The organism is Parapedobacter lycopersici, assembly GCF_024643285.1.
GTDB lineage: Bacteria > Bacteroidota > Bacteroidia > Sphingobacteriales > Sphingobacteriaceae > Parapedobacter > Parapedobacter lycopersici.
Window position 1 is genome coordinate 634,387 of sequence record NZ_JAMSLW010000001.1, and the last position, 230,686, is coordinate 865,072.

191 protein-coding genes and 3 tRNA genes (1 of these 194 cut by a window edge) are annotated in these 230,686 nt (G+C 49.9%); 96 read left to right on the forward strand and 98 right to left on the reverse strand.

The annotated features are described in order from the left end of the window. The first annotated feature begins 89 nt into the window (after window positions 1-89). Window positions 90-554 (forward strand): response regulator, encoded by a 465-nt coding sequence (locus tag NEV57_RS02900; RefSeq protein WP_257656773.1) that lies wholly within the window; start codon window positions 90-92, stop codon window positions 552-554. A 25-nt stretch (window positions 555-579) separates the two neighbouring features. Here the strand turns inward: NEV57_RS02900 and NEV57_RS02905 are convergent, their stop codons facing one another. The 3 genes from NEV57_RS02905 to NEV57_RS02915 form a co-directional block, all read right to left on the reverse strand. Then, a complete protein-coding gene (locus NEV57_RS02905; RefSeq protein WP_257656774.1) occupies window positions 580-2,787 on the reverse strand; it encodes a sensor histidine kinase in 2,208 nt (735 codons plus the stop codon). A gap of 6 nt (window positions 2,788-2,793) precedes the next feature. Next, a complete protein-coding gene (locus NEV57_RS02910; RefSeq protein ID WP_257656775.1) occupies window positions 2,794-3,417 on the reverse strand; it encodes a hypothetical protein in 624 nt (207 codons plus the stop codon). 83 nt (window positions 3,418-3,500) lie between these two features. Further along, complete coding sequence (locus NEV57_RS02915) at window positions 3,501-4,604, reverse strand: ThiF family adenylyltransferase (protein WP_257656776.1); 1,104 nt, start codon at window positions 4,602-4,604, stop codon at window positions 3,501-3,503. 554 nt (window positions 4,605-5,158) lie between these two features. Here NEV57_RS02915 and NEV57_RS02920 point away from each other — a divergent pair. Together NEV57_RS02920 and NEV57_RS02925 are read left to right on the forward strand one after the other, a co-directional pair. After that, on the forward strand, window positions 5,159-11,806 hold the full coding sequence (locus NEV57_RS02920; protein WP_257656777.1) for a polyketide synthase: 6,648 nt from the start codon (window positions 5,159-5,161) through the stop codon (window positions 11,804-11,806). 177 nt (window positions 11,807-11,983) lie between these two features. Next, window positions 11,984-12,763 (forward strand): 4'-phosphopantetheinyl transferase family protein, encoded by a 780-nt coding sequence (locus NEV57_RS02925; protein ID WP_257656778.1) that lies wholly within the window; start codon window positions 11,984-11,986, stop codon window positions 12,761-12,763. On the opposite strand, the gene NEV57_RS02930 is transcribed toward NEV57_RS02925, so the two are convergent. The 3 genes from NEV57_RS02930 to NEV57_RS02940 form a co-directional block, all read right to left on the reverse strand. Beyond that, window positions 12,755-13,936, reverse strand: coding sequence for a glycosyltransferase family 2 protein (locus NEV57_RS02930; RefSeq protein ID WP_257656779.1), 1,182 nt, complete (start codon window positions 13,934-13,936; stop codon window positions 12,755-12,757). The genes NEV57_RS02925 and NEV57_RS02930 overlap by 9 nt on opposite strands. Next, window positions 13,936-14,847 (reverse strand): glycosyltransferase family 2 protein, encoded by a 912-nt coding sequence (locus tag NEV57_RS02935; RefSeq protein WP_257656780.1) that lies wholly within the window; start codon window positions 14,845-14,847, stop codon window positions 13,936-13,938. The genes NEV57_RS02930 and NEV57_RS02935 overlap by 1 nt, the downstream gene beginning before the upstream one ends. Before the next feature lie 99 nt (window positions 14,848-14,946). Next, on the reverse strand, window positions 14,947-16,638 hold the full coding sequence (locus NEV57_RS02940) for a hypothetical protein (RefSeq protein ID WP_257656781.1): 1,692 nt from the start codon (window positions 16,636-16,638) through the stop codon (window positions 14,947-14,949). A 217-nt stretch (window positions 16,639-16,855) separates the two neighbouring features. On the opposite strand from NEV57_RS02940, the gene NEV57_RS02945 reads away from it, so the two are divergent. The 4 genes from NEV57_RS02945 to NEV57_RS02960 all read left to right on the forward strand — a co-directional run bounded on the left by NEV57_RS02945 (window position 16,856) and on the right by NEV57_RS02960 (window position 25,907). After that, on the forward strand, window positions 16,856-18,454 hold the full coding sequence (locus NEV57_RS02945; protein ID WP_257656782.1) for a hypothetical protein: 1,599 nt from the start codon (window positions 16,856-16,858) through the stop codon (window positions 18,452-18,454). Between the two features lie 415 nt (window positions 18,455-18,869). Beyond that, window positions 18,870-22,895 (forward strand): non-ribosomal peptide synthetase, encoded by a 4,026-nt coding sequence (locus NEV57_RS02950; RefSeq protein ID WP_257656783.1) that lies wholly within the window; start codon window positions 18,870-18,872, stop codon window positions 22,893-22,895. A gap of 136 nt (window positions 22,896-23,031) precedes the next feature. After that, window positions 23,032-24,384, forward strand: a complete 1,353-nt coding sequence (locus tag NEV57_RS02955) for a flippase (RefSeq protein WP_257656784.1) — start codon at window positions 23,032-23,034, stop codon at window positions 24,382-24,384. A 104-nt stretch (window positions 24,385-24,488) separates the two neighbouring features. Continuing rightward, a complete protein-coding gene (locus NEV57_RS02960) occupies window positions 24,489-25,907 on the forward strand; it encodes a hypothetical protein (RefSeq protein ID WP_257656785.1) in 1,419 nt (472 codons plus the stop codon). Window positions 25,908-25,938: 31 nt separating this feature from the next. On the opposite strand, the gene NEV57_RS02965 is transcribed toward NEV57_RS02960, so the two are convergent. Then, window positions 25,939-27,630, reverse strand: coding sequence for a GMC oxidoreductase (locus tag NEV57_RS02965; RefSeq protein ID WP_257656786.1), 1,692 nt, complete (start codon window positions 27,628-27,630; stop codon window positions 25,939-25,941). A gap of 31 nt (window positions 27,631-27,661) precedes the next feature. After that, a complete protein-coding gene (locus NEV57_RS02970; protein ID WP_257656787.1) occupies window positions 27,662-28,240 on the reverse strand; it encodes a gluconate 2-dehydrogenase subunit 3 family protein in 579 nt (192 codons plus the stop codon). Between the two features lie 637 nt (window positions 28,241-28,877). On the opposite strand from NEV57_RS02970, the gene NEV57_RS02975 reads away from it, so the two are divergent. Together NEV57_RS02975 and NEV57_RS02980 are read left to right on the forward strand one after the other, a co-directional pair. Next, on the forward strand, window positions 28,878-29,777 hold the full coding sequence (locus NEV57_RS02975; protein ID WP_257656788.1) for a beta-1,6-N-acetylglucosaminyltransferase: 900 nt from the start codon (window positions 28,878-28,880) through the stop codon (window positions 29,775-29,777). Between the two features lie 239 nt (window positions 29,778-30,016). Next, complete coding sequence (locus NEV57_RS02980) at window positions 30,017-30,886, forward strand: glycosyltransferase family 2 protein (protein ID WP_257656789.1); 870 nt, start codon at window positions 30,017-30,019, stop codon at window positions 30,884-30,886. A gap of 97 nt (window positions 30,887-30,983) precedes the next feature. Here the strand turns inward: NEV57_RS02980 and NEV57_RS02985 are convergent, their stop codons facing one another. The 11 genes from NEV57_RS02985 to NEV57_RS03035 all read right to left on the reverse strand — a co-directional run bounded on the left by NEV57_RS02985 (window position 30,984) and on the right by NEV57_RS03035 (window position 43,591). After that, the gene (locus NEV57_RS02985) at window positions 30,984-32,177 is read right to left on the reverse strand and encodes a glycosyltransferase (protein WP_257656790.1); all 1,194 of its coding nucleotides are present in this window, start codon (window positions 32,175-32,177) and stop codon (window positions 30,984-30,986) included. A 5-nt stretch (window positions 32,178-32,182) separates the two neighbouring features. Next, on the reverse strand, window positions 32,183-33,397 hold the full coding sequence (locus tag NEV57_RS02990) for a glycosyltransferase (RefSeq protein WP_257656791.1): 1,215 nt from the start codon (window positions 33,395-33,397) through the stop codon (window positions 32,183-32,185). Window positions 33,398-33,503: 106 nt separating this feature from the next. Continuing rightward, the gene (locus tag NEV57_RS02995) at window positions 33,504-34,754 is read right to left on the reverse strand and encodes an O-antigen ligase family protein (RefSeq protein WP_257656792.1); all 1,251 of its coding nucleotides are present in this window, start codon (window positions 34,752-34,754) and stop codon (window positions 33,504-33,506) included. A gap of 223 nt (window positions 34,755-34,977) precedes the next feature. Next, a complete protein-coding gene (locus tag NEV57_RS03000) occupies window positions 34,978-37,110 on the reverse strand; it encodes an exopolysaccharide transport family protein (protein WP_257656793.1) in 2,133 nt (710 codons plus the stop codon). Window positions 37,111-37,132: 22 nt separating this feature from the next. Beyond that, window positions 37,133-37,819 carry a TolC family protein gene (locus NEV57_RS03005; protein ID WP_257656794.1) on the reverse strand — a complete coding sequence of 229 codons (687 nt, stop codon included), beginning with the start codon at window positions 37,817-37,819 and terminating at the stop codon, window positions 37,133-37,135. A gap of 33 nt (window positions 37,820-37,852) precedes the next feature. After that, on the reverse strand, window positions 37,853-38,944 hold the full coding sequence (locus NEV57_RS03010) for a sugar transferase (RefSeq protein WP_257656795.1): 1,092 nt from the start codon (window positions 38,942-38,944) through the stop codon (window positions 37,853-37,855). Further along, window positions 38,931-39,317: a response regulator gene (locus tag NEV57_RS03015; protein WP_257656796.1), complete on the reverse strand. Its 387-nt coding sequence runs from the start codon at window positions 39,315-39,317 to the stop codon at window positions 38,931-38,933. Before NEV57_RS03015 ends, NEV57_RS03010 begins: the two co-directional genes overlap by 14 nt. A 210-nt stretch (window positions 39,318-39,527) precedes the next feature. Next, on the reverse strand, window positions 39,528-39,923 hold the full coding sequence (locus NEV57_RS03020; protein ID WP_257656797.1) for a response regulator: 396 nt from the start codon (window positions 39,921-39,923) through the stop codon (window positions 39,528-39,530). Window positions 39,924-39,989: 66 nt separating this feature from the next. Next, a complete protein-coding gene (locus NEV57_RS03025) occupies window positions 39,990-41,078 on the reverse strand; it encodes a hybrid sensor histidine kinase/response regulator (RefSeq protein WP_257656798.1) in 1,089 nt (362 codons plus the stop codon). Window positions 41,079-41,454: 376 nt separating this feature from the next. Further along, window positions 41,455-42,498 carry a helix-turn-helix domain-containing protein gene (locus NEV57_RS03030; protein WP_257656799.1) on the reverse strand — a complete coding sequence of 348 codons (1,044 nt, stop codon included), beginning with the start codon at window positions 42,496-42,498 and terminating at the stop codon, window positions 41,455-41,457. A gap of 91 nt (window positions 42,499-42,589) precedes the next feature. After that, the gene (locus NEV57_RS03035; protein WP_257656800.1) at window positions 42,590-43,591 is read right to left on the reverse strand and encodes a helix-turn-helix domain-containing protein; all 1,002 of its coding nucleotides are present in this window, start codon (window positions 43,589-43,591) and stop codon (window positions 42,590-42,592) included. A gap of 376 nt (window positions 43,592-43,967) precedes the next feature. Here NEV57_RS03035 and NEV57_RS03040 point away from each other — a divergent pair, with 376 nt between their 5' ends. Next, the gene (locus NEV57_RS03040; protein ID WP_257656801.1) at window positions 43,968-44,606 is read left to right on the forward strand and encodes a hypothetical protein; all 639 of its coding nucleotides are present in this window, start codon (window positions 43,968-43,970) and stop codon (window positions 44,604-44,606) included. A gap of 22 nt (window positions 44,607-44,628) precedes the next feature. On the opposite strand, the gene NEV57_RS03045 is transcribed toward NEV57_RS03040, so the two are convergent. Both NEV57_RS03045 and NEV57_RS03050 read right to left on the reverse strand, forming a co-directional pair. Then, window positions 44,629-45,294 carry a hypothetical protein gene (locus NEV57_RS03045; RefSeq protein ID WP_257656802.1) on the reverse strand — a complete coding sequence of 222 codons (666 nt, stop codon included), beginning with the start codon at window positions 45,292-45,294 and terminating at the stop codon, window positions 44,629-44,631. 82 nt (window positions 45,295-45,376) lie between these two features. After that, window positions 45,377-46,900, reverse strand: a complete 1,524-nt coding sequence (locus tag NEV57_RS03050; RefSeq protein WP_257656803.1) for a carbon-nitrogen hydrolase family protein — start codon at window positions 46,898-46,900, stop codon at window positions 45,377-45,379. A 78-nt stretch (window positions 46,901-46,978) separates the two neighbouring features. Between NEV57_RS03050 and NEV57_RS03055 the strand changes: the two genes are divergently transcribed. Then, window positions 46,979-47,137: a hypothetical protein gene (locus tag NEV57_RS03055; protein WP_257656804.1), complete on the forward strand. Its 159-nt coding sequence runs from the start codon at window positions 46,979-46,981 to the stop codon at window positions 47,135-47,137. A gap of 6 nt (window positions 47,138-47,143) precedes the next feature. On the opposite strand, the gene NEV57_RS03060 is transcribed toward NEV57_RS03055, so the two are convergent. The 3 genes from NEV57_RS03060 to NEV57_RS03070 form a co-directional block, all read right to left on the reverse strand. Beyond that, window positions 47,144-47,452: a DUF3467 domain-containing protein gene (locus tag NEV57_RS03060; RefSeq protein ID WP_257656805.1), complete on the reverse strand. Its 309-nt coding sequence runs from the start codon at window positions 47,450-47,452 to the stop codon at window positions 47,144-47,146. An 89-nt stretch (window positions 47,453-47,541) separates the two neighbouring features. Beyond that, a complete protein-coding gene (locus NEV57_RS03065) occupies window positions 47,542-48,234 on the reverse strand; it encodes a YoaK family protein (protein WP_257656806.1) in 693 nt (230 codons plus the stop codon). 52 nt (window positions 48,235-48,286) lie between these two features. Continuing rightward, on the reverse strand, window positions 48,287-49,405 hold the full coding sequence (locus NEV57_RS03070; protein WP_257656807.1) for a M42 family metallopeptidase: 1,119 nt from the start codon (window positions 49,403-49,405) through the stop codon (window positions 48,287-48,289). 128 nt (window positions 49,406-49,533) lie between these two features. Here NEV57_RS03070 and NEV57_RS03075 point away from each other — a divergent pair, with 128 nt between their 5' ends. After that, window positions 49,534-49,677, forward strand: a complete 144-nt coding sequence (locus NEV57_RS03075; RefSeq protein WP_257656808.1) for a hypothetical protein — start codon at window positions 49,534-49,536, stop codon at window positions 49,675-49,677. Here NEV57_RS03075 and NEV57_RS03080 read toward each other — a convergent pair. The 8 genes from NEV57_RS03080 to NEV57_RS03115 form a co-directional block, all read right to left on the reverse strand. Next, window positions 49,669-50,454 carry a TerC family protein gene (locus NEV57_RS03080; RefSeq protein WP_257656809.1) on the reverse strand — a complete coding sequence of 262 codons (786 nt, stop codon included), beginning with the start codon at window positions 50,452-50,454 and terminating at the stop codon, window positions 49,669-49,671. The two genes, NEV57_RS03075 and NEV57_RS03080, sit on opposite strands and share 9 nt — an antisense overlap. Window positions 50,455-50,506: 52 nt before the next feature. Continuing rightward, window positions 50,507-51,658 (reverse strand): acyl-CoA dehydrogenase family protein, encoded by a 1,152-nt coding sequence (locus tag NEV57_RS03085; protein ID WP_257656810.1) that lies wholly within the window; start codon window positions 51,656-51,658, stop codon window positions 50,507-50,509. Window positions 51,659-51,768: 110 nt separating this feature from the next. Next, window positions 51,769-52,296, reverse strand: a complete 528-nt coding sequence (locus NEV57_RS03090; RefSeq protein ID WP_257656811.1) for an adenine phosphoribosyltransferase — start codon at window positions 52,294-52,296, stop codon at window positions 51,769-51,771. Further along, a complete protein-coding gene (locus NEV57_RS03095) occupies window positions 52,289-53,206 on the reverse strand; it encodes a helix-hairpin-helix domain-containing protein (RefSeq protein WP_257656812.1) in 918 nt (305 codons plus the stop codon). The genes NEV57_RS03090 and NEV57_RS03095 overlap by 8 nt, the downstream gene beginning before the upstream one ends. Before the next feature lie 35 nt (window positions 53,207-53,241). Beyond that, window positions 53,242-53,586 carry a ribosome hibernation-promoting factor, HPF/YfiA family gene (gene hpf / locus NEV57_RS03100; protein ID WP_257656813.1) on the reverse strand — a complete coding sequence of 115 codons (345 nt, stop codon included), beginning with the start codon at window positions 53,584-53,586 and terminating at the stop codon, window positions 53,242-53,244. 15 nt (window positions 53,587-53,601) lie between these two features. Then, a complete protein-coding gene (locus NEV57_RS03105) occupies window positions 53,602-54,483 on the reverse strand; it encodes a tyrosine-type recombinase/integrase (RefSeq protein WP_257657033.1) in 882 nt (293 codons plus the stop codon). A gap of 88 nt (window positions 54,484-54,571) precedes the next feature. After that, window positions 54,572-54,763, reverse strand: a complete 192-nt coding sequence (gene rpsU / locus NEV57_RS03110; RefSeq protein WP_257656814.1) for a 30S ribosomal protein S21 — start codon at window positions 54,761-54,763, stop codon at window positions 54,572-54,574. A 71-nt stretch (window positions 54,764-54,834) separates the two neighbouring features. After that, on the reverse strand, window positions 54,835-55,473 hold the full coding sequence (locus tag NEV57_RS03115) for an HAD family hydrolase (RefSeq protein ID WP_257656815.1): 639 nt from the start codon (window positions 55,471-55,473) through the stop codon (window positions 54,835-54,837). 73 nt (window positions 55,474-55,546) lie between these two features. Between NEV57_RS03115 and NEV57_RS03120 the strand changes: the two genes are divergently transcribed. From NEV57_RS03120 to NEV57_RS03135, 4 genes are all read left to right on the forward strand, one after another. Next, window positions 55,547-55,620 (forward strand) — tRNA-Ile (locus NEV57_RS03120). 270 nt (window positions 55,621-55,890) lie between these two features. Continuing rightward, a complete protein-coding gene (locus NEV57_RS03125) occupies window positions 55,891-56,316 on the forward strand; it encodes a DoxX family protein (protein WP_257656816.1) in 426 nt (141 codons plus the stop codon). A gap of 99 nt (window positions 56,317-56,415) precedes the next feature. Beyond that, window positions 56,416-56,751, forward strand: a complete 336-nt coding sequence (locus tag NEV57_RS03130; protein WP_257656817.1) for a YciI family protein — start codon at window positions 56,416-56,418, stop codon at window positions 56,749-56,751. 61 nt (window positions 56,752-56,812) lie between these two features. After that, the gene (locus tag NEV57_RS03135; protein WP_257656818.1) at window positions 56,813-58,057 is read left to right on the forward strand and encodes an RNA polymerase sigma factor; all 1,245 of its coding nucleotides are present in this window, start codon (window positions 56,813-56,815) and stop codon (window positions 58,055-58,057) included. A 121-nt stretch (window positions 58,058-58,178) separates the two neighbouring features. Here the strand turns inward: NEV57_RS03135 and NEV57_RS03140 are convergent, their stop codons facing one another. Further along, window positions 58,179-59,636 carry an aminotransferase-like domain-containing protein gene (locus NEV57_RS03140; protein ID WP_257656819.1) on the reverse strand — a complete coding sequence of 486 codons (1,458 nt, stop codon included), beginning with the start codon at window positions 59,634-59,636 and terminating at the stop codon, window positions 58,179-58,181. 77 nt (window positions 59,637-59,713) lie between these two features. Here NEV57_RS03140 and NEV57_RS03145 point away from each other — a divergent pair, with 77 nt between their 5' ends. The 5 genes from NEV57_RS03145 (at window position 59,714) to NEV57_RS03165 (ending at window position 67,181) form a co-directional block, all read left to right on the forward strand. Continuing rightward, a complete protein-coding gene (locus NEV57_RS03145) occupies window positions 59,714-60,151 on the forward strand; it encodes a carboxymuconolactone decarboxylase family protein (RefSeq protein WP_257656820.1) in 438 nt (145 codons plus the stop codon). A gap of 7 nt (window positions 60,152-60,158) precedes the next feature. Then, on the forward strand, window positions 60,159-60,563 hold the full coding sequence (locus NEV57_RS03150) for a GNAT family N-acetyltransferase (RefSeq protein WP_257656821.1): 405 nt from the start codon (window positions 60,159-60,161) through the stop codon (window positions 60,561-60,563). A 105-nt stretch (window positions 60,564-60,668) separates the two neighbouring features. Then, entirely contained in the window at window positions 60,669-61,277 is a 609-nt protein-coding gene (locus NEV57_RS03155; protein WP_257656822.1) for a TetR/AcrR family transcriptional regulator, read from the forward strand. Window positions 61,278-61,380: 103 nt separating this feature from the next. Continuing rightward, complete coding sequence (locus tag NEV57_RS03160) at window positions 61,381-62,571, forward strand: efflux RND transporter periplasmic adaptor subunit (RefSeq protein WP_257656823.1); 1,191 nt, start codon at window positions 61,381-61,383, stop codon at window positions 62,569-62,571. 44 nt (window positions 62,572-62,615) lie between these two features. Beyond that, entirely contained in the window at window positions 62,616-67,181 is a 4,566-nt protein-coding gene (locus NEV57_RS03165; protein ID WP_257656824.1) for an efflux RND transporter permease subunit, read from the forward strand. A gap of 28 nt (window positions 67,182-67,209) precedes the next feature. Here the strand turns inward: NEV57_RS03165 and NEV57_RS03170 are convergent, their stop codons facing one another. Together NEV57_RS03170 and NEV57_RS03175 are read right to left on the reverse strand one after the other, a co-directional pair. After that, window positions 67,210-68,460: a dipeptidase gene (locus tag NEV57_RS03170; protein WP_257656825.1), complete on the reverse strand. Its 1,251-nt coding sequence runs from the start codon at window positions 68,458-68,460 to the stop codon at window positions 67,210-67,212. Window positions 68,461-68,577: 117 nt separating this feature from the next. Next, window positions 68,578-69,948 carry a hypothetical protein gene (locus NEV57_RS03175; protein ID WP_257656826.1) on the reverse strand — a complete coding sequence of 457 codons (1,371 nt, stop codon included), beginning with the start codon at window positions 69,946-69,948 and terminating at the stop codon, window positions 68,578-68,580. Between the two features lie 260 nt (window positions 69,949-70,208). On the opposite strand from NEV57_RS03175, the gene NEV57_RS03180 reads away from it, so the two are divergent. Next, complete coding sequence (locus NEV57_RS03180) at window positions 70,209-73,007, forward strand: TonB-dependent receptor (protein ID WP_257656827.1); 2,799 nt, start codon at window positions 70,209-70,211, stop codon at window positions 73,005-73,007. A gap of 342 nt (window positions 73,008-73,349) precedes the next feature. Beyond that, window positions 73,350-73,916 carry a YqgE/AlgH family protein gene (locus tag NEV57_RS03185; protein ID WP_257656828.1) on the forward strand — a complete coding sequence of 189 codons (567 nt, stop codon included), beginning with the start codon at window positions 73,350-73,352 and terminating at the stop codon, window positions 73,914-73,916. Window positions 73,917-73,930: 14 nt separating this feature from the next. Here the strand turns inward: NEV57_RS03185 and NEV57_RS03190 are convergent, their stop codons facing one another. Beyond that, window positions 73,931-74,842: a diacylglycerol/lipid kinase family protein gene (locus NEV57_RS03190; RefSeq protein ID WP_257656829.1), complete on the reverse strand. Its 912-nt coding sequence runs from the start codon at window positions 74,840-74,842 to the stop codon at window positions 73,931-73,933. 104 nt (window positions 74,843-74,946) lie between these two features. On the opposite strand from NEV57_RS03190, the gene surE reads away from it, so the two are divergent. Then, window positions 74,947-75,699, forward strand: coding sequence for a 5'/3'-nucleotidase SurE (surE, locus tag NEV57_RS03195; RefSeq protein ID WP_257656830.1), 753 nt, complete (start codon window positions 74,947-74,949; stop codon window positions 75,697-75,699). Window positions 75,700-76,254: 555 nt separating this feature from the next. Here surE and NEV57_RS03200 read toward each other — a convergent pair. From NEV57_RS03200 to purL, 3 genes are all read right to left on the reverse strand, one after another. Beyond that, window positions 76,255-76,328, reverse strand: a tRNA-His gene (locus NEV57_RS03200). A 127-nt stretch (window positions 76,329-76,455) separates the two neighbouring features. Continuing rightward, on the reverse strand, window positions 76,456-78,345 hold the full coding sequence (gene htpG / locus NEV57_RS03205) for a molecular chaperone HtpG (protein ID WP_257656831.1): 1,890 nt from the start codon (window positions 78,343-78,345) through the stop codon (window positions 76,456-76,458). A 179-nt stretch (window positions 78,346-78,524) separates the two neighbouring features. Continuing rightward, on the reverse strand, window positions 78,525-80,747 hold the full coding sequence (gene purL, locus NEV57_RS03210; RefSeq protein ID WP_257656832.1) for a phosphoribosylformylglycinamidine synthase subunit PurL: 2,223 nt from the start codon (window positions 80,745-80,747) through the stop codon (window positions 78,525-78,527). A 272-nt stretch (window positions 80,748-81,019) separates the two neighbouring features. Here purL and NEV57_RS03215 point away from each other — a divergent pair, with 272 nt between their 5' ends. The 3 genes from NEV57_RS03215 (at window position 81,020) to coaA (ending at window position 83,581) form a co-directional block, all read left to right on the forward strand. Next, window positions 81,020-82,075: a patatin-like phospholipase family protein gene (locus NEV57_RS03215; protein ID WP_257656833.1), complete on the forward strand. Its 1,056-nt coding sequence runs from the start codon at window positions 81,020-81,022 to the stop codon at window positions 82,073-82,075. 50 nt (window positions 82,076-82,125) lie between these two features. Further along, a complete protein-coding gene (locus tag NEV57_RS03220) occupies window positions 82,126-82,494 on the forward strand; it encodes a methylglyoxal synthase (RefSeq protein WP_257656834.1) in 369 nt (122 codons plus the stop codon). A gap of 133 nt (window positions 82,495-82,627) precedes the next feature. Next, window positions 82,628-83,581 carry a type I pantothenate kinase gene (gene coaA / locus NEV57_RS03225; protein WP_257656835.1) on the forward strand — a complete coding sequence of 318 codons (954 nt, stop codon included), beginning with the start codon at window positions 82,628-82,630 and terminating at the stop codon, window positions 83,579-83,581. Here coaA and NEV57_RS03230 read toward each other — a convergent pair. From NEV57_RS03230 to NEV57_RS03240, 3 genes are read right to left on the reverse strand one after another with little or no spacing between them, the layout of a single operon-like run. Then, window positions 83,578-84,468, reverse strand: coding sequence for a mechanosensitive ion channel family protein (locus NEV57_RS03230; RefSeq protein WP_257656836.1), 891 nt, complete (start codon window positions 84,466-84,468; stop codon window positions 83,578-83,580). The genes coaA and NEV57_RS03230 overlap by 4 nt on opposite strands. 15 nt (window positions 84,469-84,483) lie before the next feature. Continuing rightward, window positions 84,484-84,999, reverse strand: a complete 516-nt coding sequence (locus NEV57_RS03235) for a dihydrofolate reductase (RefSeq protein WP_257656837.1) — start codon at window positions 84,997-84,999, stop codon at window positions 84,484-84,486. Next, window positions 84,999-85,820, reverse strand: a complete 822-nt coding sequence (locus NEV57_RS03240; RefSeq protein WP_257656838.1) for a thymidylate synthase — start codon at window positions 85,818-85,820, stop codon at window positions 84,999-85,001. Before NEV57_RS03240 ends, NEV57_RS03235 begins: the two co-directional genes overlap by 1 nt. A gap of 70 nt (window positions 85,821-85,890) precedes the next feature. Here NEV57_RS03240 and mtaB point away from each other — a divergent pair, with 70 nt between their 5' ends. Then, window positions 85,891-87,213, forward strand: a complete 1,323-nt coding sequence (gene mtaB, locus NEV57_RS03245; RefSeq protein ID WP_257656839.1) for a tRNA (N(6)-L-threonylcarbamoyladenosine(37)-C(2))-methylthiotransferase MtaB — start codon at window positions 85,891-85,893, stop codon at window positions 87,211-87,213. A gap of 18 nt (window positions 87,214-87,231) precedes the next feature. On the opposite strand, the gene NEV57_RS03250 is transcribed toward mtaB, so the two are convergent. The 3 genes from NEV57_RS03250 to NEV57_RS03260 all read right to left on the reverse strand — a co-directional run bounded on the left by NEV57_RS03250 (window position 87,232) and on the right by NEV57_RS03260 (window position 89,789). Beyond that, a complete protein-coding gene (locus tag NEV57_RS03250; protein WP_257656840.1) occupies window positions 87,232-88,230 on the reverse strand; it encodes an MlaD family protein in 999 nt (332 codons plus the stop codon). Window positions 88,231-88,308: 78 nt separating this feature from the next. After that, window positions 88,309-89,082: an ABC transporter ATP-binding protein gene (locus NEV57_RS03255; protein WP_257656841.1), complete on the reverse strand. Its 774-nt coding sequence runs from the start codon at window positions 89,080-89,082 to the stop codon at window positions 88,309-88,311. 2 nt (window positions 89,083-89,084) lie between these two features. After that, window positions 89,085-89,789 carry an MlaE family ABC transporter permease gene (locus NEV57_RS03260; RefSeq protein WP_257657034.1) on the reverse strand — a complete coding sequence of 235 codons (705 nt, stop codon included), beginning with the start codon at window positions 89,787-89,789 and terminating at the stop codon, window positions 89,085-89,087. A 297-nt stretch (window positions 89,790-90,086) separates the two neighbouring features. On the opposite strand from NEV57_RS03260, the gene NEV57_RS03265 reads away from it, so the two are divergent. The 4 genes from NEV57_RS03265 (at window position 90,087) to NEV57_RS03280 (ending at window position 94,123) form a co-directional block, all read left to right on the forward strand. Next, window positions 90,087-91,388, forward strand: a complete 1,302-nt coding sequence (locus NEV57_RS03265) for a DUF6600 domain-containing protein (protein WP_257656842.1) — start codon at window positions 90,087-90,089, stop codon at window positions 91,386-91,388. A gap of 118 nt (window positions 91,389-91,506) precedes the next feature. Next, complete coding sequence (locus NEV57_RS03270; RefSeq protein WP_257656843.1) at window positions 91,507-92,259, forward strand: SGNH/GDSL hydrolase family protein; 753 nt, start codon at window positions 91,507-91,509, stop codon at window positions 92,257-92,259. A 1-nt stretch (window position 92,260) separates the two neighbouring features. After that, window positions 92,261-93,427, forward strand: a complete 1,167-nt coding sequence (gene pncB, locus NEV57_RS03275) for a nicotinate phosphoribosyltransferase (protein WP_257656844.1) — start codon at window positions 92,261-92,263, stop codon at window positions 93,425-93,427. Next, window positions 93,428-94,123, forward strand: a complete 696-nt coding sequence (locus tag NEV57_RS03280) for a class I SAM-dependent methyltransferase (RefSeq protein WP_257656845.1) — start codon at window positions 93,428-93,430, stop codon at window positions 94,121-94,123. It begins immediately after the preceding gene. Here the strand turns inward: NEV57_RS03280 and serS are convergent. Further along, window positions 94,120-95,391, reverse strand: coding sequence for a serine--tRNA ligase (serS, locus tag NEV57_RS03285; RefSeq protein ID WP_257656846.1), 1,272 nt, complete (start codon window positions 95,389-95,391; stop codon window positions 94,120-94,122). The genes NEV57_RS03280 and serS overlap by 4 nt on opposite strands. Window positions 95,392-95,494: 103 nt before the next feature. Between serS and rsmI the strand changes: the two genes are divergently transcribed. From rsmI to NEV57_RS03310, 5 genes are all read left to right on the forward strand, one after another. Continuing rightward, window positions 95,495-96,193: a 16S rRNA (cytidine(1402)-2'-O)-methyltransferase gene (rsmI, locus tag NEV57_RS03290; RefSeq protein ID WP_257656847.1), complete on the forward strand. Its 699-nt coding sequence runs from the start codon at window positions 95,495-95,497 to the stop codon at window positions 96,191-96,193. Between the two features lie 31 nt (window positions 96,194-96,224). After that, window positions 96,225-96,806 (forward strand): PH domain-containing protein, encoded by a 582-nt coding sequence (locus NEV57_RS03295; protein ID WP_257656848.1) that lies wholly within the window; start codon window positions 96,225-96,227, stop codon window positions 96,804-96,806. A gap of 6 nt (window positions 96,807-96,812) precedes the next feature. Then, window positions 96,813-98,456: an apolipoprotein N-acyltransferase gene (gene lnt, locus NEV57_RS03300; RefSeq protein ID WP_257656849.1), complete on the forward strand. Its 1,644-nt coding sequence runs from the start codon at window positions 96,813-96,815 to the stop codon at window positions 98,454-98,456. 40 nt (window positions 98,457-98,496) lie between these two features. After that, window positions 98,497-99,633, forward strand: coding sequence for a cysteine desulfurase family protein (locus tag NEV57_RS03305; RefSeq protein ID WP_257656850.1), 1,137 nt, complete (start codon window positions 98,497-98,499; stop codon window positions 99,631-99,633). Between the two features lie 66 nt (window positions 99,634-99,699). Beyond that, the gene (locus NEV57_RS03310) at window positions 99,700-99,894 is read left to right on the forward strand and encodes a hypothetical protein (RefSeq protein ID WP_257656851.1); all 195 of its coding nucleotides are present in this window, start codon (window positions 99,700-99,702) and stop codon (window positions 99,892-99,894) included. Window positions 99,895-99,906: 12 nt separating this feature from the next. On the opposite strand, the gene NEV57_RS03315 is transcribed toward NEV57_RS03310, so the two are convergent. Beyond that, the gene (locus NEV57_RS03315) at window positions 99,907-100,245 is read right to left on the reverse strand and encodes a tetratricopeptide repeat protein (protein WP_257656852.1); all 339 of its coding nucleotides are present in this window, start codon (window positions 100,243-100,245) and stop codon (window positions 99,907-99,909) included. Between the two features lie 119 nt (window positions 100,246-100,364). On the opposite strand from NEV57_RS03315, the gene NEV57_RS03320 reads away from it, so the two are divergent. The 4 genes from NEV57_RS03320 to NEV57_RS03335 all read left to right on the forward strand — a co-directional run bounded on the left by NEV57_RS03320 (window position 100,365) and on the right by NEV57_RS03335 (window position 104,116). Then, a complete protein-coding gene (locus NEV57_RS03320) occupies window positions 100,365-101,099 on the forward strand; it encodes an electron transfer flavoprotein subunit beta/FixA family protein (protein ID WP_257656853.1) in 735 nt (244 codons plus the stop codon). A 58-nt stretch (window positions 101,100-101,157) separates the two neighbouring features. Further along, a complete protein-coding gene (locus NEV57_RS03325) occupies window positions 101,158-102,135 on the forward strand; it encodes an electron transfer flavoprotein subunit alpha/FixB family protein (protein WP_257656854.1) in 978 nt (325 codons plus the stop codon). Between the two features lie 111 nt (window positions 102,136-102,246). Then, on the forward strand, window positions 102,247-102,852 hold the full coding sequence (locus tag NEV57_RS03330) for a bifunctional nuclease family protein (RefSeq protein ID WP_257656855.1): 606 nt from the start codon (window positions 102,247-102,249) through the stop codon (window positions 102,850-102,852). Window positions 102,853-102,889: 37 nt separating this feature from the next. Next, window positions 102,890-104,116 (forward strand): nucleoside permease, encoded by a 1,227-nt coding sequence (locus tag NEV57_RS03335; RefSeq protein ID WP_257656856.1) that lies wholly within the window; start codon window positions 102,890-102,892, stop codon window positions 104,114-104,116. A 20-nt stretch (window positions 104,117-104,136) separates the two neighbouring features. Here the strand turns inward: NEV57_RS03335 and NEV57_RS03340 are convergent, their stop codons facing one another. Together NEV57_RS03340 and NEV57_RS03345 are read right to left on the reverse strand one after the other, a co-directional pair. After that, complete coding sequence (locus NEV57_RS03340) at window positions 104,137-104,613, reverse strand: RES family NAD+ phosphorylase (protein WP_257656857.1); 477 nt, start codon at window positions 104,611-104,613, stop codon at window positions 104,137-104,139. Then, window positions 104,613-105,074: an Xre family toxin-antitoxin system antitoxin gene (locus tag NEV57_RS03345; protein WP_257656858.1), complete on the reverse strand. Its 462-nt coding sequence runs from the start codon at window positions 105,072-105,074 to the stop codon at window positions 104,613-104,615. The genes NEV57_RS03340 and NEV57_RS03345 overlap by 1 nt, the downstream gene beginning before the upstream one ends. 147 nt (window positions 105,075-105,221) lie before the next feature. On the opposite strand from NEV57_RS03345, the gene NEV57_RS03350 reads away from it, so the two are divergent. After that, the gene (locus tag NEV57_RS03350; RefSeq protein WP_257656859.1) at window positions 105,222-105,995 is read left to right on the forward strand and encodes a hypothetical protein; all 774 of its coding nucleotides are present in this window, start codon (window positions 105,222-105,224) and stop codon (window positions 105,993-105,995) included. A 93-nt stretch (window positions 105,996-106,088) separates the two neighbouring features. On the opposite strand, the gene NEV57_RS03355 is transcribed toward NEV57_RS03350, so the two are convergent. After that, window positions 106,089-109,448 (reverse strand): DEAD/DEAH box helicase, encoded by a 3,360-nt coding sequence (locus tag NEV57_RS03355; protein WP_257656860.1) that lies wholly within the window; start codon window positions 109,446-109,448, stop codon window positions 106,089-106,091. A 58-nt stretch (window positions 109,449-109,506) separates the two neighbouring features. Between NEV57_RS03355 and hrpB the strand changes: the two genes are divergently transcribed. From hrpB to NEV57_RS03370, 3 genes are all read left to right on the forward strand, one after another. Next, window positions 109,507-112,002 carry an ATP-dependent helicase HrpB gene (gene hrpB / locus NEV57_RS03360; RefSeq protein ID WP_257656861.1) on the forward strand — a complete coding sequence of 832 codons (2,496 nt, stop codon included), beginning with the start codon at window positions 109,507-109,509 and terminating at the stop codon, window positions 112,000-112,002. A gap of 71 nt (window positions 112,003-112,073) precedes the next feature. Further along, on the forward strand, window positions 112,074-114,095 hold the full coding sequence (locus tag NEV57_RS03365) for a M3 family metallopeptidase (protein WP_257656862.1): 2,022 nt from the start codon (window positions 112,074-112,076) through the stop codon (window positions 114,093-114,095). Between the two features lie 107 nt (window positions 114,096-114,202). Continuing rightward, complete coding sequence (locus NEV57_RS03370) at window positions 114,203-115,522, forward strand: mechanosensitive ion channel family protein (protein ID WP_257656863.1); 1,320 nt, start codon at window positions 114,203-114,205, stop codon at window positions 115,520-115,522. On the opposite strand, the gene NEV57_RS03375 is transcribed toward NEV57_RS03370, so the two are convergent. Further along, entirely contained in the window at window positions 115,519-115,932 is a 414-nt protein-coding gene (locus NEV57_RS03375) for a hypothetical protein (protein WP_257656864.1), read from the reverse strand. The genes NEV57_RS03370 and NEV57_RS03375 overlap by 4 nt on opposite strands. Window positions 115,933-116,251: 319 nt before the next feature. Between NEV57_RS03375 and gyrA the strand changes: the two genes are divergently transcribed. From gyrA to NEV57_RS03390, 3 genes are read left to right on the forward strand one after another with little or no spacing between them, the layout of a single operon-like run. Beyond that, window positions 116,252-118,816 (forward strand): DNA gyrase subunit A, encoded by a 2,565-nt coding sequence (gene gyrA / locus NEV57_RS03380; RefSeq protein ID WP_257656865.1) that lies wholly within the window; start codon window positions 116,252-116,254, stop codon window positions 118,814-118,816. 5 nt (window positions 118,817-118,821) lie between these two features. Next, on the forward strand, window positions 118,822-119,928 hold the full coding sequence (locus tag NEV57_RS03385; RefSeq protein WP_257656866.1) for a tetratricopeptide repeat protein: 1,107 nt from the start codon (window positions 118,822-118,824) through the stop codon (window positions 119,926-119,928). Window positions 119,929-119,932: 4 nt separating this feature from the next. Then, complete coding sequence (locus NEV57_RS03390; protein WP_257656867.1) at window positions 119,933-121,108, forward strand: tetratricopeptide repeat protein; 1,176 nt, start codon at window positions 119,933-119,935, stop codon at window positions 121,106-121,108. A gap of 35 nt (window positions 121,109-121,143) precedes the next feature. On the opposite strand, the gene NEV57_RS03395 is transcribed toward NEV57_RS03390, so the two are convergent. After that, the gene (locus NEV57_RS03395; RefSeq protein ID WP_257656868.1) at window positions 121,144-122,175 is read right to left on the reverse strand and encodes a quinone-dependent dihydroorotate dehydrogenase; all 1,032 of its coding nucleotides are present in this window, start codon (window positions 122,173-122,175) and stop codon (window positions 121,144-121,146) included. A gap of 80 nt (window positions 122,176-122,255) precedes the next feature. On the opposite strand from NEV57_RS03395, the gene NEV57_RS03400 reads away from it, so the two are divergent. Both NEV57_RS03400 and NEV57_RS03405 read left to right on the forward strand, forming a co-directional pair. Beyond that, a complete protein-coding gene (locus NEV57_RS03400) occupies window positions 122,256-124,166 on the forward strand; it encodes an ABC-F family ATP-binding cassette domain-containing protein (protein WP_257656869.1) in 1,911 nt (636 codons plus the stop codon). Further along, window positions 124,166-125,476, forward strand: a complete 1,311-nt coding sequence (locus NEV57_RS03405; protein WP_257656870.1) for a type IX secretion system plug protein — start codon at window positions 124,166-124,168, stop codon at window positions 125,474-125,476. Before NEV57_RS03400 ends, NEV57_RS03405 begins: the two co-directional genes overlap by 1 nt. 26 nt (window positions 125,477-125,502) lie before the next feature. Here NEV57_RS03405 and NEV57_RS03410 read toward each other — a convergent pair whose 3' ends face one another. Together NEV57_RS03410 and NEV57_RS03415 are read right to left on the reverse strand one after the other, a co-directional pair. After that, window positions 125,503-126,351: an aminotransferase class IV gene (locus NEV57_RS03410; protein ID WP_257656871.1), complete on the reverse strand. Its 849-nt coding sequence runs from the start codon at window positions 126,349-126,351 to the stop codon at window positions 125,503-125,505. Window positions 126,352-126,383: 32 nt separating this feature from the next. Continuing rightward, the gene (locus NEV57_RS03415) at window positions 126,384-127,421 is read right to left on the reverse strand and encodes an RluA family pseudouridine synthase (RefSeq protein WP_257656872.1); all 1,038 of its coding nucleotides are present in this window, start codon (window positions 127,419-127,421) and stop codon (window positions 126,384-126,386) included. Window positions 127,422-127,503: 82 nt separating this feature from the next. Between NEV57_RS03415 and NEV57_RS03420 the strand changes: the two genes are divergently transcribed. The 3 genes from NEV57_RS03420 to NEV57_RS03430 are packed head-to-tail and all read left to right on the forward strand — an operon-like array spanning window position 127,504 to window position 130,227. Then, window positions 127,504-128,427 carry a 1-aminocyclopropane-1-carboxylate deaminase/D-cysteine desulfhydrase gene (locus NEV57_RS03420; protein WP_257656873.1) on the forward strand — a complete coding sequence of 308 codons (924 nt, stop codon included), beginning with the start codon at window positions 127,504-127,506 and terminating at the stop codon, window positions 128,425-128,427. Between the two features lie 21 nt (window positions 128,428-128,448). Next, entirely contained in the window at window positions 128,449-129,807 is a 1,359-nt protein-coding gene (gene lat, locus NEV57_RS03425; RefSeq protein WP_307876378.1) for an L-lysine 6-transaminase, read from the forward strand. 21 nt (window positions 129,808-129,828) lie between these two features. Next, window positions 129,829-130,227, forward strand: a complete 399-nt coding sequence (locus NEV57_RS03430) for a hypothetical protein (RefSeq protein ID WP_257656874.1) — start codon at window positions 129,829-129,831, stop codon at window positions 130,225-130,227. A gap of 426 nt (window positions 130,228-130,653) precedes the next feature. On the opposite strand, the gene NEV57_RS03435 is transcribed toward NEV57_RS03430, so the two are convergent. The 3 genes from NEV57_RS03435 to guaB form a co-directional block, all read right to left on the reverse strand. Further along, window positions 130,654-131,103 carry a hypothetical protein gene (locus NEV57_RS03435; protein ID WP_257656875.1) on the reverse strand — a complete coding sequence of 150 codons (450 nt, stop codon included), beginning with the start codon at window positions 131,101-131,103 and terminating at the stop codon, window positions 130,654-130,656. Then, a complete protein-coding gene (locus NEV57_RS03440) occupies window positions 131,091-132,161 on the reverse strand; it encodes an Ig-like domain-containing protein (protein ID WP_257656876.1) in 1,071 nt (356 codons plus the stop codon). The genes NEV57_RS03435 and NEV57_RS03440 overlap by 13 nt, the downstream gene beginning before the upstream one ends. Window positions 132,162-132,300: 139 nt before the next feature. After that, window positions 132,301-133,776, reverse strand: coding sequence for an IMP dehydrogenase (gene guaB / locus NEV57_RS03445; protein ID WP_257656877.1), 1,476 nt, complete (start codon window positions 133,774-133,776; stop codon window positions 132,301-132,303). A gap of 185 nt (window positions 133,777-133,961) precedes the next feature. Between guaB and NEV57_RS03450 the strand changes: the two genes are divergently transcribed. The 15 genes from NEV57_RS03450 (at window position 133,962) to rodA (ending at window position 152,937) form a co-directional block, all read left to right on the forward strand. Continuing rightward, on the forward strand, window positions 133,962-134,423 hold the full coding sequence (locus NEV57_RS03450) for a hypothetical protein (RefSeq protein ID WP_257656878.1): 462 nt from the start codon (window positions 133,962-133,964) through the stop codon (window positions 134,421-134,423). A gap of 79 nt (window positions 134,424-134,502) precedes the next feature. Next, window positions 134,503-135,648 carry an MFS transporter gene (locus NEV57_RS03455; RefSeq protein ID WP_257656879.1) on the forward strand — a complete coding sequence of 382 codons (1,146 nt, stop codon included), beginning with the start codon at window positions 134,503-134,505 and terminating at the stop codon, window positions 135,646-135,648. A 120-nt stretch (window positions 135,649-135,768) separates the two neighbouring features. Continuing rightward, window positions 135,769-138,774 (forward strand): protein translocase subunit SecDF, encoded by a 3,006-nt coding sequence (secDF, locus tag NEV57_RS03460; RefSeq protein WP_257656880.1) that lies wholly within the window; start codon window positions 135,769-135,771, stop codon window positions 138,772-138,774. A gap of 278 nt (window positions 138,775-139,052) precedes the next feature. Continuing rightward, on the forward strand, window positions 139,053-140,381 hold the full coding sequence (locus NEV57_RS03465; RefSeq protein WP_257656881.1) for a dicarboxylate/amino acid:cation symporter: 1,329 nt from the start codon (window positions 139,053-139,055) through the stop codon (window positions 140,379-140,381). A gap of 91 nt (window positions 140,382-140,472) precedes the next feature. Continuing rightward, window positions 140,473-140,958 carry a MarR family winged helix-turn-helix transcriptional regulator gene (locus NEV57_RS03470; protein ID WP_257656882.1) on the forward strand — a complete coding sequence of 162 codons (486 nt, stop codon included), beginning with the start codon at window positions 140,473-140,475 and terminating at the stop codon, window positions 140,956-140,958. Between the two features lie 17 nt (window positions 140,959-140,975). Next, window positions 140,976-141,980, forward strand: a complete 1,005-nt coding sequence (locus NEV57_RS03475; RefSeq protein ID WP_257657036.1) for an NAD(P)/FAD-dependent oxidoreductase — start codon at window positions 140,976-140,978, stop codon at window positions 141,978-141,980. A gap of 26 nt (window positions 141,981-142,006) precedes the next feature. Further along, entirely contained in the window at window positions 142,007-142,333 is a 327-nt protein-coding gene (locus NEV57_RS03480; protein ID WP_257656883.1) for a 2Fe-2S iron-sulfur cluster-binding protein, read from the forward strand. A 50-nt stretch (window positions 142,334-142,383) separates the two neighbouring features. After that, a complete protein-coding gene (locus NEV57_RS03485) occupies window positions 142,384-143,697 on the forward strand; it encodes an NAD(P)/FAD-dependent oxidoreductase (RefSeq protein ID WP_257656884.1) in 1,314 nt (437 codons plus the stop codon). Between the two features lie 20 nt (window positions 143,698-143,717). After that, window positions 143,718-145,442 (forward strand): DNA polymerase/3'-5' exonuclease PolX, encoded by a 1,725-nt coding sequence (locus tag NEV57_RS03490; RefSeq protein WP_257656885.1) that lies wholly within the window; start codon window positions 143,718-143,720, stop codon window positions 145,440-145,442. Between the two features lie 16 nt (window positions 145,443-145,458). Then, window positions 145,459-147,117 (forward strand): M1 family metallopeptidase, encoded by a 1,659-nt coding sequence (locus NEV57_RS03495; protein ID WP_257656886.1) that lies wholly within the window; start codon window positions 145,459-145,461, stop codon window positions 147,115-147,117. Between the two features lie 125 nt (window positions 147,118-147,242). Continuing rightward, window positions 147,243-148,265 carry a rod shape-determining protein gene (locus tag NEV57_RS03500; protein WP_257656887.1) on the forward strand — a complete coding sequence of 341 codons (1,023 nt, stop codon included), beginning with the start codon at window positions 147,243-147,245 and terminating at the stop codon, window positions 148,263-148,265. A 62-nt stretch (window positions 148,266-148,327) separates the two neighbouring features. Beyond that, window positions 148,328-149,161 carry a rod shape-determining protein MreC gene (gene mreC, locus NEV57_RS03505; RefSeq protein ID WP_257656888.1) on the forward strand — a complete coding sequence of 278 codons (834 nt, stop codon included), beginning with the start codon at window positions 148,328-148,330 and terminating at the stop codon, window positions 149,159-149,161. Next, window positions 149,154-149,669, forward strand: a complete 516-nt coding sequence (locus tag NEV57_RS03510; RefSeq protein WP_257656889.1) for a rod shape-determining protein MreD — start codon at window positions 149,154-149,156, stop codon at window positions 149,667-149,669. Before mreC ends, NEV57_RS03510 begins: the two co-directional genes overlap by 8 nt. Before the next feature lie 57 nt (window positions 149,670-149,726). After that, window positions 149,727-151,673 carry a penicillin-binding protein 2 gene (mrdA, locus tag NEV57_RS03515; RefSeq protein WP_257656890.1) on the forward strand — a complete coding sequence of 649 codons (1,947 nt, stop codon included), beginning with the start codon at window positions 149,727-149,729 and terminating at the stop codon, window positions 151,671-151,673. Further along, window positions 151,666-152,937, forward strand: coding sequence for a rod shape-determining protein RodA (rodA, locus tag NEV57_RS03520; RefSeq protein ID WP_257656891.1), 1,272 nt, complete (start codon window positions 151,666-151,668; stop codon window positions 152,935-152,937). The genes mrdA and rodA overlap by 8 nt, the downstream gene beginning before the upstream one ends. On the opposite strand, the gene NEV57_RS03525 is transcribed toward rodA, so the two are convergent. Continuing rightward, the gene (locus NEV57_RS03525; protein ID WP_257656892.1) at window positions 152,934-154,160 is read right to left on the reverse strand and encodes an MFS transporter; all 1,227 of its coding nucleotides are present in this window, start codon (window positions 154,158-154,160) and stop codon (window positions 152,934-152,936) included. The two genes, rodA and NEV57_RS03525, sit on opposite strands and share 4 nt — an antisense overlap. A gap of 196 nt (window positions 154,161-154,356) precedes the next feature. On the opposite strand from NEV57_RS03525, the gene fsa reads away from it, so the two are divergent. The 6 genes from fsa to NEV57_RS03555 all read left to right on the forward strand — a co-directional run bounded on the left by fsa (window position 154,357) and on the right by NEV57_RS03555 (window position 162,596). Beyond that, entirely contained in the window at window positions 154,357-155,016 is a 660-nt protein-coding gene (gene fsa / locus NEV57_RS03530) for a fructose-6-phosphate aldolase (protein ID WP_257656893.1), read from the forward strand. Window positions 155,017-155,111: 95 nt separating this feature from the next. Continuing rightward, the gene (locus NEV57_RS03535) at window positions 155,112-155,582 is read left to right on the forward strand and encodes a Fur family transcriptional regulator (RefSeq protein WP_257656894.1); all 471 of its coding nucleotides are present in this window, start codon (window positions 155,112-155,114) and stop codon (window positions 155,580-155,582) included. A 474-nt stretch (window positions 155,583-156,056) separates the two neighbouring features. Next, window positions 156,057-158,453, forward strand: a complete 2,397-nt coding sequence (gene pbpC / locus NEV57_RS03540; RefSeq protein ID WP_257656895.1) for a penicillin-binding protein 1C — start codon at window positions 156,057-156,059, stop codon at window positions 158,451-158,453. Window positions 158,454-158,455: 2 nt separating this feature from the next. Then, on the forward strand, window positions 158,456-159,166 hold the full coding sequence (locus NEV57_RS03545) for a 3'-5' exonuclease (protein WP_257656896.1): 711 nt from the start codon (window positions 158,456-158,458) through the stop codon (window positions 159,164-159,166). A 29-nt stretch (window positions 159,167-159,195) separates the two neighbouring features. Continuing rightward, window positions 159,196-161,334: a ribonuclease R gene (gene rnr / locus NEV57_RS03550; protein ID WP_257656897.1), complete on the forward strand. Its 2,139-nt coding sequence runs from the start codon at window positions 159,196-159,198 to the stop codon at window positions 161,332-161,334. Window positions 161,335-161,420: 86 nt separating this feature from the next. Continuing rightward, on the forward strand, window positions 161,421-162,596 hold the full coding sequence (locus tag NEV57_RS03555) for an AI-2E family transporter (RefSeq protein WP_257656898.1): 1,176 nt from the start codon (window positions 161,421-161,423) through the stop codon (window positions 162,594-162,596). A gap of 44 nt (window positions 162,597-162,640) precedes the next feature. On the opposite strand, the gene NEV57_RS03560 is transcribed toward NEV57_RS03555, so the two are convergent. From NEV57_RS03560 to NEV57_RS03575, 4 genes are read right to left on the reverse strand one after another with little or no spacing between them, the layout of a single operon-like run. Then, entirely contained in the window at window positions 162,641-165,682 is a 3,042-nt protein-coding gene (locus tag NEV57_RS03560) for an efflux RND transporter permease subunit (RefSeq protein WP_257656899.1), read from the reverse strand. A 6-nt stretch (window positions 165,683-165,688) separates the two neighbouring features. Continuing rightward, on the reverse strand, window positions 165,689-166,741 hold the full coding sequence (locus NEV57_RS03565) for an efflux RND transporter periplasmic adaptor subunit (RefSeq protein WP_257656900.1): 1,053 nt from the start codon (window positions 166,739-166,741) through the stop codon (window positions 165,689-165,691). Between the two features lie 20 nt (window positions 166,742-166,761). After that, a complete protein-coding gene (locus NEV57_RS03570) occupies window positions 166,762-168,141 on the reverse strand; it encodes a TolC family protein (RefSeq protein WP_257656901.1) in 1,380 nt (459 codons plus the stop codon). Window positions 168,142-168,172: 31 nt separating this feature from the next. After that, the gene (locus tag NEV57_RS03575) at window positions 168,173-168,817 is read right to left on the reverse strand and encodes a TetR/AcrR family transcriptional regulator (RefSeq protein ID WP_257656902.1); all 645 of its coding nucleotides are present in this window, start codon (window positions 168,815-168,817) and stop codon (window positions 168,173-168,175) included. A gap of 212 nt (window positions 168,818-169,029) precedes the next feature. On the opposite strand from NEV57_RS03575, the gene NEV57_RS03580 reads away from it, so the two are divergent. The 5 genes from NEV57_RS03580 to NEV57_RS03600 all read left to right on the forward strand — a co-directional run bounded on the left by NEV57_RS03580 (window position 169,030) and on the right by NEV57_RS03600 (window position 173,698). Continuing rightward, window positions 169,030-169,506 (forward strand): Lrp/AsnC family transcriptional regulator, encoded by a 477-nt coding sequence (locus NEV57_RS03580; protein ID WP_257656903.1) that lies wholly within the window; start codon window positions 169,030-169,032, stop codon window positions 169,504-169,506. A 91-nt stretch (window positions 169,507-169,597) separates the two neighbouring features. Further along, window positions 169,598-170,650 (forward strand): EamA family transporter, encoded by a 1,053-nt coding sequence (locus NEV57_RS03585; RefSeq protein ID WP_257656904.1) that lies wholly within the window; start codon window positions 169,598-169,600, stop codon window positions 170,648-170,650. A gap of 105 nt (window positions 170,651-170,755) precedes the next feature. Then, window positions 170,756-171,523, forward strand: a complete 768-nt coding sequence (locus NEV57_RS03590; RefSeq protein WP_257656905.1) for a 5'-nucleotidase C-terminal domain-containing protein — start codon at window positions 170,756-170,758, stop codon at window positions 171,521-171,523. Continuing rightward, window positions 171,498-172,481, forward strand: coding sequence for a bifunctional metallophosphatase/5'-nucleotidase (locus NEV57_RS03595; RefSeq protein ID WP_257656906.1), 984 nt, complete (start codon window positions 171,498-171,500; stop codon window positions 172,479-172,481). The genes NEV57_RS03590 and NEV57_RS03595 overlap by 26 nt, the downstream gene beginning before the upstream one ends. Before the next feature lie 14 nt (window positions 172,482-172,495). Continuing rightward, window positions 172,496-173,698: an MFS transporter gene (locus NEV57_RS03600; RefSeq protein WP_257656907.1), complete on the forward strand. Its 1,203-nt coding sequence runs from the start codon at window positions 172,496-172,498 to the stop codon at window positions 173,696-173,698. A 25-nt stretch (window positions 173,699-173,723) separates the two neighbouring features. Here NEV57_RS03600 and NEV57_RS03605 read toward each other — a convergent pair whose 3' ends face one another. Both NEV57_RS03605 and recR read right to left on the reverse strand, forming a co-directional pair. After that, complete coding sequence (locus NEV57_RS03605) at window positions 173,724-174,548, reverse strand: SDR family oxidoreductase (RefSeq protein ID WP_257656908.1); 825 nt, start codon at window positions 174,546-174,548, stop codon at window positions 173,724-173,726. An 8-nt stretch (window positions 174,549-174,556) separates the two neighbouring features. Next, window positions 174,557-175,171 carry a recombination mediator RecR gene (gene recR, locus NEV57_RS03610; protein ID WP_257656909.1) on the reverse strand — a complete coding sequence of 205 codons (615 nt, stop codon included), beginning with the start codon at window positions 175,169-175,171 and terminating at the stop codon, window positions 174,557-174,559. A gap of 382 nt (window positions 175,172-175,553) precedes the next feature. Here recR and NEV57_RS03615 point away from each other — a divergent pair, with 382 nt between their 5' ends. The 4 genes from NEV57_RS03615 (at window position 175,554) to mazG (ending at window position 182,640) form a co-directional block, all read left to right on the forward strand. Next, the gene (locus NEV57_RS03615; RefSeq protein ID WP_257656910.1) at window positions 175,554-176,264 is read left to right on the forward strand and encodes an LOG family protein; all 711 of its coding nucleotides are present in this window, start codon (window positions 175,554-175,556) and stop codon (window positions 176,262-176,264) included. 168 nt (window positions 176,265-176,432) lie between these two features. Then, window positions 176,433-179,036 carry an ATP-dependent chaperone ClpB gene (clpB, locus tag NEV57_RS03620; RefSeq protein WP_257656911.1) on the forward strand — a complete coding sequence of 868 codons (2,604 nt, stop codon included), beginning with the start codon at window positions 176,433-176,435 and terminating at the stop codon, window positions 179,034-179,036. Window positions 179,037-179,247: 211 nt separating this feature from the next. After that, entirely contained in the window at window positions 179,248-181,758 is a 2,511-nt protein-coding gene (locus tag NEV57_RS03625; RefSeq protein WP_257656912.1) for a hybrid sensor histidine kinase/response regulator, read from the forward strand. A 78-nt stretch (window positions 181,759-181,836) separates the two neighbouring features. Then, window positions 181,837-182,640: a nucleoside triphosphate pyrophosphohydrolase gene (mazG, locus tag NEV57_RS03630; RefSeq protein WP_257656913.1), complete on the forward strand. Its 804-nt coding sequence runs from the start codon at window positions 181,837-181,839 to the stop codon at window positions 182,638-182,640. Here the strand turns inward: mazG and NEV57_RS03635 are convergent. Beyond that, window positions 182,635-183,735, reverse strand: coding sequence for a fatty acid desaturase family protein (locus NEV57_RS03635; protein WP_257656914.1), 1,101 nt, complete (start codon window positions 183,733-183,735; stop codon window positions 182,635-182,637). The two genes, mazG and NEV57_RS03635, sit on opposite strands and share 6 nt — an antisense overlap. A gap of 180 nt (window positions 183,736-183,915) precedes the next feature. Between NEV57_RS03635 and trpS the strand changes: the two genes are divergently transcribed. From trpS to kdsB, 3 genes are read left to right on the forward strand one after another with little or no spacing between them, the layout of a single operon-like run. Further along, a complete protein-coding gene (gene trpS / locus NEV57_RS03640) occupies window positions 183,916-184,911 on the forward strand; it encodes a tryptophan--tRNA ligase (protein WP_257656915.1) in 996 nt (331 codons plus the stop codon). Between the two features lies 1 nt (window position 184,912). Then, the gene (locus NEV57_RS03645) at window positions 184,913-185,527 is read left to right on the forward strand and encodes a deoxynucleoside kinase (protein ID WP_257656916.1); all 615 of its coding nucleotides are present in this window, start codon (window positions 184,913-184,915) and stop codon (window positions 185,525-185,527) included. Window positions 185,528-185,546: 19 nt separating this feature from the next. Then, complete coding sequence (kdsB, locus tag NEV57_RS03650) at window positions 185,547-186,299, forward strand: 3-deoxy-manno-octulosonate cytidylyltransferase (protein ID WP_257656917.1); 753 nt, start codon at window positions 185,547-185,549, stop codon at window positions 186,297-186,299. 18 nt (window positions 186,300-186,317) lie between these two features. Here kdsB and NEV57_RS03655 read toward each other — a convergent pair whose 3' ends face one another. The 8 genes from NEV57_RS03655 to NEV57_RS03690 form a co-directional block, all read right to left on the reverse strand. Beyond that, a complete protein-coding gene (locus NEV57_RS03655) occupies window positions 186,318-189,446 on the reverse strand; it encodes a T9SS type B sorting domain-containing protein (protein ID WP_257656918.1) in 3,129 nt (1,042 codons plus the stop codon). Window positions 189,447-189,451: 5 nt separating this feature from the next. Then, window positions 189,452-190,465, reverse strand: a complete 1,014-nt coding sequence (locus NEV57_RS03660; RefSeq protein WP_257656919.1) for a PorP/SprF family type IX secretion system membrane protein — start codon at window positions 190,463-190,465, stop codon at window positions 189,452-189,454. 142 nt (window positions 190,466-190,607) lie between these two features. After that, a complete protein-coding gene (locus NEV57_RS03665) occupies window positions 190,608-191,474 on the reverse strand; it encodes a sugar phosphate isomerase/epimerase family protein (protein WP_257656920.1) in 867 nt (288 codons plus the stop codon). 41 nt (window positions 191,475-191,515) lie between these two features. Continuing rightward, on the reverse strand, window positions 191,516-192,412 hold the full coding sequence (locus NEV57_RS03670) for an aldo/keto reductase (protein ID WP_307876379.1): 897 nt from the start codon (window positions 192,410-192,412) through the stop codon (window positions 191,516-191,518). Next, the gene (bamJ, locus tag NEV57_RS03675) at window positions 192,396-193,130 is read right to left on the reverse strand and encodes a BamJ family beta-barrel-assembly machinery protein (protein WP_257656921.1); all 735 of its coding nucleotides are present in this window, start codon (window positions 193,128-193,130) and stop codon (window positions 192,396-192,398) included. Before bamJ ends, NEV57_RS03670 begins: the two co-directional genes overlap by 17 nt. Before the next feature lie 58 nt (window positions 193,131-193,188). Further along, window positions 193,189-194,403 (reverse strand): MFS transporter, encoded by a 1,215-nt coding sequence (locus NEV57_RS03680; protein ID WP_257657037.1) that lies wholly within the window; start codon window positions 194,401-194,403, stop codon window positions 193,189-193,191. A gap of 83 nt (window positions 194,404-194,486) precedes the next feature. Beyond that, window positions 194,487-195,821 (reverse strand): GH1 family beta-glucosidase, encoded by a 1,335-nt coding sequence (locus NEV57_RS03685; RefSeq protein WP_257656922.1) that lies wholly within the window; start codon window positions 195,819-195,821, stop codon window positions 194,487-194,489. Beyond that, complete coding sequence (locus NEV57_RS03690; RefSeq protein ID WP_257656923.1) at window positions 195,814-196,824, reverse strand: glycosyltransferase family protein; 1,011 nt, start codon at window positions 196,822-196,824, stop codon at window positions 195,814-195,816. Before NEV57_RS03690 ends, NEV57_RS03685 begins: the two co-directional genes overlap by 8 nt. A gap of 269 nt (window positions 196,825-197,093) precedes the next feature. On the opposite strand from NEV57_RS03690, the gene NEV57_RS03695 reads away from it, so the two are divergent. Then, window positions 197,094-198,062 carry a zinc dependent phospholipase C family protein gene (locus NEV57_RS03695; protein WP_257656924.1) on the forward strand — a complete coding sequence of 323 codons (969 nt, stop codon included), beginning with the start codon at window positions 197,094-197,096 and terminating at the stop codon, window positions 198,060-198,062. A gap of 10 nt (window positions 198,063-198,072) precedes the next feature. On the opposite strand, the gene NEV57_RS03700 is transcribed toward NEV57_RS03695, so the two are convergent. Together NEV57_RS03700 and NEV57_RS03705 are read right to left on the reverse strand one after the other, a co-directional pair. After that, window positions 198,073-198,669 carry a collagen-like protein gene (locus tag NEV57_RS03700; RefSeq protein WP_257656925.1) on the reverse strand — a complete coding sequence of 199 codons (597 nt, stop codon included), beginning with the start codon at window positions 198,667-198,669 and terminating at the stop codon, window positions 198,073-198,075. 171 nt (window positions 198,670-198,840) lie between these two features. Beyond that, window positions 198,841-200,319, reverse strand: a complete 1,479-nt coding sequence (locus NEV57_RS03705; protein ID WP_257656926.1) for an aminotransferase-like domain-containing protein — start codon at window positions 200,317-200,319, stop codon at window positions 198,841-198,843. Window positions 200,320-200,381: 62 nt separating this feature from the next. On the opposite strand from NEV57_RS03705, the gene NEV57_RS03710 reads away from it, so the two are divergent. Next, complete coding sequence (locus NEV57_RS03710; RefSeq protein ID WP_257656927.1) at window positions 200,382-202,313, forward strand: TonB-dependent receptor plug domain-containing protein; 1,932 nt, start codon at window positions 200,382-200,384, stop codon at window positions 202,311-202,313. A gap of 65 nt (window positions 202,314-202,378) precedes the next feature. Here the strand turns inward: NEV57_RS03710 and NEV57_RS03715 are convergent, their stop codons facing one another. The 3 genes from NEV57_RS03715 to NEV57_RS03725 all read right to left on the reverse strand — a co-directional run bounded on the left by NEV57_RS03715 (window position 202,379) and on the right by NEV57_RS03725 (window position 207,580). Beyond that, window positions 202,379-203,095: an MIP family channel protein gene (locus tag NEV57_RS03715; RefSeq protein ID WP_257656928.1), complete on the reverse strand. Its 717-nt coding sequence runs from the start codon at window positions 203,093-203,095 to the stop codon at window positions 202,379-202,381. A gap of 223 nt (window positions 203,096-203,318) precedes the next feature. Beyond that, window positions 203,319-206,135, reverse strand: a complete 2,817-nt coding sequence (locus tag NEV57_RS03720) for a TonB-dependent receptor (RefSeq protein WP_257656929.1) — start codon at window positions 206,133-206,135, stop codon at window positions 203,319-203,321. 98 nt (window positions 206,136-206,233) lie between these two features. Further along, the gene (locus tag NEV57_RS03725) at window positions 206,234-207,580 is read right to left on the reverse strand and encodes a right-handed parallel beta-helix repeat-containing protein (RefSeq protein ID WP_257656930.1); all 1,347 of its coding nucleotides are present in this window, start codon (window positions 207,578-207,580) and stop codon (window positions 206,234-206,236) included. Window positions 207,581-207,766: 186 nt separating this feature from the next. Here NEV57_RS03725 and NEV57_RS03730 point away from each other — a divergent pair, with 186 nt between their 5' ends. Genes NEV57_RS03730 through NEV57_RS03740 form a run of 3 tightly spaced genes read left to right on the forward strand, consistent with a single transcriptional unit; the run spans window position 207,767 to window position 210,230 of the window. Then, entirely contained in the window at window positions 207,767-208,441 is a 675-nt protein-coding gene (locus tag NEV57_RS03730; RefSeq protein WP_257656931.1) for an ABC transporter ATP-binding protein, read from the forward strand. A gap of 27 nt (window positions 208,442-208,468) precedes the next feature. Continuing rightward, a complete protein-coding gene (locus NEV57_RS03735) occupies window positions 208,469-209,755 on the forward strand; it encodes an ABC transporter permease (protein WP_257656932.1) in 1,287 nt (428 codons plus the stop codon). 1 nt (window position 209,756) lies between these two features. Beyond that, window positions 209,757-210,230 (forward strand): hypothetical protein, encoded by a 474-nt coding sequence (locus NEV57_RS03740; protein ID WP_257656933.1) that lies wholly within the window; start codon window positions 209,757-209,759, stop codon window positions 210,228-210,230. Window positions 210,231-210,232: 2 nt separating this feature from the next. On the opposite strand, the gene NEV57_RS03745 is transcribed toward NEV57_RS03740, so the two are convergent. From NEV57_RS03745 to NEV57_RS03785, 9 genes are all read right to left on the reverse strand, one after another. Beyond that, the gene (locus tag NEV57_RS03745) at window positions 210,233-210,940 is read right to left on the reverse strand and encodes a 16S rRNA (uracil(1498)-N(3))-methyltransferase (RefSeq protein WP_257656934.1); all 708 of its coding nucleotides are present in this window, start codon (window positions 210,938-210,940) and stop codon (window positions 210,233-210,235) included. Between the two features lie 11 nt (window positions 210,941-210,951). Further along, a complete protein-coding gene (locus NEV57_RS03750) occupies window positions 210,952-212,238 on the reverse strand; it encodes a hemolysin family protein (RefSeq protein ID WP_257656935.1) in 1,287 nt (428 codons plus the stop codon). Next, window positions 212,238-212,789 carry an inorganic diphosphatase gene (locus NEV57_RS03755; protein ID WP_257656936.1) on the reverse strand — a complete coding sequence of 184 codons (552 nt, stop codon included), beginning with the start codon at window positions 212,787-212,789 and terminating at the stop codon, window positions 212,238-212,240. Before NEV57_RS03755 ends, NEV57_RS03750 begins: the two co-directional genes overlap by 1 nt. A 31-nt stretch (window positions 212,790-212,820) precedes the next feature. Continuing rightward, complete coding sequence (locus NEV57_RS03760; RefSeq protein ID WP_257656937.1) at window positions 212,821-213,474, reverse strand: DedA family protein; 654 nt, start codon at window positions 213,472-213,474, stop codon at window positions 212,821-212,823. Between the two features lie 129 nt (window positions 213,475-213,603). Next, window positions 213,604-214,017: an HIT family protein gene (locus NEV57_RS03765; RefSeq protein ID WP_257656938.1), complete on the reverse strand. Its 414-nt coding sequence runs from the start codon at window positions 214,015-214,017 to the stop codon at window positions 213,604-213,606. 136 nt (window positions 214,018-214,153) lie between these two features. Then, window positions 214,154-214,627 (reverse strand): transcription elongation factor GreA, encoded by a 474-nt coding sequence (greA, locus tag NEV57_RS03770; protein WP_257656939.1) that lies wholly within the window; start codon window positions 214,625-214,627, stop codon window positions 214,154-214,156. A 153-nt stretch (window positions 214,628-214,780) separates the two neighbouring features. Beyond that, entirely contained in the window at window positions 214,781-215,476 is a 696-nt protein-coding gene (locus NEV57_RS03775) for a winged helix-turn-helix domain-containing protein (RefSeq protein ID WP_257656940.1), read from the reverse strand. Window positions 215,477-215,518: 42 nt separating this feature from the next. Beyond that, window positions 215,519-217,189, reverse strand: coding sequence for a sensor histidine kinase (locus tag NEV57_RS03780; protein ID WP_257656941.1), 1,671 nt, complete (start codon window positions 217,187-217,189; stop codon window positions 215,519-215,521). 6 nt (window positions 217,190-217,195) lie between these two features. Then, on the reverse strand, window positions 217,196-219,085 hold the full coding sequence (locus NEV57_RS03785) for a S9 family peptidase (RefSeq protein WP_257656942.1): 1,890 nt from the start codon (window positions 219,083-219,085) through the stop codon (window positions 217,196-217,198). Window positions 219,086-219,243: 158 nt separating this feature from the next. On the opposite strand from NEV57_RS03785, the gene NEV57_RS03790 reads away from it, so the two are divergent. Beyond that, window positions 219,244-219,543 carry a DUF4286 family protein gene (locus NEV57_RS03790; RefSeq protein WP_257656943.1) on the forward strand — a complete coding sequence of 100 codons (300 nt, stop codon included), beginning with the start codon at window positions 219,244-219,246 and terminating at the stop codon, window positions 219,541-219,543. Then, a complete protein-coding gene (gene rfbC, locus NEV57_RS03795; RefSeq protein ID WP_257656944.1) occupies window positions 219,540-220,088 on the forward strand; it encodes a dTDP-4-dehydrorhamnose 3,5-epimerase in 549 nt (182 codons plus the stop codon). The genes NEV57_RS03790 and rfbC overlap by 4 nt, the downstream gene beginning before the upstream one ends. On the opposite strand, the gene NEV57_RS03800 is transcribed toward rfbC, so the two are convergent. The 7 genes from NEV57_RS03800 to NEV57_RS03830 all read right to left on the reverse strand — a co-directional run bounded on the left by NEV57_RS03800 (window position 220,085) and on the right by NEV57_RS03830 (window position 226,074). Further along, the gene (locus NEV57_RS03800; protein ID WP_307876380.1) at window positions 220,085-220,405 is read right to left on the reverse strand and encodes a DUF983 domain-containing protein; all 321 of its coding nucleotides are present in this window, start codon (window positions 220,403-220,405) and stop codon (window positions 220,085-220,087) included. The genes rfbC and NEV57_RS03800 overlap by 4 nt on opposite strands. A 126-nt stretch (window positions 220,406-220,531) precedes the next feature. Then, on the reverse strand, window positions 220,532-220,813 hold the full coding sequence (locus NEV57_RS03805) for a CAMCR motif-containing small membrane protein (RefSeq protein ID WP_257656946.1): 282 nt from the start codon (window positions 220,811-220,813) through the stop codon (window positions 220,532-220,534). A gap of 61 nt (window positions 220,814-220,874) precedes the next feature. Continuing rightward, the gene (locus NEV57_RS03810) at window positions 220,875-221,567 is read right to left on the reverse strand and encodes an RluA family pseudouridine synthase (protein ID WP_257656947.1); all 693 of its coding nucleotides are present in this window, start codon (window positions 221,565-221,567) and stop codon (window positions 220,875-220,877) included. 43 nt (window positions 221,568-221,610) lie between these two features. After that, window positions 221,611-223,059 (reverse strand): bifunctional 2-methylcitrate dehydratase/aconitate hydratase, encoded by a 1,449-nt coding sequence (locus NEV57_RS03815; RefSeq protein ID WP_307876381.1) that lies wholly within the window; start codon window positions 223,057-223,059, stop codon window positions 221,611-221,613. Between the two features lie 67 nt (window positions 223,060-223,126). After that, on the reverse strand, window positions 223,127-224,284 hold the full coding sequence (prpC, locus tag NEV57_RS03820; RefSeq protein WP_257656948.1) for a bifunctional 2-methylcitrate synthase/citrate synthase: 1,158 nt from the start codon (window positions 224,282-224,284) through the stop codon (window positions 223,127-223,129). 30 nt (window positions 224,285-224,314) lie between these two features. Continuing rightward, window positions 224,315-225,229 carry a methylisocitrate lyase gene (gene prpB, locus NEV57_RS03825; protein WP_257656949.1) on the reverse strand — a complete coding sequence of 305 codons (915 nt, stop codon included), beginning with the start codon at window positions 225,227-225,229 and terminating at the stop codon, window positions 224,315-224,317. Window positions 225,230-225,240: 11 nt separating this feature from the next. Then, window positions 225,241-226,074, reverse strand: a complete 834-nt coding sequence (locus tag NEV57_RS03830) for a universal stress protein (RefSeq protein WP_257656950.1) — start codon at window positions 226,072-226,074, stop codon at window positions 225,241-225,243. Window positions 226,075-226,242: 168 nt separating this feature from the next. On the opposite strand from NEV57_RS03830, the gene panB reads away from it, so the two are divergent. Further along, entirely contained in the window at window positions 226,243-227,058 is an 816-nt protein-coding gene (gene panB / locus NEV57_RS03835) for a 3-methyl-2-oxobutanoate hydroxymethyltransferase (protein ID WP_257656951.1), read from the forward strand. A 3-nt stretch (window positions 227,059-227,061) separates the two neighbouring features. Here panB and obgE read toward each other — a convergent pair whose 3' ends face one another. From obgE to NEV57_RS03850, 3 genes are all read right to left on the reverse strand, one after another. After that, window positions 227,062-228,060 carry a GTPase ObgE gene (obgE, locus tag NEV57_RS03840; RefSeq protein ID WP_257656952.1) on the reverse strand — a complete coding sequence of 333 codons (999 nt, stop codon included), beginning with the start codon at window positions 228,058-228,060 and terminating at the stop codon, window positions 227,062-227,064. Window positions 228,061-228,086: 26 nt separating this feature from the next. Next, on the reverse strand, window positions 228,087-228,662 hold the full coding sequence (locus NEV57_RS03845; protein WP_257656953.1) for an adenylate kinase: 576 nt from the start codon (window positions 228,660-228,662) through the stop codon (window positions 228,087-228,089). Between the two features lie 66 nt (window positions 228,663-228,728). After that, window positions 228,729-228,802 (reverse strand) — tRNA-Arg (locus NEV57_RS03850). Between the two features lie 156 nt (window positions 228,803-228,958). Between NEV57_RS03850 and NEV57_RS03855 the strand changes: the two genes are divergently transcribed. Next, a complete protein-coding gene (locus NEV57_RS03855; protein WP_257656954.1) occupies window positions 228,959-229,807 on the forward strand; it encodes an alpha/beta fold hydrolase in 849 nt (282 codons plus the stop codon). Here the strand turns inward: NEV57_RS03855 and NEV57_RS03860 are convergent. Then, window positions 229,802-230,050, reverse strand: coding sequence for a hypothetical protein (locus NEV57_RS03860; RefSeq protein WP_257656955.1), 249 nt, complete (start codon window positions 230,048-230,050; stop codon window positions 229,802-229,804). The genes NEV57_RS03855 and NEV57_RS03860 overlap by 6 nt on opposite strands. A gap of 229 nt (window positions 230,051-230,279) precedes the next feature. Here NEV57_RS03860 and NEV57_RS03865 point away from each other — a divergent pair, with 229 nt between their 5' ends. Next, window positions 230,280-230,686, forward strand: partial view of a helix-turn-helix transcriptional regulator gene (locus tag NEV57_RS03865; protein WP_257656956.1) — the start only. It continues 517 nt past the right edge of the window; the window shows 407 of its 924 coding nt (coding positions 1-407); it begins with the start codon at window positions 230,280-230,282; its stop codon lies off the right edge, out of view.

Genomic DNA, 230,686 nt, shown 5'->3' on the forward strand with positions numbered 1-230,686 from the left:
TACCAAATAGAATTGCATATAAAAACATTTTTCTATAAGTTTGGCATTATAATGGCTGGTTAAATATACCGTTGCTAATATATTGTGTTATGAGTCTACCCAAAATCAGAATTTTGTTTGTTGATGACGAGGAGCATAACCTAATCTCTTTCAAGGCCTCGTTCAGAACCAAATACGCCATTGAAACAGCCTTAAGCGGACAAGATGCTATCGAGATGCTAAAAGAAAAGCAATTTGACATCATCATTACGGACCAGCGAATGCCAAAAATGACCGGGGTTGAGTTTTTGGAGCAAATTATCCCGATATACCCGGAACCGATTCGGATTCTGCTAACCGGCTATACGGATATGGCAGCGGTAATCGACGCGATCAACAAAGGCAAGATCTTCCATTACCTGAACAAGCCCTGGAACGAAACTGAATTAGACGATACCATCCAAAAAGCTTATCTCGCCTATCTGGAAAAAAAGAGAATGCAGGAAGAGAATGAACAGTTGTCTGTTACGAATGAACAGCTTGAATTCTTATTGCGGCAAAAGCTATTATCGTAAAATAAACGACGGTCTTCAGGCACAATTACACTTCATCTTCTACGCTATTTGTGTCAGCATCTCTTAATACTGATGGCTGTGTAATTGGTAAGGTTATAATAAATTCGCACCCTCCTACATTCTCATCACTGACAAAGTTAATATCACCGTTGTGTTTAATGATTGTCTGTGAAACTATGGCAAGCCCCAGCCCGGTACCTTCCCCTACATCCTTCGTAGTAAAAAATGGATCGAAAATCTTCGTTTTCAGGTCTTCTTTGATTCCAACACCGTTGTCCGTTACCTTGATGAGCACATGCTGGTCATCGCAAGAGGTGCTCACCAGTATCCTACCACCCGGAGCCCCCTGAAATTTCTCATCCACGGCATGAATCGCGTTCGTAAGGAGATTCAGGAAAACCTGGTTCAGCTTGCTCGGAAAACATTCGATATACGGTATGTCACCGAAATCACGTATTACTTCTATCTTTTCCTTATACAGACTGTTAATGATGACCAGCGTCGATTCCAGCCCTAAATTAACGTCCGCAAATTTCAGATCATCTTCATCCACCCTTGAAAATACCCGTAGACTCTTCACAATCTCCGCAGTGCGCATGGCACCCTCCTCAATTCCCTTCAATAGCAGGTTGATCTCATCCCGAAGATAATCATAGTCAATCTCCTCTTTGTATTCGGCTATGGAAATCGCCTTCTGTTCGGGTGTTTGATCGCTTAACCCGACCCCTTCTATTGTTTCCATTGCTTCAATGATCTGATCTACATCCCTGCTCAACGGCTTCACACTTGCAGTTACAAAGTTAATGGGATTGTTAATCTCATGCGCGATACCGGCCGTCAGCATACCCAGCGAGGCCAGCTTTTCAGACTCTACCAATTGTGTCTGCGTCTGCTTAAGATCAGTCATCGCCTCCTCCAGGCTCTGATTTGCCAATAATAAATCTGCTGTCCGCTTGTTTACTTCTGTTTCCAATAACACGTTTTGTTCGCGGATGATCTGCGCATTCTTTTGAAAGACACGCAATGCCTGGGCCTGTGATTTTTCCTTGGCACGCCGATAAAAATTGATCCGGTCGGCTAGGGCAAAGGACAACAGTGAAATCTCCACTATTGACCCTATTTCCAGTATATGCGAAGTGAAATTATTATAGGGAAGCACGTTAAAGTTACGGAGTACAAATAAGATGACACTCAGGAAAAACAACGAGAAAGCAATAAAAATAAACTTTGCCGGGCGGTGTCCACTTCTACGGATCTGATTGATCACATACAACACATATATGATACCGATGGATGCCATCGTCTGAAGAAACATTGCACCGAAATGAATATTAACCAGGCCAATAACCAAACCAACAAGATACAGAATGATGACAATATCAATCCCACGGTCCAGTTTGGGCGCATTCCTTTTGGTCTTTAAGAACGTCCGGATAAACGCAATGGTGGAAAGTCCGGATAATACCGGTATAATCACGGAGCTATACCTTGCCATCCATGGACTCCCTGGCCACAAATACATAAACGCATATCCCTGGAACATCGCCTGGGTTAAACCGACAAATAAGATATATATGATGTAGAAGGTATAACCTCCCCCTTTTGTTGATATACTTAGGAATAGGTTATATATCATCATAATCAGAATCGCACCGGCGTACAAACCGAAAAGCAAGCTTTTGGTTGAGTTCTTTTTGTTGATCAGGGCTTCGGTTCCTAAAAAGAGAGGCAACTGTATCTGGTCGTTAGACGAAACAAGCATATAAAACGTCTGGGCTGTGTTTGTCTTGACATCAATTGGAAAAATATAGTCCGGTGCGTCTACATACCGCTCCCAGAATGGCCTATACTGTCCCAATGTGTCCGCCCGGATTGTTCCGTCAGCCATTTCGGTATATATGGAAACTCGATCGATTGCGGGCTCACTTAACATCAAATACAGTTTCTGTATATCGGTCTGATTGTTAATGGTAAATTTCAGCCAGATATTCGAACGGCTAAACCCAAAATTGATCATACCCTGTTTTTCATTGCGGCTAAAGGGCATGTGCTTTACAGCCGCGAAGTCCAGGGCCCTATTTGTGTCCTCATAAATGTATATACTTTCGCTGAGGGTCACTAATTGTTCGCTATTCAAATATGAAATTACCTGCTGATCTTCCGCAGCGACAAGTTTCAATACGCTGAAACAAATAACCAACAATACAGCCCATATTCTAGTAGGGAAATACATAGTCACTTATAAATTAAATTTAGGCACCTTCAAATCGTATCTTACCGGGAACTCTCCTTTCGGGCCTCTCTCCAAAGTTTCCTGTTGTGGGTTATTTCTTAATGATAGTATTTTTTCACGCTCTGTATCGGTCGCCCGGCTAAGGTCATGGATATCGTGCATCCGCATCACAGTAGCAATAAGGTCATCCTTAGGATAATAAAACAGTCCGTTGTTGCCCAGTGATTTTTCGACCTCACATCCCAAACGTAATCCCATTTTCACCGTAATCGGTGCACACAACACCAACAGGCTGGCTACCGGCAACTGGGTTGTGATGGCTACCCCCACCCTGGCCAGGATGTAGCTGCCAATTCCCATGCCAGCGATTTCTCTTGAATTCCAAAGCCCGCATATTTCACACGTCCCTCCCCGCAACTCATCCGAACGGATCAAATCGTATATCTGTTCGTCGTAACGGCCAATGGCCGTTTCAATAGGCAGTGTTAAACTGCTACGCGCAAGCTGTACCCTGGCCCCACCGTAAACCATGCCTGTTTCCGGATTTTCGACAAGGATAACTACGGTATTCGGGTCGTCTACCCAATCTTGCCTATTTGATGTGATTTGACTGATCCCAAAAATCTCCAACAATTTTCGGTGCCCGACAATAAACTTTTCGCAAGCTTCAGGATCCTCGGGCGCTATAAAAGTTCGGATTAGAACCATCTTCCTTAGTTAGCTTTTTCCTCTTGTATCAAATCTTCAAAATCGACAAAATATCGACCGGAGATTGAAAATTTTCCTAACAGAGACCTGCGGGTGACATCTGTTACCATTGCTCCTCCAAGCATGACAGCCGACGCCAGCTGCGGCCAGCCGGTAATCGTCCTGTTCATTTCCTGAAGTGATAACTTCATCGCCTCGGAAACATTTTCCATGCCAATAATTTCAACCAGGTATTGGATTTTTTGCTGTATGGTTAAATCTTTTAGCGTTTTTTCCAGTTCAGCGAACGACTGTCCTTCAATAGCCGATAGCCGGCCATGAAATATAGGCCGGTCCCTTTCTAAATCGAACCGTTCAATATCCAACATTCCTTTATCGTTTGTATCCATGATCACGGGAATGCCAAACTCGCGGGCTTTAAGCCGGCTCAGGATCTTTACATCAATACCATCACATTCCTCCACCAACATATCAAGTGCACCGTTTCCGGTAAGAAAATCATCAATATTCTGAAAATTTATTCCTTCCGAATAACAACTCACCTGTATATAGGGATCCATTTCGGCGATTTGGCGTGCCGTAATAATGGTTTTATTCTCGCCCAGGTGATGTACTCCGGCACGGATCCTGTTCATATTGCTCAGTTCCAATGTATCAAAATCGCCCAGGCGTAATTCCCCGCAAATACGCTCCATTGCCATTGTTACTGCAACACTTTGTCCTACAGAGAGTCCGATCACGCCAATTTTCTTTTTGCGCAACGCCTGAACTTCTTCAAATGAAATTTTATATACGTTCCTGTTTGTCCGGACTTCAATAAATTCTTCTTCATCCAGCAAATGAACAATCTTATTCAGCCAGGGATAATAGGCCCAAACTCCATAATCTTCCAGGCTGGTGTCCGGCTGAACATGGGCCATGATCAACAGGTGTCTTTTGTCGTCGGTTATTTTTTCTGTCGGATTCCTTACCTTTATAAGTTCGCCAAGCTGTGCATAAATAGTGTCGACGCTTTCGATATGGGGTTTTTCGAGTAACAGCTGATCCATTGCTTCCGCATCTTGTCCATTACGTCTTCTAAATAACAACGGCCGATATGTTGTGTTCATAATACTACTTAATCGATATAAGTTATTATACTTTACTGCCTAATCGAAATAGGCTACATGCTTATCGAATACATTAAAATGAATATGCATCGTTCCCTATACTGAATCAACGAACCGAAAGAAAACTGACTAACAGTCACTTACGAAACTGAAACGTATAAGCAGGTTTATCCAAATAAGACACTGATGTTAATTTAATCTTTCGTTACAAAAATAATAAGACTGTTCGTAATTCTTATTCCAACTCATACTTTTATCTTTTTTTTATATACAAAAGATTTTTTCAGGTATTTTTGCTTAAAATTAGCTAGAAAAACGTTAACGGGCTCCAAACACTTCATTCAAGTTCAAGCGTATTACCCGTGTTCAGATTCGGCCTTTCCTTTTGCCAATATCATTGGTCAATCGACGGCAACTTACGAAATAATTTGTGCTATATATCGAAAAACTGAATAAAATGATTTTTATCAAAGGTTAACATATTATTTTGTATGTTCGCACATGGTATCTTAAATTTGACTTATTCCTAAACAACCAGTCTTCACATTATACGCATGAATCAGCAAGGTCATTATCTGCACCAGCTTTTCGCGGCTTCTGTCGCCGAACATCAATTAGGTACCGCGATAATTTACCGGGACACTTCGATTACCTATGCTGAACTTGATATTCGGTCAACTCAGTTAGCCAACAAAATCATTGTCAACTATCCGGATGACCCTTTCATAGGTATTAGTACAACCCGGGGTATTTCAACAATCATCGCCGTTTTGGCCATTCTTAAGTCAGGAAAGGCCTATATCCCTTTGGATAAAGATTATCCGGAACAGCGATTGACGCAGATTATCACGGATTCACGACTTACGTGTTGTATCGCAATCGATAATGAACGGTCATTTTTCAATCAGTTGGCTATAGCGGTGTTGTCGCCTGATGCAGAAGAAGAAAGTCATCAGCTGGCCGCATCAAATCAATTCGGCAATGCCTATGTATTATATACATCCGGTTCAACCGGGGCTCCGAAGGGTGTGTTGATGGGGCATGGGGCCCTGGTTAATTTACTGCAATGGCAAAGCCAGCATTCCACTGCCGGCAAGGAAAGTGTCACTCTTCAGTTTTCTCCGCTGACTTTCGATGTTTCTTTTCAGGAAATTTTCGCCACCCTTACCACTGGTGGCACCCTGGCGCTGATAGATGATGATACTCGGCTTAATTCAGTTGATCTTTTAACGTTTATTGACGACTACCGCGTCAATCGCATATTTCTGCCGTTTGTTGCTTTGCAGTTATTGGCAGATACTGCATACCATCATCGCATTTATCCGCAGTCCCTTCGGGAAATTATTACAGCAGGTGAACAATTAAAAATCACGGCGCAGCTGGTCAAATTCTTTTCAGCATTGCCGTCGGCCACATTGTACAATCAATATGGGCCAACGGAATGCCATGTGGTTTCTGCCCTGGAGCTGACCGGGAGTCCGCAGGACTGGCCCGAGCTGCCATCTATTGGAACCCCGATCGATCAGGTATATTTCGTTATACTGGACGACGCACTTCAGCCGGTTCAACCTGGGACGATAGGTGAATTATATATTGGCGGTGCATGCCTTGCTGAAGGCTATTTACATCAGGAGGTACTCACCGCTGAGAAGTTTATCAACTGGGAACACCAGGGAAATGCAGATCGGATTTATAAGACGGGCGACCTAGTATGCGAACTACCAGACGGCAATTTTGAGTTTCTGGGTAGAAAAGACCACCAGGTAAAAGTCCGGGGATATCGCATTGAGTTGGGTGAGATCGAAGTCCAATTAAACCGCCTCCCCCAAATCCAGGATGCCGTTGTCCAGGCTTTCGGCCAGGATACGTCCGAAAAGAAACTGGTCGCATTCCTCATTCCTGCCTCAAAGGACCGGGGACTGGAAGAAATTAAGCAGCAGTTAAAAGCACAGATGCCGGCGTATATGATGCCGAGTGCATTCATCTGGGTCGACGCTTTTCCCAAGACTGCCAGTGGCAAGGTAGACCGCAAGGCACTTACATTGCCGATACTTAAACGGCCTGATGGCAACGTGCCCTATAAAAATCCGTCCAGTCCGCTGGAAAAACAACTGGCCGCACTATGGGCCGAGTTACTGTATCTCGACCGTGTTGGGATACATGATAATTTCTTTGATCTGGGTGGGAATTCCTTACTGGCGCAAAAGACGGTCAACCAGCTTCAGCACGATTCAGGACATAAACTTCCGATTACGAAGCTGTATCAGCACCCGACCATTGCTGCCATTGCCGCCTATTTTGAAGATAAAGATGGTACCGCCCAATCCGTTAAGCGCAAAAGCAGAACGGTCCGTCAAAATAAAATCACGCCAATTGCCGTTGTCGGCATGGAAGCGGTTTTGCCCGGAGCAGCTAACATCGAAGAATTCTTACAGCTATTGCGTGCAGGTGGAGAGGGGATCACATTTTTCAAACCCGACGAGCTGGACCCACAGGTAACGGACGCCCTAAAAAAGGATCCCGATTATGTTGCAGCCCGGGGCGTGGTCAATGATATCGAATTATTTGACTGTGCATTTTTCGGCATATCCCCCACCACCGCCGAGGTGATGGATCCCCAGCAACGTGTTTTTTTAGAATTGTCCTATAACCTGCTTGAAAAAACGGGCAACTTATCAGCAAAGAAGGAGCAGGACATCGGTGTATTTGCCGGATGCGGAACCAATCACTATTTTTTAAACAACGTACTCTCCCACCCGGACAAGATTGACTTACTGGGAAAACTACCTGTCAGTTATGTAAATGAAAAGGATTACATCAGTAGCCGTACTGCATACCACTTGGACCTGAAAGGTCCGGCCGTAAGTGTATTATCTGCATGTTCGACTTCTGCCCTTGCGGTTGCCCAGGCAGTTGAGAGTTTGCAATATGGCCATTGTGAACTGGCCATTGCCGGAGGCGCTTCCATTCATGTTCCTACGAAAAGTGGCCATATTTACCAAGAAGGTGCGATGTTCAGTAAAGATGGGCATTGCCGGCCGTTCGATGCAGATGCTACGGGAACCGTTTTTAGTGATGGTGCAGGTGCTATATTATTAAAGCCACTGGACAATGCGCTTGCTGACGGGGATACGATTTATGCTGTTATCAAAGGCATTGGGATCAACAATGACGGCAATCGGAAAAGCAGTTTCACTGCACCGAGTTCGGAAGGGCAACGCGCAGCCATCGAAATGGCCATTGCCAATGCCAACCTAAAACCAGCAGCTATCTCTTATGTAGAAACACACGGTACGGCTACGCCGATTGGCGATCCAATCGAAATTGAAGGCCTTTCGCTTGCTTTCGGTGAAACTCCGGAAAAGCAACACTGTGCTATTGGCTCGGTCAAGAGCAATATTGGGCATTTAACGCACGCTGCAGGGATTGCTGGGATTATAAAAACCTGTCTCTCGCTCTACCATAAACAGCTGTTTCCCACGCTACATTACAGGCGTCCCAACCCGGCTATTAATTTTACCGATAGCCCGTTTTATGTGAACACCACACTCCGCGACTGGGAGCAAGAGCAACGGATTGCAGGTGTTAGCTCCTTCGGTGTAGGGGGTACGAACTTGCATCTAATCCTTGGAGAAGCTCCTGCTACTCCGGCAAACACCGCTTCGGAACAGCCAGTTGAATTCCGGCGAACAGAACAACTGATTTGCTGGTCGGCAAAATCGGAGGCCAGCATACAGCGTTACGCTGACCTGCTTACTTCCTTTCTACGGGAGCAACCGGGAATCGAATTAGCAGATATTGCTTATACATTGCTGAAGACCCGTCAGGATTACAATTACCGAGCAGTTTTAACCGCAGCCTCCGTTGACGCTTTACTGGAAAAGCTGACGCATCCGTCATTACTTCAGGAAGCTTCAAAGAAACTGGAGCAGTACCTGGATGCGGTAGTTTTTATGTTTCCCGGCCAGGGTGCCCAATTTGTGCATATGGGCTGGGAGTTATATCGGGAAGAGCCTCATTTCAAAGCGGCTATCGACCGGTGCATCGGTTTACTTGACCCCACATTTGGAAAAGAACTTTACGCTGTTATTTATCCTGAAGCGGCGGATGAAGAAGCGGCCGAAAAATTGAAAAACACCTATTTTACGCAGCCTGCTATTTTTATCGTTTCCTATGCGCTTGCCCAGACATGGACCGCCTGGGGCCTCCGCCCCCAAGCCTATATCGGTCATAGTATAGGCGAGTTTCTGGCAGCTCACCTAGCCGGCGTCTTTTCACTCGAAGATGCGTTAAAACTGGTTACGGCCCGGGCTGCAATGATCCAGAAATTGCCAGCCGGTAGCATGCTGTCAGTCCGCATGTCCGAATCTGAGCTAAGAACAATACTTCCCAAAGAACTTTCCATTGCCGCAGCAAATGCCCCGATGCTTACCGTTGTTTCGGGAGAAAAAAATGCCGTAACGGCATTCTCAGCACTATTAACCGAACAAGGAACCGCAAACCGTCTGCTGCATACCAGTCACGCTTTCCATTCATCCATGATGCTTCCAGCAGTGGCGGCATTTGAGAAAATAGTATCAGAAGTTGCGCTTCATGTTCCAAAAACACCCATTGTTTCTACGGTAACCGGCGAATGGTTAACTGATGAGGAGGCCACATCAGCCCACTACTGGAGCAATCACATGGTTGCCACTGTGAAATTCGCTGCCGCGGTTGATTTTGCACACCAACAGCTGAATCCGTTGTTTTTGGAGGTTGGCCCCGGAAACGTAGGCTGTACGCTTGTACAGCAGCAGCTTAAGGCATCACCGGCGATACCGTCGCTGCCTATGCCCATGGCATCAGGCAAGCAGACTACGATACACCAGGCTGCCGGCAAACTTTGGCAGCTGGGTATTTCCCTCGACTGGTCTGCCTATTTTAACAGGACAGACCGCAGCTTTTTAGTTCAGTTGCCTACCTATGCTTATAACAAAAAGCGATATTGGCTGACGCCAGCAGTACGGGATCATCAGGCAATGAGTACGGCACCTGCCGCCAATCCACAGCATAATGAGACACAATCAGTTATCATGAGAAAAGAAATAATTATACAGGAAATCCGGACATTATTGGAAGGGGCCTCGGGGATAGAAATGGGACAGGCTGGCAACCAGGACAGCTTTTTTGAACTGGGCTTCGATTCCCTACTGCTTACGCAGATTGCTAGTAACTTAAAAAGCAAATTCAACGTACCGATTACATTCAGGCAACTGAATGAGGACCTGTACAGTCTGGACACGCTGGCACAATACCTGGATGAACAGCTGCCTGCCGAGGCCTATCGCCAGGAAACGGCCACAGCGCCGGTATCATTACCTGCAACTGCATATGAATCATCCCATACGCTGGCAGCAGCCCCGGCATTTCGGACGGACGCAACCATAGCGCCGCCGCCGAATGGCTCCAACATCGCGTTGAACCTTGTTGCGCAGCAACTCAATTTACTCGCGCAGCAAATACAGCTCATGCAGGGGCAGCAGGCCGTACCCGTTATCGCCAGTGCCAGTGCATCCCCCGCTACCGGCACAACCGCAGTGGCATCACCACCAGCCGTAAACGGCAATGCTACCTCCGATCTGACAGCGGATGAAGTAGCAGCCTTCAAAAAGCCGTTTGGAGCGACTGCCAAAATTGACAAACACGTCACTGAGTTAAGTGAAAAACAGCTTCAGTTCCTGCAGGACTTCGTTTCAAGGTACAACGAAAAAACGAAGGCCAGTAAAGATTATTGCCAGCAGCACCGCTCCTACATGGCAGACCCAAGGATTGTGTCCGGATTTAAGCCCTATACGAAGGAGATGATTTATTCGCTTGTCGTGAACCGATCAGATGGAAGCAGTCTGTGGGACATCGATGGCAACCAATATGTCGACGCGCTCAATGGGTTTGGCTCCAACTTTTTGGGCTATCAGGCGCCTGTCCTGAAAGAGGCTTTACTCAGCCAAATTGAAAAAGGCTACGAAATAGGACCGCAACATGAACTGGCCGGAGAGGTATGCAATCTCATCTGCTCCTTTACCGGATTTGACCGGGCCGGCCTGTGCAATACTGGCTCAGAAGCCGTACTGGGCGCCATCCGTATCGCCCGTACCGTTACCGGCAAGAAACTGATTGTTGCATTCAACGGTTCCTATCATGGTATCAATGATGAAGTGCTTGTCCGGGGAACCAAAAAACTTAAGTCGTTTCCCGCTGCGGCCGGTATTATGCCCGAAGCTGTTCACAATATTCTAGTATTGGACTACGGCACCGATGAAGCGCTAAGCATCATCCGGGAACGGGCTGCGGATATTGCCGCGGTGCTCGTTGAACCCGTACAAAGCAGACGACCCGAATTCCAGCCGATTGACTTTCTTAAAAAATTACGTCAGCTGACCAATGATAATGGCTTATTATTGATTTTTGACGAAGTAATCACCGGTTTCCGCATGCATCCCGGTGGTGCACAGGCACTATTCGGGGTTAAGGCAGATTTAGCGACTTATGGAAAAGTGATTGGTGGTGGATTATCCATTGGTGCTATTGCCGGAAAAAGCACCTATATGGATGCGCTGGATGGCGGTTTCTGGCAATATGGGGATGCGTCGGTTCCAGAGGTTGGGGTGACCTACTTCGCTGGAACTTTTGTCCGGCATCCATTGGCACTGGCCACTGCCTGGGCCACGCTGAATTATTTAAAAACACAGGGACCCGCATTGCAGGAGAGCCTAAATGCGAAAACACAGCACATGGTAGAGACCATGAATACATACTGTATCCAGTTAGGTATACCGGTTTATATTGCCCAATTCGGATCATTATGGAAAATTAAATTCAAAGAGGAATACCCCTACTATGAATTAATATTTGCCTGGATGCGTTTCAAAGGTGTACATATATGGGATGGGTTCCCCTGTTTCCTGACTACCTCCCATAGCGACAACGATATTGCATTTATTCTTCGGGTCTTCAGGGAAAGCCTGGAGGAGTTGGTGGCTGCCGGCTTCATTCCGGTTACCGGCAATGTGCAGCACAACGAACTTACGCTGCCGTTCAGCAATCCACCTGTTTTGGGTGCAAAACTAGGGAAAGACAGTCTTGGGAACCCGGCATGGTTTGTCGAGGATTCAGCAAATCCGGGAAATTACCTGATGGTCAATTCAAAAGAGGCAGATTCATAGAATCGTCTCATTACCCTAAATGTGCTATCTTTATTGTCCATTTTCGGACCAGGCAGCCGCAGGTAATGCCAGCCGCGGAATTACCGGGGAACCGGTCCGCTCCGGCTGACGCACCGGGGGTCTGGCTGAGCGGTAACGAAGCTGTTTATGTATACCGAAACTGAAATTTAACAGGACATGTCAATTGGAGGTGCCACAGACTGCGATATGATCACCAATCATTCGATCATCACCCCGCAGTGGGCAGTCATTCCATTAGAAGAAGCCGATCGTATACCGCATCCGGCGGTGTTGTGTACAACGATTCGTGTCGAGAGTGATGTTGTCCAGGACCTTTTTCAGGCGCTCCTTCCGGATGAACAGCAGCGCGCGTTGCGCTTCCGGCAAACCGAGGACCGTTTACGGTTTATTATCGGGAGGGCGCTATTACGTAAACTGCTGAACAGTTATACACACCAGAGACTGGAAAATATACCTTTCCAGCATGACGCTTATGGTAAACCCGCGCTGGCCCCACATTTTAATGCCCCTCAGTTTAACCTCGCACATGCGGGTGACTATGTGGTCATTGGATTGGATGCACATCCTATAGGTATTGATATCGAGTATCTCAATCCTCATTTTGATTTTAACACCTTGCTACCCGCGAACTTTTCAGCCGAAGAAATCCGACATATACAGGACGCTTCATCGCCATACAGCAATTTTTATCTACTATGGACACGGAAAGAAGCTTTTTTAAAGCATATTGGCTACGGTCTAACCCAATCGCCTATACATGTACCTGCGTTGCAGGGCACCCATCCGCTCCAGCATCGTTTCGGTACAGACGACAGGACGAAACACCATTACCATTCCCATAGCTGCTATTTAACCGACTCAAATCACCTCCTAAGTATTTGCCTGAACAATTCGGATGGTCACTCCCCTGCTTTTTATGAAATACAGTTACCGTAATTCCGTTTTCCGTTTTGATTTTTCCCAGGCTGCGGCCTGGTTTCCCCTCAAGTAACGGAATATTCCGGCAATAACAGCGTAGTTCATCAGGCAAAAGTAATACGGTATAAAAAACAGCTTAATGCGCAGCTGGCGGCCTTCCAGCAGCCAACCGATAACCGCCATCCCGTAAAAAAGAAGCTGCATTGCAAACAAGGTAACATATACCGTTCCTGTACCTTCCGCAACCATAACTCCGTTCAGTATAAAAATCAACGGCAGTAAGAAAGGTACGATAGTCCACCGCAATACCCGATGGCTAATATATTGAAACGTCAGCAACGGATAGAAAAAAGGATTAGCGGCTTTAGGTAGCCGCAATATGGATTGTAGCCCCCCTGCTGCTATTCTAATCTTTCTTTTTAACTCTTCCGATGTGTTTTCCGATGCAGTTTCCATCGCATAGGCTGCCGGCTCGTAAGCGATGATGAATCCCTTTTCAGCGATACGCATCGCGATCATGTGATCATCGATAATGGTGTCCGTTTCCACAGGCGGGTAAAGCGCCGTACGGATACTGAACAATTCGCCGGCTGCACCCACATTAGAATAAAAGGCATAGTCAAGCTTCTTTAATTTGGATTCATATTTCCAGTAGAACCCTTCCCCTGCTGCGCTCGCATCGGCAGTTCGATCGACTTTAATTCGCTTTTCACCGGCGACAGCACCGACCTTCGGATTTTGATAATGCTTGACCAACTGCTTGACTGCTTCCGGATTCAGGAAGGTATTTCCATCCGTAAAAATCGTGATCTCGCCCTGTACATGCGTCATCGCACGTTTAATGGCAGCCATTTTTCCCCGGCGTTCAGGCTGATGCAGCAATGTAATACTTGAATAACCGCCTACAATGGCCGGTGTGTCGTCATCGGAACCATCCGTTATAAAAATAAGTTGTAACCGTTCTTCCGGGTAGTCCAGGTCAAGCGTGTTCTCTATTTTAGCACCAATAATGTCAGCCTCGTTGTAAGCGGCCACGAGTAAGGTCACCGTAGGATATACAGATGACGCATCATTTATAGGGTAGGAAGATACCAAAGCACGTTTTAGCTTAACAAGCAGATATAAGACGACGCCATAACCGACAAAGGCGTAACACACAATACCGATGGCCAGCCAGAAGAGAATCGCCATTATCGAATTAATTTAAATCCCAAATCGTAACTATCCGTTGCGTGTGTCATATTCCACCAAACTCCCTTATAATGCCACTTGATCAAATCGAATCGTCTTTTTGCTATATATACTAAGGCCTGCTTTGTTGAAGCAATAAGTAAAAAGAAGAGCGAAAAACACCCTATTGCCAGCCAACCGGCATTTTTACGAATAAATAGCATTCTATTCCGTGCCATAAAATAAGTCTTTATCGGGGTCTCCTTGCCCACGCTTACTGACTCTTTGTGGTATACATGGGCAGCACCGCAAAACCAGCATTTTAAGCCGGCGCGTCTGAATTTTTCACCCCAGTCCAACTCCTCATAATAAAGAAAATACCGCTCATCCATCAGGCCCACACAGTCCAGGTCTCTTCTTCTGCACATCATTGCCGCTCCGTGACAATATGCCGTTTCTTCACAGACACGATCATATTGTCCCTGATTTATCTCTTTACTTCCCCCAGCACTGTTTCTCCCGGTAAAATAATTTATCTTACCGTAGCCTGCATACTGAATCAGGTCCTTATCCTCATGATACAAAAGCAGCGGCGATACCAGGCCGGCTTCAGGATGATCATCCAATTCCTTTTTTAACCGCACGATCAGGTCCTCGGTGATCTCGGTGTCATTGTTTAAAAACAATAAATAATCACCCTTCGCATGGGTAATTCCTAGGTTATTCCCTCCAGCGAAGCCAAGATTACGCTCGGATCGGACATAGACGACATCAGGCATAACTTCCCTGAAATCAACACCATAATCCACTTCACTCCCGTTATCGACAATGACAACTTCTATTGCTTCATCCGGTCGGTTTTCCTGTATTGACCTTAACAGGTCGATAGTCACGTCCCGTTGTTTAAAATTAACAGTGATGATGGAAATCAAAGTTTTTGAGCTGATTGTTGTTGTAACTTATGATACTGTATTCTTCCTCCTGCACCCGAAAAATCGTAACGGCGTTGACTGCAAGTTTTCTCCAAATGATCAGCTGGCTGCCTCCACAAAAATGGGAGTTTCTGTTACCTGAACGTTTATTTTCCCTGCCTGTGTTGAAACTGGCTTTTCGGTCATTTGATTACCTTTAGGATTCAAATACCGAATTACCGCCTTTTCCGCACCTTTAAGATCCAGTTCATATCCCGCCGTTCTTCCCCGTTCATCCGGCACGTATAATACATATATACTTTTCCCATCGAGCTCGTACCGATCTACCATGGGGTCATGGTTTAATGTTTCCTGATACCGATAATTTCCCATGAGTCGCCCGAACTGATATAAATAGAAAGCTGCCGGGCGCCGCTGGTTATAATCCACCAAGCCGGATTTACTGAAAGGCGAATTGGAATTCACACCCGGCCCATCTGTATCAAACAGCTGGAAAAAGAAAACCCGCTGCACCCCGTGTCTGGCCAGCAGCAACGACGTGCGCAGCAACCAGTCTGCCTGTGTCATAATAGCAGGTTTATCGCCTATTGGAATTGCGCGTTGTATACTCTTGGGCCCCAGGTCATAACCACTTTCCGTCATCCACACGGGCATATTTCCAATACTTGCAGCATACTCCGTCCAAGTATCGGCTATTTTCGCCATTGGCGTAGTTTCCGGTGCCCTGCCCCGTTGCGTGTTTTTCGTTTCCTCCGTATACCAGGTCATGTTGTCATTGGAGTACATGTGGAAATTAAGTATATCGAAACATAGGTCGACGCTGCCATCAGCCTTTAAGCCTCGATTTTCCCTGCACCATTCCACCATGTCTTTGACAAACTGAATGTCAGCCCGCGCCAATCCCCCCATGACTACTTTTATATTGGGGTCTGCGTTCTTTATTCCCACATTCTTACCGAGACGGCCCTGGTGCCCATCGTAAAATGCAGATAAATTCGCAGCATAGGCACGACCGTTCTGTTCTGCCTGCGGTCCTTTCCACCATTTATCCGGTTCGTTATTGCACTCCACATATTTTACCAGATTTAAGCCGATCTTAACACGATTAACCGGATCATTATTCCAGCGGGGTTTATTATTAACGGAAACAAGTGAAGAGTCAACGTTCTTATTGCTACCGTATCGGGCTGCAAACTGAAAAGCAAAACGACCCATCGCAATGTATGACTTAGGATCCTCGCGATTAGCTCCATATGGTGCAGGAGCATTCTCATTATCCCGCTGATTTTGTGGATAGGTTTGATATAACCATTCAGGAGCATTCTTAACGCAGACTAACATGTCGATGCCCTGAGATTTCGCCCACTCATAAACCAAATCATAATTCCAGCTGCCCCGTGCAGCTGGATTAAACGTATAGCTACCTTCAACGAGCTCCATATTCTCCCAATCGAGGAAATGCCTGACCGATTTAAACGATTTGATTAATGGGATATGTGGCTCGTAAATTTTTTCAATTTCATTTAGGTCATTTGGATTCTGTAAAAAATCCCATTCAAACGCATTTATTCCGATTAAATCATTTACCTTTACTGGGATGTACGTACGCGTGCTGACCGCTGTTTCGAGCAGATTTTCACCTGAATCTACATGGTGTTCAACCGTGTCCGCGATTGCGGAGCCAACAATATCAGATTCAATATCGGTGGTGTCTGTGGTTTGGTTTTGCGATTGATCACTTGCACACGCATATACAAGCAATGATAAAGCGAGATACAAGCCATATCTCATTGGGTTCAGTTTTTTTCTCTTCATTTTCAGGATGACGTAAAATGCTGGCTTCAAAATAAATAAAGGGCAACACCATACAATATATGTATTGCGCAAAAGTACATAATAATCTATATTTATTTGGCGTTTTGTTAGAATATAATATATAAACGAATGACAGAAGGTGGTCCCTTTTAAAACCATAAATAAAAATCTATACTTAACCTAATTTCATCTCATGAAACCCCGAAAACATTTCAACCTTGCCTCGTATAATTTCCCGCTGTTACTGTCTTGCTTCCTAATTATTTTTTTAGCTAGCTGTAATAAAAAACGTGAAAATTTTATTGAAGGTGACAGCTCTCCAGAAACTTCTGATAGGACCTCCATAACCATGGATGGGTTCATCGGCGCAAATGCATTCGTTGATGATCCCGTGGAAAGAATGGAAGCGCTTGGATTCATCAGGGAGTATCATTTATGGCAATGGGACGAAGGAAATGGTGATCCTTCCTATAATGGCTATCCCGACAACGAGATGCAGTGGTCTCCGAATCTGGTCGGCTGGGATTTTGACCAGTTTTACCGGACAATCCATGATCATAAGCTCGACATTGTCCCATGCCTGCACGGGGCCGCCCCCTGGCTACAAAACCAGCAGAACCGTTTCCCTACGAACGACAAACCAACCGATCAAGCTTCAGCCAACACCAAAGATCCCCGTTCATATCTTGCCAGATCACATTATCTCTATCAGTTTGCCGCACGGTATGGCTCGCAACAGGTTGATCCCTCCGTCTTAACGCTGCATTCCGGTCAACCGGCACTTTCGGGTCTAAACCTGGTCCGTTACCTGGAAGACTGGAATGAGCAGGATCGCAATTGGGAGGGTCCTAACGCACAGTTTTCGCCCGAAGAATACGCAGCGATGCTAAGTGCCGACTACGATGGACATGGTCAACAATTAGGGAGTGGAGGAAAAGGTACTTTTGGGGTAAAAAATGCAGACCCCAATATGAAAGTAGTCATGGGCGGACTAGCCAGCGTTGATGTTAATTATATAGAAAAAATGCGAGCCTGGTTTCATGATAACCGTGCCGATCAGAAATTTGCAGCTGACGTGATCAACGTACACATCTATGCCTGGAAAAACGGCTACAATCATCAGGGAGGAGGTCCGGCACTCAGTCCTGAAGAAGCCCAATTTAAGGAAAAATTACAGGCGCTGACGGATTATCGAGACAAACATTTGGAAAGTCTGGAGGTATGGGTGTCCGAGTTCGGATGGGACACGCACGAGGGATCCGTACTGAGCCCGCCGATTATCGGACAGTTCGACCGTCAGGAAGTACAGGCACAGTGGCTGCTCAGGGCTTATTTAGCCTTCGCTGCTGCCGGAGTTGACCGTGCTCAGATGTATATGCTAAGGGACGTTGACCCAAATAATCCGCAGTGGTTTTCAACTTCGGGATTAGTTACCCAGAAAGGGGAATGGACACCAAAGAAATCGTGGTATTACGTATATACCATGAAAAATACATTAACCAATATGCAGTTTGCGGGGGAGGTTAAAGCAAATGATGATAATATTTTGATTTACAAGTTTAAAGACACATCATCTGATCGTGGGGTTTATGCAATATGGGCAAAAACGAGCCGGGGCTATACAGCTACTAATTATGTTTTACCGATAAAGGGCGCCAAAACTGCACAAGCCATTGAACCAACACCCAACAGTACCGATGGGAAACACACCACGTTAGCTGTTGCAAATGAAACGGTACAGATTAACGTCTCGGAAAAGCCGTTATTTATAAGTGTTGATTTTATTGAATAGCCGTTACCAATTTACGGGGAAATGTGATGTTTACGAGTCTGAAGACTACGCCTTCGCGATAAGGATCTTCTTTATTTTGGAGTGTTGGAGATACTATTTTGAGCAACTAAAAATCAGTTCTTCTATTTTCACCGTTGAATATCCGGGTTATCCAAAAAAAATGAGGGTTATCACTGTCGGCAGCAAAGCTCCTTGTCATAAATTTCAAAGAAATGTTTACATTTGCCGTGGAGCAATTATACGCCCATTATGGAAACCTTAACCTCTCAAATTGAACCCATTGATGAAACCAGACTTGATTGCGTTGAAAAATAGATCAGCAGCTCGTGAAAATAAATTGGATAAATAAAAAAGCAATGTTTAAAGCGTTAGAAACAGGGATTATTTGCAAATAAAAAAACAGACTTCATAAACCATGATTGATCATTTACTAAGTCCAGTAGATTTTGATCCTTTTGCAGGCCCTACAATAGAAAAAGTAGTTCCCCTTACTGAATCACAGCAGGAAATCTGGTTGTCTTGTGTGCTCGGTGGAACGGATGCTAACCTTGCTTACAATGAGTCGATTTCATTGGATTTCAATGGAAGTTTGCAGTCTGATAAGTTTGAGGAATCATTAGCAAAGCTGTTGGTTCGACATGAGTCATTACGGACGTCTTTCAGCGCGGACGGCCGTAATATGATCATTTACACCGCTGTTCCTTTAAAATTCACATTAATAGACTTAAGTGCTCTACCGGCACAAGGCCAAGCGGTGACCATCGGAGATTTTCATCAAAAAGATGCGGAGACTCCATTTAATCTCAGCGAGGCCCCGCTCATACAGTTTACGCTGTTTAAAAAAAGCAACACGCAATACCTTTTCACGATCAAGGCGCATCATATTATTTGTGATGGGTGGTCTTTAGGCGCAATATTGGAGGATCTGAGCAAAATCTATAATGCGAACTTCAACAATACACCGCTTCCAAAAATGCCGCTGGCATACGGCGATTATGTGTCACATTTATTGGCATTTACAAAAACTGAAGAATATGCCCATACAGAACGCTATTGGCTAGACAAATACAAAAATATTCCACAACTCGCGTTACCCTTGGATTTTCCGCGTCCAAAAAAACGAACCTTTAAGAGTAAACGGGATGATTATCGCTTAGATAAAGAATTTGTTGGCAAAATCAAGGAGCTGGGTGCTAAAGTGGGCAGTAGCTTTGTGACGACACTATTGACTGCATATGAAGTGTTCATCCATCGACTTACGGGCCAGGATGATATCGTCATCGGACTTCCTGCCGCCGGACAGTCAGCTACCGGGCATTTTAGCTTAGTGGGTCATTGCGTCAATTTACTTCCCATTAAAAGTGAGATGAACAGCCAGGCATCGTTCCTGGAACATTTAAAGCGCCGTAAATCAGAAATCCTGGATGATTTAGACCATCAACAGGTAACGTTCGGAACACTAATTAAAAAACTGAACATCAAGCGTGACCCATCCCAGGTTCCATTAGTGTCGCTCGTCTTTAATATTGACATGGGTATGGATACTGGTGTCTCCTTTTACGGAGTTACACATCGCCTGATCTCGAATCCCAGAAAGTGTGAAACATTTGATATTTTCTTGAATGTATCGGGTGCTGAAGATGCCTTAACGCTTGAATGGTCCTATAACACGCAATTGTTTACACCGGAAACAATTGCCTCGATGATGAAGCGGTTTACGGGCCTTTTAAATACAATCATTGCCCAGCCGACCATCAGGCTAGCAGACATCAAAATCAATGAGAATATTGAGCAGGCCAAAGCCACTCAGGAAACGGTCTATCCCTATCCAAAGGACAAACCATTCACAGCATACATTACAGAAATTGCGGCCGAGATGCCGGATAAAACGGCCATTTCGTTCAATGGAAAAGCAATTAGTTACCATGAGCTGGAAACACGGTCCAGCCAATTGGCAAATTACTTAATTGCCAAAGACATTACCGTTGGAGACATCATCGGTGTAGCCATGGACCGATCCATTGATATGGTGATCGCTTTACTTGGTGTGATCAAGTCGGGCGCCGCCTACATTCCATTAGACCCCAATTATCCTGTCAATCGTATTGAATTCATGTTGCAGGATTCGTCGGCTAAGCTTTTGCTGACCGAATCTAAATACAGCCGGCTGTTTAGCAGCCAGGCGAAAGAATTGCTTTACGATGAGCTGATAGCAGGTCTTAACGCTTATACAGCCGAAACACCACAGCCGGCTCTTCAGGGCAGCGATTTGGTTTATGTATTATATACTTCGGGATCCACAGGAAAGCCAAAAGGCGTACAGATTGAACACCATAATTTGGCGAATTTGCTGCTGAGCATGCAACGTGAGCCCGGAGTGACTGCTGCTGATAAGCTGTTGGCGCTGACCACAATTTCGTTTGACATCGCTGGCCTGGAGCTCTATCTTCCATTGATATCTGGTGCGACCATGATATTAGCTGACGCTGATATGCGCCTTGACAGTTATCGGATACTCAATATTGTCAAGTCCGAAGCGGTAACGATATTACAAGCTACACCGGCAACCTGGCGCATGATGCTGGAATCGGGTTGGAGTCAGCGGTTAGGCATCAAATGTATTTGCGGCGGCGAGGCATTTCCGCCTGATTTGGCCGAGAAGTTATTGGATCTCTGCGATGAAGTATGGAATGGGTATGGACCCACAGAAACGACCATATATTCCATCATTAAACGGATAAGACCAAACGAACTCCCCATTACGATAGGTAAACCCATAGCCAATACCCAAGCCTATATACTAGATGAAACCTTGTCGCCGCTCGGAATGGGTCAGGAAGGGGAAATCTGCATCGGCGGCGCCGGAGTTGCACGGGGCTACCTGAATCGTCCCGAGCTCAATGCCGATCGTTTTCTGCCTGATCCGTTTGCCGCTACGCCGGGCACTAGGTTTTACCGTACGGGTGACTTGGGCAAAGTCTTACCCAATGGTGAGATACAATGCCTAGGCCGCATAGACACACAGGTAAAAATCAGGGGATTCCGAATCGAATTGGGCGAGATAGAGTATCACTTAAATAAGCAGAAAGGGATCAAGGAATCGATCGTAATTGCCCGGGAAGACAGACCGGGTGACCAACGGCTTGTTGCTTATTTGTTACCAATAGACGATGGAAAACAAAAATCAATTCCCCAAAGCGGAACACCTGCTGACAAGGAATCGATCAGGCGATGGAAACAGGAACTTGCGTCCGCCCTACCCTCCTATATGGTTCCGAATGATTGGGTGCTGCTTTCAGAATTCCCATTGACACCAAACAAGAAAGTCGACCGGAAAGCGCTTCCCAAGCCACCTTCAGCTATTACTTTTGCAGCGGATACAGCAAACGGATCCGCGTTGACAGCAAATGAACAAAAGGTATTGGACATTTGGGCCTCCATTTTCAAGACAACAGATATACAGAAGGACGATGATTTTTTTGAGCTGGGAGGGCATTCCCTGCTTGCGTTGGATGTAATGTTAAAAATTGAAAAGGAAACGGGGGTTAAATTGCCGCTAGCGAGCCTGTTTGAGCATCCGACCATCGAGCGGCTCGCTATATTATTAGACAATGAAAAGACGATCAAGTGGGACTGTCTCGTACCGATTAAGCCCGATGGCAAAAAGAATCCGCTTTACATTGTACATGGAGCAGGCTTAAATGTGCTGCTATTCAACACACTGACTGCACACCTGGATAAAGAACAACCCATATATGGCCTACAAGCGAGGGGTCTTAATGGTGAGGAGGAGCCATTTACCTCTATTCCGGAAATGGCCGCACATTACATTTCCGAAATACTTTCCCAAAATCCGACTGGGCCATATGCACTTTCCGGATTCTCTCTCGGAGGGTTAATTGCCTATGAGATGGCAAAACAATTACTCGAAATGGGGAAAGAAGTACGCATGTTGGCCATGTTTGACACGTTTTCATACGAAACCGATAAATTTCTTCCGTGGTATATTAAATATCCCAAACGTTTCGGTACATTTAGCATGAAGGTGTTGCATTCGTTTTATCTTCTAGCAAAAGATCCGAAGGATACCGTAGCTTACAAATACACGAGCATTAAACGTAGAGTCATTCGATTATATTGGAAGATTACAGGCAAATCGGATGATGTTATTGGCTTTTTTGGGTATTTGAATAAAGTTGACAAAATTAACAACGAGGCCGTATACAATTATGTACTTGAACCAATTGATTTAGATATCCATGTATTCAGGGCGACAATCCATCGCTTCTATGCCAAGGACTTTAAGTACCTGGGCTGGAAAAAATTTGCGAAAAAAGGAGTAAAAATATATAACATTCCAGGTGAGCACAACTTGATCTTTGCGCCACCAAATGATAAGGATTTCGGCCGGATTCTACAGAAAGTATTAGATGAAAATTAGGAGCTGGACCCGCTTAACGTTTACTTATCAATCCACAGCAATTTAAAACCGGTTCTCTGTCATATCGCTTATGATGAATTGACATTGGCTATCTGCGTATCTGCATGCTTGCAATATACAACCTGATTTGTAATATATGAGTCTAACCAAAAATATCAGAGACAATTACTGGATCCGTTCCGGTTTGCTGAATCTCATCCAAAACACTTCAAACGTTCTATTTGGGTTTGGATCCTTTTATCTGTTACTCAGAGTATTGGATAAAAATGACTACGGAACGTGGATTCTGTTTTTATCTTCCATTGCCGTATTTGCCATTGCTCGTAACGGACTATTGCAGAATGCGACCATTAAGTTCATTTCGGGAACATCGTCCGAGAACGAAAAAAAACAGGTCATTGCTACCACATTCTCTATGAATATGATCATGACCATTGTATCTATTGCGTTGATGTGTGCGGTGGCCCCCCTGCTAAGCAATATTTGGAATACGCCCAAGCTAACCCATATGCTTTGGTTTTTTAGCATATCCTTTGTTTTTTCAAGCTTACAAATGCATTTTAATAGTGTTGAGCAGGCTTTTTTGAATTTCAAAGGAACATTCCTAACGCAGTTCCTGTATCAATCGTTGTTTTTCACCTATGTTTTAGTATCCTATATTTTTGATTTAGAGGTTACGCTAATGCGAATGATTTATGCCAACTTGGTTGTTAACATCATCGCCACAATCCCCTCTTTTGTTTACATCCGAAAACGTGTCTCGTTTCGCATATTTGTGGACATGTCATGGGCTAAGCGAGTATTCCACTATGGAAAATATTCAATGGGGACATCCATCAATGCGATATTATCCGATTCCATTGATCAAATGATGCTGGGCGCCATGTTATCTCCTGCTGCAACCGGTATTTTTAACATTGCGGTACGAATCAGTAATCTCGCCAATGTGCCTACAAATGCGATGGCAACCATCGTTTTCCCTCAGGGTGCCAAACGTCTGGAAGAAGAGGGATTGCCTGCATTGAAGTATCTGTATGAAAAATCAGTAGGGACGATATTAGCAGTTCTTATTCCGGCATTGCTCTGCATCCTCTTATTTGCCGACACCCTTATCCATTACATTGCCGGTGGCAGATACGACGAGTCGCTTCCGTTATTGAAAATCACCCTTTTCTATAGCATGTTTGTGCCGTTCAGCAGGCAGCTAGGCACTATTTTAGATTCAATGGGCAAAACCAAGCTTAATTTTCTTTTGGTATTGACTTCTGGCGTAATCAATATTGGTCTTAATTATGTATTCATTACCCGTTGGGGTATTATGGGAGCCGCTTTTGCTACTTTGTTAACGTATATAATTTTCTTTCTCATATCACAATACACACTCCGTAATTTGCTAAATGTAAGCTTATTGAATGTATGGAAATACACGCTTGAATTCTACCCAGAGATGTTTAAAAAAATTATGGGGAAAAAAAATAACACAGCCTAAGGGATTTCAAGCAATTATTTGGCCTAAATTTTGATTGGTTTCTTCCATCACAAATTGAAAGATAGTTCCGGTATTGTATAAGAAAAAAGGTTAATTAAATCCTTATGAAAGGAGTATTCTCCGTAGGCAGGGGCCGGTATGTCGGTTTCGTGTTGGTTATTATAACAATTTTATTGTCTTGTAAAAAAACGTCTTCATTATCGCCAGATACTGATATACCAGACACAACTATCACGGGAACCCCTCCAAAAGAAGATCCTACTCCTACTGATCCAGTTGGATCAGATCCCAGTATACTTTATTTTGAAGCAAGCGGTAACCGTCAGTTGGTTATCGATGGAAGCAAGTTCAAATACGATTGTGAGACTTCGATCAGGATCAAAGCGGGGAATTATTCGTCAATTACCATTCGAAACATCAATGCCGGTGCGGGATGCCCGATCTCCATCTCAAACGACGGTGGAAATGTCGTATTAGCCGGTACCCGATCAGCACTTACCCTGGCTAACTTAGATGGTGTAGTTATTACAGGTGATATCAAAGGCGGAGATAATAAGGGATTTATTTTCAAGGACAACGATTATCGTGCGATCATCCTACAAGATGCAATCAGTAATCTCACATTGAGTAATATGTCATTCTCAAATGTGAAAGATTATGTCATTTTCTATGATAACAGACTGAATTATACAGGCCAGCAAGGCTCCTACAGCGACAACCTTAAAATTCAAAAGATGGACTGCGTTGGCACTGGACAGTTTATTCAATTCAATGGTGGAATAAACGGCGGTTCATTAGTAGGCGTTTACAAGAATCTTGAAATATCCTATATCAATTATCGGGACTCCCCCAGAGGAGGAAACATTTTTTATATTAACAACGCCCTTGATTACGATATTCATCACAATGTCATTGATAACGTCAACACGGACAACAATAACCACAATGGTATTTTTCATGTAATCGGTAATGGAAAATTCCACAATAATTTTGTCAGCAATCATCAGGGGAATAGCATTCGTGCCTGGGCCGTATCAATTGGTAATACACCCAAGGATATTCTCATTTATAACAACATTGTAGTTAACTCGAGAAAATATTCTGCTTTTGAAGTCCAGGCATTTTCCAATATGATGGTCGGTGGCCAAACAACCTATGCGAATGTTAAAGTGTTCAATAACACCTGTGGTAACCTTAATTTATCCAGAGATGCGTTTCCCGCAGCCGTGGTTGACATCTATGGCTTACTTGGCGGGCAATGTGAGGTATTTAATAATTTAGGTTATAATTTTCCGGTGAGAAGTCCAAAAAGCGACATTTGGCATCCACTTGGAAACACAAAGATTATCGGCTCTGATAATTTGTATTTCAACTCGTTAGATCAGGCAGGTCTCGTAGCCGAATCATTCAAACTGAACAATGGTTCACCAGCGAAAGGGAGCGGTATGGCAACACTCGTTGACAATGACTTTTATGGTATTCACCGTGATGGAAACTCACCTTCAATCGGGGCCGTAGAATAAGGTATATTGTTGTAAGTTATAAAAAAGGGAATTACAGATTCCCTTTTTTCATTTCAGACGCAGCGTAATGACATGCCCTTGCAGTCAATGCCATATAAGTCAATGATGGATTTTGAGAACCCGAAGATGTCATGCAGCTACCATCGGTCACGAAAATATTTTTGACGGAATGGATTTGATTGAATCTATTCAATACTGAAGTTTCCGGATCAGCTCCCATTCGTGCGGTTCCCATTTCATGTATGGTAGACCCGCCGGGTTTATTGTAGTTGAATGGATATACATCTTCAAAGCCTGCTTTCTCCAACATTTCGGCTGTTGTTTCTTCGATATCGCCCATCATGACACGCTCATTTTCACCGTAACTGAACGAAATACGCACCAAAGGCATTCCCCATTTATCGCGCTCTGTTACATCAAGTGTTACGCGATTTTTAGGATACGGCAGACATTCACCCCAACCAGCCATCCATATCGTCCACGGTCCGGGCTTCGTTAACTGGTCCTTGAATGACTTTCCAAAACCATTGAGAAAATTCGATCGGTCCCCCCACTCCTGCCGTTCACCATGTCCCTGAATACCATAGCCGCGCAGGAACCCCATTCCCTCATTCTGTTCCAAATTCCGAAAACGGGGGATAATAAAACCACTTGGCCTTCTTCCTTTATAATACTTATCCAGCATTTTATCTCCGAATACTCCATAGGCGCCGGCATACGAATGATGATCCATCAGATTGCGCCCGAGCTCACCACTATCATTTCCCAAGCCGTCCGGAAACCGACCGGATTTAGAGTTTAAAAGAATAGCCGCCGTTGCAATTGTGGAGGCATTCAGAAAAATAATACGAGCATAATACTCGGTCACTTCCATGCTCACCGCATCCATTACCCGAACGCCCGTGGCTTTCGATCCCGCATCATCGTACAGGATTTCCATCACAATGGCATGTGGATGCAATGTGAGATTACCTGTTGCCGCGGCAGCCGGCAGCGTTGCGCTGTTACTGCTGAAGTACCCGCCGTAAGGGCATCCTCTTGAACACAGATTTCTATTCAGGCAAAGCCCTCGGCCATCAACAGGTTTGGTTAAATTTGCCACACGGGCAATGGTCAGTACTCTACGGGCATCATCTTTTTTGATATACGCTTTCAGATGCTGCTCAATACAATTCAACTCCATTGGTGGTTGGAAAATACCATCTGGTAATTGTGCAAGCCCTTCTGATTGACCACTTACTCCGACAAAAGCCTCCACATAATCATACCAAGGTGCCAGGTCCCGGTATCGTATCGGCCAATCCACACCAATGCCCTCTTTGCCATTTGCGGCGAAATCCAAGTCACTCCATCGATAGCATTGCCTTCCCCAGGTCAGCGACCGCCCCCCTACCTGATATCCTCTTATCCAGTTAAACGGCGTTTCCTGGATATAGGGATGCTCCTGATCACGCACAAAGAAATGTTTATCTCCGGCATCGTAACTGGTGCTTTGTACAGGGTTATTGCGCTGATCGTCAATGGTATTTTCCAGGCCATACTTGAAGTCCCATGGATTCATTAAGGCTGTTGTGTAATCGGCTATATGCTTTACATCCCTTCCGCGTTCCAGCACCAACGTTTTCAACCCCATTTCGCAAAGTTCCTTTGCGGCCCAGCCTCCACTAATTCCAGATCCGACGACGATCGCATCGTAAGTTGTCGGGGCGGATTTTATATTCATTCGTAATACTATATCTTATGAAGTCAGCATATCATTTCGTAGCCCATGAGCGTTGTCCCTGTATCAAATTCACACAGGGCAAATAGTGTACAGGGACAGCATCATACACCAAGCATTGTGTTGCTCCAAGTTCTGACGTGCAAAAACCCTCGACCGTAAACGTTTTTAATAAATCAATAAATGAGCGGCCAAACAACTTCCTTTTAACCCAGGAAGGCAAGCTCTCTTTACGCCATTCCCGGTCTTCCAGCGTCTTCAATATTGCTTCCCGCTGTTGCGTGGTGCAGGATTGGAATGATCGGTCAAATTTACGCTTACTCAACATCTCGATATTTTCGAGCCCCAATGCAAACACATTACGTTCTTGATTGGACAAAAAGAATTTCACTTTGTTGATGATAAAATCCGCTACCCCGGCCTGCTTGGCGCCCGGTGTATCTGTTTGGGGAATAATGGTTTCAGCAAGTTCTTCAATCAGTATTCTTTGGCTTTCCAAATCTTCGTCAGAAACCCGCCACAAATACATTTTCAGCCATTTATAAAAATAAAAGAACGAGATAAATACTCCTATTATAAAGAGGATGCTGAGAATTGCCTGTTTTCTGTTCAAACGTACATGGATTTATAATTCAACATCTGGTCTTTTACGTCTATATTTGTAGCATAAACACTACAAATCATGGCTCTTCGCGCAGTATAATTGGGACATGTTGGTTCAGCAATCGAAAAAAGTTACTTTCGCATATATATTTCACGACAATAATGGTCATGAAACAGTTGATATTTAAGCACTACTTTACGCCTTTACTGCATTTTTCTTTAGCTATGATACAGCTCGGTTGTGTCAAATGCAAAAGACGAAAATGACCTTTGACCTTCAAGATACAACTATCGGATCGAAACCATTAGGTGAAGCCAAATTTAAGCAATTCTTGGGAATCAATGGGCCTGAATATTTTTTTAATTAATGATACGACAGGATACGGAAAGGAACGGAAATTGGGGTTAGGGTGCAGGTGTATTTGGATCAACAAGACAACGAGAAACAAACGGGGATCGGCGCTTATATGTAAGCTCAGTTTGACACGGCTTTTTCAACTTTAGAATTAGGTAAAAACAGTCACTCATTGTGACCGAAATACTTATTTTCGCAGAACGATATTATAGGCAGTGTGACCATTCGGTCGCAATGAGAGCCATTAACTCTAGCATGCCATTTGTAGTAGTAATTATCCAGGCAAAGATATATGGAAAAGGTGGAAAAACTTACCACAGTTCGCGTTGCACATGTCATATTAGCGCACACAAACCCCGAGCAAGTTGGCAGGTTGGTTCAGGCACTTGCGCATCCAAGTGCAGATGTCTATATCCACGTGGATAAAAAAGCCCGGATCGAAATTTTTCAGTCGGCAGTCCAACGGGCTCCAAATTGTCATTTTATCAGACAACGAGTAGACGTTAAATGGGGCGGATATAGTATGGTACAGGCAACCTTGGCTAGCCTTTCAGAAGTAAAGAACACCAATCGTCCATATCACTTCATCAATTTGCTAAGCGGGGCAGATTATCCGCTACGGCCGATGCATCAGTTTCATACATTTCTTCTGCAAAATATCGGCAGGTCATTTTTCGAATATGAGACGGAGGGCTCTCCCTGGTGGGAAGAAGCCAAATTCAGGTTTCAGCGGTACCATTTTCCCGATATTGCGATTCCGGGGAGCTACACCTCACAAAAATTAATCAATTTTTTAATACCTAAACGCAAGAAACCAAAAGGCATGGAAGTCGCTGGCCGGTCACAGTGGTTCACGCTTTCAGTCGAACACTTGGACGAAGTGCTGGCTTACGTAAAAAAGACTTCCGATATCACGCGTTTTTTCCGGTATACCTGGGGATCGGATGAGTTTTTTTTCCAAACGATCCTATTGAATTCCAAGCATCGGACACGGGTTATCAATGATAACCTACGTTATATCGATTGGCAAGAACGTCGGCCAAGCCCAAAAACATTGACAGCCGCGGATTTTACTATCATTCAATCGTCAGGAAAATTCTTTGCCAGGAAATTTGACACGACGGCATCAGCAACGTTGCTAGACTTAATTGACGAAAACCTGCTGGGGGCTTTCAATTCTGAAAAGAGCTGATCACAATAGCCAGTAACGATAAGGCTGGGAACGATTAAACACCTATACCAAGCAAATTACGCTGTCGATAAAAACAACGTTCAGATTTACCGAATAAATAAACTTATTTACTATCAACTAGTTACAACAAAAGTTGTTGGCTTTCATAAAAACAATAGCAAACAAGATAAAATGGACCTATTTTTGTCCGTAAAAAAAGGCCCGAAAAGTCTGTTTTACAATTGTCCCACGAAAAATAAATGAGAACATCGGTATTTAATGCTCCTCGATGGATCGAGCAGTATGAATTTCCTTTCACTAATTATGAGACAATCCCAACTCATTTATTTCAAGAGGTTAATCAAAAATTAATCAAAAAGTGCCAATCGGCAGCACCACTCGTTAGTGTGGTTATTGCCGCCTGGAATGAAGAAGCAAATTTGTTAAAGACAATTGCTAGCCTCGCAGACATGGATACACAGATTCCCTTTGAAATTATTGTTGTCAACAATAATTCAACGGATCGTACACAAGATGTATTGGACCGTCTTGCCCTCAAAAGTCTATTTCAGCCCATCCAGGGTTGTGGCGCGGCGAGACAGATGGGATTGGAAGCAGCGGCTGGGGAATACATCCTGCTGGCGGATGCGGATTGCATTTATCCCAATAATTGGCTATCGGAAATGGTTGGACTGTTAAAACAGCCGGGGGTGGTTTGTGTTTATGGGCGTTATTCGTTCATACCTGAGAAAAGCTACCCAAGGTGGCAGCTCTTCCTGTTTGAAAAACTCAAGGACAGCATCGCAAATTTGCGGCACTATAAGCACCCGTATTTAAACACATTAGGCATGAGCATGGGTTTTATTAAATCTTATGCGTTACAAGTAGGATTCGTCCTGCGTAACATACGCGGAGAAGATGGCCGTATGTGCTTCGACCTAATGAAATTCGGAAAGGTAAAGCAACTTAAGCGGAATAGTACACGTGTCTGGACAAAGCCGCGCACACTTCAAAAGGACGGAACGCTGCTGAATGCATTTGGCCTTCGCGTACGAAAGGAATTCAAGCGTTTTACTTCATTATTTAAAGAACCTAGACTGCACGACACAAAGACGTCAGAGAATGATTAGTGAAAGGCATCTAGCTCCTTTAAATTGAATCTCTTTAATCCCATCGTCCGGTAAAGTCACCGGGACAACGTTTTTTGATATTTTGCTTCTCCTTAATTCACTGCCGATCGGTCTTCTGAGATGCATGTTTTGTCGCTACCGAGATTTTATTGGCCCGTTTTGCGTAAAACAGGGATTTTACCTGAAAAAAAATAAACTTCGGAATACCGGTCAACGCGGCATAAATTCTTTTATCGGTTTCAGAATGATAAAGAGCCAAAAGGAAGCTGATTACAAAAATCAGCAATGCCAGCAACCAAATGCCTGCCAATAAAAATGCACCGAACAAAACATGAATTAACAGACACAAAAAACTGAGCAATAAAAAAATAAACAACGGTGGTCTTACCAGCGTCAGCCCAAATAAAAATTGATTGCGGTTTCCGTGCTTAACTGCCTTGTACAAAAGAACGAATCCAAAATAAAAATATTTAAACCAAGTGTTTATCCAGCGGGCACGCTGCTTAACAAGCTGCTCGGACCGAGCCGTCTTCTCATCATAGACCACCGCTTTGGCAGCATAGGCAATACGTTTATTATCATTCACAATTTCAAACTGCAGCACCTTGTCAAAACCTGCCCCTTTTTGCTGATAGTTGCCAAGCAGCCGTTTGTATAAATCAACATTAAACGCCATACCGGAACCGGCCAAGGTTGCCGACGAACCCAGATTAAACAAAATCCTGGCGTCGTAGAAATGATAGTAAATATCCCGGGCGGCGTCCAAACATGCATATGTCGTGTTGAGATTTTTTGCCTTTCTCGGCCCCTGAACCGCTTCAAAGCCCTGATTGAAATATACGTTCAACTCGTTCAGGTAATCGGGAACTACTTCGTTATCACTGTCGATGATGGTTAGGTTATCATGCGGGCGGATAAAATTTTCAATCGCATAAAAATGTGATTTTACATTACTGGCCAGCACAGTCGGTGGTCGCAATATGACAATCCTTTCATCGTTAAAATGCAAATCAGAGACATCGCAATTGTCAGCGACAACATAAATGATATACCGGTTGTAATTTAAACGCAGCAACGAATTAACCACTGCTGGGAGCAGTGCCGTTTCTTCATATGCAGTGACGATAACCGCATAGTCAAATACTTTATCCTGTTGTGGGTGTGTAATCGGATAATGCGGACGCCTTTTCCCCGTCACCCGATCCGCTAGATAAAAGATCATCGGCATGAGCAGATTCACACCAATAATTCCCTGGACAATCAATGCGATCGTATTGGCTAGAAACAACATAGTACCTAATTGTTTTGATGTTGGCAGAGGTACTCGTCGATGACTGTGTACATCTTGTTTACCGAATTTTCCCAGGTATGCGACGCTGCAAATAATTTCCGGGCCGTTACAACGCTTTCATCCTTATCTTCAGCTAGCGCGGCTTCAACCTGGTTAACGAAATCTTCTTTATCATTAGCCAGGTACACGAAGTCTTTAAACAGGTTCATCGCTTCAGTCCGGATGGCGACAACAGGCTTACTCATGGCCAGGTATTCATCAATTTTACGGGGATAATTGCCTATTGTAAGTTCATTAATCAGCTGTGGATTAATACAGACGTCAAAGTGCTGGATATACTGCCACAATTGCTCAGGAGGCTTACTCCCCGTAAAAACCACATTTGGTATCCCATGGAGTTCACTATTCATAAATTGCGTGTCTTCCGGTCCAACCAAAACAATATTCCATTCCGGTTTACTTTCGGCAAGGTGTTTAATGAGTTCAATGTCCAACCGGATGCTCTGCAGTGCCCCTAGGTATCCAACGATGGGCTTTTGATTATCCAACTTCTCAAAATCTGCCGGCCGTTCCTGTGGATTGGTGGCGGTATCGGGAATACTGCATCCCTGGCCGACATCATAAGCGTTGGGATTATATTGTTTGCAATAATCTCTTAAGTAAGATGAGTTGGCAAAACAAAGATCGTTCTTTGCTATGATCTGCGGTTCCAGTTTTATGCCGTGTTTCCGCCAATACGGAGTGGCCAATATATAATCACGGGAGTAATAGATATTCAGCTTGGAATCAAGGTAATCAGACAAGTAAAAGCACTTGATGATTTCGTTATCGTTAAATAAAATAAAATCATTGAAGCCCAGCTCGGTTAATGCATCCGTTATCGATTTTGCAAACTTTCTATTATTACGTGCATTAAAGTAATCAAACAGCCAAAATGGTTTCAGCCAATTAACGGATTCAACCAGGCAGCTGGGATAAAGATTCCATAAATTTTCCTTTATTTTAACGATAGCATTCGTTTTACTGGCGACAACCTCTTTTCTTTTTTTTACAGCATCCTCTTCCTGATGACGTATTGCCGTAATCCGATCCAACGGGGAGTTGACGTAAAGTACCTTGTTATTTTTACTCATTTCCAAGGCAATATCCTTACAATTGCTTCCTATTGTGGTATCCCAGGGCTGTTGGCCAACGATGACAACATTCTCATTTATCAGCATATCTTCGTTCTAAAATGGCATCGACAAATATCCGGACCGTTATTTCGCCCGGAACCCCCGATAGAAACCGTAGATTAAAAAAATCAAACCCGGGACAACAAAAATCTCAAATGGCATAAGCTGTTTCTTTCTGTTGATCAACCTCATCCTGCTGTCGGCTCTGACGGTCGAAACGAGGACTTAAATATACAAAGGCCATTGACATATATACTAATATCGAAGAGGGTATCCTGTTGATCACTTCATTCCCATAACTTGCAACAAAAACGCCGAATGCACCGGCTACTAATGCAATGACTTTAATTCGCAATATCGGATCCCGTATCTGCCATGCAATCCCACCGCATTTGCCCAGTAGGTACATCATCATACAGAACCATAACACAAATCCCACAATTCCGTACATTGCCCACACTTTAACCCAGTAACTATCGGGCTCAATGGTAGACAAAAACTTATCACTGTTATATTCATGTCCCCATGCCCCGATGACCCCAAGCCCTCCCCCAAAAGGTTTGTCTTTCAGGTAATCACCTAAAATTCGTTGATTATAAAACCGAACATTCAGTGATGCATCTTTCGGATCTAAGGCCGTACGAAGCCGATATATCTGATAGTTCCCGCTCCCGATATTGGTAAACTTCAAAAAGCCAATCGCCGCAATAAGCAAAAAACCGCCAAGTACCAGTATCTTAAAATTCTTGAATAAAAATACAGCTACTGCCGCCCCGGCGATTAGTACAAACAACGCACCCCTTGTTCCGGAAATAAGCATTCCAACGCACAATAAGATGCAACAAACAGCCAAAAGCGCCCTGACCCACCATTTGAACGGTCCGAACACCAATAATCCTGCTATCAGGGCGATATGTGCCTGGGAAGCACCATACTGTCCGGCATCTGTGAAAAAAGAAAAAACCCGCAATTTTCCCCAGATCAAGTGGGTGGTTGCCATTTCCTCAACAAATAAACGTTCTCCCGATGTCAGCCCCAATTTAAGCTGCCGGAGGCCGTTAATTGCTCCCAATACAGAAATAGCAATGGTTAAGATCAAAAATGTGTTAAGTGATTTTTTGCTATTACATACCAGCAAAGTGAGCGGAATAATCAAAAGAGGGTGTAGAGCCGCGCTCCGCAACTCCTGTACCCAACCGATAATACTTGCATCCGCGGGATTAAATACCTCCAATACGGAAACCAGAAACCAAAGAACGGTTAGTATAACTAAATCATTGTTCAGGGTATTCCATTGGTATTTCCGATTGTTGAAAAATACAGCAACCCAGGTACAGAGCAACAGCGCTTCCAAGCCAAGGCCAAGTGGTACACCTGTCAGTTCCCGGGTGAATGCCGGCATCACAAAACAGAAAATCAGCGTTGCGTAGACACCAATAATAGGTTTCTGAAAAAGACGAGCAAAAAAAACACTCGCGAAACTGAATAAAATTATGGCAAGCGGCACTAATATCCCCATAATAACAAAAGCAATCTTGAAGAGAAGTTATCTTCGGGTCCTAATCACAGCCCTTAAAAATATATGGATACATACTAAAATGCAGCAGTTGTTCGCTATCGCGTGTTTAAACCGGAACCTTATTCAAAACCCAACCCAAAAATCCGCTTTGCTTTTGGATAATATCCAGCGCGCCTTTATCCGCATCCGTAATCGATCTGTCCGCTTCGAAAACAGCAATGGAACATTCGGTAAACATCAACCACTCTTTTGCCTGATTGATATCCTTTAGGTTGTTAATGTCGATGATAATCATGTCAAATTTATCCTTTAAATAATTAAATCCGGCAATCAGGCTATTTGAATTATTCAACTCCATTAAGGAATTGTTTTTTGGATTCCGGTTTAATACCGTAATCAAATCCTCAACCTTAATTTCCTTCTTAACCAAAAAGGATTCAAAGTTCTGGTCAGCTTGAGTCTCTTTATTAGAGATTACATTTAGCAGATCCGATGCATCATCTTTAATTAACAGTACGGTTTTCCCGGTCATTGCAAATGCGTAAGCCAGGCTTCCGGCAATAAACGTTTTTCCATCTCCCTGATTCAGGCTGGTAACACCAAGCGTTTTAAAATGCTGGCTGGTCATTTTCCTGTCGATCTCAAAACGGATCGACCTTAGCAGGTCCTTATAAACCGAGTAATTGACGATGGTGTTGTCATCCTGCCAAATGTCCCTCAAATCCTTATTTTCCTCGGTGATCAGGTTCAGGGAACCGATCACCTCCTGTTTTGTCGCCTGTGCCAGTGCAGCCGCATCTTTTATCCGTTTATCTGTCATGAACATAATTGTTAAAAAAGACAGACAAAGCGATAAACCAGCAAAGCCAGATAAGCCTACGTAGACGATTTTTTTCGAGGGCTCCGGTGCGCCCGGCATACCTACCTCAGTAATACGCAAACGCACCCGGGTGCTGTTATCAACGTTGGCTTGGTTATAACGATTCAGGGCCTCCAGGTATTCCCGCGTAGCTACCTCGGCATCCCGTTCCAGATTTTGTACACCTGCATCGGTTGGCACCATCACATTATAGCGGCTTCTCAATGTATTCAATTCGGCATCAATGGATGCCATACCGCTTTTCGCCAGCGCCAAATCCGTTTCCAGCTTGGCCTTCTGATCCGTTAGGTTCTGCCTGAGCAGTGTCGGATTAACCAGATAATTATCCGAGTTGCTGTTCACCATTGCGGCCTTTATACGGGTTAACGAGTCAACCGTACGCTTATCAGCTTCACGAAAATTATTATCGATATAACGTTGATTGGCAACTTTGAGTTGATTATCGATATTGATGAGATCCACATTATCCGAAACCGTATTTCCGCGCCGGCTTTCACCGTCCGCCAACCGCCTGTTAATATCGGATAATGCACCCTGAAGCGACTGGACCTGATTGATAGTCTGCGCGCGCTTACCCTCAATCTGGGCAATCTGCTGATAAATCACATCCGACTGGGTACCCAGGTTAAGTACGCCGCTGGAAACCTTGTAATTCCGGAGCTCGTTATTTTTTTGGTCCATAACAAGCTGCTTTTCCCGCATTACCGAATCCAGCAGTTCCAATGACCTATTTTGGTTAGCCAGCGTCATACCTGAATAATACGTAATAAAGTCCGTGGTTAGCGTATTTACCACAAAAGACGAAAGTTGCGGATTCGTCGAAAGGTATGACACATTAATAAAATCACTCTCACCTGATCGTTCAATAGTCAATTTCTTAAGCACCCCCTCCTCGTCATATCCCATAGAATAAACGATATCGTATAAGGGCACCGTACCGTTATCAAGGACGGTAACCGGTTCCTTCCTTACCAGTTTTTCCCCAAATGCCTGCATCGCCTGCGCAAGTTGATCCGGAGTTAATTCCTTCACCACATCAGACCATGGCGTAAAACTCGTTTGCGCATTTTCTAAGTCGTGCAAGATTAGCTTATTGGTGATCATGCTGACCACCCTTCTACTCCGCATCATTTCGATGATATTGCCGAATTGCGAACTGACCCCAAAATAATCCAGGTGATTTTCGCCGGAAGTTTGTTGTGATTGATCGGTAAGACCCGTAGAGATCTGTGCTAATGAACTATATTCCGGCGGCAGATCCATAACCATCAATACCGTTGCCAGCATTGACAGTGCAGTCACAATAACAACAATCCATTTACGTTTGAGAATATACTTTATGAGTGCCTGAACGTCCATTTTCGATCAATAATCAATAAATCTATTGTGCATTAGCCGATTCCAGCGATGTACCGATAATTTCTTCCAGCGCATCCTTCGCCTTCAACAGGGTTGATTCTGCCATCAGGTTCTCGGACTCCGCCTCGGTAAGCAGCCGGACAGCCATGCTATAGCTTTCGTGTGTAATTTCCGCGTTTTCAAATTTATGACGTAATTCTTGACCGATACTGATGGCATTCTGTACACCTGTCGTCTTGATTCGCAGGTCCTTCAACGCCAGCAGATAATCATAATACCTCCGTTTCACCTCATTGGCCAAAAGCAAGTCGTACTCATTGTTCTGTTCTACCGCTACTTTATATTCAGCTTTTGCCTGTTTAACGCGATAAGGTGTCTGTAATATGCTTCCTAAATTGACATTCACGCCAAATTGAAATCCATTGAATACATACGGATTATTTACATCAATTGTGCTTTTATCATCCGGTCTGTAAAAGTAAGAAGCATTAAACGGCTCAAGGTAAGCCATTGTGGCGGCAGGCACCCCGGCCTTTGCCCCTTCTTCCTGGGCTTCGAACACCTTTTTCCGCGGGAAGTTTTCCTTCGCCAGCTCAATATACTTCTGTAATTGATTATAATTTACATCCGGTATGATGGATTCCTGAGCACGCATGCTAATGGCTGCAAAGAACACCACACAAAAAATAACAATAATTTTTCTATTCATAATAGTCTATCTAATTTATTTACAATTTATTAATCAAACCGCTTCCTTTTGTAACAGCGCAGGCACTGTTTTCAGGATTATCTTCATGTCAATGAAAAATGAACTATTCTTTGCGTAAAAATTATCGAGTTCCTTCCGCTCTTCATCGGACATCTCGCTTTTACCCCGTTTGCTTACCTGCCAAAGGCCGGTAATCCCCGCAGGGCCCAAAAATCGCATAGCCCATAAATTTGACGTCAGCAATTCCGCTTCATACAATGGCAAAGGCCGGTTCCCAACGATAGACATGTCGCCTTTCAGCACGTTGAATAACTGGGGCAGTTCGTCTATACTGGTATTACGGATGAAGTTACCCACCTTCGTAATGCGGGGATCATTTTTAATCTTAATGAATGCCAGCGGTTCTTTCTGTTTAAGATCACCCGCAGCATACTGGTTTGCGGTTGCTGACAGCTCCTTCAACTTGGTATCGGCATCCACAACCATCGACCGGAATTTGTAAAAATCAAAGATCCGGTAGCCTGTACCCGCCCGTTTGCTTTTATATATAACAGGTCCGCGCGATCCCAGCTTGATTAGCAAAGCAATAACAATAAACAATGGGCTCAGCAGCAGGATTGCGATCGTGGCAAAAAAAATGTCAAACAATCGCTTACCCAATGGTATACGGTATTCTTTAACCGTATTGGAAATCAGTTTTTTAACATCTGGCTTGATCAGTTTGAACTTGATAAGAAACTTAAGCCGCTCCGATATCTCGTTGATATCAAAAGGATAAATGTAAAAATCATTCACTTTTTCCTTTAATGCCCGGGATTTCAATCCGGAATTATGTACTTCGGCCAATAGAATCACAATCGCACCCGAAGTCAACGGGTTGGCACGGATTTCCTGAACCAGGTGAAAAATTTCTTTATCATCATCAACCTCCATGATAATCACTTCCGGACTGGTAATAATTGAACAGTTACCCAAATGTTCTTTCAGTTCCTGGATTGATGACAGGTGGTCAACGTCGAAATCACTCAACAGTCCATAAAACTCATTATAAAATGATCGTCCGCTATAGGCCAGGTTCGGAATAAATGCACGTCTATTCGCAACCTCTACATTAAAGTTGTTCATGTGAAACATCGTTCAATACGTCATTAACAACCTTTTTCAACTTAATGGGATCAAACGGTTTTTTAATAAACCGCTCAATTACATAAGGTGTACGCTTATACAATGAATCTGAATCTTCCGTTACCGATAGAATAATAACAGGGATGTCCCGGAAAAGCCCGCTAACCTTGATTGATTTTAAAAATTCAGGGCCATTAAAATACGGCATTTCGACATCCAGGATAATTAAGTCAGGGTGATTAGCTTCTTCCAGCCACAGCATCGCATCATATCCATTCCCCTTCAGCACAACATCATACTCCTTAGAAAAGATAAGCTTTAAAAGTTGGAGGATAGCCGGTTCATCATCTACCACGAGTATCTGTTTCTTCATATAGATTCTTTAGTTGATTATTCTTGCTGAATTTTAATGATCGTGTGCCCCGCCTAAAAACGGAACAAATTTCGTCAATCTAATTTAGATACTTCATACGGAACAACAATTGAATAGCAATTGTTTGTATTCCCCAACAAATTGAAACAGTTCGTTACGCTCACAGCCCCTAAGAACAACTCCCCGTCTGTTCAGCAACCGTTCCGATGCTTATATTGTTTCCAAAAGCGCCCGATCCAATTTGTCAATGGTAATCGGCTTTTCAATCACCGTAGCAACCACTTCGTAATCAGCCAGCCTTTTCAATGTAAAGGGGCTGTTTGACAACGATAAGACAAATATCTTGAAGCGCTGCTGACGCTCAGCGGGCAATAATAGGAAATTATCTAAAAAGTCAAAGCCATCCATCACAGGCATCATAATATCCAGTGTAATAACAGTTAATAATGGAAGCTGGTCAATCGGTGTATTTTTTATATATTCCAAAGCCCCTATCACGTCGTTAAATACAATTACGTCCGAGCCCCTCCCACTAAAACCGATAACTTTCTTAACGATCAGGCAGTCTAAAGCACTGTCGTCAATTACAAGAAACGGTAATGCCATACGTTTTTACAAATTAAACATGTAAAGGTAATTCTAATTTGATGAATGTTAACTTTTTTTATTAACTTATTTTGTTGGAAGAAAGACCGTAAATGTTGAGCCGACCAGATGTGTCGATTCAACGGTAATGTCACCCCCCAATTTACTTAACAGGCTCTTTACATTGTATAAGCCCAGACCGCTTCCCGGCTCCTGTAAAGAAGCCCTGAAAAAGAGATTGAATATATCCTTTAAGTAGTGTTCCTGTATTCCGATTCCGTTGTCTTTGACCACAAAAATTGCCGTGCCTTTTTGCACCGACATATTGACATTCACCATTCGTTCCGCCGCATCTGCCCGTTGGTATTTAAAGGCATTTGAAATCAAATTGGTCAGAATAAGCTTGATTGCCGTTTCGTCATTTCTGAATGATCCTGTTTCGTCGATATCCACGGTAAATCGTATATTTTTTGAACTTACCGTGGCATCATACATATCGATCAGTTCCTGGCGTAAGGTTCCGAAATCAACATCTACGATCAAAAATTCCCCCCGTCGGACACTGTAATAATCGTGTACGTTCTGGATATAGCGATCCAGCCGTTCCGCCGAATGGCCGATAATCGTCAAAATGGCATCAATCTCTGCCTCGTCATCAATATCCTTGGCCAGCTGCGTAGCCGACATAATGCCAGCCAGCGGCCCCCTGATATCGTGACTGACGCTATGGGCAAACTTATCCAGTTCAACATACGCTTTCTCCAACTCCTTATTCTTTTCTGCCAATAGCCAGGAAGCCAAATAGAATTGGTTGGCCTCTGCGATGATCCGGAGTAGCGTATCGGTTTTCCATGGCTTTTTCATATACCGGAAAACATTGCCCCGGTTTATCGCATCTTCCACAACACTCAGCTTGCTGGCGTAGCCCGTCACTAAAATCCGCACCGCCTGCGGGTATATCTCCCGCAAAAGCTCAAAAAAAGCGATTCCGGAAGTCTCCGGCATATGCTGGTCAGAGAATACAATCCGGATATCGTCGTGTTTCTCAAGAATCTCACGTGCGTGTGCTACACTCTTCGCCAGGTATACTTTATACAATTTACGTAAACTGGCCTTAAAACCGATTAAGTTATTAAGATCGTCATCAACATAAAGTATTTTGACATCATCTACCATAATTCAATGAAAATAGAAATCATAATATTGGCACCCCATAAATGAACCTTTTCATATGGATAGTATCTGTGTGTCAAAAATCCGACTTATACTGAACAAATATGTCTCATAACACAACCAATAAGTCCATCCCAGCAAATTGATATATCAAAAACAGCAGAATTTTATAAATTGCTGTTTACGCTGCCTGATTAAAATCACCTACCCTCCCATTCACTTAATTATTGCAATATGCATCCCTGCGGCGTAGTCGACCTACACCGGGTCGCGTCGAACGGAAGCGTTCCATGAGCGAAGAGCGCTGCGCCTAGGGCAATCACTAAATAAAGAACACCGATCGCTATTAAAAAAGTCTGGTGTGGCGATGGAAAGCCGGTCATTCTGTATGACCTTTCCGATATGCAGAAGGATTAATGCCGGTAAGTTGCTTAAAATGGCGGTTAAACGAAACCTTGGAATTGAACCCACATTCATACGCCAACGCTTCAATATTAAGCTTTTCTTCAGATTCATTAATCAAAGCTACTGCGTAATTGATTCTTAATTCCCCTATCATGGTTGCAAATCCCTTCCCGAACCGCAGACTGAACACCTGGGATAGGTGATGCTTGGGTATACCCGTCATCGCCGAGAGTTTCCCCAAATTGAACTGCGGGTCGAGAAATAACTGTTCTTCAATCATGATTGCGCGGACCCGCTCCTCATAAACAGCAAGCCTGTCCGGCGTTACTGCAGATTTCTTGTAAATGGCTGCTTCAGGTTTCTCTTCAGGCGACTCCACGCTTTCCAAATGGACAGTACCTGGATTTGCCCGGGTATACGGATCAACATATTTAATCACAACCAGTTTATGCCAAAACAATAAAGTCACATAAGCCAACATGATCCCGCATGTCATCAGTTCGGGGAAACCAGGCGCATCGAATCCAATATTCGGAAGCGCACGACCCAGAGCCAGAAATAAAAGACTCAGTAACACCAGCAGCGACACGGAGACGTTCAGCAACTGGGCAATTGAGGGTCCGCGCGCGTGCCGTGGTGACGACCAGATCATTAAGCTATATCCAATAAAAGAAATGATAATCAGCCGAAACAACCACGTCCGATATGATTCAAATACAGCACTGTCTTCCGGCACATTTGCCGCAATTAAACCCACATAAGCAATGGTAAATAAGACAAAGGGGGAGCAGTGCAAAAAAACGTAAAGCGGTTTCAGGCTTCGACTGAGAATGGCCGACTTAAAGCAGAAAAAAAGCAGTACCGGATACAAGAGGCCATAAGGTGCGGCCCAACTAAGTCCCTGCCAATCAGGAAAGAATGTTCGACATATCAATACATGGAATGCATGTATAACGAGCAGCCAGACATTCAGGGTCAGCATTTTTTCGTAAGCCGGGAAGAATGCCTTTGCGCGCAAACAGCTCAACGTAAGCGAACCGATCAAAATAACGGACACTAACAGCCAAGAAGTGAATAGGTTGATCAAGTCCAGCATACTGAGGTTACATTTAGTTATTTCCCCGTTGTCTTTGGTATTCAGATGGCATGCACCCTTTATAGTCCTTGAAGTAGCGGTAAAAAGAGGTTTTGCATCCAAAACCCGATGTATAGGCAATCCACTCTATTGTATACCGTTTTCCTTTATCGCTTTCCATCAATTTAGCGGCGTGATCAATCCGGTATTCCGAAAGAAGTTGATAAAAACTCTTACCCATTTCCTCATTTAATAGCTTGCTGCACACGTACTTCGGTATCCCGACCTCATCTGCTACCATATCCAGTGATAAATCCGGTTTCAGAAACAGCTGTTCCTTCCGGATGTATTCGCAGATCCGCTCCGCTTCCAGCCTTTTCTCTCCCGGAGCATGGACGGTTTGTTGTAAGTCGACACAGGTTTCAATCATAGGCCCGATCAATTCATGAAAATCCTGTTTCAGCACCCGCTTCACAAACAGGTAATGCGCAATCACGGCTAACCCAAAACAAAGTATACCATAAGCAACAAGCCGTTCCCACTGCCAATCAAGTCCAGTTAACTGGTTTACTGCAAAAACCGCAAGCGGAAAAACAGCGCCCAGGCATAGGAATATCAACATATCCAATAATCGGTCACTGAGCTTATAAAACTCAAACTGTTGGTTTATTCGCCGGATCAACAGGTCTATCGCATAACGCAAAAGCGACAATGGCATCAGGAATAAGTACGTGGTATAGTAATACCTGTTAAGTATGTCGGAAGCCTCATTAAAGAAAAGTTCTGCCACGCACAGTACGATATAGAATAGCGAAAAAAAGTAAAAAGGAAAAAAATGCACCTGATTAATCACCCGTTGCGCCGTATCTTTTTCAGTCTGGCTAAAATAAGCAGCCATAACCAGCGGCCCGTACAACAGGCCAACCGGAACCCCGATATTTAACACAATGCAAATGCCATGGAACACTACGGCATACAACAGCATGAAAACGACCCGGTTAAAAGTCGTAATTGCCCGCCTTTCAACCCAGAGCATGCTCAGTATGAAAAATTGACAGACTAACGCAATCCAAGAATTTGATAGGATACCCATGACTTAGAAATTCTAACCTATGTTACCGTATTTTATTGCAAATTATTGGGATATATACTACAAAAGTATACATACTTTGAATTGAAAGCAAATTAAAAAAATGAACAAAATGACTCCGCTCAGTTTAAAAATTATTTTTATTTTCCTGATTCCCCTCTATTTAGACCGAATGGGCAGTGTATTTCCATTCTGTGAGACCTTATAATTTTACCACCTAGGCCCAGAATAGAAAAAAACTTAAACTGATTCGATAATTCTGGAAGCCAATGATGATTCATCGATTTTTCGTAGTTTCGCTACGGTCATTAAGCTGATTATCATGAAAACGATTTTGTTATCACTCGCATTTATTACGTTATTTACCGCCTGCCAGCAGAAGCGGCAACAGGATCAGGAAGAAACAGCCGTTGATCCCAATGCAATTACCTGTGAAAATATAGGACCAGTCAAATTAAGTTACACCTATGCTGATCTTGAAACGCAGATCGGCCGCAAAAACCTGGAACATGACACACTAACCGTAGATGGAAAATCGGTGCAGGTGACACGTGTTTTCCCCAACGATACCAAGGAAATCAAGGTTTACTGGGCCGAAAGCCAGCCACCTTATGCCACCATCACCAAACTGGTGATCAGCAATAGTTTCGGGCCATACCAAACAGCTGAAGGGTTGCATGTCGGGTCTACATTGGAGGATCTGCGGAAGCTGAATAATTTTATGCCGGTGTCGATGACCAATTTTTACAACAGTCTCGATGGTTTTGCCACCATTACCGGATTTAATGGCGGTGACCTGGAATTGAACTACCCCTGCCTTGGCGGACGGCTGGACATCGTGAAACAACGTGGGGTGGATGTGCGGATGCTCGACGAAATACAGAATAACGAAACCCTGCTTTCTTCCCATAAGCTGTTCAATTCGCTGGACGTAGCAGTTGTAGAGTTAAGCATCCAGTAACTTTCGCTATGTGGCAGTGGGGTTATTTTGCCCCATCTATCCCGATTACCTGGGCGACCTTATCTTTAAGCACGGTGATATCGGTCTTGAGTCCGCCAAACAGCGAGAGTACATGGACTTGCCGATCCTGCATTCGCCTGAAGGGATGTAACCATCCAGCCTCCAGAAACACAAAGAACCCACCCAGCTTATAATCTGCCCCTACTCCGCCCCGCAGGCTCGGCGTTACGTAGAAAACGGTATTGATCTTTACGGTAGCCGGTTCCGATACAACCTCGGCCCGGGGTTCGGACATCAGACCGATTCCAGGTCCGGCGTATGCATAGAGATTCAGTTTTTCCACCTGTTTCCGAATACCGCCGGCAAGGTTCAGGATATAAATATTTCCCCGGCCCTTTTCCAGCGAATAAGGATAAGCCGGATCATTTTCCTGCTGATTGTATTCGAACGTAAGAAAATCAACCGTGGGGTAAACAAAGTAATGCCGGTTGGCAAGCGAAATATCCAGTCCCAGACTATTAGAGAATTTCGGACGCAGCACATCGGAAGTTTCGCCCAGTGAAAACCCCCAGCCCAGTCCACTCACCGCGTATATTTTACGGTGATGCAGGGTATCGGTATCGGTTTGGGCAACAGCATACCGTGTTACACCTAACAACCATAAAAGAAGCAGTCCGTTTTTCCACATAAAGGTTTACTCATGAAGAATTATAGTAACGCAATAGATCGCATTAAAAACAGTCAGGGGATCAAAATGTTTGTTCCAGCAATTAATCATTACCTTTCAATAGCCGCAATTGGTACAAGTCATTACGCCGGTCTTTCATATTTTTCACCGTACCGTACTCGTGCAGCTCGCGCAGCAGATACAGGTCCACATCCGCCAGCAATACCATTTCGGTATTGGGTGTGGCTTCCGCTTTGATAGCATCGTTGGGGAATGCAAAATCCGAAGGTGTAAACACCGCCGACTGGGCATACTGGATATCCATGTTATTAACTTTCGGCAGATTGCCCACTGCACCCGCGATCGCTACATAACATTCGTTCTCAATGGCGCGTGCCTGTGCACAATGGCGCACCCTTATATAGCCGTTAGGCGTATCCGTAAGGAAGGGGACAATCAGCAGCTGCATACCCTGGTCGGCCAGTATCCGGCTCAGTTCGGGGAATTCCACATCATAACAGATCAGGAGTCCCACCTTGCCGCAATCGGTATCAAAAACCTGTACCGAATTACCACCGTTCATGCCGTAATACTTTACCTCGTTGGGGGTAATGTGTATTTTCCGGTATTCATCCGTTTTACCGTTGCGATGACATAGGTAGGACACATTGAACAGCTTATTATCATCATCAACCAGCGGCATGGTACCGGCAACGATGTTTACATTATAACTGACGGCCAGCTGCTGTACCTTTTCCTTGATCTCTTCCGTATAACCGGCCAGTTTGCGCATGGCTTCGGTCTCAGGCAGGTCGTTATAGGCACTCATCAGCGGTGTGTTGAAGAACTCAGGGAATACGGCAAAATCAGCTCCATAGCCACTGACCGCATCCACAAAAAATTCCACCTGGTCATAAAATGCATCGATCGAACCAAACAGTCGCATCTGCCACTGCACAAGCCCCAGCCGGATCGTACGCTGCGCGGGAGAAATAGACCTTGACGCCGGCTCGTAATAAATATTGTTCCACTCAAGCAGGGTGGCAAACTCCCGTGATTCCGTATCGCCGGGAAGGTAGTTTTTAAGTATCTTCTTTACGTGGAAATCATTGGCCAGCTGAAACCGCAGCGTAGGGTCGTATATCTCGTTGCTCTTTACTTTTTCGATATATTGCCTGGGCGATAGCTCATGGGCATATTCGTGGTAGTTGGGGATCCTTCCGCCGGCGATAATGCCCCGCAGGTTCATCTGTTCGCAAAGCTCTTTACGTGCATCGTACAACCGCCGTCCAAGACGCAGCTGCCGGAAATCCGGATGCACAAAAACCTCAATGCCGTATAATACATCGCCTTCTGCGTCATGCCGGGTAAATTTCCCGTAATCGATAATTTCGTAATAAGACTCGTTACTGTCCGTTTTGGTAGCATCCACAATGATCGACAGTGCACAGGCCACCACCCTGCCATCTACCTCGACACAAAGCTGTCCTTCCGGAAACAGGTCAATCAGGTCCGTAATATTCTTTCTGGACCAGATTCCCACCGGCGAACCTTCATAGGCCTCTTTCATCGAGGCTTTAAGGTCATTATAATCCTGTTTGCTGAGTAACCGTACTGTGATATCCATTTTTATCCTGTTAACGTGACATCTGCACATCTGCTAAAACAAAAGAAGCATTTAGATGGTTTACCTCAATAAAACATCATGAGAAGCTTCCTATTCATCTTAGCCTTTATCTTGCTGGCCGTTTGGGGTATCGGTATTTTTTGGTATGCCCTTAAAGGCCTGTTCAATATTCTGATCTTCTTTGCTGCCGTGGCATTTATCATGGCCCTGTTCAGCGGGCGTAAAAGAACGGATTAGGCGCCATCAGGCCTGTGCCGTCGGGCCGCCGAAATTCATAGGAAACGGAGGCTCATCGTGCGCGTCGATGGTACCGTTTGCCGCTTCAAATTTGGCAACGTTATCTTCCAATGCCCTCAGCAGGCGTTTGGCGTGTTCCGGTGTAAGAATTATCCGCGACTTAACCTTGGCCTTGGGTACCCCGGGCATTACCCGGATAAAATCCATCACAAATTCGGTATTGGAATGCGTGATGATTGCCAGGTTGGAGTAAATGCCTTCAGCCACCTCTTCCGTTAATTCAATATTCAGCTGGTTTTCTTTCTTTTCTGTCATTATACGTATACTAAGCATTCATAATTCGAAATACATTTTGGAGGCCTTCTCACCACGTGATACGCAACCTTCATTGCCGCCATCGCACATCACTGGGCGGTCTTCGAAAATAACCGGTGTGTCGCCTGTCTATACCTCATCTTAAAGGCATCGTAAAAGGTAATGGTCACAATAATACCCGAAGGTATAAAAAACGACTCATACGCCCAAAGACGGAAAAAGAATGCACCCGCAATTCCACCGGCAAGGAAAAATAAGATAATATTGACACGCAGGACCAGCTGCTCTTTCAACGATTTGTTCAATTTAAACTTCCTATGTACCGTTTCCGCCAGGGCGATACCCAAATCCGTCAGTATGCCGGTAAGGTGGGTGGTTCGGACTACAGCCCGTGATATAACCGTTACTAGTGCATTCTGCATACCCATGGCAAACAATAAGCCGCTGGCAATGGATGCCGGCGATACCACAATCTCCTTTTCCCACCACCCGTGTGTGGCTACGAGGCACAGGATACTGAATTCAATTAATAAGGGGACAGTATATACATACCGTTTATATTTACCCATCCACCCGATGTACCAGCTCGAAAACGTGGCCCCGGCAAGAAACAGCAATAACCATTGCAGAATAGTGAATGCAACATCCATATTGCCTGCCTCCAGGTCAATCGCCAGCAACGCCGCATGTCCGGTGACATTGGTAGTAAGCACCGCGCATGCCAATAACCCAGCCGCATTTACAAAGCCTGCCGTGAGGCTGAGTAATATTGCCAGTTTCAAATTGTGTTGATATGTCCGCCGTTGGCCGGTATGACGAATCACGAGAAGACATTTACTTCACAAAAGTCCGGAAGTCCTGCCCCGACTTAACCGTCAACAGTGTTTCATAAATTAAACGGATGACGTTATCCACATCTTCCTTATGGATCATTTCAACGGTCGTATGCATATAGCGCAGCGGCAGCGACACCAGTACCGAGGGCACGCCGCCGTTGGAGTAGGCGAATGCATCGGTGTCCGTTCCCGTCCAGCGGGAAGACGCCTGCCGCTGAAACGGTATGCCCTTCTTTACTGCAGTATCAACCAATAGCTTATTAAAATTTATCTGCACCGATGGTGCATAAGAGACAACCGGCCCTTTTCCGCAGGCCAGATCCCCCTGGGTTACCTTGTTGATCATCGGCGTCTGGGTATCATGCGTTACGTCGGTAATGATGGCTATGTCCGGTTTAATCCGGTCAGCAATCATTTCCGCACCCCGCAGACCGATTTCCTCCTGTACGGAATTGACGATATACAGTCCGAACGGCAGGGTCTTTTTATTTTCCCGGAGTAAACGGGCCACTTCGGCAATCATGAAGCCTCCTGCACGGTTATCCAGCGCACGGCCCACATAATACCGGTCGTTCAGCACCATGAATTCGTCCTCATACGTTACCACGGAACCAACATGTATACCCAATGCCTCTACTTCCTCTTTACTGGAACAGCCGCAGTCGAGGAAAATATTCTTCAGTGACGGTCCTTCCTCCTTTTCACCCGAACGGGTGTGGATTGCCGGCCAGCCGAACACCGCTTTTACCACACCTTTTTCGGTGTGGATATCCACGCGCTTCGAAGGTGCAATCTGGTGATCAGCCCCCCCGTTGCGGATTACGTAAATCAATCCATCTTTGGTTATGTAGTTGACAAACCAGGAAATTTCATCCGCATGTGCTTCAATAACGACTTTAAAAGCCGCCTTGGGATTAATTACCGCCACGGCAGTGCCGTAATGATCGGTAAACGTTTCATCCACATAGGGCTTTATATAATCGAGCCACAAGCGCTGTCCTGCCCATTCAAATCCTGTCGGCGACGGATTGTTAATGTATTGCTCAAAAAATTTCAGCGATTTGGGAGTTACCACCGGTATATGTTGCTGTGCCGTTTCTTTTTTTCCTTTTGCCATATTATTTTTGTTTTCTCCGGAAATGGAATATGGAGCCAAATTTACAAAATATCCGCATAGCGCGGGAGCCGACCCGCGCACAAAACCGAACATTGAAAACAAAGGTATTCACCAACCGTTAATCAAGTATGAAAAAGGGCTTTTTTAAAATGCTGGTTAAGCTGAACAACTCGCTGTTGCCCCGGTACTCGGGACAGGATCCCGCCAAGCTGACTAAAAGGCAACAGGCGATCCTGGGTTTCCGCTACTGGGCACTGGTCAACTCACTTTAACGGCAGTTTAGGGACATTTCCCCCGCTTTTGGCTGCCTTTCTTCGCTGTGCGCGCAGATTGAGGTATTCAACCAATACGGAGAACGCCATGGCAAAATAAATGTAGCCTTTGGGAATGTGCTGGTTAAAGGCTTCTGCCGTAAGGGATACACCGATCAGCAGCAGGAATGCCAGTGCCAGCATTTTCACGGTCGGGTGCCGATTAACAAAATTGCTGATTGCCCCCGCAGAGATCATCATAATGATCACGGCAATAATCACGGCCGCAATCATCACATAAATCTGGTCGACCATGCCCACGGCGGTAATGACCGAGTCCAGTGAAAAAACAATATCCAGTATAAGAATCTGCAGGATTACGTTGCCGAATGTAACCGCTTTGCCCCGCATTTCATGTGCTTCCTCACCACCTTCGATCTTGTGATGGATTTCAGTCGTGCTTTTATAAATAAGGAACAACCCTCCGATGAGCAGGATCAGGTCGCGGCCCGAAAGATTAAGGAAGGTCTGCGCCACCTCACCCTCCAGATTGAACCAATCCGCTAAATTAATAAGGGTTCCCGTCAGCGACATCACCCATTTAATGGAAAATAGCAGCGCCACCCGCATAACCAGGGCCAGCATCAGTCCCAGCTGCCTGGCTTTCTGCTGCTGTTCCTCAGGCAGTTTACTGCTTAAAATGGAGATAAAAACAATATTGTCGATGCCTAATACGATTTCCAGCACCGTAAGGGTGAGCAGGGATATCCAGATTTCAGGGTTGAGTAGCCATTCCATATACAAGTAAATATCCCATAAAAATAGAAATTGATTCCAAATCGGCAAACGGTTACTTCAATATTTCCCGGGCAATAACCAGTTTCTGTATTTCGGAGGTTCCCTCCCCGATGGTACAAAGTTTGGCATCCCGGTAGTATTTCTCTACCGGAAAATCCTTGGTGTATCCGTAGCCGCCAAAAACCTGTACCGCTTCCGTGGCACATTTCACCGCAACTTCCGATGCATAATACTTAGCCATCGCCGCTTGTTTGATTACAGAAACACCCCGGTTCTTCCGATCCGCTGCCTGTCTGGTCAGCAATTCAGCCGCCTCAATTTCCGTAGCCATATCCGCCAGCTTGAAGGATATTCCCTGGAAATTGGCGATCGGCTGCCCGAATTGATGACGTTCTTTCGCGTAGCGCACCGCTGCTTCATGTGCACCCTTTGCGATTCCCAGCGCCAGCGCCGCAATCGATATCCGTCCACCTTCCAGCACCTGCATGGCCTGTTTAAAGCCTTCCCCTTCCCTACCCAGCAAATTCGCTTTTGGCACCCGGCAATTGTCAAATATCAGTTCCGTGGTTTCGGACGCCCGCATACCCAGTTTATTTTCCTTTTTCCCGGACACAAATCCAGGCGTACCCTTGTTGACAACCAGCGCAGATACGCCTTGCGACCTGCCCTTTTCCCCTGTGCGGACCATCACCACGACAATGTCACCGCTTTGGCCGTGGGTAATCCAGTTTTTGGTACCATTGACCACATAGCAGTCGCCATCCGACACGGCCGTTGTGGCCATTCCCAGCGCGTCCGATCCTGTTCCTGCTTCGGTAAGCGCCCAGGCGCCAATCCATTCCGCACCGGTTAACCGCGGAAGCCAGCTGCGCTTCTGCTCCTCGTTTCCAAATGCGAGAATGTGACCGGTACACAGGGAGTTGTGCGCGGCAAGCGAGAGGCCTACCCCACCGCATACCCGGGCAATTTCAACAATGACATCCACATACTCCTGGTACCCCAGTCCGGCGCCGCCATAGGTTTCCGGAACGAGCAACCCCATAATGCCAAGCTGGCCCATGGCCTTAAAGGTCTCAACCGGGAAATGCTGCGCTTCGTCCCATTCCATTACATGCGGACGAATGTTTTTTTCCGCAAATTCGCGAACCATATCGCGGACCAGCTGCCGGTTTTCATCTTCCTGTTTTTCTGAATGTAACTGCATAATAAATCACTGGTTTTCACAATGATAATTATTATATCGCAGATTACAAACCAAAGAAAATAAGGTATAATGGAGTATAAAATGGTATCGGGTTCAAATTCACAGCCCGATCAATAATCGACCAATGAAATGACATTCGGGCTGTAAGGCAACAGCTGTTTTCTGCCATTCAGAAAAGTAAGGGTAACGATAAACGCGTATCCTTCGATGATGCCGCCAAGCTGCTGCACCAGCCGGCTGGCCGCGGAAACAGTGCCACCGGTTGCCAGCAGGTCATCGTGAATAAGCACATGCGCGCCCGTAGGGAACGCATCACGATGGATTTCAATGGCTGCATGCCCATACTCCAGTTCGTATTCCTCCTTCACCGTCAGGTACGGCAGTTTGCCCTGCTTGCGAATAGGCACGAATGGCACACCCAGCCGATTTGCCAGCATCAGGCCAAAAAGAAAACCCCTGCTTTCGATGCCCGCCACAACATCAATGGTAAGCGTGTCCAGGCGTGCTATAAATTCATCCAATATCGCATTACAGAGTTCCGGATGCTGTAGCAGCGGCGTAATATCCTTAAAAACGACTCCCTTTCTGGGGAAATCGGGGATGTCGCGGATGGTAGCTTTAAGTTGCTGATCAATCATGGGTGATTTTCAAGTACGGTGCAATTCTACGGAAAATTTCAGCATCCATCACCGCAATTCCAAACAAATCCGACAACTGCCGGTAAGGGCCGTGCTGTTTACGGTACCGGACAATAAGCCGCGCAAGCCCGGATCCGATGAAGGGATGCCTCCGCAGCTGATCGTAATCGGCCGAGTTCAGGGGTATCCGCTGTACCGCAGTGGTGTCCACCGATATAAACTCCCTTAAGCCATCGTATCTGGCCGAATCCATCCCATATACCTGGAGCAGTTGCGCAGCATCGTGGAAGCCGCCTAAAAGGTCGCGGAAACGGACGATCCGTGACGCGTATACCGGTCCGATTCCCGGCAATGCCTGCAACGCCAGGGAATCCGTGGCGTTCAACTCAATTCGCAGCGGCACGTCGGATTGCCGGGCCGCTCCGTCGGCCTTTGCGGGTACATTGGACACTTGACGCCGGAGTGGCTGCGTACGCTCCGTATGAGCACGGGTTGTTTTCCGTATCCGGATATAAGGAGCCAACCGGGCATAATCCGCGTCGGTGATGGCGTAAATTTTTCCCAGGTCCGCATTTTCCCGGAAACGGCCACCCTTGGCTTCGTAGTTCTTGATCATCCGGATCTGCCGGTCGGTCAGCCCAAGGCGCTGCCAGTCCGCCACAGGCAAGCCATTCGGATCAAACATGAAAAGCTCCGCTGTAGCCGGTCGCGCGGCCTGCTGCTTGGATGAGGCGGCAAGAAACTGCTCGATTTCAAGAATGTCCACAGCCCGGTTTCCCCGCGCTCCCGGAAACCAATGACGGTATGTCCACGGACCAACCCAAAGCAACAGCAGGACGATCGTTAATACGATCATCCCCTGCAACTCCCGATGGCTGAACCTGAAATATTTTTCAAGCCATTTGAGCATACTCGTGGTTTAGGTGCCCGGCACCGGACCGACAGTTATGCTACGGAACTGTCGTCGGCCAGTAATTCTTTGTGATTGCTTGCCTTAGTACGTGTTTTTGTTTTATGCTTATTGATCTGTCGCCGTAACGACTCCACTGCAAGGTCCGTTGCCTCTTCGAAGGTCTTTGCCTGTCCCTTGGAAAAAAGCTGGTTACCGGGGATGTTAATCTTAAATTCCGTTATCTTATTTGCCTCGTCTTCCACATTCTCCAGTTTCAGGTAACATTCACCGTCGATAATCTGATCAAAAAACTGATCTAATTTGTCCACTCTTCGCTGGATGAAGCTGATTAATTTACGGTCAGCATTAAACCTGATGGATTGCACAGTGATATTCATGTTTCCTCCTTTTTGTTAAGCCTTTGGATGGGCTTGTTTATAAATAGATTTTAAACGTTCGACTGAGTTATGCGTATATACCTGTGTGGCGGCAAGCCCCGCATGCCCCAACAGTTCCTTGATTGCATTCAAATCCGCACCGTTATTAAGCAGGGCGGTCGCAAACGTATGCCGCAACACGTGGGGGCTCTTTTTTGTCTGTGAGGATACGGCGCCCAGGTAATGCGTTACGATGCTGTAGATCAACCGCGGATAGGCATGCTTACCTTCTTTGGTAACGATTAACTGGGCACTATTGTTATCAAATTGTTGTCTTTTTTTCTCGGCTAGGTAATGCTGCAGCAATTGACTTAGCGTACGGTTCAGCGGCACCAGCCGTTCCTTGTTCCGTTTACCGAAAATCAGCATATTACCGTTGTAAAAATCAATATGGGTATCCTGGGCCTGCAGCAGCTCGGAAAGCCGTATCCCTGTTCCGAAAAGAAGTTCCAGCACGACTTTATCCCGAAGGCCCTCAAAGGTGTCGGGAAACACTTCTTCGCGGTCCAGCAAGGCCGATAATTTCCCCTCATCAACCGTTACCGGAAGCTTCTTGGTTGTTTTTAGTGCCTTAACCGATGCAAAGGGATTTTGAAGAACCAGCTGCTCCCGCAGCAGGAATTTATAATAAGTACGGAGGGCGGACAGGCTGCGGTTGATGCTGGCAGGGAGCTGTCCCTGTTCAAGCAGTACGGCAATATAGGATCTGGCCTGCCGGTAGGTAACGGTTTCCACGTCAATAGCCTGGGCAGTCAGGTAGGTCAGGTACCTCGTCAATTCGTGTTGATAGGCAACGAGTGTATGCCCAGCATAACGCTTTTCGTATTTCAGGAAGTTGATAAACCGATCCGTAACCATCAAAAAAAATCCGTATATTCTTGACGTTGAATATACGGAAATTTATTTAACAGGGCAAAATATATTGCCGCTTAAATTCGGAGAAAACTTAGATGGTTTCCTGGTTCAGGCCTTGCTTGTAGATTGCCTTTTTCACCTGGATACGACGGGTAACCGACTTTTTCTCATAGGCCTGGCGAGAACGCAATTCCCTCAACACACCCGTCTTCTCGAATTTCTTCTTGAAGCGCTTCAATGCCCGGTCCAACGACTCACCTTCTTTTACATTTACAATAATCATGTTTTCAGATACCTCCTTTCGTACATTTTTTATGGATTGCAAAGGTAAGATAATGATCCCGATTTATCAAACTATTTTTTCCAAACGCCGATCCGGCCCAGCAGTTCCGGCAGGGTATCCCCCTCTCCGAGCAACTCGGCCCGGATACCAAGCTGTTGTGCTGCCGCCACGTGCTGTGGACTGTCGTCAATAAAAAGGGTTTCCCCCGGCTGCAGGTCATGGCGGTCCAATACAAACTGAAAAATCGCAGGGTCGGGCTTGCGCATGCCCATCAGGTGGGAGTAATAATCCTGCTCAAAAAAGACCGAATTATCTACCAGGCCGTGTTCCCGTTGGAGGTAGTCGATAATCCATTGGTAGTGAATCTCGTTGTTATTACTCAACAGAAAAGTGCGGTAATGCTGCTTCAAGTCCCGTAAGAGATCGTGGTATCCCTCGGGAACACCAACAAGTAATGTGCTCCATGCCTTCGTAATCTCACTATCAGTCAGCTCCGGTTTACCGGCCGCCTCGCGAATGACGTTCAGGAATTCCGGGGCTGGCAGCTGTCCTTTGTCTAATGCGTCGACCCACGGGTTTTGCGTGGCATGGGAAAAAAACGCATTGGCATCCCGGATACCCAGGTCAACAAATGCCTGCCGCAGTGCAGGAAAGTCAAGCATGAAGATCACGTTACCGTAATCAAAGATGATGTTTTTGATTTTTTGCATTGCAAAATTTTAAATATCCACTGCAAATATGTAAAATTGCAACCGCAAATCCGCGTTTGTAGCGGGTTTCACCGCGCCTATAGCTCAGTTGGTTAGAGTAGAAGACTCATAATCTTTTGGTCCCTGGTTCGAGCCCAGGTGGGCGCACTTCAATAAAAAGCCGTCCCGAAATGATTCGGGACGGCTTTTTCCGTTTCTCAGGGCACCTAATAATAAATAAAACGAATGTTTCCAAGCATACAAATATGACATTGTACTGTCCTTTAGACAGGTTTAATAAACCGGATCTGCCCCCTTGCTTCATGGCCAAGGAATAAGCCGAATTAAAATAGGTAGCCAAAGTTGTCCAATTTCTGAAATTCAAAGCATCATTAGTGAAATAACCAACTATTCAATAACAATTAAAATAAAATAATTATGGCTAATTTTAAAAATGAAGCGGTGATAAAACACGCTGAATCGGAAAAGAAAGAAAGATGGACAACAATTGCGAAGTGGACTTATTGGATATTGACGCTGTCATTTACCACGACGATGTTCATTGCAGGTATTATGCTTCTGGCGGGGGTCGATTCCAATGTCGATGGGATAACGCACTTAGGCTATCCTGCTTACATTTGTAAAATCTTGGGTGTTGCGAAGGTACTTGGAAGCGTCGCGATCGTATATGGACGGTTTCCGATCCTCAAAGAATGGGCCTATGCGGGATATTCCTTCAATCTGATAGGTGCGGCTGCCTCATATGCTTTTTATGGAGATAGCTTTGGAAAAATGCTCGTCCCAATCATCATTCTTATCGCAGTTTTGGCCTCCTACCGACAATGGAAGAAGGGTTGGATGTAAGTTCTTCAAAATTATTTATGCTACGCTGTCCAATTTCTTTAATCTCGATCATTATCAAAGTATAACAAACATTTAATTTGAATTAAAATCAATAACAAAATGAAAGAATTCATGCTTTTGTTCCGTCAGCCGGACTATGACTACAGCAACACCTCGCCAAAAGAAATGCAAGCGCTTGCAAAAAAATGGCAGGATTGGGTGGAAGTCATCACTTCACAAAAAAAATTGGCCAGCCATGGCCCTCGGTTGGCTATGGAAGGCAAGGTCCTTAAGCCCGGTGGTGTTATTACGGATGGGCCATTCGTTGAAATTAAAGAAAAACTGGGCAGCTTTATTATTATAAAGGCGAAAAACCTGGAAGATGCGACAACCCTGGCCCATGGCTGTCCGGCATTGGACATGGGAGGCAGCGTTGAAATCAGACCTATTTTTTAATAAATTAATATCCAGAACATCAAATCCACCTTTATACAAGGGTGGATTTTGTTCTTCAACTATGGAAAAGGAAAAAGCATTTTTAAAACATTTGTTCCAGCAGGAATTCTCAAAAATGGTAGCTGTTATCAGCAAAATTTTTGGATTACAACATATTGAAATAGCAGAAGACATCGTGAGCGAAACATTTTTGCTGGCCTCGGAAACATGGGGACTTAAGGGTATTCCCAAAAATCCGACAGCATGGCTGTATGCTGTTGCCAAGCAAAAAATGCTTTATCATTTTAGAAGAGATAAGATCTTTGGTGAAAAAATACTGCCTGAACTAAATCACAACCAAGAAAACACGTATACCATCGCAGAATTAGATTTCTCAGCAGCAAATATTAAGGACAGTCAATTACAGATGCTTTTTGCCATTTGTACACCTTCAATTGCCAGTGAGGCGCAAATAGGGCTGGCCTTGCGCATTCTTTGCGGTTTCGGTATCGATGAAATAGCAGAGGCCTTTTTATCCAACAAAGAAACCATTAATAAAAGGTTATTCAGGGCAAAAGAAAAATTACGGACAGAAAACGTGCAACTGAAATTACCGTCTGAAAGCGAAATAGCTTATCGGCTCACCAATGTTTTGCATATCATCTACCTGCTGTTCAACGAAGGCTATTATTCAAAAACCCAGAATACCATTCTAAGAAAAGACCTGTGTTTGGAAGCCATGCGTTTAGGCTTGATGCTGACCGAATACAAGGGGACAGACCAACCGAAAACCAATGCCTTAATGGCACTCATGTGTTTTCATACTTCCCGGTTCAACGCCAGGCAAACCAATGATGAGGACCTACCGGGATTGGTCTTGTACGATCAACAGGACGAAACCTTGTGGGATCAGGGGCTTATCAATAAAGGCATGCACTTTTTAAACATTTCAGCACAGGGCGACGAGCTAAGTTCTTACCATTTGGAAGCCAGGATAGCTTACTGGCACTGCATAAAAGAAGATACCGAAGAAAAATGGAGAGAAATCCTTGTTTTGTATGATCAGCTTTTGCAGGTCAATTATTCCCCGAGTGTTGCCCTTAACCGCGCCTTTGCACTATACAAAGCACAGGATTGGCAAACGGCACTGGTAGAGACTGAAAAACTCAAACTAGAAAACAATCATTTTTACTTTGTACTGCTTGGCGAACTTTACAAGAATATGGATAAGCACAAAGCCAGGCATTGTTTCAAAAAGGCTTACGCCTTAGCCAAAACGCTGGCCGAGAAACAACATATTCAGGCCAAGATTGATAGGATTGGTTAGAAAGGTCAATTGGATTTACATTTCGGCAATGAGTGACTTTGCATGCCATTTTTTATAATTTGGGCACTTAACAGCAGGCCGTTTTGGCTCGATCATGTCCAGGATCATTTTGGGCGGAACATTACCCATATTGTTGAACTGCAGTATTAATAGCATTTATACTACGGTCAATCTCCTCGAAATTCAGAGATGCAAACCCTAACCTAAGACCGTTTAAATCGCTAAATAAAATGTTACTGCTGCAAGCAATACCTTGTTTTTTTAATGATGAAACGATTCGCCCGACATCATAATTGCTGTTAAAATTCATCCATACGGCCATCCCGCCGGACGGCACCTGGTAGGACACATAATGTCTTAAATACGTGTCCAGCTGCATACACATGTAGTCACGCCGCTCTTTGTACGTTTTGGCTGACTTCCTCAGGTGACGCTGCATCTCCCCATTTTCAAACAATGCCGCAACAGCATGCTCCATTAAAACATCCCCCCGGATATCAATGGTCTTCCTGATCGCAGCAATGGCATTGATCAGGTCATCCGGCCCTACAATAAACCCAAGCCTTAACGAGGATGAAAAACATTTGGACAGACTGCCGATATAGATGACCCTGCCACCGTGATTGTAACTTGCCATGGGTAAGTAAGGTGCGGACGAATAATGGAAGTCATAATCATAGTCATCTTCTATGATGACAAAATTATACGTATGGGCTAACGATAGCAACCTAATCCTTCTTTCCGGAGAAAGTGTCACCGTTGTAGGGTAGTGATGATGGGGAATTACATATACCCCCCGAACGTGCACTTGTTCACACACCTCAGCAATTTTCTCTACATCAATACCATAATCATCAACCGGAATCTCAATAACGCGCGCGCCGTTTGCTTCAAGTGATAATGTAGCGATACGATATCCCGGACTGCCGACAAGGTATACGTCACCCGCATTAATGAGCGCTTTACCAAGCAGGTAAATCCCCATCTGCGCACCATTGGTGATAAAAATATTGGAGACGGAGTGATTGATACCACGCGTGCCGGCAAGGTGCGATACCAGCGTATCTTTTAACCGGGAAGATTTATATGCAGAACCATAATTAGCTCCCCTTAGCTGGTAGTCCCGATCAGTCAGCGATTTAAATTCCCTTAGCAGCGCTTTATACGGGGCCATTCTCGAATCCGGCAAACCATCATCTATAAAAATGTCACCGAAGCTTTCTACGTTGTCAGCAAACTGAGGGATCCTGTTCTTTAAGGAAACTGGTGATTTGCCCGGATATCTTGGTCCCGACACGGTTTTGTTAGGAATATCAGCGATCAAAATGTCGGAATTTACATAATAGCCGCTTTTGTTTTTTGAAATGATCCATCCCTGGATAATCAATTCCTCATACGCCGAAACGATCGTTTTTCGATGCAACTGAAGTAAATCCGCAAGCATACGCGAGCTTGGGAGTTTAGTGCCTGCCGGAATAGTACCGCTATTTATCAGGTTAACCAAACACATCGCGATCTGTTCATAGACAGCTCTTTTACTACTGGGATCAATGCTTATTAATGTTTGATAGGGAAGCATCTGGACTACCATGCGTTTTATATCTGGCACACAAAGCTAGTCCAAATTGTCGATATATTTGAAAAAATAAAATAGATATGGCAAAGCGGAAATTTTTAAGAGACGTAGACCCGAAGGCATTTGAAGTGATGTTAGGATTTGAGAACTACCTGGCGAAAAGCTCACTGGACCGGATACACGCAAACCTGATTAAAGTCCGTGTGTCACAAATCAATGGCTGCGCCTACTGCATTGACAAACACATCGAGGAGGCGCTTAAAGCCGGAGAAGACGCCCGCCGGATATTTGTATTGGCCGCATGGCATGAAACCCCTTTCTTCTCAACGGAAGAACGGGCAATATTGGCCTTAGCAGAAGAAATGACACTGATTGTGCAACACGGTGTTTCTGATGCGGTTTATGACACGGCTATAGCTGTGCTGGGACAGCAATATACAACCGAGGTCATGATGGCAATCATTGCGATGAATGCCTGGAACCGCGTTGGCATTACCACCGGGCGCAAACCCCAATAAGATCACTATGGCAGACGAAATCGCATATAAAACCGGCATGATACCTGACATAGAACTTGTTATCGCATTATATATTGCTGCAGGCCTAAAAAGGCCTGTTGAAGATAAGGAAAGAATGAAAAAAATGTTCCTGAACTCCAACCTGGTGGTGACGGCCTGGCATCAGGATGTCCTTATCGGCATTTCACGAACGATGACCGATTACGGTTATTGGTCCTATCTGGCTGATTTAGCCGTCCATCCCGATTATCAAAAGAGGGGTATCGGCCGTAAGCTCATTGCTGAAACAAAGATCAGGGCAGGAAACGATTGTACGTTGTTACTGCTTGCTGCACCGTCTGCCCTTTCGTATTATCGGCAAGTCGGTTTCAGGAATTTAACTAATGCCTTTGCTGCCGACAGGGAAACATAGCAGCCCGGCAAGGTTTGTCACCTAAACTTCAGGTTTTAAAAAATCCCTTGCGCCGAAGGGCAACTCGTGTTACTTTTGCTAACGCTGTTAGGGAAGGTAACCAAGATGAGTATTGTAGAAAGAAGATTACGGGAGAAAGAAGCCATGCGGACCAACATCCTCACCACGGCTTGGCAGATCGTAAAGGACGAGGGCTGGCAATCGTTGTCTATCCGCAAAATCGCCGATGCGATCCAATACAGTGTACCCGTAATCTACGATTACTTTGAAAACAAGGACGCCATCCTGCTTGAGTTTGGCAAACAGGGATTTGAACAGCTCATTGCGAAACTGGCAGCAGCAAAGGACAGTACGCCGGATCCGGCGGAGCAGCTCAAGGCAATAGCCGATGCGTATTGGATATTTGCTTTCAAGAATAAGGAATTCTACCAGCTGATGTGGGGAATGGGTGCGCCCACCTGTGAAATGGATAAATGCATGCCTGAGCGCTCAATTTTCAGGGACCTGGTAATGGCACCCATGATTGAAGTCATCAACAAGGCAAACGGTGAGGATGCTGAAACCAATGCGTGTCTTAAATACCATACTTTCTGGTCCATCCTGCACGGATTGGTTTCCATTAAGATGGTGGCACCGGCGGACGACACCGAGCAACTGAATAAACTGGTGCTCGACGACGCCATCACCGGCTTTATCAAAAACCTGAAGATCTAGGTTTTTTTTTACCCCCTGAACCTAACAGTGTTAGGAAATTTAATATCGATAGGAAATAGCAGAATAATAACCGTTTACATCATCAATAATAAATAAATAGACCATGAACAGTAACTTTCCAACTCATGTGAAATATACCCCAACCCGATTTTTATTGCCGCTCGTCGGACTTACCCTGCTCGTTATCGCCCAGGCATGCAGCACATCCACCGGAAGTGAACAAACGGCCGAGTCGCCGCAACGCCTGCCGGTATTGACCCTGCACCCGCAGCAGGCCACCACTTACAACGAGTACCCTGCGGCCCTCGAAGGCAGCAAGGATATCGAAATACGTCCCCAGGTGGAGGGTCAGCTTGAACATATTTATGTCGACGAAGGTGCATTTGTACAACAGGGGCAGCCGCTCTTCCGCATCAATGCCCGGGTATATACCGAGCAGCTCAATAACGCCAAGGCAACCTTGGCCGCAGCAGAGGCCAACCTCACCAATGCGCGGATCGATGTCGGCAAGCTCACCCCATTGGTCAAAAACCAGGTTCTTTCGGACGTGCAGCTGGATGCTGCCCTGGCAGCCGAACGGGTTGCCGAAGCTAATGTACTGCAAGCGAAAGCCCTGGTCGAAAGCGCACAGATCAACCTCGGTTACACGGTAATATCAGCTCCGGTATCCGGCTACATCGGCCGTATCCCCTTTAAAATGGGCAGCCTCGTTGGTACATCAACACCTCAGCCGTTGACCGTACTCTCAGAAATCCGGAACGTGTTTGCTTATTTCTCCCTGAGTGAGAATGATTTCATCGGGTTCAAGAACCGGGTAGCGGGCAACACGATCGCCGATAAGATCAGCAATATGCCACCTGTAGAACTGGTGCTGTCCGACGGAAGTACCTACGCCCAGAAAGGAAAGGTGGAGGTCGTTTCGGGACAGTTTGATGACCGTACAGGCACCATTACCTTCCGGGCGGTATTTCCAAACGAAGAAGGTTTGTTACGTTCCGGCAATACCGGGAAAATCCGGATACCTGATGTATCACCGTCGGTCATCCTCGTGCCGCAGGAAGCGACCTTCGAATTGCAGGACAAGGTGTTTGTCTTTGTTCTGGCCGACAGCAACCGGGTGGAGAGCAAGCCGATACCCGTCGCGGGCCGGAGTGGTACGTACTACCTGGTCGAAGACGGCGTGAAGGCAGGCGACCGCATCGTGTATGCCGGATTGGACCGCCTGCAGGATGGTTCGCGCATCATACCGGAGCCCGTAGCTCCGGATAGCCTGATTGCCCGGGCGACGCTATAAAACAGGGCACTCTTATTTTTCTTAGTTAAAAACAACACGATTCGATGTTACAAAAATTTATCGAACGGCCGGTGCTATCGACCGTCATATCCATCTTATTGGTTATACTTGGCGCAATTTCAGCGTTCACACTGCCCATTTCCCAGTTTCCGGACATTGCCCCGCCCACCGTGGTGGTAACGGCTTCATATCCCGGTGCCAACGCCGAAACGGTGGCCCGCTCGGTGGCGACGCCCATTGAGGAAGCGGTAAACGGGGTGGAGAACATGACTTACATGACCTCCAATTCGAGCAACGACGGCAGCATGACGCTGACTGTATTTTTCAAACAGGGAACCGACCCGGATATCGCGGCGGTAAACGTGCAGAACCGCGTGTCCAAAGCAAGCAATAAAATCCCACAGGAGGTAATCCAGGCGGGCATATCCACGCAAAAGCAGCAAAACAGCTTCCTGATGTTCGTGGCGCTCACCAGCAAGGACAGCCTGTATGATGAAGCATTTATCCAGAATTACCTCAAGATAAACGTTATCCCGCAGATGCAGCGGATACCGGGCGTAGCAGAGGTGCAACCGTTCGGCGGGCGTGAGTACGCCATGCGCATCTGGTTGAAACCGGACCGCCTTATGGCGTACAACCTGTCGCCCCAGGATGTTATGCGAGCCATTGGCGACCAGAACGTGGAAGCGGCCCCCGGCAGACTGGGACAAAGCAGTCCCGAAATGTTCGAATACGTACTGAAGTACAAAGGCAAACTCAGTCAGCACGAAGACTACGAAAACATGATCATCACGGCAACCAACGACGGACAGCTTATTCGCCTGAAAGACGTGGCCCGGGTGTCGTTCGGTTCGTTTTCCTATGCGACCAACAGCCGCCTGAACGGGGGTGCTACCTCGGGTATTGCGCTGCTGCAGACCGCGGGTTCCAATGCCAACGAAATCCTGATCGAGGCAAAACGGCAGATTGATGTGCTTTCAGAAACACTGCCCAAAGGCATTGAGCCGGTCATCATGTTCAACGCGAAGGATTTTCTCGACGAATCGATCAGTCAGGTAAATCATACACTCATCGAAGCGTTCTTCCTGGTGTTCCTTGTCGTGTTCATTTTCCTGCAGGATTTCCGCTCTACGCTTATTCCGGCCATCGCCGTACCCGTAGCCATCATCGGTACCTTTTTCTTTATGCAGCTTTTCGGGTTCAGCATCAACCTGCTTACACTGTTTGCGCTGGTGCTGGCCATCGGCATCGTGGTCGACGACGCGATCGTCGTCGTGGAGGCCGTCCATTCGAAAATGGAACGGACGGGGCTGTCGCCCCGGGATGCCACCCAGGAGTCGATGAAAGAAATATCCGGTGCCATCGTTTCCATCACGCTGGTGATGGTGGCCGTATTCGTGCCGGTTACTTTCATGCAGGGGCCTGCCGGCGTGTTCTATACCCAGTTTGCCTTTACGCTGGCCGTGGCCATTCTTATTTCGGCACTGAACGCACTGACACTCAGCCCGGCGCTTTGCGCCCTGTTCCTGAAGCACACGCACGCCGACGGCCATGAAACCGGCAACAGCGGCGGGTTCCTGAAACGGTTCTTTACCGCGTTCAATGTGGCATTTACTGCCATCACCGAAAAATACGTGAAATCCCTACAGCTGCTGATGCGCCGTAAATGGGTCGTGATATCGGGTCTGGCATTGGTTTCTGCGGTCACGGTGGTTATGATCCAGCGCACCCCCACGGGGTTCATTCCCACGGAAGACCAGGGTTTTGTGCTGTATGCCGTAAATACGCCGCCGGGCAGTTCGCTGGCACGGACAGAACGGGCAATGAAAAAAATTGAGGACATTGTGGCCAATGAGCCGTTTACCCTGAACCATTACCAGGTGGATGGACTTAACTTCATCTCAAATGCCAATGCAGCTCCCTATGGGGCCGGGTTTATCCGTACAAAACCGAAAGACCAGCGCGGACCCATTAAGGATTATGAAGCCATCGCAGCAAGCCTCACCCAAAAAGTAGCGGAAGAAGTAAAGGGCGCGCAGGCCGTATTCTTTACCTTCCCCACCGTGTCCGGTTTCGGCAACGTCGATGGCTTCGAGTTCATGCTGCAGGACCGCGGCAATGGGTCGCTCGAAAAACTCGATGCCACCGCCAAGGCATTTATCGCTGCATTGTCCGAACGGAAGGAAATCGCATTTGCCTTTACCACGTTTGCGGCCAACAACCCGCAATATGAACTGGTAATCGACGATGAAAAGGCCAAGCAGCTGGGCGTCAATATAAGCGACCTGCTGCAAACGGTGCAGATCTATTTCGGAAGCACTTTCGTGTCGGACTTCAACCGTTTCGGAAAATTCTACCGGGTCATTGCGCAGGCCGATATTCCCTACCGCGCCAGCGCCGCATCCCTCAACGAGATTTATGTAAAAAATGCCGAGGGTGGCATGGTAGCTGCCAATACAATGGTGACCTTGAACCGCGTATACGGTCCTGAAACGGTAACCCGGAATAACCTGTACAACGCGGTGACCATCAATGGAAAACCCAATGTGGGATATAGTACCGGGGATGCAATCGCGGCCATTGAGGAGACTGCCAGTGAGGTGCTGCCGCGCACATTCGCCTACGAGTGGACCGGCATGACCCGCGAGGAAAAAAGCGCGGGGTCACAGCTTACCGTCATCTTCATCATGAGCCTGGTGTTTGTCTTCTTTCTGCTGGCGGCACAGTATGAAAGCTACATTCTTCCGCTGGCGGTGGTCACCACCATCCCCCTGGGGATATTCGGTGTTATGCTGTTCATCAACCTGATGGGTATCGAAAATAACATCTACGTGCAGGTGGCCATGATCATGTTGGTCGGTCTGCTGGCAAAGAATGCCATCCTGATTGTGGAGTATGCGCTGCAGCGGCGAAAGGCAGGCATCGGACTGCTTGAATCGGCGTTGGAAGCCTCACGGTTGCGGCTTCGTCCCATCCTGATGACCTCCTTCGCCTTTATCGTGGGTATGATTCCCCTGCTGCGTGCAACAGGTGGATCGGCTTTGGGCAACCATTCCATCGGTGCCGGCGCCGTGGGCGGAATGCTCACCGGGGTTGTGCTGGGTATATTCGTCATCCCGGTGCTCTTCGTGATTTTCCAGTACCTGCAAGAGCGCGTAAGTGCCAAACGGAGCGGTAAGCTGGCCATGCACCCCGTCGCCCTGCTGCTGGCGTTTTCGGCCCTTGCCTATTCCTGCAGTACCGGCAGGGAAGCGGTTCACACCGACGGCACGGTGCCGGACACCTTCCGGACAACAGCACTCTCCCCTGCCGGCGGACCGGTGGAAGATTCCACCAGCATTGCCCAGCTGGAATGGAAGCAGTTCTTTACCGATACTGCCCTGCAGCATATTATCGATAGCGTACTGGCGCGCAACTTCGACATGCAGGTGGCCCTAAATACCATTACACTGAATGAGGCATACCTGAAACAGGCCCGCGTAGCCTGGCTACCCACCGTGCAGGCCAATGTGTCCGCCAATACGTCGCGGCCGTCGCAAAACAGTTTGAATGGCCTTAACCTGGCCGATTTTATCGGCACCAACCATATTGAGGATTACACCGCATCCCTGGGTGTGAGCTGGGAAGTGGATGTATGGGGTAAGATACGGCAGCAGAAACAGGCTTCCCTGGCAGCTTACCTGCAAAGCACGGAAGCGGTTAAGTCGCTCCAGACCCGCCTGATCACGGCTTCCGCGTCAGCGTACTACACCCTGCTGATGCTGCACGAACAACTTGATATCACCCGGCGCAACATCGCGCTGAACGACAGCACACTGCGTGCCATCCGTCTCCAATACACGGCCGGGCAGGCATCCATCTTAGCCGTGCAGCAGGCCGAGGTACAGCTGGAAAAGACAAAAGCCTGGATACCCAGGCTTGAACAGGCACTTGCCATGCAGGAAAACGCCCTGAGCATCCTGATGGCCAATGAACCGCAGGAGATCGGGGTCAGCACACAGTTGCACCGATTTTCCGTACCCGAACAGTTTGCCGTTGGCATACCGGCGGCCATGGTGAGCCGCCGACCGGATGTGAAAGAAAGTGAATATGCGCTCGACATTGCCAATGCGCAGGTCGGTATTGCACAGGCCAACCGCTACCCGGCTTTGCGCATTACCGCTGCGGGCGGACTGAATGCATTCCAGGCCAGCAACTGGTTTGTTACGCCTGCGTCGCTGTTCGGCAACTTGGCAGGCAACGTCATGCAGCCCATATTCAACAGCCGCAAACTGAAGACACAGTTTGAAGCCGCCAAGATCCAGCGGGAGAATGCCGTGATCCGCTTCAGGCAAACCGTATTAAACGCCGTCGGCGAAGTATCCGACGCGCTCGTACAGCTCGATAAACTGAAAGCCCAGATCGAAATCACGCAGTCGCAGCAGAACAGGCTCGAAAAGGCCATTCCCAATGCGCAGCTGCTTTTTGCCAGCGGCATGGCATCTTACCTGGAGGTAATTACGGCCCAGCAAAATGCACTGCAGAGCGAATTGGAACTGGCCGAACTGAAGCGGCAGCAGATCGAAGCATACGTACTGCTATACCGGAGTCTGGGCGGCGGTGTTAATTAATTCAGGCGCGGGGCAGCCATCCGTTGGTTTATCCCCCGGTTACCTGCCGGATCACGCGGAGCCAGTTCAGGCCCAGGATCTTTTTGATCCGCTGATCGCTGTAACCCAGCCGCTGCATCGCGAGGGTGATCTGCGGAAAATCACTGATGTCCTTGATTTCGCGCGGCAGTTCCGGGCCACCGTCTAAATCGGTCCCGATGGCCATGTGGTCCTCGCCTACCAGATTTACACCATAGTCGATTACCTTCGCCAGCTGGTCGACATGCATCCAATATTCGTCAGGGATGGTTCCCCTGAAATTCAGCGGAACCTCTTTGGCGACTTCCCGGTCCACCTCTTCAATGGTCTGCACGGCAGCTTGCTGCACGGTAGTCGGCTTCGTTTCCCGGGGTGTCCCCTGCCCCACTACCCAGTCACGGTAGGCCGGATTGTTAAAGAGACTTCCGAAGTGGATACCGATTACACCGCCTTTTGCCGCAACGGCCTTTGCCGCTTCGTCGGTAATGCAGCGGGGATGGTCGACAATACTGTAAAACCCGCCATGGCTATAGATTACGGGGTGCTTGCTTGCCTCGGCAGTTTGCAGGATCGCGTCATTGGATGCATGGGCAACGTTGATGACCATACCAAGGCTGTTCATTTCCGCGATAATCTTCTTTCCCAGATCGTTGATGCCACCCCAGCGGCTGACGTCATTGCAGGAGTCGATAAACGCGTTGGTTGTATTGTGTGCGGTCAGCTGCATGGAACGGAGGCCCAGGCGGTAAAGTGCCCGGAGCAGGTTAATATCCCCATCCAGGTCGTAACCGCCTTCCAGGTCCAGGAAAGCCGCCATCTTGCCTTTCTTATTGATACGCTCGATATCAGCGGCGGTCAGTGCCAGCTCAATCACCGAACTGTTCTTTTCGATCTGGTCCAGCGCCAGATTCACTACACGGAAGGTATTTTTCGTTTCAAACCTTCCGGGATAATAATGTTCCGGCGTATAAACGGAGAAAAACATCGCATCCACACCGCCTTCCCGGGCTCTCGGGAGATCCACGGTACCGTCCGGATAACGCTGGCCGATATCGGTTCCCATCAACAGCTCGCGGGTCATCACATGGGTGTGCCCGTCCATCACAAATGCCTTGCGGTGAAGTTCAGGCATCGGCTTCTGCTGAAGATTAAAAGGGATCTTGTTTCCGGTCGCAGGGGCGGATAACAGGGATTCTATCGGAAAAACGCTTCCGGCCAGCGGAAGCATGGTTAAGCTCTTTAATACGTCTCGTCGTTTCATTGGGTTACTTCATTTAAATTCATATGATCAACGCAAAAGGACAAGGATTGGGGGCATAAGTACCCCAATCCCCGTCCGTATGCCATTCTCTTTATGCTTTGGTTCCGATTCCGCACGCTATTGATCAAACCCCCGGATGTACGGGCGGCTCGGCGGACGCTCCCCGGTGCTGAACTGCGCACCGCGTGTGGTCCGGTATTTCATATTCAGGACAGGCGTTTCGACCCGGCGTCCGACAGCTGCATAACGGCCGTTCTCCCAGTTGGATTCCATGTAATAGTTCACGATTCCGGTTGACAGCAGCAACCGTTCCGCGTTGAATGGCTCTTTCTTGGTCACCATCATCTCGGTAATCCAGTGCGGCTGGGCATTCGAGGCATGGTACTGGTCGAAAGGTCCGGGCCAGCCAAGCATGGAAACGATCGTTGGCTCTTCCTGTCCTTCGATTTCCCCGGCATAGGTCCACCCCACTTCCCTTGCACCGATTACCGCGGCCATTGTTCCATCATTATACTCCACAACACATATATTGGTCTGCGGAGTCTGCTGAAAATGGCCTGGCTCAAACTTAAATCGCTTCGCCACGGCATCAAGTAACCTGGCCGCCCAGGAATTATTTTCGACCCACTTCCACGCCTCGGACCCCTGGATGGACTGCACCGACCGGACTCCGGTCTCTCCTCCCTTGCGGCGTTCCACAAAGGATTGAAGTACGTCAATGGCATGGAAAATAGCCCCTTCATCCGCGGTGCCGCCAAGCATAACCGAATGCTTTATGGGCGTATCGGAAGGAAGTTCTACTTCGGGTTCGCGGTAGTAGACCGGTATGGATGAGCCTCCGGTCAATGGAAAGTTCAGCTCACGGGACTTGTCAAACATCCATTTGGCTTCATTCCAGTTATAGGAAAGGTGCTTGTCGTTAAAGACTGGCACCGAGCGCTTGCTCTGCTCGAAAACCTTGATGACCTGGCTATAGATCCACCAGCGTGGCAGGAGCCAATGTCCCTGGAGATCTTTTCGGTAATTCCCGTGTTCCGCGACGATGACCACGCCGTCCACGGCAAGCTCCTCCCCTCCGAGGGTGATCGCCTCACCTACAGTATTAAAAATCGGGATTCCTTTTGCTTTACATATTTTTTGGCCAAGTTGGCTTTCGTCAAGCTGGTGGATGTAAACCGAGACCACCTCCACGCGCGATTCCTTGTGGGCACCTTCCCACCAATAACCGTCCAGCAGCTTGGTCACAATCCAGTCCGCATGGGATCTTGTTGCGGCCCAATAGCTGGCAAGAAAGGCGATGCGGGGCCGTTGTTGCGCAGTCCGTGGAACAGCACCGGATGCCATGCTGGTCAAAGCCGTCAAACCGGCCACGCCGGCCACACCCAGCATTTCACGACGGGTGAAGCGTAAATTCGATACTGTAGTTTCAGTGTTTTGAGATGAATCTGCCGCCCTGCCGGCTGCAGCTCCGGGTTGTTTATCTGTCATAATTTAATGTTTCAGTGATATAGGAATGCATATCCTGTATGGTCATTTCGGTTGTAAATCTACATAAATAATTCACAATCGTATCCGCGATTACGTAAAGTTTATGATGAAAAACCTACGTAATTCCGCCTTTGGGCGGCCAGGAAACAGCGGAGCAGCCCCCGGTTCCGTTTTTTATTGTCCCGGCCGTCTTCAAAACCGCTCTTGTTCGATATTTTACCTTATTTTGGCCGAATATTCAGATCGGCCACAGTAAACGGATGATGAGGTTAAAACTTTTTTTACTGTTCTTCGCGGGATGCATTGCCAGTCCGTTAGCTGCACAAATCCAGCGGGAGGTAACCGGGATTGTACGTGATACAGCCAATTCCAATATTATCGGGGCCATGGTAACCCTGGCGCCGGCGACCACCCCGGCCGATACGCTGCTAACCCGGACGGATCAGGATGGTCGTTTCGTTTTTAACGGAAGGATTCCTTCGCAATTTACCCTCACCGTGCGCAGCCTGGGATATACCGAAGTACGTATACGTTCGGTTAACGACGAAGCAGCCACGCGCATTGTCCTGGCTACGCCGATCATACTGCGGGAAGGCATGGTGGTGCTCGAACAGGTGGTGATTAACGGTGCGCCGCCGGTGGTTATCAAGCAGGATACGGTTGAATATTCTGCAGATGCCTTTAAACTGAAGGAAAATGCCGTGGCGGAAGACCTCCTGAAGCGGCTGGATGGTGTGGAAGTAGACCGGAATGGTAACGTGACCGCACAGGGCAAATCCATCACGCGCGTCAGGGTAAATGGCCGTGACTTCTTTGGCGGCGACCTGAAAACGGCGACTAAAAACCTACCGGTAAACGTGATTGATAAAATCCAGCTCGTGGACGATTACGGGGACCAGGCCAACTTTACGGGTATCAAGGACGGAGACCCCGAAACCATTATTAATATTACCACCAAACCGCGCGCAGCCGACGGCATTATCGCAAATGCCACCGTGGGTGGAGGTACCGACAGACGGTACCAGCTAGCCGGATTCGCGAACCGCATCAACGGCGAACGGAACATCGGTTTTACGGCCAACCTGAACAATAACGGTGCCCAGATCGGCGGAAGCGGCTTCGGCGGGCGTGGCGGACCGAGCACGGTTACGCGGGTCAGTTTATCCGGCGGTAGCGGCAGTTTCGGCGCCAGCGACGGCAGTGCTGCCGATGGCAGCGCCGGCATTACCACACTGAGTTCGATTGGTTTAAACTACAGCAACCAATGGGGCCCGAAGCTAAACGTGACCGGCGGGTACTATTTTAACAGCAGCGACAACAATACCGTCAGCAACGTACTCAATCAGTATGCAACTGCCATGGGAACGGTCTCCGGTAGCTCGGATGCCGATATCACCACCGACAGCCGTTCGCATAATATGAACGCACGAATCGTTTATACCATCGGGCCAAAGGACATGCTGATCGTATCACCCTCGGTTGGTTTTACGTCAGGCGGCAACAGCCTGGTCCGGTCCAGCTTCCAGACGGGAGTCATCCGGCAGGACCAGGTAACCAATGGCAGGAACCGCATCAATACCCCGAGTGTTGGCGGCAATGTCCTGTACACGCACCGGTTCCGGAAAGCAGGACGCGACTATTCATTAAACGTCGGCGCCCGGTCAAACGGAGTCAACAACGAAGACGACAATACAAACCGCATCCGGTATTATGATCCGGCTACCGGTACGCTTGAGCACGACTCGCTGGATCACCGGATCAATAAACTGGACAACATGACGTTGTTAACGGCAGTCCGGTTCATTTACAGCGAGCCGTTGAGCCAAGCCAGCCGGCTGCAGTTCAGCTATAACATGAACTACAACCATTACGACAATAGCCGGGTCACCAACCGGGCCAATCCGGCCGGTGACCTCGAACGGATAGACTCGTTGAGCAACGCATTCAACTATTCGTTTGCATCGCACCAGTTCGGCGTAAACTACGCTTATAAAGCATCCGCCGACGAACTTTCCCTCGGGGTTACAGCTAATCCAGCCCAGCTATCGGGAAATTCCGCGGATCCGGAAATCACGATCAGCCGGGCTAACTTCTTCCTGGCTCCTATTTTCCGTTATACACACACCTATTCCCGCACAAAAAACCTCCAGGTAACCTACACCAGCCGGGCAGGTGAGCCGACATTCTTCCAGCTGCAGCCCGTACGCGACGCATCCGATCCGCAGCGTCCGGTGGTAGGTAACCCGGAACTGAACAGTTCGTTCAGTCACACGGTCAATGCCAGTTACAACGCGTCAAACCCCCAACAGCACCGTTCCTTCTTTCTGCGATTCCAGGGGTCGCTCACGAACGACCGGATTGTGCCAAACGTGCTGCTGATACCGGATGCTTACGGCAGTTTCAAACGGGAAGTCCATTACCGCAATACCGACGGCACGTACGCCTACAACGGAACTTACAGTTGGCAGCAGGCATTCGCCGACCGCCAGTACACCATACGCCTGAACGGTAACGCCGGCTATAACCGGAACGTGGCTTTTGCCGACAATGTCCGGAATATTGCAAAGGAATGGGGCATTTGGCACGGCGTGGGCCTGCAGATCAATCCGGGTTCCTGGCTCGAATTTACACCGACGCTCGCCTACCGGTATTCCACCGTTGCGTATACGCTGCCAACGAGCACTGACATCGCAATACACACTTATTCCATTGATGTGGACGGCAATGTGTTCTTTCTTCACAACCGGTCGCTGATCTGGCGGTTCAACGGTGTCAAAAATTTCAATACCGGCTATTCGGGTGCACTGAATGTGAATCCGCTGGTGGTCAATTCATCCATTGAAAAGGCGTTTCTCAGCGACCGCAGCGCAACGCTGAAATTCGAAGTGTTTGATCTGTTTAATCAGGCCAACAACATCCACCGGAATATTACCGATAACGGCTTCGCCGATATCAGCACCAACCGCCTCACCCAGTATTTCATGCTTTCGCTGACGATGCGACTTAATCCGCTTACAGGTAACACTGCTGCCACTGCCCAGCGCACGAACGACAGGTAATCCGCCGCGTCCGCGCGTGCAGCTGTGTTTTTCGACTGCGCTTCGAGTGTCCTTCGGGAACTGTTCGGGGCGGCTTCGAGTACGCTTCGACTGTTGTTCGACCCTTGTTCGACTCTTGTTCGGGGCGGCTTCGACTCCGCTTCGGGGCTGGTCGGCGTGCAATCCGTTGCGTTCCGAAGGGCTTCGAAGCGGAGTCGAAGCCACCCCGAAGCAGGGTAAAGGGAATCCCGAACAAGGGTCGAAGCATTGCCAATGGATACCCGATGGCTCGCAAACGTTAAAAAAACAGGAAAGACACCGATTTTGCTTACTTTTACGTGATCATTCAAAATCGTTACGGCCATGTTTAACAAAAATGCACCTGAAACCGCGAGCCTGCTCATCTCAGAGCCTTTCATGCTCGATCCCAATTTCCAGCGCGCGGTCGTACTCTTGTGTGAGCACGATGGCGAAGAGGGCACGGTTGGCTATGTACTCAACCAGCCAGCCACCATCCAGCTGAGGGATGTGGTGGACAGTTTGCCTGACGCTGACTTCCCGCTGTTTTTCGGTGGACCGGTAGCACAGGAAAGCATCCATTTTATCCACAAATGTTATGATCGCCTGAACAGCGGCATCGGACTCGGAAACGGGATTTTCTGGGGTGGCAATTTTGAAAGCCTGAAAGTACTCATCCAGCGCGGGGAAATCAAAGAAGAAGAAATCAAGTTCTTTATCGGGTACTCCGGATGGAGTCCCGGCCAGTTGGATCGCGAACTCCAGGAAAACGCCTGGGTGGTAAGCAATCAATATAATCCGGATATCGCTTTCGTAAACGATGGCGAAAATCTCTGGAAGGAAGCCGTCGTATCCCTGGGGCCGAAGTATGCCCACGTAGCCAATTTCCCGCAAAACCCGATGTGGAATTAACGCGGCTACGTACCCTAAGTGATCATATCGATGATACCATGCCGCATTTCAATGCGGATTACTTTCCCTTTCTTATGTGTAATCAGTTCATCATCCACATGAACCAGCCGGTTTTCGCAACGGATGGTAACTTCATGCATGGCCGTTATCGTATTCCAGGGTACCGCCGTACCCGGATGGCTTCCGCGCATCAGGCGGCGGACCGTATCAGCAAATGCGCTCCGGTCGGCCTCCTTTAACAACACCACTTCGAATTTACCGTCTGCCGGACTTGCATCGGGTGCCAGGATCAGGTTGGGACCAACCGACCGGATATTCAGGATTTCGACTAATAGGTAATCGTCCTCGTACACCTTGCCGTCTATGGTAACTGTCGCCCGTTTGGCACGGTAATTTTCCGATATTTCCAGCAATTTCCCCAATGCAACCTGCAATTCCTCGTCTGCCGTGCGGATTTTTGCCGTGTCCAGTGCTTTCATTTCCGTGATCAGCCGGGGAATCAGGCCGCAACCCATTCCCTCCATGAAAAATTGTGCATCCCGCAGGTTATCAATGGCGCCTATATCGATTTTCCTTGTATTCCAACCGGCCAGACTGCGTTGGAAGTCGGCAAGTTCTGTCGAAATCCCCAGTGTCTTTGCGAAATTATTAGCGGTTCCGCTTGGCAGCAGGGCAACCGTAAGCCGACGATCAAGCACCCGGCGCTTCAATAGCTTTTTCATGACTTCCCGTACTGTTCCATCGCCGCCTGCAATCACGACGAGGGTTGTGTCGCTTCGGAACCGTTTCCAGCTTTTGTCTTTGATCGAAGCGTACTGACAGGTAAAACCATGCGATTCGATCGTATTGATCAGTCCCTCTTTTATGGGATCCTGATCGCCTGCTTTAGGGTTGTGCAGCAGGTGAACGTGAAGGCCATTTCTCATCTTGTTGTTGCTATACGGTAATCGGAAAAACAAAAAATTGCCGGCACTTGTTTTAACTACGGTACGCCGACCGGCATTTCAGCCGGCGACCGGAAACAAAGCTTATGCGGATTTTAGTTACCAATGACGACGGAATATACAGTCCGGGCATCAACGCACTGGCCAGCATTGCGGCCAGGTTCGGGGAGGTAGTGGTGGTTGCGCCCGATGTGGAACAGTCTTCCATGGGGCATGCGGTAACCCATTCCCGCCCCCTTTCCTATAAAAAATCCCCCATTGAATTCGACGAAGGCATTGAAGCCTACCGGGTAAACGGCACACCGGCCGATTGCGTGGCCCTGGGTACACACCTGCGCAATAACATCCAGGTGGTGTTATCCGGGATCAATATGGGACCGAATCTCGGAAATTCCATGTGGCATTCGGGCACACTGGCTGCCGCTAAACAAGCGGTATTACTTGGCAAAAAAGGCATTGCACTCAGCACACCGGTCGGGAATACTGAGCCCGACTTTGATTTGCTGACACCATACGTTGAAGAAACCCTCGGGTTGCTGCTCGAAAACCCGGAGGAAATCGGGCTGTATAATGTAAACTTCCCTCCCCAGCCAAAGGGAATGCGGTGGACACGGCAATCGGTCCGTTTTTACGACGGCAAGATTCTGCCGGGAAAGGATCCAATGGGACGGAAACATTACTGGTTTACGGTCAGTCCGCTGGAACCGGCCGAACAGGACACCGACCGCTGGGCCGTGGAGCATGATTTCGTTTCCATTACACCGCTCCGGCTCGACCTCACCGATGAAAAAAAACTGGAGCAGCTAAAGGGCTCGCCTGTCGAATCAATGGACCGTTAAGGTATATTGTACGTTCCCCCAAAGCGAACACCTATCCGTATTTTATCTGTAAAAAAACGTTAATTGAATTAGCGTTTAAATACCATTCATTAATAATTGAATTTCAACTATATATAAAGTAATTTTTAATAGTGTAATAATGACACTAAGTAGACAAATCAAGCAGCAATAATGTGTACATTTGCATACACAATAAGATACTATTATTCATATAATTTTTAACAGTCATGATCGAGGAAATTTTAGTACAGGACGTACAGAAAAAACAATCTACCGCTCCCAGCACTACCTTATCTGCTAAACGCAAGTCGACTTTTATCCCGGCGCGCTTCTCAGTCAACAGACTTAGAAAACACCCCGGAATACAAAAAGACCGGAACCCCATTGTTATTCAGTAGTGTAAACTCCTTTTTATTAAAGGGCTGATACCGGGCAAACTTGTATCAGCCTTTTTTTATTCCGGATTCAGGGTTACGGGATAGGAAAGGAAGATAAACCCCTAATAATCAACAAATAAAAAAGGCGCCTACTTTCGTAAGCGCCTTTCCAATCCGGGGTGGATAATCGGGCTCGAACCGACGACCCCTAGAACCACAATCTAGTGCTCTAACCAACTGAGCTATACCCACCGTGTTTGGACTGCAAAAGTAATAATTAAACCATAATCAAGCAATAGTTTTAAAAAAAAGCGGACGGAAAACTTCTTTTATGTATTCGTCTCCGTCCGCTTGATGACTGGGCTCCGCCCAACGGTTATTAACCGATCAGGCTGACGCTTCGTTTCACGAAATTAGTCAGGTCGCTGCCCGTAAGTAACCCCTTGGATAACAGTGCCAGATCAAATGCCTGTTTGGCCAGCTGGGCTTGTTCCGCTTCATTATCAACAGCAACGATGCGCTTAATCAGCGGATGGTTTCCGTTTACCGTAACTTTGTAATTGTCGGGCATGGATCCGTAGAAGCTCATTCCGCCCCCCGTCTGCGCCATGTCTTTCATCCGCCGCATAAACTCGTCTATCGTTACCGTAACAGGGAGCTCGCTCTCGCTGAGTGCCTCCACATGGACTTTCATGTTTTCCCGGCTGATCGCTTTCTCAAAGAGTTCGGTAGCCTTCTTGCTTTCTTCTTCGGTAAGCTCGAGCTTTTTGCTCTCCTCCTTCTCGATCAGCTTGTCAATGACATCCGCATCCACGCGCTTCAGCTGTGTCTTTTCGGTTTTTTGTTCCAGGTAGCCAATGAAGTGGCTGTCTATGGGCGAATCCAGCACCAGTACGTCATAACCGCGTTCGCGGGCTGTGGCAACGTAGCTGTCCTGCTGCGCGGCATCGTTGGTATACAGGTAAATCACGTTCCCTTCTTTATCCTGCTGGATATCCTTCACCTTTGCGGCATATTCCGCTAAGGTATATACCTCGCCCTCTGTATTTTTCAGCAGGCAGAAATCCGCAGCCTTTTCCGCAAATTTATCATCGCTCAGCATGCCATACTTCACGAACAGGCCGATATCTTTCCACTTTTCTTCAAAGCCCTTACGGTCGCTTTTAAACAGCTCGGCAAGTTTGTCGGCCACCTTCTTGGTAATATAGGTGTTGATTTTTTTGACATTGCTGTCGGCCTGCAGGAAACTCCGCGATACATTCAGCGGAATATCCGGTGAATCAATCACCCCGTGCAGGAGCATCAGGAATTCAGGCACAATGTCTTTTACCTCATCCGTGATAAATACCTGGCGGGAATACAGTTTGATCTTGTTTTTCTGTATCTCAAAATTCTCCTTGAGTTTTGGAAAATACAGGATTCCCGTCAGGTTGAACGGATAATCCACATTGAGGTGGATCCAGAACAGCGGCTCATCGAAAGAGTAAGGATATAGCTCGCGGTAGAAGGCCAGGTAGTCCTCGTCTTTCAGTTCAGCAGGCGCTTTTGTCCATGCAGGAGCCGTGTTGTTGATGATGTTATCAACCTCAACGGATTTATATTTCGGTTTCCCTTCCTCGTCCTCGCCGTCCGGCTCACTGGTCGTCCGGATACCGAACCGGATGGGTACGGGTAAAAACTTAGCGTATTTGTCCAGGATTTCCTGTAATCTTCCTTTGTTCAGAAATTCTTCGGCGTCTGCATTGACATGCAGGATAATATCGGTTCCCCGTTTGGTGCGGCTGCCTTCCGAAATCTCGTATGAGGTACTGCCGTCACATATCCATTTTGCGGGCTCGGCACCCTCCTGATAGGACAGTGTCTGGATCTCCACCTGGTCTGCAACCATAAAGGCCGAATAGAAACCCAGGCCGAATCGACCGATGATCTCATTCGCATCCTTCGCTTCCTTGAACTTCTCCACAAACTCGGTGGCACCGGAGAAAGCAATCTGATTGATGTATTTCTTGACTTCTTCGGCCGTCATCCCGATCCCGTTATCGGAAATGGTAATGGTTTTTGCCGTTTCGTCAAATGCGACATCGATGGTCTGATCGCCCAGTTCACCGGTATACTGGCCCAATGACGAAAGCCGCTTAATTTTCTGCGTGGCGTCAACGGCGTTGGAAACCAGCTCACGGAGAAAAATTTCATTGTCTGAATACAGAAACTTCTTGATAACCGGAAAGATGTTCTCGGTGTGAATGGATATATTCCCTTTTTCTTGCATAATATAAAATAGATGAATGCTTATGTTAAAATTCAACAGTTTGCTACCAAGATGTGTTCCATCCTGGATAAATACGACAAGATGACAGTGTTCCGACGGGAAATACCTGAAATAAGAAAGCCCGGATAAACGATCTTATCCGGGCTTGTATAAGCAGGTCTACGACCGTCAGCTGATTATTAATCGCCTAATATACCGTGCAATACGTTATCATAGACGTCCTTTGCATGGCTAACGGTATCATAAAGTTCACCGTCTACAACAAAACCGTTTTTCGTAACGGCACCGAGCAACGAAAACTCCACTCCGCTCGCGGCCATGAATTCAACAAAAGCCTCCTGATCTGCCGGTTTTACCGAAACGGTAATCCGTCCCTGGGCTTCACCGAATAGGAAAGCGTCTTTACGGATTTCACTATCTGAGTCGATGGCAAAGCCAAAGTTGCCCGCCATGGCCGATTCGGCCAACGCAATATACAGGCCACCATCGGCCACGTCATGGGCCGATGCGATCAGCCGCTCCCGGATCAGGTGCTTGATGACCTGGTGTGTGGCATACTCCTCATCCAGGTTGAAATAAGGTGCTGGCGATGCTTTTACTCCATGGTAGGAAGCCAGGTACTGCGACGAGGCAATATCATTATGCGATTCGCCGACCAGGTAAATAAAGTCACCCTCGGCCTTAAAGTCAAGCGTCATCAGGTGCTCAGTATTATCCAGCACGCCCAGCATACCGATGGTAGGTGTCGGGAATACCGATCCTCCGTCGGGCGACTGGTTGTAAAAGCTGACGTTACCGCCGGTTACAGGGGTTTCAAACTTCAGGCAGGCTTCGCTCATGCCCTCAATGGCTTTCACAAATTGCCAGTAGACCTCCGGAATGTATGGGTTACCGAAATTGAGGCAGTTCGTAATGGCTGACGGCTCTCCTCCCGCACAGGTAATGTTACGGGCCGCTTCCGCCACGGCAATCGCACAACCCGTCTTCGGGTCAGCATGTACATAGCGGGCATTGCAGTCGACCGTCAGCGCAACCGCCTTATTGGTTCCTTTGACGGCCACCACCGCAGCGTCACTTGGCCGGTTGGTAATCATATTGACGGTACCAACCATGGAATCGTATTGCTTGGTAACCCATCGTTTGGATGCAATGTTCGGGTGCGACAACAGGTGCTGCGCTACTTCGCGTAGGTCCGCAGGCTCAGCAACGGTTTCCATGCGGAACTTCTGATATTCCGCAAAATATGCGGGTTCTTTATATTCCCGGTGGTATACCGGCGCTCCGCCACCCAGCACCAGGTCATTTGCCGGCACGTCGGCCACCAGCTCGCTGTCCATGTAATACTCCAGCCGGCCGGTGTCGGTTACCTCGCCGATAATGGCGCAGTTTAGGTCCCATTTATCAAACACGGCCTCTACATCGGCCTCACGGCCTTTTTCCACGACAATCAGCATGCGCTCCTGTGATTCGGAGAGCAGGATTTCGTAAGGTTTCATATGGGGTTGGCGCGTAGGCACTTTATCCAGGTCGATCCGCATGCCGTGTTCGCCTTTGGCGGACATCTCAGAGTTGGAGCAGATAATGCCCGCAGCCCCCATGTCCTGCATGCCGATCACGGCCCCGGTCTGGATGACCTCCAGCGTTGCCTCCAGCAGCAGTTTCTCCTGAAAAGGGTCGCCAACCTGCACGGCCGGCAGGTCGTTCACTGAATCTTCGGTAATATCCTTGGAGGCAAAGGCTGCACCGTGGATGCCGTCTTTCCCCGTCGCTGAACCTACAATGTATACCGGATTGCCCACACCATAGGATGTGGCGGATACGGTGTCCCCAGCCTTGACGATACCCGCAGACATCGCATTTACAAGGGGGTTCACCTGGTAGCAGTCGTCAAAAAAGACCTCTCCGCCCACCGTGGGAATCCCAAATGCGTTGCCGTAGTCGCCAATACCTTTTACCACTCCCCTGATCAGCCATTGCGTACGCGGATTGTTGATGTTGCCAAACCGCAACGAATTGAGCTGGGCAATCGGGCGCGCACCCATGGTAAAGATATCGCGGTTAATGCCCCCCACTCCCGTGGCCGCACCCTGATAAGGTTCCAGCGCCGAAGGGTGGTTGTGCGATTCTATTTTGAAGGCACAGGCAAGTCCATCTCCGATATCCACCAGTCCGGCATTTTCCTCTCCGGCTTTAGCCAGCATATGCGGACCGTCCTTCGGCAGCTTCTTCAGCCACACAATGGAGTTTTTGTAAGAACAGTGCTCACTCCACATCACCGAAAAGATAGACAGTTCGGTAAAGTTCGGCGTCCGGCCCAGGATTTCCTTTATGCGGTCAAACTCTTCGGGCAACAGGCCCAGTTCCTTAGCGGTATCTACGGTGGTCAATTCCAGTGTTTCCAAGATGAAGAATTATAAAGTAAATGAATTGGCACAAAAATAGGAATAAATACCCATTGGTTGGCAGGTATTCCCAAAATAAGCAAAGCACGCAAGGCTGTGTTTAATCAGAAAAAATCATAATTTTACCGGCAAAGCGCAATAGATGAAACCCGCCATGCCGGCGCCTTGGGTAAGAGGCAATGAAAATGCAGGTTCCATGGGGTCGTTAAGAACAATTGCGAAGCATTCATTGATGCGTTAAAAACAAGCAGTGGATCAATAATTATTTTTTGATGAAAAAAATTCTTTCGATCGATGGCGGTGGAATTCGGGGAATCATTCCGGGTATGCTGTTGGTGGCACTGGAACGGCGACTGAAACGTGAAACGAAAAATGATGAGGCGGCGATCGTTGATTATTTTGATTTTTTCGCCGGGACCAGCACCGGCGGTATCCTGACCTGCCTGTTGCTCTGTCCGGACGAGCAGCATCCCGACCGGCCTAAATTTTCGGCCAAGGAAGCACTCGATCTCTACATCAGTCACGGCAGCAGCATCTTCAAGGCGGGTTTTTTCAGGCGGCTGATTGCCAAATTCGGCCTGTTGAGCGAACGGTATCCGAGCGCGACACTGGAACATATACTGGATGTTTATTTTGGTGGAACCAAGCTGAGCCAGCTGCTCAAGCCCTGCATCATCACGGCTTATAATATTGAATTGCGGAAAACCCATTTTTTCCGGCAGCAGGCGGCGATTACCCGTGGCGAAACAAGGGACTTTCTGCTGCGGGATGTATGCCGGGCAACTTCCGCGGCACCGACTTACTTCAGTGTTGCCGAAATTTATTCGCTGGCCGGCACCCGCTATCCGCTGCTTGATGGTGGTGTTTTCGCCCCCAACCCGTCAATGAGTGCATTGGTGGAAGTGACCAAAGCCTTTAACCAGACAAAGATCAATGATATTTCGATTCTGTCGCTGGGGACGGGCCGGTCGCGAAAGGCATATGACTATGAACATTTCAAAAAGAGCCGCGCCATTACCATTGGTCCGGCATTAATCGATATCATGATGAGCGGAGCCGCCGAAAGCAGCGACTTCTTCCTGCAGGAACTTTATAAATCCGTTGAAAGAGGCAGCCAGTACGTGCGGATTGAACCGCGGAACCTGCATAGCATCAACGAGGCGCTGGACGCGGCCAGCCAGGAAAATATTGAGCGGCTCGTCGCGCTGGGCGACCGGATGGTCAGCGACAATGACGCGCTGATCAGCCAGCTGGTCACCTGGCTGATCAGTGAAAAGGAAAAAGCGACACCTAAAAACCCATGGCGGTTCTTATCGACCAAAGACTAACCGCCGTATTTTTAATCAATCAAACAGTTAAAAAATAATTCAGCATACAAATGGAAGATAAAACCATCGCATTAATTGCCCACGACGGTAAGAAGCCCGAAATGGTGGGATTCGTAAAAGATCATATCGAACAGCTGCGGAAGGCCCGGCTGGTAGCCACAGGCACCACCGGTTCTTACATCCGGCAAACGGGGCTGGAGGTGGAGCTGAAGCTGAGCGGCCCGAAAGGCGGTGACGCCCAGATTGCCGCGATGGCTGCCGAAGGCAAAATCGACGCCATCATCTTTTTCCGCGACCCGCTGGGAAAACACGCACACGAACCGGATATCCAGATGCTGATGCGGGTCTGCGACGTTTATAATGTGCCATTGGCCACCAATCCGGCCGCCGGCGCGCTTTTTCTCCAGGGCATGTTCTGATACAACCCGGCTAACTAACTTCCATGCCACGGTAAGCCTTTTGAAGCGTACCGTGGCGTATCCGGACCTAACGTAAGATTGCATATAAACGTGAATTTAGCTAAGTTTGCAACCTCCATTAACCCCAGGCGGCATGGTTAAAACAATGGATTCGATTGCATATTCTCCTTTCCGGCATATTTCACGGGCGATGTGGAAGGACCTCAACGGTCACCTCTCCTACCCGATTGCCAATGAAGACATCCACCAGTTGAATGCGCTGAACGAGCCATTGACCATGCGCGAAATCGAGGAAATCTATTTTCCGCTGAGTCACCTGCTGCGCATCCACGTGGATTGTTACCGCAGGCTCCATCAAAACGCCAACGCGTTTTTCAATAACCAGGCGAAGCGCCTCCCTTTCATCATTGGCATTGCCGGCAGTGTGGCGGCTGGTAAAAGTACCACCGCGAGGGTACTGCAAAAGGTACTGTCGCTCGGACCGGATAACCCGAAAGTGGATCTCATTACCACAGACGGCTTTCTATATCCAAACGAATACCTCGAAGCGCGGGGAATACTCAACCGGAAAGGGTTTCCGGAGAGCTACGACACCAAGCGGCTGCTTGGCTTCCTATCCGATATCAAATCCGGAAAAGAGGTGGTTTTTTCCCCGGTATACTCACACCTGGTTTATGACATTATCCCCAACGAGCTGCAGCAGGTGACCCAACCGGACATCCTGATCGTGGAAGGCATTAACGTATTACAGGTAAATGTGCAAGCCCTGCGGGGACCGAAAGTATTCGTATCCGATTTTTTTGACTACTCCATTTATGTGGATGCCGACCCGAAGAATTTGCTTCAGTGGTACATCCAGCGTTTCCAGTGGCTCCGTAAAACCGCCTTTCAGCAGCCGGATTCCTATTTCCATCGGTATGCCGACCTCAGTGAAGCACAAAGTATTGAAATGGCAACAACCATCTGGGAGGAGATCAATAAGCCGAACTTAATCAAAAACATCCTGCCTACACGCCTGCGTGCAGACCTGATCCTGGAAAAGGGTAGCCATCATTTCGTGAAAAGCGTTAAGATCCGGAAAGGCTAGTGCTCCGGGCGCTGTTCGGCATCATACCGGATGACTTCCCGGAAAATATCATTCCGGATCTGTCTCCTGCGGATGGCATCCTTGGAGTGGGTAATAATCTGTAATTTATAATGAACGGCGTCTTTATTTACGCCAACTACCTTCAGCTGAAAGCTGCCCTCCACAATGATCTCCTGATGGCGCTGGATGACCGTAACGAGGTGTTTTTCCAGGTCGGTATGGCTACCTGCATGGGCCAGCGGCAATTCGAAATCCATAGTCAGCTTGGTGGAGTTCTGCAGTGACTGGTTAATGATGTTGGTCGTGAATGCCGAATTGTTAGGTATCAGAACGATATCGTCGTCTTCATTCCTTACTACGATATTGGCCAGTGTAATGTCCACAATTTTCCCCTGGTGTTCGCCCATGCGTATGGTATCCCCGATGGTAAATTGGTCGGAAAACATCAGGAAAAGCCCGCTGATCATATTGGTAATGTAATCGCGGAACAGCAGGGCTATGGCCATGGCCACGATCGTAATGCTCGTCAAAAAATCCTTCGGGTTGATGCCGAATATCAGCATGAGCCCGATCACCCCGAACAGCACATTCAATATCGTCGCAAACTGGTTGATCCCCAGCACGTAATTGCCCCGGACACGGTTATGCTTCTTATTCCGGCGCTTATACAATGAAATCAGGCTGATCCGGGCGATGGAGATCAGGATACTTCCCGTTAAAAAAACGTTGACTCCGTAGGCCAGCTGACCGAAAATCGGATTATTGCGGTAAAAAGCCGAGGTTTCCGTAAACGAATAGCCGATGGCCAGCCAAAGAGCTACCTTTAGGATAAAGAAGAGGCCTTCTTTCAGCGGTTGCCGCTCTGTTGTTGATGTCTTGTGTATCATCGATGTAAAAATACATCATTCGGCGCTATTTTCCCTACGCTCATATTGCATGAATGTATATGCAAAGGCATGCCGCTCATCCGCATCGTGATGTATGGCGCTGACCAGTTCCCATTCCGCTGGATTTATATCCACGAAATAGCTATCGCCATCCACATGTGTGTGCACCCGTGTCAGGTAAATCCGGTCGACTACCGGCAGGGCCTGCCGGTAAATTTCCGCACCGCCGCCGATAAACACCTCGGCATCAGCCTTACAGCGCGCAAGGGCATCGGCAAGCGAATGAACCACCTCGGCACCGGCCGGGTGATAATCGCGCTGGCGGGTAATGACGATATTTCGCCGCCTGGGCAGTGCCCCGTTCAGCGATTCGAACGTCTTCCGCCCCATGATCAGGCTTTTCTCCAGCGTTTTCTGTTTGAAGAACTTAAAGTCGTTGGGCAGGTGCCAAAGCAGCTGATTGCCTTTGCCTATTGCATTATTTTCAGCAGCGGCAACAATAATGGAGATCACTTGCTTTTCCATCATCATTAAACCGCTACCGGTGCTTTGATGTGCGGATACGGTTCGTAATCGGTCAACCTGAAATCTTCGAAGGTGAAGGCTGAAAGATCCTTTACCTCCGGATTAAGCACCATGGTGGGCAATGGCTTCGGTGTCCGGCTCAATTGCAATGCCGTCTGGTCAAAATGGTTGCTATACAGGTGGGCGTCGCCCAGTGTGTGGACAAAGTCTGCCGCATCCATATCGCACACCTGGGCTACCATTAAGGTAAGCAGCGCATAGGAAGCGATATTAAAGGGAACGCCCAGGAAAATATCGGCGCTCCGCTGATACAGCTGGCACGAAAGCCGCGGCCGGTGATGCCCTTTAGCGGGTTCGGCGGGTGCCACATAAAACTGAAAAAAAGCATGGCATGGCGGAAGGGCCATGTGCTCGATTTCGGCAACATTCCAGGCAGATACGATAATACGCCGCGAATCGGGATTGGTCTTCAGCTGCTGAATGACCTGTGCGATCTGATCAATGTGCCTGCCGTCGGGGGTGGGCCATGAACGCCACTGCGACCCATATACCGGTCCCAGCTCGCCCGCTTCGTCCGCCCATTCATCCCAGATGCTTACCCCATTGTCTTTCAGGTAGCGGATATTTGTTTCTCCCTTGAGAAACCAGATCAGCTCATGGATGATCGAACGCAGGTGCAGCTTCTTCGTTGTAACCAGCGGGAAACCCTCCTGTAGGTTAAAACGCATCTGGTAGCCGAAAACGCTACGCGTGCCCGTGCCCGTGCGGTCGTGCTTTTCCACGCCATTTTCATATACATGGCGCATTAGATCGAGGTACTGCTTCATGGTTGCCTTTCCATTTCCGGACGTAAAGATAGCGAATTTTAGTTGTTTTTGTGTATTTTTGCTCCCTCAAATGAGTAAAAGAGTAGCCTTTTATACGTTAGGTTGTAAGCTGAATTTTTCGGAAACCTCAGCTATTGGCCGTATTTTCCAGGATGCCGGATACGAACCGGCACCGTTTAACAGCCGGGCAGACGTCTATGTGATCAATACCTGCTCAGTAACAGACAATGCCGACAAGAAATGCCGGAAGGTGGTCCGTGAAGCCCTGAAGTATTCCCCGGATGCCTATGTGGCCATTGTCGGATGCTACGCCCAGCTGAAACCCCGGGAAATAGCCGAGATACCGGGCGTGGACATGGTATTGGGGGCCGCAGAAAAATTCAACATCATTGAGCACATTAACGACCTCACCAAGCAGCCAAAGGCACTCATCCGGCATGCTCCCATTGACGAGACCAACCAGTTTATACCGGCTTTTTCCATTGGCGACCGTACCCGCACCTTCCTTAAGGTACAGGACGGATGTGACTATTCCTGCACCTTCTGTACGATTCCGATGGCGCGGGGCATCAGCCGGAGCGGCACCATCGCCGAACTGGTTGACCAGGCCGAAAAAATTGCAGCCTCCGGTGTAAAGGAGATTGTGCTTACGGGGGTGAACATCGGTGATTTCGGTATCCGGAATGGCAAACGGGAGGACCGGTTCCTCGACCTGGTAAAGGAACTTGACGGGGTAACGGGAATCGACCGCTTCCGCATCTCTTCCATCGAACCCAATCTGCTCAGCAATGATATTATCGATTTCGTTTCGCAGTCCAACCGCTTCGTCCCCCATTTCCATATGCCGCTGCAGTCGGGTTCCGACAAGGTACTCCGGCTGATGCGCAGGCGTTATCAACGGGAACTGTATGCCGAGCGCGTGGCCCGCATTAAGGCGCTGATGCCCGATTGCTGCATCGGTGTTGATGTGATCGTCGGGTTTCCGGGCGAAAGCCGGGAAGACTTTCTGGAAACGTATCATTTCCTCAACGGGCTGGACATTTCATACCTGCATGTATTCACCTATTCTGAGCGGGAGAATACCATCGCTGCGCAGATGGAGGGTGCAGTACCTGGCGCACAGCGTGGCGAACGCAGTAAAATGCTGCATATATTATCCGAGAAAAAACGGCGTGCATTTTATCAGACGCAGCTGGAGCGTACCCAGCACGTACTGTTTGAAGGCGATGTCAAGGACGGTTACATGCACGGATTCAGTCGCAACTATGTGAAAGTGCGGACACCCTATGACCCGCTGCTGGTGAATGAGATCGTTCCGGTCAGGTTATCGCATATCACGGACGAGGGCGAGGTGGAAGCAGCCGAGATAACCCCCGTATACAACACCCACTAATTACCGCAGGTTAACTAGCTACTGCTGGGGTGCAGCGGCCTTCGCCGCCTTTTCAGCCGCCCGTTGCTGCTTGCGGAAAAATCCACGGAACAGGAAATTATGTTGCAGGGCTTCCATATTTTGGTTGAGTTTTTCACTGCTCTGCTCCAGGTTCTGCATCGTCTGCCGGATGGTTTCCGCCATTTCGGGATCGTTCAGCAGCACACCGACGGCATTATCCCGGTCATCTAATTTTTCGGTCGTCTGGTTCAGGTTGGTCACCAGCGCGGAGGCTGTCTGTGTAATGCCCTGCAACTGGGCAACCGCTTCCTGCAAATTACCGTAAATTACCGTATCGGTCAACAGATCATTAATCAGGGTACCTTCTGCGCTTAACTTGGTGGTCAGCTGAGCCAGTGCCTGCGAGGCTTTTGCCGTATTGGCTGACGTCTGGTTCAGGTTGGCAATCATCTGTTTCACATGTAGGGCCATCAGGGAATCCGTCAGTACTGCCCCCACCGTTCCTTCGCCCCGGGCAATCCGGGCGCTCAGGTCGCCAAAATTACGGGTAACCTCCACCAGGTTTTCGTTGTTTACCTGAAGGGTTTTCAGCATGGCATCCATCCCCCCGTCAACAGCCGACTGCAGTACGTCGCCGTCTTCAATGGCGGGTACGTTGTTGCTGCCTCCTTCAATCACGATCAGCTTATTTCCGATGAACCCCTCCGAGCCAATCTTCGCAACGGCATCCTTGCGGACAAACTGCCGGGATTTTTCTTCGATGACCATCTCAATCTCCACTTCCTGCAGATTCTTGAAATTAATCGCCTTGATTGTTCCTATTTTCACACCTGAAAACCAGACGTTATTGCCTGATTTCAGTCCGCTTACATCATCAAAAACCGTGGACACCTTTACCGTACTGGAAAACCGGTTCTGCTGTCCACCCAGCACCAGTATTCCGGCTACCAGGATTATAATCCCTACCAATACGAAAATCCCTACAATGATGGTTCGTTTATTTTCTGCAGCATTCATAAGCTATCGTCAATGTCGTTGGCTTCAGGAGCGTTGCAGTCCACCCGGTTTACCGGAGGCACGGATCGCCCCTTGCAGCTATTTAATAAAATTATAGTCGTAAAACGGCTTCACCCGTTCGTCGTCTGTGTCAAATATGGCATCAAAACTGCCTTCCCGTTCAAACCGGCCATCAAGCAGCATGACAATGCGGTCGCCTACCGATTTGGCGCAGGCCAGATCGTGCGTGATGATGATGGACGAGGTCTTATATTTTTCCTGTACTTCGTTAATCAGGCCGTTGATCTCAATACACGTAATGGGGTCGAGACCGGCCGTTGGTTCGTCATACAGCATGATTTCCGGCCTTAAAATCAGGGTACGCGCAATGCCGATCCGTTTGCGCTGGCCACCGGACAATTCCGACGGCATCTGATTAATTGCAGGCAACAGCCCCACGGAGTCCAGCACATCCTCTACTTCGTGGTTAATTTCACCGCGGGTAAGGTGCCGTTTATTGCGCACCAGGGGAAACTCCAGGTTTTCCCGGACGGTCATGCTATCGTACAGGGCGCTGTTCTGAAAAGAGAAACCGATCTTCAGCCGAAGCAGCTGCAGTGCTTTTTCATCCAGCTCATTCACCTGTTCGCCGAGCACTTCAATGGTGCCGGTATCCGGGCGGAGCAAGCCGGATATCAATTTAATTAACACCGACTTCCCTGTCCCTGAACGGCCAAGTACCACCAGGTTTTCGCCTTTGAACAATTGCAGGTCGACCCCACGCAGCACGTCCAGCTTGCCAAACGATTTGCTTACGTTCCTGACGTCAATCACGCTTGTTTCGTAGTCGATATGTCCGTGTGCCTTGATCATGGTTATGCCCGCATGGCCTGAATGATTTGTACAATCAAAATTTCCTCGACAAAAATAAGAAACATCGACATCACCACCGCCCAGTTCGCTGCCTTACCTACCCCTTCGGTACCTTTGGAAGAGTTATATCCCTGATAACATCCCACAATGCCAATAGTGAATCCGAAAACAACTGCCTTGAGCACCAATGAAAAAACATCCAGGTAGCTGACCGCCTCAAATACCTGGTTCACGTATACCGTAAAACTGGTAGCCTCAAACTGGTTCACACTGAGAAAAGCCCCCAGCAGACCCACGCAGGCCGTATAGCAGGAAAGAATGGGAATGGTGATCGTGGTGGCCACTACCCGGCTGACTACCAAGAATTTAAATGGGTTCGTGCCGGACACTTCCATGGCATCTATCTGTTCTGTTACTTTCATTGAACCGAGCTCCGCGCCAATCTGTGAGCCTACTTTCCCTGAAGCAATCAGCGCGGTTACCAGCGGGGCCAGGGCCCGGATAATGGCAATGGAAATCAGTGCGGGCAGCCACGATGTGGCACCGAACTCCGCCAGGGACGGACGCGACTGGTTGGTAAACACAAGCCCTGTAATAAAACCGGTCAATGAGATCAATGGCAGGGATTTCCATCCGACTTCGTAGCACTGCCGGATAATTTCCTTCACCTCATAGGGCGGCAGTACCAACTCACGGAAAAATTGCATAACAAACCGATGGATCTGGGCCAATTCGATCAGTATACGGCTAACTTTCTTCAATATTCGTGGGTTTTAATTACACAAAATCAATGGCCGCTGCCAAAGGAAATTACCTGAGCGACAAAAATAGGACTTTCTGTTTAATTTAGGAGCACCAAAGCAAATTAAAGGTATTTAGGGGTAAAAAGCCGGAGGCAGAGGGGAACGCGGGCATATAAAATAATGGGGGGATTAAACCATAGGTAGGCGGAATGGGTCATACCTATGAGAATTAACAGCATGTTACACAAAAATCGAAGTGTTATGAAAACGTTAAAAGCAACCGGACGCTTATTATTTACGGCAATCGCTTTCCTGACATTTACCACAATTAAGACGGCAAATGCGCAACCCGGTGTAAGCGTTTCATTTCAGTTATTTTACGATGAATTGGCGCCATATGGCGAATGGATTGACGACCCCGATTACGGTTATGTCTGGCTTCCGGATGCGGGAGGCGGTTTCCAGCCTTATGCAACAAACGGACACTGGGTTATGACCAATTATGGAAACACCTGGGTTTCCGACTACGACTGGGGTTGGGCACCCTTCCATTACGGCCGTTGGGTATATACAGATTATTACGGCTGGGGCTGGGTTCCCGGATATGAGTGGGGACCGGCCTGGGTGAGCTGGCGCAGTGGCGGCGGATATTACGGATGGGCGCCGCTGGGACCGCAGATGAGCATCAGCGTGAACGTGGGCATGCCCAATCATTATTGGGTATTTGTCCCCCAGCGTTACATCGCCAGCCCGCGGATCTACAATTATTACGTACCGCGCAGGAACCGGGTAACAGTTTATAACCACACGACCATCATTAACAATACGTATGTATACAACAACCGTACATATGTAAGCGGCCCCGGACGGCATGAAATTGAACGGGCCACCCGCAGCCGGATTTCGGTCAGGGACGTGCAGTCAGGCAATCGGCCGGGAAGGGCACGTGTGGATAGCCGGTCCGTAAACCTGTACCGTCCGGATGTCGACCGGAACAGCCGCACGTCGGCACGTCCGGCACGGGTTTCCCGCGCGAGCGAAGCACGGGCGAACACGAATTCGCGTAGCGCGGCTTCGCGTAGCACGGCCACCCGGGCGGCAGACAACCGGGGCACGACTACCCGCTCGGCACGTCCGGCCACACGTGATAATACAGCTACTGCACCCCGCACCCGTAACCGCAGCAATGATGCCGTAGCGCCACGCATGGAAAACCGCGGATCGGAACGCGCCGTACGGCCCTCCGGAACGACCGGCAGGGAGTCCGGAACACGGAGTACACGTCCGGCTCGCACGAACAGTACGGAACGGGCTACACAGCCCCGGAGCCAGCAAATGCAGCGCAGCCAGTCGCGCACCGCACCGGAACGTAATTCGGTACGTGCATCCTCGCGGACCCAATCCCGGAGCAGTGAGGCCAGCCGGGTACGGCCAGAGGCGCGTTCACAGTCGCGGCCAGCGGTATCTTCCGGCCGCTCTTCGGAAAGCAGGGGCAATGTCTCGCACAGCAATAACCGTGGATCGGAACGAAGCGGCCGCTCGTCTTCCCGGGGTGGCAGGTAATAAGTTCATAAATAACAACAACAACCTATGAGGAGGCTCCGGCCTCCTTTTTTTATGTACCTATTGCGGACAGCCATAAATATGCTATTTTTGAAAACACCTATTAAATAACCACCTGATGAATAAGAGCAGAAGAACGTTTATTGGCCGTTCCCTGGCAGGCGCAGCGGCTACCATCAGTATCCCGGACCTGGTGTCGGCCGCAATCGGCAAACCGCATCGCGCTCCCGTCGTAAAAATAGCACCGGATGATGTTGTGCTTTTCCAGGGGGATTCCATTACGGACGCCGGAAGGAATCGCGACGAACAGGCCCCGAATAACAGCCGCGCATTGGGAACTGGATATGCGTTTCTTTCCGCGGCCCGGCTGCTCCGTGAGCATACCGACCAGGTAAAGGTATTCAACCGCGGTATCAGCGGCAACAAGGTTAATCAGCTGGCAGAACGCTGGGATGCCGACTGTATCCAACTTAAGCCGGATGTCCTGAGTATCCTCATCGGCGTCAACGACTACTGGCATACGCTCACCGGCGGCTATACCGGCACACTGGCCGTATACCGCGACGATTACCGGAAGCTGATCGACCGGACACTGACGGCACTCCCGGATGTCAAACTGATCATCGGCGAGCCTTTTGCCGTTAACCACGTGAAAGCAGTTACCGACGACTGGTTTCCGGCGTTTGATACATACCGGCAAACTGCACAGGAAATCGCGGATGAATATCGGGCAGCGTTCATCCCCTACCAACGCGTATTCGATGAGGCAGCCCGCAGCGTATCACCCGGTTATTGGACGACAGATGGGGTACACACCACCCTGGCAGGTGCCCAATTGATGGCCGAAGCCTGGTTAAACGTGATTGGATAGGATGATCAGCTCCATACTGGATAACGACTTTTACAAGTTTACCATGCAGCATGCAGTGGTCAAACGATTCCCCAAGGCACGCGCGCGGTACCAGTTCATCAACCGGGGCGGACATCAATTCCCGGATGGCTTTGCCGAAGAACTGCGCAACGCCATAAACGGGTTGGCTCAGCTGCAGCTGACCCGTCATGAAAAAACGTATTTCGCCGCTACCTGTCCCTATATCGATCCCACGTATTTCGACTTCCTACAGGGGTACCGGTACGATCCGGACGAGGTTATGGTCCGGCAGCAGGGCCGTGAACTCCAGGTTGCGGTTGAAGGTTACTGGTACAGGACCATTCTCTGGGAAGTGCCTATTATGTCACTCATCTGCGAGCTGTACTACCAAATGACCGGACAGCAGCGGCACGCCGATGAAACCGTGATGTTGACGGCCCGCGAAAAAATAGAAAAATACCGTAAGTTGGGGGTAACCATCGCCGAATTCGGCACGCGGAGGCGGCATTCCTATGCCGTACACCAGCTTGTTGTCCAGGCCCTCCGGCAATACGGGGAAAACACATTCATCGGCACCAGTAACGTCCACCTAGCCATGCAGTACCAGACGAAACCCATTGGCACGCATGCCCATGAATGGTTTATGTTCCACGCCGCTAAATATGGTTTTAAAATGGCCAACCTGCTCGGCCTTGAACACTGGGCGGAGGTGTACCGCGGCGACTTGGGGATTGCCCTGTCGGATACGTATACAACTGATGTCTTCTTCACGCAGTTCGACAAGAAATTATCCAAACTTTTCGACGGGGTACGCCACGACAGCGGCGACTCACTGCTTTTTGCCGACAAAACCATCCGCCATTACCAGCAGAAAGGTATCGACCCGCTGTCCAAGACAATCGTTTTCTCCGATGGGCTTAACTACGATAAAGTGGCCCGGATTGCGGCATACTGCCGCGGAAAAATCGGATTTTCATTCGGAATCGGCACCAACTTTACAAACGACGTGGGGTTACCTCCCCTCAATATTGTGCTGAAAATGACCGAAGCGTTCCCTGAAGAGGCGCAATGGGACCCGGTGATCAAGCTGTCCGACGATCCGGGAAAACACACGGGCGATACCGAAACGGTGAAACTGGCCAAGCAAATCCTGATGATTCCTGAATAGATGGCGGTCGATATCCTTGGAACAGCGCTGCAGGATTACCTGCGTGGACAGTTTATGTCCCCCCTCCTGCTGCATACGAGCTATGGTGAAACAGAGGAAATGCCTGTTGATGAGTTTTTCCGCGGACCCGGTGATTTCCCCGAACTGGAGCACATGGCCCTCTCCTTTTGCAGTGGGAAAACGCTTGATGTAGGTGCCGGGGCCGGTAGCCATGCCTTATACCTTCAGCAACGGGGCATGGATGTACATGCGCTTGATATCTCTCCCCTGGCGGCAACCGTGATGAAACAACGCGGTGTGGAACAGGTCAGCACAGCGGATATTTTCAATTACCATACCGGTCAGTATGACACCCTGCTGTTTCTGATGAACGGTATCGGACTGTGCGGCGACCTGGAAAAACTGAAGGTGCTGCTGCGCCGCTGCCGTTCCCTGCTGCGTGCAGGCGGACAGCTGCTGTTCGATTCATCGGATATTGCGTATTTGTATGCCGATGGGTCGGTAACCCGGCCAAGCGGGTATTACGGGCAGATCCGGTATCAGTACGAATACAGGGGAAACCGGGGTGCACCCTTCAACTGGCTGTACATCGACCGGGATACGCTCACGCACCTGGCGCAGGAAGCCGGCTGGGCCGTACAGATATTATTTGAGGACGGGAATGACCAGTACCTGGCGCGTCTGGTTATCCGTTAATCAATCCACTCAAACCCGGTGTAAGGGACGAGCACGTCGGGAATCCGGATTCCGCGGTCCGTTTGGTTGTTCTCCAGTATGGAGGCCAGGATACGGGGTAGCGCCAATGCACTTCCATTCAGTGTGTGTACCAGCTGGGTTTTACCGCTTTCTCCCTTAAAACGCACCTTTAAGCGGTTGCTCTGGTAGCTTTCGAAATTGGATACAGATGAAACCTCAAGCCAGCGCTGCTGTGCGGCGCTCCACACCTCCATATCGTAAGTCAATGCCGATGTAAATCCCATATCGCCGCCGCAGAGTCGCAATACCCGGTATGGCAGGTCCAGCGCCTGAAGCAACGACTGTACATAACTGCTCATTTCCTCAAGCACCTCATACGACCGCTCGGGGTGCACCAGCTGGACCACTTCCACCTTATCGAATTGATGCAGCCGGTTCAATCCGCGTACATGGGCGCCGTAAGAACCTGCCTCCCTGCGGAAACAGGGCGTATATGCGGTTAATTTTACCGGAAAGTCGGCTTCTTTTACAATGACGTCGCGATACAGGTTCGTAACGGGCACCTCTGCCGTGGGGATCAGGTAAAGATCATCTACACCCACGTGGTACATCTGCCCTTCTTTATCCGGAAGCTGGCCGGTACCGAAACCGGAAGCTTCGTTGACCAGCAGCGGGGGCTGCACTTCGAGATAGCCAGCCTGCTGAGCCCTGTCCAGGAAAAAGTTGATCATGGCCCGTTGCAGCCGCGCGCCTTTTCCTTTGTATACCGGAAAACCGGCACCGGTTATTTTGGTTCCGAGTTCAAAATCGATGATTCCGTACTTTGAAGTCAATTCCCAATGGGGCACGGCATCCTCCGCCAACGATGGTTTATTGCCGTGTTCCAGCACTACTTCGTTGTCTTCCGCTCCTACCCCGGCCGGTACCGATGTATGGGGAAGATTCGGAAGCAGCACCAGCTTTTCATGCAATTGCTGCTCCAATTCGCCCAGTCGGTCAGTTAACTGCTTAATCTGTTCTTTATATCCGCCCGATGCTGCCTTAATCGCTTCAGCCTCATCGCGCTTGCCCTGGCGCATCAGTTCACCGATCTGCCGTGCGCTCGTATTGGCCGATGCCGCCAGGGCATCCGACTCCGTCTGGATCTGGCGTCGTTGCTCGTCCAGGGCAACAACTTCATCAACCAGCGTAGTCTGCTTGAAATTTCTCAGGGCCAATCGCTCAATCACATGGTCACGGTTCTCACGGATATAATTAACTTGCAGCATATTTTCGTTTGCTTAATTTTCTTCTTTATCGGCTGTGAAGCTGTCCTGATTTTTGAAAATCAAGACGGTTTTGTTTATTTTGTGGCAAAGATAGGAAGGAGATATGATATTTGAGCCATTATCGGAGAGAAGATCCGTGCTATACCTCATCCCCACCCCCATCGGCAACCTGGAAGATATGACGTTCCGGGCCGTTCGGCTGCTGCGGGAAGCGGATATTATTCTGGCTGAAGATACCCGTACCAGCGCGCCCCTGCTGAAACATTTCGGTATCGACAGGAAGGTGTTTGCACATCACCAGCATAATGAACATAAAGCAGTAGCCGAAATCATCCGGTTCCTGAACGAAGGGCAGACCGTGGCCCTGATCTCGGACGCGGGGACGCCGGCGATCTCCGACCCGGGCTTTCTACTGGTACGCGAAGCCATCAAAAACAACATCCCGGTATACTGCCTGCCGGGTGCAACAGCCTTTGTACCGGCGTTGGTAAGTTCGGGCCTTCCCTCCGACCGCTTTTGCTTTGAAGGATTCCTTCCGGTAAAAAAAGGGCGGCAGACGCGACTGAAAGCGCTTGCAGATGAGAGCCGTACGCTGGTTTTCTATGAATCACCCCACCGCCTGCTCAAAACCCTCGGGGAATTCATAGACACCTTTGGTGGCGACCGGCAGGCTGCTATCTCCCGGGAAATCAGCAAGGTTTATGAAGAAACGGTACGCGGCACCCTGCTTGAACTGAAGGCATACTATGAAACCAATCCCTTAAAGGGCGAATTTGTGGTTTGCGTACAGGGTTTGGGATAAAACTTGCTAACTTAGCATGGTAAAATAACCCATGAACATCGATCATTACATCAACGACGGACAGGACCCCAAAGTAGTGGAAAAACTCCTGCTTAAATTGCAGGACATGTTGGTTCCCAATGAAACCGTGGCCTATGTCGCCGTGCAGAAAATGCCGGCAGTAACCCTTTTTCCGGACAGTGTGGCGCTTACAGCGCGGCGGATTTTGCTGTGTGAGTCGACCAAACTGGGTTTGGCTACCGATTTTAAGATTTTTCCGTGGAACGTCATCCGCGATGTTTCGTTTAAGGAAGGTATTCTGGGTGCCCGGTTTGTGCTCGTACTGAAAAATGGCGAGCAGGTGGAAATCACCCACATCCCCAAAAACCAGGCCCGCAAACTGTACCAGCAGGCCAGCAGCTTTTTCGAAGAATATCAACGGGAAGCGGAAACCGGCGAAACAATCCGTTCCGGCACGGAGGTACTCGAAAGCGCCTTGCCGGTGCCCTGCCCGTCCGAGATCGTTGACGAACTCACGTCCAAACTGCAGAAATTGAAATCCCTGTTCGAAAAACAGCTCATCACCCAGGCGGAATACGAACAGAAAAAAAACGAATTGTTATCCCAACTGTAAGCCGTCGTGAAAAAAAATTACCTACTGGCCTTATTAAGTGCATTCCTGCTCTGGTTAGCCTGGCCGCCCATACCATTTACCGCTCCGCTCCTATGGATAGCACTTGTACCGCTGCTGTGGGCCATGGAAGCGGTTATGCGGGACCCATACAACAAAAAGGGTCTTAAAATAACGCTGCTTGGCGGTTTTACCGGACTCCTGTGGAATACAGCATCCATTTATTGGGTTTTCAATGCGCTGAATGCGGCAATGCCGGTCTACGCCGCCGCATTGGTATCTCTTATTCCCTTTGCACTGGCGGCCGCGTTGATGGCGCTGGCCTTCCGGCTGTATTACCAGCTGCGCAAGCACCACGGCATCGGGCTTTCGATGGCCGGACTGGTTTCGTTCTGGATAACGTATGAATACCTGCATCAGACCTGGGATCTGGCTTTTCCATGGATGAACCTGGGCAATGGTTTTGCCAGCAGCCACCAGTTGGTCCAATGGTACGAATACACCGGGGTATACGGGGGTACGCTGTGGATCTGGCTGGCTAACATATTGCTGTTTATGGGAATATTATCGGTCAAAGACAAATTCGGTCCCATCCACCGATACAAATGGTTCGTCGGTTTTCTGCTCCTGGTTACATTACCCTCCGGCTGGTCGCTCTACCGGTACACGACCTACGAAGAGCACATAAACCCGGCTGATATCGTCGTTGTCCAGCCCAACATCGATCCTTACGGAAAATACAGCTTCCTTTCCCCCGAATCCCAACTCGACCAGCTGATCCGGTTGTCTGACTCGGTGGCCCAGCCGAATACCGAATTCTTTATCTGGCCGGAAACGGCTATCGCCAGTCCACGGGGATATAACGAAGATGAGTTCCGCGAAAACCCCGCATTTCTCCGCCTGCAGGATTTTCTCTCTAATTACAAGAACGGCAATGTGCTTTCGGGGATCGAAAGTTACCGTGTGTACCATCAGCCCGAAACACCTACGGCACGTAAGTTTGAAGGGGCCGAGCTATATTACGATGCCTTTAATGCAGCCGTTTTAGTTGAAAATTCGGCCCGGCTGCAGTTTTACCACAAATCCAAGCTGGTCGCCGGCGTGGAGCAGCTGCCCTTCGGAAGCGCCCTGGCGTTCATGACCCCGCTATTCCAGGCATTCGGCGGCACAACCGGAGGATATGGCAGCCAGGAAACACCCTCGGTCTTTTACTCGCAAAGCGGCATCGGTGCCGCGCCGGTAATCTGTTACGAATCCATATGGGGCAGCTATGTTGCCGAATACGTAGAGCAGGGGGCACAATTCATCGCCGTGATTACCAATGACGGCTGGTGGGGCAATACCGCGGGGAAAGACCAGCATCTGGCCTACGCCAAATTGCGCGCCATCGAAACCCGCCGCTGGGTGGCCCGTTCGGCAAATACGGGGATCTCGGCGTTCATCAATCAACGCGGTGATGTGGTCCAGCAAACCGACTGGTGGACTGCTGATGCACTGAAACAGGACATCAACCTGAATGAGGCGATTACCTTTTATGTGCGTGCAGGTGATTACCTGGCTTATGCAGGGTGCGCGGGAAGCCTGATTTTCGGCACCGTATTGCTGGTCACCTTTGGAAGAAGATCCAGGTATCGCAAACAGGCACAGCCTTAAGCCATTGCGTATTAGCCAACATTCCATTACCTTTGCAACTATGCAAGTATACTTAGACAATGCGGCTACCACGCCTATTGACCCTGAGGTCATCAAAGCAATGGTCGAAACCATGGAAAACGATTTCGGCAATCCGTCGTCGATCCATGCGCATGGCCGTAAAGTAAAAACCATTATTGAAAGAGCCCGTAAAACGGTAGCGGGACTGCTACACGTGTCGCCCGCCGAGATATTTTTCACGTCGGGAGGTACCGAGGCAGACAATACCGCCATTGTAAGGGGGATCATTGATAATGGGATCAGCCACGCCATCACCTCTCCGCTGGAACATCATGCGGTATTGCATACGCTGGAGGAGCTGGAGCGGACGGGGACCATCCGGTTAAGCAAACTCGCGGTAAATGCCCAGGGATACGTAGACCTGCAACAACTGGAGCAGTTGCTCCGGGAAAATCCGCATTCCTTTGTTTCGCTGATGCATGCCAACAATGAAATCGGTACGCTTACCGATATCGAATATGTATCCGCACTCTGCAAGCAGTATGGCGCCATCTTCCATTCGGACACCGTACAGACGATGGGTCATTTCGCCCATGATCTCCATAAGCTGCAGATCGATTTCGTTACAGGAGCTGCGCATAAGTTTCATGGCCCTAAAGGTGTTGGGTTTATTTATGTAAACCACAACACGAAGATAAAGCCATTTATCCATGGCGGCGCACAGGAACGCAACATGCGCGGCGGCACCGAAAATGTATACGGCATTGTGGGACTTGCCAAGGCACTGGAAATCTGCCATGCGCACATGGAAGAACACCGGCAATATATCCAGGGCCTCAAAAGCTACATGATTGACCAGCTGACTGCCCACGTACCCGATGTGCGGTTCAACGGTGCCATAGCACCGGAAAATAGCCTGTATACGGTGCTTAACGTTTCCTTTCCATGCACAGACATTGCCGATATGATGCTCTTTACATTGGATATCGCGGGTATCTCGGCATCCGGCGGGAGCGCCTGCAGTTCCGGTTCCGACATCGGATCCCACGTGCTCCAGGCAATCGGCGCGGATCCGCAGCGCCCCTGTGTCCGTTTTTCATTCAGCAAATACAACACAAGGGAAGACATTGACTACGTCGTCGATAAAATTAAGGAATGCTGCCTCGACAAAGTCTGATCCGGTGAAACAATAGCTTCTCCCGCTTGTTGCCATACATAACAAAGGTAAAGACAGGAGGACAAAATGGAAACGAAAAAACCCATCAACACCGCACGGGAAAATGACAGCAGGGATGACCGGAAATTTCCGAGGGTTACCCCTGACCGGGAAGAATCGCTGGAAAAGGAAGAAGCACTGAAAAAGAAAGATTATAGCGACCGTAGCCACGGCCGCACGCACGACTCGGCTATAGACGTCGATAATCCCGGAACGGTATAGCGAAGGACCCCGCTAATCTTCATCATCTTCATCCAGTCCAAGGGCGCTCCGATACACGGCCTGCAATTCCGAGAGCGCATGCCGGTCGCGCTTCTGCTGTGCAATCTCCATGCCCTGCCGGTAGGTGGCAATTGCATTGTCTCTTTCCCCGAGGCTTTCGTACAATTTTCCCAGATGGTAATACGTACCTACGTAGTCCGGGTGGTCGGTCCGTAACCGTTCATAGTAACGAAGTGCGTCGGCCGTCTGACCGGCTTTGAGGTATTCCGTGGCAAGGGCGTACAGCAAAAACGGGTCGTTTGGGTTGTCGTTCAGAAATTCAATTAACTGCTGGATGCGTTGGCTCGTCATAATGAATCGGATAATGATCACCGCAAAGGTACGTATTCGCCAGGCGATTGCATGCAGGGTTTGGTGTCCTCCGTTTCAAATATGGAAAAATTATGGTAGGTTTGTGAAAACGACTGCTCATGAAGATATTAGTTTGCATTAGCCAGGTCCCCGATACTACTTCAAAAATCACGTTTACCGATAATAATACGCAGCTCAATACCACGGGTCTCCAGTACATCATTAATCCTTACGATGAAATTGCGCTTTCGAAGGCACTTGAGCTGACGGAAAACGGCAATGGCTCGGTAACGGTGATCCATGTGGGCGAATCGCCTGCAGACGCCACCATCCGGAAAGCCTTGGCAACGGGAGCGGATGAGGCGGTGCGCGTTAATGCTGCCCCCCGTGATGCCTGGTTTGTAGCTAATCAGGTTGCAGGTTACGCCAAAGACCAGGGATTCGACCTTATTTTAGCCGGGCGTGAGTCCATTGACTACAACGGCTCGCAGGTGACCACATTCGTGGGAGAACTGCTGGGTATCCCGTCGGTCAACGCGGCGAAAAAAGTCACGCTCGAAGGCACTGCAGCCGTGGTCGAACGGGAAATTGAAGGCGGTAAAGAGGTGCTCTCTATTCCATTGCCGGCAGCCATCGGTACCTCGGAAGGCGTCGCTGAACCCCGCATACCCAACATGCGGGGTATCATGAGTGCCCGCACCAAGCCGCTGACGGTGATCGATCCGGTGGATGTACCCGTACTGACACGGGTCATCCGCTATGAATCCCCGGCCCCGAAGGGGGCTGTTACCCTGGTTGATGCCGGGGAAACCGAAAAACTGGTTGATTTACTGCATAAGGCCAGGGTTATTTAACCATGCACCAGTATAACATGTTCGTTCATGATCTTTACATTAGCCTAATACGATAATTATGTCCGTTTTAGTATATACAGAAAGTGCTTCCGGCAAATTCAAGAAATCCGCTCATGAAGCCGTTTCCTATGCCAGGGCAGTAGCCGAACAGCTGGGTACCGACGTAACGGCCCTGTCAATCGGCGACGTGGATGCTTCCGAATTACAGGCATTGGGAAATTACGGTGCTTCAAACGTATGGAGCGTATCCGCCGACCGGTTAAAAAATTTCATCAACCAAGCTTATGCCAGCATCATTGCCCAGGCAGCTGATCAATCGGGTGCCTCGGTCATTATCATCTCAAACACTTTCAGTGGCCGGGGACTGGCACCGCGCGTGGCGGCTAAACTCGGGGCGGGCCTGGCCGACGGTGCAGTTGACCTGCCCGAGGTAACGGGCAACGTCCTTACGGTAAAGAAGACTGCTTTTTCGGGCAAGGCATTTGCCTATACGGAGCTGGTTTCGCCGAAAAAAGTGATCGCACTGAATCCCAATGCGTTTGAGCTGCGTGAAACCGGAGGCGATGCGCAGGTTGAAGCCTTCAATCCGATTGTCGACGACCGTGACCTCACCACCGTAATAAAAGAAATTGTCCATGCCGTGGATAAGGTACCGTTGCCGGAAGCGGAAATTGTCGTTTCCGCCGGCCGCGGGCTCAAGGGCCCGGAAAATTGGGGAATGATCGAAGAACTGGCCGACGTATTGGGCGCCGCCACCGCCTGTTCGAAACCGGTGTCTGACGCCGGCTGGCGACCACATGCGGAACACGTCGGGCAGACCGGCATCGCCATCAGCCCAAACCTGTATATTGCCATCGGCATATCGGGTGCAATACAGCACTTAGCGGGAGTAAGTGCATCGAAAACCATTGTAGTCATCAACAAAGACCCCGAAGCACCGTTTTTTAAGGTAGCGGACTACGGTATCGTCGGCGACGCATTTGATGTAGTACCCCGACTGACTGCTGCTATCCGGGCCTATAAAGGCAATCCGTGAATTTGATCATTTCCCGAAATCGTGCTATCTTTATCCAATCGGTTTTGAAGATCGCATTTTGTATTACCAGCTTAAGTTTTGCATCTTTGCAGTTCGCGCAATGCACCAGGCATGAAGAAGATTAAGTTAGATATTGTTGGTTTATCTTATAGCCAGACGCAGTCCGGAGCTTACGCGCTCGTCTTAGGTGAGATTTCCGGCCGCAGGCGCCTGCCGATAATCATCGGCGGCTTTGAGGCACAGGCCATTGCCATCGAGATCGAGAAGATGACACCCAGTCGCCCGCTGACGCACGACCTTTTCAAAACCTTCGCGGAAACGTTCCATATCAAGATCGAAGAAGTAATTATCTATAATCTGGTGGATGGTATTTTTTACGCCAAGATTATTTTCAACGACGGCCGGAAACATACCGAAATCGATGCCCGGACATCTGACGCTATTGCGCTGGCCGTACGTTTTAAAGCACCGGTATATACCTACGAATTCATCCTGGCTTCTGCCGGCATTGTCATCGAGGGAAATGATTTCGTATTTCTCGAAAATATCGAGTCCGCCGGCGGCGATCCGGAAACCAGGACAGCTCCGGACACGACATCCTACTCGTCGATGACGGAAGAGCAGTTGCAGGAAACGCTGGCCAAAGCGCTGGCAGATGAAATGTATGAAAAGGCAGCGCGCATACGGGATGAGATTACCCGAAGAAAATCCTCCTAACGAATTCCACTGACCATCAGCTAAATCCCGGCGATCTATGTCGATAAAAATACGGCTTATCGCGATGAGTTTTCTCCAGTTCTTCATCTGGGGGGCATGGCTGATTTCCCTGGGAAGCTATATGGGAAGCCAGTTGAACTTTTCGGGATTCCAGATCGGATCCGTATATGCCACCATGGGTATCGCATCCGTATTCATGCCGGGATTATTGGGCATCGTGGCCGACCGGTGGGTCAACGCAGAACGCGTACTTGGTGCGGCACACCTCATCGGCGCATCCACATTGATAGGTGTGGCCAATGTAACCGATTTTCAGTCGTTTTACCTGCTCATGCTGCTCAACTCCCTGTTTTACATGCCCACCATTGCCCTGTCCAACTCGGTTTCATATAATGTGCTGACCCAGAAAAACCACGATGTGGTGAAGACCTTTCCGCCCATCCGCGTATGGGGTACCGTGGGTTTTATCATGGCCATGTGGGCGGTTGATTTCCTGGGCTGGACGGCGCATGGCAATCAGCTCTACGTAGCGGCGGGGGCCGGCCTGCTGCTGGGCTGCTACGCATTTACCCTACCCCCATCCCCCCCTTATGCGGGTAGAACGCGGAAAAAATCATTAGCTGTTTCGCTGGGACTGGATGCGTTGGTGCTGTTCCGGAAACGGAAAATGACGGTTTTTTTCCTGTTTTCGCTCATGTTGGGCGCGGCACTGCAAATTACCAATGCGTTCGGCGGACCGTTTCTGAGTGATTTCAGAAACAGTTATCCGGAGTCCTTTGGTGTGCAGCATCCCAATCTCCTGCTCTCCATCTCACAGCTGTCCGAAACGTTCTTCATCCTGCTGATTCCCTTTTTCCTTACCCGGTTCGGCATCCGCAATGTCATCCTTTTCAGCATCATCGCCTGGATGCTGCGCTTCGGGCTTTTCGGCCTGGGGAATCCGGCTGATAAACTTTACCTGCTTGTATTATCCATGGTGGTTTACGGCCTGGCTTTCGATTTTTTCAATATATCGGGTTCCCTCTTTGTAGAAAAGGAGGCCGACCCGGCTATCCGTTCCAGCGCGCAGGGGTTGTTTATGATCATGACCAATGGATTCGGCGCCATTATTGGCGGGATCGGCAGCGGCTGGGTCGTGGATCATTTTACGGATGCAACAGGCGTCAGGGACTGGCCAAGCATCTGGTTTACTTTCGCAGGCTATGCGTTGGTATTGGCGGTGCTGTTCATGATTACATTCCGGGATAAACGCATGGCGCAGTAATTAGCTCACCCACCCGTCCCCTATCTCATGTTGATGTCGATGAGCCGGCTATCTACCGGCAGCCGTTCTACGGATGCGACCTTCACGAGGTCGTGATAGCCGGCAAACAGTGGATTCAACAGGCAATTGAATTCCTTCCGGTTCACAGCCGAGCGCACGCGGACACCAAGGTACCGGGCTTCGTGCATCCATCTGTCACCAAGGTGCTTATTTTCCAGGTTACCCAGCTTCATCCAGTTTTTAGGGTATGATGCATCAGGCAAGGTATAAATCAGATCGGGGTTCCCGCTCACTTCAATACTCAGAATAAACAACTTCGGAGGAATAATGGCCGAATCAAAATGAACCAGATTTTCGAGGTAAGCCAGCGAGCTGTTCTCACTGGTATAGAGCATATAAGCGCCCGGATTATTCCACCGGCCGCCAAACGTATATGCGCCCGTCCCCGAAAGGTCCGTGGCCCGTTTCGCCGATTTGGCAATCCGGTATAGCAGCATCAGGAGTACACCCCTTCTTCAATGCGCCCCAGTATAGTATTCACCAGTGCAAGTCCGGTAGGCATATAAAACAGTTCCAATGGGCAAAGGTTGTTCAGTGCCCTATTCGGTGTAGCCAGCCAGTCGCGCACCTTTTCCTCATCCTCAAAAACGGCAACGGCATGCTCCACCACCTTGGCGATTTCAATGATATGGGAAGATGTATGCCGGTCGAGCCGGTCATCGCTCTTTTTGCGTTCGATGGTCTTTACCGACATACCGAGGAGTTCCTCCACGAACTGTTTTCTGGGAATACCCAGAAAAGCAATCAGCGCCTCCAGCGACGCCTTAGTCAGCCCGTCATTGCTCAGCGCGATCAGGTCAAATTCCGTTTTGATGTTCCGGCCGACCGTATCCGTTCCGCCCAATAGGGAAGATACGGTCCAATGCGTCTTGATTTCCTTTTTATTTGACAGTGCCATGTGCGACATTTTATCCAAAGGTAAGGATAATTTGTCGCACATTCAAATTAATCCAATGAATCAAATTTGAAAAACCAGTAAAAATCTTTTGTTGTATTATCAAAAGATACTATCTTTGTTGTAATCAAACCAACAAACCTAATTCCAATGAAATCAGTAAGACAAGCACATTTTCGTTATTTAACAAAGAAAGAGGCAAAAAACCCGCTATATACCGTCGCGTACTTTTGCCGTAATGTAACCGGCTTAGCGCATTGGAGGCGTGATATCGACCGGGTCATCCGGATCAGTGCCACCAACGGTATCGGATTAAAACCAATCGACTTTGCCAACCTGCATTTCTGCTGGCAACAGCTCTACCAGCACATTGAATTAATTTACGTATTAAAACACGTGGTCCGCCACTGGGAAATCGAGTCCGAATCCCCACACTACACCCTTACACGATACCCCCGCACCGCCATTATTTTCGACCGCACCTTATTTCGCGGCACTTATCTTGAATTCGATCGCCTATCCCGGAAGGAGTTTGACAACATTGGTCTTTTCATCGATAAGTTTTTCGCCTTCAAATCCTTGCAGGCCTGGCAGCGATTAATGGATAAACTGCTGATCACACTGCTCAGTGAGAATAGACTGGGTGACTACTCCAAATACGACCGGCAGGATTCAAAGATATACCGTTACCTCGAAAAACTGACCGAGGTGTTCTTTCTGATTTACGCAACGAAAGCCATAGCGCATATCGTTGCGCATCATGCAGCCGATTTTCTGCTGGATGAGCCGGATGACAGACCCGATGGCAGTACCGTTTCGGAAGGACAGCAAGAGAAAACCTCGTTAACATCCGAAATCCCAGATGAGCGGACACATCCACCGGTGGAGCGGGACGGCCAACCCGCAGGAGAAGCTCGCAAGTAAGGAAACTACTAGGTAAACCTAACATGCACCCTCCGGGCGGCAGCCGCCAGAAAAGCTGTCCGGGGGTGTTTGTTTTTTTATGAGCCGCCCTGGTCAGGACAACAGGTTCAGTAACTGATCCCGGTCGAGCCCCTGGAAAAACGAGGTGTCGTTGCTTACCAGTCCGCCCGCTAGGCTCTGCTTGGCAGCTTGTAACAGGAGTACCTTTTCCTCCACAGAGTTTGGCGTAATCAGTCGATAAGCTGTCGTTTTCTTATCCTGCCCGATCCGGTGTACGCGGTCAATCGCCTGTGCCTCCACGGCCGGGTTCCACCAGGGATCCACCAGGTACACCACATCCGCCGCCGTAAGGTTCAGGCCGGTTCCGCCTGCTTTAAGGCTAACGAGAAAAACACGCACGGCTGGGTTTTCTTGAAATGCATCAACCACCTGTCCCCGTTGCCGGGTAGCACCCGTTAAGCTGACGTACGGCACCGCAATCTCCGTCAGCATGCGTTCAATCTGATGCAGCATCGAAACAAACTGCGAAAAGACAACGATCTTATGGTGAGGCGCCTTATCGGTAATCTGCTCCTTCAACAGTTCAATCTTGGCCGAAACAGCGGTATTTAACATGCCATCGGGCAGCAGCGCGGGTGAATTGCAGATCTGCCGCAACCGCGTTAACCCCCTCAGCACATACATCGGACTCCGGTCCAGCTCTTCCCCGGAAAGCGCACAGATGAAATCGCGGAACTCCTTTTCATAGGCATCGTAAATTTTCCGCTGTGCGTCACCCATTTCACTATAGAGGGTAAGGATAACCTTTTCGGGAAGCGCATCAGCCACTTGCTGTTTCGTCCGACGAAGGATAAAGGGCTTAATTTTCTGCTGGAGCTCCTTCCTGCGTTTCCGGTCCTTGAATTGATCAATAGGCCGGCCGTAAATATCCCGAAAATACCGTTTGCTACCCAGCAGTCCCGGACAGGCGAAAGACAGCTGGCCATACAGATCAAACGAACTGTTTTCAAACGGTGTCCCACTGATGGCGATCCGGTTCCGTGCCTGCAGCAGGCGGGCGGCTTTATAGCGCTGTGATTCCGGATTTTTGATATGCTGGGATTCATCCAGGTATACGTAATTGAACATGAAGTGTTTCAAAAAGCGGATATCGGCCAGCAAGGTCGTATACGATGTGAGCACCACGTCATAGTCCCGGAAGCCATCCGCTGTTTTCAGGCGCCGGGCCCCGTAAAGCGTCAATACGCGCAGCGAAGGTGCTAAAGTCACCAGCTCCCGTTGCCAGTTGAAGATCAGCGTGGCCGGGACCACAACCAGGTCGGTACCTTTTGTACCCGATTCCCGTTGCGACAGCATAAAAGCAATGACCTGGACCGTTTTTCCCAATCCCATCTCGTCGGCCAGTATTCCACCGAAATTGCACTCATCAAGAAAATGGAACCATCCAAGTCCCTGCCGCTGGTATGGGCGGAGAGTAGCCTGCAACGCGCTGGGTTCTCCGACCTGCGGCATGGAGTCGAAATCCTGGACGCGGCTGCGGAATGCCGCAATCTCGCTGGCCGCCTGCTCGTCCAGCATGGATGCATCATAGAGTGCGGTCACCGTTTCAAAATTTGTTTTTGCAAACCGGATGACGGTATCATCAACTGCTTCCCCCGCGTGAAAATACTGTGTGAATTTTTCGATCCACGCGGCTGGCAGAATGCCCCGGGTTCCATCGTCAAGCACTACATACCTGCTTTTGTTCCGCAACGCTGCCTGGATTTTTTTCAGCGATGCCCGCTTCTTTCCAAACCGGACATCATAGGTTGCGTTGAACCAGTTCAGCCCACTGATGATTTTAATATCTATTTTTACCTGATTGGTATTTAGTTTATTGTTATCTAATTCATTAAACCCAAATACTTCAATACCCGCTTCATGCCATGTAGCAAATGTTGGCAGGAACCACTCCTCATCCAGGAAGTGACGTTTGTGCAGGTAAAAATAATACAGTTGATTATCCAGTTGCTCAAGCAGGTATGGATGCTGTTTGATCAGCAGCGAAATAAACTGCTGTTCAAGCACCCCATTCCGTGGCACCAGAAAATCACTTCCATCCTGGTCAACCGCTTTCACCTGTTTTTCTGTACGGATAGCCACTTCCGTACCGCCGTACCGCATCACGGGTATCATCATCACATGGTCGCCAAAATCAGACAGATAAATCAACTGATCCGGTGTTTTGCCAAAGCCGCCACCGGCCAGCTGCCGCGCAGTACCCGGCTTAAGGTCGGGGTATTCAATGGGGACGCGATCGGCCAACTTATCAAGCAGCTGCTGCTGAAAAGCATGGAATTTGCTGCTGTGAATAAGCAACGAACCACCATTTTCATTCAGCAGTGCTACAACTGACAGCAAAAGCGGATTGGCAATCAGGTAAAACACTTCATTAAGCAGGATAAAATACCCGAACTTAAACGGCAGCTCCTGCAGGTTGTACCTTTTGCCATCCAGCATAATGGTACCCGTAATGGTATAGAAGGAATCGTTGGACCTGACCGACAACCGCACGGTATCCGGGGCGATGGCCGCCTGTATAGGTATCAATGTCCGGGATGCCAGTTGTTCGCCGAGCCGGTCATCATGGTAATACAACCGGTAATTGTTTTCCCTGACAACAGTACACAGGGCATTTCCTATCGATTCGGCGCTGCCAGCGGTCAGCTGCTGCAAGGTTGCGATAGCGGCATAGAATTTCGCCCGGGCGGACTCAGTGGTAGCTGATATCAGGTCCAGCGGTGGTATCCGGGTAAACGGTGGCTTCAGCTTACCTGATTTCGTACACTCGGCATCAATAAGTTCCACGGTCAGGTTACGATAGTATTTATGCCTGCTGATGACGAGTATGGTACGGTCGGGCGACGGCTGCATGATTGGTGCCTGGTCAAGCTGTTCGACCCGTTTACGCAGTTCGCTGTATTTCGGAGACGCCAGCGGCAATAACCCCGGGAGTCGGGGCTGCACGATGAGCTGCCCTCCTTCAATCACGGGCTGCAGGTACCGGTCAAGATCGGTATCGGTCTCCTGTTCCAGTCCGTAACCGGGAGCCGCCTGCCTTAGCTTACGGAACCGCAAAGCGGGCCGATAAAACACACCGAACGCTTCTCGCCAGAGAATAGCGGTCAGAACCGTGGATTCAGCCGCCGTAAGACAGTCCGGCCGGCCGGCACCGTCACTGACCACGGTAATGCGGCCATTTCCCTGGGTTACGCCTACCGTGGCGATATTACCGTCCGGCAGGTGAAGGGAAAACACACCCGCGTCAACGGCTAATTCAACAGGCCGCACAGATACCATAGCCTTCCTATCCAAAGGCAGCATTGGTTCGCTGGCCTCCAGCAGCATCAATTCGGTAAGCCGGTCTACGTCCGTATCCCTGAAAACATAACGGTGCGCCTCGGATTCAAGCATCCGCAAACTTAGCTAAATCACCTGTGCTTTCACGTGCTTTTTTTATCTTTGGTCCCGTATGCCCACACCGTTCGATTTACGTGATACCGACCTTCCCATAGCGGAAGTAATACCTCAAGTAACAAAATATCTGAACAATAGTAATACACTTATCCTCAGCACACCACCCGGGGCAGGTAAAAGCACGATCGTTCCGTTGGCGCTGCTCGGGGAACCCTGGCTTCAGGGGAAAAAAATCATCATGCTTGAACCGCGAAGACTGGCCGCAAGCAGCATTGCGCACCGCATGGCGGCATTATGCGGCGAACAGGCCGGCGGAACGGTCGGCTACCGCGTACGGTTCGAAAACCAGACTTCCTCCCGCACCCGGATTGAGGTCGTCACCGAGGGCATCCTCACCCGCATGCTTCATCAGGATAACGCGCTGGAAGATGTCGGCCTGATTATCTTCGACGAATTTCACGAACGGCGGCTGCATACCGACCTTTCCCTTGTCCTGTGCCGGGAAAGCCAGCAGGTACTGCGGCCGGACCTGCGCATACTGATCATGTCGGCAACATTGGACACCGATCCGCTATCCCGCATACTGGATGCACCCGTGGTAAAAAGCGAAGGGCGGTTGCATCCCGTAGAAATCATCCACACCGATGAACCGGATATCACCCGGCTGCCTGAAGCCTGTGCGCGGACCGTTATGCGCGCCCTCCGGGAACAGTCCGGCGATGTGCTGGCCTTCCTGCCCGGCGAGGTGGAAATAAGAAAATGCGAAGCGTTGCTTGGCACCGGTCCGGCCACTGCGGCAATACACCCGCTCTATGGACAGCTGTCCCTGGCGGAACAGCAGGCAGCCATACAGCCCGACCGTAACGGACGGCGCAAGGTGGTACTCGCCACATCCATCGCCGAAACAAGCCTGACCATCACCGGGATCTCTATCGTAGTCGACTGCGGCTTTACCCGCACCATGCTGTTCGACGCCGCCTCGGGCCTTTCCCGGCTTAAGACGGTACGTATTTCCGTTGATGCCGCCGACCAGCGTGCAGGTCGGGCCGGGCGGCTCGGACCCGGCACCTGCTACCGGATGTGGACACCCGCAACGCAGCTACGCATGGCCCCTTATCGGACGCCAGAAATACTGGAAGCCGATCTTGCCCCGCTGCTGCTCGACCTGGCCCAATGGGGCATATCGGACATGGAACAGCTGGATTGGGTCACCCCGCCACCTGCAACAGCCGTCACCCAGGCAGGCAATACGCTCCACGACCTTTCGGCATTAGCTGACGGGAAAATCACCCCGCACGGCAAGCAGCTGCATCGGTTGCCCTGCCATCCGCGGGTAGCTCATATGTTACTCACCGGAAAATCGGCGCAACTACTGCCGCTGGCTACGGATATCGCCGCCCTGCTGGAAGAGCGCGATCCGTTGGACAGCACCGTCGGGGCCGACATCAACCTGCGGATCGAAGCGCTGCGAAAGCACCGGGCCAACGGCGGAAAAGGCAGGCGTTGGGATAACATCGAGAAAATTGCACGTTCGTACCGCAAGCTGCTGGACACAGCCGTGGACAACGGCATGGTGGACCCGTACCATACCGGACTGTTGCTGGCTCATGCGTATCCGGAACGGATTGCCGTTGCGAAAGACACCGGATCCGGCACATTTCAGCTTACCAGCGGCAAAAAAGCATCATTGGCTTCCACCGATGAACTGGCCCATGAATCCTGGCTGGCGGTAGCCCACCTCGACGCGCGCCCCGGCATGGGCAGGATATTCCTGGCATCGCCCGTCGACCCCGGCCAACTCAGCGCATTTACCCACGAGACCGACCGCATCAACTGGGATACCAAACAGGGCGGTATCATAGCCACCCGCGACGTCCGTATCGGAAACATCGTACTTGAATCCGTTCCGCTGCCCACGCCTGATGAAGATTCGATTGTCCGCGCCATCTGCATGGCCCTCCAATCAGCGGGTGCCCGGCTGCTGTCGTTCACGTCCGATGTAACCAACTGGCAGCACCGGGTGCTGAGCCTGCGCCGGTGGCGGCCCGACGAAGCGTGGCCCGATGTAACAACCGACGCACTGCTCGGACAGCCGGACCGCTGGCTGACGCCCTACCTTGCCGGCATCCGGAAAGCCGAAGAGCTGAAAAAGCTTGACCTGCTGCAAATCCTTCGGTACAGCCTCCATACCGAACAGCAACGTGCAGTCGACCAGCTGGCACCCGAGCATCTTCACGTACCCAGCGGTTCGGTGATTAAGCTGCACTACTCGCCAAACGGCGAACCGCCGGTTTTATCCGTCAGGCTGCAGGAAGTCTTCGGCCTACTCGAAACGCCCCGGATCAACGACGGGCGTACGCCGGTGATCATGCACCTGCTTTCTCCCGGATTTAAGCCTGTCCAGGTGACCGCCGACCTGCGGAGTTTCTGGCAAACCACCTATTTCGAGGTACGCAAAGAGCTGCGAAGACGTTATCCCAAACACGCCTGGCCCGATAACCCGCTTGATGCCAAAGCCGTTAGCGGGGTGCCCCGGAAAAAACAGCTGTAGGCCGTTCGGCGTGTGGGGTATTTTTTATTATTTTTGGCCGATCAGTCGTTAAGCACAGTAATCAGATATCCATGAGCAATCCACTATTACACCCCTTTGACACCGCATTCCAGAGTGTACCTTTTGAGCAGATTCAACAAGAACACTTTAAACCTGCCATGCTGGAATGGATCAGCCGGGCAAAAACCGAAATAGCGGACCTGGTGGATAACGAAGCGGCACCCGACTTTGCGAATACCATTGCGGCACTGGAACGTGTCGGCAAGCAGCTCGACGTCGTGTCATCCACGTTCTTCAACCTCGATTCGGCAGAAACCACGGATTACCTGCAGGAACTCGCCCAGGAGCTCTCCCCCCTGTTAGCGGAATACAATAACGACCTGATGCTGAACGAAGCGCTTTTCCGTCGCGTGAAACACGTTGTTGAGCATACGGACCGGTCGGCACTGACAGCCGAGGAAAACCGGTTGCTGGACAAAACCTACAAAAGCTTTGTAAGAAACGGGGCATTGCTGTCCGAAGCCGAAAAAACACAGTTACGGGACATCGACCAGCAGCTGGCGACACTTACCATGAAATTTTCACAGCACGTCCTGCAGGAAACCAACGCTTACCAGCTGCACATCGAGCAGGAAGCGGATCTGGCCGGTCTTCCGGACTCCATTGTGGGGGCCGCGCGGGCAGAAGCCGAAAAGCGGGGAATGTCCGGATGGGTGTTCACCCTTCATTTCCCCAGTTTTATGCCGTTCATGAAATATGCGGCTAACCGGGATTTACGCAAAGAGATGCAGCTTGCCGCTGGCAAAAGAGCGTTTAAGGATAACGAACAAAATAACGAGGAAGTGATCCGCACCATCGTGGATCTGCGGGCAAAACGGGCAAAACTGCTTGGGTTTGATACGCACGCCGAGTTTGTACTGCAGGAGCGGATGGCTGCTACCCCGGATACGGTTTTTGATTTCCTCCACGATTTGCTGCAAAAGGCCCGGCCACACGCACAGCAGGAAATTACGGCGCTGCAAGCGTTGGCCGCAGCGGATGGCGTTAACCAAATCATGCCGTACGACCACGCCTACTATGCCGAAAAGCTGCGGGAAGCCCGTTTTGACCTGTCCGAAGAAGCGCTGAAACCTTATTTTCCACTGCATCGCGTGCTCGATGCGGCATTCGATGCCGCCAACCGCCTCTACGGACTCACCTTTTCTGAACGGAACGACATCCAGAAATATCACCCGGAAGTGACCGTATATGAAGTCACCGAACAGGGCGGGCACAAGGCCCTGCTGTATACCGACTGGCATCCCCGCGAAGGCAAACGTGCCGGCGCCTGGATGACGGCCTATCGTGGCCAATACCGCGATAGCGAACAAAATATCCGGCCGCATATTTCCATCGTATGTAATTTTGCACGTCCGGTGAGCGACACCCCATCGCTGCTTACCTTCACTGAGGTCACCACGCTCTTCCATGAGTTTGGCCACGCGTTGCACGGTATACTGGCCGACACCACATTCGAAAGTCTGTCGGGCACGAATGTCTATTGGGATTTTGTGGAACTTCCTTCCCAGTTCATGGAAAACTACTGTTACGACAAGGCGTTTCTCCGTTCATTCGCAAAACACTTCCAGACCGGCGAACCGTTACCCGAGGCGGAAATTGACAAAATCGTGGCAGCCGCCAATTTCATGGAAGGGTACCAGACCCTGCGGCAGCTCGGCTTCGGACTGCTCGACATGGCATACCATACCGGCAAACTGGCGGATGGCACCTCAATCGAAACATTTGAGACGGAAACCATACGCGATGCCCAGCTGTACGCCCACCTTCCCGGAACGGCGCAGAGCCCTTCATTCTCCCACATATTTGCAGGCGGTTATTCCGCGGGATATTATTCCTATAAATGGGCGGAAGTGCTCGATGCCGATGCATTTTCCTATTTTCAGGAAAACGGGATATTCGACCCCGAAACCGCGGCTAAATTCAAGGATCTGTTACGCCTTGGCGGCACGGTAGACCCTATGGAACTCTACATCCGGTTCCGGGGCCGCAAGCCCGACCCACAGGCATTGCTGAAGCGGGCCGGACTGGTTTAATTCCGGCCGGATCGGCGGTGGCATTTCCCCATGCCAAGGAAATTTCCTATATTTGCCCACTTCCAGAGCCATTCAGGCTATTTTGAATTTCTATCAGGCAAAGATTTATGGGATTACTAGCAGCTACCGATCCAACTCAGATTTACCAATTCACTTATCAGCTTCTGCTTAACTGGGGACTGCCCGAAACCGCAGCCAGGTACATTAACCTCTTCATCCAGCTTGGGCTTTTTCTCGTTGTGTTATGGGCCGTGTATGCCGTGTCCCGCGGCGTTTTGCGGAGTCTCCTCAGCCGAATGGCAAGAAACACCAAAACGAAATTCGACGACTACCTCATCAATAACCGGGCACCGGCAAAGCTGGCGCGGATTATACCCCTCTCCCTGGCCTCATCCCTGATCCCGGTGGTGCTGACCGGATTTCCGGGTTGGATAAGCGCCGCCGGCAAACTGATCGGCATCCTGCTCGTGTTCGCGTGGATCGCATTTTTTAGGTCGCTGTTCCGGTCGGTCCGGGATCACCTGCGTACAAAGGCAAGCTTCCAGGATAAGCCATTGGAAAGCTACTTGCAGGTGATTGACATCTTTTTATTTTTCATTGCGGGCATTATCCTGTTCACGGCACTGACGGGACAATCGCCATGGGCATTCCTGACTGCCATGGGCGCAGCTTCGGCCATCCTGATGCTCGTGTTTAAAGATACGATTTTGGGCTTTGTCGCCAGCATACAGGTATCCACCAACGACATGGTACGGGTGGGCGACTGGATTGAGATGCCCAAATACGGCGCCGACGGCGACGTCGTTGAGATCAACCTCAACACGGTGAAAGTCAGAAACTGGGATAAAACCATCAGCACCATCCCCACCTATTACCTGATTACGGACTCGGTGAAAAACTGGCGGGGAATGCAGGAAACCGGAGGGCGCCGGATCAAGCGGGCCATCCACATCAAAATCTCTTCCATCCGTTACGTGACGCCGGAAGAACTGGCCGAGCTGCGGAAGATCCAGCTGCTTACCGACTACATCGACGGGCGGCAGCAGGAAATCGACAAGTTCAATGCGGAAAGCGGAGCCGACCGCACCATGCCGGTCAATGGGCGCAACATGACCAATGTGGGATTGTTCAGGCAATACATCAACCGGTATGCCGAGGTGAACCCCCAGATCCGGAAAGACATGACCTTCCTGGTCAGGCAGTTGTCGCCCAGCGAGCACGGCCTGCCAATCGAACTCTATATGTTTACCGCCGATACCCGATGGGCGATCTACGAAGGCGTAATGGCCGACCTCTTCGACCACCTGCTATCGGCAATCAAGTATTTCAATCTGGAAGTGTTTGAATCACCCGCCTCGGATGATATCCGGAATCTCGGATTACAGGCGCTGAAACAGGAAACGGAAGCGGGGTCGCAGCGGAATTAACGGTCGTGTGCGTCGCTCAATACCCGGCGCACCTCATCAATAACCGATTTGGCCGTTTCCCGCATTTTCGGATTGCCCGTATTGAAATCGGCATCCAGGATTACCTGCTTGCTTTTCTCTTTGTAGTTAAACTGCAGGAAAAAGCGGGGTACGGGCGTTTCGTCTGTATCAGTGGGTGTGGTCATGTCGTCCGGCAGATTCCAGAACCCCAGCTCTGCGGCTTTCCGGTGCAGGTACAACAGGTCGTCTTTCCGTAAGCGGATCGTGTCCATAACCAGGGAGTCCCGGGCATTGAGGTATTGGTAATAGCCGGTACTGGAATCAAATTGATTGACCAGGTTTGTTCCCTCGCCGTATTTCAAAACCACCGACTGAAAGTCCGCAAAACGATAGGGTGCGTTCTTTATCATGATGCTGTAATAGTAAAAGCAGTACAGCAAAAAAGGGACAACAATACAGATGGCAAGAAAAATTCGTTTGGCGCGTTCGCTCATGGCAGGGATCTATTTTTTATGGCTACAAAAGTACACAATTCAGGCAACCTTACGAATCCGGCAGAGAAATAACGCTAAATAGCGGAAATCGCCGGAATCTGCCCGTATTTTCCCCTGTACCATCCCCCACCACACACACCAAAAAACATTCGTTAATCAGCCGGAAATTTATTAATTTCGCATGCGCAATTGGCTTGCCTCTTGCCGCAAGTTTTATTCATGAACCAACGAGAACATGGCTGAAGAAACAGACAACGACAACAATCTTATTCCGGCTAATGACCGGGTCATCCCCATCAACATAGAAGACCAGATGAAATCGGCGTACATTGACTACTCCATGTCAGTCATTGTATCCCGGGCGCTTCCTGACGTACGCGACGGCCTGAAACCGGTGCATCGCCGTGTATTATATGGCATGCTCGACTTAGGTGTCACCAGCGGCAAACCCTATAAAAAATCGGCCCGTATTGTGGGCGACGTACTGGGTAAATACCATCCCCACGGGGATTCTTCGGTGTATGACACGATGGTCCGCATGGCGCAGGACTGGAGCCTACGCTATCCGCTGGTTGACGGGCAGGGAAACTACGGGTCGATCGACGGCGACCCCCCGGCGGCCATGCGTTATACCGAGGCCCGGTTAAAGAAGATTGCCGAAGAACTGTTGGCTGACATCAACAAAGACACCATTGACTACCAGCTCAATTTTGACGATTCCCTGGAAGAACCTACCGTACTGCCCACCCGGATACCGGCATTGCTGGTAAACGGCGCCTCGGGTATCGCTGTCGGGATGGCAACCAATATGGCCCCGCACAACCTGACGGAGGTGGTAGCAGGCATCATCGCCTATATTGACAACCGCGATATTGAGATCAGCGAATTGATGCAGCATATTAAGGGGCCCGACTTCCCCACCGGTGGCATTATCTATGGCTATGCGGGTGTGCAGGAAGCATTCCATACCGGTCGTGGCCGTATCGTGATGCGTGCAAAAGCCGAAATCGAGACCACCAAAAGCGGACGGGAGCAGATCATTGTAACGGAAATACCCTACCAGGTCAACAAATCCAACATGATCGAGCGCACTGCCGAGCTGGTCAACGAGAAAAAAATCGAGGGCATTTCCGCTATCCGCGACGAATCAGACCGGCAGGGTATGCGGGTGGTTTACGACATCAAACGGGAAGCCAATGCCTCCATTGTACTGAACAACCTCTATAAACATACGGCACTACAGACCTCGTTCAGCGTCAATAACATCGCGCTGGTACAGGGTCGCCCCATGCTGCTCAACTTAAAGGATATGATTCATCACTTCGTGGAACACCGCCATGAAGTGGTTATCCGCCGTACGCGGTTTGAACTTGCCGAGGCAGAAAAACGGGCCCATATCCTCGAAGGGTTATTGATCGCCCTTGATCACCTCGATGAAGTGATCCGGCTGATCCGGGCTTCCGAAACACCGGAAGATGCACGGGTGGGATTGATGGAGCAGTTCGGTCTTTCGGATATCCAGGCCCGTGCCATCCTCGACATGACGCTGCGGCGACTTACCGGACTGGAACGCGATAAGATCAAGGAAGAATATGCCGAATTGATGAAGACGATCGAGTATTTGAAATCCGTGCTTGAAAATGAAGAGCTGCGAATGAAAATCATCAAAGATGAGCTCGGTGAGGTCAAGGAAAAATATGGCGACGAACGCCGTTCAATCATCGTACACTCAGCTGAAGATATGCGGATGGAAGATTTCATCGAAGACGAGGAAATCGTAATCACCATATCACATGAAGGCTATGTGAAACGGACACCGCTGAGCGAATACCGCCGGCAGAGCCGCGGTGGCAAGGGTGCACTGGGCACCAATACCCGCGAGGAGGACTTTACGGAACGGATCATCACCGCTTCCGCGCACAATTACCTCCTGTTTTTCACGGAAGCCGGACGCTGCTTCTGGCTTCGCGCGTTTGAAATTCCCGAAGGCGGGCGGACATCGCGCGGCCGCGCCATCCAGAACATTATTAATATCCCGAAAGAAGAAAAAATCAGGGCATATATCAAGGTGAAAAACCTCAGGGACCAGGAATACCTTGAGCAGAATTTCATCATCATGTGTACAAAACGCGGCACGATCAAAAAGACGTCGCTGGAAGCCTATTCAAGGCCACGCGCCAACGGCATCAACGCCATACACATTAACGAAGGCGACCAACTGCTTGAAGCATGCCTCACAGACGGCAACAGCGAAGTGGTAATGGCCCTCCGTTCAGGCAGAGCCATCCGTTTCAACGAATCCACCGTACGGCCCATGGGCCGTACCGCAGCCGGTGTACGCGGCGTAACGCTTGGCGGGCCAACGGATGAAGTAGTTGGCATGATTAGTGTTAATAATCCGGAAACAACCGTATTGGTCGTATCCGAAAAGGGATACGGAAAACGTACGGATATTGAAGACTACCGAATCACCAACCGCGGCGGAAAGGGTGTTAAAACCATTAACGTCACCGATAAGACCGGTGAACTGGTAGCCATTAAGGATGTTACGGACCAGGATGATTTGATGATCATCAATAAATCGGGTATCGTCATCCGGATTGCGGTCTCCGAATTGCGGGTGATGGGAAGGGCTACACAGGGCGTGCGCCTGATCAGCTTGAAGGGTGACGACGAGATCGCCTCCATTACCAAGGTAGTCCGGGAAGAGGAAACCGATGAATTGTTGGATGACGAGAACGGCGGACCGGATGCGGATCAAACGGATGAAACAGACGAAAGTCCGGAAACAAAGGAATAAAAGCAATGAAACAACCATTTCTTATTGTTTGCTTACTGGCAATAGGCGCTTTGAGCGCAACGGCACAGTCTAACCTGAAAGAAGGCAACAATAATTTCGCACTGTATTCCAAGAACAAGGATTTCAAATACCTTGAGGCAGCCCGGAAATTCGCTGACGAGGCGTACAAAACGAAACGGGATTCAAGCGATTATAAAAACAACCTGCTCCGCGGACTGGTATACAGTACATTAGCTGTTGTCGATTCAAACCGTACGCAGAAGTATACCAGCGACCCTATTGATGTAGCCCGTGCAGCGCTGAAAAAGCTGAACGATCCGCAGCTCAACTATGAAAGCGAGCCCGAAATTAATTACATCAGGCGTTCATTGGCTACGGCACACCTGCTCAAAGCCAGGCGGGCACTGAATAACGCAAATAACGAAGAAGCGCTGTACCAATACTTAAAGGTTGATTCCATCAGCCGCTCGGCCGACAACATCAAGCATAACCTTGCTGTTTTAAGTGCCGAAACCGGAAATAAGGAAGGCGCCATCCAACGTTACCAGACGCTGATCAACGAGCGGGAAACCTCCTCCCCTGTTTATGTCCTGGAACTGGCGACACTGTACAAACAACAGGGCGACACCCGGCAGATGCTGAACACCTTACTGACAGGGAGAGAACAGTTTCCGGATAGCAAGGAAATCCTATTCGCATTGATCAACACTTACGTGGCCAACGATGCCTATTCGGCTATTGTTCCACTGGCCGATGAGGCCCTCGGCCATGAACCGGATAACGTAAACCTCAACTACATTGCCGGTTATGCCAACGAAGTGGAAGGAAATGTAGAAGCCGCCAAAAAGTATTACGAAAAGGTGATCGGCCTCGACGGCAATAATTTCCAGGGTAATTTTGAATTGGGCCTGATTTACCTGAAAGAATATGTTGCCGATCCCGATAACGCGGATAAGCAAAACAAAGCACAGGAATATTTGTTAAGAGCGAATCAAATACGCCCCTCGGAAACCAACGCATTAAAATCACTTGCCGTACTCTATAACCAGTCGGGAAACGTCATTCAATTAGAACGAGTAAATAACATATTAAATCAACTCATAATAGATTAGCATCATGAATTTGAAACCCATTTTATTAGGTACGCTGATAATCGCCTCCTCGGTTGCGTATTCGCAGACGAGCAACCTGAGAAAGGCAAAAGCAAGCTACGAGAAATTCAACGAGGTAAAAGCCATTGGCAATGCGTCATTGGGGGCCAGCGACCTTGCTACTGCCAAGGATGCGCTGGAAAAAGCAATTGAAAACGAAAAAACAAGCGAACTGGCCGAAACGTGGACCTATTACGCCCTGGTTAATGCCGATCTGGCGCTGCTGGATTCAACCGATGGATCTGATTCCCTGATCCAGAAAGCGGTATCCGCCAGGGAAAAGGCAATCAGCCTGGATACGGAAAAAGAAAACGAACCAAACTTAACGATCCTGAATTCCATCCTTGCACAGCACGAGCTGAATAAAGGGGTTGCAGCCTGGGATTCACAGGATTTTGCCAGCGCTTACACGGCCTTTGACAAAGGACTGAACTACCTTCCGGGTGACACTACCCTGCTGTATTACTCCGGCCTGGCCGCAGTAAACTCACAGAACTTCGGAGATGCGTTAAAAAAGTATATCCAATTGGTGCCTATCGACAGTTTCTCCAATAACAAACAGGTGATTTTAGACGTTTCACGTATTTACCTGATGGAAGGTGATACCACCAACGCCATCAAATATGCCGAACTGGGTGCGACGAAATATCCGGAAGATCCGGACCTGGCCACGCAGAACATTGAATTGAACCTGATGGCTGGCAACGAGGAAAAGATCATCAACACCATCAATGAGCAGGTAACCCGCGAACCGGACAACAAAAACCTGCACTATTACCTCGGCATTGCATACAGCGCGCTGGACGATACGGAAAAGGCAGAAGCCGCTTACCGGAAAGCCATTGAAATCGATCCGAGCTACCTGGAAGCCAACATTAACCTGGGCGGCCTTATCCTGAACAAGGGGATTGACTTTTTCAACAAAACGAACAATGCCAGCCTTCCGCAGGCAGAATACGATGCCGAAATCAAAAAGGCATACGATATTTTTGACTCGGCCCTGCCCTTCCTGCAAAAAGCGGTTGAAGTGGACGGCAACTCATTCCTGGCGCTGACCAATCTCAAAAAATATTACGAAATCAAGGAAGATCAGGCGAAAATAGATGAGCTTCAGGCCCGCCTGGATGCACTGGAACAATAAACCTGTTTAATCAGGCAAAGAGAGATGGCCCGCGATCAGTGATCGCGGGCTATTTTTTTGCAGATCCGTTTGACCAGCGCCGGTCCCTCGTAAATGAAGCCCGTATATAACTGCACCAGGGAGGCGCCCGCGCGCAGTTTCTCCACCGCGTCATCCGGCTGGTGAATACCCCCCACCCCGATAATCGGGAAAGCACGGTTCGATTTTTCCGCCAGGTAACGGATAACCTCGGTTGCCCGCCGGGTCAGTGGCCTACCACTCAATCCGCCCGCTTCCGAAGTTAACGCCGGACGGCTTTGCAGGCCCTCGCGGGAAATCGTGGTGTTGGTGGCAATTACTCCCGCGATGCCGGTTTCCCGTACAATATCAATAATATCATCCAGCTGACTGTCCGACAGATCCGGCGCGATTTTCAGTAAAATAGGCCGTGAAATATCGTTTTTGCGGTTCCGTTGCTGCAAGGTACTTAAAATATGCATCAGCGGCCCCTTTTCCTGCAGGTCACGCAAACCGGGTGTATTGGGCGAACTCACATTCACCACAAAATAATCCACCACATCGAAAAGCGCATCAAAACAGGTAATGTAGTCGTTCACGGCCTCCTCATTGGGCGTCAGCTTATTTTTGCCGATGTTGCCCCCGATAATCAGCTGCCCGCGGTTCTTTAACCGGCGCAGCCGGTCGGCAGCCACATCTACCCCCTGATTGTTAAAGCCCATGCGATTAACCAGCGCTTCATCCGCCACCAGCCGGAAAAGCCGGGGCCTGTCGTTGCCCGGCTGCGGGCGCGGCGTAACCGTCCCGATCTCAATAAATCCGAACCCCAGCGCGGCCATCTCTTCCACGTAAGCGGCATTTTTATCGAACCCTGCGGCCAGCCCTACCGGGTTTTTGAACTTCAGGCCAAATACTTCGCGCGCCAGACCCGGATGGTCATAACCATAAACCGCACGCAGCAGCCGTTTACCTCCCCACACCTTACAAAAGGACTGCAAACCGCCGGAAACCGTATGGTGGGCAGTTTCCGGATCAAGAGAGAAAAACAGGGGTTTTACCAGCTTATACATGGCGACAAAGGTAATTAAAGGGATCGATAATTTGGCTATGAGCGGTCGGCTGCCAATATTTTACTACTTTTGCACCTGAAATGATCGCAATAAACAATCTTACTTTTGAGATCGGTGCACGGGCATTGTATGATGAAGCCAACTGGCACATCAAACCCGGTGATAAAGCCGGACTGATCGGAGCCAACGGTACCGGAAAAACCACCCTGCTGAAGCTCATTGTCGGGGAATATTCACTGACGTCCGGCAGCATATCCATGGCGAAGGATATCAAGATCGGGTACCTCAACCAGGACCTGCTGTCGCATCAGTCGGACAAGAGCATACTCCACGTTGCCATGGAAGCCTTTGCGCGCCAAAATCAGCTCCATGGCGAGATTGAGCGGCTGCTGGAAAAACTGGAAACCGACTATTCCGATGACCTGATCCAGAAGCTGAGTGACAAGCAGACCGAATTTGAGGCCCTCGACGGCTATAGTATCGAATACCGCGCACACGAAATCCTGGCCGGATTGGGCTTCAGTGATGCCGACCAGAAACGGAAACTATCGGAGTTCTCCGGCGGGTGGCGCATGCGGGTCATGCTCGCCCGGATCCTGCTCCAGGCGCCGGACATCCTGTTGCTCGACGAACCGACAAACCACCTCGACCTTCCGTCCATTAAATGGCTGGAGAGTTACCTGCAGGCCTTTGAAGGGGCCATTGTCATTGTATCGCACGACCGTTACTTTCTGGACCGCGTGGTGACCACCATTGTGGAGTCGAAACGCGGAAAACTGATTCCATACGCCGGCAATTACAGCTTTTACCTGGAGGAAAAAGCACTTCGTGAAGAAATTCAGAGTAACCAGTACAAAAACCAGCAGGCCAAGATCAAGCAGGAAGAACGGCTCATTGAGCGGTTCCGCGCCAAAGCCAGCAAGGCCAAGATGGTGCAGTCGCGCGTCAAGGCCCTGGAACGCATGGAAAAAGTGGAAGATGTGGATGATTACAATCCCACAGTCAACTTCCGGTTCAAATTCAGCAAACAGTCGGGCCGCCATGTGGTACGGCTGGAAGACATCAGCAAGTCTTATCCGGGCATTTCCATCCTCCAGCATGCCAATGCCATCATTGAAAAAGGAGATAAAATAGCCCTCATCGGTGCCAACGGCAAGGGGAAATCAACCCTCCTGCGCATCGTCGCGCAGGCCGACAGCCAGTTTGAGGGCAAGCGTGAAACCGGGCATAACGTTACGCAGACGTTCTTTGCGCAGCATCAGCTGGAAGCGCTCCACCTCGACCATGAAATCTTACAGGAGCTGCAGGCCTTTGCACCAAAACATACCGAAACCGAGCTCCGGTCCATCCTGGGATGCTTCCTGTTTACGGGCGACGATGCCTTCAAGAAAATCCGGGTGCTCTCCGGCGGTGAAAAATCGCGCGTGGCCCTGGCCAAGGCATTGACCGCAGATGCCAATTTCCTGGTACTGGATGAGCCAACCAATCACTTGGATATCCAGTCGGTCAACATCCTCATCCAGGCGCTGAAACAGTTTGAAGGCACATTCATCCTGGTTTCGCACGACCGGTACCTGTTGGATAACGTGGCCAATAAAATCTGGTTTATTGAAGACCAGCAGATCAAGGAATACCCCGGAACTTATCAGGAATATGAAGCATGGCAGGCCAAACGGCAGCAGCCCCGGGCGGAGGAACAGCCGAAAAAAAAGGCACCGAAACCCGAGCCTGAGCCAGCCAAAACGGTTAAGCCCGACAGGGACCAGCAGACAAAAAAACTGAATAAAGCGTTGGCCGCAATTGAGACCCATATTGCCGAAAAAGAAAGTGCAATTTCGAGAGCAGAGTCACAGATCGCCGATGAACAGGTATACGCCGACCCCGCAAAGCTGGCGACGGCAACCCAGCAATATGACGCCTTAAAAAGTGAACTCCGCGCACTGCAGGCCGAGTGGGAAAAACTGGCCGAAGAAATCATGAAAATGGACTGATGAGAAAAATCGCCTTAGTACTGCTGCTTGTCCACTGCTGCGGACTGCTGTCGGCCCAGAAACAAAAGAAAAGAAGGGCCTCCCGCGAACGCAGTCCGCAACAGGAGCTGGTATACGACAACATCAATTACCTGCCCGTAATCCGGACCGTACAGCTGTACCCGGCGGAACAGGAAAATGCGCTGCCCGTTATCGAATTGCATAGCAACGATCAGCTGGAACTGGCATTTGACGACCTGCGGGGCGATATACGCAACTATTACCTCAGCATGGAGCATTGCGATGCCAACTGGAAACCCAGCCGGCTATCCCCGCTGGAGTATGCTTCCGGGTTTAACGAAGAGCGGGTTATGACGTATGAATCGTCCGTAAATACACTCCAGCCCTATACCCATTACCGCGCCAGTTTTCCAACGGAGAACATGCGTCCCAAACTTGCGGGAAACTACCTGCTTAAGGTGTATGAAGATGCGGACAAAAGCCGGTTGGTGATCAGCCGGCGCTTTTACGTGGTGGCACCCCTGATGATCGTCGCACCCGAACTCATTCCCTCGTTCGACGTCGCGAAGCGCCGAAGCAACCAAAAGCTTAACCTGCGGATCAATACGGGCGGACTTACCGTAAGCAACCCCTACCAGGATGTGAAAGTGCTGGTTATGCAAAACCAGCGCCCCGATGTACAGGAATGGCTCACCAGTCCACAGTTTGTCAATGGAAACGAACTGACCTATCAGGATAACCGTACCCTGGATTTCGGAGGCGGCAATGAATTCAGGTATATCGATCTGCGCAGCCTCCGGCTGGCTTCCGAACGCATGGCCGACATCGCCATCGACAGCACGGCGCGGGTCAACCTCGTGCCCGACATCAATTACCGTACAGCAGCGTACGCTTCCGTATTCGATGAGAATGGCGGTTTTTTTATCCGCAACCAGGATAAAGCCAGCGCATCGGCCGAGTCCGATTATATTGAAGTAACCTTTACGCTGGAAGACCGGGAACAGGTTCCCGGTACAATCTATGTGGTCGGCGGATTCAATAACTACCGCCGCGAACCGGCGAACCAGCTGACCCTCCGCCCCGGCACAGGCAGCTGGCAGGCCACCCTGCTCCTGAAGCAGGGCGTTTACGATTACGAATACGTGCTGGCCACTCCCGCCGGCGGAGTCGACCCCGCATTCTTCAGCGGCAACCACTTTGAAACCGGAAACACCTATCAGATTTTAGTCTACAACCGGCGGCCGGGCACCACATGGGATGAGCTGGTGGGTTACACCGAAGTGGACACCGAATCCGCAACCCGCCGTTAAGCAGCCCCCGGTACCGGGCGCGCCATTTACAGGGTTACCGCCAGCAGGGATTCCTGCAGTGTCCGTGAAATCCGGTTAAAATAACGCTTCTGCTTGTAACCCATCACCCACTGAACGCCGTGGATGGCATTGGTGTGGAATATCTCATCAGCCTCATTCAATATATCCGGACTGATCTGGGCTTCAATCACTTCCATTCCCTGGCTCACCGCCAGGTCAATCACTACCCGCCGCATTACCCCTTCGATACACCCCTCGCTCAGCGCCGGGGTATACAGTTTCCTATCGTACCACACAAACACGTTCGAATTCATCGATTCACATAAAAAGCCTTCCTGGTTCAGGAGCAGCACATCATCCAGTCCATTTTTTTTGCGGTACAGACCAGCCATTACATAAATCAACGCATTGCTCGATTTCAGCTTGGACAGCGCGCTCACCGGTTTGCGGTATTCGCTGTACACGTCGATAATCAGTCCCAGTTTCCGGTGTTTCACATCATCCGGATCGAGCCGCGACGCCGTCAGCACATACGCGGCATTATTCTGCTGCGGACTGTACAGCCCGCCACCGTCGCGGTAGACCTGCAGCCGGAGGCGGACATGCTGGCCTTCCAGGTTGTTTTTCCGGATCAATGCCTCCGCATGGCTGTTAATAAACTTTTCATCAAATGAACCGGGGGCCGATAACTGGAGCATGCGCATGCCCTCGTGCAGCCGTTCCAGGTGGTAAGCCAGGAAACGCACCTTCCCCCCCATCCAGCGCATGGTCTCAAAAAGCCCGTCGCCATACCGGAACGCGCGGTTATCTGTCGTGAGTACGGTTTCCTTTTCGGGTAGTAATTTTCCGTTGAAATCGATGTAGTGTACGGCCATGTAATCTTATAATATCAAAAAGTCGTTCTGTGTTAGTTATTGTGTGGATGGGAAACATACCCCTGCCATTTCTCCAGGCATAGCCGGAAATCGTCGGGAAGCGGAATTTCAAAATCCATCTTTTTCTTCGATACCGGATGGATGAATCCCAGGCTCCGCGCATGGAGCGCCTGCCGCGGCAGCAGTTCGAAACAATTTTCCACAAACTGTTTATACTTAGAAAAAACCGTGCCTTTTACAATACGGTCGCCCCCGTAGACCGCATCGTTGAACAACGGATGGCCAATCGACTGCATATGCGCACGTATCTGGTGCGTCCGGCCGGTTTCCAGCTGGCATTCAATCAGCGTCACATACCCCAGGCGTTCCAGCACCCGGTAGTGGGTCACCGACCATTTTCCCTTCTCCGGATCGTCGTACAGCGCCATTACCCTTCGGTCCTTCACACTGCGGCCAATGTACCCCTGCACATCGCCGTCCTCGGCAATGTCCCCCCAAACCAGGGCCGTGTATTTGCGTGATATCGTATGTTCAAAAAACTGCTTGGCCAGGAAGGTCATCGCCCATTCGTTTTTGCCGACCACCAGCAACCCGCTGGTATCCTTGTCGATGCGGTGCACCAGTCCCGGCCGGCCGTCATTGCCGGGCAATTGTGGAAAATGGGCAAAATGGTACACCAGCGCATTCACCAGCGTACCCGTATAATTGTTAAAGCCCGGATGTACCACCATACCGGCCGGCTTGTTCACAATCAGCAGGTCGTCATCCTCGTATAAAATATCCAGCGGGATATCTTCCGGATAAACCTCCGTATCCCGCGGCGGGTGGGGCAGCACCACGGAAATGACATCCAACGGCTTTACCTTGTAGCTGGCCTTGATCGGCTGGTTATTAACCAGTACAGATCCGGCGGTAATGGCATTTTGGATCCGGTTCCGGGAGGCATTCTCCACCCGGTTCATTAAAAACTTATCGATGCGCAACAGCGCCTGCCCCTTGTCTACAACAATGCGCAGGTGTTCAAATAAATCCTGTTCGTCCGAGTCCTGGAAATCCGCTTCAGCTACCATGCCGCAAAAATAGCGGAAAGCTCCGGATTTTGGGATATTTCGTTGGAATCATTATTGCCATTGCCTAAGTTTGCCGGTCAAGATGCTTCCGTTTGATTTCCATAGCCCGGTAGAACCCCTGCACTTTCCGCTGTTCGACGAAAAGCAGGTCCGTGTTGACGTGAAGCGGGACGATCTTATCCACCCCTTCATTTCCGGCAATAAGTGGCGTAAGCTTAAGCATATCCTCCACGACGCACAGGAAGCGGGCAAAAACCACCTGGTTACCTTTGGTGGTGCATGGTCCAACCACCTGCTCGCAACCGCCTGCGCCGGCGCTAAATTCGGGTTCAGCACCACGGCATTTGTGCGGGGCGAAGAGGTATCCAACCCCGTACTGTCGTTATGCCGCATCTTCGGCATGGAGCTTATTTTTGTGTCACGCAGCGCCTACCGAGCTAAAGAAACGCTGTTTGAAACACATTTCGGAGGTAACCAACAGGCTTACTGCATCCCCGAGGGCGGCCATTCCACTGCCGGCGCGCAGGGCTGCAGCGAACTCCTCGACGAGCTCCATCACGAATATGACCACATCTGGTGCGCATGCGGCACCGGTACCACGCTGGCCGGACTCGCAATGGGCAAACTGCAAAAAGGACTGAAGGCCGCACTGCATGGCGTCCCGGTATTAGCCAGCGGCGATTTCCTGAACGATGCCATCCGCGGATTATATCCGTCGCTGCCCCCGAGTACCGTCACCCTGCATACCAGTTACCATTTTGGCGGGTATGCCAAAAGCACGGCCGAACTGCTTCGCTTTGTCCAGGGCTTCTGCGCCCATACCGGTATCCTCATCGAGCCCGTATACACCGGCAAGCTATGTTACGCGTTATTTGACCGCATCGCCAACGACTATTTCCGGCCCGGCGACCGTATCCTTCTGCTTCATACCGGGGGAATTACCGGCATACTGGGCATGCACGAGCAGCTGGCGCAGCACCAAAATTCTACAGAAAAACTATTCTGAGTAAAATTATTTTAGCTAAGTTTGGGTCTAACCATCCCGTACGAGGCCATGTATAAACTGTCTGTATCCCCCAAACACGTACATGAAACCCTGGGCCGGCACATACTGGCCGATGGCTACGACATTGTCCTCGACATGGATAAAAGCCAGGGTGTATGGATTTACGATGCCAAGCACGACCGCCGGCTGCTTGATTTCTTCACCTGCTTTGCTTCCGTGCCGCTGGGCTACAACCATCCGAAGATGAAAGACGATCCGGCGTTCGCCGCCAGCCTGCTCAACGCCGCGCTGACCAACCCATCCAATTCGGACGTATACACCCAGGAATATGCCCAGTTCGTAACCACATTCGAACGCGTGGCTACCCCCGCCTACCTCCCCCATGCCTTCTTCATTTCCGGGGGTGCACTGGCGGTAGAAAACGCACTGAAAGCGGCCATGGACTGGAAAGTGCAGCAGAACTTCCAAAAAGGGTATTCACGGGAAAAAGGCACCAGCGTATTGCATTTCCAGCGGGCCTTTCACGGCCGCTCCGGCTACACCCTGAGCCTCACCAACACGCAACCCGGAAAAACCAAGTGGTTTGCCAAGTTCGACTGGCCCCGGGTAAGTTCGCCCCACCTGGAATTTCCGCTGACCGAAGAAAACCTCCGGAATACCGAGCGGCGCGAGCGCGACACGATCGGCCAGATCAAGCGGGCATTTATGGACCATCCCGACGACATCTGCGCCATCATCATTGAACCCATACAGGCCGAAGGCGGTGATCTTCACTTCCGCCGCGAGTTTATGGAACAACTGCGGATCCTTGCGGATGAAAATGAAGCGTTGCTGATCTACGATGAAATACAGACCGGTGTAGGGCTCACGGGCACATTCTGGTGCCACGAGCAGTTTGGCGACAGGGCGCGGCCCGACATCATTGCTTTCGGGAAAAAAATGCAGGTATGCGGCATACTGGCCGGTCCGCGCATTGATGAAATCGAAACCAATGTCTTTACCGTCGCCTCCCGCATCAATTCCACCTGGGGCGGCAACCTGGCCGATATGGTACGCGCCACGAAGATGCTGGAAATCATCGAAGAAGACGGGCTGCTGGCCAATGTAGCACAGACCGGACAATACCTCCAGCAGCAATTGCAGCAGCTTGCCGGCCGCCATCCGATGGTATCCGGCGTACGCGGGCGGGGCTTGCTGTGCGCCTTTGACCTTCCGGACAAAACGCTGCGCGATACGTTTCTAAAGAAAGGGATTGAATACGGCGCCCTGTTCCTTGGCTGCGGAGAACACGCCATCCGGTTCCGGCCCGCACTGATTGCCACAGAAGCGGATATTGACGCCGGCATGGCAATTGCCGATCGGGTTTTGTCCGCTATTTAGTACCTTTGGCACATTTAGCTAATGAATTCAACATACCGAAAGCTCCTAATTACTGCCGCCATTGTGCTGATCGCAGCGTTTATCCTAAAAGATATGCTTTTCCAGCCCGGTATCGGTGAATTACCGGGTAACTTTAACGAAGTTGCCTTTGTGCGCAATGAGCAGAATAAAGGCGGAATTATCCGGATTTATGCCATTTCCGTATCGGACACGACAAATGCCGCTTACCTGGCATGCGGCGACCTGATGCCCCATAACGAATACGGTAGCAAAACAACGGTTTATTTCTTTGAAAAAGGCAAACCCACGCCCGATGTGCTGCAACTGGATTCCCCGCATTTCGATCAGCTCAAATACCACCCCGTTGCGGTATACATTAAAAACGAACAGGGCGTTGCCTCGCTTACGACAACGCCTTAGTTATTTTTGGATATGTTGCTGTGGCTGGCTGCGGCTACCCAATGTCATTAGCCATAAGAACATTGGCTAATTCGTTCATAAGCCAGGCTTTAACGTTTCCATCAGCTTAGCTTATTGACCAGACGGAATTCTTCGACTCCCCTTCGAGTGTTGTTCGAGTCCGCTTCGACTCTTCTTCGAGACTTGTTCGACCCTTGTTCGAGTCGGCTTCGACCGCGCTTCGGGGCTGCTCGATATGCAATCCGTTGCGTTCCGAAGAAATCCGAAGGATTCCCGGGACAGTCCCGAATGAATCCCGAACAATTGTCGAAGCAGCCTGCAATATCGGACGAAGCGGAGTCGAAACCGGCATTGTGGTTTTTTTACATTTAATTGGCTTTCGATATGCAGCAACCAATACCTAATTGAAAACCGTACCCATATTCATTACCGCAGGCTAATTGTAGCGATTCCTGCTTGCTTTCCCCCTGTCGGCATTAATAGGGAGGTCGTATGATTAAACTGAGAAGTGAACTCAAGTGGCACATCATGCGTATAAAACTGGAGCTGTATCGGTTTAAGTTGAGAAAGGTCAAATCCTGGTATTTCAATTTCGCTTGCAATATTCGGGAAATTAAAAGCTTGCTGTTCCTGCGAAGCAAAAACAGCAACTTCGATATAGCCTTCTCCAGTGCCGGTATATGGCTTGTTTTCAAACAACACCCGGTAATAGTCGAATTCACCACTGGCGTTCAGGTCAAAATCAGTAATATCCGGCTTAGTCACATTGGCCTGAAGATCCCAGGGTGTAATATCATCCGGGATACCCTGACGATAATAATTATTGAATTGTGTACGATCCTGGACGTAGGTAATAATGCCATTTAGGTCTTCCACCAGATTTTCTGGATAGAAAATATCAACGGAATTACCGGAAATTTTTTGTTTGCAAACGTATAGAACTCGTCGTAACCCCTGCTAACCTGACCATAAACGGTTATACTGGCATCAGTAGCACCTGCCGGTACCTGGATGGTTTGCTTCGAAGGAATGAGATTGGCCTGCGCAGCATCCAATTCTACCTTGGCACTACCTGCCGGAATATCGAATAAGCCGTACCGACCAGTGCCGTTTTGCTCGATGAGGAGCAGGCTTTTGCTGCCCGAGGTATATGGCAACGAATAATCATAATCCGGACTCACCGGAAATTGATAATAGAGGGTATTCGTACTCACCAGCATATGATCGTATTCCGGCATATTTTTAACCGTGATTGGAATCGCCTCTTGATATTCATTCAAACGGCCTTTACCTGCCTCAAGGTTTTTGGCACTCAAGTGGGCTCCGCGCTTGATTTCCACAAAATATTCAATCTTAGGCAGCAGATCCGCTGAGGTAGACACGCGCGTCAGGTTGATTTTGTTGCCATTGAACGCTTCGGAAGGGTAGATGGATACGATGTTGTTATGTGTTCCGTCGTTAACAAAATTCGCACGGCCGACGATCTGCCCTATCGAATCCGTGATAAAATAAGCCGACGCATCACCCCCGACTAACAAATCCCGGTCGATTTTGACCAACGCATTGCTGACAATCACACTCGCTGCCTGTTCCTTTTTATTACCGGCTTCATCGCTGACAACTACCTTCAAATTATAGGTGCCATCCGGCAAATCCAGCGTATTCAAGCTTAGGGAAAGTGAATCCGCCGCTGCTGAAGCTACTAATTCGTCATTGGCAAACACTTCGATGCTTTTGATGCCCGAGCTATGCTCCGCTTTAATTTCTGCTGTCAGGGTATTGCGCAGGGTATCGTTTGATTTGATCCCGGTGACAGTCAATCCAATGGGTGTTAAATCCGGGGGATCTACCTGATTGATTTCTTTGCTTTTGCTGCAGGAAAGCGCGAAGGCCAGCGCCGACAGGCACAGCGTACTTGTTGTAACTCGTTTCATAACTGATTAGTTGGTTCTTATAATTGGTTGTGCTGATTTAAGCTGAAGCGGACCTAACTAAAATCCACTATATTTCAAAACAAAAAAGGTGCTGCCCTTTTCGGGCAGCACCTGACAATAACTTACTGTATATAAGCCGTTACGGACGGCTGTGGTAATTCGGTGCTTCTTTAGTAATCGTGATGTTATGCGGATGACTCTCCCGGAGGCCGGCACCGGTTATCTTTACAAACCGCGCTTTCTGCAGGTCGTCGATGGTGGCCGCGCCACAGTAGCCCATGCTGGCCCGCAGCCCGCCGACATATTGGTAAACTACCTCGGCAAGCGTGCCCTTGTAGGCTACGCGGCCGACGATCCCCTCGGGAACGAGTTTTTTGATATCGTCCTCGACATCCTGGAAATAGCGGTCCTTCGAACCGTGCTCCATGGCTTCTACCGACCCCATACCGCGGTAGGATTTAAACTTCCGGCCTTCGTAAATAATGGTTTCGCCGGGCGCTTCCTCAACGCCAGCAAACAGTGATCCGGCCATTACTGTACTTGCGCCCGCGGCAATCGCTTTGGCAATATCTCCGGTTTGCTTGATCCCGCCATCGGCGATTACCGGAACGCCGCTGCCGCGGAGTGCCTTAGCTACCTCATATACGGCATACAGTTGCGGAACGCCTACACCGGCGATGATGCGGGTGGTACAGATGGAGCCTGGACCGATACCTACTTTAACGGCGTCGGCTCCTGCCTCGGCCAGTGCGAGCGCAGCATCCCCGGTTGCGATATTCCCAACGATGACCTGCAGGTCGGGAAACGCGGCTTTTACTTCCCTGAGTTTATCGATCACCCCTTTGGAATGTCCATGTGCGGTGTCGATGGTAACCACATCCACCCCTGCCTTAACCAATGCTTCTACCCGCTCCATGGTATCTGCTGTTACGCCCACTGCGGCGCCGACCAATAGCCTGCCATGACTGTCTTTGGCCGCATTCGGAAAATGTTTGTATTTCTGGATATCCTTAAACGTAATAAGGCCTACGAGGATATGCTCATCATCAACAACCGGCAGCTTTTCGATCTTGTGATTTTGGAGGATGCTTTCTGCTTTCAATAAATCCGTACCCACTGGCGCCACCACTAATCCTTCGCGGGTCATGAGTTCGCTGATGGGCCGTTTCATGTCCTTTTGAAAACGCAGGTCCCGGTTGGTCACAATGCCGACCAACTTATTTCCTGCATCTACAATGGGAATACCACCGATTTTGTGGTCCTTCATGATTTTGAATGCATCTCCAACGGTCGCGTTTGCATTTAGTGTCACCGGATCCTGTATCATGCCGCTTTCCGATCGCTTGACTTTGCGCACTTCGGCAGCCTGGTTGGCAATGCTCATGTTTTTGTGCAGCATTCCTAAGCCGCCGGCCTGGGCGATGGCAATAGCCAGGTCTGCGCCGGTCACGGTATCCATTGCCGCGGAAACCAGTGGAATATTAAGCCTGATGGCTCGGGTTAATTGCGTGCTGGTATCCACATTTCTGGGCAATACTTCGGAATATGCGGGAATTAACAGTACATCGTCGTAGGTGAGGCCCTCAGCTACGAATTTTTCGGGATCTAAATGCATGGCAAATATCTGTTGGGGTTACTATTTGCCGGGCAAATTTACTCATTTTTTATATTTCCTGCAATACATGACAATATAATACTGCATGAAAAAGCACATTCTTCTTTTTTGGTATTTTTTTTGCGGCTATGCCGTAATGCCTGCTTGGCATTAACTGTTTAAACAATCATACAAAATTAACAACTATGAAAAAACTTACACTTGCTGCTTTCTGTGGATTACTGATGCTGGCCTTTCAATTTGAGGCCAAAGCCCAGTCGTACCGTACCGGTGCGGGCCTGTTTATTGATGCGGGTGACGGACGGACGTTTGTAGGGCCGCATCTCAAGCATTTCTTCTCTGCGAACAATGCGGGTCAGTTCATGATTCTATTTGCCGACCGGACCACGCTTATCGGAGCGGAATATTCTTATAATCAAGGGATATCCGGAGCAAATGGCCTTTCCTGGTATATTGGTATTGGACCGCAGGTAGCTATCCGCAAAGAGAACTCCGAGTTTGCAATCCGCCCGCTTGGTGGTCTGGAGTTCAAAATTCCTTCGGCCCCGATAGCGGCCAGTTTCGATTGGCGTCCGTTGTGGGCACTGGGAGAGTACTCTGATTTTATACCCGGACGTTTCGGCATTGGGTTTAAATTCACGTTTTAACCAACCCCATTGATCAGATAACATAACCCCGCAATTGCGGGGTTTTTTGTTGTACTTTTACCGGGAATTAGCACATCTTATGCACCGGAACATAACTACCCAACGCATTGCCATTGGCATCGCATTTTTCGTTTACGGATTATGCTTCGCTTCGTGGGCATCGAGGATCCCGGACATCCGAAATATGCTGGGTTTGTCGGAAGCGCAACTGGGCTTTGTGTTGTTTGCGTTACCGGTGGGCACACTGGTTTCACTGCCCGCGTCGGGCTGGCTGGTCGGCCGGATCGGCAGCAAGCGGATTGCGATTGGCGCTGCTGCCTGTTATGCCCTGCTGTTAATCGGCATTGGCTACTGGAACAACATGTATGGCCTGATGGTGAATTTAATGTTTTTCGGGGCTGCCGGCAATCTGCTCAACATTTCGGTCAACACCCAGGCCGTTGCACTGAGCAAGCATTACGAAAAACCAATTATGGGTGCTTTTCACGGCATGTGGAGTATCGCAGGGTTTGTCGGCGCGGGCATTGGGGCCCTGATGATTGACGGACAGGTCTCTCCTTTCCATCATTTCATATCAATTGCCACGCTAACGCTGGTATGCGCCGCAGGGATATCGGCATACCTCATTGCCCACGACGAAGCACCTACAGACCAACGCGAACCCTTGTTTTCCATACCGGACAAGCCACTGGCCATATTGGGCGTGATCGCGTTTTGTGCTATGATCGGGGAAGGAGCGCTCTACGACTGGAGTGGTATTTATATGGAAAAGGTGGTCGGGGCAAAACAGGAACTGGTTGGTTACGGTTTAAGTGCTTTCTTGTTCAGTATGGCAGCCGGGCGGTTTTTATCAGACTGGACAGTGCGCCGTTTAGGGTATAAAAACACATTGCTGTTCAGCGGGGGGATGACATCTGCAGGTCTGCTGATTGCCGTTGCCTTCCCTGGTTTCGGCTCGGTCATCTTCGCCTTTTTACTCGTAGGGATCGGCTCCTCGGCCATCATTCCACTGGTATACAGTCTGGCCGGGAAGTCAGGGAAGCTCTCGCCGGGCGCTGCACTGGCGGCGGTAACGACCATCGGTTTCTGTGGTTTTCTGATCGGTCCGCCACTCATCGGTTTCATGGCCGAATTCATTGGCCTGCGCATTGCCTACGCAACCATCGCCTTCATGGGAATTATCATTATGCTGCTGACCACCAAGATAAAAGGCACAGCTAATTAGGCCGTTCCGGCGGTTTGAAGAAACTGTAAAACTCCGCTTTATATATACATTTTTTTTATACCTTTGCCATCTTGACAAAAACGCATACAATTAAAAACAAACGAATACAAGCTAACGAAAATGCAAGGTAAAGGGTTGATTAATTTTTTGGTAATAGTAGTCACCATAGCGTGCCTCTATTCCCTGTCATTCACGTTCGTGACCCGCAAAGTAGAACGTGATGCAGCTGCCTATGCCCAGGGGGATATTGCAAAAGAAAAAGCATACCTGGATTCCATGGCCGGTGAAGTAGTGTACAATTTAGGTGTTGCGCAATACACGTACCGCGAAGCGAAGGGAAATGAAATTGCGCTCGGGCTGGATCTGAAAGGCGGCATGAACGTAACGATGGAAGTGTCGTTGCAGGAGCTGATCAGGAACCTGGCGAATGATCCCAAGGACGAAAACTTCAACAAGGCGCTCGAGGAAGCTACCGTGCGTAGCCGATCCAGCCAGGACAGTTATGTCAGCTTGTTTGTCGATGCATATAGCACCCTGAACCCGAGTGGTTCACTGGCCACTTTCTTTGCTACCAAAGATAATGCGGCATATGTAAAAGCTAATAGTACCAATGCACAGGTACGGACCTTTCTCGAAAGTCAGGCCAGCAGTGCCATTGATAATACGTTCCAGGTATTGCGGACCCGTATCGATAAGTTCGGGGTAACTTCACCCAACATCCAGATGCAGCAGGGCACCAACCGTATCCTGATTGAGCTTCCGGGTGTAACCGACGAAAGCCGTGTACGGAAGTTATTACAGGGTTCGGCACGCCTGGAGTTCTGGGAAACCTACGATAACATGGAGGTATACTCCATGTTAGACAACGTCAACCGCGCGTTGGCAGCAACGTTAAAGGACGCAGACGCAACAAAAGCAGTGGTTGGGTCTGATACAACGAAGGCATCATCCGGCCTGCTGGCAACGCTGGGTGGCGGAGCAGATTCCCTGAATACCGACTCATCAGCCAATGCGCTTGCGCAGCAAAATCCGTTGTTCAGCCTGCTGAACCCGTCAACGGCCATGGCACCCAACAACCAGGTAGTACTGGCACCCGGTCCAATTGTAGGGTTTTCGCAGCTACGTGATACGGCCAAGGTAAACCGCCTGCTGGAAAACCCGGTAGTAAAACAGATTATCCCGGCAAATGTGCAGTTGCTGTGGGGTGTCAAACCCAGTCCACGTACACCAAATCAGCTGGAACTATACGCTGTTAAGCCTACCGGCCTTGAAGCCGGACCGGTACTGAGCGGCAATGTCATTACCGATGCGAAGGACGATTTTGACCCGCAGTCAAACAGCCCGATGGTAACCATGTACATGAACAGTGAGGGAGCAAGGGAATGGCGCCGGATTACGGCATCGGCATCTGCTGATCCGAACAATAAACGGGCGATTGCGATTGTATTGGACGGTGTGGTTTATTCCGCACCTACGGTACAGGGTGAGATCCCTAATGGCGTATCGCAGATTACCGGCAATTTCAGCATTGAAGACACAAAAGACCTGGCGAATGTGCTTAAAGCCGGCCGGTTGCCGACAACGGCGAAAATTGTGGAAGAAGCCATCGTAGGACCATCACTGGGACAGGCAGCGATTGATGCCGGGGTCAATTCATCTATCATCGGTTTGGTTGTCGTGCTGATCTTCATGATTCTGTATTATAACCGTGGTGGATGGGTAGCCAACATTGCAGTATTGTTCAACGTGTTCTTTATCATGGGGGTGCTGGCATCACTGAATGCCGTGTTAACTCTGCCGGGTATCGCGGGGATCGTACTGACGATGGGAACAGCTGTGGATGCCAACGTGTTGATTTATGAACGGATACGGGAAGAGCTGAATCTGGGCAAATCTGTCCGGCAGGCCATTGCCGATGGTTATAAGCATGCCATGTCCTCTATCCTGGATTCACAGATTACGACCTTCCTTACCGGTCTTATTCTCTTTTTCTTTGGCAGCGGCCCCATCCTGGGCTTCGCTACTACGTTGATGGTGGGTATCATTACCTCGCTGTTTACCTCGATTTTCATTACACGCGTCATCTTCGAATGGATGCTGGCAAAAGACTGGAAAATTACCGTATCGCGGCCATGGAGTGAAAAGACCCTGCAGAACGCCAATTACGGTTTCGTGCAGAACCGCAAGAAATTTTACCTGTTCTCTGCCCTGTTTCTGGTGATTGGCATCATATCCATCTTCACGAAAGGTTTCAGTCTTGGTGTGGATTTCCAGGGTGGGCGTACGTATACGGTACAGTTTGAACAGCCGGTAGACCTGGAAGAGGTACGTGATAACCTGAACGATATTTTCCAGATGAACACGGAAGTCAAAACGTTCGGAAGCGCTAACCAGGTGCGGGTAACCACGGCATACCATATTGAGGAAACCAGTGATGAGGCCGACTTGGAAGTGTTGAGTAAGCTGAATGAAGGACTGTCCAAGATATCCGGCAACGCACATGAGATTGTAAGTTCGCAGAAAGTAGGGCCTACCATTGCTAACGACATGAAGATGCGTGCAATATATGCCGCCATCGCTTCCATTATCGTGATTGCACTGTATATTTTGATCCGGTTCCGGAAATGGCAGTTCAGCGTGGCGGCCGCCATCACGACGGCTAATGACGCGCTGATCATCCTTGCATTATTCTCCCTACTCGATGGTATTGTTCCGTTTTCACTGGATATCGACCAGCATTTTGTCGCGGCCATCCTTACGGTAGTGGGTTATTCCATTAACGATACCGTGGTTGTATTCGACCGCCTCCGGGAATACCTTGGGATGCCATCCCGTAAAAAGGATCATATCGGCGATACGGTCAATCTAGCCATTAACCGGACACTTAGTCGTACCGTGGTAACGTCACTGACGGTTATTTTCGTACTGGCCGTACTTTTTGTATTCGGGGGTGAAGTGATCCGGGGCTTTTCATTTGCCATCCTGGTCGGTATCATCGTGGGAACGTACTCTTCTATCTTCCTCGCAGCACCATTGATTGTTGACCTGCAGGGCAAGACACCGGAAGGGGATACTGCTGCAGCAAAAGCAGCGAATGAAACCTCGCTTAAGCCGGCCAAGGCTTAATGACTAAGTTATACTAAAAATAAAGAAGGCTATTGGGATCCCAATAGCCTTCTTTATTTTCAGCGTGATAATTATGGCCGGAATCAACCCCGTTTTTCAATTATAATCCTATTTTTGTGGCATTGTAACCAAATAGCGCCTATCGGCCGACTGTACGCTATACGATGCAGCGGCTAACTGACGGCGGTAACCGTTTTCTCCTACGTTCCTTAGTGTCCTTGGCCCTGGAACTGTTCAGGGAAGGACAATTATGCAAATAACCAACTAAATAGCCATTCATGAAGTTACACACAAAGATTTTTATTGGTATGGTATTCGGCATTGCGGCCGGACTGATCATTAAAAGCCTTGGATTGTCCCCTGCTACGCTGGATACCATCATCCATTGGGTAGAGCCGATCGGCCGTATATTCATGAACCTCATCTTCATGATGGTTATTCCGCTGATCCTGTCCGCGCTCATTCTCGGCATTGCGGAAATCGGCGACGTAAAAAAGCTCGGCCGGATGGGTATGAAATTACTGATCTATACCATCGTGGTGAGTTTTGTCGCAGTGATGATCGGCATCACCATGGTCAATGTTTTCAATCCCGGCAGCACGATATCGGAAGATACCCGGGAATACCTCATTGGCCAGTTCGGCAGTGAGGCCGCAGCAGCAAATGCACAGGCCGTTGAAATAGAACAGGACGAACGGACGATCGGTGATATTATTGCCCAGATCATACCCCGCAATCCTTTCCAGGAAATGGTCAACGCCTTCGATGCGGGACACACGGGCGGGGGGCTGCTTTCTGTTATGTTCTTCGCGCTGATCTTCGGCATCGCCATGGCTGCCGTAGGTGAGGAAAAGACAGCCACGCTGAAAAGCTTTTTGGAGGGACTCTATGAGGTCGTGATAAAAGTCATTGGCTACGCCATGGCGCTGGCGCCTTACGGTGTTGCCGCACTGCTGTTCAATATGGTACTCAACGTAGGTGCCGATTTCCTGCTCTCCCTGCTTTGGTATGTGCTGATTGTACTGGGCGCATTAGCCATTCACCAGTTTGTTGTGTATTCCATTGTGCTTAAATATTTCGCTAAACGCAATCCCGTCACGTTCATGCGGGATATTGGCGAGGTCACGCTTACGGCGTTTTCCACCAGCTCAAGCAACGCTACCCTACCCACGGCCATACGGGTCAGCATCGAAAAACTCAAGATCCCCAAACCGATTGCACACTTCGTGCTGACGATCGGAAGCACAGGCAACCAGAACGGAACCGCCCTGTTTGAAGGGATCACCGTACTGTTCCTTGCACAGGTATTCAATGTCGACCTGAGTATCGGCTCCCAGATCACCGTGGTATTCTTATGTATACTGGCCGGTGTGGGGACAGCTGGGGTACCCGGAGGATCGTTGCCGGTAATTGTGACCATTCTCATCTCCATCGGCGTGCCGGGGGAAGCCATTGCCCTCATTTATGGGGTCGACCGGATACTGGATATGTCGCGCACGGTATTAAATGTTAACGGTGACATTACGGCCGCTGCCTATATCCAGCATGTCGAGGAAAAAGCCGGACGGCTCCATGAGGCACCGGCCGGCGGCACACAGCAGGAATAGAAGCCTCCATCCACCCCCTATTTCACCTTGGTTTTGTTTGTAATTCCAATGGATTATCCATATATTTGTCATACTAATTATTATTGTACGAATGGAACAATATAACGCTTATTCCCAGCTACTGGAACGGACGGCCCGCCGGGTAAAACAGTACGCGCAGTATCAGTTCAATTGCCAGCAGTTCGGAATTACGGTCGATCAGTGGACGATTCTGAAAAACCTGAACCAATATGCCGATCTCGCACAAAAGGAACTGGCCGAATACTGCGAAAAAGACCAGCCGACACTGACACGTATCGTCGATCTGCTGGTCGGGAAGCAGCTGGTGGAACGCCGGCCCCATCCAAACGACCGGCGAAGCTTCGTCGTTCACCTGACCCCAACCGGAAAGGCCAAGGTGGAAACGCTTTCCGGCCAGGTGGGCACAATACGCATGCAGGCCTGGAAAAACTTAAACGAAGCCGATTTTGAGCACTTAAAACGAATCCTTGACACCATCTATGATAACCTGGATGTACGAAAAGAGGAAACCGGTCGGGTTCCGGCGACGGAATGGCTGGCGGATAAAATAGAATAGCACATATGAACAAGACCATGATAACAACGGATATCTGCATCATCGGGGCTGGCCCAGTGGGACTGTTTGCTATTTTTGAGGCCGGACTACTGAAAATGCGCTGCCATTTAATTGATGTGCTGCCGCAGGTAGGCGGTCAGCTGTCGGAGATTTATCCGCACAAACCCATTTACGATATCCCCGGATATCCCGCTGTTCAGGCGCAACAGCTGGTAGACAACCTCATGAAACAGATCGAACCATTCAACCCTTCCTTTACGCTCGGTGAGCGGGTTGAATCACTGGAAAGGCAGCCCGATGGTTCTTACCATATCGGCAGCAATGAGGGAACGGTTATTCATGCACAGGTGATTGTTATTGCGGCCGGGCTGGGTTCATTTGAACCGCGTAAGCCGGAAATTCCGGGGCTGGCAGCCTTCGAGGGTAAGGGAATCAGCTACATGGTCCGGAACCCCGAAACATTCCGCGATAAGCGCATCGTGATTGCCGGCGGCGGTGATTCCGCATTGGACTGGACCATATTTCTCAGTGACATTGCCGCAGAGGTAACGCTGGTACACCGCAGTGACAGCTTCCGCGGAGCGCCTGACTCAGCGGAGAAGGTTTTCAGTCTCGGCAACACCGGCAAGATCAGGCTACTGCTCCAGAGCCAGCTCAGCAGTGTCCATGGCAACGGAAAGCTGAGCCACGTGGGGATAACCGGAAAAGACCGGACTGAATACCGCCTGGAAACGGATGCACTGATCCCGTTATTCGGACTGAGTCCGAAACTCGGCCCTATCGCCGACTGGGGATTAACCATCGACAGGTCTGCCATTGCCGTCGATACTGTCGATTATTCCACGGCCGTAGAACGGATCTATGCCATCGGCGACATCAATACGTATCCCGGTAAACTGAAGTTGATTCTGTGTGGCTTCCATGAAGCCGCGCTGATGGCCCAGAGTGCGTTCCGGTATGTACATCCCGATGAACGGTTGAGTTTCAAATACACAACCGTGAACGGGATTAATGCGTTTTAATGATGAACTTTTAATAATCAATTGACATGAATGAGCTAATTCATATTTCCGTGGAGAATCAAGTGGGTGAAAGCCATCAGCTGGCCATCCCTACCGACATCAATCTCAGCCTGATGGAGGTGTTGAAGGCGTCAGAATACGATATTCTTGCTACCTGCGGCGGCATGGCGCTGTGTGCGACCTGCCATATCCAGGTGATCGACGGGGCAGAACAACTGGCTCCGTTGACCGAAGCTGAACTGGATATGCTTGATACGCTTCCGGATGCCGCTGGCAACAGCAGGTTATCCTGTCAAATCCGGATGTCGCCTGCACTGGACGGCTTAAAAATCCGCATATTTGGAAACAATTGACAGGACCCACGGGTTCCTGTTAAAGGGAGTTGCACAAAAAACACAGACACATGGAAACAGCAGACACCAAAAGATTTCCCCGGGTAGTGATCATCGGTGGTGGATTCGGCGGCATCGAAGTAGCAAAAGGCCTTAAAAACAAAGAGGTGGAAGTCCTGCTTCTCGACCGGAATAACCACCACACCTTCCAGCCACTCCTCTACCAGGTTGCTACCGGCACCCTGGACGCACCCTCCATTGCCTTTCCACTCCGGAAGATGTTCAGGAAACAACCGAACTTCAAATTCCGGATGACCGAAGTGAAGGCAATAGACGACAAGCGGAAAGTGCTGGATACCGATATCGGGCCGATTTCCTACGATTACCTGGTCATCGCCACCGGCGCAACAACCAATTTCTTCGGCAACCAGAGTGTTGAACAATATGCTATGCCCATGAAAAGCGTACGGGAAGCGGTCAATATCCGCAGCTTCCTGTTGCAAAATATTGAGGAATCGCTGTTAAAAACATCCAGGGAGGATCGGGAGGCATTCCTGAACATTGTAGTGGTGGGTGGCGGTCCGACCGGCGTCGAACTATCAGGTGCTATTGCGGAAATCCGCAATCATATTCTCGTAAAGGACTACCCTGAACTCAAAAAAGAAGACATGACGGTTTACCTGGTCGAGGGCTTACCGCGTGTATTAAATGCACTGTCGCCACAGGCTTCTGAAAAGGCGGAATTGTACCTCCGGGAACTGGGCGTGCGCGTGCTGTTAAACGAACAGGTAACGGCATACGACGGGGAAGCCATCCACTTTGCGAATGGCCGGCACATTAAAACCCGGACGGTACTATGGTCGGCCGGCGTCAAAGGAGAAATTCCGGAGGGAATCGATGCACAGACAATTGTGCGCGGAAACCGCATACAGACCGATGAAACATGCCGGGTACTGGGCATGCGCGATGTATTTGCAATCGGTGACGTATCCGCTATCATCACCGAGGATACGCCAAGAGGACATCCCGGTGTGGCGCCGGTAGCCCAGCAGCAGGGAAGATTACTCGCCAAAAATATCGTACACCTGCTCCAGCATCAACCAACGGAGAAATTTAAGTATTTCGACAAAGGTTCCATGGCCACCATTGGCCGCAACAAGGCCGTGGTGGACATCGGGAAAATCCGGTTTCAGGGCTTTTTTGCCTGGTGGGTATGGATGTTTGTCCATTTAATGTCGCTTGTGGGTTTCCGGAACCGGGTTGTCACATTTATCAACTGGGTAATCAGTTACGTGACCTTCAATGCCGGCATCCGGCTGATCATTCACAAATACGTCCGGAAGACACCCCGGGAAGCGGCGGTTGCGGAAGAGCAAATCACATAAAAATATTGTAATTTGCAGCCATGGACAACAAGACAATTGCACGGACCTTCAGGCTGTATGGGCAATTAATGGAGCTGCATGGTGAAAATCCGTTCCGCACGAAGGCCATTACTTCTTTGGCTTTCAAACTGGACAAATTTCCCTTCGCCCTGAATAAGCTTTCGACGGAAGCGTTAAGCGAATTGCCGGGAATTGGCAAAAGTACGGCACAGAAAATCACCACACTGCTGCAACGGGGCTCTTTTGACGAGCTGGACTCCCTGCAGGCAGCCACTCCGGACGGCATTCTGGAAATGCTGCGCATAAAGGGCCTGGGAGCAAAAAAGACACAGGTCATCTGGCGGTCATTGGGGATTGAGTCTATGGGCGAGCTTTATTATGCATGCAATGAAAACCGGCTGGTAACGGTAAAGGGATTCGGGTTAAAGACACAGGAAGAAATCAAAAAAATCATCGAATTTTCGATGGCAAACCGGGGATGGTTCCTCTACGCGAGTATTGAAACCGCGGCTGCCGGGATTCTGGAACAGCTGCAGCATGTGCTGCCCCCGGAGACACTGATAGCATACACAGGCGAATTCCGCCGGAAAAATGAAATACTGCAATCGGTAGATATCATTGCGGCCGTTGAACACCGGCAGCTGGAGCAGGCAATCGCCCGCATAGCCACATTGACCGCAGTGTCGGGCAATACCGACACCTACCTGGAGGCGACCGACAACAACGGGCTTCTATTCCGGTTTCTCGCCGTCGATGCCAATGACTTTCACCAGCAATGGCTCATCAGCACCGGAGCACCGGAGCACGTTGCTTTGCTGGAACAGGCCGGCGGCGGACAGCTCCCCAATCTCGAATCGGAGACCGCCATTTACCGCGGCCTGGGGTTTGATTACATTGAACCCGAACTGCGTGAAGGCGGCAATGAACTTGATCTGGCAAAATCGGGCGCCTTACCTACCCTGATTACGTACCGTGATCTCCGGGGAGCGCTGCACAACCACAGCACCTATAGCGACGGGGTAAACACACTGGAAGAAATGGCGTTGTATTGCCGGGATGTGCTGAAGCTGGATTACCTGGGGATATGCGACCACTCGAAGACAGCGGTTTACGCCAATGGACTGCCCGTTGCGCGTGTCCAGCAACAGTGGGCCGAAATTGAAGCCCTCAACAACAAGCTTGCCCCGTTCCGTATATTTAAAGGCATCGAATCGGACATTCTGAGTGACGGCTCACTGGATTACCCGGATGAGATACTGGCCGGGTTTGATTTTGTGGTGGCTTCCATCCATGGGAATCTGAAAATGGAAGAGGAAAAAGCTACGCACCGATTGCTGAAAGCGATTGAAAACCCGTATACCACCATACTCGGACACCCTACCGGCCGGCTGCTGCTGAGCCGGCCGGGATACCCCATTGACTACCGCCGTGTCATTGACGCCTGTGCGGACCACGGCGTGGTAATGGAGATCAACGCAAACCCGCTACGGCTCGATCTCGACTGGCGATGGCATCGTTACGCATTGGAAAAGAATGTGTTATTGTCCATCAATCCGGATGCGCACCGGGTTTCGGGCTTCCACGACATGCAATATGGCATATATGCCGCCCGCAAAGGAGGGGTAGCAAGTAAAAACTGCCTTAACGCTTTTTCGCTGGCGGAGATTTCGGCATTTTTCCAGCAGCGCAGCCAGCGCGCTTCGTCCCTGTCCGGCAACCGGCAATCCATCACTGATTTACCTTAGAAAACGCTTTTCGACGATGAAAAGACTGTTGACCATATGCCTGCTCTGTTGCGTGTTTGCCAGCGCACAGGCCCAGCTGTTGGATGGGCGGGAAGCATTCGGGCGGGCCGATTCGCTGCGGGGGCAGCTCACCGACCTGCGCACATGCTATGACATCAATTATTATCACCTTGACGTGCGTGTTGATCCGGATCAACAGACGATCAGCGGGTCAAATCTATTCCGGTTTACGGCAACTGCTGATTTTACCGCGCTGCAATTCGACCTGTTCGACAACCTGGACATCGAGAAGATAGACTACCACGGCGAGGCACTGCCCATTGAAAGGGAATTCAATGCCGTGTTCATTCGTTTTCCGGCAAAAATAGCGGAAGGTCGCGTCGATTCCTTTACGGTATATTATTCCGGGCGCCCCATCCAGGCCAAAAAAGCACCCTGGGATGGCGGTTTCGACTTTAAAAAAGACAGCAATGGAAATCACTGGATCGCGACTGCCTGCCAGGGCATCGGGGCCAGTGCCTGGTGGCCCAATAAAGATCACCTATCGGATGAAGTGGACAGCATGCTGATCAGTGTCCGGGTACCAAACGGGCTCGTCAACGTGTCTAACGGACGGCTGCGCGACCGTACCGATACCGGCGACGGATATACCCGGTTCGACTGGTTTGTGAGCAACCCCATTAATAACTACAACGTTGCACTGAATATCGGCGATTATGTGCACCTGGCCGATACGTTCAGGGGTGAACTGGGTATCCTCGACCTGGACTATTGGGTCCTCCGCGGAAACGAGGCAAAAGCCCGTGCACATTTCGGGGCAAACGTAAAACCGATGCTCCGGGCATTTGAATATTGGTTTGGCCCCTACCCGTTTTATTCGGACGGCTACAAACTGGTGGAAACACCATACCTGGGCATGGAACACCAGAGCGCAATTGCCTATGGCAATAAATACCAGAACGGCTACCTCGGCGTGGATGGCTCCGGTACCGGCTGGGGCAATAAATGGGATTTCATCATTATCCATGAAAGCGGCCACGAATGGTTCGGTAATAACATTACCGCAAGCGACCTTGCTGATCTGTGGATTCATGAAAGTTTTACTAACTACTCGGAAGCATTGTATATCGACTATTATTTCGGCAAACGTGCCGGGCAGGAATACCTCCATGGCAACCGGCGCAGCATCGAGAACCGGACGCCACTGATCGGCCATTACCAAGTGAACAATGAAGGCTCGGCCGATATGTACAACAAAGGCGGTGTATTGCTCAACATGGTGCGGACCATTATTAATGACGATGAAAAATGGCGACAAATCCTGCGCGGACTAAACCAAAAGTTCCGACATCAGACAGTAAATTACACAGATATAACCGCTTATATAAGCAAAAAATCCGGAAAAGATTTTTCCAAAATATTCGCCCAATACGTACTTCACCCCCATCTTCCGAAACTGGAGTTCCGTTTTGACGGGAGCGGCCGGGCCTCATGCCGGTGGATCGCCGACGTGGACGGCTTTGACATGCCGGTGCGTATACGGAAAAAAGGTGATAAATACCAATTTATACAGCCCTCCGAAGAGTGGACCCCCATTCCCCTGGAAAACCTGACCCAGGAAAACATCGAAGTCGATACATTCAACTACTATATCGACGTATTGGCAGGCCCGTAATCCGGATTTGGCTATCTCCGCCAATACTTTCCCTATCCATTAAAAAATCACATAATTCTACTGAAAAATATAAGTTTTTTGGTTAGGTTTGCACATTCTTTAAATTTGCTTTATATACTTGCTACATGGGTTTGTTTAACTGGTTCACTCAGGAAGTTGCCATCGATTTAGGTACAGCCAATACACTCATCATACATAACGACAAGGTAGTGGTGGATGAACCGTCCATCGTTGCGTTTGACCGCACAACGAATAAGGTAATCGCCATCGGTAGGCAGGCCATGCAAATGGAAGGCAAAACCCACGACAACATCCGCACGGTAAGGCCATTGAAAGACGGTGTCATTGCTGATTTTAATGCGGCCGAACACATGATCCGTGGGATGATTAAAATGGTCAACAATGGAAAAGGATGGTTCTTCCCGTCCCTGCGCATGGTGATCTGTATCCCCTCCGGCATTACGGAAGTAGAAAAGCGCGCCGTGCGCGATTCCGCTGAAATAGCCGGTGCAAAGGAAGTATACCTCGTACACGAACCGATGGCCGCAGCCGTGGGCATTGGCATTGACGTTGAAGAACCCATGGGCAACATGGTCATTGATATCGGTGGCGGGACTACGGAAATTGCGGTTATCGCATTATCGGGTATCGTATGTGACCAATCTATCCGCGTAGCGGGAGATAACTTTGATTCTGACATCGTACAGTATATCCGCCGGCAGCATAACATCATGATTGGCGACCGTACGGCGGAGAAAATAAAAATCGAGGTCGGGTCCGCCCTGCCCGAGCTTCAGGATCCACCGGCAGATTTTGCGGTCCAGGGCCGTGACCTGATGACTGGTGTACCTAAACAGATTACGGTGTCGTATACCGAAATTTCCCATTGCCTGGACAAATCGATTTCCAAAATAGAAGAGGCGATATTAAAAGCGCTGGAAATTACGCCACCGGAACTCTCCGCTGACATCTATCAAACAGGCATTTACCTTACCGGTGGGGGCGCGCTGCTGCGCGGACTGGACAAGCGGATTCAGGCGAAAACCAAGCTGCCCGTACACGTGGCAGAAGATCCGTTGCGTGCAGTTGTGCGCGGCACAGGGATTGCGCTGAAGAACATTGGTGTGTTTAAGTTTTTAATGCAGTAAACCAGCAATTTGGCTTTCAGCTGGCAAAGCTTTTGGCATGTTGCATATGTATATAGGTTATCATGAAAAACCTTTGGATACTTATCCATAAATACAATGCTTTTTTTCTGTTTATCCTATTTTTTGGGTTATCCTGCTATCTTGTCGTAAAAAATAACACTTTTCAGCGCGCATCTGCGGTAAATTCATCCAATTACTTTGTGGGAACGGTCTACGCCTGGGTTAACGGCTGGAAGAGCTATCTTCACCTCAGCGAATCCAACACCCGGCTGGCCGAAGAAAATGCATCGCTGCGCGAACAGCTGCAACGGTTCACGCATGCCGACAGTGTGGAGCGCGTAACGGTGGTGGACAGTGCACGACAGGTGCAGTACAATTACATTGTGGCCAGGGTAACCAACAACAGCATCCACCAGAAGAACAATTACATCACCATTGATAAGGGAAGAAAGCACGGTATCCGCAAGGGAATGGGAGTCATTGGAGCGAAGGGCATTGTAGGGATTGTGCTCAATGTTTCCGAGCATTTCTCCACGATCCAATCGTTGCTGCACAGCGAAAGCCGGATAAGCGCGTCACTGGAAGACAGCCAGGCCTTCGGTTCGCTGGTCTGGGGGGATAGTTACGATGCCCGGTATGCGGCACTTCGGGACATTCCCAACCACGTAAAAGTCCGCGATGGCGAACGCGTATACACCTCGGGGTATTCATTATTCCCACCCGGTATAGAAATCGGGAAGGTTGCGGGCTCGGGGTCATCGGGTGGAGACAGCTTCCTGGATATCCGGGTGGAGCTGAGCACCCCCTTCCATAACCTGTTGCAGGTGTATGTGGTAGAAGATGTATTTGCCGAAGAAAAAGCGGCATTGGAGGCCTTAACTGATAAAGATGGCTAAACTACTGCTATACAATATCATCCGGTTTGTCGCATTGGTTGTGCTACAGGTATTTTTGTTCAAAAATGTCGGGTACTACAACCTGGCCACGCCTTTCCCTTACATCCTCTTTATCCTGCTGCTGCCGGTTGGTATCGGCAATTTTACCTTATATGCAATCGCCTTTGCCACAGGCCTTGTAGTGGATGCGTTTTACGACACGCCCGGCATCAATGCCGCGGCAGCTGTTGCGCTGGCCTGGGGGCGTATTATATTCATGCGGATCACCCTGCAGACCGACAACTATGAAAGTTACATGACACCCGCCTGGGGAACCGTGCCGTTTCGCTGGTTTTTTCTGTACGTGCTTGTCCTCAGCCTATTCCACCACGGCGTGCTGTTCCTGCTGGAAACCTTTACATTCCATCAATTCCATTACACACTTATCCGTATTCTTTTAAGTTGTATCTTTACGGTTATTATCATTTTATTGTTCAGTTTGTTGTTTTATAGGAAAAAACAACGTTAATCGGGCGCGGCGGAATTCCGGAAGCGGGTGATTTTTCAGGCGGCATAGTTTTATTTGATGAATAGTTTTTTTGCACGTAAATATATTATTCAGGGCATTTTCATTGCCGTCGCCATCATTATCGCCGCCCGGTTGTTTTACCTGCAATTGGTTGATAACTCCTACCTCCTCTCCGCCAATAACAATGTCCTCCGCAAAGTGGTTATTTACCCGGCACGTGGCGTGATCCTCGACAGAAAAGGCCAGGTGCTGGTGCAGAATGAGCCGGTATACGACCTGCTGGTTACACCGCGGGAAGTCCAGGAACTGGATACTGCGCTGTTATGTGAATTGATCGGGATAGACCGGGCCGGGTTTGAAAAAAGGATGACCACCGCCCGTAATTATTCGCCATATAAAGCTTCCCAGTTCGAAAAGCAGATTCCGGCTTCCGCATACGCCCGGCTGCAGGAGCACCTCTATAAATTCCGGGGATTTTATGTACAGAACCGGACGGTTCGCAACTATCCCGACAGTGCTGCGGCGCAATTTCTTGGCTATATCCAGGAGGTCAATGATCGCGATATCGAGCGCTCCAATGGGTTTTACCGGCCGGGTGATTATATTGGGGCGAGTGGTGTGGAGAGTGCATATGAAGAGCTGCTACGTGGCCAGCGCGGCGTTAAAAATGTCATGGTGGATGCCTTCAACAGGCCCCAGGGTGTTTTTGCCGAGGGCAAATACGATACTGTTGCCGTTGCGGGTGATGAGCTGATCTCCTCCCTGGATAAGGAAATCCAGGTATTGGCGGAGAAACTGATGAAAAATAAGATCGGCAGCGTAGTGGCCATTGAACCCTCAACAGGGGAAATCCTGGCATTCGTCAGCAGCCCCGGTTATGACCCCAACATGATGGTGGGCCGCGAACGGGGAAACAACTATATGGAGCTGCTGTACAATCCCTATAAACCCATGTTTATCCGCCCGATCCAGGCCCAGTACCCTCCGGGATCGATATTTAAGGTGGTTAGTGCACTGACTGCCCAACAGGCCGGGATGATCGACGAGCACACAGTTTTCAACTGTCCGGGCGGATACCGCTACGGAGGCGGACGGGCCATTATGCGGTGTACCCACGTGGATGGCCCCACTTCCTTGGTCAAGTCCATTCAACGGTCGTGCAACACGTATTACGGTTATACCTATGCACGGATGATAGACCAGCGCAACATGCCGTCAACCAAGGCATATGGGGCCTGGCGCGAGGCGATCATGAAATTCGGCATCGGACAGTCATTGGGCATTGACCTGCCCGGTGAAAAGGACGGCCTGCTGCCGACAGCCGATTTTTATACGAAACGATACGGTAATGACCGCTGGGGATCCGGATTTAACATATCCCTGTCCATCGGTCAGGGCGAGATGGGGGTTACCCCGCTGCAGATGGCCAATATCATGGCCATTGTCGCCAATCGCGGCTTTTATTACCGGCCGCACCTGATCAAGGGAATTGGCGAACGGAAGATCGTCAAACCGGAGTTTGCGGAAAAAGTATTCGCCGGGGTGGATGAGAAATACTACGAACCCGTCATTGAAGGCCTTAGCCGGGCGGTCAACGTTGCCGGCGGTACCGGCTACTCCGTTCGGATTGCCGACATTGAAATGTGCGGAAAAACCGGGACAGCACAAAATCCGCATGGTGCCGATCACGCGGTGTTCTTTGCATTTGCCCCACGTGAAAATCCTAAAATTGCCCTCGCGGTAGTCGTGGAAAATGCCGGCTACGGAGGTACCTGGGCAGGCCCGATCGCCAGTATGCTCGTAGAAAAGTATTTAAAAGATACCATCACGCTGCCGCAGTATATTCAGGACCGGATCTACAAAGCCGACCTGCTTCCGAAGGTAGAAACCGAACGACGGGAAACGGTACAGGCAGGCAAGCCGAAGCACAGCACACCCGCGCGACACCACGCGGATGAAATCGCATTTGTTGACCATCAATCCCGGGCAAGGAGAAATGAATAATCCACAGCGCAATAAGTTTTTCAGCGGCAATGTCGATTGGTTTACGGTACTGCTCTGGCTCCTCCTGTGCCTTATCGGGTGGTTCAACATCCATGCGGCCGTATTTGACCCGGACAATCCCGGTATTTTCAATGTCAATACCAATTACGGCAAACAGTCCATCTATATTTTTTCGGCCCTTATCCTGGCATTGGCCATACTCGTCGTCGATGCCAAGTTTTACAGTTCGATATCGCCTGTATTCTACGGCATTACTTTATTGCTATTGGTGGCCGTGCTGATTGTCGGCCGGAATGTCGGCGGAAACCAGGCCTGGATCCCCATTGGCAGTTTTCGGCTGCAGCCTTCGGAATTTGCCAAACTGGCGACCTGCCTGCTGCTGGCCAGGTACCTGAGCAATCACAGCAATAAAACACCCAACCTGAAAACGTTAATTACCGGTGCGGCTATTATATTGCTTCCCGTGGCCCTGGTCATGCTACAGCCCGATACCGGCTCGGCACTGGCGTTTTTTGCACTGGTCTTTGTATTTTACCGGGAGGGATATATTTCCGGGCCATGGATGTTGCTGGGCGGACTGGCGATCCTGCTTTTTGTGCTGACGCTGGCGTTCAGTCAATGGACGGTGATTTTAGTGATAGGCATATTATGCGGCCTGGGCTGCTATTATTTCCGGAAAAAACGGAAGATCATCGCCAACCTGGCCGTGCTGTTTGTACTTTGCTCCGCCTATGTTTTTTCCGTGGAATTTGTCTATGAAAACGTATTGCAATCGCACCAGCGTAACCGGATCGATGTTATTTTGGGCAAAATAGACGATCCGCGCGGACAGGGATACAACCTGAACCAATCAATGATTGCCATCGGCTCCGGACAATTCTGGGGTAAGGGTTATCTCCAGGGCACCCAGACAAAGTATAATTTTGTTCCCGAGCAAAGCACGGACTTTATTTTCTGTACGGTCGGTGAAGAATGGGGGTTTGTGGGCAGTATGGTGGTAATCGGGATTTACCTGACCCTGCTGCTGCGCATTATCAATATCGCCGAACGGCAGCGGACGGCCTTTGCGCGGATTTATGCGTACGGCGTAGCCAGCTTCCTCTTTTTCCATTTTGCCATCAATATCGGGATGACAATCGGTATTGTTCCCATTATCGGCATTCCGCTGCCATTTATCAGCTATGGAGGTTCTTCGTTATGGAGTTTTACCATTCTGCTGTTCATTATGCTCAAATTCGATTCAAACCGAAAGGGAATCGCCTAATCCGCAACGGGAACATACCGACGCGTGATGTGTTGCCGGATGTAAATAACAAATGCCAGTGCAATCAGCGCACCGGCTATCCCCTGGAATACGAGCGTATAATGAATGCCCCATAACTGGGCTAATGCGCCGATCAGCAGACTCCCGATCGGGAATATCCCCTGAAATGCCATGATATAGTAACTGATGGCCCGTGCACGCAGCGCGGGCATCGCATGGGTCTGGATATAGGTATTGATACTGGAGTTCTGTACCATCATACCCATCGCGGCAAGCATGGTACTGATCAATGCAATGGGCAGCCAGGCAGCAAAGGAGAGCAGCAGGATTCCGAATGCAAATAAACCGGCAGCTTTCATCACGCGGAACCGCAGGTTCGCGCCTGCCTGGAGCCGGGCCATGTAAATGGCGCCGAACATGGCCCCTAAGCCGGCGGCGCTCTCAAACCAGCTGAAGATCGTGGCATCGCCATTGTACATTTCGCGGGCAACAACAGGCAATAGTGTCGTATAAGGAATAACCAGCAGGCTGGATGCGCCAAGCAGCAGAATCAGTGAAGAAAGATGCGGAGAATGGCGTAGGTAATTAAATCCTTCCTTCAGCCCCTGCCACGCACTTTCCTGTTTTCGTGGAACCGGCTGCTCGACCAGCTTCATGGCAAAAAGCGAACCCAGTACGGCAATGAAACTGACGAAGTTGACGCCGAAGCATACCGCCTCGCCAAAATTACTCAGCAGTATACCGCCCACCGCGGGACCCAGCATCCGGGCGGCGTTAAATGCCGACGAGTTCAGCGCGATGGCATTCGGAAGATCAGCTTTTTCCGGCACCAACTCGACCATAAGCGACTGCCGTGCCGTCACATCAAAGGTGTTGATCACCCCCTGGATGAAACTCAGTGCACCGATCCACCAAACATTGTAGTGGCCAATGAGAATCAGCAGTGTCAGCGCACCCGCCTGCAGCATCAACCCAAACTGGGTGGTCAGTACGATCCGGTAGCGGTTATGGCGGTCGACAAAATTGCCGATAAACGGTGCCAGTACCAGCGAAGGAGCCAAAGAAACAAACGAAACAAGCCCAAGGATAAAAGCGGATTCAGTAAGCCGGTAAACGAGCCAGCTGACTGCGATGCGCTGCATCCAGGTACCCATCAGTGAGATGGCCTGCCCAGTGAAATGAAGCCGGTAATTGCGATGCTTAAGGGCTCTGAAAATATACATGCTTGTTGATTAGCGGCTGTATTCCGAATGCCGTATCCGGTACAAAATCCATACCATAGCACCCGTGTGGGAAGAACAAAATACCCCATCGGCCGAAGTACCGCAACCGGCTTTTACAGTCCGACAATATTCCGTACCTTTACCATCGGTTTATATTTTCCTCATTTATCCACTGGATAACCTTATTACAACGCATATGAAATTTTTTATTGACACCGCCAACCTGGATCAGATCCGTGAAGCCCAGGATTTAGGCGTACTGGATGGCGTAACGACCAATCCCAGCCTGATGGCCAAAGAAGGCATCACCGGCAAAGCAAATATCATCAACCACTATAAAGCGATATGTGACATTGTGGATGGCGATGTAAGCGCCGAAGTGATTGCCACCGATTATGAAAACATCATTAAAGAGGGAATGGAACTTGCCGCGCTCCATAAAAAAATCGTGGTTAAGGTACCCATGATCAAGGACGGCGTAAAGGCGATCAAACATTTCAGCAGCAACGGGATCAGGACAAACTGTACACTCGTGTTCTCCACTGGACAGGCATTGCTGGCCGCCAAAGCGGGAGCTACCTATGTTTCTCCGTTTATCGGCCGGCTGGATGACATCTCCACTGACGGCATCGGGCTGATCGAAGACATCCGGCTGGTGTATGACAATTACAATTTCGAAACTCAGATCCTAGCCGCCTCTATCCGGCATTCGACACACATTCTGGAATGCGCACGGGTCGGCGCCGACGTGATGACCGGTCCCCTATCCGCCATTCTCGCACTGCTTAAACATCCGCTTACCGACAGCGGACTTGCACAGTTCCTGGCTGACCATGCCAAGGCTGCGGGGAAATAAGCAACGACACCGTTTTGTAAACCGGAAGTAAAGTAACCGCTTTTGCTTCCGGTTTTTTTTGCTTATCTTGTCAGCTTACGTATTTTTGTAAAACCATGTTGAGAGCTATCGACGACACAGCCCCGGTTTTGGCGAATGATAAATTCGTACGCCTGCTCCGCCAGCACAAGCTGAAGGTAACGCAGCCGCGGCTCTGTGTATTGGGTGTTGTCGCGGCAAAAGATACGGCCATTTCCCAACCCGAACTGGAGAAGCTGCTCGGCAACGAGATCGACCGGGTAACGCTTTACCGTGTGCTGGCGACCTTCGAGGAGAAAGGTATTTTTCATAAGATTTTTGACTTACACGGAACGGCTACATATGCCCTCTGTTCTACGGAATGTGACGAGCACCATCATCACGATGAGCACGTGCATTTCATCTGCTCGGCGTGCAACAGCATCTATTGCCTTGATGACATCAAACTACCCAAGATCAACCTTCCCAAAGGGTATCAACTCAATTCGGTTGGCATTAATGCCGTTGGTCTCTGCGCGCAGTGCCGTTCGACGACAATCTCCAAGTAACCGGCAACAAAACCCACATCATTTAACGGATTAGCTCAAGCACCAAGTCGCTTACCCAGCGGTGGTTGACCTATAACCCTGTATCTCCTTCGTCTCTGATTTTATGGCAATTTCAGCCTGTAGGGCAATGCTAAATACGATAATATTTTATGCTAAAATTTTAATAAACCAATATTTAAAATATTTAAAATAAATTGATTGTATAATTATACATATAGTAAAAATACACATCAATTATTTTAGCAATCAGCAAACTGATTCGGTCTTTTTACGAAAAAACCCTTTCACGGCTTTACAACAGCGATTAAAGCTAAAACAACCAATAAATAAATTGATAAAATTTTAGCAAAACATATATAATATGTTTATAAACAACTAAATATTATCATTTATATATAGTAATACATTTAATATTGTTTTAGCTTAAATACGAATGGTTCAGGTGATCGATATTTTTGTACTTTTAGCGAACACATGGCATGGATAAAAAAACAGGTTACGCGGTTCGGCGCGTTTTGCCGCACCGGGAAGGGTCGTATCTTCCTTGCATGCATCGTGGCTTTCCTACTTGTGTTTTACTTTTCACTGCCCCGTCCCCTCTTCACCGCTCCTACCTCATTCGTTGTTGAAGACCAGCATGGCGAGCTATTGGGTGCAGCCATTGCAGCCGACGGACAATGGCGGTTCCCGATAGCGGACAGCATTCCCGATAAGTTCATAAAATGTATTGTCGCATTTGAGGATAAACGCTTCTGGTACCATCCGGGTGTTGACCCCGCCGCAATGGCCCGTGCCGTGATGCAGAACCTGGCGGGCGACCGGATCGTGAGCGGGGGAAGCACGCTGAGCATGCAGGTGATCCGGATGAGTCGCAATAAACCCCGTACCATCGGACAGAAACTGATTGAAGCATTCCTGGCCATCCGGCTGGAGGCAGGATACAGCAAGATGGCAATCCTTAAGCTATACAGTGCCAATGCACCTTTCGGCAGCAATGTCGTCGGACTCGATGCAGCGGCCTGGCGTTATTTCGGTCGCCCGCCCGCACAATTGTCGTGGGCAGAAACCGCAACACTTGCCGTTTTACCCAATGCACCGTCACTGGTGCATCCGGGGCGCAACCGTACGCTGCTCCTCGCCAAACGCAACAGCCTGCTCGACCGGCTCGCGGCGAACCAGACCATCAGCACGGCCACGGCCGACCTTGCCAAACTGGAGCCGCTACCCGAAAAACCGCATCCGCTTCCCCGGCTGGCTCCCCACCTGCTTGAGCGATTCAAAGCCGAATACCGGGACGCCGTACCGAATACCCGCATCCGTACCTCGCTCAATGCCGGATTGCAGCAACAGGTGACACGCATCATTGACCGCCACCACCGCCACCTTAGCGCCAACGGCATCCACAACGCCGCGGCACTGGTATTGGAAGTGGAGACCGGCAGGGCAATGGCCTACGTGGGGAATGTACACCATCCCCAGCATCCCGAAGCCGAAAGCCAGGTCGATATGATCACGGCACTGCGGAGCCCGGGAAGCACGCTGAAGCCGCTGCTGTATGCCGCTATGCTGACGGACGGGTTAATCCTCCCCCACACGCTGATTCCCGATGTTCCCACGCAGATCGGAGGTTACACGCCGCAGAATTACGACCTGGGGTATGATGGCGCCATCCCGGCTTCGCGCGCGCTGAGCCGCTCCCTGAATATACCAGCGGTAAAGATGCTGCAGCAATACAAATACCAGCGTTTTTATCCGTTCCTGAAAAAAGTGGGCATCAGGAGCCTCGACCGGCCTGCCGATTTCTACGGACTGTCCATGATTCTGGGCGGATGTGAAACAACCATGTGGCAACTGGCGGGCACTTATGCCAGCATGGCCCGTACGTTGAACCATTATGCGCGTTACAATGCCAATTACGACGCGGGTGACTATCATGCTCCCACCTATATGGACCATGTCCCTGACAGAAAAGCCACGATAGAACGGTCGGCCGTCATCGACCATGCTTCCCTGTATTTTACATTCCAGGCCATGAATGAGGTTATGCGGCCGGGTGAAGAGGGATTGTGGGAGCAGTTTGCTTCTTCAAAAAAAATCGCATGGAAGACCGGGACCAGTTTTGGCTTCCGCGATGGATGGGCAGTTGGACTGACTCCGGGGTACGTTGTGTGCGTATGGGTAGGCAATGCCGATGGCGAGGGACGACCGGGTCTTACAGGAATTGAAACTGCTGCCCCCATCCTCTTCGATATTTTTGACCTGCTTCCATCGACGGGCTGGTTTAACCCACCGGTCGACCGCATGGTACAGACGCCTGTATGCCGCCAGAGCGGGCATCTCGCCGGCGTCGACTGTCCGGACCCGGATACGGTATACCTGCCGGTAATGGGACTTAAATCGACCGTATGCCCATATCATCAATCGATCCATACCAATGCCGGCGGAAATCTGCGGGTAACCGCCGACTGCACACCGGCTACAGGCATGGTGCGACGGCAATGGTTCGTACTGCCCCCTGCCATGGCCTACTATTATAAAATGCGGCACAGCAACTACCGGGAGTTGCCGCCTTTTGCCCCCGGCTGTATTCCGGAAGAGCAAAATCAGGTCATGGAAATGATTTATCCGAAGAACAATGCGAAAATTTACATACCTTTAGAGATCGATGGGCAGCGTGGCCAGGTGATTTTCAACGTCGCGCACCGCAGGCAGGACAGCCGGATATACTGGCATCTTGATGAAACCTTCGTCGGCGAAACGGAAAATTTTCACCAGCTGGCGCTGACGATTCCCGCCGGCGTCCATACCATCACGCTGGTGGATGCCAACGGCGCACGGATCAGCCAGCGATTTGAAATTTTAGCCAAATAAACATGCTCGAAGCAATTGACCTTCAACAGGTGCTGGTACTTGATATCGAAACGGTATCGCAAAAAGCGGTTTACGCGGAGCTGCCCGATCATTTCCGGGAATTGTGGGCACACAAAGTAAAGCAGGCCCTCGAAGCGGACGAAACACCGGCCGATGTATACCCCCGCGCAGGCCTGTATGCCGAATTCGGAAAAATCGTCTGCATCAGCGTAGGGATATTCCACCAAAGTCAGGGGCGGCTATGTTTCCGCCTGAAATCATTCACCCATACCGACGAGTCGGAATTATTGTCTGGTTTTGCGCAGCTGTTGCAGCAACAGCCACCAAATCTCACCCTTTGTGCACACAATGGCAAGGGGTTCGATTTCCCTTACCTCTGCAAACGGTTGCTGATCAACGGTCAGCCGATACCGGCTCAGCTCAACGTCATCGGCAAGAAACCGTGGGAAATCAACCACCTGGATACCATGGATCTCTGGCGGTTCGGCGACTTCCGCAGCAGTGCTTCACTCAGCCTGATCGCAGCGGCATTCGGCATCCCCACACCTAAAGACGACATCAGCGGAGCAGATGTGTACCGGGTATACTATGAAGAAAACAACCTGGAGCGTATCCGTGTCTATTGTGAAAAAGATGTCATTACAACGGCACAGATCTTGCGAAGGATGCGCAATGAGCCGTTAATTGCACAAACGGATATTAGTTTTGCATAACCTTATTTGCATTAAAAAAAACAACACACATGTCAACAAAAAAAACCAACGCTTTCCGACATATCCTGACACAGCTCATCTCGGACATATTCGAAAAATCAGGCAACAAACCATTGAATTACAAACAGGTGGCTGCCAAACTCAATCTTTCGGACCCCGAATCGCGCAGTGCCATCCACAGCATTCTTGAAGAGGAATCGCGGACGGGACAGGGCGGGCGGTTCAAGGAAACCGAAAAAGGCAGGTATATCCTAAAGGAATTACAGGCATTTGTCATCGGTAAGGTAGACATGACGGCGGATGGTTCGGCGTTTGTCATCCCCGAGGACGAGTTTGAAGACGATATTTACATCGCACCGCGCAAGCTCCGTCAGGCGCTGCACAGCGACCGGGTAAAGGTACACACCTATGAAAAACGCCGGGGTAAGCGCAAAGAGGGTGAAGTGGTGGAGATACTGGAGCGTGCGCGTACCGAGTTTACAGGCACCATTACCATATCACCACAGTTCGCTTTCCTCATTGCGGATGACCGCAAGATGCTGAATGACATTTTCGTGCCACTGGCCGGCCTCAATGGCGCCAAAGACGGGGAAAAAGTGATTGTATCCATCACCGAATGGCCGCAGGACAGTAAAAACCCAGTGGGCAGGGTCAAACACGTGCTGGGTAAAAAAGGGGAGAATGATACGGAGATGAATGCCATACTGGCCGACTTCGGATTCCCGCTGGAATTTCCGGCCGAAGTGGAAAAGGAAACCACTACCTTTCCATCGGCCATACCCCCTGATGAAATAGGCAGGCGCCGTGATTTCCGGGATATCACCACATTTACCATCGACCCCGCGGACGCAAAAGATTTTGACGATGCCATTTCGTTCCAGCAGCTTCCCAATGGCCATTATGAGATCGGTGTCCATATTGCCGACGTAACTTACTACGTCAGGCCGGAAACACCGCTGGACAAGGAAGCATTCGAACGCGGGACATCCGTTTACCTGGTAGACCGGGTAATTCCCATGCTGCCCGAACGGTTATCAAACGACCTCTGCTCACTCCGGCCCAACGAAGACCGGCTGAGTTTCTCGGCCGTATTTGAAATGGATGCCAATGCCAACATCGTCCAGGAATGGTTCGGGCGCACGGTCATCCACTCCGACCGGCGCTTCAGCTATGAGGAAGCCCAGGAGATACTCGACCAGAAAAGCGGCGAGTACAGCATTGAACTGCTTGAATTAAACCGGCTTGCCTATATTCTCCGCGAGCGGAAGTTTAAGCACGGGGCCATCAGCTTTGAAACTACCGAAGTTAAATTCAGACTGGACAAAAACGGGAAACCGCTGGGCGTGTATGTCAAAGAAAGGAGAGATGCGCATAAGCTCATTGAAGACTTTATGCTGCTGGCTAACCGACGCGTAGCCGAATTCATCGGCAAGCAGGGAAAAGGAAAAAGCAAAAAAACCTTCGTTTACCGGGTGCACGATGCGCCCAACGAGCAGAGCATCGCCAGCTTCGCACAGTTTGCCGCCCGCTTCGGCTATAAAATCAATACCAAGTCGGACCGTGAGACCGCCCGCTCGCTCAACACACTTATGGAGCGGATCGAGGGCACCAAAGAACAGAATGTACTGACCTCACTGGCCATCCGTTCCATGGCCAAAGCGATTTACACAACCAAAAAAACCAGCCATTACGGGTTGGCGTTCGACTACTACACCCACTTCACCTCTCCTATCCGGCGTTACCCCGATGTCATGGTGCACCGGCTCCTGGAGCACTACCTGTCGGATGGCAAGCCTGTCAACGCCGAAGCCTATGAGAAAATGTGCGAGCATTCCTCCCAGATGGAGAAGAAAGCCGCCGACGCCGAGCGGGCATCCGTGAAATACAAACAAGCGGAGTTCCTGCAGGATCAGGTTGGCGAGACCTTCCTTGGCATCATATCAGGCGTTACGGAATGGGGGATGTACGTGGAAATCGAAGAGAACAAATGCGAGGGCATGGTACGGTTGCGGGATATTACCGATGACTTCTATGCACTTGACGAAAAGAACTACGCCATCATCGGACAGCGGAAAAAGAAAAAATACCAGCTGGGTGATGAAGTGCGCATCAAGGTAAAAAAAGTGGATCTGGCAAAACGGCAGATTGATTTTACCCTGGTATCGTAACCCTTTGGAGATGTAAAAATTATTATTTTTGTATATGACCGGCAGCTGGCTGCCGGTCATGCTGCCAGCGATAAACATAAACTGATATGGAAGAAAACCCAACCAAACGGCCTTACGCGATAGAACTCGCAGCCACACTCATTTCCCTATCGCTGATTATTGCGTTGCTGTATGTCCTGCAGGGTGTACTGCTTCCGCTGATGTTTTCCATTTTAATCGCGATCTCCCTTTACCCCGTCGCCCTGTTCCTGGAGCGGCTCAGCCTGGGAAAAGCCTTTTCCGCATTGCTGGCTGTTATCCTCGCCATCTGCGTACTGGGTGGCCTCATCTGGTTTATTGTGCATCAGGTCATCGTCATCGGCAAAGACGGCATGGATATCGTCCAGAAGTTCATATCCATTTTCGACACCATACAGCTGTGGCTGCAGGAGCAGTTCGGGATTGAGCCTACCCAGGTGGCCGAGCGGCTGAGGAGCCAGGCCAACGAGATCCTGTCCCATGCCGGCACCTACCTCACCGCCGCATTCGGTTCCGTAGGCAATATCCTTGCAGGTGCGGTGCTGGTCCCGCTGTTTTCCTTTTTTCTGCTTTATTACCGTGTCTTTTTCCGCGAGTTTTTCTTCCGCGTGTTCCGATCCACTCCACAGGCAACCGTGCACAATACCCTGAACAAGATCTACCAGGTCGTCCAAAGCTACCTGCTCGGACTGGTTACCGTCATGGCCATTGTGGCCATCTTGAACACCGTAGGCCTATTAATCCTCGGGATACAGTACGCCTGGTTCTTCGGCACACTGGCTTCCCTGCTGATGCTGCTGCCCTATATCGGCATTGCCATCGGTTCCATCTTACCGGCCCTCTTCGCCTTGGCTACTAAAGATACGGCCTGGTATGCGGTAGGCGTAATCGCCTGGTTCCAGGTCGTCCAGTTTTTAGAGGGGAACCTGATTACACCGAACATCGTTGGCGGCAAGGTCAGCATCAACCCCCTGATGTCCATCATCTCCATTCTGCTCGGGGGCATGCTCTTCGGCCTAGCCGGCTTAATCCTGGCATTGCCGCTCACGGCTACGGTCAAGGTCATCTTTGATGCCGTCCCGTCCATGAACGCCTTTGGATTCCTCATCGGCGAACCGGAGAAGTATCACCTCAAGCGATACTCTACCAAGATATTGCTGAAGCGCTGGAACCTAAGGGAAATACTGGAAGCAAGGGAACAAAAAAAGAAAGAGAACGAGAAAGGGAAAAAGCCAAAATCCTAGTTTCCCCGGAGCCGGGCATCCGGCAGGGCCTTTCCCCTTTCCAATCAGACTTTCGGCGGCATCAGCTTATATACTACCGGCGTTACCACCCTGGATAACAAGGTCGAGCTGATCAGCCCCCCGATCATCACGATAGCAAGCGGCGAAATCAGCGGGTTGCTCGACCAGGCAATCGGCAGCAAGCCGCCAATGGCGGTCAGTGATGTCAGGATAATGGGTAAAAAACGCATCTCCCCTGCCTGTTCAATGGCAGCATCCAGTTCCATTCCCTCCCGGCGCAGCTGGTTGGTAAAATCAACCAGCAGGATGGTATTCTTCACCTCGATTCCCGCCAGCGCAACCAATCCGATAGTCGCCACGAACGACAGCGTATTACCCGTTGCCAGCAGTGCGAGTACGGCACCTACAATGCCCAGCGGAATCACGGAGAGCACGATCAGCGTACTTTTCAGGGTTTTGAATTCCAGCACCAGCACAGCAATAAACAAGAACACCGTGATCAGGATGACCGTACCGAACCCGCCGAACGACTGTTCGCGGCTTTCTACCTCTCCCCCCATTTCGTAATGATATCCGGCCGGCAGCGGCAGCGCATCCATCTGATTAATCACATCCTGTATCACCACATCGTTGGTATAACCCGCATCCACAAAGCAGTTCACCGATACCGTGCGGTCGCGGTTAATGTGGTAAATCGCCGGTGGCGAAGGCACCAGCTGCAACGTGGCCAGCTGGCCGAACGGAATTCCCGTTCCCTGTACGTTATCAACGAAAATGCGGTCGAATACGGTCAGGTCCGGGTAAGCGCCACGCGGCACACTCAGCCGCACGAGGTAATCGTCGTCGTCGGCTCCCGGATCGGTATAGGTGGTTACGTCAATCCCCGCCAATACCATCCGCACCGTGCGGTCGATACTGGCCGTGGGCACACCGAGTGCCAGCGCCTTATCACGATGGATGTTCACCAGGATGTCCGTCTTGTCATTGCGTACCGGATTATTGACATATAATGCGCCGGGCGTGCGCTCCATCAGTGTCTCCACCCGGCCGGCGAGCTGTTTCAACGTATCCAGGTTATCGCCGAAAAGACGGACCTCCACCGGCGATATCACCGGCACACCCTGTTCAAAATTCTTTACTTCCACCTTGGCTCCTGGGTAAGGCGACCAGGCTGTACGCAGCCGCTCGATCAGTGCTTCCTTCTTGCGTGGTGGCGTATCCGGCTGCAGCTGCACGAATATTTCGGCGAAATCCGCCCGTTCATTGGCCTGTTCCACATTGTAATAGATCCGGGGATTGCCTTTGCCCACATTGGCGGCAAAATACTGCACTTCGGGCAGCTGTGCCAGTTCCTGCTCAATCTGCCGTGTAATGCTGTCCGTTGTATAAATACTGGCCTGCAGTGGCGCATTTATCCGGATGAGGAACTGCGGCTTTTCCGAAGCGGGGAATAAGCTGAAACCGATGACCGGAATCAGGGCCAGCGCACCGGCGAATATCACCGCGGCCACTCCCATCGTTTGCCACGGGCGTTTCAGCGCCTTATCAAGCAGTACGGCGTAAGTACGGTGTATGGTACGCTGCAACCAGCGGAGCACGGCATTTCCCTCCGGATTTTCGTGCGGCTTCAGCAGTCGGCTCGACAGAAAGGGCACCACCAGCAGGGCCACCAGCATGGACGCAATGACCGATCCGATCACCGCCATGGGCAGACTGCGGATAAAATCACCCGCGGTTTCAGGCATAAACATCAGCGGCATGAATGCGATGGCCAGCGTGGCTGTACATCCCACAACCGCAAGGGCGATCTGGTGCGTACCCCGGATAGCTGCCTCGATCCGCGAATAACCGTCGCGCATCCATCGTTCAATATTTTCCACCACCACGATGCTGTCGTCCACCACCAGGCCCAGCGCCACCACAAAGCCCACAATACTCAGCTGATTCAGGGAGTAACCGAACAGGTTGAGCGCAATCACGCCCATGGACAGCGAGAGCGGCACAGCAATCATGACCACCAGCGAAGCCCGCGTGCCCAGCGGCAGCAGCGTAAGCAGCACCAGCGTTACGGCAATCAGGAAATCAATCCCAAGTCCCCCCAGCCGCTTATTCACGTTCTCTCCCTGATCGAAATGCAGCACCATGTCGATGTTGGCCGGCACCTGCTGGCTGAACTCATCCAGCACCCGGCGGTAAGCCTCCTGTGTACGGCTGATGTTCTCCCCCGCCTTCTGTGCGGCGTTGACAAACACCGCACGGTGGCCATTCAGCCGGGTAATATGTGTCTCTGGCGCGAAATCCGTATATACCTCCGCAATGTCACGCAGCAGGATATTACGTCCCTGTGCACTGGAAACGATGGTATTTTTAATGGCTTCGATGCCCTGGTAGTTACCACTGGTTTTAATGCTGAACACTTTGCCGCCAGCCAGCATGCTGCCACCGGGGATATTGGTTCCCTCGCTCTGGATGGCCTGCATCACCTGAGTCAGCGGAATGCCCAATTGCGCCAGGCGGGCCGGTTCCACGTCTACCCGTACCAGCTGGTCGGTGAGTCCGCTTACCGTCACATCCTTCAGTTCCGGCACTTTCTCCAACGCCTCCTTCAGCTCATCGGACACATCCTTCATTGTCCGTTTTGATGCATTTTCAGAAATCAGTGCCACCTGGAGCACGTTTACGCCGGTGGGGTCTATCTGCTGCACATCAATGCTGTATACCGCTTCCGGCAACTGCGGGCGCAGTGCGCTTACCTCGCGGACCAGCTCCTGGTATTTATTATCATAATCCACGCCGTGCTCATATTCCACAAAGAGTACGGCCAGCCCGTTTACGATGGTCGTCCGGATGCGTTTGATGTTGTCCAGGTCATACAGCCGGCTTTCCATGGGCTTCACCACCAGCTGCTCCATATCTTTCGGATTGGTGCCGGGATAGACCACCACCACCGGAAAGTTCGGTGGCTGCATTTCGGGGTCTTCAGCCCGTGGCATGGTGAGGATGCTGCTCACGCCCACAGCAATGATCATCAGCACGACGATAAGCGTAAACTGATAATTACGGATTGGGTATTTAATCAAGTCCATGGCTGCCTATTTTTTTACCTTGATTACTGAACCGTCCCGCAGGTAGGGACTACCGGATACAATCAGTGACCGCGCATGTTCGAGTCCGCCGGTAATCCGCACATGGTCTTTGCCGATTTCCCCGATCTGCACCGGCACGCGTTGCGCCGTGAGACTGTCGCGGGTCACGAACACGTAGCCCGTCCCCGCATCACCGTCCAGCAATGCCTCATATGGAATAAACCAGCCGTCCTTTTTCGCCGAAAGGCGAATCGTCGCCCGGCCGAACATGCCCGATGCCAGTGACGGCAGGTCGGGACCGGCCAGCGTCAGGTAAATCGTGAACGTGCCCGATTCCGGGTCAATGCCTTCCGATTTACGCTGTACCACGGCTGGAACGGGTGCACCACCAGCCGCATCGCGGGACACGGCAGCGCTGTCACCGACCCCGATCGCAGCCCATTGTGTGTCGCTCACCCCGGCACGCAGCAGCCAGCCATTATGGCCGGCACCGCTCACCATCAGCACCGGCGTTCCCGGTCCAACCACCTGCCCTGCATTAGCCGCGCGCCTTAAAACATAGCCGTCAAACGGGGCCCGGATGGCCGTATGCCGGAGGTTGTACCCCGCCCGCTCGGCGTCCTGTTTCGCAGCGTCGAGCGCCGTGCGTGCATTTTCCATCTGTTCCAGCGTCGCCACGCTGTCCAGGTAAAGCTGGCGCGCCCGGTTATAATCCCGCTCGGCCTTTTCCAGTGCGAGCTGCGACTGCCGTACGGCGGTGTTGATTTCGGTGGGCTCCAGACTGGCTAGCAGCTGGCCCTTTTTAAAGGCATCTCCCTCCCTGACGTGTACCTGCTGGATGATTCCGCCGTTTTTAAAAGCAAGCGCCGTTTCATCGTCGGTTGTAAAGGTACCCGTTGCGGTCACCGTTGCTGTGGTATCGGTCGATTCCAGCGGCATCAGCGTTACGGGTATGGTATCGGTTGCCTGCATGACGGCATTTTCCCGTTTTTCCGGACCACAGGCGGACACGGCCAGCAGCAGGGAAAAACCAATCGTAGGATAGCTTAATTTGTTCATGGCTATTTTGTTTGACACGTTTATGGCGTAAGTGGGTAACTGGCTTGTTCGCGCTCCAGGGCTGCCGCTGCGGAAAGCACCTCATAGGTACCGATCATCAGGGCCACCTGGGCCGAAGTATACTGGCTGCGCGCATCCACCGTTTCGATATAACTGTTGGATCCGGCCTGGTAGCCCCGGGTAATGAGCCGCTGATAGGCGCTGGCCGCCTCCAGCTGGCTTTTGGCCGATTGGTAATTCTGCCAGGCCGACTGCAGGTTATGGTAGGCTACCGAACCGGATAATTCCAGTTGCCGCTGGGCCTGTTCCAGTTGCAGCCGGGCGTCCAGCAGGTCGAGCCGCGATTGCTGGATCTTATACTTATTCCGGTTGCCATTGAAAATCGGGAACTCCAGTTGCAGTCCGGCGAGGTAATAGCGGGTTTGTCCGTTGAACTGAAACCCTTCCGATTGGGAGCCGAGATCCAGAAAAGCATTCAGCTTCGGCACGGCATATTGCCTGTCCATATGCAGTGCGGTTTCCCGGATACCGATGGCCACGGCCAGTGATTTCAGTTCTTCGCGTTCGGCCGGGGTTCCCTGCGGGCCATGCAGCATGCCGGCAATCTGCAGCAATGCCGATTCCTGCTGATATGCCGTATCAATGGTAGCATCCTCCGATCGGTTCAGCAAGCTGTTGAAATACAACCGGGCATTTTGCGTGTTCAGTTCAGCCGCCGTAAGCTTTGCCCGCGCGGCGGCCACTTCGCTGTTGGAGCGCAACACATAAGCCGGCAATCCTTTCCCGTTGGCCACCAGTTTCTCGTTGGTCCGCAGCCCCTCTTCCGCCAACCCAAGTGACGACCGGTAAATTTCAACAGCCCGCAGTGCGCCAAGAAAATTAAAATAAGCCGTTTTGATTTCTTTTACCAATTCCCGCTTATAGGTATCCACCTCCAGCGCGCTCAACTGCACCTGCTGCGTCTGGATACGCTTATTATGCCCGATATCGGTATTGATCAGCGGCAACGTGGTACGGATATGCGCATCGTAATAGTTTCTGGGGAGAAAATTGATGGTTTCATTCTCGATCTGCGGAAAGCGGCCCGACTGCGTCAGCTGGTTAAGCGTGCTGTACACCGGATTAAGCAGGTCGCCAATGGGCAGCGGGATATTCCGGCCGCCATCGGCGGTCTGGTAGCCCGCCTGGAGGTTGATTGCGGGTAAAAACAAACTTTTAGCTGATTTCAGTGCAAAGGTTGCTTTTTCAAGTGACACATGGCGCTGCTTCAGGACCAGGTTTCCCTCCAGCCCCTCGGCAACATAACGCTCCAGCACATCCTGTGCAACGGCAGGCCGCTGCACGGCCAGCAGAGCAAAACCCAGTAGGGTTATTTTACATGTTATTAATACTGTTCTCATAATTAACAGTGTTTATTTTTTGATAAAAAAATTACTTCATCCGTTCGATTACCTTCATGTAGGCCTGGAACACATCCTCCAGCAGCGAATCCTTCTTAAAGTCCTGATGCGGGGCACATTTTTCTGCAATCGACCTAAAGTGGCCCGTAATGTGCAGCGAACACAGGCCGTGTACGACGTTCCACGAAAGGATAGCCATTTCCTGTGTACCGATATCGTTAAAATAACCTGCCTGCTGGCAGGCGTGGATGGTTTGAAACAGCCCATCCAATACCCGCTCCCCTTCCGGCCAATCCTGCTCCGGGTGATGGGTTTCCAGGTAATCCATCGGCTCGCGCATAATGAACATAACTTCATAAAAATCAGGGTGATCAAGGGCAAACTGGATGTATGCCCTACCCATGGCCCGAAGCCGCTCAAAAGGGTGTTCAACCAGTTCCAGTACGGCCAGCCGCTCCCGGAATAATAGGAACCCCTCCTGATGCAGGGCGTAGGCAATGTCCGATTTGTCCTTGTAATACAGGTAAATGGTGGTCGGGCTGAACTCTATTTCCGCCGCGATCTTCCGGATAGATGTCGCCGCATACCCTTCTTTCACGAAAAGCCGTTTAGCCGCCTCCAGGATCTGTGCTTTCAGGTTTTCTTTATGCCGCTCTTTCCGTTCTCTGATTCCCATGATTTCGATTTAACGGAGCAAATTTAGTTAACACTGTTAATTATGCAAAATATTTTTTCAGTTTTTTATAAGCCTGTCCCGGGTAACCGATGGTCTCCCCGGTGCTGGCATGCTCTCCTTTTCACGGCACTCGTGTTATTATATTGTAAATTATTCGTAATAAATATATATATTTTGAATATTATTCTTTAATAATGTATTTTTGCAGAATTATGGACGAAATCACTTATAATCTGGATCAGGTGGACTATCATATCCTCCGCCTGATGCAGGAAAATGCACGGATTAACAACGCGGACATTGCCCGCGAGCTGGGCATGGCACCGTCGGCCATTTTGGAGCGGGTCAAAAAACTGGAGCAAAAATCGGTTATCCTCCAGTACACGGCAAAGATCAACCCGGCTGCGCTGGACCAGAAACTGCTCTCATTTATCATTATCCGGGCGGCAGACGGGATCGGATGCGCTACCACAGGTGAGGCACTGGCAGCCATCCCGGAAGTACAGGAGGTACATGACATTGCGGGCGATGACGGGTACCTGGTCAAAGTCCGCACGGCCGATTCAGCGGCATTGGTGGAACTGATGCGTAATTCATTTGCCAAGATTCCAAGCATCATCTCCACCCGGACCACCATTGTCCTGGAAACGGTAAAGGAACAGCAGCAGCTGGTTATTCCGGCACCCTGAAGAAATGCGATTCCGGACCGGATCAGCGACAGCACAGTTGGTTTCGCCCATCAGGATATTAATACATAGCACTTAATCAATGGAGGCAACAATGACAGCAACCAAACACGCACAATGGAAAATTTTCCTCTCATTCGCGATGATTTACGTCGTGTGGGGATCCACATACTTTTTTATCCATAAAGCCCTGAGCGGTTTTGAACCGTTCTTATTGGGGGCTGTGCGTTTTACGACGGCGGGATTGCTGCTGCTGGGCTGGTGCTACTACAAGGGCTATCGGGTGTTTGAACGGAGCCTGATCATTAAGGCAGGATTCACGGGGCTGCTGCTGCTGTTTGTAGACAACGGCATTATAATATGGGTAGAGCAGTTCCTGCCAAGCGGACTGGTTGCCATTATGTCGGCCTCCGCCGCCATCTGGTTTATCGTCCTCGATAAACCCAACTGGAAAGCGAATTTCGGCAGCCTCCCGATCATCGCCGGATTGTTTATGGGCTTCTTCGGCGTGGTGATGCTTTTTGGCGACCAGGTGGCCAATGCCATGGATACCGGCCAGCAACAGGTGAACCTGTGGGGTATGCTGCTGCTGATCATCGGCGCCATTGCGTGGACAGCCGGCTCACTCTATTCAAAATATTTCGGGAAAGCGGAAAAGGCGGCGGGCAATAGTCTGGTCAATACCGCATGGCAGATGACAGCAGCAGGCGCGGTATTTGCGCTGACGGCCTTCGCACGTGGCGAAATCGGCCGTTTCCGGTTCAGTGAGGTCCCTGCCCCGGCCTGGTGGTCTATCGGTTACCTCGTGCTCTTCGGCTCACTTATCGCCTACAGTTCCTACATCTGGCTGCTCCAGGTCCGGTCCGCAACGCAGGTAAGTACCCACACCTATATCAATCCCATCGTAGCGGTATTACTGGGTGTGTTTTTTGCCGGTGAAACCGTTACATCCACCCAGCTCACCGGCCTGGTGGTCATTCTGCTCAGCGTGCTGCTGGTCAATTGGGAAGTCTATAACCTGTCTGCGCTGTTTTCCGGAAAGGGCATGCCTCGAAAGTTCCGGGGCAGTGCACGCATCCGGTCGAAAATCAGGACCGGCGCACCCGCCACTGCAGGTGAAACGATGGAAAACCAGCTTGGGGATTAAAGAAGACGTAACCGGCATTTAACAATTAATTTTTCCTGATTTCACAGTCATTGGCTACCTTTACCATAGGCTGCAATTGCCGAATACGTAATGTAATGGCGCGCGATGAAATGTACTTCTGCTAACCCCCTGTTCCTTTTCGGCGTAGCTTTGCTGAGCCTGTTAAGCACCGCCTGCAGCAGGTATTCCCTGCCGGCCGGATCACCGGCTTATACCGAGCACCGGATCGATGGATCCATTGCACCGGACACCGCATTTATAGCGTATTACCTTCCCTACAAACAACAGCTGGACGCCGAAATGAACCGCGTGATCGGGCACAGTGCCGTCCCGCTTACCAAGCCCGGATCGGTCCCCGAAACGCTGCTTGGTAATTTCTTTGCCGACGCGCTGCTTACCGAAGGCCGCAAATCCGATCCCGGGATTGATTTTTCATTTGGCACGAAGGGCGGTCTACGCACGGAGCTACCGAAGGGCGGGATCACCGTCGGGCACCTGTTTGAACTCATGCCCTTTGAAAACGAACTGGTAATCCTGGAGCTATCGGGTAAAAGCGTTCGCCAGCTTGCAGGGTTCATTGCCGCAACCGGCGGGCAACCGGTGGCTGGCCTGCGGATGGTCATCCATGCCAATACTGCCAACGACATCCGGATCGGGGGCACCCCCCTGGACGACTCAAAAACGTATCGGCTGCTCACGTATGACTACCTCGCCAACGGCGGCGATAACATCCGCGGACTGGAAGCACCGGTCAAGCGGGTAAATCTCGGACAAAAAGTACGCGAGGCGCTGATCAACTATGTACAGGATTGCACCCGCGAAGGAAAACAGCTAAATACGCAACTCGATGGAAGGATCAAACTGGATGAATAGGCGGAATTTTCTGAAAGCGGCCGGTTCATTAACGGCCGGATCGGCACTGGCCGCGCTACCTTATGCCGCACTGGCCGGCAGTGGGGAACACCTTCAGCTCACCATTCTGCACACCAACGACGTCCATAGCCGCGTCGAACCCTTTCCGATGGACGGATCGCGAAACCAGGGGCTTGGTGGCGTAGCCCGCCGGGCAGCGCTGGTCGACAGTATCCGCCGGGAGCAACGCCATGTACTGCTGCTGGATGCGGGCGACACTGTACAGGGCACCCCCTATTACAACCTCTTCGGTGGAAAAGTAGAGATGGAGCTGATGAGCAAAATGGGTTATGATGCCAGCACCTTCGGCAATCACGAGTTTGACAACGGGGTGGATGCGCTTGCGGGCATGATCACCCATGCCAATTTCCCTTTCCTTTCCGCCAACTACGATTTCAGCGACACGGCATTGGCGGGCAAAACCCAACCATATACCCTATTCCGGAAGCAGGGCCTGCGGATCGGCGTATTCGGCCTCGGCATCCAGCTTGACGGCATGGTTGACCCCAACAATTACCGTGGAACTGTTTACCTGGATCCCATTGCCGTGGCCAACGATATTGCGGCTAGACTGAAATACGATTATAACTGCAGCCTGGTTATCTGCCTCTCACACCTGGGATACCGGTACGCCGGCAGTCAGGTCTCTGACCAGCTTCTGGCGGCTGGCACCCGCCATATCGACCTGGTCATCGGTGGGCATACCCATACGTTTATGCCCCGACCGGAACACATACGTAATCTCGATGGCGCCATCACAACGGTGAATCAGGTTGGATTCGCCGGCATCAATCTCGGCAGGCTCGACTACCTATTCGAACGCCGGTCGGGCAAAAAGCAGCTACTGACTGCAGGTTCATATGAGATTTCAAACGATCTTGCCTTCCGGCCCACCGGCGCTTTAAACCCATATAGTTAATCAGATTACAGCTTTTGAAGGCATTTTTACGTTTATATATCGATGCATACCGGGACCTGTCGCGCCCGGCCTGGATGCTGGCGCTGGTTATGCTGGTCAACCGGACGGGCGCCATGGTACTGCCGTTTCTGGGTATTTACATGACGCAGGCCCTCGGTTTCAGCATACCTGAGGTCGGTATCGTGCTGGCCTGCTTTGGCCTGGGCGCGGTTACCGGATCGTGGCTCGGCGGCTGGCTGACCGACCGGTTCGGTAATTTCTGGGTGCAGGCCCTCAGCCTGCTGCTGTCGGTACCCCTGTTCCTGGTAATGCCCCAGTTCACGTCGGTGGAAACGCTGGCTGCGGCTATCTATGTCCTGAGTGTCGTAACGGAATCCTTCCGCCCGGCCAATTCGGTTTCCGTGGCGCGTTATGCCCGCCCGGAAAACATTACCCGGGCCTTTTCACTCAACCGCATGGCCATTAACCTCGGCTTTTCAATCGGTCCGGCGCTGGGCGGCTTCCTGGCAGCCATTTCCTACAACTGGATTTTCTATGGCAACGCGCTGGGCGCCCTCCTTGCTACCGGGGTGTTTATTGCATTCTTCTACAAACGCAAAGGAACCGTACGTACGAAACCGGCTGGACAGGCAACGGAGCAAACCGCTCCTTCCCGGTCGCCCTACCGCGACTGGCCATTTCTGCTGTTCAGCCTCCTGTGCTGCCTGTATGCCATCTGTTTCTTCCAGCTGCTGAGTACCTTGCCCCTGTTTTACCAGCAGGGCCACGGGCTGGATGAAAAACAGGTAGGTATCATCCTGGGATTCAGCGGCTTCGTGGTCGTCATTTTTGAAATGCTACTGGTGCATATGGCCGAACGGCGGCTTTCCTACGCGGGCAGTATATTGCTGGGCACCGTGCTTTGCGCTGCTTCTTTTGCCATGCTTCCCATACCAACCGGTTACTGGATACTCTATGCTTCCATTTTTCTGCTCAGCATCTCGGAAATACTGGCGATGCCCTTCATGGCATCCGTTGCCGTAAAGCGCGCTTCCAGGCAGCATCAGGGAGCCTACATGGGCCTTAACGCACTGGCTTTTTCCGCCGCACATGTGTTTTCGCCCTTTCTGGGCACACGGATTGCGGACACGTACGGGTTCAATACGCTCTGGTGGCTTACCGTAATCGTACTGGTTGTCATATCCGCCGGATTTTACACCGTAGTAAAGCGGATGTAAAAACTTCAGAGTCCAGCCGGCCTTTTTATTTGATAAGGGGGTTCTTTTCTTTCGCAAACAGCTTGAAAACCTGCTGATCTACCCAGGCGGGCAGCAGCTTGTTCATCCATACGGCCAGTTTGCCCTGCCGGGTCATGACGAGGGTACGCCTGCGGCGGATAACACCCGTTACAATGCGTTCGGCAACTTCCCCGGCGGTCATCATGCTGGCTTCGTCCATACTGGTTTCGCCGTGGGCGGTACCGGCGGCGTCCAGTGCCGTCTCCCGGATGCTGGATGCGGTAAACCCAGGGCACGCAAGCATGACATGCAATCCGGTCCGGAGGTTTTCAACGCGCAGCGATTCCATAAAGCCATGGATGGCAAATTTGGATGCCGAGTAGCCTGTCCGGCCCGGCAATCCGCGGTATCCGGCGATGGACGACACAGCCACCACCGATCCGCGGCTGTGGAGCAGCGCGTCCAACGCATACTTGGTACAGCATACCGTGCCCCAGAAGTTCACATCCATCAACCGGTGTAATACGGCCAGGTCCAGGTCGGCAAACAGCGCCCGCATGCTGATACCGGCATTATTAACCAGTACGTCCACCCCGTTAAAGGTCGATATCGCCTGATCCACCAGCGCTTTGCAGTCCGCTTCCCGGGCTACATCGCACTGCACGGCCACTGCACGTACCGCATATTGCGCTTCAAGCGACCGGGCAATTTCGCACAAGTCTACATACCGCCTTGCACCCAGCACCAGGTTAGCGCCGCGGCGGGCAAAAGCTTCTGCACACGCCAGGCCAATGCCCGAAGAGGCCCCGGTAATGATAACAGTTTTATTCCGAAGTGATGTGCTATCCATAGGGTCTGTTATGCAATGCTCCGTTCGTAAGGCACCCGGGTGGCAATCGAACGGCCGAGTGTTACTTCATCGACGTATTCCAGTTCCCCGCCAAATGCAATTCCGCGGGCAATGGTGCTGATCTGCACACCGAAGGTTTTCAGTTTCTTATAGAGATAAAAAATGGTGGTATCCCCTTCCATGGTCGCGCTGAGGGCCAGGATAACCTCCTGCACCCCTCCTGCTTCCAGGCGTTTCACCAGGCTGTCGATCTGCAGGTCAGACGGACCGATACCGTCCATCGGCGAAATCAACCCACCCAGCACGTGGTACACACCATGGTACTGGTCGGTATTTTCAATGGCCATCACATCGCGCGTATCCTCTACAACGCAGATCAATCCTTTATTCCGCTTATGCGAGGCACAGATTTCACAGGTTGCCTGGTCGGAAATATTATGGCATATACCGCAGTGCCTGATCTCACGTTTCAGCCGGTCGAGTGTTTCCGTAAAACGCGACACGTCGGTTTCCGGCTGCTTCAGCAGGTGCAGCACCAGGCGCAACGCGGTTTTCTGTCCTACGCCCGGCAGCCGGCCGAACTCCGCCACGGCCTGTTCCAGCAACTTGGAGGAAAAATTCATGGAACAAAGATAGGAAAACGTAAATTTGTATGGTATAGCCAATCCGGAATTATCCAAGAAGCCCAAATCGCTGTTTTAAACGAAGACCATACCGCATTCCGGACCGGGATATGCAGCAGATTTCTTCGGAGTGAGTCCAGTATGAGTCCAGTGTAACTCCAGTGTGAGTCCAGTATGAGTCCAGTATTTTCCGAAAAACACCGGACGCACCCCGGATCCATGCTCAACATAGACTGCATCCATAGCGCAGCAGGCTCCTGCTAAATACGTACACGGCTTTACGAGCTTCCGGAGCCGCAATCAAGATGGGGTAAGGCGTGCTGCATCAAATATCGCTACCTTAATGTGAAATTTATTATTTTAGCAAAAATCAGCAAGTTTTATGGCAAGGACACGGGAAGATAAAATCATCAGGGCCTTTGAAAACAAAACCTGGCAGGAAATCAAGGTCAAGGATTCCTGGCAGATTTTTAAAATCATGGCCGAATTTGTGGATGGCTTCGAAAAACTTGCCAAAATAGGCCCCTGCGTATCCATGTTCGGTTCGGCCCGGACCCCGCAGGATCATCAGTATTACAAACTGGCCGAGGATATTGCCCGCCTGCTTACCGAGCGGGGGTACGGTGTGGTATCGGGCGGCGGACCGGGTATTATGGAAGCAGCCAACAAAGGCGCCTATGAGGCCGGCGGAAAATCCGTGGGGATTAACATCGAACTGCCCTTCGAGCAATTCCATAACCCCTATATCGATTCCGACAAGCTCCTACAGTTTAACTACTTCTTTGTGCGCAAGGTAATGTTCATGAAATATTCCCAAGGTTTTATCGTGCTTCCAGGCGGTTTCGGGACGATGGATGAGCTATTCGAGGCACTGACCCTGATACAGACGGGGAAAATCGCCCGGTTTCCTATTGTACTTGTGGGGGTAGATTATTACGGCGGGTTGTTTGAATGGGTAAAAAAGACCATGCTGGAAGCAGGCAATATCAGTCCGGAAGACCTCAACCTGTACCGACTGGTGGATACGGCCGAAGAAGCCGTGACACACATTTTCCGGTTCTACGACAAATACCTGCTGAAGCCGAATTTTTAGCGATTACAGGAATGTACGGAACAGGATCGACTGCATTTTTTTCAGCATAACCCGTTAGTCAGCAGTCAATTAGTCAGAAACAACAGATTATACACGACAAAATTTCCGATTTACCAATCAAATCGGCACTGGTATTTGTTTTGATCATATCCCAGCAAAACTAAGCATATGAATTTTAACAATTATACCATAAAAGCCCAGGAAGCGGTACAGAAAGCTTCTGAAATTGCACTGGGTAATCAGCAACAGGCGATTGAAACGGCCCACCTACTTAAGGCGTTGCTTCTCGTAGACGAAAATGTGGTGAGCCACCTGCTCAAAAAGCTCAACGTCAACGTAAGGCACGTGGAAGAGGAACTCGATAAACAAATAGCCGGGTTTCCCAAGGTAAGCGGCAGCAACATTTACCTGTCGTCCACGGCAAACACCGCCCTGCAGAAGGCGCAGTCGTACCTGAAAGAATTCAAAGATGAATTTGTATCCATCGAACACATCCTGCTCGGCCTGCTGGGCACGGGTGATCAGACCGCCGCACTGCTGAAGGACCAGGGTGTGACCGAGAAGGACCTGAAAAAAGCCATTTCGGAATTACGGGGCAGTGCGCGGGTGACCGATCAAAATGCAGAGGCGACTTACAATGCCCTGAACAAATATGCCCGCAACCTCAATGAATTTGCGGAATCGGGAAAACTCGATCCGGTGATCGGGCGCGACGAAGAGATCCGCCGGGTGATCCAGATCCTCTCCCGCCGTACGAAAAACAATCCCATCCTGGTGGGCGAGCCCGGTGTGGGCAAAACAGCCATCGCCGAAGGGATCGCACACCGCATCATCCAGGGTGACGTTCCGGAAAACCTCAAATCGAAGACCGTATACTCACTGGATATGGGCGCATTAATTGCCGGCGCCAAATACAAAGGGGAATTTGAAGAGCGACTCAAGGCCGTCGTCAAAGAGGTGACACAGAGCGACGGGGAGATCATCCTGTTTATTGATGAAATCCATACGCTTATTGGAGCGGGTGGCGGTGAAGGGGCCATGGATGCAGCCAATATCCTTAAGCCTGCACTCGCCAGGGGCGAGCTGCGGGCCATAGGTGCCACCACACTCAACGAATACCAGAAATACTTTGAGAGAGATAAGGCCCTGGAACGCCGTTTCCAGAAGGTGATGGTGGAAGAACCCGATACGCAGGATGCGATTTCCATCCTGCGCGGACTGAAAGAGCGTTACGAAACGCATCACAAAGTCCGGATTCTCGACGAAGCCATTATCTCCGCCGTGGAACTGTCCCAGCGTTACATCAGCGACCGATTTTTACCTGACAAGGCCATCGACCTGATGGACGAAGCCGCCTCCAAGCTCCGGCTGGAGATGGATTCGGTACCGGAGGCTGTCGATGAAATCGAGCGCCGGATCATGCAGCTGGAAATCGAGCGGGAGGCAATCAAACGGGAAAAAGACACCAAAAAAGTGAGTGAATTGAGTGAGCAGATTGCTAACCTCACCGCCGAACGCGATTCCCTGCGTGCTGCATGGCAGAGTGAAAAGACGCTCGTGGACAACATCAACCACGAAATCGAGCAGATCGAAAACTACAAGCTGGAAGCCGATCAGGCCGAGCGGGCGGGCGATTATGGCAAAGTAGCGGAAATCCGTTACGGCCGCATCAAGGAGTCCCAGGATAAAGTGGATGCCCTGAAGAGTGAACTAAGCGAAAAACAAAGCGGCAGCCGCATGCTTAAAGAAGAAGTGACCGCCGATGATATTGCCGACGTGGTAGCGCGGTGGACCGGCATTCCGGTTAGCCGGATGGTTCAGAGTGAACGGGAAAAGCTGTTGCACCTGGAAGCCGAATTGCACAAGCGGGTGGCCGGGCAGGACGAAGCGATTGAAGCCATCTCGGATGCAATCCGCCGTTCACGGGCCGGACTGAGCGACGTCAAACGCCCCATCGGTTCGTTTATTTTCCTGGGCACCACCGGCGTGGGCAAAACCGAGCTGGCACGGGCACTGGCCGAATTTCTCTTCAACGACGAACATTCCATGGTGCGGATTGACATGAGTGAATACCAGGAACGGCACTCGGTATCGCGCCTGATCGGGGCGCCTCCGGGATACGTGGGTTATGATGAAGGCGGGCAGCTCACGGAAGCCGTGCGACGCCACCCGTATTCGGTTGTACTGCTTGATGAGATCGAAAAGGCACACCCGGATGTATTCAACATCCTGCTGCAGGTGCTGGACGATGGCCACCTGACGGATAACAAGGGACGGACGGTGAATTTCAAGAACACCATCATCATCATGACCTCCAATATCGGCTCACACCTGATCCAGGAGAACTTCAGCCAGTTGACTGACACGAACCGGGAGGAAGTCGTTGCCAAAACACGCAGCGCGGTCTTCGAATTGCTGCAACAGACCATCCGGCCTGAGTTTCTCAACCGCATCGATGAGGTCATCATGTTTACGCCACTGAGCCGGAATCAGATCGGGGAAATCGTGCACATGCAGTTTGCCCATGTACAGCAGCAGCTGGCCGAAATGGGTATCCGGCTTACAGCCAGCGAAGAAGCGCTCGACTGGCTCGCCCAGCTGGGATACGACCCGCAATACGGCGCACGGCCACTCAAAAGGGTGATACAGAAACACATCCTCAACGAGCTGTCGAAGGAAATCCTGGCAGGCAACATCGATAAGGAAAGTACGATTAAGCTGGATATGTTCGACAATAAGTTTGTGTTCCTTAACGAAAAACAGGAAGCATAAGAGCTGCGTATCCCGCAATCAACACCCGTCGTAATCAGATCAACGGACTGTGGACAAAATCCACAGTCCGCTTTTATTTTGAAGCGTTCAAAAGCTGCACAGCCCGTGATTTATCGGCCTTTGGCGTACGGGGAACGGGGTATGGCAGGCAGCGGCCGGCGATTTAGCACAATTTTTGGTATCTTTACGTTCAGTAACATTGGGGTATTCCATGCCAACACCGCACATACAGTCAACAGGAAGCGTGCAGCGCAAGGTGATCTTCGTGTTTATAAGCTGCGCCGTGGCGCTGGTGCTCGCCTGGGTAATCAGCCGGGTGGCCTTTACCGAAATGATGGACACCGTGGACAGCATTACCGCGCCCGACCCCAAGCTGGAGATGGTAAGCCAGATATCGCGGGATATCATGCGACTCGACCAGCTGCAGCGCGCCCAGGCTTTCCTCAATTCCGGCAAATACAGTAGCCTGACCAACGAATCGGCAGTCATCGTATCCGCGCTTGATTCACTGAAATCGCTCTATCAGTACAGTTCCATCCAGCAGCAGCGCATTGATTCCATCAAAACCCTGCTTACCCAGCGTGACGGGCTATTTGACGCTTACGTGAAAGTACGCGAAAAGGTGGTCGACAGCGATGCGTTTTCCAAGCAGCTGGACTCCCTCAGCAAAGTAATCTACGAACCGTCGGGCGACAGCACCATTGTAACCACCGAAAGGAAACGCCGTACGACTACCATTTCGGACGATACGGACAACATGGATACGGTAGTGCCGGTGAACCCGGATGATAAGGGATTTTTTGCCCGGCTGTTCGGCTCACGCAGGCGGACGGAAGCGCCGCCGCAGGCCGTTGAGGAAAGACGGATGGTAGAGGAAGAGCTGGAAACCATCGTAGACACGATCCGGGCCGCCCAGCACGACAGCACACTGGCCAAAATCGACAGCGCCGTGCAGCTCTTTCAGCTGCGCCAGCAGCAGCAGCGCGAACTGTTCGTCAGCCAGGAAATGGAATTGACCATTGCAGGAAATGCGCTGATAAGCAATATGCTGAACATTTTACAGTCTGTGGAAAACGAGGCGATGCTGCAGCTGGAAGCCGACAATCAACAGGCCAAGACCGTGGTCAGTGACAGCGTATGGCGGATCAGTGCCATTTTTCTCGGGTTTTTTATCATTACCACCATCATGGTATACCTCATCCTGCAGGACATCAGCCGGAATAATGCATACCGTATCGCACTGGAGGCGGCAAAAGAGGAGGCCGAGTACCATGCAGCAGCCAAACAGCGGTTTCTCGCCAACATGAGCCACGAGCTGCGCACCCCACTGCAATCCATCATCGGATATGCCGAACAGCTGAAGCAGGACATTACGTTCGACTCTCCGAAAATCAACGCCATTTATCAGTCGTCCGAACACCTGTTGCAGATCGTCAACGAGATACTGGACTACAGCCGGATCACTTCCGGCAAAATCGTACTGACGGAGAAACCCTTCATCCTGCTTGAACTGGTAAACAATGTGGTATCCGTGATGCGTATGCAGGCGTCCAGCAAAGCCCTTGACCTGGTGCTTAACACCCGCATCCTGGGTTCCGGACACCTGCTTGGCGATGCATTCCGGATCAAACAGATCCTGTTTAACCTGCTCAGCAATGCCATTAAGTTTACAGACCGGGGGAAAGTGACGCTGAATGTCAGCACCGTCGTGTACGAGAAAAAGACGGAATTGAATATTGTGGTTAAGGATACCGGAAAAGGGATACCCGCAGATGACCTGGAACGTATTTTCAATGATTTTGAGCAGTCGGAGAATGCCAATTCCGGTGTATATTTCGGGAGCGGCCTGGGACTGAGCATCGTCAAGGCGATCTGCGAAAGTATGGGCGGAAAAATCCGTGTGGAAAGTAAAAAAGGATACGGTTCGGTCTTTAAGGTCAACCTTCCCCTGCAGGCCGCCACAAAACCGGAAGCAGCACCGGCGTCCGTTGTCCAGCCGGCCGCGTTCAACGGTAAAGTGTGGATTGTTGATGACGATCAGCTGATACTGGGTCTATGCCAGAGCATCCTCAATAAACACCACATTGCCTACCGGTGTTTTGCCTCCCCCAGCGAATTGCTGTCGGCAGCATGGGACCCCGAAGTAACCGTCATCCTGATGGACATCCGTATGCCGGAAATGGACGGCACACAGCTTAACCGGGAGCTGGAGAAGAAAATACCTGCCGACGCGGAGGTAAGCCGGTTCGCTTTTACGGCACAGGCACTGCCGGAGGAACAGGAGGAGATTCTGGCCCAGGGATTCGATGGCCTGTTGCTGAAACCTTTTAAGGAAGCAGATTTACTGGAACTCCTGCACATCCATGGAAAGGATACACCGCCCATCAAGGACGATACCATGATGCAGCTGCTGGCCACGGACGATGAAGAGCAGGCAAACCGCTTCCTCCAGTTATACATCGCCGACACGCTGTCGGATTTAAGTGCCCTGCAGGCACAGTATGAAAAAAAAGACCTGCCCGGAATGGAATTGCTGCTGCATCGCATAGCCGGGCGTACCGCCCAGGTGGGTGCCGACAAAATCGCCTTCCGGCTGCGCAAACTGGAAATCGATACCCGCAACGGGGAGCTGCCGGATGCGGCCGAATATGCACGTTCCGTAACCGAACTCACCGGTTTTGTGCAGCAGCTGCAAATCCACACCGTATCGTCCATGGCCTAAACGAAATGGCAAGCGTCCGCAATTATATTGCGTATCAACGTGAATTTAGCTAAGTTTGACGGTAAAAAAATACACGCCATGTCCCATACACCTCCCCCGGCCCGGCAAACGCCGGCCACGGCCTTTGAACGCCTACTCCTTGTGTTAAACACGCTTCGGGCAGAATGCCCGTGGGACCGGAAGCAGACCATGGAAACCCTCCGGCACCTCACCATAGAGGAAATGTATGAACTGGGGGATGCTATTCTGGACAACGACCTGGATGAGGTGAAAAAAGAGCTTGGCGACCTGATGATGCACCTCGTTTTCTACGCCCGGATTGCAGCGGAGCAGGAAGCTTTTGACATTACCGATGTACTTAACGGTGTATGTGAGAAGCTGATTTCCAGGCATCCGCATATTTACGGCAACGTAAACGTAAACGACGAGGAAGATGTGAAACGGAACTGGGAACAGCTGAAACTAAAAGAAGGCAACAAATCCGTACTGGGGGGTGTACCACGCTCCCTGCCGGCCCTGGTAAAAGCCTACCGCATCCAGGACAAGGTGCGGGGTGTGGGATTCGACTGGGAGGAGAAAGCGCAGGTCTGGCAGAAAGTGGAAGAAGAGCTGGCCGAGTTCAAACGGGAATTTGACACGGAAGCCGGCCAGGCGATCGACGCCGAACGTGCGGAGGCCGAATTCGGGGATCTGCTGTTTTCACTGGTCAATTACGCCCGTTTCATTGGCATCAACCCCGAAAATGCACTGGAACGCACCAATAAGAAATTCATCAAGCGGTTTTCGCACCTGGAAAAGCGCGCCGGGGAAACCGGCAAAAACCTGAAAGAGATGACGCTGGCAGAAATGGATGTTTATTGGGAAGAAGCAAAGAAACTATAGCTCGCCGGTATTAAACAGGTTCTCTGCCATCCCCTGCTTTTTCAGCAGCACAAAGTGCGACCGCACGGCTTTTATTGCCGGGTAACAGGTATATGGCAGACTGTACTCCTTTGCATACCGTTTGATTATCGGCGTTATATAGGGATAATACGTGTGCGCGACATGCGGGAACAGGTGGTGGGCCACATGATGTGTAAAACCACCGAAGAGGAAGTTCGCAATGGGACTGTCGGCACTGAAATCCTTGGTAACCATCATCTGGTGTTCTGCCCAGGTGACATCCATTTTACCATCGACAGGCGGCAGCGGAAAGACCGCTGTTTCGTCGACGTGAGTGGAAATCAGCGCAATAACACCCAGCAGGCTACCGAAGATATGCATGCAAAGCCAGCCCAGTACCACAATATACCAGGGCTGGTTCAGCACGATCAGGGGGATGCCGATCAGGTAAAACAAGTTGAACAGCTTGGCCGCGAACAGCCTGTAATATTCGATCCGTGGTATCCGGATGATGCGTTTGATGTAATTGTCCTTCGTGCCGTAGAAATCCTTGAAATCGCGTATGAACAGCCAGTTGAGCGTATACAGCGGATACAGTAAAAACATGTAGATATGCTGATAACGGTGTTGGCTGAGGTGCTCGCTGTCCGGGAAGATACGTACCAGGTCACTCTGTTTAATGTCGGTATCCCAATGCTGGATATTGGGATAAGGGTGATGCAGCAGGTTGTGCCGCTTGCCCCATAGCCAGCTGTTGCTGCCGAAGAGTTCCAGCACATACATGAACCGCTGATTGTCTTTCCGCTTCTTGAATACCGCCCCGTGGGCCGCATCATGGAAAGCATTGATAAACAGCATGATCATGGAAAAACCAAGGAGGATATAAAACAAAAACAGGAGTGGCGTATAATTGCCGAACAACAGGATACCGGCATAAAAACCCAGGTAAAGGAACAGCAGGAAGTAGGTTTTAATTACATTACGCCGCTGAATACGCTTATCGCCGAGTACCTTTTCCTGTACTTCGCGCTGGAGCTTCTTAAAAAAATCATCGGGGCCAGCTTTCTTATATGTAGGTTTTACAAGTCCTTCCATAATATACTTCCATTGCAAAGGTTATCCCTGCAAAAATAGGGATTCTTTGTCACATGAATGCCAATAAGCAGGTAATCCTTACATTCACTTAACAATAAATATACCGAACCGCCCGCCGGTGTTAAATTCACCGGACAAACCACCGAACTTACCTAATATTTCCTTATTTTCGTCACCATTATGGAAACAGTCGTGAGCGGTATCCGGAGTACCGGAAAATTGCATTTAGGAAATTATTACGGGGCGATCACCAATTTTGTGAAGATGCAGCGGGAGTACAACTGTTACTTCTTTATTGCGGATCTGCACGCACTGACCACGCACCCGACACCGGAAGATCTCTATGCCAACGTACGCCAGGTGGTGGTGGAATACCTAGCGGCCGGAATTGATCCGGAGGCAGCCACGATATACATTCAGTCGGATGTACCCGAAGTGGCCGAATTATACCTGTACCTTAACATGAACGCGTACGTGGGTGAACTGGAACGTGCCGCGTCGTTCAAGGACAAGGTGCGTGCAAACCCCGATAACGTAAATGCGGGATTATTGACCTATCCCGTACTGATGGCCGCGGACATCCTGCTCCACCGCGCAACCAAAGTTCCTGTTGGCAAGGACCAGGAACAGCACCTGGAAATGTCGCGTACCTTCGCCAATCGCTTTAACCGGCTGTATAAAACGGAATACTTTGCGGAACCCTATGCTTTTTCTTTCGACAGCAAACTGGTTAAAATACCGGGACTGGACGGCAAGGGCAAAATGGGTAAATCCGAAGGTGAAGCCAATGCAGTATACCTTTCCGATTCCCCGGAGGTGATCCGGAAAAAGGTGATGCGTGCGGTTACCGACAGCGGCCCTACGGTGCCGAACCAGCCGAAAGCCGACGCCATCCAGAACCTGTTCGACCTGATGGCCGTGGTTTCCAGTCCAGATACGGTGCAGCATTTTAATGAACAGTATAATAACTGCGCCATCCGCTATGGCGACCTGAAGAAACAACTGGCGGAGGATATGATTGCCGCCACCGAGCCGGTTCGTACACGCATCCATGAAATTTCAAACGATAACGACTATATTAGCAATGTAATCCGTATGGGAAATGAAAAGGCGCGGGAAAGCGCCCGGAAGACCCTGACAGAAGTACGCGAAATCATTGGATTCAGGAAATTTTAACATGCATATTGCCATTGTAGGAAATATCGGTGCGGGGAAAACCACGCTTACCCAGCTGCTGGCCAACCACCTGAAATGGGAACCCCAGTTTGAGGCGGTGGACGACAACCCGTATCTGGAGGATTTTTACAGCGACATGAAGCGCTGGGCATTCAACCTGCAGATTTATTTCCTCAACAGCCGATTCCGCCATATTGTACAGCTGCAGCAGAAAGACATCAACATCATCCAGGACCGGACCATCTATGAAGACGCGTATATTTTCGCGGAGAACCTATACGACATGGGGTTGATGAGCGCCCGCGATTTCGAGAATTACAGCGGTATCTTCGAAAGCATTGTTTCATATATTAAACCGCCGGATCTGCTGATTTATCTCCGGGCTTCGGTACCGACCCTAGTGGATAACATCCAGACGCGCGGAAGGGAATACGAAGCGAATATCCGCCTGGACTACTTATCCAAGCTCAATGCAAAATATGAAAAATGGATCACGAACTATGCATCCGGCAAGCTGCTTATCCTAGATAAGGACAAGCTTGATTTTGCCAACAAGCCGGAGGACATGGGGTATGTGCTTCAAAAGGTAGAAGCCGAGCTGTTCGGCTTGTTCTGATCCCTTATCCCCCATCGCTATGCCCCATAAGATCATTGCTATCATTCCCGCCCGTTATGCTTCCTCCCGTTTTCCCGGGAAGCCGCTGGTGGATATTGCCGGCAAGAGCATGATCCGGCGGGTCTATGAGCAGGTACAGCAGTGCAAGCACCTCAATGAGGTTGTTGTGGCAACGGACGACAGCCGCATTTTTGACCACGTACGGGCATTCGGCGGCCGCGTGATGATGACCGCGGCTACGCACCAGAGCGGGACCGACCGTTGTGCAGAGGTGGTAGCGGCCCACACGGGGTTCGACCTGGCGATCAATATCCAGGGTGACGAGCCATTTATCCACCCCGATCAGCTTGACCTGGTGGTCAGCTGCTTAACCAAACCCGGTGTGCAGATTGCCACACTGATTAAAAAAATCACGGCAAGTGAAGAACTATTCAACACCAATTCACCGAAGGTGGTGGTTGATGTGAACGGCCGGGCGCTTTATTTCAGCCGACAGGCTATCCCGTTCCAGCGCGGCGTGCCGCCGGAAGACTGGCTGCAATCCCACAGCTATTTCAAACACATCGGGATTTATGGGTTCCGGACCAACATACTCGCGCAGCTTACAGCGCTGCCTGTATCCCCGCTGGAGGGCACGGAAATGCTCGAGCAATTGCGCTGGCTGGAAAACGGATACCCGATCCAGACCGCGGAAACAACCCATGAAACCATTGGCATCGACAATCCGGAAGATGTGGAGCGGGTTTTAAAAATCCACTACGGAAAGCATTAGTCTTCAGCAGTCAGCCGATTACCGTAACAGGTTGAGACTGCCTTTCAGGGCAGGGTATTCATTCCCCAGATCAATTAAGAAGTAATAAGCACCCACCGGTAGGTTGGTGCCACGGTATTGTCCGTTAAACGGAGCATCCGTACTCCTTCCTTCATACACCAGCTGTCCCTGCCGGTCGAATATCCGGACAAGGGCACGGGTATATCGTTCAAGCCCTGTGGGGAACCAGGTATCATTATAGCCATCACCGTTCGGACTGAAAGTATTTGGAATACCTAGGTCGTCACCATTGAATGTATTTACGGTAATCTGTCCCGTGGAGATCCGGCATCCCCGGGCATCCACAACCTCCAAGACATAAACCCCGGCGGGCACACCCGAAAGGTCTGCCTCTTGGCCCACAGACAAGCCCGCTTCGTCATACCAATTGTAGGTGTATGGTGCCGTTCCGCCGGCCACTGTTATTCCCCCGATGGCCCCCGTATTGGAGTCACGTGCAACGTCATGGACCTGCAGGGCATCCGTGTTGAGTGCCAGCGGAGCGGCTTCTTCCAGCAGGAATTCCCGTGGATCAAGCACCTCACAGCCTGCCTCATTGATCAACATCAGCCGGTAAATACCTGGAGACAGGCCCTCAGCCCGCATGTCACTGCCCACTTCCGTGCCGTTGCTGTCCAACCAGCGCCATGCGGTCGGTCGTATGGTATTGCTGCCCCAATCAATCTCCAGCACACCATCGTTGCTGATACAGGAAGGGTGTTCCGCTGAAACCGCATATTCGGGAAATACCACTTCTTCCTGAACTACCTCATACCAATCGGAAATGGCCTGGCATCCCTCTTCAGTAGCGGCAGAAAGGTGGTAGCGACCCACGGGCACATTTACCAATTCCAGGGTATTGCCTACCACCCGTCCGGCTTCGTCCCGCCATTCGAAACTAACGGTCCCTTCGACCGTCAGGCCGGTGATGCGGCCCAGTGTAGTTCCGTCGCAGCTTCCCGGAATGATCTCCAGCGACTGCTCGTCGAACTGCGGTATGCCGATTTCCTGGACATCAACGATTGCCGCCCAAATCGTGTCGCAGTCGGTATCACCCACCAGGGCTAACCGATATGTCCCTCCGCTGGTAATGTCGTGCAGGTCCGGTCCCTTGCCCATCCTTGTTCCCCGCTCATCCAACCAGAAAACCTCCAGCCCTTCCATACCGGAAAGGCCGATGTCCGTGATCTGTCCCGGACCGTCGCAGGTAATGTGCTCCACCTGCATAGCCGACAGATCGGCCCGTGGGCCTTCGATGGCTATAGGATACTCCTCGTAACAATTTTCGGAGATATACGCCCGGAGAAAATACGTTCCCGGCGGCACGTCGCGCAAGGGTAATGTCCCGCCTGTCCCGGCCGGTCCTACCGGATTGTTCCATTCATCAAACCATTGCAGTCTGATAATCTCATGATTTCCGGTTGCAGCCTGATAGTAAGTTGAAACCACCCGGAGGTTTTCTACGCGGCCAACCGGCGCTCCGCATTCGGCGGCAGTTACCCGCATATCTTCGGCATAGAACCGCCACTCCGGCAGGTGCAATTCATAATTTTCAAAAGTCATCGAACTGTTTCCATTACGCAATATACAGGTATATTTACCCGGGCCAAGGCCTTCGATTCTGGGTTCGGGGCCGCTTTGTAAAAGCCTTCCTTCTTCATCATACCACTCGATCTGCAACGTATTAATGTAATTGATTACTTCGATAGCCCCATTGTCCCCTTCGCAGTCCGGGTGAGTCAGTATAAAGTTATCGCGGTGTTCTGCGTATTTATTCTCGAAACCCACCTGTGTATAAGCGGATGATTGATTGCCTATCACCGCATTGGCGGTAAGCTCCTTTTCAGAAAAATCGCCGCGGATCTCCCAATTGCCGTTGGCATCAGCCGTGGTTTTTCTGAAGAATGTAACCGGACTTGTAATTTCGCAATCCGTATCGTCGTCGTAGATGTAAATCTCGGCGTTCGGGGAAGCGACACCCCCGAATACACTAGGGCTATTTTCCAGCACTTCGATGGTCGGATATGTCGCCTGAGTCCAGAATGGATAGTAGACACAGTCGAAACTGTTTTTACGCACCGCTGCGACACCGGTAATCCCTGCGCCGTCGCGGGTAAAAGTATTAACGTCTGCGGCCTCATCCGTACCGATCTCCACGAATACCTGGTCCGGCGGCACATTGGTCTTGATTTCCAGCCAACCGATATTTTGATTGCCATATATGCCGATATCCTGGTAACTGTTATCCAGTTGAAGAAAATCATCATATAACTGGTTATCTCGGAACACACCCGATTCGCTATTGTTAAGCTGCGCGCCGGACAGGAATTCGTTATTTTCCACGGAGAAGTCGCTTAGCTGGAAACGTGCGCCGGCACCCACCCTGTTGCCCTGGTCCGGCGACGCTCCGCCAAACAACACGTCCGACCCGGTGATGCGCAAGGCCATCGTTTCCGAATTCCCCCGGTTTTCATCGCCGTTGGTATTTATGCCGATCCAGTTGGACTGTACGGTAACGCCCGTCGGCGTACCAGTTTGCCCCCGTTGAATATTGATGTGGACAGAGTTGTCGTCGAATACGTTACCCATTCCCGGTTTTCCGATGATTATCGCACTGCCTCTTGTCACCTGAATGGCATAATAAGAAGCGTTATTGGATTCCTGGCCGTACAACGTATGAAATCCCGTAATGTAGAGCCCGTAAATCTCAACGCGGTCGGCGTTTACGATACTTAGCGCTCCTGCATTATCATTGGTGTAGACACCTACGTTGGGTGCAATCCGTACTTTCGCGTCGCTGGCATCAAATGGATCACCCGGCTGCGAAGTGCCGTCGATGATTACATTCGACGTGACATCCGGTAATTTACTATCCAGCAGGATCGTCCGGGCTTCCAACGATCCGCCAGGCAGGTTGAATAAAATCCGGTCCTGTCCGCTTGTTCCGTTAGCCGCCGCCTGCAACAATGCATCCCGAAGTGTGCCGGGCCCACTATCGGCACTATTGGTTACAGTAAAGTCTGTTGCATAGACAGGCAGCAGGCACCCCAGCAGCAAACTGGCCAGCAGGGCCAGCGTCCGGAAACAGGATATGGAGGTGTTTCTCATGATGCTCAAAACAAGATCTGCGGACAATACACCTTAAAGCGGTTGTTTAACAATAGTCCCAATACGATCTCGTGGCTGCCGTGCGCCAGCGTGCGTACCGGTCCCGTATTGAAATCATAGGAATAACTCAGGTTCAGCAGCGAGCTGATATTGAACCCCGCCATTGCCGAAAATGACTCATGGTTGCGGTAACCGCCACCCACCCACAGCCGGTCACGGAATGCCAGCTTCACGTTATAGTCACCTACCATAGGCAACCCCGCAAGCGACTTGAACAGTACCGAGGGTACCACCGCCATGTCATCCCCCAGATGTACCTTGTAGCCCGCCATCAGGTAAAACTGCTGCGCCGGTGCATCCCGGCTGGCCACGCTCCCCGACAGTGCCAGCGGATTACCCACCAGCTGCTGCGCCGACACCCCCAGGAAAAACCGGGCGCCGTATAGCCAAAGCCCGATTCCGAGGTCGGGCGAAGTCCGGCTCTCCGCATACTGTCCGAGAATGGGATCGCCGGGTGTTTCCGTTGTTGCGCCGCTAGCGTCGAACCGCACCTGGGAAATCCCCCCATTGATTCCGGCGGAGAGGTTAATCGTTTCTGCTATCCGCAAATGATAAGCATATCCCAACTGCGCATCGGTTCGCCGGAACTGTCCGGTACGGTCATACTGCAGAATTACCCCCAGCCCGTGGTGTGGCTCTGAAGCCCGGTAACGGTGGGAATACCCTCGGCTGTAGGGGTTGTACCCCCCTTCGGGAAACGAATTGGCCCCGTCCTGGATATGGTTGTTTCCAATCGGCATATTTCCCGACAGGTATAGCGTCTGTGGCGCTCCTTCCACCTCCTGCCATTGGCTTCGCACCCCTGCCTTTACATCGACATACCGCTCAATGCCCGCCACTGCCGGATTGATCAAAAAGCTATTGAACAGGTACTGCGTATACTGTGGCTTCTGTTGGGAATAAACATGTACGGTAATGCATAATGCAAGTAATATCAGGCCAGTTGTTCGATGGCGCATAAATAGGTTTACTTGTTAGTCAACAACAAGTATAGTCAAAATATCTCTGACAATCAAGTAGGTAAAGGCAAAAACAGCCTCCCCGGCCTGCCGGTTCAAAACACGGCAGGTGGGGAGGCTGGATCAATGAGATAATTTTCGGCTATAAACTTCCTGCGGTCAGAATCTGTCGGAAGTTTTTTACGCTCTGGGCGACGTCTTCGGTATTATTTTCCCAGTTATATTCATACTCAGCGGAGATATTACCTTTGAAACCCTGGCGTTTCAACTCGGCGATAACCCCGGCTACATTGCTGACCCCGGTTCCCCAATGTACATCGTGGGTTTCCGGCGACTTTGCCTCCAGGTCCTTAAAATGTACGCTCTTTACATGGCCTTCCAGTTGTTTCAGGCATGCCACGGGATCCAGTCCGGACCGTACCCAGTGCCCGATGTCGGCACATGCGCCAACGTAATCACTATTCGCTTTCGCCACAGCCGCCAGCACAATCGCTGGATTCCAGTACGGTGTCGGGTTGGGGTGATTGTGGATACCCACTTTTATCTTATACTGGCTGGCGAGCTGTCCTACCAGCGGCAGGAATTCCTCCTTGGGTTCGGAGTTGATGGTCTGGATACCCATGGCATCGGCAAAGGCAAACAGCTGTTTCCATTCCGCTTCGGTATTTCCGTTAACCACGCCAAAAGCAACCAGTTTCACGCCTTTCTTCCGCAATTCCTTTAAGATAGCCTTTTGCGTAGTCGCATCCATTTTATAATCAAATTTACCGGCCATTCCGCCGCCGAGTTCCTGACCGTTATAGGCCTCAACGGATTGCAGGCCGGCACTTTTGGCCTTATCCACCGCTTCAAAAAAAGTAAACTCCTTAAACGTATACGTCTGCGCCGAGAGACTCCAGCCTAATTTCTTCTCTGGATACGACTGACCGTTTACATGGGATACCGGCAATGCCGCCGCCAGTGCAAACAGCACGAGGGCGCCGATTTTTGTTGTTAGGTAATGTTTCATGGTTTATACTGATTTAATTACAACATTGATTCATTGGAAGATTACCGGTGTAGCTCATAATGAAAGTCCCGTACCGATCCGCGCAGCCGTTGCCGCTGTATTTCCGTCAGCCCCCAGGCCGTTTTCCCTGCCTCAATGGCTTCGTCGAGTTGAGCAGGTGTCCGGATGCCAAGCGCGGCGGTTGCCACTGCCGGATGGCTCAACACATAGCGCAGTGCAATATCCACGCTTGAAACGCCAATTTCGCCTGCTATGCCCGCTACCGCTTTTGCTGCCCGGGCGACCTCGCTTTCTGTATATTGCAAGTAACTGGCTGCTGCTTTTCCCGTCAGTAACCCCTGGGCAATAGCCCCGCGGGAAATCACGCTGATCTGATGTTCTCCGAGCAGATCCAGCACCGCTTCTTCAGGCCGGTGATCCAGCAGGCTGTACTGCATCATCACACTGACGATATTGGAACGCCGGATATACTCCCGGATTACATTCGGCCGGATGGAGGAAATGCCATACCAGCGGATTTTCCCCTGTTGCTTAAGCTGCTCAAAGGCTTCAATGGTTTCATCAATCGGATCGTCAATCGTGCCACCGTGCAGCTGGTAAAGATCAATATAGTCCGTTTTAAGTCGCTTAAGACTTTGTTCTGCACATTTCAGGATATAATCTTTACTTGGGTTCCAGTCCCAGCCGCTGCCGTCTGCCCGCCATTGGTTACCTGCCTTGGTTGCGATGACCACCTGCTTGCGGATCGGTTTCAGTGCTTCCCCGACGTAGGCCTCGTTAAGGCCCTTCTGATAAAGGTCGGCCGTATCAAAAAAGTTAATACCATGATCGGCCGCTTTCAGCAGCATATCGGTATTTGCCTTTTGGTTTTCTCCCAAAGACATGCATCCGAATGCTACCGGACTGATGTATAAATCCGATTTACCGAGCTGGTTCATCTATGGGTTCCACAACAGCAGGCGCCTCCGCGGCACCCTTTTTTACTGTGATCAATTCAATATCAAAGATCAGCGGGCTGAATGGCGGAATATCCGGTCCGGCCCCCTGTTCGCCGTATGCCAATTCATAAGGTACGTAAATGCGATAATGCGCTCCTGCCGTCATCAGCTGCAGGCCTTCCTGCCAGCCCGCGATAACCCGCCCCAGTTCAAACGTTACCGGCTCGCCCCGGTCATATGAGCTATCAAAGACCTTACCATCACTCAGCTCACCGCGGTAATGTACAGTCACGGTATCCGCGGGCGTTGGCTTCTCCCCCGTTCCTTCCCGGATCACTTCATATTGCAGGCCGGATGCCGTGGTCTTTACGCCTTCCCGCGTCCGGTTGCTTTCCATGAATGCGTCCGCTTGTCCTTTAAGCCGGCCATCCAGCTGCCCCTTTGCTTCCGTAACCGTATGCACAATCAGCTCGCGTATTAAATCGGCATCAAAACCGGTTTCTTCGCCGGCAAGTGCCGCAGCGACTGCCTTGGCCATTACTTCGGTATTGACCTGCTCGATACCGGTACGTTTCAGGTCCTGACCAATCGACAATCCAAAGGCATAGGCCACTGAATCCGCGTGGTTTGTCAACGGGGTTTTGGCGGCTTGCTGCGCAACGGCCACGCCAACATTCAAAAGTGCCGCGAAGGCAATTACGATACTGCTAAATCTCATGTTAATTTCTGTTTATCCGGCTTATTTACCGTGTCAAATATACACACTGCCTTTATTTTTAGGCGTGTCTTTTATTTAAATCCGGCAAAAATGCAGCCGTTATCCCAATAAGCGGCAAAAAAGCACAGATATGGTAGACGTAATCAATTCCTTTTGTATCGGCGATCTGACCAAGCACCGCGGAACCGACGCCGCCCATGCCGAACGCAAACCCGAAAAACAAACCCGAGACCATCCCGACATTGCCCGGCAGCAATTCCTGCGCATATACCAGAATGGCCGAAAATGCCGAGGCAATGATCACGCCGATGACGAACGAGAGCACCACCGTCCACAGCAGGCTGGCGTAAGGCAGTGCCAGGGTAAACGGGGAAGCGCCCAGGATGGAAAGCCAGATCACGTATTTGCGTCCAATGCGGTCGCCCAACGGGCCGCCAATCATTGTACCCGCCGCCACCGCGAAAAGGAAGATAAACAGATATACCTGAGACTCCTGCACGGATACCCCGAATTTATCGATCAGGTAAAATGTATAGTAGCTGGTGAGGCTGGCGAAGTAAAAATACTTGGAAAAAATCAAGATCAGCAGCACGGCGATGGACAGGACTACTGTCCGGCGGGGCAGCGTCTGCTGCACCACCACTTCGACCTTGTTTTTGCGCAAGATGTAGTTACGGATGGATTTGGGTTTATACCATTTTCCGATACGGTAAAGAATAATGATTGCCGCCAATGCGGCAATGGAAAACCAGGCCACGTTAAACTGTCCGAACGGGGCGATCAATGCAGCGGCCAGCAGCGGGCCGATGGCACTGCCGGCGTTTCCCCCTACCTGAAAAAGCGACTGGGCGAAACCACGGCGGCCGCCAGAGGCAACATACGCCATACGGGATGCTTCCGGGTGAAACACGGAGGACCCCACGCCCACCATCGCGACAGACACCAATAGCCACGCATAGTTCGGCGCGAATGCCAGCAGGATCAACCCGATGAGGCTGAACCCCATTCCGAGAGGCAGCGCATAAGGATACGGCCTCCGGTCGGTCAGCACGCCAACGACCGGCTGCAGGAGTGATGACGACAACTGGAATACCAACGTGATCAACCCGATCTGGGAAAAGCTTAACCGGAATGAATCCTTGACAAGCGGGTAAATTGACGGGATCAGGGACTGGATGGTATCGTTGAGCAAATGGGAAAAACTCAACGCGAACAGTACCGCGTATATGGTTGGGGAAACTTCCTTCGATATAACTGATTCTTCTGATTTCATGTGTACGGATTCAACGGAACGCAAAGCTACAAAATCTTTCATTCAAAGCCTTTTTTTCCGGAAATTGGCGAGGAAGCGCCGTCTTACGAACGAAGGAATCCGGCATACCACCGGCCTGAATCCTTGATGATCCGCTGCTGTGTTTCCGCATTCACGTGTACCAGGCCGAACCGCGGGGAATAGCCCTCGGCCCATTCAAAATTATCGGTAAGCGTCCATGCGAAATAGCCGTGTACATTCAGGCCCTCCTGTCTGGCGCGGAGCACCTGCGCCAGGTTGGCTTCCAGGTACTGCTGACGCAATGGATCCTGGACACGTCCGTTCACCACCTCGTCCGGGAATGCCGCACCGTTCTCCGTGATGTAAATACGCGGCACATTCGTATAGGCGCTGAATTTGCTGATCATTTCGTAAATAGCCTGCGGGTACACTTCCCATCCCATTTGGGTAGTCAGTGCAATACCGCGGTTCCGGGGCGGTACCAGCCGTGCACGCAGGTAGGGTACGATCCACGCATGCCGCACGACCTCCCGGGTGTAATTCTGAAGACCGATAAAATCAAAGGCAAATGGCAGCTCTTTTTCATCGTTGGGCTGCATATACGCCTCGATCCCCTGCAGGGCTTTAAGATCGGCCACCGGATACCCCAGTCCGAGGATCGGTTCGATAAACATCCGGTTAATCAGCGCATCGGCCCTTATGGCCGCCTGCACATCCCGTTCCCGGTTGCGCAGGGGATGCACGCTGGAGCAGGAAAAAGTTGTACCGACCATTGCCTGTGGCAGTGCCGAACGGAGCACCCGGCCTACCCTGCCCATGGCCATCGTGGCGTGGTGGGCTGCGGGAAAGAAATTCCGCAGTCCTGTAAGCCCGGGCGCATGCACACCGAAAAAGTAACCGGCCCCGGTAAATACCGCCGGTTCATTGAGTACCATCCAATGCCCTACCCGGTCGCCGAAGTGTGTTACCGCACAGGCCGCATAGTCTTCCAGCCAGCCGACGACATCGCGGTTAGTCCATCCGCCACGGTCCTGTAACACCTGCGGGAGATCCCAGTGGTAAAGCGTAATCCAGGGTGTTATGCCGCGTGCTAGGCAGGCATCGATCACTTGGTTATAGAAGTCAACGCCCTGCTGATTCACTTTTCCCGTACCCTGGGGCATTATACGGGGCCATGATAATGAAAACCGGAAATTCGGGATGTTCATTTCCTGGATCAGGTCAATATCGCCGGCATACCGCTGGTAAAAGTCGCAGGCCGTACGGGCATGGTCACCGTTCTTTATTTTTCCCTTCCGGGCCGTGAACGTATCCCAGATGGATGGGCTCCGGCCGTCTGCAGTACTGGCACCTTCAGTCTGAAACGCTGCGGAAGACACACCCCATTGGAAATTGGCACCGAAATCACTGCTAACCATTCGATAACAGGGGGGTTATTGCGTGCGTATCCAGCAATTTATCAACAATCGCCTGCGTACAATCGGGATAGTCTACCCGAGCAGTTGCCTTGCTGTTTAGCCAGGTTTCAATAGCGACGTCATTTTTTGGCTTGAGGTTCTTGATAACCGGCACACCCAGCTGTTCCAGTGCTGCGGCATTGAGGTGCTGTTCATATTGGTTTTTCATCGGCACAACCAATAATTTCTTCTGTAAAAACAGTGATTCCGCAGGTGTTTCAAATCCAGCGCCGCACAGCACCCCCGCAGCAGCGGCCATGCTTTTGATGAATGCCTCATTGGCAATGGGTTGGACATGTACGTTACGCAGCGTAAACGGTTTCCGGTTATGCTTGGAAAATACCTGCCAGTGGATATCGGGGAACCGCATCAGGTGCTTAATTAGTCGCGCATCATCATAGGCAGGAAGATAAACCGTGTAATGCTCGCGGTCGTGCACATCGAGCTGGCGCACCTGCTGACGGATTACAGGCGTGAATATCCGTTGATTATAGGCCTTGAAATGGAACCCGTAGCTGATGGAAGTAGGTGCATAATTGCGCATGATCAGCTTGCCCATTACATCCGCATCCTTGGGTTTCGGCGACTGCGGATCGAGTGCGGCTGCCTGATGGCTTAAGCCAACACACGTTTTGTCTTTGATGTGGCAGGCCCAGGCGGATATCGGCTCGAAATCGTTGATAACAAGATCATAATCCGCAATTGGCAGGGAGTTTACTTCCTGCACCAGCCGGCGGACCGTGGAACTCATGAACGTTTTCCAGAGGTCGACCCCCCCGGATTTTCCAAAAATAAAACTTAGGCCATGCATCCGGTACTTTACCGGAAACGGAAGCTGCAAGTCTGCCTGTATGCCACTTACCAGCACATCCACCGTAGCCCGTCGTTGCAGGCAGGGCACGACATCCATTGCTCTGCTTAAGTGGCCATTACCGGTACCCTGTACCGCGTATAGAATTTTCATCGATCAGATAGTAACAAGAGCCGACACAAACTTATGCACTTCAAACTTAGCAATCTAAAGTTAAAAAAACAGCTGTAATTTGAAATCCTTTCAGTGCCTGAAGGCCGACCGCAGAAAACGGAGCATAAAACGGCTGCCCAACCGATGAAGCAACGTGACTAAATATCCCATTGTGTCCTGTTTTATTTTGTTACAGATCAAACTATAAAACCGCAAGAACGGTATTGGTGATTACTTAACCGTTAAAAACACGTGAATAATTTGTTATCATGGACGCAAACCCCTATTTTCATGGAATGAACCGCCTATTCCTGCATGTTTTTTTATTGATGTCCGTACTGTTGCTTTCCGCCTGGGGTTTTCATGCACATAAGCTGATCAACCGGATGGCCGTCTTCACCTTACCGGCCGATGTTTCCGGCTTCTATAAGAATCACCTGGCCTATATCACCGAACACGCAGTGGATGCGGACAAACGCCGTTACATAGATACCCTGGAAGCGGCGCGGCATTTTATTGATGTGGATCGGTACGGAGACCTGCCGTTTGACAGCATACCCGTCCGCTGGACAGCTGCAGTAAACCGGTTTACGGAACAGCGCCTCTTTGCATCAGGCATACTGCCCTGGCAGATTAGCCGTACTTATTACCGCCTGGTCCGTGCGTACAGCGAAAAGGATCATTCGCGGATTTTACGTTATTCGGCCGACATTGGACACTATATTGCCGATGCGCATGTACCGTTGCATACGACAAGCAATTACAACGGACAGCAGACCAATCAGGTTGGAATTCATGCATTCTGGGAGAGCCGACTGCCTGAGCTTTTTGCGGAAGAGTATGATTTTCTTGTCGGCCGTGCGCATTACGTGGCATCACCGGCAGCGGAGGCCTGGCAGATTGTTGAGGAAAGCTTTCTGCTGGTTGATTCGGTATTGGCCATCGAAGCACGGCTTCATCAACAATTCCAGTCGGATTGGAAATACGGTTATGTTACCCGTAACGATGCATTGATACGGACCTACTCCGAAGCCTATTCACGGCATTACCACGAGGCGCTGTTGGGCATGGTCGAAGACCGCATGCGGGATGCCATTATCCGTACAGGAAGCTTCTGGTATTCCGCCTGGGTTGATGCCGGGCAACCCGATATCCATGATTTACCAGTGCAGCCAACGAAAACGGATACTACAGCTACCCGTCAGCCGAAAATGCTGGGCCGTGAAGAATGGCATTAATGTGCAATAATCAGTCGGCCATGTACAATGCCCTTTTGACCATATCGTAATTACGTAAATCGACATTATCGCTAAGCAGGCTGGCACTTACACCTCCCGGTATCAATATATAGCGGAGCTGGACAGCACCAAATCCAAGTGATGCGGAGTTGTCATGTGTGTATCGCGTAACGTAAATCACACCCGGTTTTGGGATAAAACTTACTGTATTGGCCTTATTACCGGCGTTATTGGTATAAGGCAATGGCAATACGGTGGTACCGAACCGCATATAAACCTGCACCGATCCATTGTCGATAAGGGATTGGGTTAACCGGGGCGCCTGGAGGTGATTAATTTTCAGCTTTGAACCGTCGATAACCGTATCCCGTCCAGCTTGCTGGAATGACATCCAGGCACTATAGATAACATTAGCCGTACCGACAGGACCTTGTGGTCCAGTAGCACCGCGGGGTCCCTGGGATCCTGCAGCACCGGTGGCACCGCGGTCACCCTTATCTCCTTTGTCGCCGTTATCCCCTTTTTCTCCCTGGACTCCCTGTTCGCCTTGTGGGCCTAATGGTCCTACGTCCCCTTTTTTACATGATGAAGATACAATTATCATCATACCCGCTATCATAAGCATTGTACCAATTGTTCTCATTTTTTAATATTGAAAGTCAAAAATCAACCATACCACAATTGTTATCCCTGGCTATGACACAAATTAAGCAATAATGGATGCGTGAATTCATTAGGAATGAGCGAATTGGTTATTCCAATGAGTCAGTAGGACGTTCTATTGAGCGACCGCAGCCAAAATAGCTATCGCCTTTTCCAATTCTGTGGGAGACAGGCTTCCGAAGCCCAACCGGATACCACAATGTACCTTTGACTGGTATAACAGGTATCGGGGCAGGTAAAGGTCATTTTTCAAACATTGTTGCTGCAATTGCATAAGGTTGGTGCTCCGCGGCCATTTTGTCCAAATGGCCAAACCGCCGTCAGGTACCGTAAAATCCACACGGTCTCCCAGCTTCATGGCCAGCATTTGCGCCGTCCGATTGCGCCGTTCCCGATACAACTGAACGGATTTCCTCAGATAGCGGTGAATTTCGCCATCGGCTATTAATTCCCCTAATGCCAGTTCGGTGAGTACATCGCCATAACGATCCAATATGCCCAGCAGTTTATCCATCTCCCGGATCAACCCCGCCGGCGCCACAATAAAACCCGACCGGAATCCCGAAGCCAGTGATTTACCAAAGGCGCCCACATACACCACCATGCCACCGGTATCTGCACTCACCATTGGCAGCAATGGACTTCCGTCATAGTGGAAATCATAATCGTAATCGTCTTCCAAAATGATGAATCCATATTTCATCGAAAGATCGAGCAGCGCTTCTCTCCGTTCAGCACTCAGCGGTACTGTAGTGGGATAATGATGGTGAGGTGTGAGGTAAAGCATACGGAACCGATTGCGTTTGAACAGGGTTTCTACCGCGGCCACATCCACACCTTCTTCATCGATCGGAACAGTCAGAATAGTTGCACCCGCACGCTGAAAAATCATATTTGTCGCAAAATAGCTGAGCTCAGCCACCACCACTGTATCGCCGGGGGCAAGCAGTGTTTCAGCCACGATATAAACCCCCAATTCCAGGCTCCGGGTTACCAGCAAGTTATCGGTGGAAATACGAAGTCCGCGGGTGAGGTTTAGAAAATTTGCCAGGTTCTCCTGGTAGTAATGACTTGTTCCGCGCTGGTTGTAGCCCAGTTTGGCACGATTTCCCCGACGCTTCATATTCGTGTGCAACAGCCTGGATAGGTAGTCTGTATGGGAAAGCCGGGAGTCGGGCAGGCCATCATCAAAACTATAGGTTGCATTTCCCTGGTCAAATGGGTTATCCAATAACGTCCATTTCCGGTAGGAAAATCCCGCCTGTGCCGGGTAAGCCGAACCTTCCCGGACCCCCGGTGGGCAGAGTTTTCTTGGTTTGTCGGATTTCTTATTCCGTATAAACGCCCCGCTGTTTGGACGCACCGTAATCCATCCCTGCGTTTCCAGCTCTGCATAGCTGGCAACTACCGTATTACGGTGCATATCCAATAACTTAGCCATCCGCCGTGTACCGGGTAGCTTAAGGCCGTCGACAAGGTAACCCTGTTGAATCGCATCGATTAACTGATGCGCTACCTGTAGGTAAACAGGTGTGGACGAGGTACGATCGACAGATACAAAACGCTGGTATGGCACTAAAACCGGACTATCCATAAAATGAAAACTGGCCTATCATGAAGTGTCGGCAAGATACGACTTTTGTGAAAATTTGAAACATGAAGTTATTTTTAGAAAAAAGAAGTGTTGTTATTGCGATTTCGTGGGCTTTCGTTCACATCTATCTGTTATATGCACAGCCTGCACATGCGCAGCGTGATTCGTCCGAAAGGTTTGTTATGCCATCGAAAAATGTCGATTCCATATCCCTGCAGGAAGTTGTCATTTCCGAAAACCGGCTACAGATACCATTTACCCAGCAAAACCGCAACATCCAGGTGATTGACCGAAAGCAGATCGATGCCCTGCCTGCCCGGTCTATCAATGAATTACTCAGCCATATCGGCGGGGTTGACCTCCGGCAGCGCGGTCCTTTCGGCACACAGGCAGACGTAAGCATTGACGGAGGAACATTTGAGCAGACGCTCATTCTGGTCAACGGTATCAAAGTGCTGGATGCCCAAACAGCACACAACGGACTTAACCTTCCGATACCCACTGATGCCATTGAACGTATTGAAATTATCCGCGGGCCGGCTGCACGCATTTATGGCATCAATAGTCTCACCGGGGCGATCAACATTGTCACCCGCAAACCGCAACAGCCGGAATTATCCGCGCATGCCTACGCTGGCACCGGATTCCAGCGGGACACAGCCGGTAACGGCGCGCTCTTCAACGGCAGAGGCTTGCAGCTTGGTGGGACCTATGCTACCAGCCAACAGCAGCATTCCCTTTATGGCGGCCATGAGTCGGGTAACGGATACCGTTACAATACGGCATTCCGGAATCATAAAGCCTATTATCAAGGCAATATTCAAACCAATGCCACCGACGCACTGACCCTTATGGGCGGATACGTATACAATAATTTTGGCGCCAATGGGTTCTATGCAGCACCGGGTGACAGAGAATCACAGGAGATCGTCCAGACAGTGTTAGCCGCGATTGCCTACCACGCCCAACTAACCGAGCGGTTTTCGCTGTCGCCCCGCGTCAGCTACCGCTACGCTTACGATGACTATCGTTATTTCCGCAACGATCTGAGCCGTGCAAGAAGCCAGCACCATGGCCATGCCTTCAATACCGAAATTAACGGCACCTGGCACACGGCCGCAGGTACTATCGGTGTGGGCGCGGAAATGCGACGGGAAATAATCCGGAGTTCCAATATCGGCAACCATGATCGGAACAATTACGGTTTATATGCCGAGTTCAAAACCGAACGGATCCGCAACCTGCTACTCAACGCTGGTGTCTATGCCAACTATAACTCCGACTATGGATGGCAGGTGTTTCCCGGTATTGACCTGGGCTACCAGCTCAGCCGGGAGTGGAAAATCGTGGCCCACACCGGTACCGGCCAGCGCATCCCATCCTTTACCGACCTCTATCTCGATCAGCGGCCGGGCAATATCGGCAACCCCCTGTTGCAGTCCGAACGCTCGTGGTATGTTGAGGGGGGCATTAAATACAGCCGTGAGCGGCTCGCCGCACAGGCGACCTACTTTTATCGGAACGTAAACGATTTCATTGATTGGGTACGTGAATCATCCGACGAGCCCTGGCAGCCCTATAATTTTCAGCATAACCGCACACGCGGTGTTACGTTTTCCGGCAATTACCGGGTGCTCCATGACACGAGGGTGAACTTAATGACCGGGGTTTCCTACACGTGGTTATCACCGACATTCGACGGCAGCAACAACACCGGAGTGCTGTCCAAGTATGCCATTGAAAGCCTGCGGCATCAGGCAACCGCCAATCTGACTATCGGGGTAGATCATTTTTCGGCCACATTAGCGGGCCGTTTCAATCAACGGATCAGCTACCGGAGTTACTTCCTGGGCGATGTACGGCTTGCATACCAATTTAAGCCACTGGGTGTTTACCTGGATGCGCAGAACGTGTTTGATGTTACTTATATTGAAGCCGGAGCTGTGCCGATGCCTGGAAGATGGATTAGTTTAGGTGTGAAATGGGCAATGTAACGTGCGTAATTCCTGTTAAGCCAGCGGTACAACAGTATAGCTGTCTATACCGCTGGCTTTGCTCGTTAGTCTTTCTTTTCCAGCAGTCTCCATACAACAGCGGCCACGACCCCGCCGACAATGGGAGCTACAATAAACAGCCATAATTGGCTCAGCGCCTTTCCCCCGGCGAGTATGGCCGGACCGAAGCTACGGGCCGGATTAACGGATGTTCCGGTGATTGGAATAGCCACCAGGTGGATCAGTACCAGCGTAAGGCCGATGGCCAATCCCGCCATGGTGCTGTTACCCCATTTTGAAGTGGTCCCGAAAATGACAAACAGGAATAAAAAGGTAAGCACGGCTTCCGTAAGAAAAGCAGCGCCGGTACCGTATTCATTCTGATAACCTGCTCCCCAGCCGTTTGCACCGAATGCCCACTCCCCGGGAGTAAACCCGGCCAGCTGCCCACTGAGGATCTGTTGCAGCACAAATGCGCCAAGCAACGCGCCGATAAACTGGGCGACGATGTAAACCACTGCATCGCCAATCGAAATTTTGCCGTTCACCAGCATGGCAATCGTGATCGCCGGATTGATGTGGCATCCGGTTATGCCGCCAATGGCGTAGGCAAATACCACCACCGAAACGCCAAAAGCAAGCGCAATGCCCAGCAACCCCAATCCGGAAAGTCCCGCGAGGGTGTCTACCCCCGCTACTGCGGCGGCACCGCAGCCGAAGAGCACCAGACCAAAGGTGCCAACCAATTCGGCAACGAACTTAGTTGATGTTTTGATTTCCATAATTTTAGAAAAATTGGTTACCCAAACATAAAGGTTTTCCCATTAATAACCAATAAAAAAAAGCCGTGCTTCACAGCAGGGCTTTTACATTTAACCAAACCTAACAAATGATAAACTATTATCAAAAATCTTTGTTTCTTAATACCCTGCAATAGTAGGACATTATTATTATCATGATGTTAAGGAGGTTTTACGATATTATCTTTATGCTTTCGGCGTTCCGTTAAAAATTAAAGCTATAACCGATGCTGAAATTCCGTCCGGGGCGTCTCAGTTGATAGATTTGGTCGCTGGCGTTAAATGCTTCGTATAGACTTTGCCGTTCAGCATTTAGGATATTTTCGACTTTCAGATTGATGGCACTCTTTTTTGCCGGCCCGAGTTTTTTGGTGAAATTAAAATTCAGGCTATTAAAGGGCTGTGCATATACATCTGCATTTCTGGAGAAACCGATAACTTCTAATGTCCTACCCTGTACATTGTAGAACAGTCCAGCTTCCACGCCGTTCTCGGCGTTGTTATAATTCAAACCGGCATTGATCAGGTAAGGCGACTGCCCCTGCAACTGTCGGGTATTCTTGATCTCCTCTCCCTCACGGGCAAAGAACAACCGCGACTCATATTCGTCCTTACCCATCTCTATAATCGAATTGACCACAGAAACATTCACGTTCAGGCTCAGGTCGCTGAGTGACTCCGCGATAAACCCGAAGTTTTTACGGGCTTCTACCTCAACTCCGTAGACATTCGCATAGGGTGCATTTCTTGAAATAAAATTATTGGGGGCGGCATCTGAAGACACCTGAAATTCAATTGGATTCCGGAAGTATTTGTAAAAGCCACTAACGGCAAACAGTTGGGACTCGTCACCAAAAAGTTCATATCGAAGATCCACATTATCAATATATGTGGGCACCAGATCCAGGTTTCCCAAGAACCGGGTGTCGGTAAGGGGGTCATAAATCTGTACAACGGAGAGTTCCTTGAAAGATGGCCGGGCTGTCGTACGCGAATATGATAACCGCAGGTTACTGCCTGATGTCAGGCTATAAATCAGGTTGGCCGAAGGAAATAGATCAAGTCTATTGAGTGTCTGCTCGTTATCGTACCGGTCGCCGCTGACATTTTCACCCGTAAAGAATGTCGTATACTGTTCCGCACGGATTCCGACGATAGCACGGAGTCTTTCCCAGGGTCTGAATTCACTGGAAACATAAAGCGCTCCGGTATGTTGCGTTGCGTCATAGGTGTTGGTGGGTTGGAAGGTACTCCGGACATAAAAACCGGAATTAGTTTCAGGTGTCCAGATATTTTCCGGAAGCAGGATAGCATTCGGATCGCCATTTAAGCCCGAGCTATTAAACGCCCTCGAATAAATGGAATAAAAATTAATGGAATAATCCCGTTGTTTGTAGCTGTATAAACCACCGAATTTCAACGAGGCATCCCGATTAAACAGTGACAGTTTTTTAGTAAAATCCACTTTTCCCACGGCATTTACTTCCTGTAAGTTCCGCCAGATACGGGTCGGCACACCGGCATCCGTGGAAATCCGGTAATTAGCCCCCTCCCGGACAAAGGTGGTAGACCGCACGTCCTTATCGTGAACCCTGGCCAGGGAAGGTGACACCTTCCATTCGGTCAAGAATGTAGCGTCCTCATTGCTGTGCTTCCCACTAAGCAGGATGTTGGATACGGACCGTTCGCTGTAATCCAGGTTGTGCTTGAATACCTGGTTGACATTGGATATGCGATTTACCTGATCGTAGATTGCAGCCCGGGTTTCACCATTCTGAATATGCAATAGGTTCAGGGCATATTTGGACAGTGTAGTTTTGTAATTGAGACCAAGTAGGCCCGACAGTAGCACATTTTGTCCTCCAAGGTCACCCGACATGGTGCGGTCCGGCCGGAGTTCCGCATCGGAATCTGTCTGAAGTGCCCGCCAGTAGAGCCCATTTTCGAACCCCTGATAAAAGGTGGTTGTATTTTTATAGTTTAATGCCGCAATCACCCCCAGCTTATTGGCCCCTATAGCATACTGGTTGCTGAAATCCACACCCAGACTCAAGTCGGGCATGCTGCTGCGGCGTGATGCGCCCATTAATGGATTAAAAGAGCGGGTAATATCGGGTAACGATGCATTGTTGGAACCAGTCGGACTGGGAATATTTAATGAAGGGCTAATGGGGATTGCCCGATCGCCGTTATCAAATCCCAAAAAATCGGTAGCACCGCCCTGATATCCAACATAGTTATTCTTAAAATGCATATCCGGATTATAGCCGGCAGACAACGAAATGCCTAATTGTTTTTGTGCCGGAATATCCTTGGTAACAATATCCACAACACCGCCTGTAAAGTCGGCCGGGAGCTCCGCGGAACCCGACTTGACCACTACGATATTTTCGAGGATATTGGTCGGGAAGATATCCATTTGTACCGTATTCTTATCCGGGTCCAGGCCGGGTATATCCATACCATTCAGGATGGATTTACTATAGCGGTCGCCCAAACCACGCACATATACGTATTTCCCTTCCTGTACTGATACGCCGGGCACAGAACGCACCGCTGAAGCAATTGTACTAGCCCCTGTGCGTTGAATGCTCTGGGACGACAAGCCATCCATTACTACACTTGCATTGCGCTGCATGTTTAACAACGATATTTCCGTATTGCGGCGGGCGGAAACGCTCACCACGACTTCCGCGAGTTCGCCGGCCGATGGAGACAGAGCAATATCGATCTCGACAGCCCGGCCCGATTCAACCGTTACCTCGCTGATTTCCTTTACATCATAGCCTACGGACGAAAACCGCAGCGTGTAGGTACCGGGACCAAGTCCCAAGGTGTAATCCCCCTCAAAATCCGTACTTGTAGCGCCGTTGCCACCGACAACCTGTACACTTACACCCGCCAACGGCGAGCTGGAACTTTCCTCCAGCACTGTTCCAGTTACACGGCCACCTTCCTGGGCAAACAGGAAAAACGGCATAGAAAACAGCGCACCGAGTAAAATATAAAAACCCCTATTCATCACAGTTTTACCTATTAAGTTTGTTAGATTTGGTATAAAAATGTCCATCTCCCGTTTGGTTTATGGAAGATGGACATGTGTAAGTTTAGCTTATTAAATTAAAACGCACCCTGCGATTTCGTGTACGTCCAGCCAAATACTGAAAGGTCTGCACCAACCATTCCTTCTTCTACGGCAGTTACGTTATCAACGAATGCCTCGTTGGATACTGGTGTTGTTATCGGATTACCGCCACTGTCCAGTGTTGTGAACAGGTCAGCAACTGTTTTTCCTGCAGGTACCGCAATTTCCCATGAATCGAAAATGATTTTGCCGCTGTTATAATTTGCTGCTGTTGCGTTATCCGCAATATTCACGCTCGATCCGGCCGCATTGATGTTGAACATGTAGATGTTTTCCAACGTACCCATTGCCCGGCTACGGAAATCAGCCAGTAACTTTCCATCAAAATTGCCGGCATCTACCGTAATGTTGCGCAACGTGAACGAATTTTCCATACTGCCTTCAGGACCATCGATTTCGAAGGCGCTTCCCGATTCCTCGCTCTGTATTACAAACGCATTGGAAATGGTTCCTGAGTAAGCCTGGTCTATATCAATACCGTCGTCCTGCTGACCGTAGATCAACAGGTTTTCCACGTTAACAGTACCGCCGAACAATTCAACACCATCATCCAGGTTTGAATAGATTTCAATGTTCTTGATGCTGGTAGCTGAGCCCACACCGCCCAAAGTCAACCCCTGAATTTCAGAGTCAGCTGCAAGGGCAACACCACTGAAACGGATGGAAATATAGTCTAACTTGCTTCCACCTTCACCAGGAGCAAATTCGTCTATAGGGTCGGTACCGCCGTATGTTCCGTATGGAAGATTATCGGGAATACCTTCGATTAATGCCGTTCCGCTGGCCGCACTCACCGAGATTGGCGCATTACCTAAAATAATAACACCACCCCATTTTCCGGCATCAGCAAGTTCCAGTGAGCTTTCTGTTTCGCCCGGCTTAATATCGTCATCAACAGAAGTGAAGATAATTGGTGCATCAGCGGTTCCTTCTGCAAGTAGGCGCCCTCCTGGATCCACGATCAGCGCAGATGCCTGATCCAAATCTCCGGTTTCAGCTTTGATAAGAGTACCCGGTTCAATCGTCAACGTAATACCGTCATCAACTACCACTTTTCCGTCTAATACATAAATTTTATCCGCAGTCCAGGTTTCGTCGCCTTCAAGAATACCACTTTTGGTAACTACTTCCGCTTCGGGATCGGGATCAGGTCCGGGTCCGGGATTAATCGGATCGTCATCACTACAACCCGCAGCAAATCCCAACGCAGCTACTGCCAGGAACGGTAAAAAAAATTTCTTCATGACTTTCATTTTTAATGGTTTGAATTCCTTTATTTTTCTTCTGCAAAGAAATTTATTTAGTATAAAGCCAACGTTCACATAAAATCAAGTTTTAATGAATTTAATGTTAGGTTAATGTAAATACCCTGAAAGGTGTAATAATCGTGGGCCTACTCTAATCGTACTCCCTCGCCCTCTTAATATCAATAAAGTTGCATTTGGCCAATGCTAATGTCATCAGAATGGTTTAACTTGCGAACCTATTAAGACCAAATGCATACGATTATGCTTGAATCATCTACGGACACGGTGGTGCGGCTCCAGGGTCTGATTTATCGATATCCTCTGGGGGTATCTTTGCAGTTTGCCGACCTGGAAATCCCGCGTGGACGGCATACATTGATATTGGGTGATTCCGGCAGTGGAAAAACAACACTTCTGCACATATTAAGCGGCTTACTCAAACCAACCAGCGGGCAGGTTACCATTGCCAACCAGGACATCTATCAATTTACCACCAAACAGCTTGATCATTTCAGGGGACAGCGTATCGGCTTGATTTTCCAGGATGCCCACCTGGTCAAAAGCCTTACCGTAAAGGAAAACCTGCAGATTGCTCAGGGGTTCGCCGGTGCCCGTATAGACATCGGCCGGATCCGCGAAGTGCTGGATATACTTGACTTGTCCGATAAGGAAAACGATTATCCGGATACACTGAGCCGCGGGCAGATGCAGCGCGTAGCCATTGCCCGGGCCGTCATTAACCGGCCGGCCATTTTAGTCGCCGATGAACCGACAGCTTCTTTGGACGACCGGAACACAGCCAGTGTGGTTGAACTGCTGCTTCGACAGGCAGAGGATCAGGGTGCCACCCTGATTATTGCAACGCACGATAAACGGGTAAAAAACCGGATTCCCCATGCTTACCAGGTGGATACAGGGACTTCGTCCAACACCTAAATAGCTAACTAACCACGATCCCGCCAAATGAATATACTGCAAATAGCCTGGAAAAATATACGGAAAAATCCCGCTGCCTCCATTTTAGGGATCTTGCTAACCGCGTTTGGAACGGGGATACTATGTGTATTGCTCGTAGCATCCAAACAGATTGAGCAACAGCTAACCAGCAATAGCCAGGGAATAGACCTGGTAGTTGGCGCTAAGGGAAGTCCAATCCAGCTTATGCTGAGCAGCATTTATCACATCGATAATCCGACTGGAAACATCAGCTATCGGGAAGCCCGGGCCCTAGCCGCAAACAGACTGGTGAAATTGGCTGTTCCCTTATCCTTGGGTGATAATTATCAAGGCCACCGGATTATCGGAACCGACAGCTCCTTTTTGCAATTGTATGACCTGGAATTGGAAAAGGGCCGTCTCTGGCAATCCGATTTCGAAACCGTTGTCGGGGCAGCGGTCGCACGCAATTACCACCTCCAGTTGGGCGACCAACTGTATGGTGCGCACGGTTTGAGCAAAGAAGGAAGCACGCACGGCCATCCCTATACTATTGTCGGTATCCTTCAGTCCGCAAAGAATGTCGCCGACCAATTGGTATTGACAAACCTTGCCAGCGTATGGCATACGCATGAAGACGCACATGGAGATTCCGGCGATGAAGATCCGGAAAATGAACCTGAACACGCACCTGCGGCCGGCCAGGGGCTTCCGGATAACCAGCCACCTCATCTGGTAAAAAACATGTTGGAAGGTTTTGGCAGCGGGGGCCGCGAAATCACCAGCCTGCTCATTCAGTACAGCAATCCATCAGCTATCGCGATACTTCCCCGACTTGTCAACCAAAGCACCTCCATGCAAGCCGCATCACCTGCCCTGGAGAGCGCAAGGCTATTCTCCTTACTTGGTATCGGCATCGATTCGATTGAGGTGCTCGCATATGTGATTATGGTAATGGCCGCCCTCAGTGTATTTATCAGCCTGTACAGTGCCCTCAAGCGGCGTAAATACGATTTGGCCATTATGCGGACATTAGGTGCATCGCAGGGAAAATTATTCGGCATTGTCATCGCAGAGGGGATTTTGCTTACCTTTACAGGGGCACTGGTAGGCCTTGTTATCGGCCATCTCGCTTTTTTCCTAATCAGCATCCGAACGGACGACGCAGCGACGTTATTACAGGCATCCACGTTATACCCCCAGGAAATCTGGTTATTGGCAACAGGCGTATTAATCGGCTTGCTGGCCGCCGCATTACCGGCCATCAAAGCATATAACACATCAATATCAAAGACATTATCAGGAACACAATAACATGAAGAAGTTAATTATTATACTGACTGTTGTATTGGGTATACAAACAGCAAAGGGACAGCAGCCATTCCAGGGCGTGCCTGACCATACGCCTATGATGAATGAATCGTGGGAAGCAATCAATAAGCTGCGGTATAAGGTAACCCAAAGTAATAATGAAACCATATATACTCCATTTTTCCCAAATGAATTAAAGGCGATAGACAACAAACTCATCACACTGCCCGGTTACCTCATCCCACTGAATGGAGGCCGGGATCATGAAACGTTTATGCTGTCCGTGCTGCCAATCATGCAATGCATGTTCTGTGGCCAGAATGACGTTCCGCCCATGGTGGAAATATTTATGAAAAAGGGCGATCGGGTACGGTTTACAGAAGCCCCAATTAAAGTGAAGGGAAGGGTAAAACTCAATGTTGATACGTCGAGGGGAAATTCAGAAATACAGATTCTGGACGCTGAACTGGTCGACTAAGATCAGCGGTTCACCAATGCCGTTTCCAGGCATGCTGCAAGGGCGGCGGTTTCCGTACGTAACCGCGCATTGCCAAGGGTGATGGGCAGAAATCCAACAGTTGTTGCCGAAGTGATTTCAGCGGCGTCAAAATCTCCCTCGGGACCAATCAGCACCAGCGCAGCTTCCTGTGGCCGGAGCAATTCGCCCATGTACTTTTTATCGCCTTCTGCACAATGTGCAATAAAGCGTTTACCCGGAAAGGGCACAGCCATGAAGGCATCAAATGTCTTTGGCTCATTCAATGTCGGCAGCGCGGCTTTCAATGACTGTTTCATGGCCGCTACCATCACTTTTTTTAGGCGATCCGTCTTTACCTCTTTCCGTTCGGAGTGGGCACAGATTAGCGGCGTGATCTCATCAACCCCTATTTCGGTGGCTTTTTCAAGGAACCATTCCATACGGTCTATGTGCTTGGTAGGTGCTACGGCCATATGCAGGTAGTAGGGCCGTTTCCCATGGTCCGGGTGCATATCCAGGATGGTCAGCACCGCCCGTTTTGGATGAGCATCTGTGATCTCAGCGGTATATAACCCTCCCCGGCCGTCCACCAGGTGAAGCCGCTGCCTCTCCACCATGCGAAGTACCCGCACCGCGTGTTTACTTTCTTCTTCGTTCAGTATGAACGTTCGGTGGCCGGGCTGTATTTCGGGAGTATAAAACAGTTGCACTTCAAAACCGGTTATTCAATGTCTTGGTCTTCGGATGTGTCTATCAGTTCCAGCTTAACGAATTCGATATTCTGCTGGGTCTTTTTCATAATAATAAAATTATAGCCGTGGAATTCCATATGTTCCCCCACGTCCGGAATCCTGTCGAACAGGTCGCTTACCAGACCGGATACCGTATCATAGTCACTGCTTTCCGGCAGTTCAAGTGGAAGCAGTTCATTGACATCATGTACATTGGCACTGGCATCTACCATGTATTCCGTTTCCGATATTTTCTCCACAACGGGAATCTCTTCGTCATATTCATCCTGGATTTCCCCAACAAGCTCTTCCACGATATCTTCGAGGGTCACCATCCCCGCCGTACCGCCAAATTCATCAAGCACAATGGCCAGCTGTATACGCTTCTGCTGAAACTCGGCCATTAGGTCATTGATTTTCTTCGTTTCCGGGATAAAGTAAGGTTTTCGGATAATGTTCTTCAGTACCAGCTCTCTTCCATTGGAAATAATGGGCAGCAGGTCTTTGGTGTGCACGATACCGATAATCTGGTCGATGCTATCATCGTATATCGGTATGCGGGAATACCCCTCCGCAGTGATCTTCTCCAGAAACTGGTCGACCGGACAGTCCATTTCGACAGCAGAAATTTTGTTCCGGGGCACCATAATGTTTTTAACGATCCGTTCATTAAAATCGAATACGTTCTTTATCAGCTCGTGTTCGGACGTGTCCAGTGCGCCGCTTTCCTTACCCTGGTCGAGCAGGTGCTGCAGTTCCTCCGCCGAGTGGTAAACCTCACTGATATCCGCCCGGAAGCCGACCAGCCGGAGCAGAAAATGGACAACGCCATTAAGCAGCCAGGTTACCGGCCTGAGCACTAGGTATAGCACGCGCAACGGCAATGCGGCACTCATTGCCGTGCCTATTGGTCGCCGCATGGCAATTGCCTTAGGTATCCATTCACAGAAAATAACATGGATGAGAACGATCGCCAGAAAGGCCAGTCCGTAACCCAGGTTTCCGGACCAGCCAAATGCGTTTATAAAAAGGCCCCCAATGAGCATTACTCCCATCCAGCCAAGTGCCAATGATGCAACCGTAATGCCGATCTGGACGGCCAATAAATAGCCACGCACATTACTGATAATGTGCTTGACTATTTGAGCGATTTTACTGCCCGTTTTGACTTTGATTTCGATCTGTGATGCCCGTACTTTTACAATCGCATACTCCGCTGCCACAAAAAAACCATTGACAACGATCAAAACCAATGTCCAGAAAATTTCCCAGCCCATTAGGTGAATGTGAGGTTAGCAAATTCTTTTTGGTACAAATCAATACTTTCCTGTATCACTTTGTACGCGTACGAACGGCCGAACAGCTGCTCTATTGTTACGTTTTTATGTTCCAATGCTTTGTAATCCTGAAAAAAGCGCACAATCTCTTTCATCGTGTGCGGGGGCAGTTCCGAAAGGTCATTAATGTAGTTTACCGACATATCGTGCTTGGCGACAGCGATAATTTTATCGTCCTGCTCTCCGTTATCGATCATGTGCATCACGCCAATTACTTTCGCTTCAATAACACTCATTGGATAAACATCAACCGAACAAAGAACCAGGATGTCCAGTGGATCTTTATCATCGCAATAGGTCCTTGGAATAAAGCCGTAATTCGCCGGATACATGACAGAAGAAAACAACACGCGGTCCAATTTAATCAGGCCGCTTTCTTTATCGATTTCGTACTTTGCCTTGGATCCCTTCGGAATTTCAATAATTGCGTTTACCGATGCCGGGATATCTTCACCGGGGGATACTTCATGCCAGGGGTGTGCTATGCTCATTATGGAAAGAAATTAGGTATTTTATAGTAAATTATTCATTTTCAATTGTCTTTTTCGTCCGATGAGCGGCTTTCCTTCTGATCAATGCGATCAGAATGGGTGTAAAGGTCAACATAATGAATCCGACAATAATATATTCGATGTAATTAATGATTTGTGGAAACTCGCGGCCAAGGAAATAACCTGAAAGTGTCAGGATCGTTACCCATATCACGCAGCCTCCCAGGTTATACAGTACAAATTTCCGGAAGTTCAACTGTACAATTCCTGCAAATATTGGCGCAAAAGTCCGTATAATGGGAACGAAACGGCCAATAATCAGTGCAGCTCCCCCATATTTATGATAAAACTCTTCCGCCATTACAACATATTTCCGCTTAAACAGCCAGGAATCCTTCCGTTTGAATAACATCGGGCCCGTTCGCCAACCGAACCAATATCCGGTGAAATTCCCCAATACACCAGCCAAAAACAGTCCCACGCAAAGCGTCGTGATATCCACATCAAGCATTCCGGAGGCACAGAACAAACCCGCTAAAAACAGCAAATAATCTCCCGGGAGAAAAAAGCCAAAAAAGAGTCCGGTTTCCGCATATACAACAAACAATACCAGATAGAAACCGCCTGACTTTATTAACGCTTCGGCATCCAGCAATTGTAAGAATGATCCCCAGAACTCTTGCATAAATATGGTTACAAAATTACGAATATAAAATTGAAATGATGCGGATATTTTAACCAGGAGCTACCTCGGTATGCTGACAGGGAAATCAAGTAACTGAGATCCGGAGAATAACAATAAACGTATCTGCGGTTATCCGTTCTGTGTAATTGACAAAACCGCGTTTTTTATGGCTTCGGCACTTTCCGTAAGTTCATCGGGACTGAGTTGTAATTTGGGCTTATTAAAATTCATGTCGCCCACCTCATCAATTGGAATCAGGTGAATGTGTGCGTGCGCCACTTCCAGACCAACCACCGCAACTCCCACCTTTTCACAAGGATAGACTTTCTTTATGCCCTGCGCAACAATTTTGGCAAATATCCATAAACCGGTATATTCACTATCGTCCATATCAAACACGTAGTCTGTTTCTTTTTTGGGAATGACCAGCACATGCCCTTTAGTCAGTGGATTAATGTCCAAAAAGGCCAGATAATCGTTACTTTCAGCAACTTTATATGCTGGGATTTCTCCATTGACGATTTTAGAAAAGACGGTGGGCATGTTTTTACTGTTTGATCAGTTACAAATATAATAAAAACGGCCACTTTGATAAGCGGCCGTTTGAATAAATAACGAATAAGGTTTGACCAGGTTACTATGTGCGGTTATGGCAACCCGCACATAACCGTTACTGATCCTACCTTGAAATATCCAGGATTTCCAGTTCTACCTCGCCAGCCGGCACCTGGATCTGGGCTTTATCACCTACTGATTTACCAAGCAGCCCCTGGGCAATAGGCGACTTAACCGATATTTTACCGGCCTTAAGGTCAGCCTCTGTCTCAGAAACCAGCTGATAGGTCATTACCGCCCCATTTTTTATGTTTTTTAGCTTTACAATGGACAGGGCCAGCACTTTGGTCGTATCCAATGTGGACTCATCAATCAGGCGGGCACTGGCCAGGGTATCCTCCAGTTTGGCAATTTTAGCCTCATGCAGTCCCTGAGCCTCCTTTGCGGCATCATACTCTGCATTTTCGGACAAATCCCCCTTATCCCGCGCCTCGGCAATGGCCTTGGCAATCTTGGCTCTCCCCTCTGTTTTAAGATACTGCAACTCTTCCTTGAGTTTTTCCAATCCCTCTTTGCTGTAATACGTTACTTCTGCCATAATTTGTTATGAATTAAAAAAATAAAGTCAAAAAAAGAAGCAAGACCACGTCACCGTTTGGGACGTGGCCTTGCTCGTTTACACGAAGATAGAGAATCTTTTTGAATAAAACAAAAAAAGCCAACGAAATACGTCAACCCGTAGTTATCGTATTCAATTGGGATTATTCACAAACTTATATCCCATGCCCCGTACCGTCTGCAGGTAAGCAGGTTTGTCCGGGTTAAGCTCAATCTTCTTACGCAAACGAACAATATGCATATCCAGTGTGCGGGTGTTTACATTGGAACTATATCCCCAAACTACCTGCATCAGTTCATCCCTGCTGATCACCCGGCCTACATGCTGCAAAAAATACAGCAGGATCCGGTTTTCAAGGATTGTTAATTCAATTTTTTTGCCATCCCGGACCAGGGAATGAATGTTGGGGTGGTGCTCGGTGTCGCCGAAGGCGTATAAATCCGCCCCCTGGCTGTTAATAAAATACTTGATTTTATTTTCGATCATCGCCACCAGCACGTCCATACTGAATGGTTTGGTAATGTAGTCAGACACACCGAAACTATATGCATCAATCTTGTCGATGTCCTGCGACTTCGCAGTCATCATGATGACCAGGTTAGCGAAGCCGCTTTTCCGGAGGTTATCACAGATATCGGACCCCTGTTTTCCCGGCAGCATCCAGTCCAGCAGCACGATATCCGGCTTATGCTCCAGTATCATCGCCTCTGCCTCATCGCCATTACCTGTCTGCAAAATTGAATAGCCTTCCGATTCCAACCGATGCGAAACGAGAAACCGCAAGTTTTCATCGTCTTCCACAACCGCTATTTTGATGTTATTATGCATAATTAATTGCTATTTTATTGTTGGGTATCTGTTGTTTTAATTTTAGTCTGTCGGAAATATAATCTTAAACGTCGTTCCCTTTCCCAACTCACTTTCAACTGAGATGGCACCGCCTAAAAAATTGACCAGTTCTTTACAAAATGCTAATCCCAGCCCCACACTGCCCTGTTGATTGTATTGATTCTGTACCCGATAGAATTTCTTAAAAATATGCGCCAGCTCATTTTTCGCTATCCCGATTCCCTGATCCTTAAATTGTATTTCAATATTCTTCTTCGAATCACTCACAATAATACGCAACGTTTTATTGTTTGGTTTGGAGTATTTATATGCATTATCGATGAGGTTCTGGAATATGCTGTTCAGCAGCACCGGATCAGTATATAATACCCGTTCCGTTTTAACCGTACACTGAATGGCAAGATCAGCATATTTTATACCGGATGCAACCAGTATTTTATCGCAAAATTCGTGCAAATCAATATCTTCCCGCTTTATTTTAATCGATTTATTTTCAATCTGCGTAAAAGAAAGCAGCGTATTCATCAAATTATTGAGCTTGTCCGCTTCTTCATCCAATATTTTCCCGTAATGCATCCGTTCCCCATCAGATAGCTGCTTGGCGTGATGGATATTATTACCTGCAATTTTGATTACGCTAACCGGGGTTTTGAATTCATGGCTCAGGTTATTTATAAAGTCATATTGCAACTTGAACATGCGCTTGTTCACATACAGATTACGGTATATTAAGTAAGCAATAATAGCTAATAATAGGTATATCGCCAAAACACTTGCCATTACCGGCAAAAACCGGCGGTTGACCTCGGTACCCAGAAATGAGCGGCTGGAACTGAAATAGATTTTATAGTCGGCCAACGCGCCCGGCAACGGTGTTTCCGTTGAAAGGAGGTCGGGATTGGTATCAATCGACTCATACACCAACGGCAGGATCTGTACACGCTGGTACAGTTCGGGAACGGTATTCTCCAACGATAATTTATTGGGGTCAATAAAAAAAGTAAAAATATCCTGTTCGTAACTTGTCTCATGTGGATGTTTACCGTACATCAACTCCTTATACACCTTCAGGTCATTCCTTCTGGGGATATTCATGTAGGAAATTTTCCCGGGGTTTACGGAATAAAAGACCTTAAATATATCGTCGTTATAAACACTTTTTGCCGTATCAACCCGTTCAATAAACGCAGCAAATTTAACCGCCATATTATTAAAGTCGTCCGAGAGGGAAAGCGGAAACTGTCCATGTCGATTAGGCTCTACCGTTGTTTCGGAAGTGGTATCGGGGGCACGGAACACATACACACCCTTCGGATTAATCACTAGGTTATTGGCCGAAAAACCGCGGTTTACCAGGGGGTCATTGCTTAACGACACATCGTAAAAAACAATCCGCTCAATAAATGGATAACTCTTCAGCACGCTATCGACATACGTATATACACTGGACGAATCCAGGTAACCCTGGTAGAATGATATTTCGGGAATCCGATTATGAAAGAAATCATTGAATGGCGCTATATTATGTTCAAGCACCTCGGTTTTTCTGGATGTAAACTCATTTTCGACGTACTTAACCGTCAGGTCACGGGCCAGGAAGACAGCCAGCACAAAGGAAGTAATGACGACCAGGATAAAGGCAATAACTAACGCATAGTTTTTGCGATACGTATGGCGTTGCTGCTGCTTCATGCCGCCCTACTTTAGGTACTTGTCAAAAAATTGACCAAGCTTCCGGTAAAACATGATCCGGGTTTCCTCATTATGGAAATACCGGCCCTCTTCCTCACGCAGCATATAGGTAACGGGGATTTGCCGCTTTTTTAGTTTTTGCACAAACTGGTTGGTTTCGTTTACGGTACTCCAGCTGTCCTTGCCGCCCTGAGCGATAAAAACAGGAATCCGGATGCTGTCAGAATAAAAAACCGGCGACATTTCCTTGATCAGGTCAGGTTCCCGCTCCGGGTTCCCAACGATCTCGTAATACATCTGCAGGTAAGGTTTCAGGTGTGGCGGAAATTCCTTCAGGTAAGTAAACAGGTTCGTAAATCCGGCATACGATGCCGCACAGGTATATAAATCCGAATTAAAACACGCGCCATGGAGGGCCGAATATCCGCCAAAGCCTGAACCGTATATCCCAATACGCGCCGAGTCCACAATCCCCTCGCCGATCAGCCATCGCACGCCGTCGGTAATGTCGTCCTGTACCTTGCCCCCCCATTCCTTAAAGCCGGCAGTCCAGAAGGCCTTGCCATAGCCGCCTGACCCCCTGTAATTCAGCTGGAAGACAGCATATCCGCGACTGGCAAAGAATTGAACTTCCGGATTAAACTCCCACTTAACACGGTCGCCCGGACCATTATGCGGATACACAATAAGGGGTACTTTTTTGCCTTTGTGCCAGGTCGGCATGGTCAGGTAGCCCTGGATTTCCCGGCCATCGCGCGAATGGAACTTAACCGGTTCCATAGCGGCCATCGTCCGCCCGTTCAGGGCCGGGTTGTCATCCGCCAGCTTAACCAGGCTGTCTTTGACAATGTCATAGTAATAAACAGCGCCCGGGTCCTTGTCGGTATAAGAATGCACGATAAAACGGTTATGCGCCGTATCCCGGTCGATTATGTCAATTTCATACCCTTTGAGCTGCTGTTCAATTGCCCGGTAAACGCGCTCTGACCGGGCGGTCAGGTAATGCCTGCGCTGCTTCCATGTCGAATAAAGCGCGTAAGACATCTCACCCCGATCACTGGAATACCCACCGTAATCAATATCCACGTCGGGGTGACTGTAAATCTCCCGCACCTCTTCACCCGTTTTCATATCAATCTCCACCAGCGCGAGTTTGTCTCGGTTTACGTTGGAAAGCGCAAAAACATGGCTCTTATGCTCGCGCGAAAAGCCCAGCGGGTTAATCGATGTTTTAAAGCTATTACTCAATACTGGCCTGAACTTTTCCCGTTCACTGTCGCGGTACAGCATGGTTTCCTGCACGCTGTCGCTGGCCAGCGCCAGTCGCAATTCGCCGTTCTGGTCGGCATACCATTTAATAATATTGCCCGGATTTTCGGCCACCAGCTCTTTCTTGCAGGCATCGGTATAAAGCCGATAAACATCAAATACCGAGGAGTCGCGTTCATTAAGGGATACCAGGAGGCCATTATTCTGCACCTTGGCAGGTGAAATCCAGCGCAATTTCACTTTTGACGGCTGCATGAGGAGCCGCACGGCCGACGAAGTACGGTTTACACCGAATACGCGAAGGCTGTCATCAAAGTACTTATCCTTGGTGAATATCAGTTCATCGTTATCCGCCCAGAAATAGGAATGAATTCCCATATCCGTTTCGGATGTAATGCGCGTCTCCTTGTTGTTTTCGTCGAGGCTGATGACGTAAATATTCTGTTGGCCATTATACAGGCCCAAATAAGACACGTATTTTCCGTTCGGCGATAACTGGAACCCGACTTTCTCCGAAGAAGAAAAAAAATCCTCTACCGGGATCTGACGGCCTTTCCTGTTATCGCATGCCCCCAAAAGGGCAGCGACAGCCAAAACGATCAATAATTGTACATAATTACGCACCATTAACCATACTCCTTACTACTTATCCAAAGGTGTAAAATTTTATATTAAAAGCCCTTTATGCAACCTTAATTTTACAACTTCACCCGATTCCCTCACAGGGTACAGCCAGGCCCGGTTTATGGATCTTCCGATCCGGTTAGATTGTGTATCTTCGCAGCATGTTTTTATACAATGTCACGGTTATAGCCGATTCCGATATTCACGGGGCAATGCGGGAAGCGATCGAACAACAGCTACGTCCCTACCCCAAAACAATTGTCCGGCTACTGGAACTGGTAGATTCTCCGCATGAAGGCATCACCTATTGTATTCACCTCTATGCCGAAGATGAAGCGGCTATCGAACAGTTCCAGCAAACCCATTTGCACCGTTTGCAACAGCTGGCCAATAGCGAATATGCAGGCAAGGTATTGTTTTTCGACAGCAAAATGAAGTATTTAATCGATTTTTCCGAATGAATTTTATATCAACTCCCATCGACGGCCTCCTGGTTATCGAACATCAGGTATGGGAAGACAGCCGCGGCTTTTTTATCGAAACCTACAACGAAAAACCGTTCCGCCTGAACGGGGTCAATGAAACATTTGTCCAGGACAACCTTTCCAACTCCCGCAGGGGTGTGTTACGGGGCATGCACGCCCAAAGCGGACCGAATGCGCAGGGTAAACTGGTACGGGTGCTTCGCGGCAGCGTACTGGATGTTGCGGTCGATATCCGAAAAGATTCCGCCACCTACGGACAGCATTTTTCCATTGAATTAACGGAACGCAACGCCCGGTCGTTATGGATCCCCAAAGGGTTCCTGCACGGATTCCTCGCACTTGAAGAAAACACGTTGTTTGCCTATAAGGTAACCGGGTTTTACGATAAAGATGGTGAGATAGGCGTACGGTGGGACGACCCTGAGCTAGGGATCACCTGGCCGATTCCGGAAGACCAGCTCATCGTTTCCGACAAGGATCGGCTGCTGCCTCTCCTGCACGAAATCAATAACCCATTTTAACTCACCCGGTCGTCCTCATTTAGTCCCTGCTCCTGCAGCAGGTCTTCATATTTCGGGTCATACTTAATCTTGGGGGTCAGGTAATGGAGCAGGACAAGCCTCGAATACCTGTAATTAAATGGGGAGAACAGCAAAATGGTACTCAGCAATACGCCAAGGTACAGCCACGGTGATTCGCTGTGTGTGAGCTGGTAGGCAATCATGGCCGCTGCTATCGTCTCAACCACGGAAAATGCATAACTCACGTACATGGCCGCGTAAAAATAGCCCGGCTCAATTTCGAAGCGAAACCCGCAGTGCGGGCATACGTCATTCATCCGTTGTTTTCTAAGGCTGTAAGTTCTTCCGACAAACATTTTCCCCACCCGGCATTTCGGGCATTTGGAAGCGGCGACCGCCTTGATCCTCGAGGTATGGACGCGGTGCATGGCGTACGTTCCGGATTAATTCAGGACAATGGGTTTGTCGTCCACCTTCACGGTTTTCTTGGCCCGGTATTTCTTATACCAGAGCACGCCGACGGCCGCGGCAGCCAGGTACGGCATCGCCAGCAGGAACAAAATCCCGTTATTTAATCCTTTCCCATCCGTATTACCATTCTGCGTGGCGTTCTCCGCGGTGAGTGTACACATCGCACATTGCGCCCGGGCCGTTGTATAGGATACCGCTGTGGATAACACCACAGCAACAGCCAATATTCCCAAAAAACGCTTAATTGATTTCATGTTACAAACTTAGCTAAACACGTTTGCAAAAGCAAGCATTTTCTACTTGTTCCGCGGCACCCTATTTATCAAATAATTCAAAGCGCTCCCAGAATCCGTCCGTGGGTAATCCGGCCCTTAGTTCCATGGGTTCCCTTTTTATCGGGTGGACAAAAACCAGTTTTTTAGCATGCAGGCAGATTGTTCTCCGGAGGCTCCCCCGGGGATAACCATATTTATGGTCACCCACAATCGGGCATCCCATTGCAGCCAGCTGTACCCGGATCTGATGGGTACGCCCCGTAACCGGATATACTTCAATTAAGTAATACCCACCCAGTTCCCCGATCAGCCGGTAATCCAGCTCGGCCCGCACCCGGTTCGGTGCTTCCTGCAGGTGTGCCTTGGTGATGTTCTGTTTACGGTCGCGCGACAGCCAATGGACCAGTTTTCCTTCGGGCGCTTCCGGAGGGGTGCGTACTACCGCCCAGTATGTTTTTTGGATCTGCCGGTCCCTAAAGAGCCCTTGCATCCGTTCCAGGCCCTTGCTGGTTTTCGCAAAAAGAATAAGGCCGCTTACGGGCCGGTCCAGCCGATGGACCACCCCGACAAATGCACCATTTGGTTTTTGGTATTTGTGGGTCAGGTATCGATTGACCATGTCTTCCAGCGGCTCATCGCCCCCCGGATCGGCCTGCACCAGGTATCCCGCACGCTTATTTACAGCCAGCAGGTGATTATCTTCGTAGATGATGTCTTTATCGGTAATAGGCATAATCCCCTCTTCGCAATATACGTGGCAAAGATAAAGATTTTGGCTATAACACCATCATATCCACGAATTCATTAACGGGTTTTGCCATCAGTCGCTCTAGATCCAGCGAGGCTTCCAGTATCGTGGCCCGCTGTTTTTCGGAAAATACGCGGGCCAGGTTGGTTTTGTACTTTTCCATCAGCAACGGTATCCCCTCCGCTCGCCGCCGTTTATGGCCGATCGGATAAGCTACCGCCACTTCATCCAGTACCGTTCCGTCCGTCAGGGTAACGGTAAGTGCATTGGCAATCGACCGCTTTTCCGGGTCGTGGTAATCCAGTGTAAACTGGCTGTCCTCTGCCGTTTCCATCTTGGCCCTTAGCACATCAATCCGCGGATCGGTCGCTACCCCATCTTCATAGTCCGCCGCCGTAAGCCTGCCGAAAATCAACGGCACGGCAATCATGTACTGAATGCAGTGGTCGCGGTCAGCCGGGTTATGCAACGGCCCTTTTTTATCGATGATCCGGATCGCCGCCTCGTGTGTACGGATGCGGATATGGGCAATGTCCTCCACGGTTTTCCCACGAGCACGGAGTTCGTCGTGCAGGATCATGGCTGCCTCTGCGGCCGTCTGCGCATGGAACTCTGCCGGAAAGGAAATCTTAAACAGTATATTTTCCATCACATACGAGCCGTAGCCGCGTTGGAAGGTAAATTCCCGGCCCCCGAACAGCACATCATAAAACCCCCATGTCTTGGCGGTCAATATCGAAGGGTAACCCATCTCTCCCGTCTGCGCAATCAACGCCAGCCGGACTGCCCGCGATGTTGCATCTCCGGCCGCCCACGACTTGCGGCTTCCTGTATTTGGCGCATGGCGGTATGTACGCAGCGCCTGGCCATCCACAAAAGCGAGCGAAATAGCATTTTGCAGCTCTTCGCGTGACAGGCCAAGCAGTTTCCCGACAACGGCCGTGGAAGCAACCTTGACCAGCAGTACATGGTCCAGTCCCACCCGGTTAAATGAATTTTCCAGGGCAAGTACGCCCTGGATCTCATGTGCGCGCACCATGGCATCCAGCACCTCCCGCATGGTCATCGGTGGTTTTCCTGCGGCCACCAACGTACGTGACAACCAGTCGGCAACGGCCAGGATTCCACCCAGGTTGTCAGATGGGTGGCCCCACTCCGCGGCAAGCCAGGTGTCATTAAAGTCAAGCCAGCGGATCAGCGTACCAATATTGAATGCCGCCTGTACTGGGTCGAGCTGAAAAGCCGTACCTGGCACCTTTGCGCCATTAGGCACTATCGTACCCGGCACAATCGGGCCCAGTAATTTCGTGCATGCCGGGTAGGTCAGTGCCTCAAACCCGCAGCCCAGGGTATCTAGCAGGCAGTAATATGCAGTCTGCATGGCTAAGTCGCTGTTTATTTCATAGTCCAGCACATAGTTGGCAATATCGTTTATCACACGGTCCGTTTCAGGACGTACATTAGTAGTAGAAGACATGATGTTAATTGATGATCGTCAGTAATTAAAGTAAACGGCTGATGTTTGCCCGGGCGGATTGCCCGGCTTATTTCCGCAAGTCAATGGGTACGAAATCTCGGTTATCCGGCCCTATGTAATTGGCGCTCGGACGGATAATCTTACCATCCTGCCGCTGTTCCAGGACATGTGCACTCCAGCCTGTTACGCGTGAAATAACAAAGAGCGGTGTAAAAAAAGCCGTGGGAATGCCCATCAGGTGATACGAAACGGCCGAAAACCAGTCCAGGTTCGGGAACATGTTTTTTTCCTCCCACATCAGTTTTTCCAGTCGCTCCGCCACATTAAACAGTGTCATGTCGCCCGCCGCTTCCGAAAGTTGCTTCGCTACTTTCTTGATCACCTGATTCCGCGGATCAGCCACCGTATAAACCGGATGGCCGAAGCCGATGATAATCTCCTTCCGTTCCAGCCGCAGCCTGACGTCGGCTTCCGCCTCCTCCGCATTCGCATACCGGCTCTGGATTTCATAAGCTACTTCGTTGGCTCCGCCATGTTTAGGGCCCCGCAGCGCGCCTATGCTTCCCGTGATGCACGAATAAATATCCGCACCCGTACCGGCAATAACACGGCCGGTAAACGTGGAGGCATTAAATTCATGTTCGGCATATAAATTCAGTGATATCTCCATGGCCCTGCTCCATGCTGCATCCGGCGACCTGCCGTGAAGCAGGTGCAGGAAATGGCCACCGATGGTTTCATCGGCTGTTTCCACGTCAATCCGTTTGCCGTTATGTGCATAATGATACCAATACAGCAGCGCGGAAGCATACGAAGCCAGCAGCTTGTCCGCGATATCTCGGGCTGCCACCGGATTATGGTCGTCCTTTTCAGGATAAATGGTACCCAGTACTGAGGTGTATGTGCGCAGCACGTCCATTGGATGGGCAGCGGCACGGATTTGCTCCAGTACATTTTTCGCAATCTGGGGCAATCCCCGCAGCGAACGGAGTTTCTCCCGATACGCCTGGAGCTGCGCTTTGTTCGGTAATTTCTCGTGGATCAACAGGTAAGCGACCTCTTCAAAGGACGCCGACTCCGCCAGATCGAGGATGTCATATCCCCGGTAATGCAGGTCATTACCGCTTTTTCCAACGGTGCACAACGCGGTGTTACCGGCAGGAACGCCCGAAAGTGCCACCGATTTTTTAGGTTTAAACCCGGTATCCTGATGCTTCTTATCCATAAATTTCTATTTTAAATATCACCGACCCCATCAGTCGTTATTACCATACAGCTCATCCAGCTTTCTTTCAAAGCGATGGTAGCCGATACTTTCGTAAAGCGCCGAGCGGGTTTGCATGCTATCCAGCACCTGTTGCTGTGTACCGTCTTTGCGGATATGGGTGTATACCGTCGATGCGGCCTGGTTAGCTGCGCGGAATGCCGATAACGGGTACAGTACCAACGCTACCCCCGCTGCGGCCAATTCCGTAACAGTCCATAAGGGTGTCATCCCGAATTCAGTAATATTGGCCAGCACCGGGAGCCCGGTGGCATCCGCAAAAGCGCGGTATTGCGTGAGGTCACTTACTGCTTCCGCAAAAATAAAATCGGCACCGGCTGCTGCATAAGCAGCGGCGCGTTCCAGTGTACGGTCCAGTCCCTCGTTAGCCAATGCATCGGTGCGGGCGCCAATGGCGAACTGCGCATCGGTGCGGGCATCCACCGCGGCTTTCAGCCGGTCGGCCATTTCCTGTTTGCTCACCAGTTCCTTGTTTGGGCGGTGCCCGCAGCGTTTGGCACCTACCTGGTCTTCGATATGCATCGCCGCGGCACCGGCCTTGATTAAGGCCTTTACGGTACGGGCAACATTGAATGCCGAAGGGCCAAAACCGGTATCGGCATCCACCAACAGCGGGGTATCGCACACGTTAGTGATGCGTTCCACGTCAATAAGCACGTCCTGCAACGTCGTTATTCCCAGGTCCGGCACCCCCAGTGATCCAGCCGCTACCCCACCCCCGGACAGGTAAATCGCCTGGAATCCGGCCTGCGTTGCCAGTAACGCGTGGTTGGCATTGACAGCGCCCACGATCTGCAGCGGGTTTTCATCCGCGACAGCCAACCGCCAGCGGGCTCCGGCCGACTGTTGATGATCCGTTGTATCGTTATTTTTTCCAGTATGCATAGTTGACGTCATTAAGCACGGATAAACAGTGACGGGATTGCCGTGGAGTATCCCGCTACGGCTTTGGTAAGACTTGGCGCAAATATCGTATGAAAAAATGTCCTGTGGGGGCGCGTAAAGATCAGCAGATCCAGCTGCTCGTCCGTCGCTGCCGCACTTACGGCATTTATATCCACCTTATCGACCTGGACCGCCTTAAAGGTGAAGTTTCCGTCCGGAAAAGCGGCACGCACTTTCCGTTCCCATTTGGACAGCGACTTTTCCGTGGCGTCCTGGTGCTCGCCATCCGTATAAAAATGCAATACAGACAACTTCGGATTCAGCGGGATGCTCCGGCTGAACGTAAGCAGCGCATCCAGTTCGCTATCGTTATAATCGGTAAAAAACCCGGCATTTTCAAACGCAAAGTCGGGGGTATCCGTAGGCACTACCAGCACCGGAATCGGCGATTTCTTGATGACTTCATAAGTGGTGCTGCCCAGTATACTCTCCGCAACATTGGACACCCCTTTAGTTCCCATAACCACCAAGGAAAACGGACCGTCTTTCAGCTTTTGGGTCACCACATCAATCATAAAGCCCTTCACGTATTCGCCTTCAATCGTTACATCCGGAAATTGTTTCTTCAGGGTTTTTACAATATTTTCCATTTCCTTCGCTGATTCACTCTCCGCCCATTTGATCTGCTTTACGCTGCTGCCCTCTTCCTTATATCCGGAATACAGGGCAATATACACATGCAGGAGCAATACCCGCTGTCCTGATGCAGCGGCCAGCGCACAGCCATATTCAGCGGCAACAAAGGCGTTTTTGGAAAAATCCGTAGGGATCAGTATTGTTTTCATAGGTGTTCTCAATAGTTCGTGTAAGATACGTATTTCAGGATGAATTACACAATCCCGGCATCCGGTAGATCCCGGACGCAGGAAAAAGATGCATCCGGTTAATCACGCCCCACGGCAAATAGCGGATTTTTTTATAGGTTTGCATCATATCCGTAAATAAGAAATCACATGTCCGTAAATAAAGAAATCAAACGCATCACCACCCACAGCATCCGTGAAATGAAAGTGCGGGGTGAAAAAATCGCCGTACTCACGGGGTACGACTACTCCATGGCAAGGATCTTGGACCAGGCCGGCATCGACATCATCCTTGTTGGCGACTCCGCAGCCAATGTCATGGCCGGATACGAAACCACGGTTCCCATCACGCTGGATGAAATGCTTTACCATGCTTCCGCCGTGGTGCGGGCAGCAAAGCGATCGTTAGTTGTGGTAGACCTGCCCTTCGGCACCTACCAGGGCGACAGCAGCGACGCGCTGAAAGCGGCCGTCCGGGTGATGAAAGAAAGTGGTGCACACGCGTTAAAGGTGGAAGGCGGTATTGAAATCAGTGATACAGTTAAACGGATTGTGGATGCCGGCATCCCGGTTATGGGACACCTCGGACTTACCCCGCAGTCCATTTATAAATTCGGCACCTACACGGTACGCGCCAAAGAGGAAGCGGAGGCGGAGAAATTAAAATCGGACGCCCGGCTACTTGAAGACGCAGGCTGTTTCGGCGTTGTGCTTGAAAAAATACCCGCGAAGCTGGCTGCCGAGGTTACACGTGACCTGAAGATTCCCACCATTGGTATCGGCGCCGGCGCCGCCTGCGATGGCCAGGTGCTGGTTGTACACGATATGCTGGGCATCAACCAGGACTTTAAGCCGAAATTCCTCCGGCAGTACCTCAACTTATTTGATGAAATCAGCGGTGCGGTAACACGGTATATTGCCGACGTGAAGAACGCGGAGTTTCCCAACGAAAAGGAGCAGTACTAACCGTTAGCCATTAATCGCCTGCCAGATCAGGTCTTTCAGCTGGGCAATATTTTTGTTGGAAACCGCTGAAATGAAAATGCTGGGCATGCCTTTCGGGATTTCCTGTTTCAGGGCTTCCTGCAATTCGTCATCCAGCAGGTCGGCCTTCGTAATGGCCAGAATACGGGGTTTGTCTTTCAGTTCCGGATTAAAGGCGATCAGTTCTTTCAGCAGCACCTGGTATTCTTCCGCAATGGTCCGGTTGGTATCGGCAGGCACCATAAAAAGCAGTACAGCGTTCCGTTCAATATGGCGTAAAAAACGGTGCCCCAATCCCTTGCCCTGGGAAGCCCCTTCAATAATCCCCGGGATATCGGCCATAACAAAGGACTTATTGTCGCGGTACGACACGATCCCCAGGTTAGGCACCAGCGTGGTAAAAGGATAATCGGCAATTTCGGGCTTTGCAGCGGAAACCACCGAGAGCAGGGTCGATTTTCCCGCATTGGGAAAGCCTACCAGGCCTACATCGGCCAGCACTTTCAACTCCAGGATAATCCATTCTTCCCTGCCGGGTTCACCAGGCTGGGCAAAACGGGGGGTCTGCTGGGTCGGGCTTTTAAAGTGCCAGTTTCCCTGTCCACCGCGCCCACCGGCAGTCAATACCTTCGTTTCGCCGTCGACGGTAATCTCAAACAGTATTTCATTGGTTTCCGCATCGCGCGCCACGGTACCCAGCGGTACTTCCAGCACCTCGTCCTTGCCGTTGGCGCCGTGTCTGAGCGCACTGCCGCCGGGCTGACCGCCTTCGGCAATGATATGCTTACGATACTTCAGGTGAAGCAGGGTCCAGAGCTGGCTGCTTCCCTTCAGGATGATGTGGCCCCCTCTCCCGCCGTCGCCGCCGTCGGGGCCACCCTTTGCCGTAAACTTGTCGCGGTGCAAATGGGCAGAGCCGCCGCCACCACGACCCGAGCGGCAGCATACCTTTACGTAATCTACAAAATTCGAGCCCTGGGCCATTTGCTATGCTATTTCAGGCGTTTTATTTACGGCTTCCAGGTATCCACTACGCTTTTTATCGCGTCAAAAATCACCTCGATATCGCCAATGCCATTAACCTTGGTCAGTTTACCCTGCTGCTCGTAATACGGAAGCACATGAACGGTTTTACCAAAATACTCTTCAATCCGTTTTTTCAGTTTTTCCGCATCATCATCCGCCCGGTTACTGATGGCTTTGCGTTTGGCAATGCGGGTTGTCAGCTCTTCCTCGGTCACGTCAAGCGCAACAACACCGGTAATGCCAGTCTGCTTACTTTCCAGGAATTTATCCAGCGCCTCGGCCTGTGCCACCGTGCGGGGAAATCCGTCAAAAATAAAGCCCTTTGCCTGCGGATGCTTGCCGATTTCCTCTTCCAGCATCGCAATGGTCACGGAATCAGGCACCAACTCTCCATCGGCAATTAACTTGCTGACCCGTTGGCCCAATTCGGTTTGATTACCAATGTGCGCCCTGAAGAGGTCGCCCGTTGAAATATGAACCAGTTGATAGTGATCAATCAGCTTCTGTGACTGGGTACCTTTCCCTGCTCCCGGAGGGCCAAATAAAACAAGGTTTAGCATAGTAAATACAAGTGTAAAAAATAATAGCCTAATCGGATTCAGATTAGGCTATTGGGGTGAAACATGTGCGCTTGAAGGGAGTCGAACCCCTAACCTCCTGATCCGTAGTCAGGTGCTCTATCCAGTTAAGCTACAAGCGCATTCCCGAATCGGTTTGCAAAGATAGAAATCAGATTGGTATATCTGAAATATTTTCAAAAAAAATACCCAATTCGCCTGTATATGCCCACAAATACCGTTGTTTTATTATCTTTAAAAGCCCAAAACTTATTGACTACTATATTGTTGCTTCCCATATGGCAAATTACGAAAAACTGATCAAAAGAAAACGAATCCGCATTGGCGACATCAGCATAAGCTACCTGATCCGGGAAGGTACCCATCCGGAAAACACCGTGCTTTTCATCCACGGTTTTCCCTTCAATAAAAACATATGGCTTTCCCAGCTATCGGCACTGCCCCAGCACCTGACCGGGATCGCGATAGACGTACGGGGCCACGGCAACAGCACCATTGGCCATGGTTTCTTCAGTATAGATGTGTTTGCCAAGGACCTGCTGGTTTTTATGCGGAAAATGGGCATCGAGAAAGCCGTGTTATGCGGCGTTTCCATGGGCGGCTATATTGCATTGCGGGCCTATGAAATCCAGCCGGAAGCCATTTCAGGCCTCATCCTGTCCGATACCAACTCCCTTGCCGACAATAACGCGGCTAAGCAAAAACGGTTCGATACGATCCAGTCGGTGCTGAAAAACGGGAAACGCGCGTTCTCCATCGGTTTTGTCAACAATGTATTTTCGCAGAAAAGCCTGGCCGAAAACCCCGAAGCGGTAGACCTGATCAAAAGCACCATCCGCAGGAACGTGGAAAGCAGCATATGCGCCACGTTATTGGCGCTGGCCTCGCGCACGGACACCACAGAAAGCTTAAAAACGATACCAGTTCCAGCCCTGGTTATCCGCGGTGCGGCAGACACCCTGACGACACGCGAACAGGCCGACATACTCGTACAGCACATTCCCGATGTCACGTTTGTCGAAATACCGGAATGCGGCCACTTACCCAACCTGGAAGATGAGGCGCAGTTTAACCGGGCAATGAACGATTACCTGACGCGGCTGGCGCTGCCGGGTAGCGGACTATAGAATTTCGCACAGCAATCCTTCATCCTTAAAAAAACCGACTACTGCCCCGACGATGTCATCCGCGGCTTCCATACGGAAGACCCGGTCGCAGTCCCACAGGTCAAAAGAAAACCGCGCACCGGGGAACCGTTGCTGCAGTTCGTTAATAATAAATTGCGCCTGCTGCCGCTCGACCACATTCGTGCGGAATATGGTAATCATCGTCTTTCCGTCGGGAGAAGGTCTCATATATACACTATTCATGCGATGCAGTTTTGATAGTCAGGTGACCGGCCGGACCGAAGTCAGCGGTGCAGGCCAAAGATGAAAAAGTAAACTGTACCATCGCCCGTTCAAGACGGATTAAAAACCCGCCAAAAATTATAATCGATTGGTTATTTGTGGGATAGCAAAAATTTACACTCCTTTTTATACCGATGTCCGATTAAAATTTAATTTTGTGTTGCAGATTATGTCACATTAATGGTACGATATGGAAGCCTACCTTGATTTCCTGCAGGCCAATCTTACAAATCTCTTCATTGAGAATCCGAATGATTTAAACGCTGATGTTCATCTTTCACTCGGTGGCCTGGAGATTTTTTCAGTCAGCAGCCAACGGCACCAATGGCTTTCCGTAAGCGACTGCTACGAAGAGCCCACATTGACCATGTACTTTTCCTTTGAAGGCATCTGCACGGGGGAAGACAAGCGGAACGCAAGCTTAACAACCCTCCAGACCAATCAGCACATCCTCAGTTTTTCCCCTTATTTTGAAGGCAATTACTCCATACGGGGCCAGCGGATCAACAGTTTTGGGGTGAGCATGACCGCTCCATTTTTCAGGCGGTTTATGCTGGATGACCTGAATTGCCTGGAGCGGTTCTGGAATAAGGTAAG

Excerpts from the sequence above, each read along its gene's own strand:
- NEV57_RS02900 (WP_257656773.1), top strand. The coding sequence starts at position 90 with ATGAGTCTACCCAAAATCAGAATTTTGTTTGTTGATGACGAGGAGCAT.
- NEV57_RS02905 (WP_257656774.1), bottom strand. The coding sequence starts at position 2,787 with ATGTATTTCCCTACTAGAATATGGGCTGTATTGTTGGTTATTTGTTTC.
- NEV57_RS02915 (WP_257656776.1), bottom strand. The coding sequence starts at position 4,604 with ATGAACACAACATATCGGCCGTTGTTATTTAGAAGACGTAATGGACAA.
- NEV57_RS02920 (WP_257656777.1), top strand. The coding sequence starts at position 5,159 with ATGAATCAGCAAGGTCATTATCTGCACCAGCTTTTCGCGGCTTCTGTC.
- NEV57_RS02925 (WP_257656778.1), top strand. The coding sequence starts at position 11,984 with ATGTCAATTGGAGGTGCCACAGACTGCGATATGATCACCAATCATTCG.
- NEV57_RS02930 (WP_257656779.1), bottom strand. The coding sequence starts at position 13,936 with ATGGCGATTCTCTTCTGGCTGGCCATCGGTATTGTGTGTTACGCCTTT.
- NEV57_RS02940 (WP_257656781.1), bottom strand. The coding sequence starts at position 16,638 with ATGAGATATGGCTTGTATCTCGCTTTATCATTGCTTGTATATGCGTGT.
- NEV57_RS02945 (WP_257656782.1), top strand. The coding sequence starts at position 16,856 with ATGAAACCCCGAAAACATTTCAACCTTGCCTCGTATAATTTCCCGCTG.
- NEV57_RS02950 (WP_257656783.1), top strand. The coding sequence starts at position 18,870 with ATGATTGATCATTTACTAAGTCCAGTAGATTTTGATCCTTTTGCAGGC.
- NEV57_RS02955 (WP_257656784.1), top strand. The coding sequence starts at position 23,032 with ATGAGTCTAACCAAAAATATCAGAGACAATTACTGGATCCGTTCCGGT.
- NEV57_RS02960 (WP_257656785.1), top strand. The coding sequence starts at position 24,489 with ATGAAAGGAGTATTCTCCGTAGGCAGGGGCCGGTATGTCGGTTTCGTG.
- NEV57_RS02965 (WP_257656786.1), bottom strand. The coding sequence starts at position 27,630 with ATGAATATAAAATCCGCCCCGACAACTTACGATGCGATCGTCGTCGGA.
- NEV57_RS02975 (WP_257656788.1), top strand. The coding sequence starts at position 28,878 with ATGGAAAAGGTGGAAAAACTTACCACAGTTCGCGTTGCACATGTCATA.
- NEV57_RS02980 (WP_257656789.1), top strand. The coding sequence starts at position 30,017 with ATGAGAACATCGGTATTTAATGCTCCTCGATGGATCGAGCAGTATGAA.
- NEV57_RS02985 (WP_257656790.1), bottom strand. The coding sequence starts at position 32,177 with ATGTTGTTTCTAGCCAATACGATCGCATTGATTGTCCAGGGAATTATT.
- NEV57_RS02990 (WP_257656791.1), bottom strand. The coding sequence starts at position 33,397 with ATGCTGATAAATGAGAATGTTGTCATCGTTGGCCAACAGCCCTGGGAT.
- NEV57_RS02995 (WP_257656792.1), bottom strand. The coding sequence starts at position 34,754 with ATGCCGGCATTCACCCGGGAACTGACAGGTGTACCACTTGGCCTTGGC.
- NEV57_RS03000 (WP_257656793.1), bottom strand. The coding sequence starts at position 37,110 with ATGGACGTTCAGGCACTCATAAAGTATATTCTCAAACGTAAATGGATT.
- NEV57_RS03005 (WP_257656794.1), bottom strand. The coding sequence starts at position 37,819 with ATGAATAGAAAAATTATTGTTATTTTTTGTGTGGTGTTCTTTGCAGCC.
- NEV57_RS03010 (WP_257656795.1), bottom strand. The coding sequence starts at position 38,944 with ATGAACAACTTTAATGTAGAGGTTGCGAATAGACGTGCATTTATTCCG.
- NEV57_RS03015 (WP_257656796.1), bottom strand. The coding sequence starts at position 39,317 with ATGAAGAAACAGATACTCGTGGTAGATGATGAACCGGCTATCCTCCAA.
- NEV57_RS03020 (WP_257656797.1), bottom strand. The coding sequence starts at position 39,923 with ATGGCATTACCGTTTCTTGTAATTGACGACAGTGCTTTAGACTGCCTG.
- NEV57_RS03025 (WP_257656798.1), bottom strand. The coding sequence starts at position 41,078 with ATGGTAGATGATGTCAAAATACTTTATGTTGATGACGATCTTAATAAC.
- NEV57_RS03035 (WP_257656800.1), bottom strand. The coding sequence starts at position 43,591 with ATGCTCTGGGTTGAAAGGCGGGCAATTACGACTTTTAACCGGGTCGTT.
- NEV57_RS03040 (WP_257656801.1), top strand. The coding sequence starts at position 43,968 with ATGAAAACGATTTTGTTATCACTCGCATTTATTACGTTATTTACCGCC.
- NEV57_RS03045 (WP_257656802.1), bottom strand. The coding sequence starts at position 45,294 with ATGTGGAAAAACGGACTGCTTCTTTTATGGTTGTTAGGTGTAACACGG.
- NEV57_RS03050 (WP_257656803.1), bottom strand. The coding sequence starts at position 46,900 with ATGGATATCACAGTACGGTTACTCAGCAAACAGGATTATAATGACCTT.
- NEV57_RS03055 (WP_257656804.1), top strand. The coding sequence starts at position 46,979 with ATGAGAAGCTTCCTATTCATCTTAGCCTTTATCTTGCTGGCCGTTTGG.
- NEV57_RS03060 (WP_257656805.1), bottom strand. The coding sequence starts at position 47,452 with ATGACAGAAAAGAAAGAAAACCAGCTGAATATTGAATTAACGGAAGAG.
- NEV57_RS03070 (WP_257656807.1), bottom strand. The coding sequence starts at position 49,405 with ATGGCAAAAGGAAAAAAAGAAACGGCACAGCAACATATACCGGTGGTA.
- NEV57_RS03075 (WP_257656808.1), top strand. The coding sequence starts at position 49,534 with ATGAAAAAGGGCTTTTTTAAAATGCTGGTTAAGCTGAACAACTCGCTG.
- NEV57_RS03080 (WP_257656809.1), bottom strand. The coding sequence starts at position 50,454 with ATGGAATGGCTACTCAACCCTGAAATCTGGATATCCCTGCTCACCCTT.
- NEV57_RS03085 (WP_257656810.1), bottom strand. The coding sequence starts at position 51,658 with ATGCAGTTACATTCAGAAAAACAGGAAGATGAAAACCGGCAGCTGGTC.
- NEV57_RS03090 (WP_257656811.1), bottom strand. The coding sequence starts at position 52,296 with ATGATTGATCAGCAACTTAAAGCTACCATCCGCGACATCCCCGATTTC.
- NEV57_RS03095 (WP_257656812.1), bottom strand. The coding sequence starts at position 53,206 with ATGCTCAAATGGCTTGAAAAATATTTCAGGTTCAGCCATCGGGAGTTG.
- hpf (WP_257656813.1), bottom strand. The coding sequence starts at position 53,586 with ATGAATATCACTGTGCAATCCATCAGGTTTAATGCTGACCGTAAATTA.
- NEV57_RS03105 (WP_257657033.1), bottom strand. The coding sequence starts at position 54,483 with ATGGTTACGGATCGGTTTATCAACTTCCTGAAATACGAAAAGCGTTAT.
- rpsU (WP_257656814.1), bottom strand. The coding sequence starts at position 54,763 with ATGATTATTGTAAATGTAAAAGAAGGTGAGTCGTTGGACCGGGCATTG.
- NEV57_RS03115 (WP_257656815.1), bottom strand. The coding sequence starts at position 55,473 with ATGCAAAAAATCAAAAACATCATCTTTGATTACGGTAACGTGATCTTC.
- NEV57_RS03125 (WP_257656816.1), top strand. The coding sequence starts at position 55,891 with ATGGCTAATTTTAAAAATGAAGCGGTGATAAAACACGCTGAATCGGAA.
- NEV57_RS03130 (WP_257656817.1), top strand. The coding sequence starts at position 56,416 with ATGAAAGAATTCATGCTTTTGTTCCGTCAGCCGGACTATGACTACAGC.
- NEV57_RS03135 (WP_257656818.1), top strand. The coding sequence starts at position 56,813 with ATGGAAAAGGAAAAAGCATTTTTAAAACATTTGTTCCAGCAGGAATTC.
- NEV57_RS03140 (WP_257656819.1), bottom strand. The coding sequence starts at position 59,636 with ATGCTTCCCTATCAAACATTAATAAGCATTGATCCCAGTAGTAAAAGA.
- NEV57_RS03145 (WP_257656820.1), top strand. The coding sequence starts at position 59,714 with ATGGCAAAGCGGAAATTTTTAAGAGACGTAGACCCGAAGGCATTTGAA.
- NEV57_RS03150 (WP_257656821.1), top strand. The coding sequence starts at position 60,159 with ATGGCAGACGAAATCGCATATAAAACCGGCATGATACCTGACATAGAA.
- NEV57_RS03155 (WP_257656822.1), top strand. The coding sequence starts at position 60,669 with ATGAGTATTGTAGAAAGAAGATTACGGGAGAAAGAAGCCATGCGGACC.
- NEV57_RS03160 (WP_257656823.1), top strand. The coding sequence starts at position 61,381 with ATGAACAGTAACTTTCCAACTCATGTGAAATATACCCCAACCCGATTT.
- NEV57_RS03165 (WP_257656824.1), top strand. The coding sequence starts at position 62,616 with ATGTTACAAAAATTTATCGAACGGCCGGTGCTATCGACCGTCATATCC.
- NEV57_RS03170 (WP_257656825.1), bottom strand. The coding sequence starts at position 68,460 with ATGAAACGACGAGACGTATTAAAGAGCTTAACCATGCTTCCGCTGGCC.
- NEV57_RS03175 (WP_257656826.1), bottom strand. The coding sequence starts at position 69,948 with ATGACAGATAAACAACCCGGAGCTGCAGCCGGCAGGGCGGCAGATTCA.
- NEV57_RS03180 (WP_257656827.1), top strand. The coding sequence starts at position 70,209 with ATGATGAGGTTAAAACTTTTTTTACTGTTCTTCGCGGGATGCATTGCC.
- NEV57_RS03185 (WP_257656828.1), top strand. The coding sequence starts at position 73,350 with ATGTTTAACAAAAATGCACCTGAAACCGCGAGCCTGCTCATCTCAGAG.
- NEV57_RS03190 (WP_257656829.1), bottom strand. The coding sequence starts at position 74,842 with ATGAGAAATGGCCTTCACGTTCACCTGCTGCACAACCCTAAAGCAGGC.
- surE (WP_257656830.1), top strand. The coding sequence starts at position 74,947 with ATGCGGATTTTAGTTACCAATGACGACGGAATATACAGTCCGGGCATC.
- htpG (WP_257656831.1), bottom strand. The coding sequence starts at position 78,345 with ATGCAAGAAAAAGGGAATATATCCATTCACACCGAGAACATCTTTCCG.
- NEV57_RS03215 (WP_257656833.1), top strand. The coding sequence starts at position 81,020 with ATGAAAAAAATTCTTTCGATCGATGGCGGTGGAATTCGGGGAATCATT.
- NEV57_RS03220 (WP_257656834.1), top strand. The coding sequence starts at position 82,126 with ATGGAAGATAAAACCATCGCATTAATTGCCCACGACGGTAAGAAGCCC.
- coaA (WP_257656835.1), top strand. The coding sequence starts at position 82,628 with ATGGTTAAAACAATGGATTCGATTGCATATTCTCCTTTCCGGCATATT.
- NEV57_RS03230 (WP_257656836.1), bottom strand. The coding sequence starts at position 84,468 with ATGATACACAAGACATCAACAACAGAGCGGCAACCGCTGAAAGAAGGC.
- NEV57_RS03235 (WP_257656837.1), bottom strand. The coding sequence starts at position 84,999 with ATGATGATGGAAAAGCAAGTGATCTCCATTATTGTTGCCGCTGCTGAA.
- NEV57_RS03240 (WP_257656838.1), bottom strand. The coding sequence starts at position 85,820 with ATGAAGCAGTACCTCGATCTAATGCGCCATGTATATGAAAATGGCGTG.
- mtaB (WP_257656839.1), top strand. The coding sequence starts at position 85,891 with ATGAGTAAAAGAGTAGCCTTTTATACGTTAGGTTGTAAGCTGAATTTT.
- NEV57_RS03250 (WP_257656840.1), bottom strand. The coding sequence starts at position 88,230 with ATGAATGCTGCAGAAAATAAACGAACCATCATTGTAGGGATTTTCGTA.
- NEV57_RS03255 (WP_257656841.1), bottom strand. The coding sequence starts at position 89,082 with ATGATCAAGGCACACGGACATATCGACTACGAAACAAGCGTGATTGAC.
- NEV57_RS03260 (WP_257657034.1), bottom strand. The coding sequence starts at position 89,789 with ATGCAATTTTTCCGTGAGTTGGTACTGCCGCCCTATGAGGTGAAGGAA.
- NEV57_RS03265 (WP_257656842.1), top strand. The coding sequence starts at position 90,087 with ATGAAAACGTTAAAAGCAACCGGACGCTTATTATTTACGGCAATCGCT.
- NEV57_RS03270 (WP_257656843.1), top strand. The coding sequence starts at position 91,507 with ATGAATAAGAGCAGAAGAACGTTTATTGGCCGTTCCCTGGCAGGCGCA.
- pncB (WP_257656844.1), top strand. The coding sequence starts at position 92,261 with ATGATCAGCTCCATACTGGATAACGACTTTTACAAGTTTACCATGCAG.
- NEV57_RS03280 (WP_257656845.1), top strand. The coding sequence starts at position 93,428 with ATGGCGGTCGATATCCTTGGAACAGCGCTGCAGGATTACCTGCGTGGA.
- serS (WP_257656846.1), bottom strand. The coding sequence starts at position 95,391 with ATGCTGCAAGTTAATTATATCCGTGAGAACCGTGACCATGTGATTGAG.
- rsmI (WP_257656847.1), top strand. The coding sequence starts at position 95,495 with ATGATATTTGAGCCATTATCGGAGAGAAGATCCGTGCTATACCTCATC.
- NEV57_RS03295 (WP_257656848.1), top strand. The coding sequence starts at position 96,225 with ATGAACATCGATCATTACATCAACGACGGACAGGACCCCAAAGTAGTG.
- NEV57_RS03305 (WP_257656850.1), top strand. The coding sequence starts at position 98,497 with ATGCAAGTATACTTAGACAATGCGGCTACCACGCCTATTGACCCTGAG.
- NEV57_RS03310 (WP_257656851.1), top strand. The coding sequence starts at position 99,700 with ATGGAAACGAAAAAACCCATCAACACCGCACGGGAAAATGACAGCAGG.
- NEV57_RS03315 (WP_257656852.1), bottom strand. The coding sequence starts at position 100,245 with ATGACGAGCCAACGCATCCAGCAGTTAATTGAATTTCTGAACGACAAC.
- NEV57_RS03320 (WP_257656853.1), top strand. The coding sequence starts at position 100,365 with ATGAAGATATTAGTTTGCATTAGCCAGGTCCCCGATACTACTTCAAAA.
- NEV57_RS03325 (WP_257656854.1), top strand. The coding sequence starts at position 101,158 with ATGTCCGTTTTAGTATATACAGAAAGTGCTTCCGGCAAATTCAAGAAA.
- NEV57_RS03330 (WP_257656855.1), top strand. The coding sequence starts at position 102,247 with ATGAAGAAGATTAAGTTAGATATTGTTGGTTTATCTTATAGCCAGACG.
- NEV57_RS03335 (WP_257656856.1), top strand. The coding sequence starts at position 102,890 with ATGTCGATAAAAATACGGCTTATCGCGATGAGTTTTCTCCAGTTCTTC.
- NEV57_RS03340 (WP_257656857.1), bottom strand. The coding sequence starts at position 104,613 with ATGCTGCTATACCGGATTGCCAAATCGGCGAAACGGGCCACGGACCTT.
- NEV57_RS03345 (WP_257656858.1), bottom strand. The coding sequence starts at position 105,074 with ATGGCACTGTCAAATAAAAAGGAAATCAAGACGCATTGGACCGTATCT.
- NEV57_RS03350 (WP_257656859.1), top strand. The coding sequence starts at position 105,222 with ATGAAATCAGTAAGACAAGCACATTTTCGTTATTTAACAAAGAAAGAG.
- NEV57_RS03355 (WP_257656860.1), bottom strand. The coding sequence starts at position 109,448 with ATGCTTGAATCCGAGGCGCACCGTTATGTTTTCAGGGATACGGACGTA.
- hrpB (WP_257656861.1), top strand. The coding sequence starts at position 109,507 with ATGCCCACACCGTTCGATTTACGTGATACCGACCTTCCCATAGCGGAA.
- NEV57_RS03365 (WP_257656862.1), top strand. The coding sequence starts at position 112,074 with ATGAGCAATCCACTATTACACCCCTTTGACACCGCATTCCAGAGTGTA.
- NEV57_RS03370 (WP_257656863.1), top strand. The coding sequence starts at position 114,203 with ATGGGATTACTAGCAGCTACCGATCCAACTCAGATTTACCAATTCACT.
- NEV57_RS03375 (WP_257656864.1), bottom strand. The coding sequence starts at position 115,932 with ATGATAAAGAACGCACCCTATCGTTTTGCGGACTTTCAGTCGGTGGTT.
- gyrA (WP_257656865.1), top strand. The coding sequence starts at position 116,252 with ATGGCTGAAGAAACAGACAACGACAACAATCTTATTCCGGCTAATGAC.
- NEV57_RS03385 (WP_257656866.1), top strand. The coding sequence starts at position 118,822 with ATGAAACAACCATTTCTTATTGTTTGCTTACTGGCAATAGGCGCTTTG.
- NEV57_RS03390 (WP_257656867.1), top strand. The coding sequence starts at position 119,933 with ATGAATTTGAAACCCATTTTATTAGGTACGCTGATAATCGCCTCCTCG.
- NEV57_RS03395 (WP_257656868.1), bottom strand. The coding sequence starts at position 122,175 with ATGTATAAGCTGGTAAAACCCCTGTTTTTCTCTCTTGATCCGGAAACT.
- NEV57_RS03400 (WP_257656869.1), top strand. The coding sequence starts at position 122,256 with ATGATCGCAATAAACAATCTTACTTTTGAGATCGGTGCACGGGCATTG.
- NEV57_RS03405 (WP_257656870.1), top strand. The coding sequence starts at position 124,166 with ATGAGAAAAATCGCCTTAGTACTGCTGCTTGTCCACTGCTGCGGACTG.
- NEV57_RS03410 (WP_257656871.1), bottom strand. The coding sequence starts at position 126,351 with ATGGCCGTACACTACATCGATTTCAACGGAAAATTACTACCCGAAAAG.
- NEV57_RS03415 (WP_257656872.1), bottom strand. The coding sequence starts at position 127,421 with ATGGTAGCTGAAGCGGATTTCCAGGACTCGGACGAACAGGATTTATTT.
- NEV57_RS03420 (WP_257656873.1), top strand. The coding sequence starts at position 127,504 with ATGCTTCCGTTTGATTTCCATAGCCCGGTAGAACCCCTGCACTTTCCG.
- NEV57_RS03430 (WP_257656874.1), top strand. The coding sequence starts at position 129,829 with ATGAATTCAACATACCGAAAGCTCCTAATTACTGCCGCCATTGTGCTG.
- NEV57_RS03440 (WP_257656876.1), bottom strand. The coding sequence starts at position 132,161 with ATGAAACGAGTTACAACAAGTACGCTGTGCCTGTCGGCGCTGGCCTTC.
- guaB (WP_257656877.1), bottom strand. The coding sequence starts at position 133,776 with ATGCATTTAGATCCCGAAAAATTCGTAGCTGAGGGCCTCACCTACGAC.
- NEV57_RS03450 (WP_257656878.1), top strand. The coding sequence starts at position 133,962 with ATGAAAAAACTTACACTTGCTGCTTTCTGTGGATTACTGATGCTGGCC.
- NEV57_RS03455 (WP_257656879.1), top strand. The coding sequence starts at position 134,503 with ATGCACCGGAACATAACTACCCAACGCATTGCCATTGGCATCGCATTT.
- secDF (WP_257656880.1), top strand. The coding sequence starts at position 135,769 with ATGCAAGGTAAAGGGTTGATTAATTTTTTGGTAATAGTAGTCACCATA.
- NEV57_RS03465 (WP_257656881.1), top strand. The coding sequence starts at position 139,053 with ATGAAGTTACACACAAAGATTTTTATTGGTATGGTATTCGGCATTGCG.
- NEV57_RS03470 (WP_257656882.1), top strand. The coding sequence starts at position 140,473 with ATGGAACAATATAACGCTTATTCCCAGCTACTGGAACGGACGGCCCGC.
- NEV57_RS03475 (WP_257657036.1), top strand. The coding sequence starts at position 140,976 with ATGATAACAACGGATATCTGCATCATCGGGGCTGGCCCAGTGGGACTG.
- NEV57_RS03480 (WP_257656883.1), top strand. The coding sequence starts at position 142,007 with ATGAATGAGCTAATTCATATTTCCGTGGAGAATCAAGTGGGTGAAAGC.
- NEV57_RS03485 (WP_257656884.1), top strand. The coding sequence starts at position 142,384 with ATGGAAACAGCAGACACCAAAAGATTTCCCCGGGTAGTGATCATCGGT.
- NEV57_RS03490 (WP_257656885.1), top strand. The coding sequence starts at position 143,718 with ATGGACAACAAGACAATTGCACGGACCTTCAGGCTGTATGGGCAATTA.
- NEV57_RS03495 (WP_257656886.1), top strand. The coding sequence starts at position 145,459 with ATGAAAAGACTGTTGACCATATGCCTGCTCTGTTGCGTGTTTGCCAGC.
- NEV57_RS03500 (WP_257656887.1), top strand. The coding sequence starts at position 147,243 with ATGGGTTTGTTTAACTGGTTCACTCAGGAAGTTGCCATCGATTTAGGT.
- mreC (WP_257656888.1), top strand. The coding sequence starts at position 148,328 with ATGAAAAACCTTTGGATACTTATCCATAAATACAATGCTTTTTTTCTG.
- NEV57_RS03510 (WP_257656889.1), top strand. The coding sequence starts at position 149,154 with ATGGCTAAACTACTGCTATACAATATCATCCGGTTTGTCGCATTGGTT.
- mrdA (WP_257656890.1), top strand. The coding sequence starts at position 149,727 with ATGAATAGTTTTTTTGCACGTAAATATATTATTCAGGGCATTTTCATT.
- rodA (WP_257656891.1), top strand. The coding sequence starts at position 151,666 with ATGAATAATCCACAGCGCAATAAGTTTTTCAGCGGCAATGTCGATTGG.
- NEV57_RS03525 (WP_257656892.1), bottom strand. The coding sequence starts at position 154,160 with ATGTATATTTTCAGAGCCCTTAAGCATCGCAATTACCGGCTTCATTTC.
- fsa (WP_257656893.1), top strand. The coding sequence starts at position 154,357 with ATGAAATTTTTTATTGACACCGCCAACCTGGATCAGATCCGTGAAGCC.
- NEV57_RS03535 (WP_257656894.1), top strand. The coding sequence starts at position 155,112 with ATGTTGAGAGCTATCGACGACACAGCCCCGGTTTTGGCGAATGATAAA.
- pbpC (WP_257656895.1), top strand. The coding sequence starts at position 156,057 with ATGGCATGGATAAAAAAACAGGTTACGCGGTTCGGCGCGTTTTGCCGC.
- NEV57_RS03545 (WP_257656896.1), top strand. The coding sequence starts at position 158,456 with ATGCTCGAAGCAATTGACCTTCAACAGGTGCTGGTACTTGATATCGAA.
- rnr (WP_257656897.1), top strand. The coding sequence starts at position 159,196 with ATGTCAACAAAAAAAACCAACGCTTTCCGACATATCCTGACACAGCTC.
- NEV57_RS03555 (WP_257656898.1), top strand. The coding sequence starts at position 161,421 with ATGGAAGAAAACCCAACCAAACGGCCTTACGCGATAGAACTCGCAGCC.
- NEV57_RS03560 (WP_257656899.1), bottom strand. The coding sequence starts at position 165,682 with ATGGACTTGATTAAATACCCAATCCGTAATTATCAGTTTACGCTTATC.
- NEV57_RS03565 (WP_257656900.1), bottom strand. The coding sequence starts at position 166,741 with ATGAACAAATTAAGCTATCCTACGATTGGTTTTTCCCTGCTGCTGGCC.
- NEV57_RS03570 (WP_257656901.1), bottom strand. The coding sequence starts at position 168,141 with ATGAGAACAGTATTAATAACATGTAAAATAACCCTACTGGGTTTTGCT.
- NEV57_RS03575 (WP_257656902.1), bottom strand. The coding sequence starts at position 168,817 with ATGGGAATCAGAGAACGGAAAGAGCGGCATAAAGAAAACCTGAAAGCA.
- NEV57_RS03580 (WP_257656903.1), top strand. The coding sequence starts at position 169,030 with ATGGACGAAATCACTTATAATCTGGATCAGGTGGACTATCATATCCTC.
- NEV57_RS03585 (WP_257656904.1), top strand. The coding sequence starts at position 169,598 with ATGACAGCAACCAAACACGCACAATGGAAAATTTTCCTCTCATTCGCG.
- NEV57_RS03590 (WP_257656905.1), top strand. The coding sequence starts at position 170,756 with ATGAAATGTACTTCTGCTAACCCCCTGTTCCTTTTCGGCGTAGCTTTG.
- NEV57_RS03595 (WP_257656906.1), top strand. The coding sequence starts at position 171,498 with ATGGAAGGATCAAACTGGATGAATAGGCGGAATTTTCTGAAAGCGGCC.
- NEV57_RS03605 (WP_257656908.1), bottom strand. The coding sequence starts at position 174,548 with ATGGATAGCACATCACTTCGGAATAAAACTGTTATCATTACCGGGGCC.
- recR (WP_257656909.1), bottom strand. The coding sequence starts at position 175,171 with ATGAATTTTTCCTCCAAGTTGCTGGAACAGGCCGTGGCGGAGTTCGGC.
- NEV57_RS03615 (WP_257656910.1), top strand. The coding sequence starts at position 175,554 with ATGGCAAGGACACGGGAAGATAAAATCATCAGGGCCTTTGAAAACAAA.
- clpB (WP_257656911.1), top strand. The coding sequence starts at position 176,433 with ATGAATTTTAACAATTATACCATAAAAGCCCAGGAAGCGGTACAGAAA.
- NEV57_RS03625 (WP_257656912.1), top strand. The coding sequence starts at position 179,248 with ATGCCAACACCGCACATACAGTCAACAGGAAGCGTGCAGCGCAAGGTG.
- mazG (WP_257656913.1), top strand. The coding sequence starts at position 181,837 with ATGTCCCATACACCTCCCCCGGCCCGGCAAACGCCGGCCACGGCCTTT.
- NEV57_RS03635 (WP_257656914.1), bottom strand. The coding sequence starts at position 183,735 with ATGGAAGGACTTGTAAAACCTACATATAAGAAAGCTGGCCCCGATGAT.
- trpS (WP_257656915.1), top strand. The coding sequence starts at position 183,916 with ATGGAAACAGTCGTGAGCGGTATCCGGAGTACCGGAAAATTGCATTTA.
- NEV57_RS03645 (WP_257656916.1), top strand. The coding sequence starts at position 184,913 with ATGCATATTGCCATTGTAGGAAATATCGGTGCGGGGAAAACCACGCTT.
- kdsB (WP_257656917.1), top strand. The coding sequence starts at position 185,547 with ATGCCCCATAAGATCATTGCTATCATTCCCGCCCGTTATGCTTCCTCC.
- NEV57_RS03655 (WP_257656918.1), bottom strand. The coding sequence starts at position 189,446 with ATGAGAAACACCTCCATATCCTGTTTCCGGACGCTGGCCCTGCTGGCC.
- NEV57_RS03660 (WP_257656919.1), bottom strand. The coding sequence starts at position 190,465 with ATGCGCCATCGAACAACTGGCCTGATATTACTTGCATTATGCATTACC.
- NEV57_RS03665 (WP_257656920.1), bottom strand. The coding sequence starts at position 191,474 with ATGAAACATTACCTAACAACAAAAATCGGCGCCCTCGTGCTGTTTGCA.
- NEV57_RS03670 (WP_307876379.1), bottom strand. The coding sequence starts at position 192,412 with ATGAACCAGCTCGGTAAATCGGATTTATACATCAGTCCGGTAGCATTC.
- bamJ (WP_257656921.1), bottom strand. The coding sequence starts at position 193,130 with ATGAGATTTAGCAGTATCGTAATTGCCTTCGCGGCACTTTTGAATGTT.
- NEV57_RS03680 (WP_257657037.1), bottom strand. The coding sequence starts at position 194,403 with ATGAAATCAGAAGAATCAGTTATATCGAAGGAAGTTTCCCCAACCATA.
- NEV57_RS03685 (WP_257656922.1), bottom strand. The coding sequence starts at position 195,821 with ATGGTTAGCAGTGATTTCGGTGCCAATTTCCAATGGGGTGTGTCTTCC.
- NEV57_RS03690 (WP_257656923.1), bottom strand. The coding sequence starts at position 196,824 with ATGAAAATTCTATACGCGGTACAGGGTACCGGTAATGGCCACTTAAGC.
- NEV57_RS03695 (WP_257656924.1), top strand. The coding sequence starts at position 197,094 with ATGGACGCAAACCCCTATTTTCATGGAATGAACCGCCTATTCCTGCAT.
- NEV57_RS03700 (WP_257656925.1), bottom strand. The coding sequence starts at position 198,669 with ATGATGATAATTGTATCTTCATCATGTAAAAAAGGGGACGTAGGACCA.
- NEV57_RS03705 (WP_257656926.1), bottom strand. The coding sequence starts at position 200,319 with ATGGATAGTCCGGTTTTAGTGCCATACCAGCGTTTTGTATCTGTCGAT.
- NEV57_RS03710 (WP_257656927.1), top strand. The coding sequence starts at position 200,382 with ATGAAGTTATTTTTAGAAAAAAGAAGTGTTGTTATTGCGATTTCGTGG.
- NEV57_RS03715 (WP_257656928.1), bottom strand. The coding sequence starts at position 203,095 with ATGGAAATCAAAACATCAACTAAGTTCGTTGCCGAATTGGTTGGCACC.
- NEV57_RS03720 (WP_257656929.1), bottom strand. The coding sequence starts at position 206,135 with ATGAATAGGGGTTTTTATATTTTACTCGGTGCGCTGTTTTCTATGCCG.
- NEV57_RS03730 (WP_257656931.1), top strand. The coding sequence starts at position 207,767 with ATGCTTGAATCATCTACGGACACGGTGGTGCGGCTCCAGGGTCTGATT.
- NEV57_RS03735 (WP_257656932.1), top strand. The coding sequence starts at position 208,469 with ATGAATATACTGCAAATAGCCTGGAAAAATATACGGAAAAATCCCGCT.
- NEV57_RS03740 (WP_257656933.1), top strand. The coding sequence starts at position 209,757 with ATGAAGAAGTTAATTATTATACTGACTGTTGTATTGGGTATACAAACA.
- NEV57_RS03750 (WP_257656935.1), bottom strand. The coding sequence starts at position 212,238 with ATGGGCTGGGAAATTTTCTGGACATTGGTTTTGATCGTTGTCAATGGT.
- NEV57_RS03755 (WP_257656936.1), bottom strand. The coding sequence starts at position 212,789 with ATGAGCATAGCACACCCCTGGCATGAAGTATCCCCCGGTGAAGATATC.
- NEV57_RS03760 (WP_257656937.1), bottom strand. The coding sequence starts at position 213,474 with ATGCAAGAGTTCTGGGGATCATTCTTACAATTGCTGGATGCCGAAGCG.
- NEV57_RS03765 (WP_257656938.1), bottom strand. The coding sequence starts at position 214,017 with ATGCCCACCGTCTTTTCTAAAATCGTCAATGGAGAAATCCCAGCATAT.
- greA (WP_257656939.1), bottom strand. The coding sequence starts at position 214,627 with ATGGCAGAAGTAACGTATTACAGCAAAGAGGGATTGGAAAAACTCAAG.
- NEV57_RS03775 (WP_257656940.1), bottom strand. The coding sequence starts at position 215,476 with ATGCATAATAACATCAAAATAGCGGTTGTGGAAGACGATGAAAACTTG.
- NEV57_RS03780 (WP_257656941.1), bottom strand. The coding sequence starts at position 217,189 with ATGAAGCAGCAGCAACGCCATACGTATCGCAAAAACTATGCGTTAGTT.
- NEV57_RS03785 (WP_257656942.1), bottom strand. The coding sequence starts at position 219,085 with ATGGTGCGTAATTATGTACAATTATTGATCGTTTTGGCTGTCGCTGCC.
- NEV57_RS03790 (WP_257656943.1), top strand. The coding sequence starts at position 219,244 with ATGTTTTTATACAATGTCACGGTTATAGCCGATTCCGATATTCACGGG.
- rfbC (WP_257656944.1), top strand. The coding sequence starts at position 219,540 with ATGAATTTTATATCAACTCCCATCGACGGCCTCCTGGTTATCGAACAT.
- NEV57_RS03800 (WP_307876380.1), bottom strand. The coding sequence starts at position 220,405 with ATGAATGACGTATGCCCGCACTGCGGGTTTCGCTTCGAAATTGAGCCG.
- NEV57_RS03805 (WP_257656946.1), bottom strand. The coding sequence starts at position 220,813 with ATGAAATCAATTAAGCGTTTTTTGGGAATATTGGCTGTTGCTGTGGTG.
- NEV57_RS03810 (WP_257656947.1), bottom strand. The coding sequence starts at position 221,567 with ATGCCTATTACCGATAAAGACATCATCTACGAAGATAATCACCTGCTG.
- NEV57_RS03815 (WP_307876381.1), bottom strand. The coding sequence starts at position 223,059 with ATGTCTTCTACTACTAATGTACGTCCTGAAACGGACCGTGTGATAAAC.
- prpC (WP_257656948.1), bottom strand. The coding sequence starts at position 224,284 with ATGGATAAGAAGCATCAGGATACCGGGTTTAAACCTAAAAAATCGGTG.
- prpB (WP_257656949.1), bottom strand. The coding sequence starts at position 225,229 with ATGCATACTGGAAAAAATAACGATACAACGGATCATCAACAGTCGGCC.
- NEV57_RS03830 (WP_257656950.1), bottom strand. The coding sequence starts at position 226,074 with ATGAAAACAATACTGATCCCTACGGATTTTTCCAAAAACGCCTTTGTT.
- panB (WP_257656951.1), top strand. The coding sequence starts at position 226,243 with ATGTCCGTAAATAAAGAAATCAAACGCATCACCACCCACAGCATCCGT.
- obgE (WP_257656952.1), bottom strand. The coding sequence starts at position 228,060 with ATGGCCCAGGGCTCGAATTTTGTAGATTACGTAAAGGTATGCTGCCGC.
- NEV57_RS03845 (WP_257656953.1), bottom strand. The coding sequence starts at position 228,662 with ATGCTAAACCTTGTTTTATTTGGCCCTCCGGGAGCAGGGAAAGGTACC.
- NEV57_RS03855 (WP_257656954.1), top strand. The coding sequence starts at position 228,959 with ATGGCAAATTACGAAAAACTGATCAAAAGAAAACGAATCCGCATTGGC.
- NEV57_RS03860 (WP_257656955.1), bottom strand. The coding sequence starts at position 230,050 with ATGAATAGTGTATATATGAGACCTTCTCCCGACGGAAAGACGATGATT.